This is a genomic window from Erythrobacter sp. S267, assembly GCF_057365045.1.
In genome coordinates, this window is the sequence record NZ_CP200298.1 from 954,378 (window position 1) to 1,177,947 (window position 223,570).

The following is a 223,570-nucleotide window of genomic DNA, read 5'->3' on the forward strand; positions in this document are numbered from 1 at the left end:
CCCTGCGACCAGCTTGCCATCGACGCTGACGCCTTTGAGGCTGGTGAGGAAGGTTGCGGGCGTTGTAACCGGCTTGCCGTCCAGCGTGATGCGTCCGGCTTCGATCATCCGCTCAATCTCGCGCCGCGACGCGACACCAGCGCGAGCGAGCAATTTGGCGATGCGGTCGCCTTCTGGGCGGTCTTCGGACTTTTTGGGGTTGGTTGGCATGGAGCGCGCTTTAGGCGCTCAAGGCTCCTTGCACAATCGCATCAAAGCGCGCGATCCCGCCTTCCAGCGTGCCGAGGGTGAGTTCCTTGACCGCGCCGCTCTCCAGACCCTGCTGGCCCAGCTCTGCTGCGCGGAAGTCTTCGGAGGCAAACACCCCGCCATCGAGCAGCTTCCAGGACCGCTCCCAATGGTCGCGCGCTTTGTCCGTCGTCGGTTCTTCCGCGATCAGCATGAAGTCCTCAACCAGCGTCAGATCATGCGCCTGCGGCATCAGCACCATCACGTTGACGTAATCGGGGCTGGGCACGATCACAGTCGCAGGCAGCAGTTGATAGGCGAAGGTCACGAGTTTGCGCATCGCCTCCATATCGCTGAGGTCCACGCCCTCCATCTCCTCCAAGCGGCCAACGGCAGAGCGCATATGCGGCCCGACACTGTCGCCCGCTGTCACCCCGTCCTTGAAGAACGGCCCGATCGTGTTCGCGTGGAGGCGGGTCACGTGATAGCTTTCAAGGAAGGCGTCCATGATCAGCTTCCAATTGCCTTTGACCGTGTGAGTCTTGCGGCGGAAGAGATGCGCGTCCGGCATTCCGAAGGCGGCGAAATCCTCGCTCACCCGCGCGGCATCAGAGAAATCGGCACCTTCTTCGGGCGCAAACCAGATCAGCCCGCCTGCTTCCAGACTGGGCAGCTCCACCAGACTGTGCTTGGCCTTATCGAGGCCGGGGAAGGTTTCGGGCCGGGGCAGGGCGAGCAGCTTGCCATCGAGCTTATAGGTCCAGGCGTGATAGGGGCAGACAAGGCGAGCGGCGCATTGCACCTCTTCTCCCTCGACGAGCCGAGTGCCGCGATGGCGACATACGTTAAGGAACACATGGGCCCTGCCGTCCTTGTCGCGCGTGATGAGGAGCGGTCGCCCGGTGTCGTCATGCGGCACCGCCATTCCGGGTTCGGGCAGCAAGGCGCTTGGCACCAAGACTTGCGGCAGCCGGTCGAACAGCTTGGCTTTCTCAAGCGCAAAGTGATCCGGGCAAGTGTAGCGGCTCGCCGGGACCGTCTGTCCGGGCTGGCCATCGCGCCATTCGCCGCGCCGAACCTCTTCCGCGAGCGCCAATTGCCCCTCAGTCGGTCGCAAAACCGGCTTGGGCGTTTCTTCGCGGGGTAAATCTGTTGTCGGAGCGTTCATGACGGCTTCCTTATCCCTCTCACCTGCGGCTAGTGTTGCACGAATTGACGGGATCACAAAAGGATAAGGGCGAATGAGCGACACCGCTACCGGTACAAGCGAGCGCGGAGGCCTGTGGGGTGCGATCAAGCCCTATCTGGAGAAAGAGGCGCTTGCCGCTTTTCTGCTCGGCGTGTCCTCAGGCTTTCCTTTTGCGCTGCTTGCGGCGACGCTGACGACGCGATTGGCGCAGGACGGGATCGAGAAATCGACCGTCACTGCCTTCACGCTGGTCTTCCTCAGCTACAATTTCAAATTCCTGTGGGCGTGGGTCGTCGATTCCGTTCGCTTGCCGGTGATCGGGCGGTTGGGCCTGCGCGTTTCGTGGATGCTGGTGGTTGGCGTGCTGGTGATTGCGGCGGTGTTCAACCTCGCTTTGGCAGACCCGAAGGAGGACATCGCGTGGGTTGCGATCTCCGCCATCATGCTGGGCGCTGCGGGCGCCACCTTTGACATCATCATCGATGCCTACCGGATTGAGACATTAAAGCCGTACCAGCTGGGCGTTGGTTCGGGCATGAGCCAATATGGCTGGCGGATCGGCGCGGCAGGGGCAGGGGCCGTTGCGCTGATCGTGGCGGCGCGCACTGACTGGTCGATTGCTTACATGGCATGCTCGGTCTTCGCTCTGCCCGCAATGATCACAGCGCTTATTCTGGGCGAGCCTCCCCGGCACCGCCCGCCTGCCAAGCGCACGACAATCACCGCCAAGGCGCGCGCGATTGCCGACCCTTTCATCGAATTTCTGGGCCGCAATGGCGGTTTGCTCGTCCTGCTGTTCATCCTCGTCCACAAGATTGGGGACACGCTGGCTAACCTGACCTTCCGGCTGCTGTTCGAAGATCTTGGCTACACCAATGATGAGATCGCGATTTATGACGTGGGTGTCGGCTTTTGGGCGCTGATTATCGGCGTGTTTGTCGGCGGGATAATCTATGCGAAGCTCGGCCTCAAGAAATCCGTGCTGATCGCGCTGGTCCTGATGGCGGTTTCGAACCTGAGCTTTGCGGGACTCGCTGCGCTCGGCCACTCCAATATCGGCATGGCAGGCGCCATCGGGTTTGAGAATTTCGCGAGCGGTTATGGCGGTGTCGTCGTCGTCGCCTACTTCTCGGCCCTGTGCGACCTGCGCTTCACAGCGGCGCAATATGCGCTGATATCGGCAGGGGCGAGTATCGTCGGCAGGTTGCTGACCGGCACCACGGCAGGCGGGCTGATCGAGTGGATGGGATATGTGAATTTCTACGTTCTCACCACCGTGCTCGCCTTCCCCGGCATCGTCCTGTTCTGGTGGATGATGCGCAACGGTCTCGTCGATGAAGCGATGGGGACTGCTGGTAAGGAAGAGGCTCCACCGAAAGAGGCCTAGTCCCGGCTTGCTGCGAAAGCAGTAAGCCCGCGCCCGCCCACGCGTCTTTTGTTGTTTGGGGCGGGGGCGCTGCCCCCACCTAGGCGGCCGCTTTGCAACGTTCGGGCCTTAGTCCGGCACCTCGTCATTCAACCGCAGCGCCTCGCCCGCGAGGTAGAGCGAGCCTGCGATGAGGATGGGGTAGCCGTCGTCAGGGACGTTGAGCAGTGCGTCTTCGAGGTCGGCGCGCGCCACGGCCTCGGGGCCAAAGGCGCTTGGCGGATGGTGGTCGTGGCCGGGTACTGGCACCACTGAAAGGCTGCGGATCCGGTCACCCAGCGGATCAAGCAAAGCGCGCGGATTCTTGTTGTCGAGCATGCCGAGGACGAGGTGAAGCTGGCTTTCCAGCGCCTCGGCTATTGCCTTGCCAGCGCTGGGGTTGTGGCCACCGTCGAGCCAGACCCTTTGGTCAGGTGCCAGAGCGGTCAGAGGCCCCTCAGACAAAAGCTGCATGCGGGCGGGCCAAAAAGCCTTTGACGTACCCTCAATTATGGCTTCCTTGCTCGCACTCACTTTGTCTTGTGTAGCAAGCATGGCGGCGGCGAGGCTGGCATTGAAGTGCTGGTACTCACCGCACAAAGAAGGATAAGGGACAAGTAAATCGATGTCTGGATGGCCCAGAATGACGATGTGGCCCTCTCCAATCCATGCTCGACCATAGTCATAGTGGATCGCATGTTTGGCGTCGGAAACGGCACGGATGGCGGCTTGCGCCTCGAGTGGGTATTGGCTCCCCATCGTGACCAGCGGCACGTGCCTTTTTGCAATCCCCGCTTTCTCAAACGCGATCCGCGCCATCGGCTCTTTCGGCACCCCTTCCTCAGGCGCCAACAGGAACCGCTCATGATCCAGCCCCAATGCCGCGATTCCGCAGGCCGCAACGGCCTCGGGCTCCAGCACATTGGTCGCATCGAAACGCCCTCCGAGGCCCACTTCAACCACGCAGGCGTCGGCGGGGATGCGGGAGAAGGCGAGGAACGCTGCGGCGATGGTGACTTCGAAGAAGCTTGGTCCCAAGTCCTCGCCCCCCAGTTCACTGGCATCCAGCACCTCCTCCAGCAACTCAGCCAGAGGGCCATCTTCGATCAACCTGCCCGCGATCCTGATCCGCTCATTATAGCGCACCAGATGGGGGGAGGTGGTGACATGCACACGCTTACCATCCGCCTCCAGCATCGCGCGCAGGAAAGCGCAGACCGAGCCTTTGCCGTTGGTCCCAGCGACGTGGAAGACGGGGGGGAGCTTGCGATGAGGGTTGTCCAGCCGCTCCATCAGAGCGCGGATCGTCTCCAGCCCGAAACGCCCTTGCGGGACGCTCAGCCGCGAGAGCCTATCGAGCTGTCTCTGAACGCGCGGGTCGTCGGACCGCCCGAAATCCATAGCGCTCAGGCCGCCTCGGCAGGCTGCATGTAACCCAGCACCTGCGCCAGAGTCTCTTTCAGCTCCGCCCGAGGCACGACCATGTCGACCATGCCGTGCTTGTGGAGATACTCGGCGCGCTGGAAGCCCTCGGGCAACTGCTCGCGGATCGTGTCCTGGATCACGCGCTGTCCGGCAAAGCCGATGAGAGCGCCCGGCTCGGCAATGTGGATGTCGCCCAGCATTGCATAGCTCGCCGTGACGCCGCCGGTCGTCGGGTCGGTGAGGACAACGATATAGGGCAGGCCCGCCTCCTTCAGCCGCCGCGTCATCACGGTCGCCCGCGGCATCTGCATCAGCGAGAGGATACCCTCCTGCATCCGCGCGCCGCCCGCCGCCGTCACGACGATATAGGCGCATTTGCGGTCCAGAGCCTTCTGCGCGCCCTGACAAAACGCCTCACCCACGGCCATGCCCATAGAGCCGCCCATAAAGGTGAAATCCTGAACGCCAACCACCGCCGGCTGCCCGCCAATCGAGCCTGATCCGGTGACATATGCGTCCTTATGCGGGCTTTTGGCGCGCGCGGCCTTGATCCGGTCGGTGTATTTCTTGGAGTCCTTGAACTTTAGCGGGTCTTCCTTGACCTCGGGGATCGGCAGCAGCTCAAACCCTTTATCCATCAGCAGCGCCAGCCGCGTGTCGGCGCCTATGCGCCCATGATGGTCACATTTCGGGCAGACATGGAGGTTCTCTTCATATTCCTGGACGAAGAGCATTTCCTGGCAATTAGGGCACTTGATCCAGAGATCTTTCTCAGTGCTCGTCTTCTCGGCACCAAAGCCAAGCGAATTGCGGACGCGGGTCAACCAACTCATCTGTGTATCCCTTAAGAACGGGCTGCGCGCATAGCTTCAACCATGCTGCTTGTCAGCTCTTGTAGCTTGGCCGGGGCCTCATCGCCAAATTCGCCGACGATGTCCACGAAGGCAGAGCCGACGACGACCCCGTCTGCGTGGGCAGCAATCTCGGCTGCCTGTTCCGGTTTGCGCACGCCAAAGCCGACCGCGACGGGTAGATCAGTGGCCGCTTTCAACGCCGCTACAGCCTCTTCGATGGAGCCCGCCGCTGCCTGTTGCAGTCCGGTGACGCCCGCGACCGAGACGTAATAGAGGAACCCGCCCGACCCATCGAGCACTTGCGGCAAGCGCGCCGCATTCGTCGTGGGCGTAGCGAGGCGAATGGGCGCAATGCCAGCCTCACGCAGAGCGGGGCCGAGCGCGTCGTCCTCCTCAGGCGGAATATCAACGCAGATAACGCCATCAACGCCCGCGCCCTTGGCGGCCTTGGCAAACCATTCCGGCCCGCGGCGCACCATCGGATTGGCATAGCCCATCAGGACCAGCGGCACGTCCGGGTGGCGTTCGCGGAAGTCGTAAGCAATTTGCAGCACATCGGCAGTGGTCGTCCCCTTGGCGAGGGAACGCAGATTGGCGCTCTGGATAGCGGGGCCATCCGCCATGGGATCGGTGAAGGGCATGCCCAGCTCGATGACATCGGCTCCGCCCGCAACCAGCGCGTCGAGGTTTGCGCCCGTGTCGCCATCGCCAGCGGTGATGAAGGCGACGAAAGCGGCGTGGGGTTTGGAAAAGGCGGATTGGAGGCGGGTCATGGTTGCGTTCCCCCCTCCCTAACCCTCCCCCCTGAAGGGGAGAGGGAATCAGTAGTGCCAGACGACAAAGCCCCCTCTCCTTTAGGGGAGGGGGTTGGGGGAGGGGGACACCCTTGCAGCTCAGTCACAACGCCAGAAATTCTGCTCAAAACCCCGTCCATATTGTCCATCACATCCGAATTCGAAAACCTGATCACCCGGTATCCCTGTATTTCTAGACTGCGCGTTCGTGCCGCGTCCTGAGCCTCTTGGCCTGCATGGGTTTCCCCATCAAGTTCAATCACCAATTTCGGGTCATTCGCCGCAAAGTCAGCGATGTATTGTCCAATCACTTTCTGCCGCCGAAACTTGATGCCGAGCAATCGTCCCGCGCGAAGCCGATTCCACATTCGGCGCTCCGGCTCTGGCATGAGCTTGCGCATGTGCTTGGCGCGGTCTGTGAGTTTCGGATCGCGCATCTGCCTCTCGCTTGCCTCTATCGCCTCTCCCAACCCTCTCCCCCTAAAGGTGAGAGGGCTAGTGCCCTCCCTAATGCTTGTGCACCCTGTCATCCCCAGCGCAGGCTGGGATCCAGGGCAGTAAGCGCCGAGTTTTGCCGCTCTGGACACCGGATCAAGTCCGGGATGACGGCTGTGGCTGGGGTGGAGAAGGCGTTAGCGAGGCGGGTCATTGGGGCCCATAAACTGTCTTGTGATGAGAATGATTGTGGGCGCAATAAATAGACCGGCCGCAATCACCCAAAAAAGCGGGCCAAGCGAAAATTCCCTGTATCCTGTCAGATCGCTGACAAGCAGGAATATGATGTAGAAGCCTAATAGAGTTAACGAACCACCGAAATACTTCCAGAACCTGCTCACATCTCCACTCCCGTCACAAAATCTTCGTCATTGCGATCGAAGCAAAGCAATCCAGGGCCAAGCACTCTGACGCTCTGGGTTGCCGCGCCGCTTCGCGGCTCGCAATGACGAGAAAGAAAGAGACTCATTAGATCTCCACTCCCAGCTTCTCCGCCACTGTGAAGATGTCCTTGTCGCCTCGTCCGCACAGATTCATCAGGATGATCTTGTCCTCATCCATCTGCTTCGCGCGGTCGGCGACGGCGGCGATGGCGTGGCTGGGTTCTAGGGCGGGGATGATGCCTTCGGTGCGGCACAGGAGTTGGAAGCCGTCCAGTGCTTCCTCATCCGTCACGGCGGTGTATTCGACACGGCCGCTTTCTTTCAGCCAGGCGTGCTCCGGGCCGATGCCGGGATAGTCGAGACCGGCGCTGATCGAGTGGCCTTCGGTGATCTGGCCGTCTTCGTCTTGCAGCAGATAGGTCTTGTTGCCGTGGAGCACGCCGGGCGCGCCGCCGAGCAGGCTGGCGGCGTGTTCGTCTCCATCAAGGCCATGCCCTGCCGCTTCGACGCCGAGCATTTTGACTTCCGGGTCGTCGAGGAAGGGGTGGAACAGGCCGAGCGCGTTGGAGCCTCCGCCAATGCAGGCGACCAACAGATCTGGGAGTCGGCCAGTCCGTGACTGCATTTGCGCGCGGGCTTCGGTGCCGATCACGCTCTGGAAGTTGCGCACCATCTCAGGATAGGGGTGCGGACCGGCGGCGGTGCCGATGATGTAGAAGGTGTCGTGGACATTGGCGACCCAGTCGCGCAGGCCCTCATTCATCGCGTCTTTGAGCGTCGCGCCGCCGCTGGTGACGGGGACGACTTCCGCGCCGAGCAGCTTCATGCGGAACACATTGGGGGACTGCCGCGCGACATCCTCTGCGCCCATATAGATGACGCAAGGCAGGCCGAAACGTGCACAGACGGTCGCGGTTGCAACGCCATGCTGGCCCGCGCCGGTCTCGGCAATGATCCGCGTCTTGCCCATGCGCTTGGCGAGCAGGATCTGTCCGATGCAATTGTTGATCTTGTGCGCGCCGGTGTGGTTGAGCTCGTCGCGCTTGAACCAAACCTGTGCGCCCCCAAGAGCCTCTGTCAGGCGCTCGGCGAAATAGAGCGGGGAGGGGCGACCGACATAATGCTCAAGCAAGTCGTCGAACTCGGCCTGAAACGCAGGGTCTTGCTGGGCAGCGCGATACTCACGCTCTAGATCAAGGATCAGCGGCATGAGCGTTTCGGCGACATATCGGCCGCCGAACTCGCCAAAATGCCCGCGCTCATCAGGTTGATTGCGGAAGGAATTCGGAGTGTTCTCAGTCATAGCTTCGCGCGGCTTTGCAGAAGGCAGCGATTCTGTCCACGTCCTTGACCCCCGGCGGACTTTCCGTCCCCGAGCAGACATCAACCATGGGCGCGCCCGTCCGCGCAATGGCCTCAGCCACATTGTCGGGATCGAGCCCGCCCGCAAGGCCCCACGGCATGTCGAGATCAAGACCGGCGAGCAGCGTCCAGTCAAACCGCAGACCCATGCCGCCGGGCAATGCACCGGGCGGGGTCTTGGCGTCAAACAGGATGAGGTCGGCAGCGTCAATGTAGTCAGAGGCGCGGGTCACATCCTCCTTCGTCGCGACTGCGATGGCCTTCCACACCTTGACGCCATAACGCTCGGCAATCTCGGCGACGCGCTGAGGGCTCTCGCTGCCCTGCAATTGCAAGGCGTCGAGCGCAGTTGCCGCAAAAAGCTGGTCGAGGAAGGCGTCTTGCGGGTTCACGATCAACCCGACGCGGGTGATGCGGCCTTTCGCCTGCTGTGACAGCGCCGCCGCCTCTTCGATCGAGAGGTTTCGCGGGCTTGCTTTGTGAAAGATGAAGCCAGCGTAATTCGCGCCAGCCTCAACAACCGCTTCAAGGGCGTGGGCTTCACGAATACCGCAGATTTTGATGTCGGTCGTCATGCGTGGCGAGATAGGTGATTTCTCGCCCTATTGCTTGCCCTTTCACAAAAAATCCCTGAGCAGTACCACTTCGGCTTGTTTATCTGGGGGACCAAATGAAGCTCAATCTGTTCATCGCCGCTGTTTTCGCTGTCCTGCTGTCGGCTTGCAATCCGATGGCGCAGCTTGAAGGAGCGGACGAGTTTGTCGCCGACTATCATGAGATCTACAATTCAGGCGATGCGCGCGCACTCTATGGTAGGACTGCCGAAGAATTTCGCGATGTGACTACGCTGGAGCAGATGGATGAACTGGTCACGCTGGTCGATGATCGGATGGGCAAGGTCGAAAGCACAGAGCGAGCAGGCTTCAACATCAATGCCGAGAACGGGATCACCGTAACCACAGTCACCATGACAACCCAGTTCACGAAGGGAGAGGGGACCGAGACCTACACCTTCTACGGCACTGGAGAAGACCTGCGTCTGGTGGGTTGGAACGTGGATTCGCCCAACTTCTTGGCTGTTCCGCAAGAAGCTGTAACGATTGTCGAGGAAGAGCCCGCTGAATAGGGCTGACGTTTTGTTGGCCTAAAGCGTCGCTTCAATCGCACGCGCCGCGGCTTCAGGGTCTTCGGCGCGGCTGATTGGGCGACCGATGACGAGCACGCTGGCGCCATTGTCGCGAGCGGCTCTTGGCGTGACGACACGTTTCTGGTCTCCGGTGCCGCTTCCGGCGGGGCGCAGGCCGGGGACAACGAAGTAGCCGTCTTTCCACTCGGCGTGGACCTTGCCGACTTCCTTGCCTGAGCAGACGATCCCGTCGAGGCCCGCTTTATGAGCTAGCTCTGCCAGCCGCATCACCTGCGTTTCCGCGCTGCCATAGATGCCGGTCGCGGTGAGGTCAGACGAGTCCATGCTGGTCAGCGTCGTGACCGCGACGACCTTGCACCCTTCCGCCGCAGCCGCCTTCGCATCCTCCATCATCGCGCGTCCGCCGCTGGCGTGGACCGTCACGATCTTGGGTTCGTAAACGTGGATCGCCTGCATTGCGCCGGCGACCGTGTTGGGGATGTCATGGAATTTGAGGTCGAGGAACAGCGGCAGTCCCATATGCGCAATTTCATGGACGCCGTGGCCGCCATGCGCACAGAAAAACTCCAGCCCCAGCTTCACGCCGCCAATGTGGGCTTTCACCTTCTCGAGCAGCGCCTTCGCGGGCTCAATCTGCGGTACGTCGAGGGCGAGATAGACGGGGTTGCTCATGCAGATTTGTCGCTTGCTGGGGTGAGAGTTTCCCCCGGCTCTGCACCAACTGTCGGCAGGCTATCCGCAGGGTTCTCAACAGGTTTATCCACAGGCTCTGACGGGGCAGATGGGGTCACTGCCGTCTCATCGCTCGCCCGGCGATGGGCAAGCGCGTTGGACTTGATCGAGTTTTCAAGGCTGCGGATGCGGCGGCCCAGGCTCCACTTGATGCTGCGATGGTAGAGCCAAGTCGGAATGACGCCCAACAGCCAGAACACCAGAGCGATTACGCCTACCGGCCAGTCAAAGCCGATGGGGTCGTCCGACAGCCAGATCTTCACCCGTTGCGGCTCACCGTAATTGAGCATCACGAAAACAGCGACAAAAACCGCCAGCAGCACCCAGAGAATTGTTTTTACGATTTGCACTTTGTGTGCCCTTTCTCGTCGGCCCACTCAAAGGCGGCCTGCGATCCCTTTTATGGCACCAAATCTAGGGCATTTGCGCCCTGAGTCTAGCGTGGCACCTCAGTCAGTCCCCGAAGACACACTTATGCAAAGACGCGGGCGAAGATCGTGTCGACATGCTTGAAGTGGTATTCAAGGTCGAATTTCTCTTCCAGCTCTGCATCGGAAAGGGCCGCAGTCACTTCCTCGTCGCCTTTCAACAGTTCGAGCAGTGAGAGTGTGCCGTTCGATTCCCACACCTTCATCGCGTTGCGCTGCACGAGGCGATAGGCGTCCTCTCGGCTTACGCCTGCTTGCGTGAGGGCCAGCAGCACGCGCTGCGAGTGGACGAGGCCGCCCATGGCGTCGAGATTGCCCTGCATCCGCTCTGGGTAAACAAGCAGCTTCTCGACCACACCGGTCAGGCGGGCGAGGGCGAAATCGAGTGTGATCGTGGCGTCCGGCCCGATGAACCGCTCGACCGAGGAGTGGGAGATGTCCCGTTCATGCCAAAGCGCCACGTTTTCGAGCGCTGGAAGGGCATAGGCACGGATCATGCGAGCCTGACCGGTCAGGTTCTCTGTCAGGATCGGATTGCGCTTGTGCGGCATGGCCGATGAGCCCTTCTGCCCCTTGGAGAAGAACTCCTCCGCCTCCAACACTTCGGTGCGCTGCAAATGGCGGATTTCGACCGCGAGCCGCTCGATGCTGCCAGCGATGACCGCGAGCGTCGCGAAATACATCGCATGGCGGTCGCGCGGGATGACCTGGGTGGAGATCGGTTCGACGGTGAGCCCAAGCTGCTCGGCGACATAGGCTTCGACTTCGGGATCGATGTTGGCGAAGGTACCGACCGCGCCGGAGATCGCACAGGTTGCGACTTCCGCGCGCGCAGCGATGAGACGATCACGGCAGCGGTCGAACTCGGCATAGGCTTGCGCCAGCTTGAGCCCGAAGGTGACAGGCTCTGCATGGATGCCGTGGCTGCGGCCGATTGTGGGGGTGAACTTGTGCTCCTCAGCCCGCATCTTGATCGCGGCGAGCAGAGCGTCGAGGTCTTCGATCAGCAGGTCCGTCGAACGGGCCAGCTGCACCGCGAGCGTCGTGTCGAGCACGTCGGAGGAGGTCATGCCCTGGTGCATGAAGCGGGCCTCGTCACCCACTTGCTCCGCCACCCATGTCAGGAAGGCGATAACGTCGTGCTTGGTCACTGCCTCAATTGCGTCGATCGCTTCGACGTCAATCTTAGGCTCGGTCGCCCACCAGTCCCACAGCGCTTTGCCCGCGCTGGCCGGAACCACGCCCATCTCTCCCAGCTTTTGCGTCGCATGCGCCTCGATCTCGAACCAGATGCGATATTTCGCCTCCGGCTCCCACAGAGCGGTCATGGCGGGGCGGGCGTAACGAGGGACCATTGTAGCGGCTTTCCTGTTTGAGAATGATGTTGCTGGCGCGGCTATTGATGTGCGGCGCGCTTGGCAAGGGGGCGCATTGCTCTATCACCTGTAACCGGGGACGCCGATGGCGCGAATAAGGGGCAGGAGGAACAACCATGTCGAAGGCAGCGACCAGCGACGGGCAGCCATCGCGCGCGCCCGTCCCCAAAGCGGAGAGGCTTCAGGAAGAACGCTATCCGCCTTTCCTGCGTGTGACCGTGCGCCGGTGGACGAAGTGGTATCTGGAGGGGACGGAGAATTTCTGGCCGTTCTCTGACTTGGCGATCCGGTTCTTAATCGCGATGTGGTTCTTGCGCTCGGGTCTGGTGAAAGCTGCGGACTGGGAGACCGCACTCTACCTTGCAACGCACGATTATCCGGTCACTTTTATGAGCCCGGCTAATGCCGCAATGACGGGGCTGGCGATTGAGCTTGTTGGACCAATTCTGCTCATCTTCGGCTTCTTCACACGGCCCGCTGCGTTAGCCATGGCGACGCTGACGATCATTTCCCAGGCTGTCTATATACCGACCACGACCAACCTGATCGTGAGTGCCATGCTGATCTGGTATGTGTTTCACGGCCCCGCGGCTTTGTCGCTCGACCGTGTGCTGGCGGGCGGGCTCAAGTCAAGCGCGCTGCCGCTTGCGCGCCCGACGGTGGTTGCATGGGAGTATTCCCGCGAGCATCTGGCGCCGGTTGTCATGGCGGGTTTGAGGATCTGGCTCGGGCTGACGCTGATCACCTATGCTGGTGTTATTGACCCTCCGGTTGTGGTGCAGAACTGGCTCCCAACAACGATCTTCTCAGGCTTTCCAGATTGGCTTGCTTTGGTCGTCGCGTTTCTCTTCTTCACTGGATTTGCTGCAGTGGTCGTCTCATACGGCCTGTTGCTGCTGATCGGTTTCTACATGGTCACAGACGCGCATCCCAGCATCACCCTGTTTCCGTTTCTGTTCCTCGCGATCTACGAAACCAAGGGTGCAGGCGTGTTCTCGGTTGATCGAGCCATCCTCAAATGGCTTGAGGCAAACATCCTGTTCGACCGCGACTATTCGGAGATACCCGAGCGCTGGCCGCATGTTGTCGTTGTCGGCGCAGGATTTGGCGGATTGGCAGCTGTCGCCCGATTGAAGCGCCTGCCGGTGCGTATCACGCTGATCGACAAGCGGAACTATCACCTGTTCCAGCCGCTGCTCTACCAAATCGCCACGGCGACACTGAACCCTGCCGACATCGCAACCCCGATCCGCAGCCTGTTCCGCGCCGATGGCAATGTCCGTGTCCTGAAAGGCGAAGTGAGCGGGATCGACACCGATGCCAAACAGGTGACCTACAATGACGGCCAAGTGCTCGATTACGACAGGCTGGTGCTCGCGACCGGCGCGACGCACAGCTATTTCGGTCGCGATGAATGGGGGCCGTATGCACCCGGCCTCAAGACCATCGAAGATGGCGTGGCGGTGCGTGCAGAGATCCTTGGCGCATTTGAGAAAGCGGAGGCCTCGGGCGACCCGGAACGAATAAAGCGACTGCTCACCTTCGTTGTTGTCGGTGCAGGACCAACCGGGGTTGAGCTGGCCGGCGCCATCGCTGAGCTTGCCAAGGTCAATGTTGAGCGGGAGTTTCGCACCATCGATCCGGCAAGCGCTCGAGTGATCCTCGTGCAGTCGGGCGACCGAGTTCTCCCTGCATTCCCCGAACAGTTGTCAGCCGAAGCTATGCAATCGCTCGAAAAGCTCGGCGTCGAAGTGCGTTTGGGCGGGCGCGTAACGGAAATTGCCGAGGCGCATGTGCAGATCGGTGATGACACCCGGATCGAGACAGAGACTGTGCTTTGGGCCGCAGGCGTTGCCGCTTCGCCTGCTGCCAAGTGGCTAGGCGCAAGTGCGGACCGGGCAGGGCGCGCTGAGGTGAATGACCACATGCGCGTCATCGGGCCTGACGGTGAACCGCTCGAGGACGTCTTTGCTATCGGCGATACGGCTGCCAGCAGTGCGTGGGATGGCCAGCCGGTGCCCGGCCTCGCTCCCGCTGCCAAGCAGGCAGGATACTATGTCAGCCGCGTGATCGAGGCGGAGTTGCTCGACAAGGATTGTCCGGGACCCTTTGTCTACAAGCATCAGGGAAGCCTCGCGACTATCGGGCGCAAATCAGCCGTTGCGGATTTCGGGCGTTTCAAGATGTCGGGAACGCTTGCCTGGTGGCTGTGGGGCATCGTCCATGTCGGTTTTCTAACCGGAGCGCGCAATCGCGTGACGGTGGCGATCAATTGGGCTTGGAGCTTCTTTGCCAAACATTCGGGCGTCCGGCTGATTACCGAGAAGCAGGTTTAGAGTAGGCCCTTTGCGCGCAGGCTCACATGTCCCTCCCGCCCGACAATGACGTGATCGTGGACGGTCACGCCCAATAGCCGCCCAGCCTCCGCAATCTTCTGCGTGATCTGGATGTCCGCGCGGCTGGGTTCCGGATTGCCCGAGGGGTGGTTGTGGACCAGGATCAGGGCGGAGGCTCCCACATCCATCGCCTTGCGGATCACTTCGCGCGGGTGGATTGCGGCCTCGTCAATCGAACCGTCCCCAACATGGTGGTCGTCGATCAACCGGTTCTTGGTGTCGAGGTAGAGCACGCGCACGCGCTCCACTGTCAGATGGGCCATGTCGGTGGTGAGATAATCGATCAGAGTCTGCCAGCTTCCCAGCACAGGCTTTTGAACCAGCTCTGATCGAGCCATCCGACGCGACGCAACGGCGACGGCCTTCAACGCTGCGGCGCTGGATTCGCCCAAGCCTTTGATCCGCTGGAGCGCGCGGGGATCGGCGTTTAGCACGCCTGCCAAAGTTCCGAACTGAGCCAGCAATGCCTTGGCAATCGGCTTGGTGTCTCCGCGTGGAATCGCTGCGAACAGGAGATATTCGAGCACCTCGTAATCAGCGAGAGCCTCTGCGCCGCCTCTGAGCAACCGCTGGCGCAGCCTCTCGCGGTGGCCAAGGCCCGCCATCTTGCCGGAATCGGATCCGGACGCTGACGAAGAGGCTGGTTCTCCGCCGAAATCGAAGCCGTCTTCAGGTGTTTCTTCAGTCTGTGGCAATCTGCGCCTCACCACTATTTTACCAAGGCTCATCTTTTATTCCAAAGATTTGCCGCATCTCTAATTGCCTTTGGCAAGCGTTCCGCGCAAGTGAAGAGGCGAATATGCCCGCCGCTGAATTTCAATCCGAACCTGTTGATGCGCCTGAAACGGGCGTGAGCAGACGCGGGCTTGGCCTATGGCCCAAGCAGTGGCGGTGGCGGATAAGCCTGATCCTGTTGCTGATTATTGCTCTGGTGGCAGGTGCAGCGTGGCTTGGACGCGAGAAGATTGCGGCTGACTTTATCGACGACACGCTCGCGGCCAATGGGCTTGAGGCGAGCTATGAGATCGTCTCGATCGGCACAGATCGACAGGTCATTGCTGATCTGGTGGTAGGTGATCCCGCCGCGCCCGACTTCACGGCCGAGCAAATCGCGCTCGACATTGTCTACACAGTCGGTGCGCCGGAGATTGGCGGGATCGAATTGATACGCCCCCGGCTTTATGGGCGAGTTGTGGACGGTCAGCTCAGTTTCGGCAGCCTCGACCCGCTGGTATTCGCTGAGAGTGAGGAGCCTGCGGGGCTGCCGAACATCAACCTGTCGGTGGACGATGGCCGGGCTCTGATTGAGAGCGAATTTGGCGCAATCGGGGCCAAGCTAAGCGGCGAGGGGCGGCTTTCGGATGGTTTCACGGGCAAGCTGGCCGCTACAGCGCCTGGCATAGGCACTCAAGATTGCCGCGCGGAGGCTGCGACCCTCTATGGGGATCTCACCACGCAGAATGGCCGGGCGAGCCTTGATGGGCCGTTGCGCGTGCGCGAGCTGTCCTGCGCGGGCGCGAAGCTTGCCAGCGCGGATATTGCTGCACAGCTAACCGCTTGGGAGGATTTCAGCGCGGTTGATGGCAGTCTTGGCGTCGCGGCGCTGGGCCTCGGCTATGCGGGCGCAGATATCGCCTCGGTCGAAGGGCCATTGCAGGTGCTTTTCGGAGACAGCGAGGACAGTGGCTTGCGCCTTGGCCTCAGCCACGATCTTACTGCCACAGGGATAGCCACCGAATATGGCAGTCTTGGCAGCGCCACACTCCGAGGAGATGTGACGCTGCGTGACGATTTTGAGCGCGCAGAGTGGCGGTCGACCTTGCGTGGTTCAGGTTTGCGCCCCTCCGCATCAATCACGCAGGGCCTCGCTGGCGCGCGCGAAGCGGGGGAGGGGACCTTTGTTGGCGCTCTGCTGGGTAAGTTTGAGAACGGATTGACCAATGCGCTCTCCGAAGGAGCGCTTTTTGGCGACATCATCTTGCGCAACGATGCGGAGGGCTTTCGCGTCTCAATCCCTCAAGCCCGGCTTCGCAACGAAGCGGGTGAGGCCGTACTGGCCTTGTCACGATTCAGCTATGGCACAGGCGGAGCAGACGGGGAGGCGCAGCTTTCCGGCAATGTTCTGACGGGCGGCACCGACCTGCCTCTAATCAATGGCCGGATGGAGCGCCGTGGCGCCGGTGCGCTCGCAATGCGGTTGAGCATGGCGGAGTATGCTGCGGGAGATAACTCGCTTGAGATTCCCCGCTTGGAACTGCGTCAGAACCCGTCGGGCACGCTGAGCTTCAACGGTCTTGTTAAAGCGGCCGGAGCGCTACCCGGAGGCTCTGTGCGAGGGCTCCAAATGCCCGTGGAAGGAAGCTGGTCTGCACGCAATGGGCTGGCTCTGGGGACACGCTGTTTCAATGTGAGCCTCGCCGCTTTGGAAATGTCGCAGTTGTTCCTCTCGGACCGCTCACTACGCTTATGTCCCGAGGGCGGGGCGATGGTGCGATATCGCGATGCGCTCGAGATCGCAGCCTATAGCGAGGCGGTCGATATTGCCGGCTCCATCGGAGCAAGCCCGACGCAGATCACGGCTGAGCGCGCGCAGATCAACTATCCAGGACCACTTGAGGTGACAGGTCTTTCTGCCGTCATCGGCGAAGAGGGCAACGCGGTGCGATTGAGCGCTGCGGCCCTCAATGGGATCATCGGCGACACGATCGGCGGTACATTTGAGCAGGGCTCTGCTGCGCTTGATATCGTCCCGCTCGACTTGTCGGACCTTTCCGGAGAGTGGAGCTTTGCAGACGGAGCCTTGGCTATCACACAGGGCGCTTTCGTCCTTTCCGACCGACCGGAGCCGGAATTGCAGGCTGAGCCGCGCTTTGAGCCGCTGATCGCGCAAGGCGCGGTCTTCTCGCTGATCGACAACCAGATCAGCGCTGAAGCTGTTCTGAGCCATCCCGAGACGCAGACGCCGATCACCACTGTGACCTTGGCGCACGATCTGGGCACCAGCACGGGAAGGGCTGATATCGCAGTCCCCGGAGTGACCTTTGTCCCCAGAGGCTTACAGATCGAGGATCTCTCTCAACTGGCCGAAGGCGTGGTCGCATTTGCCGACGGAACTATCACTGGCAGTGGTGAAGTCACATGGGATGGCGATGCAGTTGAGAGCAAAGGGACTTTCGGCACCCGGGACTTCGACTTCGCCGCCGCCTTCGGTCCGGTTTCCGGCGTGCGCGGAGAGATAGTCTTTGACGATCTCATCAGTCTCACGACCGCACCGGGGCAGGTGGTTGAGGTTGAATCGGTCAATCCTGGCATTGAAGCTTTGGCGGGCCGGATCGAATATTCGATGACCGGCGGTCAGTTGATCGCAGTCAACGATGCGCGTTGGCCTTTCATGGGCGGAGAGCTGATCCTACGCCCTGTCGATCTCAATTTCGGCGTAGGCGAAGGGCAAAGCTACATCTTTGAGATCGTCGGGCTCGATGCCGCCGCTTTCGTGTCTCAGATGGAAATGGACAATCTCGGCGCGAGCGGCATTTTCGACGGCACGATCCCGATCTTCTTCGATGAGAATGGGATTGGCACAATCGAAGGCGGTCTGCTCATCGCTCGACCCCCCGGAGGAAACGTCTCTTACGTTGGAGAGCTGACCTATGAAGACATGGGCGCGATGGCGAATTACGCGTTCCAGTCACTTCGCTCGCTCGATTACAGCCAGATGAGCGTCGACCTAAACGGAACAATCGGCGGCCAGATCATCACCAATATTCGGATGGACGGGATCAGGCAGGGGGAGGGCGCGAGCCAGAACTTTGTCACCCGTCGTCTCGCCAAGCTGCCGATCCGGTTCCTAGTCAATGTTCGCGCAGAAAACCCGTCGGCGCTGGCTCTGATCCTGCGCGGGATTTTCGATCCTACCGTTTTCAACACTGATGCTGGGCGCAGGAGCCTTGGCCTCGACGTGGTGGAGATCGAGGCGCCAGAAGACGCCAGCACGCAGCCCAACACTGAACTCCCATCTGAATCGGGCGTTCAACCTTCAGAAAGCGACAATCTGCAATGAAGCACATGAAATTGACCCCGAAGAGCGGCGGTGTCACACCTCATACAGAGGGCGGAGCGTCGTCTCACAGGGGAGAAGACATGGTAAGGAGCAACCTTGCTACTGGGTTGAAGTTGGGCGGTGCGCTTGTATTCGCGGGCGCGCTTTCCGGGTGCATCAATATTTCAGCGCCCGAAGAGCCGATTGTGATTGAGCTCAACATCAACATTCAGGCCGAGGTGCTCTACCGGCTGGCAGATGACGCCGAAGAAACGATTGATGAGAATGCAGATATCTTTTGATGGAATGCTGACCGAACAGGCCAGCTCGTTGAAAGATTGGAGGAAATACGCGCTATGACTATGATCCGGAACACACTGTTGGCAGCCGCCGCTGGCTTGGTGGCTTTCACTGGCTTTGTCGCGCCTGCCTCCGCACAGCGCGACCCGGCCTATGCGGCCGCGCGTGCCAATGGCACTGTGGGTGAACAGATCGACGGCTATCTCGGCATCGTGGGGGCTGAGACGCCCGAGCTGCGTGACCTCGTGAACAGCATCAATATCCGTCGCCGCGCTGTCTACACGCGTCAGGCTCAGCAGAACCAAGCGACGCTGGAAGAATATGCGACCACCGCTGGCTGCGCAGCGATCGCGCGCACTGAACCGGGTGAGAAGTATCAAGCCCCTGATGGATCGTGGAAAACTCGCACGGCGGCCCCGCCGGAGCGTCTACCCATCTGTCCGTAGAGCGGTTCTTCACGCATCCAGGCGTGCGGAAACAGCAACACCCCACCATTGACTCCAGAATCGCCCTCTTCTAGGGGGCAGGCGCCCTTGGCGGACACCTTGTTGTCCCGTGTCTCGCTCCCCGTTAAAGGAAGCTTGCATGAGCGACGAGAAACCCGCCCCGGAACCCATCGCTGAGGATGCGCGGATCGACGCGCTCGAAGCGCGGCTTAAAGCCGCACGAGAGCGCGAAGAGGAACGCAACCGGCCAACGGTGCAAGGGGTCGATGCGAATTATCGCAGCGGCAACCGAGTGCTTGCGGATCTGCTTGGTGGTGTTTTTGGTGGCAGCGTGATGGGATGGCTCTTCGACTGGGTCTTCGATACGCTTCCATGGGGTCTGTTGGTTGGTCTGTTCCTTGGGATAGGCGTGGCCTTCAGAAACATTATTCGCGCGGCAAATACGCGTCCTGAGGACCCTGATGGGGACCAATAGTCGGGGCGCGTTTTTACAGTTACTAGGGATTTTCAGATCGTGGCAGCCGAAGAAGGCAAAGTCGATCCGATGAAGCAGTTCCAGATCGAGCCTATTCTTGGCTCGGACAACTGGGATATTGCTGGCTTTGACATCGCATTCACCAACTCCGCGATGTGGATGGCGATTACGACCGTCCTCATCTGGGTGTTCGTCGCGGGCGGCATGAAGCGTGAGCTGGTGCCTGGGCGCTGGCAGATGGCTGTGGAAAGCTTCACCGGCTTCATCGACGACATGCTGGAAGCCAACATCGGCAAGGAAGGGCGCAAATATGTGCCCTATGTCTTCAGTCTGTTCATGTTCATCCTGTTTGCCAACCTGCTGGGCCTTGTGCCCGTCGGTATCATTCCGGGTGTCCACGCCTTCACCTTTACCAGCCACTTCACCGTTACCGGTGTGTTGGCCGCGATCAGCTTTTCGATCGTCCTGATCGTTGGCTTCTGGAAGCACGGCATCAAGTTCTTCACGCTGTTTGTGCCGCACGGCACTCCGGCGGTGATGGTCCCAGCGATTTTCCTGATCGAGCTGTTTTCCTTCCTTATCCGCCCGTTTAGTCTCGCGCTGCGTCTGTTCGTGGCGATGATGGCGGGTCACGTCTTGCTCAAGGTGCTCTCCAGCTTCGTCATCGATGGCATGAATGGCGGTGTCGGCACCAGCCTTTTGGTCGCCGCGCCCAGCTTCGTCCTGATGATCGCAATCAGCGCGCTGGAGATCCTGGTCGCAGGCATTCAGGCTTACGTCTTTGCGCTGCTCACGTCGCTCTACATCAACGACGCCGAGCATTTGCACTAAAGTTTCAACAACCGTTTTCAATTATCTGATTTTTCAGTTTTTATTTCCCAAGGAGTTTTTAAAATGGATCCTGTTTCAGCAGCCCTTATCGGTGCAGGTCTCGCAGCTATCGGTGCCGGCATGGCCGCCATCGGCGTGGGCAACGTGTTCGGTTCGTTCCTCGAGAGCGCTCTGCGCAATCCGGGCGCAGCAGACGGTCAGCAAGGTCGCCTGTTCATCGGCTTCGCCGCTGCCGAGCTTCTCGGCCTGCTGGCCTTCGTTGTCGCGATGATCCTGATCTTCGCCAACCCGGCTGCTTAAGTCATTGATTTATAAGGCGGACGGCTTCGTTTGAAGCCGTCCGTCGGATGTGTTTCATCAACTAACTCGGCAAGGCCAACATGCCTCAAATAGCTCAACTGCTCGATACCTGGTCCAGCCAAGTCTTCTGGGCGCTGGTGTTCTTTGGTATCACCTTCTTCCTCATCGGACGGGGCATGGTCCCAAAGGTGATGGAGACCGTGGGCCTGCGCGACAAGCAGATCGCTGACGACCTCGCAGCCGCTCAGGCCGCGCGCGATGCAGCAGACGCTCAGGAAGAGGCATGGCGCGAGCGTGAGAACGCTAACCGTGCCAAGGCGCAAGGGCTGATCGCAGAGGCGAAGGCTGACGCGGCGGCTGCTTCGGACAAGAAGCTGGCCGCAGCACAGAAGCGTCTCGACACAAAGCTTGCCAAGGCAGAGGCCGATATCGAAGCCGCGCGCAACGCTGCGATGACTGAGGTTGAGGATGTTGCGGCCGAGGCAACACAGGACATCGTATCGCGTCTCGCAGGCACCAAGGTCGACAAGCGCACTGCGCGTGTCGCCGTGAAGAAGGCGCTTGCCAATGTCTGATTTTGCATATCTCCTCGTCGCAGATGGGCCTTCCGCATTTGGTGTGGATTCCTATCAGTGGGTCTCGCTCGCGATGCTCATCCTGATCGGTGTGTTCGTCTGGAAGAAGGTTCCCGGCATGATCACCGGCGGGCTCGACAGCAAGATCGATGAGATCAAGGCCCAGCTCGACGAAGCCAAGGCGCTGCGTGCCGAAGCTGAAACCCTTCGCGACGAATACGCCGCCAAGATCGCCTCGGCTGAAAAAGACGCTGAAGCCATGATGGAAGGCGCTCAGCGTGAAGCCGACGCCATCCTCGAGAAGGCCGCTGCCGACAGCGAAGCGATGGTCGCCCGCCGCAAGCGTATGGCCGAGGACAAAATCGCCGCTGCCGAGCGTGATGCCATTGATGGCGTGCGGGCAAGCGCTGCGAATGCCGCCGCTGCCGCTTCTCGCGCGATCATCGCGGACAAGCATGACAGCGCTGCGGACAAGGCTCTGGCGGACGAGGTCATCTCGTCGCTGTAAACACTCGCTATTTCTGACATTGAAGAGGGCGGCCTGCAGGTCGCCCTTTTTCGTTTGTGGTTTAGCTTCCCGGCTCGAACACCACTTTGCCGACGAGCTCGCGGTTCGCCATCGCCTCGAAGCCCTCGCGCCAGCGGCTCAAGGGCAGGGTGCGGTCGATGACAGGCTTGATCCGTCCGTCCTGCGCCAACCTAGCGATTTCCGCGTTGATGGCCGCCCCGCGTTCGGGGAAACGCCGGGCATATTCGCCAGCGCGCAGGCCGACGATGGAGAACCCTTTGATGAGCGGAATGTTGGTCGCGACCTCTGCGATGCGCCCGCTGGTGAAGCCGACCACGACCAGCTTACCTGCGAATGCGACCGCACGGGTTGCCTCGTCAAAGACATCTCCGCCCACAGGGTCGAAGACGATGTCGCACAACGCGCCGCCGGTGAGCTCTCGCACTTGCTCGCGCCAACGGCCCTCGGCGACGATCACGGCATCGGCGCCGCTCCCTTGCTCGATCAGGGGCACCTTGTCGGAGGAGCCAGTCGCGGCAATCACCTTCGCGCCGAGAGCCCTGGCGAGATCCACAGCGGCAAGCCCAACCCCTCCGCTCGCACCCGTCACCAGAACCCATTGGCCATCCTGAAGGCCGCAGAGCTCGACCAAGCCCGTATAGGCCGTCGAGTATGCCGCGCCCATAGCAGCTGCCTCAGCATCGCTAAGTGCAGGGAGGACGGCCGAAAGAGGGCTCGCTGGAATGCTGGCAAACTCGGCGAAGGCGCCGGTCTTTTGCCCACCCATTACACGATCACCGGGCTGGAAAGGGCTGTCCGCATCTGCCTCAATCACTTCACCAGCAAATTCGAGCCCGCAGGTGAAGGGCACCTCCGGTTTGAACTGATAGGCGCCTTGCGTCATCAGCAGATCGGGGAAGTTCAACGAAGCCGCGCAGATTCGGACCAACACTTCGCCGGGCTGACGCTCTGGCGGAGCGATATCGGCAAGGACAACCCCGGAGAGATCCTCCGACAGTCTCTCGACTCTCAGCGCCTGCATGACAGCCTAGAAGTTGTCCTTGGCCGCTCTCAGAGCCGCAAATGTCTCATGCGGTGCACTTCCGCCCCACTTGGCGATGATCGCCCCGTCATCGGCGCGCAGGAACGGGTTGGTGGCGAGCTCCTTCGAGAGCACTGTCGGGACTGTCCATTCACCCTTCGCGCGCTTTGCCGCGATCTCGTCCGTGTAAGCTTGCAGCGCCGCATTGTCCGGATCAGCGTGGAGCGCAAACTTTGCGTTCGCTTCAGTGTATTCGTGTGCGCAATAGAGCTTCGTTTCTGAGGGGAGGGCGCGGATGCGATTGAGGCTGTCCCAGAACTGCTTCGGCTCACCCTCAAACATTCGCCCACATCCAAGCGCAAAGACAGAGTCTCCGACAAAAGCGATGCCCGCGTCACGCAAATGGAACGCGATATGGCCGTTGGTGTGACCGGAAACGTCGATCACAGCCGCCTCGAACGTGCCGAGCTCTACTGTGTCGCCATGCGCAACCAGACGATCGATGGGCGAGAGCTTTTCGACCTCTTTGGGTGCGATGACCCTTGCGTCGGTCGCCTCGACAATCTCGACATTCCCGCCCGCATGATCTGGATGCCAATGGGTGTTCCAGATATGGGTGATCGTCCAGCCCTTGGCCTCGGCCTGCGCAAGATACTCCTTCGCATCCGGCGTATCGATAGCCGCGGTCTCTCCGCTGGCGGGATCATGGAGGAGGAATCCGTAATTGTCGGACAAGCAGGGGAATTGGTGGACTTGAAGCATGGGGCTTAGTCTACCACTTCAGCGTGGCGAGGGAACCCAAAAGAAAAGGCCCGCCTGCATCGCTGCAAGCGGGCCTTTCTGATTTCGCTTAGAAGCGCAGTGACACTTACTCGTCGCCCTTCTTGAGAGCTTCGCCGAGGATGTCGCCAAGAGACGCGCCGGAGTCGGACGAACCGAACTGCTGCACTGCTTCCTTCTCTTCGGCGATTTGACGCGCCTTGATCGAGAAGTTCGGCTTCTTCGAACGGTCGAAACCGGTGACCATTGCATCGACCTTCGCGCCGACCTGGAAGCGGTCAGGACGCTGCTCGTCGCGGTCGCGGCCGAGATCCGAACGCTTGATGAAGCCGGTCGCGCCATCGTCGCCAACCTGCACTTCGAGGCCGCCATCGCGGACTTCGAGAACGGTGACGGTGACAGTCTGACCCTTGCGCAGCGAGCCAGCGGCCGCTGCGCCTGCTTCAGTCGGAGCGCCCTTTTCGAGCTGCTTCATACCAAGGCTGATGCGTTCCTTGTCGACATCGACGTCGAGAACGACGGCCTTGACCATCTCCCCCTTGCGGTGAAGCGCCAGTGCGTCTTCGCCCGAGATGCCCCAAGCGATGTCGGACATGTGGACCATGCCGTCGACGTCGCCATCGAGGCCGATGAACAGACCGAACTCGGTGGCGTTCTTGACTTCGCCTTCGACCTCGGCACCGACCGGATGCTTCTCGGCAAACTCGTCCCACGGATTGCGCTGAGCCTGCTTGAGGCCGAGCGAAATACGACGCTTCTCGCTATCGACTTCGAGGACCATAACTTCGACTTCCTGAGAGGTCGAAACGATCTTGCCCGGGTGAACGTTCTTCTTGGTCCAGCTCATTTCGCTGACGTGGACCAGGCCTTCAATGCCCGGCTCCAGCTCGACGAATGCACCATATTCGGTGATGTTCGTGACCTGACCTGACAGCTTCATGTCGACCGGGTACTTTGCAGCAACGCCATCCCATGGATCGCTTTCGAGCTGCTTCATGCCGAGCGAGATGCGCTGCGTTTCGGCGTTGATGCGAACGATCTGGACCGTCACGGTGTCGCCGATGGCGATCACTTCGCTGGGGTGATTGACGCGCTTGTAACTCATGTCGGTGACGTGGAGCAGGCCGTCGATACCGCCGAGGTCGACGAACGCACCGTAATCGGTGATGTTCTTGACCACACCGTCGATTACCTGACCTTCGGCCAGCTTATCGATCAGTTCGCTACGCTGTTCGGCGCGAGTTTCTTCGAGGACTGCACGGCGTGAGACAACGATGTTGCCACGGCGACGGTCCATCTTGAGGATCTGGAACGGTTGCGGCACTTCCATCAGCGGGGTGACATCGCGTACCGGGCGGATATCGACCTGCGAGCCGGGCAGGAAGGCCACGGCGCCGTCGAGGTCGACAGTGAAGCCGCCTTTGACGCGGCCGAAGATGCGGCCTTCGACGCGCTTGCCTTCGCCGAATTCGTTTTCCAGCTTGTCCCAAGCAGCTTCGCGGCGGGCGCGGTCGCGGCTGAGCATGGCTTCACCGTCGGCGTTTTCCACGCGGTCGACATAGACTTCGACTTCGTCACCGACCGAAAGGCCGTGATCGTCTTCGCCGCGGGCAAATTCTTTGAGATTGACGCGGCCTTCGCTTTTGAGGCCTACGTCGATGACGGCGTGGCCGGCTTCGATCGCGGTCACGGTGCCTTTGACGACGCGGCCTTCGAAGCCTCCGTTGTCGGCGCCGCCGAGTTGTTCGTTGAGAAGCGCTTCGAAATCGTCGCGCGTTGGGTTTGCTGCAGTTGCCATAAGGTTGGCGTTTCCTGTTTTCGTTTTGCTACCGGCCACCGGTTTTTCCGGGGTCTTAAACCGTCTCCGCCACACCATTGTGGAGGCTAACGGGGCAAGAGGCCGATCTCTGCGCGGGGCCGGATGCACGCCACACAGGTTCTTTCAACCAAATTGATTGCGAGAACGGGCGGGCGGGTAGGGCAAACTGCCGTGAAACGCAAGGGAATTCCCCCGAATCGCAGGGAGGTGATGGGTGTCAAATTCGTTTTAACCTTCTCACGGTAGAGGTCTTGTTGACGAAACACATCCGCACGAGGACAAGTAATGACTTGCAAAAAACGCAACAATGTAGCTTGGGCAGCGCTGGCGACTGCGGGTCTCGCCCTTGCAGCGTGTGGCGGAGGCGGGGACGAGCGCGTCTACGATCTCTCCCTGAGTGATGCCCGGGCTAAAATCTCCGGCAAGCAGTCCTCCTACACAACCGGTGACCAGACCCGCACAATGCGGGTTGCCTCCTCCGGCAAGGACGGACTGCGCGCCACCATGTCCCACGCGGGCAGCTTCGCGAGTGCCTGTGTAATCAAGTTCGAGGAAGTCAGCGAAAGCCAGACCCGCATCACCCCGGATTGCGGCGGTGCCAGCAGCGCTGCGGGCGACACTTTGATGGCCTTCTTCGAGATGGAAGTCGACGCCCATGTCCGCAAAATACTGACCGGCACCCCCATCGATGGCGAGAAGATGGCCCGTCAGCAGGTCATTATGATCGCCAAGAACGCCAGCTCCATCATCAAGGAAGGCGGCGAGGATTTTGAACTTGAAGAGCGCGCCAGAGACGCTGCCATTCGCCGGGTTGAGAGCCAACAAGACGGTTGGGGCGATGACGCTGCGGCTGCAGATGGTTGGGGCAATTAAGCGCCCGACTGAGGCCTAGCCGTCAGCCAAAGCCCGCTCAACTGCCTCACGCACCGCTTCAAAAGCCGCCTCCCGATCAAAGGCTGTGGTGTCGATCACCAGCGCGTCCTCGGCGGCTTTCAAGGGCGCATCCTTGCGGTTGATGTCGCGCGCATCGCGGGCGACGATGTCTTTCTCAATCTCGGCCAAGGGAATCTCCTCCTCATGGTCGAGTTTCTTGTCGATCATCTCCAGCCACCGACGCCGCGCGCGCTCCTGCACGCTGGCCGTGATGAACAGTTTTACGTCCGCATCAGGGGCAATGACTGTCCCGATGTCGCGCCCATCCAGCACCGCTCCGCCCGGTTGCTCGGCAAAGGCGCGCTGGCGCTCGAAGAGAGCCTCACGCACCGCCGGATGAACGGAGACCTGACTGGCAAGCGACCCTGTCTCCTCCGCCCGCAGGATCGGGTCATCGAGCAGCGCATCGGCAAAGGTGCAGGCGGCCAAGGCGTCATCGGCATTGCTGGGATCGCCCTTGTTCATCGCCACCTGACGGCCCACCGCGCGGTAGAGCAACCCGGTGTCGAGATGCGGCACGCCAAAATGCGCGGCCAGCCGCTTGGCAATCGTGCCTTTCCCGCTGGCGGTGGGTCCATCAACCGCGATGATCATTCGTCGTCTTCCTCTACACCTTCAGCGCCGTAAGCGATGTAGTCGAGCGCTTGCAGCGACGTTTCAAAATAGGCGGCGAGCCGCGGATTGTAATCGTAACAAGAGCCAAATCGGCCCGGATAGACCTCGCTCATGGCGCGGCATTGTTCGCCTATATCGAGATAGGTTTGCGCAATCTGGCGGAACCGTCCGGGAGATTCGTCAGGTTGGACCAGTTGGCGGGCTTGGGTAAGCACATAGATTGCTTGTCTTAGATAATCGAACATCGCCTCAGGGTTTCCCCCTTCCAACGACTTATCCGCAACCACCCTGTAACAATCCTCTTGGGCCAGCAGCAGGGCAAGCTGATCATCGCGCCATCCCCCGCCAAAGTTGGAGGGCGAATAGCCGCGCAGCTCACCATACGAATGCCCATTGCGCGCCACGACCATAAGGCCCTGCTGTGCCTCGTAGTGCCTACCGCTGTTGCAAATCCGATGGGCTGGCTCTTTCGAAAAGTCGGAGTGCATGGCGCGCGCGTAGTCGGCGAGCACCTCTTCGCGCCAGATGCGAACGGTCACATTGGCGAACCACTGGTCCTCGTCCAATCGTTCCCGGATGCCCTCATAGTCCTCATTCAGTTCGCGAAGTTCCTGTAGGTCAATTCCGGCCTCGAATATCTGCTGGAGCTGGTATTCCGCATCACCATAGCGCGCGGTTGGGCGGTCGGGCGGCAGCCCGTCCAACTCCCCCAGCAACAGCGCGCGCTGGACCAAATAGCGACGCTCCAAAACACTGAATTCCAGCTCATAGTCATCGAATGGCTTGAGCCGCATCGACGATATTTGCGCTTGTCTTTCCTCGATGCTTTCCAAGAAGGCATCATAGGCGAGCACCACCTCTATATGCGGGCGAGCGCGTTCGAGCATGGCCGCCGAGCTGTGGAACCGTGACGCCCTTAGCCAGCTGTCAGCAAGGAAACGGTGCTGGTAGATGGCATTGGTCAGCTCGCGCAGCCTTTGAAGGTCGGGATCGTTGATGTCAAACCTGCGGAATGCATTAAAGTCTCCCGCTTCGCGCAGGGCGTGCGCCTCCTGCATGGATGGCCAGGCCCTGTCCCACCGCTTGGTGAGCTCCGTCCCGAGCGTGTCGACGGATAGCGGATTGGGAAGAGATGCCTCCTCCAGATATTCGATCGCACCGGTCGCGCTGACTTCATCGCCATAGGCAAGATGCCAGCTTAGAAGGCTGCTCTCCAAGAGTGAAAAGCGCCCGCAACCGCCACCTTCGTAGGTTCGGCGGAAGGATAGCGGGACTGGATTCTCTCGAATGCGCAACTGGTCCTCGCGTGCGCCGGACCACGAACGGGCGACGGCGATACAAATGATGTTGCCATCTTCCTCGTCCGAGCTTGCCTCGGCATCCTGAGCCATCGCCGGTGAGGCGAAGGAGGCGGCCATTGCTGCGGCCAATCCGAACCTAAAACGCTTCATGAAAACGTGTCCCTGATCTTGCGCGGCGTCATGGCCCGCTCTTCCTTTTCTCGCCAGCGGGAATGGAGGAAGAGCAATCCCGCTGTTGCTGATGCGAGATTGATGGCGAGGGTGCCCCAATTCACCTCCCACTCGTTCCAGAACAAGGCTGATCCTATCGCAAAGCCATAAAGTGCCACAGTCGCCAGAACGCGGCGGCGGATGGATTTGGAGCGGAGGATCGCAGCTTTCGGCTTGGGGATCATTCCCCCGTTGTGTCGCGCGCCTTTCGCATACGCAAGTTTTTCGAGCGGAGGGCTTTGAAGAGCCCAAAAAGAGCAATCGCCGCCCAGAACCCTTCGAGCACGAGGCTCGGCCAATTGGTGTGGACCAACAGGCTGATTGTCAGCAGAGCGGCTCCGGCCAGATTGGTGCCGTGGAGGACATAGGGGTTCGGCTCATCCACATAGGTGAGATAAGCATAGGCGCCGATAATGCAGGCGGTGCCGACGAAACCTATGGCGGAATAGATGTCGAGGGCGGCTGTCACTGGCTCGGTCATTTGAAGGTCTCTGCGTCTTTCTTGGCCTTGCGCTCAGCGCGTTTCTCGCGTCCTTTTTCTCGCGCCCAATCCCAGCGTAGCCAGGCGAGAAACCCGACGACCGGCATGAAGATGGGAAGCCAGTAGAGCAGCTTTGGATCGATTGGCTCTCCATCGACCACATAGCCCCAGATTGCCGCTCCGAGAAACACGATCCCGGCAAGCAGGATGCTGAAGAGGATTTTGTGGCGGGTGCTCACGCGCCGGCGCTTTCGAGCAGCTCCATGAAGGTGGGGAAGCTGGTGGCGATGGGCGCTGTGTCGTCAATTTGCACGCCGCCCTGGCTGGCGAGGCCTGCGACGGCCATGCTCATGGCGATGCGGTGGTCGAGCTGAGTCTGGACCTGTGCGTTGGATGTGCCGCGCAGAGGTTGTCCGCCTGTGCCGTGGATGGTGAGGCCGTCCTCCTGCTCCTCCACATTCGCGCCCGCTGCGGTGAGCGCGGCGGCCATCACGGCGATGCGGTCGCTTTCCTTGACGCGCAGCTCTTCAAGGCCGGTGGTGCGGGTGGTGCCCTCGGCGAGGGACGCGGCGACGAAGAGGACGGGAAACTCGTCCACCATGGTCGGCACGATGGCGGGGTCGACGTCGATGCCTTTCAGAGGGGCGTGGCGCACGCGCAGATCGGCGACGGGTTCGCCGCCGACTTCGCGAGGGTTCAGTTCTTCGATATCCGCGCCCATTTGCCGCAGCACGGTGACAATGCCAGCGCGGGTGGGGTTGAGGCCGACATTCTCAACCACGAGATCGCTGCCCGGCACGATACTGGCCGCGACAAGGAAGAATGCGGCGGAGGAGGGGTCTCCGGGCACTTCGACATCCATCGGTTTGAGGTCAGCCTCTCCGTGGATGGAGATTGTCCGCTCTCCATCCTCTTCGACCACGTCCAATTGCGCGCCAAAGCCTTGCAGCATCCGCTCGGTATGGTCGCGGGTGGGGACAGGCTCGATCACGCGGGTGATGCCGGGTGTGTTAAGGCCTGCGAGCAGTACGGCGCTTTTCACCTGAGCGCTTGCCACGGGAAGTCGGTAGGTGATCGGCACAGCGGGCTGGGCGCCGCGCAGCATGCAGGGGAGGGTACCTCCAGCGGAAGCCTCAAAACTTGCGCCCATCTGGCTCAGTGGATCGATCACGCGGTTCATCGGGCGGCCCGAGAGGCTGGCGTCCCCGGTGAAGGTCGCGGTGATGCCATGGCTCGCCAGCAGTCCCATCATCAGCCGGGTAGACGTCCCCGAATTGCCCATGTCGAGCGCTGTGCGAGGCTCCAGCAGGCTGCCAAGCCCTGCGCCATGTACGACCCAGGTGCCGTTATCCTGCCGCTCAATCTGAGCGCCCAGTTGGCGCATGGCAGCGGCGGTGGCGAGCACGTCTTCGCCTTCGAGCAATCCGGTAATCCGGCTCTCCCCCACGGCAAGCCCTGCAAACATCAGCGCGCGGTGGCTGATCGACTTGTCGCCGGGCACGCGCAGAGAGCCCTTTAGCGGGGCGCTGGCGGTGAAAGTGTGAGGGGCCTGAGAGGCTGGCGCGGAGTGGCTCATAGCGCGCCGGTCTTTGACAGCGGCTCTGCCATCTGGCAAGCGCGCGCCGCCGATTGATTACGGCTTACCACGAGCGCTCTTGATTCCCGCGCTTGAATGTGGTCGAGCCCGCAACCATAAATTCGTCTTTCAAGAGCCCGTTTCAACCGGGCAAACCGTAAGGATTTACGCCAAATGCCAAAACCAGAATGGGGAACAAAGCGCACCTGCCCGCAGACGGGCGAGCGCTTTTACGACCTCGGCAATGATAACCCGGTGACCAGCCCGAACGGCCACCAGTGGTATCCAGAGCCTGTGCTCAAGTCGAAGCAGCCGATCCCGATCGACGATCCCAACGCCAAGAAGGACGGCGCAGCTGACAGCGACCTCTCCGGTGACGATCAAGACGATGAACTGAAGGACATCGAAAACATCGACGACGAAGAGGATTCGCCGGACAACGATGTGGATCTTGGCGGCGACGATGACCTTGGCGTGTCCAAGGGCAAAGGCGACGACGACGACGACGACGATAATTGATTGTTGCGCAGGCCCATCCGGGCCTGCGTCCTCGCTAGACGCGCGGCAAGCCGCGCCCGCTGCGGGCGGGCAGTCGCCCTCTGGCTCGCCTGGCCGGCTCGCGATCAGCGCAACCCAACAGGGTCGAACCCAGTTTCCTTGCGCCACCTCGCTGCGTAGTCGCGGAGCACGGCGGCGCAGCCGCCGCAAGGGCGACCGCCCGCCCGCAGCGACGCGACCTTCAGGTCGCATGAGCGAGGACATCGCACCGCGGATGCGGTGCGCAAAACAAAAAACGCGCTAAGAAAACTCTTGCCAATTTGGCTGAGCACTCATAAAGCGCGGCTCCCTTGCGAAAGCGGGGGATTGGCCTTATTTCTGATAGGGTCACAAGACGATGAGATGGGGCCTTAGCTCAGCTGGGAGAGCGCAACACTGGCAGTGTTGAGGTCAGCGGTTCGATCCCGCTAGGCTCCACCATCGACTTGTCTTTTCCGCCTGGGTGGGCTGCAAATCGCCCGGCTTTGCGCTTCCTGTGCTCACGACCCTTAAGGTCGCTGCGCGCCGGGTCACAAAACCGAACGATTTTCGCCGACACCCAGACGAAAAATACAAGCCGATGGCGTTTGAAGTATAAAAGCCGGTTATCTGTAGAGGATTACCGCACGCTGGCCGACGAGGTTTCGTCCGCCGGCGTTTTTCGCGTTCGGGACAATCCCGAGCATTTGATACGTTCTCGGGTCGACCACCCGGGCGAGGAGTAGAAGTCTATGTTTGACAATCTGTCCGATCGCCTCGGTGGGGTGTTCGACAAGCTCAAAGGCCGCGGCGCGCTTAAAGAGCAGGACGTGCGCGACGCGATGCGTGAAGTGCGGGTGGCTCTGCTTGAAGCCGACGTTGCCCTGCCGGTTGCGCGCCGTTTCATCGATGCGGTCACTGAGAAAGCCATCGGTCAGGAAGTCCTGCGCTCGGTCACTCCCGGCCAGCAAGTGGTCAAGATCGTCCATGACGAACTCATCGCGATGCTGTCGGGCGACGAGACCGATGAAAGCGGCGTATCCGAAGGGCTGAACCTCGAAGCCAAGCCTCCGGTCGTCATCATGATGGTCGGTCTGCAAGGCTCTGGTAAAACGACCAGCACGGCCAAGCTCGGCAAGCTGATCCGCGAACGGCACGGCAAGAAAGCGATGATGGCATCGCTCGACGTCAACCGTCCGGCGGCGCAGGAGCAGCTCGCGGTGCTCGGCGAACAAGTCGATATCGCGACCCTGCCAATCGTCGCTGGCCAGCAGCCGGTCGATATTGCCCGCCGGGCGATGGAATCCGCACGCCTCCAAAACTTCGACGTCCTCCTGCTCGACACCGCAGGCCGCTTGCACGTTGACGAAGCGTTGATGGCGGAGATGAAGGCGGTATCGTCCGTCTCTGCTCCGACCGAAGTGCTTCTGGTGGTCGATGCGCTCACCGGTCAGGACGCGGTGAACGTCGCGCAGAGCTTCTCTGGCGAAGTCCCGCTCACCGGCGTCGTGCTTACCCGTATGGACGGCGATGCACGCGGCGGCGCGGCGCTTTCGATGCGCGCTGTCACCGGCAAACCAATCAAGTTTGCAGGGACGGGCGAAAAGCTCGACGCGATTGAGCCCTTCCGCCCGTCCTCCGTCGCTGACCGTATCCTTGGCATGGGCGACGTTGTCAGCCTGGTTGAGAAAGCCGCTGCGACGATCAAGGAGGAAGAGGCCCAGCAGCTCGCTGAGAACTTCGAGAAGGGCAAATTCGACCTCAACGACCTGCGCATGCAATTGCAGCAGATGCAGAATATGGGCGGCCTTGGCATGCTCGCGGGCATGATGCCGGGCATGAAGAAGGCCAAGCAGGCGATGGCTGCGGCTGACATGGACGACAAAGTGCTGGTCCACATGGACGCGATCATCACGTCTATGACGGCCAAGGAACGCGCCAATCCCGCACTGATGAATGCCAAGCGCAAGAAGCGTGTGGCAGCAGGCAGCGGCACCGATGTCCAGTCGGTCAACAAGCTTTTGAAGATGCACAAGGAAATGAGCCGCGCGATGAAGCAGCTCAAGAAGATGGGCGGCTTGAAAGCGCTCGCCGGCATGTTCGGTGGCGGCGGAGGCGGCGGCCCGATGGCTGGGCTTCCCGGAATGGGCGGCGGCGCTCCCGGTGGCATGCCACCAGGTCTACCTCCCGGTCTTCCCGGACTTGGCGGGCCCAAGAAGAAATAGTTTCACATATCTACGCAAATTCAAGAATTTAAACTCGAAAGGTAATACACAATGGCAGTTGCAATCCGGCTTTCGCGCGGTGGCGCCAAGAAGCGTCCTTACTACCGCATCGTGGTCGCAGACTCGCGCGCTCCGCGTGACGGTAAGTATCTGGAGCAGATCGGCACCTACAATCCGCTGCTCGCCAAGGACAATCCTGAGCGCGTTAAGCTCAACGAAGACCGTGCGCGCCACTGGCTCGCCGTTGGTGCGACCCCGTCGGACCGCGTTCTGCGCTTCCTCGATGCTGCTGGCATCCAAGAGCGTCCGGCTCGCAACAACCCGAACAAGGGTAAGCCGGGCGAGAAGGCCGTCGAGCGCGCCGAGGAAAAGGCTGAGAAGCTGAAGGAAGCGGAAGAAGCGAAGAAGGCGGCTGAGGAAGAAGCCAAGGCAGCAGCCGAAGCTCCGGCTGAAGAAGCACCTGCAGAAGAGGCTCCGGCTGAAGAAGCGGCTGCTGAGGAAGCTCCTGCTGAAGAGGCTCCTGCCGAAGACGCACCGGCCGAAGAAGCGCCTGCTGAAGACGCACCGGCTGAAGACGCTGGCGAAGACAAGGCTGAAGGCTAAGCCTGGCATGAAAAGACCCGTTCGTGCTGAGCTTGTCGAAGCACCGTCCTTCATTTTCGAGAAGAAGTACGGCCCTTCGACAGGCTCAGGGCGAGCGGGTTCTTACCTATGAGCGTCGATCGCATAGAACTCGCCGCCATTACCGGGGCGCATGGCGTTTCGGGCGATGTTCGCCTGAAATTGCTGGGCGATGGCGTTGACGCGCTGCGCCAGCATCAATCGTTCAATGACGGCGCACTCACTCTGAAAACCGTCCGCTCCGACAATAAAGGCGGCGCGATTGCGCGCTTTGTCGAGGTTTCGGGGCGCGGCGCGGCGGAGAAGCTGCGCGGCACAGTCCTGACCGTTGCGCGCGATGCTCTGCCCGAACTTGCCGAGGACGAGTACTACCACGCTGACCTGATCGGCCTGGCGGTTGAAACCGACGCTGGGGACACGATCGGCTCCATCACAGCGGTCCAGAATTTCGGTGCAACCGACATTATTGAAATCCTGCGCGATCCTCCGCCCAAGAAGGGCCTTAAAAGCATCATGGTCCCGATGACTAAGGACGCCGTGATCGAGTGGGATGACACGCGGCTTGTCATTGCGAAGGATTTCGCCGACCAATAGGGGCATGGACCCCGCTCCGCCAAACACACCGGCCCCGCAGACCCCAAAGGCGCTTCAATCCGACCTGTGGAAGCGGCTCGACAACTATACAATCGGGCCGGAGACCGCGACCTTGTCCTTTGCGGGTCGGCTCGCGCGGGAAAACCGCTGGGAGCCTGATTTCACGCAGGCCGTGATCCTTGAATACAAACGCTTCTGCTATCTCGCGGTGAGCGCTGGCGCGGAAGTGACACCCTCTGACGCGGTCGATCAGGTCTGGCATCTGCACCTCACCTATAGCCGCGATTATTGGGGCGAGTTCTGCCCCGACATCCTTGGCGCGGAGCTGCATCACGGGCCGACCGCCGGGGGCGCAGCGGAGCAATCTCGCTTCTACGACCAATATGCCTCGACCCTCGGCCTCTACGAAGACGCCTTTGGGGAGGCGCCCCCGCCCGATATCTGGCCCGCCGCCCAGCGCCGGTTTGGCAAAGACCCACGCGCCTTTCGCGTTAATCCAGAGGACGTTATGGTGCTCGAACGGCGTTTCGCCGTGCTCGGCGCAGTTGGTTGGATCGCGCTGGGCGTGGTGATCGCGGTTTTGATTGGAGTGATTTTCTGATGGAGCTCTTTTCGTCCTATACGGGCGCGGATTTTCTGGTGTTCTACGTCCTCTTGCTGGCCGCGGCTGTGGCGGCAGGGCTTTGGATCCCGGCGAACTTGCGGGCTTCTGGCACGCAAAGCACTACGCTCGACGCAGAGGAAATGGCGGTTCTGTCCGGAGGGGCTCTCCGACACGCCGAGACCGTTTCCACCGACCTGATCGCGAAGGGTGCCTTGAGCAAGGCAACAGGCGGCAAGTTGCAAGTTACCAAATTGGATGTCGAGGCAAGCAAGGCGGGCAAGGCAGTCCTGCGCAAAGTGGGCGCATTCGACCTGCGCGAATTGCGGATGACCACCGCGCTTTACGCCGACCAGATCGAGGCAAGCCTTATCCAGCGCGGCCTGCTGATGGATGCGAGTGAGAACCGCAAATTGCGGCTGCTTTCTATCGCGCCATACGTGTTTCTACTGGCGCTTGGCCTCTATCGCGCAGTTGCCGGGGCCCTTGTGGGAGAGCCGATTGGGCTGCTCATCGTGCTCATGCTCGTGACGCTTGGCTTGGGCGTATGGCGCTTTGATAAATACGATCCGCGAACACGTGCGGGCAATGATCTGCGTCGCGAAACCGAGATCATGTCTTCGCGCATTGAACGCGCCCCGGCAGCCCACGAGGCTCCTTTTGCCGTGGCCGTATTCGGGACCGCAGTGCTGCTGGGGACGCCGTGGGAAGCGGTTCATGCCACGAAGCAGTCGGCCATCGGGGCAGGGGGAAGCAATTCCGGAGGCTGCGGAGGCTCCAACAGCGATGGTGGCGGCGGCGGCGGTGGAGGCTGCGGCGGTTGCGGGGGGTAGCGCGCGCCTGTAAGCGGCGCTCATGACCACTCTGAACGTCGCCATCTGCCAAGCCGCTCCGATCCCGCTCGACTTTGCCGGTGGGATTGAGAAAGCGACCCGCCTTGCCCGCGAAGCTGTTGAGGGCGGGGCGCAATTCGTCGCGTTTGGGGAGACCTTTCTGGGCGGTTATCCGCTGTGGCTGGATGAGGCTCCGGGCGCGGCGCTGTGGGATCATCCGGGGACCAAGGCGTGCCACCGGATCATGCTCGAACAAGCGATTGTGCCGGGGGACGAACGCCTGCTGCCCTTGCAGGAACTGGCGGATGAGAGCGGCGCTTGCATCTCCATCGGCGCGCATGAGCGTCTGCGTCAGAGCCTCTACAACAACCAGCTGCTGATCCGTCCGGGTCAAGAGCCGCTCGACCACCGCAAACTGGTACCGACGCATGGCGAGCGCCTGATCTGGATGCGCGGCGATGGCTCGACGCTCGGCGTGCATGAGGCGGAGTGGGGCCGTGCGGGCAACCTCATCTGCTGGGAGCACTGGATGCCGCTCGCCCGCGCCGCGATGCATAATCTGGGTGAGAGCGTGCATGTTGCGGCATGGCCCACCGTGCGCGAGGAATATGCGCTCGCGTCACGGCATTATGCGATGGAAGGCCGCTGCTTTGTCCTCGCGGCGGGGCTAGTCCAATGGCGCGACGACCTGTTCGACGGGCTCGAGCGTGTCGGTGGCGATGCAGAGGCGCTGGCGCTGTTCAACGCCATTGAGGGCGACCAACTCAACCGGGGCGGCTCCATGATCATCGCTCCCGATGCACGGGTGCTGGCAAAGGCGGGCGAGGGCGAGGAGATCCTCCACGCCGAGCTGGACCTCTCAGAGATCGGACAGGGACTGGCGAGCCTCGATACGGATGGGCACTACTCACGGCCCGATGTGTTTGAGCTCAACGTCGACACGCGGGCGAAGGATGGGGTGAATTGGGGTGAGTGAAGAACTACAACAGCCTAGCAGAGGATCAAATCCATGGATCATCGTAATTGCAATTTGCCTTGTGGCGCTCGTGGGCATGTATGGTTGGAATACCTATACGGCCGCTAAAGAGCGTGAATGCCTTGCCCTTTCGCAACAACCTACATTCACAGTCAGAGTTACGGGCCACCGTTGGTCATTCGCCGAGGGTTGTGAAGTCCAAATCGTTTGGTCGCGTAGGCCGCTCGATCCAGAATGGACTGAGGAATGGCTTTTCCGCAGCGTGCATACTGTTGCGGATGATTGATGACCTTCGCCCCCACTCAACACCCGTTCATCCTGAGCTTGTCGAAGGATTGCACTTCACTTATCTCGACGGCGCGGAAAAGAAGAGCGGTCCTTCGACAGGCTCAGGACGAGCGGGTAGGTTAAACTGAGCTCATGACCTTTGCCGCCACCATCCTCACTCTCTATCCGGAGATGTTTCCCGGGCCGCTAGGCACTTCCCTTGCTGGCAAGGCGCTAAGCCGAGGAGATTGGTCGTGCTTGACCGTCAATCCGCGCGATTTTGCCTCGGACAAGCACCGCACGGTTGATGACACGCCCGCAGGGGGCGGGGCGGGGATGGTGCTTAAGGCGGATGTGATGGCGGCGGCTTTGGACTCAATTTCACCTCCCCTCCCCAGCGGGGAGGGGCCGGGGGTGGGGGCTCCACGGGCAGAGACCTCGCACACCCACCCCTCAATCCCCTCCCTCAAGGGAGGGGAGGCACAGGTTCCCATCCTCGCTATGACGCCGCGCGGGACACCTATCACCCAACAGCGCATCCGCGAGATCGCCCAAGGCCCCGGCGTCACCCTCATTTGCGGCCGTTTCGAAGGCTTTGACGAGCGGCTGTTCGATGCGCGTCCTCAGATCGAGCAAGTCTCGCTCGCCGACATCGTGCTTTCCGGCGGAGAAACCGCGGCGATTGCGATACTTGATGCTTGCATTCGGCTGCTTCCCGGCGTAATGGGCGCGGCTCAAAGCGGGGCGGAAGAGTCGTTCGAGGACGGCCTTCTTGAGTACCCGCAATATACCCGACCTCAAGAATGGGAAGGGCGCACGATCCCCGAAGTGCTGCGATCGGGGGATCATGCGAAGATTGCGGCATGGCGCAAAGCCAAGTCGCAAGAGATCACTCGGTTACGCAGGCCGGACTTATGGGACCGCTATAGTGGCGATCCGGTCCAGTCTGCCTCTGGCGCGCGGCGAAAAGATAAGGAAACGGACCAGTGAACCTGATCCAGCAAATCGAAGCCGAAGAAATCGGCAAGGTTACCAAAGAGATTCCCGAATTCCGCGCGGGCGACACCGTGCGCGTGGGTGTGAAGGTGAAGGAAGGCAACCGCGAGCGTGTGCAGAACTTCGAAGGCGTCGTAATCGCGCGTTCGAACCGTGGCATGGGCTCCAACTTCACTGTGCGCAAGATCAGCTTTGGCGAAGGCGTGGAACGTGTGTTCCCGCTCTACGCACCGATCGTGGACAGCATCACCGTGGTTCGCCGCGGCGTGGTGCGCCGTGCGAAGCTGTACTATCTGCGTGGCCGCACCGGTAAGCGTGCTCGTATCGCCGAGCGCCGTGAGAATGCGCCCAAGGCGTAAATCTCGCTTGCATGCGAAATTCAAAGAAGGGCGGTCCTGCGGGGCCGCCCTTTTCTTTTGGGCCTTTTTCGTTTGGGGCATTGAGGTTGTCCACTTGCGTTTTATTCCCGTCATTGCGAGGAGCCGTTTCAAACACCTTTGTGTCGAATATGAGAGGGCTATCCTTGAAATGCGCTTACCCATCCTCGCCGCTGCTGCTGCCATTTGCCTCCCCACTCTTGCAATCGCGGACGATCATATGAGCGACGCTTCTCCCGAACTGACTTTCGAACGTGTTTTTGCCTCGCCTTCGCTGAACGGTCCTGCGCCGCGGCAGGCGAAATTCTCGCCGGATGGCAAATACCTGACGCTGCTGCGCAATCGTGAGGATAACGCGGCGCGCTACGATCTGTGGGGATACGAATTTGCGACGCGTGAGTGGACGATGCTGGTCGACAGCGAGGCCATCGGCACAGGCCGAGAACTCTCCGAAGACGAGAAGATGCAGCGTGAGCGCGCGCGGGTTGGCAACCTTTCCGGCATCATCTCCTACCAATGGGCGAGCGATGGTTCGGGCGTGCTCGTTCCGATTGATGGCGATCTCTATTTCGCGCGTTTGGGCGGTGAGATCACGCGCCTGACCGATACTGAGGAAAGCGAGCTCAACCCCTCGCTGTCCCCGCGCGCTGGCTATGTCAGCTTTGTGCGCGAGCGTCAGTTGTGGGTCGGTGAAGTCGGGGGAGAGGCGGCTCCGATCACGCCGCGCGAAGACGACACGATCCGCTGGGGCGAGGCTGAGTTTGTCGCGCAAGAGGAAATGGGCCGCCTGACTGGTTACTGGTGGAACGGCAATGACACGCGCCTCGCCGTGCAGCGCACCGATGAAAGCCCGGTCGGCATCGTCACCCGCGCGGCCATTGGCGCGACCGGCACTCAGGTTTTCGACCAGCGCTATCCGGTGGCAGGCTCAGACAACGCCATTGTCGAGCTGTTCGTCATGGACCCCGATGGCGGAAACCGTGTGAAGGTGGACCTCGGCGTAGAGACCGACATCTACCTCGCCCGCGTCGATTGGGGGCCGGATGATTACCTCTACGTCCAGCGCCAGAACCGCGAGCAGACCGTGCTCGACATGCTCAAGGTTGACCCCAGAACGGGTGAGAGTGAGATCTGGTTCACGGAAACTGCGGCGCGCGACGATTACTGGATCAACCTGTCCGACAATTACCGCTTCCTCTCCGATGGCACTTTGCTGTGGTGGTCAGAGCGCAGCGGCTATGGCAACTTCTACCGCTTTGATGGCGAGAATTGGACGCAGCTTACCTCCGGCACTTCGCCCGCAAGCAAGCTGGTGGGCGTCAATGAAGAGGACAAACAGCTCTTCTACACCCGCACCGACCGCGTTCTGACGCAGCAGGTCTACGTCACCTATCTCGAAGGCGAGAGTGAGCCGACGATCCTCACCGATCCCGACTACACCAACTCGGCGACTATGGACCCGACCGGGCAGACATTGCTGATCACTCGCTCAGCCCCCGATCAGCCGCCGCAGAGCTATCTGGCGCTGCGCAATGGTTCGGAGCTGGCCTGGGTGGAAGAGAACGGGCTGGGCGAAGATCACCCCTACACGCCCTATCTCCTCGGCCACACGATGCCGGAGTTCGGCACAATCCCGGCAGAGGATGGGACGGAGCTGCATTACATGATGCTGCGGCCCGATATGGAGCCGGGCAAGAAGTATCCGGTTTTCTACTACCACTATTCCGGCCCCGGTCCGCAGATCGTGGACCTTGGCTGGGGCGGGGCGCTGGCACAGGCTGTGGTCGATCGCGGCTATATCTGGTTTGCGCTCGACAATCGCGGCACTGCCAATCGCGGGGTCGATTTCGAGCAGCCACTCTACCGCGCGATGGGCGGGGTCGAGGTGCGCGACCAGAAGACGGGCGCAGAGTTCCTGCAAACGCTCGACTTTGTCGATCCGGACAAGATCGCGCTCTATGGCTGGTCCTATGGCGGATATATGACGCTGAAGCAGTTGCAGGCCGATCCGGGGCTTTATGCAGCGGGGATCTCGGGTGCTCCCGTGACGCGCTGGGGTCTCTACGACACCCACTATACTGAGCGTTACATGGGCGACCCGCGCGAAGTGCCCGAAGCCTATGAGGCGGCGAGCGCCATCCCCGATGCGACCAATATCAGCGATCCGCTGCTGCTGATACACGGCATGGCGGATGACAATGTGGTGTTTGAAAACTCCTCCGAGCTGATCAGCGTGTTGCAAGAGAACAACGTGGCCTTCGAGATGATGCTCTACCCCGGCTACACGCACCGTGTCTCGGGTGAGCAGATATCCCCTCATCTGTGGAACACGATGTTCCGCTTTCTGGAGAGCCACGGAGTGACGCCGCCGGAATAGGCACTTGGCTTCTTAATCGTCACCCTGAACTTGTTTCAGGGTCCATGTCACACTCAAGCTCCAGTGTTTGACCCAGAGATGGATCCTGAAACAAGTTCAGGATGACGACTATTGGGACAACCACTCTAAGGCGACCCGAGCGACCTCGTCAGGCGCTTCGACCTGCGGGTAGTGTCCGACATTGGGGATCAGGTGATGCCGCGCATCCGGCACCACGTCGCGCCACTTGTCATAGGCGTGCTTGCCTGAAACCGGATCAAGCGCGCCGTTGATGAGGCCGATTTTGCCCTGCGCGTCCACCAGAGCCGCCTCCCACCGCGCCTTATGCGTGCGCCGGTCCGCGATGTAATGGAGCAGCTTGTGCATGATCCGGTGGCCGCCATTGTGGCTTATGAACTCCCAGAATTGGTCGAGCTCTGCCTCTGAGGGTTTGGTGTCGGGGCCAAAGACTTGGGAGAAGCTCTTCCCAAACAGGTTGCGGCTGTTGAGCAGGCCCAAAAGGAACCCAAAGGGCGACACGCCGACCTTTTGCATCAGGACGGGACGGTGCTGGTCGGGAAAGATGCCTCCGTTGAGGAAGACCATCTGTTCGAGCCCATTTGCGCCAGTGCCATCCTGTTGCCGCGCGAGCAATTCCTGTCCGACCGACACGCCATAATCATGCACCAGCGCGTCAAACTCGCTGATGCCGAGTTGGGCGAGCAACGCCTCCTGAATGTCGGCTTGTAGGTGGATCGAGTAGCCGGAGCCCCCTGAACCATTCTTGGGCTTGTCGGAGAGGCCGAAGCCCAGCATGTCACAAGCGATCAGGTGGTGCTTTGCACCCAATATCTCCCACACAGCCGCCCAATCCCACGCACAGGTTGGAAAGCCATGGACGAGCAGCAGCGGTGCCGCGCTTTCATCCCCTCCGGTCCAATAGGCAATATTGTGCCCCCGAAAGTCGAATTGCTTGGCGCTTTCCCGCCATTCTTGTGTAGTTGCGTCGTGTTGTCTTCTTGGCACGTCTTTCCCCTTGCATTGGCACGCTAGTGCCGTCAGCGAGGCACGCAACAATTTCAAACCGGAGAATGTGAATTGGGCTACCGTGTGGCAATCGTTGGAGCGACCGGCAATGTCGGGCGCGAAATGATGCAAATCCTGGCTGAGCGGGAGTTTCCCTGCGACGAAATCGCGGCCGTCGCCTCTAGCCGCAGCCATGGCACCGAAGTGGAATATGGCGACACGGGCAAGATGCTCAAATGCAAGAATATTGAGCATTTCGACTGGGCCGGATGGGACATCGCGCTGTTCGCAGCAGGCTCTGGCCCGGCCAAGGAATTTGCGCCTAAGGCAGCGGCCGCTGGCTGCGTCGTGATCGACAATTCCTCGCTCTATCGCATGGACCCCGACGTGCCGCTGATCGTGCCGGAGGTGAACCCAGACGCGATTGACGACTATTCCAAGCGCAACATCATCGCCAACCCCAATTGCTCAACCGCGCAGCTGGTCGTGGCGCTGAAGCCGCTCCACGACGCCGCCACGATCAAGCGGGTGGTTGTCTCAACATATCAGTCCGTCTCTGGCGCAGGCAAAGCGGGCATGGATGAGCTCTTCGAACAGTCACGCGCCATTTTCGTCGGCGATCCGGTTGAGCCTGCCAAGTTCACCAAGCAAATCGCCTTCAACGTCATCCCCCACATCGACGTCTTCCTGGAGGACGGCTCCACCAAGGAAGAGTGGAAGATGATGGTCGAGACCAAGAAGATCCTCGACCCCAAGATCAAGCTCAATGCCACCTGCGTGCGCGTGCCGGTCTTTGTCGGCCATGCCGAGGCGGTGAATATCGAGTTTGAGAAAGAACTCTCGGCGGAACAGGCGCAGGAAATCCTACGCGAAGCGCCCGGCATCATGCTGATCGATAAGCGCGAAGATGAAGGATACGTCACCCCGGTCGAGGCTGCGGGTGATAGCGCGACCTATATCAGCCGCGTGCGCGAAGACCCGACGGTCGAGAATGGCCTTGCTCTGTGGTGCGTTGCCGACAATCTGCGCAAAGGCGCAGCTCTGAACGCAGTGCAGATTGCAGAGCTTCTCGGGCGGCGGCACCTCAAGAAGGGCTGATCGCGCGGTGATGGGGCTGCCCAAAGCGCAAGTCGCCATGCTGGCGCTCATCGCGATTGGCGTGCCGCTGAGCGCTTGGGGCGCGATCTATCCGACGAACACCTGGCTGCAAGTGGGGCCGGTGGCGCTGCTGCTTCCCGCCGCGTGGTGGGCTTTGCGACGCTGGCCGGTGAGTAACGTTTCGGCGGTGTGCATGGCCGCCTTCGTGATCTTGCACCTGTTTGCGGCGCGTTGGTCCTATAGCTTCGTCCCCTATGACGTGTGGACCGACGGAGTGATCAGCGCTTTCTTCGAGTGGGAGCGCAACCATTTCGACCGGCTCGTCCACTTCCTGTTCGGCGTGCTCGCGATGCCGCCCATGGTGGAGTGGGGTGTGCGTTACTGGAACATGACAAAGCGCCTTGCATGGGTCTTTGCCATCACATTCGTTTTCGCAGTCGGAGGCTTCTACGAAATCTTCGAATGGACGCTTACATTGACCCTCGCACCCGAAGATGCGGGTGCTTACAATGGGGAGCAAGGCGATATGTTTGACGCGCAAAAGGACATGGCGCTGGCAGGGTTGGGCGCTGTGCTGATGGTGCCGCTGGTCCGCAGGGCTGCATGGTGGAAAGGGTGATGATGAAGCGAGGTCTCGTAGCAACGGCATTGGTCAGCGTGGCTGCTCTGGCCGCATGTGACAGCAACAACGTCCCGTCTCCGGCAGAACGTCTCAACAATCCCAACGCCGCGGTTGAGGCTGACATGGCAACCGGGCTGGTGCTGCTCAACCAGCAGGGGATGAGTGTCGGGCAGAGAAACTTTGCCTTTGCGGCGGGCAAGGACGAGGTGCTCTCCGCTCTCACCGATCTGCTGGGCGAGCCAAGCGAAGTGATTGAGCAAGTCGAATGCGGTTTGACGATTGCGCAATATGGTGAGGCCCTGTCCGTTAATTTCGAGAACAACACGCTGGTCGGCTGGAACCTGTCTGGCGCCAGTGACCGGATCGGCAAGATCGGCGACTTCACCATTGGGACCCCGCGAGCCGCCGTCGAAGCGGCGGAAGGCTTTGATTTGATTGAAGGCAGCACTCTGGGTGAGGAATTTACCTTTGGCGACGGCTTCGCCGGCTTTTTTGAAGGTGGGCCGGAAGATGGGGAAGTTTCGATGTTCTACGCCGGAACGCAGTGCTTTTTCCGATAGGCCGCGTTAGGCTATTGGTATGACACTTTCTGCCGATCTGTTTTTCAGCTTTCGCTCGCCCTATTCCTACCTTGCGGTGGGGCGCTATCAGAAGATGGTCGAGGAGTTTGAGCTCGACATCAGGCTTCGCACGGTGATGCCGATTGCGATCCGCGATCCCGACATCTTATTCACCGGTAATCCTGCCGCGCCTCGCTACATCGTGATGGATTGCATGAGGGCGGGGCAGTTTCTGGGGATTCCAATCAGCTGGCCGCGCCCCGATCCGGTGGTGCAAAACCTGATGACGCGGGAGATTGCGGAGGAGCAACCGCATATCTTCCGCATTTGCCGTCTGGGTCAGGCCGCCACGCGCCGGGGTAAGGGGCTGGCCTTTGCGGCTGAGGTCGCCCCGCTGATCTGGGATGGCAGCACCGAAGGCTGGAACGAAGGCGATCACCTCGCCGGAGCGGCTGCGCGCGCGGGGCTCGACTTTGCGGAGCTTGAAGCGGAAGCGGCGGACGATGCCGATGGGCTCGATGCGGAGATCGCTGCCAATCAGCAAGCGCTGGAGGATGCAGGCCATTGGGGCGTGCCGACTCTGGTGTTTGAGGGCGAGCCCTTCTTTGGGCAGGACCGGGTTGAGATGGCGCAGTGGCGCATGGAACAAAGAGGCCTGACGCGGCGGTGAACACCTCTCACTTTGAAAGCTTTGACGGCACTCGGCTCGCGGTCCATCGGACAGGAGAAGGGAGGCCGGTTGTGCTGCTCCACGGCCTGTTCTCCTCTGCCCATATGAACTGGATCAAATGGGGCCATGACCAGCGCCTTGCTGACGCCGGGTTCGAGGCGATCATGCTCGACTGGCGTGTCCATGGAGAGAGCGCGGCGCCGCAAGACCCGGCCGCCTATCCTGGCAATGTGTTGGTGCGCGATGCACTGGCTTTGACCGAACATCTGGAGCTTGCGCCGGGGGAATACGACCTTGTCGGCTTTTCGCTGGGCGCGCGCACTGCGCTTCATGCGTGCGGCACTGGTGTCCTCGCGCCCAGAAGGCTGGCGGCGTGCGGGATGGGTCTGGAAGGGTTGGCCGAATGGGCGCGGCGCGCGGACCACTTTAAGCGGGTGATCGACGAATTCGACACGATCAAGCCCGGCAGCCCACTCTATGTCGCGCGCACCTTCCTGAAGTCGCAAGGGATCGACCGGGCAGCAGCGCGATTGCTACTCGACGCGATGGAGCCGTTTGATCTTGCCACTCTGGCCAACATCACCATGCCGACAGCTGTGATCTGCGGGGATGAGGATGAGGATAACGGCAACGCGGTGCTGCTCGCCGAAAAGCTGCCCAATGCGCGCTATTTCGAGACGCCCGGATCGCACCTCAACAGCGTGACCAAGCCCGAATTGGGCGAGACCATCGTTGCGTTTCTGGGGGAGGGTGCATGACCCAGAAAGTGGAGATCAAACTCTGGCTGATCGGCGTGTTCATGCTCATCGCTCTGATTGCCCTTGCCGTGGGTGTGCTGGGTGACAGTGCCTTTGCTCTGCCTGAGCATCAGGGTGCAGGGACGGCGGCGCGCGTTGACGAAATTCAGGCGGCGTGGAGCGAAGAAGGCTATTTCGGGCTGCATGTCTTTGGCATGTTTGCCGATCTCGCTTTCATCATTGTCTATTCCATCGGCGCATGGCGCGCGGGGCTGGACTTGCGCGCGCAAAGCAACGGCGTTGCCCGGATCATCGGCCTGTATGTGATGGCAAGCGCTGTGCTGTTTTTCGCCTGCGATATGGTCGAGACATCCTTGCAGCTTGTCCAGATGATCACGTTTCAGGGCGTCGACTGGATGGCGGCCACCGCCGCTTTTGCTCAACCGATCAAGAATATGTCATGGATTGCGAGCTTCCTTGGGGTCGTGATTGGCCTGATCGTCGTTCGGCTTACTGCGCGATCGGGATAGGCGTGTTCCGCTTTCGCTTTGCCTGACAGAGGGAATGGGATTAGACCTGCCGCCCATGTCAAAAGCCCTCAAACAGCTTGCAGCCTTTCTCGCTTGCGTGATTACCTTTGCCACTGTGCCAGCCCATGCGCAGGAGCAATCGCCGCCGCAAACCGTCACGAATTTCGATGATGCCACGGTCACCTATCTGCTGCGCGACATGGGGGCGACATGGCGGGTCGAGCCCGGGGCTGATGGCGTTTCGCTCTATCGCGCGCGGTCAGAGGGGAACATCAACTTCACTCTGGCGCCCACAGCATGCGGACAGGACGGGTGCACCGCGCTGATCCTGATCGCGGTCTTCAATGATTTTGAGGCCAATGATACTGCCCAGCTCGACACGTATCTGCACGCTTTCAACGACCAGAACGCCTCTGCCAAAGTGGTGCGCAGCCCCAATGGGATCATTGCCCTGCAAAGCTTTGTGAATGCACGCGGCGGGATCAGCTATCCCAATTTGCAGGCGCAGATATTGCTGTTTGGGGAGAACATCTTTGCCACCAGCAGAGCCTTGCTCGCCTACCAGCAAGCGCAGGAGCAATAGCGCGCAGCTCAGCTCAGACGGGGATAACCCATTGCACCGCTAACCCTAGGCCGCTTTGAGATCGGCAGTGAAGTCGCGGGTGGAGTTTTCCAGATTGCGTACGTTCTGGGCAAGCTCTTGCGCGGCGTTTTCCAACTCGCTCGCCAATTGAGCAGCGGCCATTGCGCGCTCCGACAAGGCGGAGGTTTGCTCCGCCATGGAGTCCACCTGGCCAGCGGCGCTGCGGGCGAAATTCTGGATCGTGTCGGCTGATTGGCGCTGTGTTTCCACGTCGTAGCGGATCGACTGCGCAGCGGCGCCCAGCTCGGCAATCGCATTGTCGATCGCTTCAAAACTGCGCTCGGCTTCCTGCGTTCCGGATTGCACGCCTTTGAGGAAATCGTCGATCTCCTTGGCGGCTTGGCCCGCTTGATCGGCGAGCACTTTGACCTCTTGAGCAACCGTGCTGAAGCCGCGCCCGGCCTCACCAGCGGAAGCCGCTTCGATGGTGGCGTTCAACGACAAGAGATTGGTGCGCTCTGCGATGCGAGCGATAGCGCGGGTGGCTTTGCCGATGGTGCGCGAATATTGCGCCAGCGCGCCGATTGCATCTCCGCCGCCAGAGGCTCGCTGCGTCGCGATGCCTGTCAGCTCACTTTGGTGGCCTGCATGCACGGCGACTTCGGCAATCGATAGCGACAGCTCTGCGACGCCTGCGGCCACGGTGTTGGCAGCGCGCCTTGCCGTTTCAGCATTGCCAGCCACTTCGCGCACTTCGCGCCCGGCTGTCTCGGCAAGGTCTCTGAGTGAACCCGCTGTGTGCTGGAGCAAGTGCGCAGTATCGGCGACGGATCGGGTGACGGCGTTGACGGATTGCTCAAACTGCTGGGCGACTTTTTCGTATTCGGCCTTGCGAGCATTCATAATCTCGATCCGGGAGCGCGCGGCTTTCTCGCGCTCGTCCTGGAGCTCCGCTGTGGCTGCACGCAGCTGCTCCACATTCTCCTTGATCTGTTGTTCCTGATGCTCGGTCCGCTGGGTCAGTTTGTAGGCCGCGACGACTGCGCCGCGCAGGCTAGCACTGATCCAGCAGATCAGGACCGTTGCGCAAATGAAGATACCAGCGTGGAGGACGATCCGATCAGGGTTGCGATCGCCAAACAGCTCCCATCCCGGCGCATAGATCGCAAGCAGGGCATGATGCACCAATTGCAGCGCACAAGCGGCGATGATGACACGGATGTCGCACAGTCCAATCAGAATGGGCAGCGAGATCAGGAACCACAGGTTGGCATCCATTGCCCCGCCACTGGCTTGCAAGGCGAACAACAGGCAGGTGGGCTGAAACGCGACCATCACGCTCATCGCGAACCGACCGTAGACATCGGTGCGCTGCGAAAAGGCACACCATGTCGGCACCAGGCTGAGCAAGGCGCTGCATGCTGCCGCGTAATAGGCGGTTGCATTACCGCTCAGGCCCATCACCAGCAGGCTTAGAGAAACGGCCCAACTGGCAAACACAACCGCCTGGATTGTGCGAAGCCGCAGAGTGTCCATGTCTAGACCCATGGTGAAACCCACGCCCCGACCCACGCCAACGCCCCAAAAGGCAGAGCGGGGCGAGGCCCATAAAAGTTCATATCGCAACCCATGGACATCTCTATCGCCCATTTTGGTTAGCGCAGCTTTGGCTGGTCTCTGCGTAGGATTGCGCTCAGGATTTACCCTGTGGCAAGCGCGGAGAGGAGGGGGCGGGCTTAGCGGAAGGGCGGCTCGTTAAAGGCGCGTAGTTTACGAGAGTGCAGCCGGTCGCCTTCGGCGCGCAATTGCGAAACCGCCTCAAGCCCGATCTGCAGGTGAGCGGCAATCGCCTCCTCATAAAACTTGTTGGCTTGGCCCGGCAGCTTGATCTCACCATGCAGCGGCTTGTCCGACACGCAAAGTAGGGTCCCGTAAGGCACGCGGAACCGGTATCCTTGGGCCGCAATCGTGGCGCTCTCCATCTCGACGGCGATTGCGCGGCTTTGGGAGAAACGCTTGGCAGAGCTGGCATAGTGCAGCTCCCAATTGCGGTCATCGGTGGTGACGACGGTGCCGGTGCGCATGCGCTGCTTGATATTGGCTCCCTGAACGCCGGAGACAGCCTCAGCCGCCGTGGCAAGGGCCTGCTGGACCTCCGCAATCGGCGGGATCGGGATCTCTGGCGGCAGGACATTGTCGAGCACATGGTCATCGCGCAAGTATGCGTGGGCGAGGACGAAGTCGCCGATCTTCTGGCTGGAGCGAACGCCTCCACAGTGCCCGATCATCATCCAGGCATGGGGGCGCAGCACCGCCAAGTGGTCGCAGATCGTCTTCGCGTTGGAGGGGCCGACGCCGATATTGACCAGCGTGATGCCTTTCCCGTCTTCCCGGATCAGGTGATAGGCGGGCATCTGGTGCTTGCGCCATGCGGTGTCATTGAGCTGCGCCTGCGCGTTGTCGGTGCATTCCCCAATGTCGAGACCAGCAGCGCCTTTGAGGCCTACGTACCCGCTCCCGTCTTCTTTGGCACAAATCTGCTGAGCGCCCCAATTGACGAATTCGTCGACATAGCGGTGATAGTTGGTGAAGAGGATAAACTCCTGAAAATCCTCCACCTTGGTGCCAGTATAGTGCGCGAGACGCGCGAGCGAGTAGTCGGTCCGCAGCCCATCAAACAGCGACAGCGGCATATCCGCATTGTCATCAAACTCGATCCCGTCGGCCAGCTCATCGCCGATCAGGGAGAGGTCGGTGGAGGGGAAGTGCTGGGCGATGTCTTGCGGGGCAATCCCGCTCATCGCGGCGCCTGCATCGCCATCAAGCACATAGGGGAAGGGGATTTCCTGGCGCGAGCGAGAGACGCTGACGTCAATCTCGTACTCAGCGGCGATCAGCTCCAGCTGTTCGGTCAGATAGTCGGCGAACAGGTCGGGCCGGGTGATTGTGGTCGTATACGTCCCCGCCATCTCCAACCGACCAAAGGCACGGCTGCGGTCCTTGGGATCACCCACTCCTGAATATCGCAAGGTCAGCTGCGGATAGGCGTAACTGCCATCATTGCGTTTGCGCGCAGGCGGGATTGTCCCGTCCTTGCCAAACGCGATTACATCGGCGCGCAAAGTCGCGACCGCATCGGAATAGTGCTGCTGCAATTGTTCGAGGATTGTGGGGATTGGGGTCATTCAGATGTCCTTCTTATTGTTGAAACTAGTGCCTTTTGAGGGCTTTTACAAAAAGGGCGCGAAAGCCGTGTGACCTTCGCGCCCTTTTTTGTTGGCTTGGTTGGAAAAGGAGCCGATCAGGCGTCCTTCTCCTCTTCAGCAGCAGGCTCTTCAGCAGCAGCTTCTTCAGCAGCAGGCTCTTCAGCAGCAGGCTCTTCAGCTTGGGCTTCTTCAGCAGCTTCTGCTTCGGGCGCAGCGCCTTCTTCAAACAGCTCTTCGGGGATTTCGCCCGGCTCAAGACCTGCATTGTCGATTTTGGTGTCGGCTGCGGTTTCCTCGATTTCCCTTTGCTCGTCGGCGAACATCTGGGCGAGGACGTCGATGCCCTGCGTTTGCAGTTCAGCTTCGTCGTCCGAACGGGCGACGTTGGCTTTGACGGTGACGTGCACCTCTGGGTGCAGAGCAACGGTCACATCGTGCATGCCAATCGTCTTGATCGGCGCGCCCATGATGACCTGCTTCTTGTTCACGTCGTGGCCCTGTTCGACAAGCCCTGCGACCATGTCGCGGACATTGACCGAACCGTACAGCTGACCGGTGTTGGAAGCGGCACGGATGAGGATAACCTCAGCGCCAGCCACTTTCTCACCAATGCCTTGTGCGACCGAACGCTTCTCAGCGTTTTCCTTCTCAAGGCGGTCACGGTTGGCTTCGAACACGGCCTTGTTGGCGTCGTTTGCGCGCAGAGCCTTCTTCTGCGGGAGCAGGAAGTTGCGAGCATAGCCATCCTTGACGGTGACAACATCGCCAATCGTGCCGAGCTTCTCGATACGTTCGAGGAGAATGATATCCATGGGTCCTATCCTCCTACTTCACGATGTACGGCAGCAGGCCGATGTGACGTGCGCGCTTGATCGCCTTGGCGAGCTCACGCTGCTTCTTGGCAGAAACGGCGGTGATGCGCGAAGGGACGATCTTGCCACGCTCAGACATGAAGCCCTGAAGCAGGCGCACGTCTTTGTAGTCGATCTTGGGGGCATCCTTGCCGGAAAACGGGCAAGACTTGCGGCGGCGGAAAAACGGGCGTGCCATCAGTCGCGCTCCTCACGTGGTTCGCGGCGCTTACGGTCGCGGTCGTTCTTACGCATCATCACGGAGGGACCTTCTTCGTGCTCTTCGACACGGATGGTCATGTAACGGATGACGTCTTCGTTGATACGCGTCTGGCGCTCAAGCTCACTCACCACCGAGCCAGGGGCGTCGATGTTGAGCATCACGAAGTGTGCCTTGCGATTGCGGTCGATCTTGTAGGCGAGGGACTTAAGACCCCAGGTTTCGGTCTTGGTGACCTTGCCTTCGTTCGCTTCGACGATTTCGGTCGCCGTGGCCGCCAGCGCGTCTACCTGGGCCTGTGAAAGGTCCTGACGCGCGAGGAAGATATGCTCATACAGAGCCATCTCGCGTTCCTTCATATTGTATGCCGATCGCTGGCTGATCCGCGGGATTGCGGGGCCCCTCCGGCTTTCTTTGATACCCCTCTGGTAAAGAGCGGATGCGCGCACATAACTGTTTACGGGCAGAATGCAAGTCTTGTGCGCCTCTGACCGCTGGGGCAGGCCACGCGACAACAGGCTTATCTAAGGGGTTGGGTGAATGCCATCAGGATTGGTTGCGCTGCTGGACGATGTGGCGGTGATTGCACGGGCAGCGGCGGCGTCGGCGGATGACATTGCGCTTGCGGCGAGCAAAGCGGGCTCCAAGACCGCCGGCGTCGTGATCGACGATGCGGCCGTGACGCCAAGCTACGTCACGGGCCTGTCGCCAGCGCGCGAATTGCCGATCATATGGGCGATCACCAAGGGGAGCTTGTTCAACAAGCTCATCATCCTGCTACCCGGCGCGATCCTGTTATCCGAGTTCCTTCCGTGGCTCATCATCTGGCTGTTGATGCTGGGCGGCGCGTTCCTGTGTTATGAGGGCGCGGAGAAGGTCCTCGAAAAACTCGGCGGGGCCAAGCACGGCAAGACGGTCGAGGATCAGATCGATGATCCCGTCGCCTTTGAGAAACAGCGTATTGCAGGCGCGGTGCGCACGGACCTGATCCTGTCAGCGGAAATCATGGCGATTGTCCTCAACGAACTCGACCTGCCGACCTGGTGGGAGCGAGGCTTGGCACTGGCGCTGGTCGGATTTGTCGTGACGATTGTCGTCTATGGCACGGTCGCGATCATCGTGAAGCTCGACGATATCGGCCTCTCGCTCAGCAAGAGTGACAGCGCGGCCACGGCTCGTTTTGGGGAAGGGCTAGTGGCGTTCGTGCCCAAGCTGCTGATTGCGCTCTCTTTCATTGGCACCATCGCCATGCTGTGGGTCGGCGGCGGAATCATTATCCACGGCACGCATGAAGTGGGCTTCCACCTTTTCTACGATATCGCCCATGGCGCCGAGTACGCGGTGGCGGGCGTGACGGGAGCGCTATCAGGCGTTGCGGGCTGGGTGACTTATGCGGGCGTTTCGGCGGTGTTAGGCTTGGTGCTGGGCGCGATCATCGCGTTCGTCTTGCACAAAGTGATTGGCTATGAGGGCGCGCATTGATGGGGGTGGGTACGCCCACACTTTACACCTGCGCATCGTCGCGCGGTCTGCGCGCCACTTGGGCGGCGGAGGAAGCGGGGGTGGAGATTGACCTCAAGGTCTTGCCATTCCCGCCGCGCCACCTTGCGCCCGAATATCTCGAGATCAATCCACTCGGCACGGTGCCTATGCTGGTCCACGGAGCCAGCCGCATGACCGAGAGTTGTGCCATCGCGCATTATCTCGCAACTTTGGGTGCGCCGAACGACCTGACCATCGCGCCGGGTGAGGCGGATTACGCCGCATATCTCGACTACACCTACCACGCGGATGCGACGCTGACCTTTCCGCAGACGGTCTATTCGCGCTTTGCCCTGTTCGAAAAACACAAGGGCTGGGAGGAAGCGGGCAAGGCCTATGCCCACTGGTTCCACAAGCGCCTCGTGAAGATCGAAGAGCGGTTGGAAATCCGCGAATTCCTCTGTGCCGACAGGTTCACCGTTGCCGACATCTGCGTTGGCTATGCGCTGGTCCTGGCCAAGGCGTTCGGACTGGATGGGGGCGTTCCGGACAGTCTCAAAGCCTACCGCGAGCGCCTGACTAACAGAGCTGCGTTCCAACGAGCCAAAGCGCGCGAGGAAGAGGGACGAGACGCGCTCTTCAACGGCTAGGTCAAGTCAGTCCCGCACTTGCCGCACACCTTGTTGGGCCAGAAGACCACGAAGACCCCTCGGAAGAACAGGTTTTTGCCGCAGGTCGTACAGTTGAAGCTGAGCATTCGCGCATTGGCAAAGACCAGCCCGACAATCGCGATGCCGAATGCGATGGTCGAATGGCCGAAAAACCGGTCCACCAACAGCACGAACAGGATCGCCAGCACCAAGGCTCCGGCCATAAACCACGCATGGCGCACCGCTCGGGTGTAGACAGTTTCCGGCGCGGGCGGTGGAGCCTTCACTCGAGCCGCTCGAACACGTCACGAGCAAAGCTTGAAAGCGTATCGTCCCGAGCGCCCATGATGACGATGCGGTCTTCGCTCTGAGCGAGTTCCACCATCCGGTCCCCGCAGGCGGAGCGCTCCGGAATGTGCTCGGCCCTCATGCCCCCAAAACCATTGGCGCCGCCCGCATTTTCGCGGATCATAGCGATGATACGCTCCGTCCCTTCGCTGCGGTCGACGGTGCCGCCATAATAGACCGGATCGCACATGATCGCGATGTCGTCAGGGTCGAGTTCCCGCGCAAAGGTTTCTGCCAGTTCGTGGCCCATCTGCTTCAACGGCCCATAACCATGCGGCTGGAAGAAAGCGATGACGCGGCCCGGAGTGGCTTTAAGCGTCCGCAGGGTCGCGGCGCATTTCTCCGGATTGTGGCCGAAGTCGTCGATGACGGTGATGCCGCTCGCACTCGTCCCCACGACGTCAAATCGCCGTGCCAGCCCGGCAAAATTGCGCAGGGCATAGACGGCATTCTTCACCTCAATCCCGGCCGCGCTGACCGCTGCAATCGCGGCGAGAGCGTTGGAGAGGTTGTGCAGGCCCGGCATCGGCAGGATCAGCGGGAAGACTTGCTTGCGGCGATTGTCGATCACAGCGGCGCGAATGCCCAAAGCGCTCTGGTCGATGGAATCGGGCTCAACCGTCAGGTCGGCGCTCTGTTCATGGACGCCGAAGCTGACTTTTTGCTTCGCCCGCTCGGCCAAAAAGCGCGCTTCTTCGTTGTCGTAATTGACCACTGCGCAGCCTGAGGTTGCCAGGTAATTGCCGAAAAGCTGGCGCAATTCCTCCATCGATTTGTGGTCGAGGCTGACATTCAAGAGCACGCCGATAGTGGGGCGGTAAAGCGCGATGGATCCGTCGCTTTCATCCACTTCGCTCACGAACAACCGCCCGCCGCCGACCCGCGCGCTGGCGAAGGGGTTATCGGCACTGGCAAAGTTCTTCATCACCGCGCCATTCATAACGGTCGGGTCATGGCGCGCTTCGTGCAGGATCCAGGCGATCATGCCGGTGACGGTCGACTTGCCTGAGGTTCCTCCGACTGCGACAGAGTACCCCGCATCGTTAAAGAAGGTGGAGAGCAATTCCGCGCGGCTCAACCGATCACAGCCCAGCTCGCTTGCCCGCGCGACTTCGGGGACTGTGTCCTCCACCGCAGCCGAGGCGATCAGAATTTGGTCGGATGAGGTAATGCCGCTGCCGTCTTGCGGGTACAGCGTGAACCCGTTTTCGGCCAGCCAAGCGAACTTCTCAGGCGTGCGGCCTTGGTCATAGGAGCGGTCCGAACCCGCCACCTCGTGACCCAACCCATGCGCAATCTGCGCCAAAGGCAACATGCCAGACCCGCCGATGCCGCAGAAGAACAGCGGTCGCCCAGCGACTTTGTCGGTTGTTTCAAGAGGCTCGTTGGAGGATGCACCCGAAGTCATGGCGATCATGGTTATGGACTTGCAACGACACTGACAAGCGCCATAGCTTACGCAAATGACCAATATCGCAATTTGTGCACCGGCAACCCCGATTACCCGCGATCATGCGGCGGCTTTTGAGGCTTTGATTGCGGCGGAGTTTCCCGGAGTAACCGCGAGCTTTCACGAGCAATGCTTTGCCAGCCACGGCCACTTTGCAGGCGACGATCTGACCCGGCTGACCGCCTTGCTCGACTGCGCCAACGACCCGGCTTTCGACGCGGTTTGGTTTGCCAAGGGCGGCTATGGCTCCAACCGCATTGCAGAGGCTGCGGTGGCGCAGATGAACACGGAAGCGCGGGCCAAGACCTATATCGGCTTTTCCGACTGTGGATATCTCCTCGGCGCGCTTTATCGGGCTGGCATCGGCCAATGCGCGCATGGTTCCATGCCGGTGAGCGCCGGGTCTGAAAGAGGAGCTGAGGCCGTGCGCCGCGTGCTGCGCTGGCTGGGCGGGGACAATTCGGGGCTTGAGCCGAGCCTTGATGGCGTCACGCCCGCTGCCGCCTTCAACCTCATCACGCTGGCCATGCTGTCCAAGACGCCCGCCATGCCCGACCTTACCGGCCACGTTGTGATGGTCGAGGAGGTGGCAGAGCATCTCTACGCCGTCGACCGTATGTTCTTCGCGCTTGCTGGAAGCCTGCCCCGCATTGCCGGACTGCGGCTGGGCGCGATCAGCGACGTGCCAGAGAACTACGTCGAATTCGGCCAGAGCGCGGAGGACATAGCGCGCTATTGGTGCGACCGGATGGGCGTCCCTTATCTGGGCAGAGCGCAAATCGGCCACACGGCTTCCAACAGAGTTGTGCCGTTCGGACTTGCGGGTCCTGCAAGCTCTGGCTAGCGGCGGTTTCCAACAGGAGATTCCAAAATGACCGCATTCGTTTTTCCGGGACAAGGCAGCCAAAAGGTCGGCATGGGCACGCAGCTCGCCGCCGCTAGCGCTGCTGCACGCGCAGTGTTTGAGGAAGTCGACGACGCGCTTTCGATGAAGCTGTCCGCGATCATGGCGGAAGGGCCAGAGGATCAGCTGACCCTTACCGAAAACGCGCAGCCCGCGATCATGGCGAACGCGATTGCAACCCTGCGCGTGCTGGAGGCTGAGTTCGGCGTGAAGCTGGCGGACACGGCAACCTGCGTCGCAGGCCACTCGCTGGGCGAGTACACCGCGCTTTGTGCGGTCGGAGCCTTTGACCTTGCCACCACAGCGCGGCTTCTCAAACTGCGCGGCTCTGCCATGCAGGCTGCGGTTCCGGTGGGTGAGGGCGCAATGGCGGCCCTGCTGGGCGCGGATATTGAGAAAGCCAGCGCGCTCGCAGCGGCTGCGGCTGAGGGAGACGTTTGCGAGGTCGCCAATGACAACGACCCGATGCAGGTCGTGATTTCGGGCCACAAGCCTGCGATCGAGCGCGCCATTGCGATGGTGAAGGACGACAAAGACACTTGGGGGATCAAGCGCGGCATCCTGCTGCCGGTCTCCGCCCCCTTCCACTGCTCGCTGATGCAACCCGCCGCGGATCGCATGGCTGAGGCGCTGGCCGAAACGCCTCCGGGCGACCTCGCCGTGCCTCTCTACGCCAATGTCACCGCCGCCAAGGTCACTGACCCGGCAGAGGAGCAAGCTCTGCTCGTTAGCCAAGTCACAGGCCGCGTGCGCTGGCGCGAGAGCGTCATGGCGATGCGAGCCGACGGAGTGGAGCGCTTCGTTGAGCTGGGCGGCAAGGTGCTGGGGCCGATGATCGGCAAGATCGACCGCGAGGCGAGCGTGACCAGCTGTATCACCATGGAAAACCTCGAAGAGTTTGCCAAAACGGTAAGCTAGTCCCGGTTGAAAGGCGCTGAGAATGCGGTAGGCTCCTCTCTTATGGAGAAGAAGGGGCGGTCGCATGCGGTATTCGGGAAATCTCGTTAGAGTGCTCTCAGCGGGCACTCTTGCGCTCGCAATGTCAGCTTGCACGAGCCAATCGCCCGAACCTTTGCCATCCCAATCCGCCAGCGCATTTGAACCAGATGCCGCCCCGGCATTCGCCAACGAAGCGGAGCAGCGCCAAGGGCAAATTCGCGAGCTGGAAACCGAGGTAGACCGCCTCCACACGCTTTCCAGACGACAACGGGCTGCGGCAAGGCGGCTTGAGGGCGATGCGCGCGATGCCGCGATGCAAGAAGTAAGGGAAACGCGCCGCGCCTATCACGCTGCACAGCGCGAGCTTGCTCTGTTGCGCGAACCTCCAGAAGAAGTGGCTCCTAATCAACCCGACCAATCTGCGCCATAAGTCCAATCGATAATGGGGCGTTCAGCTTGGCAGTCTCAATTTCGATCCGGTATCTAGGGCAGGGGAGAAGTCCGATGCAGAATGTCTTTGCGAATGGTTCCAAATTCACGAGCTTAGCCTTTGTCAGTGCGCTGCTTATCGGAACCGCCGCTCTGACCATGGCTGCGACGCCTCCGGTGTCAGCTGAAGCGCACCAAACTGATGACACGACCGGCCTGCGCGGCTTTGAGACGGAAGCCGAACTTGATGTTTTCGCAGCCAGAATGGCCGCTCGGGAAAGGGCGCGTCGGGAAAGCCCGGGGCCAGTCTATTCTATGGCCGTGGATGCCGCCGCGGAAGGTGAAGCCCCTGCCGAAGCTGCTGAAAGCATCACCAACACGCAAGAATCGGGCGTGGATGAAGGTGGGATCGTCAAGAATGTTGGCGATTATCTGGTTGTCCTGCGCCGGGGACGCCTGTTCACCATCCACACGGGCGATGGTGCCTTGCAACCCGTCGACGCGATCGACGCCTTTCCCTCGGGAAAAGAGAATCCCAGCGACACCTGGTATGACGAAATGCTTGTCCGCGACGGTCAGGTGATCGTGATCGGCTATTCCTATGGAAGTTTCGGGACGGAGCTCAACCGGTTCGACATCTCCGACAGCGGTGAACTGACTTACCGCGACACGCATTATCTGCGCTCAGGCGACTACTATTCCTCGTCCAATTATGCCTCGCGCCTGATTGGCGAAGAGCTGATCCTCTACACGCCGGTCTACGCCAATTGGAGTGACCTTGACGCCTCGCTGCCTGCCATCCGCGAGTTCGGCGAAAACGGCGAGCAGGTGCTGGTCAAGCCGCAGGATTTTCTGGTGGCAGAGCCTTACCGTTCGGGTCGGTTTGAGCTCAATATGCTCCACACAGTCACGCGCTGCGATCTGTCAACGCCTCAGCTGGAATGTTCCGCCACTGCTATCGCGGGAACATGGAGCCGTGCGTTCTATGTGTCGCGCCAAGCGGTCTATACATGGACCGGCACGGCGCAGACCGATTGGAGGTCTACTTCAGCCAAAACACCCGGCCAGCTTTACCGTATCCCACTCGACGGATCGCAGCCCGGTGCTGTTCAGGTCGCCGGTGCTCCGGTCGATCAGTTTTCCTTTGCCGAGGACGCCGATGCAGAGGTCTTGCGCATCATGCTGCGCGGTGTCGGCAATGGAGAGGGAATGTGGGCGAGCGAATTCAGCGTTGGCGATGTTTCGCTGGCGACGATCCCGTTCGACCAGTTTGGCCGCGGGAACAGCGCTCTGGCGCAAGGGGCCTATCGCTCTCTGCCCGAGGTGGAAGGCTGGCGTTTCCAGAACCGTTTCGTAGGCGACTACCTGCTCTACTCGGCAGCCGCTTACGGGAATGAAGATGATGCGCCTTACCTCTATGCCGTGCCACTGGATGGACGCGATGCGCAGAAACTCACGCTGCGCCAAGGGGTCACCCGGCTGGATCGCATGGGCAGCGACGGCGTTGTGGTCGGCCCCTCATCCGATGGGGCATTGGGCTTCACGTCCTTGTCATTGGGACCTCTAGCGAAGGTTGAGCACACCTATATGCTCGCCGGCACAAGCGAGGGGGAAACGCGCAGCCAAGCCTTCTTCTACAAGCCTGATCGAGGCAGCACTGGGGGGCTGACTGGCACTCTTGGCCTCCCGATCTCTCGCCAGATCGAGCGTGATGGGGCAGAGTTTCTCGGCTCCGGCTCAGCGATCGCCTTTCTGCGCCGCGAAAACCGCAGCCTAAGTCAGGCAGGAGAGCTCGCAGCTCGCACAGAAAGCGCGCGCGACGACAATTGCATCGCATCGTGCGTTGATTGGTATGGCAATGCTCGCCCGATCTTCATGCAAGGTCGCATCTTCGCTCTTATGGGCTATGAGATTGTAGAGGGCGAAATGCGGGCCGGTCGGATGCAAGAATTGCGGCGAGCCAACTTCACACCGTAAGTGCGCAACTCAGCTCCAGCGCTTGACGGGATCGGCGTGAATGCCGATGGCGGGACCAATCACAAATCATACGGCTTGGGAGCCAACACATGTTTCGACTGGATGGAATGAACGCGCTGGTAACAGGCGCAAGTGGCGGGATCGGTTCGGCGATTGCGATTGCTCTGGCAAAGCAGGGCGCGCGGCTGGCTCTGTCTGGCTCGAACGGAGACAAACTCCGCGCCTTTCGCGAGCAGCTGATCGACGAAGTTGGGGGCGACCATGTGGAGATCACCTGCAACCTCTCTGACAGCACGCAGGTCGATGAGCTGATCCCCGCAACGCTCGATACGCTGGGCGGGGTCGACATTGTGGTCAATAATGCCGGGATCACGCGCGATGGCCTTGCGATGCGGATGAAGGATGAGGACTGGGATCAGGTGATGACGGTCAATCTCGAAGCCGCCTTCCGCATCATGCGCGCGTCGGCTCGCCCGATGATGAAGGGGCGCTTTGGCCGGATTATCAACATCACCAGCGTCGTCGGCCACACCGGCAATCCGGGGCAGATGAACTATTGCGCTGCCAAAGCGGGCCTCACCGGCATGACCAAGAGCTTCGCGCAGGAAGTCGCCAGCCGCGGCATCACCGCCAATTGCGTGGCCCCCGGCTTCATCCGCACCGCCATGACCGGCGCGCTGGATGAAAAGCAGACCGACGCGATCAACGCCCGCATCCCCATGGCAAAGATGGGCGAGGGCGGCGACATCGGAGCCGCCTGCGCCTTCCTCGCCAGCAAGGAAGCGGGCTACATCACCGGCGAAACGCTGCATGTGAACGGCGGCATGGCGATGGTCGGGTAAGGGCGCTTTTGTGAGCTTTGTGATGTCCCGCATCTGTATGCCGATGATCGCTTCACTGGCGATGATGGCTGCGCCTGCCGTGGCTCAGGACACGCCGCCGAGCGACTGCCTCGCTTCGTCCCTTTCCAACGAACTGGCTGTCAAACTGACCGATGACGGTCTGAGCCGGACTGGCGTCGGGGCGCAGGCCACGGACGCTGACCGGATGGAGATGATGGCGGCCATGACGGTGTGCCTTGGCGCGCACGGCGTTGCCGAGGAAAAGCAGGAAGCGTTCTTCAAGGCCAACCTCACGCATATGATCGGCGGGGAACTGCGCCGCCGCATGGTCGAGGCCGGGATCGATATGGAACCGGTAGAGCGGCTCGCGCTTGCTTTTGCCGATGATCCCAGCCTGTCAGTCGATAACTACATCGCAGAACGGCCGGAGGAGTTTGAGCAGTCAATCGACGCCGTGGCGAAGCAGAACAACATGTCGACCTACGAAATAGGCACTTGGATCGGCTTTTACGTCGCGATGCGCGGCCAGCAGATCATCAATGAAAGGGTTCTGAGCGCCTCTTAAAGCGCACCCTCGGGGCCCTTGCGCTCCCTTATCCCCAAGGGATTGGGCTAAGGGACCCTCACAAGCTTGCCCGCTTGTGCGTGGGCGCTAATGTTTTCTCGACCAAGTGGCGCCTTTCGGGCGATTCCCTTGCCAGCGGGCGCCCCACGGACGACGAAGTAACACGAAAGCGATAGGTTAAGCTGATGAAGGCTACGATCGAACGCGCGACGCTCCTGCGTTGCCTCTCCCATGTTCAATCGGTGGTAGAGCGCCGCAATACGATCCCGATCCTCTCCAACGTGCTGATCGATGCATCAGACGGGGGCAGCGTGAAGGTGATGGCGACCGATCTCGACCTCCAAGTGGTTGAGACGATGAGCGCGGCCTCGGTCGAAACGCCCGGCGCGATCACGGTGTCGGCGCACCTGTTGTTCGACATTGCGCGCAAGCTTCCCGATGGTTCGCAAGTCAGCCTCGAAACCGCTGAGAACCGGATGGAGGTCAAGGCCGGGCGCAGCCGTTTCAAACTGCCGACCCTGCCGCGTGACGATTTCCCCGTGATCGTCGAAGGTGACCTGCCAACATCGTTCGAACTGCCCGCGCGCACGCTCGCTCAGATGATTGACGCGACGCGCTTTGCGATCTCGACTGAGGAAACGCGCTATTACCTGAATGGCATCTTCCTGCATGTGACGGATGAGGACGAGCCGGTGCTGAAAGCGGCGGCAACTGACGGCCACCGTCTCGCTCGCTTTACCCTCGCACGGCCAGACGGCGCAGAGGGCATGCCCGATGTCATCGTCCCGCGCAAAGCGGTGGCGGAGCTGCGCAAGCTGCTGGAAGAGGCGCTTGATGGCGCGGTGCAGATCGACCTGTCCGCCTCGAAAGTCCGCTTCACGCTGAGCGGTGAAGGCGGGGTGGTCCTGACCAGCAAGCTGATCGATGGCACCTTCCCGGATTACAGCCGCGTCATCCCGACGGGCAATGACAAGCTGCTGAAAGTGGACCCCAAGCTGTTCTTCCAAGGCGTCGATCGCGTTGCGACCATCGCGACGGAGAAAACCCGCGCTGTAAAGATGGGTCTCGACACCGACCGCGTGACGCTCTCCGTTACCTCTCCTGACAACGGCAATGCCGCTGAAGAGCTGATGGGTGATTACAAGAGCGAAGGCTTCGAAATCGGCTTTAACGCCAATTACTTGAAGGACATTCTGGGCCAGTTCGATTCTGAAGAGATTGAGCTGCACCTGGCCGATGCAGGCGCTCCTACGCTTATCCGTGAGGATGAGAAGAGCCCGGCGCTTTACGTCCTCATGCCGATGCGCGTGTAATGCGTCTCCTTGCGGGCCTGACAGCAGCGGCAGCGCTGCTTGGTGCTCCGCTGGCGGCGCAAGACTCTCCCGGCTCCAATCAGGGTTTCACGCCGGAGGAAGACCTCGACTGTGCGATCTTTATCGGCGCCATTTTGGGCGAGAGCCCAGAGGAATTGACGCCTGAAAGCCAGGTGGCTCTGACCAGCGCGCTGACATATTTCATTGGCCGCTATGAAGCCCAGCGCGGCCAAAGGTTTGCGCGAGCGATGATTGACCGCTTCCCCGCCTATGAAAAGCGCGACCCGCGCGAGGTGGAGCAGACCTGCACACTGCGCGCGCGGGGGCTTGGGTCGCGGATGGAGGCAGCTGGCCGGGTGTTGATAGAGCACGGATCGGCGTCGGATTCCTCGCCGCAGGGCTAGGCGCAGCGCCATGACTGACCCTGCGCAGGTCCGCATCTTCGGCACGGTCATCTCGACCTACACCCGCATTGTGGAAATCACCTGCGAGGAAGTCGGCCTCTCTCACGAAGTCATCCCAACACCCGCACGCTCCCCCGGCAATCGCCATCCGTTCGGCAAGGTTCCGGTGGTGGAAGTGGATGGAATGGAGTTAATCGAGAGCGTGGCGATCACGCAGTATCTCGACAACCAGTATGGAACAGGGGCTCTCCAGCCCAGTGACCCGAAGAAACGCGTCGTGATGGATAAATGGGTCGCGATGGCGAACAACTACCTCTTCCCGCTGTTCGAGAACGGGCTGGTCATGCCGTGGATTATGCACCGCGTGGTGGGGCAGCCGCTCGACCATGATAAAATCAACCGCGCGCTCCCGCAGATCAGCCTGACGCTGGGCCACGTGGAGAGCGAGCTGGATGGTGATGGCGCGTGGACCGCTGCCGGGGATTTCACGCTCGCCGATGTGTTTCTCTATCCCGTCCTGCGCGGGCTGGAACTGACCCCGCAAGGCGAAGTCGGCATTGCGCAGTGCGACAATATCTCCGCATGGCTTAGACAGTGCGAAAAACGCGCCTCAATCGCTGCTACACGGTGGGAAAGCGAGCCGTGATGGTCTAACCTTTCCGCAAACGGAGAGGAGATTCCCATGTCTTTGACACAAGTTCACGTTCGCAAGGATTCCATCGCAGACACCGCTCTGGTTTCGACCGAGGTGGGCGCGCTCGCCGACGGCGCGATCCGCTTGGCGGTGGAGAGCTTCTCCGTCACCGCCAACAACATCACCTATGCGGTCGTGGGAGACGGCTTTGGCTATTGGAACTTCTTCCCACCCCAAGGCGGCGAACCAGAGGGGAAGGGGGTCGTGCCGATGTGGGGCCACGCCAAGGTGATTGAGAGCAATCACGAAGACTTCACCGTCGGAGAGCGCGTCTATGGCTATCTCCCCATGGGCACGCAGCTTGACGTTATACCGGGCAATGTCAGCGCCAGCTCTTTCATGGACATGACTGATTACCGTCAGCCGATGAGCCCGATTTACAATCAGTATTCGCGCCTCGCGGCCGATCCTGAGCACGATCCGGCGCGCGAAGCGGAACGGATGATCTATGGCCCGCTGTTCAAGACCGGCTTCCTGATCGAATACTTCATGCGCAATGAAGGCTGGTTTGGCGCAGGCGAAGTGATCCTGACGAGTGCTTCCTCCAAGACCGCCATGGGCCTCGCCAGCGTTGCTAAGCAGAACTCGCCCGACATCAAGCGCATCGGTCTTACCTCAGCGGGCAATGCCGATTTTGTCGAGGAAACAGGGCTTTACGACGAAGTCTACGCCTATGAAGAAATCGGCCACCTGCCGATCCGTGACTGCGTGACGGTCGACTTTGCGGGCAATGCAGAGGTCCTGACGCGGCTTCACGAGCACTTCACCGACATGCTCAAATATTCCTGCCTTGTGGGCGCGACGCATATTGAGGCGCGATCCACCTTTGGCGAGCAAACGAAGCGTCCCGGACCCGAGCCAACCCTGTTCTTCGCCCCCGACCACGCGGTCGCCTTCTTCAAGGAGCACGGGCCTGTCGAAGGCGGCAAACTGGTGGCAGGTTCCTGGCACGGTTTCTTGCAGAGCGTCGAAGGTGCAATCACGATCGAGAAGCATTCGGGGCTTGAGGCAGCCGAGGCAACCTATCGCGAAATGGTCGGCGGAAAAGTCGACCCGGCCAAGGGGATTGTGGTCGAGCCGTAGTGGTCACCCATAGCCATTTTTGGGTTTTCTGCTTGATCTGAGCGATGCGCCTGCTTATCCGCGTGCCATCCAAATGGAGTGAGGTGACATGAAGAACTGAGACATCTTTCGTTTGCAAATCCCATTTTGCGCAAGGTGATCTCATGTCTCATATCCAATTTGATGGCGTTGCCATCTCCGTTTCATTGCAATCCAACCCTCTTTTCCCAGCGTTTACGCAGGCGATTTCGCATGAAGTCGTCGGACTTGTCGGGCGTAATGGTTGCGGCAAATCCACATTGCTGTCCGCCATTGCGTCGGGGCGTGCGCCTTCTGAAGGCACTATCCGCGTCGACGGCAATGTCGAAATGATGCCACAAGGCCCGTTCGCAAAGGGGATTACCGTCGCCGCGGCGCTTGGCGTGGAGGACGCTTGGGACACAATCACCCGCATTGAGAACGGCCAAGCGCAAGGCGATGATCTTGATATAGCGGATTGGACTTTGCCTGCGCGTGTTGAAGAAGCGCTTGCGAAATTGGGGCTGCCAGACCTCGATCTTGCGCGCGAAGCCGCTGAGCTGAGCGGCGGGCAAATGGCCCGCGTCAAGATCGCAGGCATGATCCTCGCCCAGCCTGATATTTTGCTCTTGGATGAGCCGACGAATGATCTGGATGATGATGGTCGCGCCAAGGTGGTCGAATTCTTGCGCGGTTGGGATGGTCCCGCGCTCGTCGCCAGCCATGATCGCGAACTTCTGGAACACGTTGACCGGATTATCGAGCTTGCTCCAGCTGGCGTTCTGAGTGTGGGCGGCGGTTGGAGCGCCTTTAAGGAGCAGCGCGACGCTGAGCGCGCGCGGGCTCAGGCTGATCTTGAGGACGCCGAAACACGGGCTCGAAAGGCGCGCAACCTTCACCAGGCGAGGCAGGAGCGACGAGATCAACACGCCAGCCGAGGAAGGACCGCATCCGCGCGCCACGACGCCACGCGATTGGAGATCAACGCTAACAAAGCCCGCGCTCAAAAGACCGCTGCGCGCGGGCTTGGCTTGGGCCGCGAACAAATCGATCGGGCTCAGGAGGCGGCTGACACCGCCGCGCAGCGCGTTGAGAACGTGGTGCCGGTGCGGATTGAGCTTCCGCAAACGGGATTGCTACGCTCCCACACAGTGGTTGAAGCGCGTGCGATCACATGCCGGTTTGGCGAGCACGCCGTGTTTGGCCCGATGGATATCTCGATCACCGGGCCCGAGCGGCTGGAACTTACAGGCCGCAATGGCAGCGGGAAAAGCAGCCTTGTCAGGATTCTCACAGGGGCGCTGCCACCAGCCTCTGGACAGGTTTGCAGCGATCCGAGCGATATTGCGCTCCTTGATCAGCATCTTTCATTGCTCAAACCCGAAGAGACCGCTCTGGGCGCGATGCGTCGGTGCAATCCTGCAATGGACACACAAATGGCGCATGCGGCGCTTGCTCGATACGGTTTTCGCGCAGCTTGGGGTGCGCGCATAGTCGCAACTTTATCGGGCGGAGAACGCGTTCGACTGGCTCTCGCTTGCCTTTTCAGCACGTCCGCGCCGGCCAAAATGCTGATCCTGGACGAGCCGACCAACCACCTGGACGTTGAGGCGATTGAGCTTCTAGAGCAGGCCTTGAACGGCTACGATGGGGCGCTTTTGTGCGTATCCCACGACGCAGCATTCCGTCGCTCACTGAACCTGCAACGCCGCATTGTGATGGGCGATGATTAGTCGGGCTCACTCCGCCGCTTCAGCCAGTTCTGCGCGCTGTGGCCCACGGATCAACCCGCCCGGTGTCGCTCCCGTCCACACTCCATCCTCAAACGTCACTTCGCCGCTCTTGATCGTGCAGGCATAGCCATCCGCCTTTTGCAGCAGGCGCTTGCCCCCTGCGGGCAGGTCAAAGGCGAGCCATGGGCGGCCGAGCTTCAGGCGCTCCAGATCGATCACATTGATGTCGGCGAGGAAGCCGGGTGCGATGACCCCGCGATCCTCGAGGCCATAGAGCACGGCGGTGTCGCGGCACTGGCGCTTGATTGCGTTCTCCAGCGTGATCCGCTCGCCCCGTTTGCGATCCCGCACCCAGTGTTCGAGCATGAAGGTGGGCGAGGCCGCGTCGCAGATCGTGCCGCAATGCGCGCCGCCATCGGAGAGCGAATTGACCGTGTCATCGGCGTGCTGGAGCGGGTGGAGGAAGTCGAGATTCCCTTCCGCATAGTTCAGGATTGGCAGGTAGATGAAGCCCGTCGCATCCTCTCGGCACAGCATGTCATAGGCGTATTCCTGCGGGTCGATCCCGGCAGCCACGGCCCGTGCATTGACGCTGGCGGTTTCATCCGGCTCGTAGTCGAAATCCGGGTCCATCTCGTACTGCAAGGCCCAGCCTTGGGTGATGACCATCACGACGCCGATAATGTCCATCGGAGCTTCGGAATAATCGTTGGATTCGCTCAGCAATTGCTTCTTGAACGCCGGATCGAGCAGCTTGGCCTTTTGCTCCTCCCACGGCAGGTCCGCGATGGCCTGCCAACTGGGGCGGTAGAGGAACGGGTTCACCGTGCCCTGCCACGCCATAATGATCCCGTTGCCGCGCAAAGCGATCTGAGCGACGATGTTCGCGCCATTGTCGTTTTCGGCCCGCATGGTCGAGATTTGCTCAGCCAGCGGCATTTCCTTCTGGATGCTTTCCAGTGCTGCGAAGGTGACGGGGATGCCAGCCTCGCGGCTCAGCTTGCCCATCCACTCAAACTCGTTCCAGTCGCGTTGCAGGTCGCTGGCCATTTCGAACACGGCGTGCCCGCCTGCATCCTTGGCGCGGCCCATGGCGTGGCCGATGGCGACCAGCTCCTCAGGCGTGGCGGTGGTGCCGGGGACGAGCTCTCCGTCGACCGATTTGTGCAGCACCGTGCGCGAGGTTGAGAAACCCAGAGCGCCAGCGCGCACGCCTTCTTCCACGATGGCGCTCATCTTCTCGATGTCTTCTGCGGTTGGCACTGCGCCCGGTTGCTCGCGGTCGCCCAGCACATAGGCGCGCACGGCTCCGTGAGGCACATGGGTGCCGATATCGACGGTGCGGGGGAGCTTTTCGAGCGCGTCGAGATATTCCGGGAAGGTCTCCCAATCCCATGTGATCCCCTCGGCAAGAGCAGTGCCGGGAATATCCTCGACCCCTTCCATCAGGCTGATGAGCCATTCGTGGCGGTCCGGCTTGGCAGGGGCAAAGCCGACGCCGCAATTGCCCATGACGACCGTGGTAACGCCGTGCCAGCTTGAAGGAGCCATCTCCTGATCCCAGGTTGCTTGACCATCATAGTGCGTGTGGATGTCGACAAAGCCGGGCGCGACGATCTTGCCGCTCGCGTCGATCTCACGCGTCGCTGAGCCGTCGATAGTGCCCACCGCCGCGATCAGCCCGTCCTTCACAGCGACATCGCCGGAAAAGGCCGGAGCGCCGGTGCCATCGACGATGGTGCCGCCCCGGATGATGAGGTCAAATTGTGCCATGCCAAAATGGGCCATGATCGTCTCTCCCAATCTCTCTTTGAAACTGACTTATCATATGCGTGGCTAGGCTGCTATGCCTTCGAATATGACTATGAAACAAAGCGGCGGGCCGAGCTGGCAGCCAGAGGCAGACAGCGGCATCACAATCGACTTTGTCGAGGCGGGGGAGCTGACTTTTGAGGTGGCGCAGATGGAGCCAAAGTCGGGCGAGGGCGATCACCTCGCGCTTTGCCTGCATGGCTTCCCGGAGCTCCACTACAGCTGGCGCCATCAGATGCCTCTCCTCGCCGAGATGGGCTACCGCGTCTGGGCTCCGAACCTGCGCGGCTATGGAGGCACTTCGCGGCCCGAGGGGATCGACGCCTATACGATGGCGAAGCTGACGGGAGACGTTGAGGGTTTGATCGCGGCAAGCGGGGCTAGACAAGTCACGCTCTTCGCCCATGACTGGGGCGCGATCATCGCATGGGCCTTTGCCATCAGCCGCAAGACCGCGCTGGAGCGGCTCGTCATCTTCAACGTGCCCCATCCCAAAATCGCCGAGCGGGAGATCCGCAATTGGTATCAGTTCAAGAAAAGCTGGTACATTTTCTTTTTCCAGCTCCCTTGGCTGCCCGAGGCGTTTCTTGGGCGGGGCGAGGGCAAAGCTGTGGGTCGGCTTATTGAGAAGACGACCTGCAATCCGGAGTTGTTCGGTCCGGAGGTGCGCCGCATCTACTCCGAAGCCGCCAACCGGCCAGGTGCGCACAAGGCGATGGTCAATTACTACCGTGCCCTGATGCGGCGGCGGGACACAGTGGACATGGGCGACTTTCGCGTGGAAGTGCCCACTCTGATGGTGTGGGGCGAAGAGGACGTTGCGCTCCACATCAACATGACCAAGGGAACCGACGACTGGGTCAGCGATTTCACTCTCAAACGCTTTCCCGGCGTGTCGCATTGGGTGCAACAGGATGCGCCGGAAGCGGTCAATGCGCAGCTTCAAGAGTGGCTGCCACAGGCCTGATTGATAAGGATATTTGAGTGTTCAAGACAGGCAAACTCTCCGCAGCATGTGCAGCTATCGCGCTGCTGGCATCCCCGGCTTTGTCGCAGTCAGATGGCGGGGCTTGGCAGCTGTCACCGGGCGGCGACCTCTCCGCCATGCTCGATTGCCATGAAGAGGCGGGTAAGACGCTGATTTCTGCTCACCGGGGCGGGCCTTCGCCGGGTCTGCCGGAGAACGGGATCGAGACGATGGATGCGGTGCTCACCGCTATTCCAGCCGTCATGGAGATTGACGTCGCGCGCAGCCCTGACGGCGTGCATTACCTGATGCACGACCGCACGCTTGACCGGACCACAACGGGCAGCGGCTCTGTGACCGATGTTCCATGGACCGAGATCGAGCAGCTCTATCTCGTCGATGAAGCGGGCTGGCAGACGCCTTACCGTGTACCCACGCTGGAGGCTGCGCTGGAATGGGCGAAGGGTAAAACCGTGCTCCAGATCGATTTCAAACGCACCGCCGACTATGCCGAGGTGATCGACCTGATCCGCGAAACCGGTAATGAAAACAACGTGATCCTAATCGCCTATTCGGTTGGACAGGCTCAGCGTCTGCACGAACTTGCGCCGAGTATGTTGTTGTCGGTTTCGATCAATGATCTCGATGATCAGGCCGAGCTTTCGGAAGCAGGCATCCCCGACGAAGTGATGGTCGCTTTCACCGGCACCCGTGTCCCTCGCCCCGACCTCTATTCGATGCTCGATGCCGTCGATATCGAAGTGATCTTCGGCACACTTGGCCGCTCACCCAACTCGATCGACAATGTCATCGACCGCTTCGGCACGGATGAACGCTATGCGGAGCTGGCCGAGGGCGGGGTGGATGTGATCGCCACCGACCGACCACGCGAAGCCGCAGCAGCGCTCGCAAGTGCAGGACGTTTACCGGTAGCGGGAGCCTGCGGGGTGAGTAGGGCGGAGTGAGCCGGAGCGGAAGCTAAGCCGCCGCCCGCTCCTCATCCTCGGTAGCGGGGCGCTCCAAAAACTCCTGAATCGCCTCGACGCATTCCTCGCGGTGGCTGAGCAGGAACAGGTGTCCGCCGCCTTCCAGCACCAACAGCTCGCTGTTCGGGATCAGCATGTCGAGGAACTTGCCATTGGCGAGCGGCACAATCGCATCGTCATCGCCCATCATGATCAGCGTTTCCTGCTTCATCAGGAAGGGCAGGGCGGGCGCGCTTGTCCAACCCAACATGCAGAGCAGCTGATACATGTAACCGCGCGGGGAAGGGGGCTTGAGGCGCGACATATGGCCAGACTTGCCCGGACCTGCGCCAAGACCCTCGCCATAAAGCGTCTCAAAGTTCTGCATCATGAAATCGGTGTCGATATAGCGGCGCGGATTTGCCATTTTGGTCAGGGCCTTGGGGCTGCCCGGCATCATCAGCATGCCCGCACTCGTCGCCAGCAGCACGACGCGGCGCACACGGCCTGCGTGCTGCATCGCAAAGTGCTGCGCCATGCCGCCGCCCCAGCTGATGCCCATAACATCGACATCGCCCACACCCAGTTGGTCGAGCAATTGGGCCGCGGTCCAGCTCATCGTGAAGGGGTTGTAGGGCATCACCGGATCTGGCGATTCGCCCACACCCGGCATGTCGAACATGATGAAAGGACGCTCTGGCAAAGCTTCCGCGAGCGGGGCCACAGCCTCGATATTTGCGCCGATCCCGTTGAAGAACAAAATGGGGAGATGGTCAGACGGCTGATCCAGCCTCCACCGCGCAACCCGTAGCGTCCGACCGCCCACCTCTTCAAAGGTGACGACCGCGTCATCCATAGTTTCGCTCACGTTTTTTCCGTCCTTTTAGCAGCGCTTCAGCCGATCCCTTGGCCCTTACGCTGGTCGATCCGATTGGGTGGGAGGCACATATCGCAGATCCCTTGCGACACGTGCCTCCCATAAGCTCTTGAAAGCTGTCCTATCAGACTTCTTCGACGACGTAGAGTCCCGGCGCGCTTTCTTGCGGCGGATAGGCTTTGCTGCCCACAGCCTTGGGCGCGGGGACTTTCTTGCCGGAACGCGCCTGGATCCACTCCATCCAGTACGGCCACCAGCTGCCCGCGACTTCCTCTGTGCCTTGCAGCCATTCGTCAGCCGTGGCGGGCAGCTTGCCCTTCTTCTTCTGGACGTAATACTTCGCCTTCGGATTGCCCGGAGGGTTCAGGATCGCCTGCATATGGCCCGACTGGCTGAGCACATAGGTGATGTTTTTCGAGCCAAACAATTGCGTCGAGCGATAGGTCGCTTTCCACGGCGTGATGTGGTCGGTCACTCCGCCAAGGATGAACATATCGGCCGTCACCTTGGACAGATCGACCATGTGATCGGCCATCTCGACCTCGCCCTTCTTGGTGAAGGCCAGTGTCTCGTAAAGGGTGAGGAAGTCGCCCATCAGGCTGGCTGACAGGTTGGTCGCGTCGGCATTCCAGAACAATACATCAAACGCCGGCGGGTCCATGCCCAGCAGGTAATTGTTGATGACGTAGTTCCAGATGAGGTCATTGGGACGCAGCCACGCAAAGCCGCGCGCCAGATCGTCCGCCTTGATGATCCCTTTTTTCGCCGCGCGCTGGCGGGCAAGCGCCATGCCGTTCTCGCTGACGAGAGAGCCCGCTTCGATATCGGTCTGTTTGGGGTGGAGCACGCAGACCATCAGTGTCAGCGTGCCAAGGATGTCGTTGCCGGTCGCGGCCAGCTTGGATGCCAGCACGCTCGCCGTCTGCCCGCCCGAGCAGCCTGCCGAAACATTGACCTTCTTCGAACCCGTGATCTCTGAGACGACTGCCAGAGCCTCTTCGCAGGCGGCGATATAGTCGCTCATATCCCAGTGGCCCTGATCCTTCGACGGATTGCGCCATGAGATGACAAAGGTCTGCATCCCGTTATCGACCTGCCACTTGATGATCGACTTCTCCGGTGAGAGGTCGTTGATATACATCTTGTTGATCTGCGGCGGGATGGTGAGCTGCGGGATTTCGTACACTTCGTCCGTGGTCGGGGCGTAGTGGATCAGCTCATACATCTCAGTCCGGTGCACGACGTTCCCGGCAGAGGTCGCAACATTCTCGCCCAGCTTGAAGGGGCGTTTGTCGACCTGGCTGACCATGCCCTTGTTATGGACGATATCGTTGTAAGCGTTCTGGAGGCCTTTGATGAGGCTAAGACCGCCTGAATTGATGATCTGCTTCTGCGCAGACGGGTTTCCGGCGAGCGTGTTGGTCGGAGCCAGCCCATCCAGGATGATGTTGGAGATGAAGTTTGCGCGGTTGCGCTCCAGCTCGTCCAGCTCAAGGTCTTCCAGCCAGCTGCGCATCCCTTTCTGCACGGCAAGATAGTACTGAGCGCCAGCGCGGAAGAACGGGTTGTATTGCCACGCGGGGTCCATGAAGCGCTTGTCTTTGGGATGCGGCTTCAGCTCGCTCTGACCGGTCATGATCTTGACCATGTCTTCACCCATCGTGCGCGCATGTTTCATCGTGCGCGAAGGGTCCGTCGCCGTCTCGCGCAGCAGCAAGGCGACTGCGCTGACGAAGTCTTCGCGTGCAAGGCCAACCAGCGGCCCCAAAGCGTTGGTGGATTGCGCGGCCTCGTTCTCGAGCGTGACCTTCTCTTGCGCCATTCAAGTATCCCCGTGTCTGTTTCCGCCAATCGCACTGGTAAATCCCGGCGAGCAATGCGTTTGAAAGTCTGATGGCGCGGAACGCCCGCAAATTCAAGTTAGAGCGCTGATCTCACTTGGCACGCCTAGGAGGTAGTTAAGCGAAAATTAGCCAATCCTTCACCATTCCTAGGCTATCCGCCGCACTCAATTTTCGATTGAACCGAGGGTAATAGGTGCAATGGCGGGGCTGCTTTCACGTCTGACAAAAGGCAATGGAGGATCGTCTGAGGGCGTCCACAAGGTTGCACCTGTCGGCGACAAGGGCCGAGCCAGACTGCTTGCCAGCCTTGAAAAGTCCGACCTCGGCTGGTTCTGGTCAAGCGATGCAGCTGGCCGGTTAAACTACATCTCAGATTCCGCTGCGGAGCGGATTGGCAAGCCGGCACGTGAGCTTACCGGCCATGCTTTGACCGATATCTTTCAGACCGTCGATGATACAGAGGGTGCAAGGACGGAAAGGCCGCTGCAATTCCAGCTCGCCGCGCGCAATTCGATTAAACCCGTGACGGTGCGGCTGGAGAAGCGGCAAGGGGAAGCGTTCTGGGAAATTGCGGGTGTTCCGCAAGTCGACGGGCAGGGCAATTTCCAAGGCTATCACGGCATCGTCCGCGATGTCTCCGACACGTTCACGTCAAAGCGCGATGCCGAAAAGCTGTCACGCTACGATTCCCTAACGGGCCTTTCAAACCGCCACCGGATGACTCAGCAACTGGGCGCGACCTTGCAGGCGTTCAAAGCGTCCAAGCGGTCGTGCGCGATCATGTTGATCGACCTTGATCGGTTCAAGCAAGTCAACGACACAATGGGCCACCCAGCAGGGGACGAGCTGCTCACTCAGGTAGCAAGCCGTCTAAAGCGCGTGATCGGCGACAATATCGAAATTGGCCGGATCGGCGGGGATGAATTCCAGGTCATCATGCCGGACAAGGAAGATCGCGGAGAGCTGGGCGAGTTGGCCGAACGGATCATCCAGATGGTCTCACAGCCTTATTCGATCAATGGAATGCGCGCCGTCATTGGCGCGTCGGTCGGCGTCGCGGTTGCTCCCTATGATGGGATTGAAGAGGACGAGCTGGTCAAATCGGCCGACTTGGCGCTCTACTCAGCCAAGGGCGGGGGACGCGGGGGTTTCCGCTTCTACTCGACCGACCTCAAGGATCAGGCGAGCCACCGACATCAGATCGAATCCGACCTGCGCGATGCAATCGCACGGGACGAGCTGGAAATGCATTACCAGCCGATCGTATGCGCCAAGACCCACGACGTTCTGTGCGTGGAAGCTTTGATGCGGTGGAACCACTCAGAGCGGGGCATGATCTCACCCGCTGACTTCATCCCGGTGGCGGAAGAGGTTGGGATCATCCGCGAGATGGGCGAGTGGGCGCTGAATGAAGTGTGCAGGACCATTCAGGCATGGCCGGGGACCGTGACTGCCGCGGTCAATGTCTCGGCGGTGCAATTCTCCTCCGATGATTTCGTGGACGTCGTGAAAAAGGCGCTCAAGAAAACAAAGGTTGATCCCGCACTGATTGAGCTGGAAATCACTGAGAGCGTCTTTGTTGGCGATATGGAGCGGGCCCTGCGCCTGTTTAAGGAGCTCAAAGGGTTGGGCGTAGGCCTGTCGCTCGATGACTTTGGCACCGGCTATTCCTCGCTAGGCTATCTGCGTGATGCGCCTTTCGACAAGATCAAGATCGACCAAAGCTTCGTTCGCGGTTGTTCGTCTGAGCACAACAAGAATGAAGCGATCATCGACGCTGTTGTCAGCCTCGCCAATGCGCTGGACATGAAGACGGTGGCAGAGGGCGTGGAGACCAAGGACGAGCTTGAGGCCGTAACCCAAAAGGGCGCGACCTTGCTGCAAGGCATGTTGTTCTCTCGCGCTATCCCAAGCGATGAAATGGTCGAGAAGCTCGCATCAGGCGACCTGCGCTTCCAACCGCGCGGGCCAGAGAAGTATCGCGAAGAACGCCGGACAGAATTCCGCAAGATCGGCCTCATCCACGAGAATGATCGTTACAACGTGTTCTTGCGCAACCTCTCCAAGACCGGCGCTAAGGTCGAAGGGTTGCTGGATGTACCGGTCGGCACGGACTTTGTGCTCGATCTGGGTGGTGGTCAGCTAGCGGTTGCGACCGTGCGCCGCTCGGAAGGCTTTAGCCAGGGGGTCGAGTTTGAGACCCCACTGATTAGCGATGGAGCCGATGGACTTTGCACCCGCCACCGCGTGTCGCCCTATCAGATCGAAGCGGCTGGACGCGGCTTGCAGGCGCTCAATGACGATATGGTCGCGGCCATCACGGGCGCTGGTCGGGGCGGCAATAAGGCTTTTGTCGAAGTTCAAATCAGCTGAAGCCCAACCGGCTAAACTCCTAAAATTGCTACACCTTCCCGTCTGCGCCCAGCGGCCTAAAAAAGTGCGCGTTAAGCAGCGATCTTAGTCAAAAAATAACCAACCGGATTTACTGCTGGTGAAGGACGATAGGGGCTTTCCCAGAGAGCCTGTCAAAAACTAAGGTTAGAACAAAGGATTGCGCTAGGTGCCCCTCAAGGGTTTCTTGTCTTCTAAAGGTAAACTGCGTGGATTCGGCGCGGGTGGGGAGCTGTCGGACAGCGACAAGCTCTCTATGCTTGATGAACTTGAGCAATCCGGGCTCGGCTGGTTCTGGGCGAGCGATTCTGACGGCAAGATTACCTATCTCAGCCCCTCCATTGCAGAACGTATTGACGTACCGATGGATGCAATCATCGGACAGCCGCTTGCCAGCGTATTTGCTCCTGCGGACAGGGAAGGGCGCACCAAATCACTCTCGCTGATGCTGGGCGCGCATAAGAGCTTTACGGGCTATGCCGTGCGCGCCGAAGGCAATCCGGACAAGGCGGTCCTGCGCCTGTCTGGCCAACCGTCTTTCTCCGGTGACAAGTTCCGCGGCTTCCGCGGCACAGGCACCGACATCACCGACGAATATCACCGCGAGGAAGAGACCGAGCGGCTGGCCAAATTTGACTCGCTCACCGGGCTTTCCAACCGCCATCGGATGAAGCACCTGATCGAGACAACGCTCACCGCTTTCAAAGCCGCCAAGCGCAATTGCGCGGTGATGATGATCGACCTCGACAAGTTCAAGCATGTCAACGACACGCTGGGCCATGCGGCGGGTGATGAGCTGTTGAAGCAGGTCTCAGACCGACTGAAGCGCGCGATCGAAGTCGAATGCGAAATCGGGCGTCTGGGCGGTGACGAGTTCCAGGTCATGATCCCGGACAAGGACGATCGCGGAGAGCTGGGTGAGATCGCGATGAAGATCGTGACGATGCTGAAACAGCCCTATTCGCTGGAAGACGGGCGCTGTGTCATCGGATGCTCGGTCGGCATTGCGATCGCGCCGCATGATGGCGTTACGATGCAGGAAGTCGTCAAATCGGCTGACCTTGCGCTGTACTCGGCCAAGAACAGCGGACGCGGCCAATACCGCTTCTTCTCCGGCGAGCTGGAGAACGAGGCGATCTTCCGCCGGCGGTTGGAAGAGAACCTTGGCGCTGCGGTGCGCGATGAACAGCTGTTCCTCAAATACGAACCGATGGTCGATGCGCAAAGCGAAGCGGTGTGCACTCTGGAAGCGCATATTTGCTGGCAGCACGAACAACGCGGTGAGATTGACGAGATTGAGTTTGCCTCGATCCTCGACGGATCAAGCCAGGTTGGTGAAGTGGGCGAGTGGGCGATCCGCGAAGCCTGCCGCCAAGCCAGCGAATGGCCCGACAGCGTCCGCGTTGCGGTCAATGTGCCGGTCGCTCTGTTTGCTGCCGACGGGTTCGTGGAACTGGTCTGCGACGCGCTAGACAAAACCGACTTGCCAGCCACACGGCTCGAACTCGAAATCTCTGAAGCCGTGTTCTTTGGCGACACGGATGTAGTCGACCGCACTCTGGCCGATCTGTTCAAGCGCGGAGTACGCCTGACGCTCGACGAATTTGGCAGCGGCTACTCCTCGCTCGCTTACCTGCGCCGGGCTCCGTTTGATCGGATCAAGATTGACCCCAAACTCATCACCGAAGCGCAGGCGCACGATAGCCGCGATCTTGGCCTTATCAACGCGATTGTGGCTCTGGCCGGCGCGCTGGAGATGGACACGATTGCCGGGGGGATTGAGAGCACGGATCTGTTCGACCGGCTCAAGAAATGCGGCGTCAAATATATGCAAGGCTCGATCTATGCTGAGCCTGTGAGCCGCGAGACGGTCGAGACCGAGCTAATCGGCGAGGCATGGAAGATCGCGCCTAGTGCTGACCGCACCAAACGCGCACGCCGCCGCACAGTGTTCCGCAAGATCGAAGTGATCCACGACGATCACTCTTACGAAGTGACCCTGCGCAACCTGTCCAAGACGGGCGCGCTGATCCAGGGCCTTGCTGACGTTCCCAAAGGCACACAATTCGTTGTCGACCTTGGCGGCGGACAATTGGCGGTTGCAACCGTGATCCGCACCAACGGCGATGTTCAGGGCCTCGAGTTTGAGCAGTCACTGATCGACGATGGCTCAGGCGGCCTTTGCACCCGTCACCGGGTAAGCCCCTATGCGCTTGCCTCAGCCGGAGCACCGCTCGCGGCGCTCTCTCCGGGCGACTACAAAGCCATGCAAGGCGGCGGGATCGGAATGTCGGGCAGCGCTCCGCAATTCGCCTATGCCGCGCCGATCAGAAGCGAGGCCGCCTGAGCCTAATTTCTGAGTTGCAATTTTCGCGAATGACAGACAGCTTTCCTACAGCTATCTGCGCGTGATAATGACTGACCTCTCCAAAATCCGCAACTTCTCGATCATCGCGCATATCGACCACGGCAAGTCCACGCTCGCCGACCGGCTGATCCAGTTTACTGGCGGCCTGACAGAGCGTGAGATGTCTGAGCAAGTTCTTGATAACATGGACATTGAGCGTGAGCGCGGCATCACGATCAAAGCCCAGACCGTGCGCCTCAATTACACGGCCAAGGATGGCGAGACCTATCAGCTCAACCTGATGGATACGCCCGGCCACGTCGACTTCGCCTACGAAGTCTCCCGCAGCCTCGCCGCCTGCGAAGGCGCGCTGCTGGTCGTCGACGCCGCCCAAGGGGTCGAAGCGCAGACCCTCGCCAATGTCTACCAGTCGATCGAGCACGATCACGAAATCGTCTCCGTCATCAACAAGGTCGACCTGCCCGCCGCCGAACCCGAACGCGTGCGGGAGGAGATCGAAGAGGTCATCGGCCTCGACGCATCCGATGCTGTCATGACGTCAGCCAAAACCGGCATCGGTATTGAAGACGTGCTCGAAGCCGTCGTCGCCAAAATCCCGCCTCCCAAGGGCGAGCGCGATGTTCCGCTCAAAGCCTCGCTCGTCGACAGCTGGTACGACCCCTACCTTGGCGTCGTCATCCTAGTGCGCGTCATCGAAGGCGTCCTGACCAAGGGCCAGCAGATCAAGTTCATGCAGGGCGGCACCCAGCACCTCGTCGACCGGGTCGGCTGCATGCGCCCCAAGATCGAGCAATTGCCCGAACTCGGCCCCGGCGAAATCGGCTTCATCACAGCCCAGATCAAAGAGGTCGAGCAAGCCCGCGTCGGTGACACGATCACGACGGTCAAGAACGGCGCGACCGAAGCGCTCGCTGGGTACAAGGAAGTCCAGCCCGTCGTCTTCTGCGGCCTGTTCCCCGTGGACGCCGCCGACTTCGAAAAACTGCGCGAGAGCATCGCCAAACTGCGCCTCAACGACGCCTCCTTCTCATTCGAGATGGAGAGCTCCGCCGCGCTGGGCTTCGGCTTCCGCTGCGGGTTCCTCGGCCTCTTGCACCTCGAGATCATTCAGGAGCGCCTCTCCCGCGAATACGACCTCGACCTCATCACCACCGCGCCTAGCGTCGTCTACCGCGTCCACCTCGCCAAATCGAAGACCGAGGACGCGACGACCATCGACATCCACAATCCCGCTGACTGGCCCGATGTGAACCGCATCGACATGATCGAGGAGCCGTGGATCAAGGCGGTGATCTACACGCCGGACGAATATCTCGGCTCGATCCTGAAGCTGTGTCAGGACCGCCGGGGTATCCAGACCGACCTCACCTATGTGGGCGGCCGCGCGCAGGTGACCTACGAGCTGCCTTTGAACGAGGTCGTGTTCGACTTCTACGACCGGCTAAAGTCGATCAGCCGCGGCTATGCCAGCTTCGATTATGAGCAAGTGGGCCTGCGCGAAGGCGACCTTGTGAAGATGAACATCCTGGTCAACGCTGAACCCGTCGACGCGCTCTCCCTGATCGTCCACCGAGGCGTCGCCGAAGAGCGCGGCCGCGGCATGTGCGAGCGCCTCAAAGACCTCATCCCCCGCCACCTCTTCAAAATCCCCGTCCAAGCCGCCATCGGAGGCAAAATCATCGCCCGCGAGACGATTGCAGCCATGCGCAAGGACGTGACCGCGAAGTGCTATGGCGGCGATATCTCCCGGAAGAAGAAACTGCTCGAGAAGCAGAAGAAGGGGAAGGCCCGGATGCGGGAATATGGGAATGTGTCCATCCCGCAAGAGGCGTTTATTGCCGCGCTGCGGATGGGCGAGGAGTGAAGGTCGGGCAATTGCCATAGACCTAGTGTTGCTAGTCATCAGGTTTTTTGTAAGATGAAAGAACCATCTGAGCGACTATAGGTTTGGGGCAACGTGAATAATTTGAGTGGTTTGGGTGCAAAGGAGTTTGCACCAAGTCTTGAGGCCGAGCGTGAACTCTATTCGTGTATAGTTGATGCGAAGCTAGACGAGAAAGTCCTTAACATCATTCTCCCGGGCGAAAAGCCGCTGGAATATGAGGGCGCCCTTTGGGACTACAAAAGAAGCCTTCCGAATGTAAGCGGGAAGTACATTGAAGGCGCAGATGACCCGGATGAAAAAAAGGTCGCCGAGCTCGTCAAAGACGTAGTTGCATTTCACAATAGCTTTGGTGGCTACATAGTGGGCGGCGTGGCCGAAATTAATGATGAGCCACTCGTTGGATGCGATAATATTAATAGTAGAGGCTTTACAGTCGAGAAGTTGAATGAGCGCCTGAGAGGTTACACGAAAACCGACATCAAGTGCCGATTTTGTCGTATCCTAGTCAATCAGAACGGTGATGGACGCCAAATCGGGTTGCTACATATCCCACAGCGCCTTTCTTCATCGCACGTTGTGCGGATGAGCAAAGGGGCACCAGAGACCAAAGGAAAAGCGGCATTCCGAAAGGGCGATGTATTCGCAAGAATTGATGACAGGTGTGTTCCGGCTCGGGCTGACACAAGGGTGCTACCTTTTGTGTGTTCGGCAAGAAAGCCCGATCAATCACTTAAAAGTCTTAACTTTTCAGCTGAAAACAATCTGCCTCCCAGAGATCCTAATCTGCGAGAGTTTATCGGTCGATCTGACTATCTTGCTGAACTTTGGACGTGGATGACCGAGAAGAATGCTCCTCTGAAAGTGCTGACCGCCCTCGGAGGAAACGGAAAGACCTCAATAGCTTATGAGTTTGCGTGCCAGTTAATACAGAACAAGCCCGCTTCGATTCAGAAGGTGGTTTGGCTTTCGGCTAAAAAGCAGACTTATTCCGCAATCCAAGGAAAGAGATATGAGGCCGCTAGGGTTGATTTTTCTGACCTCGACAGCTTTTTTCGCGCGCTATCAATCGAAGTGGGAGCTCTGGCATCCGAGGTAGGTGAGTGCGACGATGTTTCGGAGCTGCTTGAGCTTGCACATGATCAACTTCTTCAGCTTCCATGTTTGGTCTGCATTGATGATATTGATACGTTATCTCTGAATGATCAGAATGAGCTCTTTGCTCAGGTGCAGTCCTTGTCTGGAAGAGTGTTCGCTACCGGAAGTCGGTTTCTCATTACATCACGGCTTGAGTTTGGCGGTCTGAGCCAGCGCATCAACGTCGAAGGTTTTCCAAAGGACGAGTTCAACGATTACGTAAAGCTACTGAGTTCTGATACGGGAGTTAAGATCAACGCCTCGCTGACAGAGCAACTGAGGAAGGCTTCGCTTGGGTCTCCGATTTTCGCCGCTTCAATTTTCCGGCTGGCCATGCTTGGTAGCAGCATGTCCAATGCAGTCCGGGAATGGAAGGGCAAGCAAGGTGAAGAGGTCCGTAGATTCGCTTTTGCGCGCGAGATTGAGCAGTTGTCGGATGCGGAGTGCCGAACTCTCTTCGCTTTGATCACACTCCAAGAGACCACTCAAATGGAGCTGGCTCAAGTACTGGAGATTGATCATCAGAAGCTTCTAGAACACCTTTCCAGAATTAGAGAGTATCACATGTTTGCGGCTAACGACGCTGCTTTGGCAGGCGCTAAGCTCACCGTACCCGCCCCAATCTTGCTTTTGTCTGACATTGTTCGAGACAAAGTGAATGATCCGACACGCATTGAGAAAGAGTGCGCGCGAGCTAGAAATCGCTCTCCTAAGAACAACTCTAGTGTGGCGTTCTTAGTCGGTCAGATAATTGCCGCTTGGAGAGACGATGACGGTCAAAGAGCACTAGAGATCGCCAAAGAGGGCTTCCGACAGAACCCGAAGAGCAGTGATCTCCCTTGTTTGCTTGGTCGATGCTACCTTCAAGTATCTCCATCAGAACCGAAGGAAGCTGATCGCGTGCTAAAGCGGGCGTTTGAGAATGGATGTACTAGGATTGAGCTCGCGCCACTTTGGATTGAAGCGAAGAGACAGCTATCTGATTGGGTGGGAATTTCGGAGATTGCCGATAAATTGCCGAGCACGGATATTCGCGGACCGGCGGCATATGTTAACGCACTAGCGGAAGCCAATCTTGCAATGCAGGCTGCCTCTAGATCTGACCAAGAAAAGGCTGCGACGAGGTTCAAGAGGTCGATGACGGTGGTCCAAAACGCGATCAGCGAGGGGCGAGCCGATGATAGTTTGCCAGAGATGCGTGAAATCGCTCGGGAATCCGCTCGTCGCTATGTTGCAATTGTCGACGCACAGAATTCTAGAGCTGGGGACAAGAATCGAGTTTTTGATGCGGTGGCAGAAGCGTTTCGCTGCCATATCTCTGAAGCATCCCTACTCTTGCTCGGCGCTAACTCGCTGCGTGCCTGGGCAAATGATGTTTTTTCGAGGCCCGCATTTGATGAGCGGGCTGCTCAGATGCTTTCGACTCGCTTGGACAAATTCGATGAGATTATTGATCATGTTGCAAATGGTGAATATCAAAGAGATCGATTGGCAAACTCGCTTGATGACATCTACCAAGCCTTGGACGAGGACTACCGAGCATACCTTTCACCTCCCGCTAATCCCACCCATCATCCTTGAGCGACCGCCACTTGGGCCAAGTCTCCGGTTCCTCCTGAACCTCGACCTTGCGCGGGGGCTTGGCGTTGATCGTCACTCTCGGGCGAGCCGACGTCTCCCGCTCCGCCGCATCCTCCGCCTCCAGACGCGCCTCGTCGCGGGCTCTTAGCCGCTCGTACAGCTCAAATGCGCGGCGCGTCTCCGGGGAGAGGCAGGCGAATTGCGCGGCTTTGCGGCGCTCGGCGTCTTCGCGAAATCTGGCGAGTTTGGAATCGATGCTGGCGCGGACTTCCTCGGGCGAGACTTTGCTCGCTTCGGCCTCCTGCTCCGCCTCCCACTCGGCGCGCCATTGCTTTTTGAGGCGTTCGGCCTCCATCTTGCCGATGGCGTTGAGGGCCTTGGGGCGGCCTTCGGAAAAGCGCTCAGGGCTGCGATTTCTCAGCATGAACCCCCGCCTACGCGAGGGCAGGCATCAGCAGGCGGTCGTTGTAGCGGCGGCGGGAGCCGACGAGTTTGCCGTAGGAGTAGAGCGGTTCCTCCACGCCGTTCAATGCGCGGTCCATCGCGACGTCCTCGATCCGCTGGACGCCAAGGTCGAGCGCTTTTTGCCATGCGGCGCGGAATTCCTCGGCGCCTTCCTGACGGCGCAGGTAGTAGGCGCCCACGGTGCTCATGTTGACGACCTTGCATGCGGCGGCGACCGAGCCTGTGTCGGCGAGAGCTTCGATGAAGTCGCGTTGGCGCTCGGGCGTCCAGCCATCGTGGCGCTTGCACTCGCGCGGGACGGGGGTGAATGCGGGTAGCTGGCCGCCTTGCTCAATGACTTGGGCGAGAGCTTGGCGGGTGGTGCGGTTGTCGGTCTTCCTCGTCATAGAGGATTATGAACCACAAAAACCGCGTGTAGGAAAATGGGCCGTGGGAGGGCCTGCGGGGGAGGGGCCGATGGGGAGGGTTAGCCTCCCATCGCCTCGCGGATTGTGTCGAAGATGCTGGCCAGCTCCAGCCCCAACGCTTGAAAAGCGATGATGGCGGCGAGGGATATGAGCGCGGCGATCAGGCCGTATTCGATGGCGGTGGCGCCTTCTTCTTCTTGGGCAAGGCGGGTGAGCATGGCGTACTCCGTTGGTTGCGACCGATGCCCCAATGCAAGGGCAACGAGGCTCATTACGTTTGCCCAGGTTTAAGCTTGGCCACCAGAACGCGGTTAACGCTGCGGAGACGATTGCGCATATCCTCACACACTTCACTTGGCGTTCACCATCGCGCTGGTTATAGGCTAGGCCCATGACAACGACGCTCCGAACCAAACTTTCGCGCGCTGCCCTTGCGGGGGCTGCCATCGCCACTCTTGCAGGCTGCGGAGGCGGCTCTGCGAATGAGGATGTGGCTTACGTCGCGCGCGATGTGGAATCGCTTTATGGCGAGGCGCAGCGGCGCCTTGATCGCGGCAACACTTTGTTCGCGGCGGCTCTGTTTGACGAGGTGGAGCGGCAGCACCCCTATTCGCCTTGGGCGCGGCGGGCTCAGCTGATGAGCGCGTTCAGCTATTACATCGCGCGCGACTATAACAAGGCGATCCAGAACGCGCAGCGCTTCCTCTCGATCCACCCGGGTAACAAGGATGCGCCCTACGCCTATTACCTGATCGCGCTCAGCTATTATGAGCAGATCAGCGATGTGAACCGCGACCAGTCGATCACCGAGCAAGCGCAGATTGCCCTTCGCGAAGTGAACCGGCGTTTCCCGCAGACCGAATATGCGGCCGATGCCCGGCTGAAGCTTGACCTTGTCGCCGATCACCTGGCGGGCAAGGAGATGGAGATCGGGCGCTTTTACCAGCGTTCAGGCCGTTGGCTCGCTGCACAATTGCGTTTCCGCAACGTGGTGGAGCAGTACGCGACCACCAGCCACACGCCAGAAGCGCTGTACCGCCTGACGGAAAGCAGCCTTGCGCTGGGCCTGAAGGACGAGGCGGTGAAATACACAGCGGTCCTGGGCGCGAACTATCCGGGCACCGAGTGGTACGAGAAGGCCTATGAGCTGGTCGAGGACAACGCGCCGGGCGTAACGCCGACTTAGTCGGCTCACCGTTGCTCATCGCTGCTTTCTAAGGCATCTTGCTCGTCAAGCAGAGCGAGGAGAGAGCGATGAATGATATTCGAGTATCCTTCCCCAAGCCATGTGACCAGCCTTGGGATGGCATGGCTCCGCGTGGCTGCCATCGCCATTGCTCCACTTGCGACCAAACCATTTTTGACCTTGAGAAGCTGACCATCGACGAAGCCGAGGCTTTGCTCGACAGTGGCGACGAGGTCTGTGTTCGGGCGCGCATTGGCAGCGATGGCCAAGTCGCGCTTGCCAAGCCAGCTGCGGGCGACAAACGCGCCGTCAAGGCGGTTTTTGGTGCAGCAGCTACTGTCGCTCTGGCGGCCTGCTCGACGATCGGCGGCGACAATGTCTCGCCACGCTACACGGTGTCGGGAGAGGTGGACCCTTATGATCGGGGGGCACGCCTTGAGCTGGTTGGAAATGGTCGCGAATATTCGACACGGCCAAAGCGAGACAATTCATTCCGCTTCACCAATCTCATACCCGGCACTTACAGGATGACCATCAGAGACGATTGTGGCGTGACGCATGATCTTGGCGAAGTCACTGTGAGTGAAGAAAACGTTGAAGTTGGCACCGTCGTCAAAGAAATCCTATGTGTTACCGTCGGTAAAATGGAGCGCGCGGACCCACCCTCGCGCGTTTGAGGGCAGCCAGCCCTGACCAAGCTGTGCAAACGTGACTTCCCCTGATGACGCGCACAGCGACTTGGGTTAGACCCAAGTCGAAATGCTGACCCGCCTGTCCATCCGCAATATCGTTCTGATCGAAGCGCTTGATCTTGATTTCGGGCGTGGGCTCGGCGTGCTGACGGGGGAGACGGGGGCGGGTAAGTCGATCCTGCTCGATGCGCTCGGCCTCGTCCTGGGAGATCGGGCGGAAACCGCTTTGGTGCGCGCTGGGGAGCCCAAGGCGAGCGTCACGGCCAGCTTCGAATTTGCCGCTCTGCCAAAGCCGATTGCCGAAGCGCTTGACGATGCGGATCTGGAGATTGAGCCGGGCGAACCGCTGATGATCCGGCGTCAGGTGAAGGCTGATGGCGGCTCCAAGGCATTCATTAACGATCAGCCTGCGAGCGTGGCTTTGCTGCGCGAACTCGCGGCCAGCCTCGTCGAACTGCACGGCCAGCACGATGATCGCGGCCTTGTGAACCCGCGCGGGCACCGGACCCTGCTTGACCGTTTTGCTGGCACTGATCTGGCGACGCTTGAACGCCGCTGGACCAGTTGGGCCAAGGCCGAGGCGCAATTGTCAGAAGCGCGCGCAGAGGTCGAACAGGCCAAGGCGGATCAGGACCTGCTGATCGCGCATCTGGCGGAACTGACCACACTGGAGCCGCAGGCTGGTGAGGAAGCCCGCCTCGCTGCTGCCCGCTCGGACATGCAGAAGGGCGAGAAGCTGTCGGGTGAGCTCGAGGATCTGCGCCACATTTGGGAGGGTTCGGATTCGCCGCTCGCCTCCCTGCGTGTCGCGGCCCGCAAGCTCGACCGCATCGCTCCCGAACACCCGCTGCTGACCGAGGCGCTGGCTGCCCTTGACCGCGCGGTGATCGAAGCGGGTGAGGCGGAGGAGAAGCTGGAGGCGGCGGCAGAGGCGCTGGTCCACGATCCCAAAGCTTTGGACGAGGCTGAAACACGTCTGTTCGAACTGCGCGCGCTGGCTCGCAAACATCGCTGCGAGGTGGACGAACTGCCCGAAAAGATGCGCGATATGCGTGCACAACTCGACGCCATCGAAGGCGGGGAAGCGCAGCTCGACGCGCTGGAAGCTGCGGCGAAAGAGGCGCGTGTGGCTTACGAAAAAGCCGCCGAAAAAGCGCATGATGCACGGATCAAAGCGGCCAAGAAGCTCGACAAAGCGGTGGCGCGCGAGCTTGTCCCGCTGAAGCTGGATGCCGCGCGGTTCCTCACCTCCATCGGCAAACTGCCCGAGGAAAAATGGGGCGCACACGGCTTTGACACGGTCGAATTCCTGATCGCGACCAATCCCGGTGCGGACTTCGCGCCGCTCGGAAAGATTGCGTCAGGCGGCGAACTCTCCCGCTTCATCCTCGCGCTGAAGGTCGCGCTGGCGGAGAAGGGCGGGGCGGCAACCATCATCTTCGACGAAATCGACCGCGGCGTGGGCGGAGCGGTGGCCTCAGCCATCGGAGAACGACTTGCCAAGCTTGCAGCGGACGAAGGCCAACTCCTCGCCGTCACCCACTCACCGCAAGTCGCCGCGCGCGGCGGGACGCACTACCTCATCGCAAAGGCTTCGAGCGGCACCGTCACCAAGACGAGCGTGGTCCTGCTCGACGAAGACGGCCGCCAGGAAGAGATTGCGCGGATGCTGTCAGGTGCGGAGGTCACGCCCGAAGCAAGGGCGCAAGCGGATCGTTTGCTGGAGGGGGTTTGATGAAAATTTTGCACTCAATCATTTTCGCCGCAGGATTTCTTGCTGCGGTAGCCGCCCAATCGCAGGGCCGCTATGCCGGTTCCGTCTCAACCGCTGAGATAATCGAGTTTGGCGAGTGGCCGCTTGAATTTGCTGATCCAGACGCAGTCGAGGCGATCTGGCGGCATGAGATTGCTTGGGCACAAGAGCGCTTTGGTGAGCAGATCGACTTTCTCTGTCTGGGCTATTCCTATGGAAAGCCAACTGACGATTATTTTGAACGCTTCTCGGACATTGAGGTACCGCTGAAGGGGAAGCTCGCTTGCTCGCCTTATGTGGGGGAGGAGGGCTTCTCCGTATTGCTCGGCGTCAGCCACATTCGCTGCGATGGGCCGCGTTGCACCGCTCGCAGCGACATCAGTTTTGGCGAGGTGATAGAGCCCGGCGTCGATGTGGAAGCGCATTTGGTCGATGGGGTTTGGCAGGTTTCGGTGGAGCGGGGCGGGGAGTAGCCCATCAAGCGGCGCTGCGCCGGTTGCTCCTGATGGTGAGATGTATTATCTGAGTAATACACCTATTCGATCAGGACTCATGCTCCATGGATGACTTCGCCCCCTTTGCTTTCACACTTGCCATGTTGCTGCCATTGGCGGCGATTGGCCTTACGACCGTGACGGCTCTCGTGCTGATGCCGATACTGGGCCTCGTGTCGGAGTGGAGCTTCCGTCGGATATTCTTCACATCCTTTGCCATCGGCCTCCTCGCGCCGGTCATCGCAGGCGTCTCGCTAGCCTCTTCGGCCAAGGAGTTCGCGGATGGCCGCGACTTTCGTGACGTACTCGCGCAGTCCATCCCGAACGGTGAAGAGCGGGTCGAGCAATGGACGCAGGCCGGCGAGCGCGTGCGCGAGATTGGCGAGGCGGCGGAACGCGGCGAGATCACTGAGGCCGAGGCCGAGCGGCAGATCGCGCAGATCATCGAAGAGCAGACCGGCCTGCAAATCAATCCCGATGATGTGCAGATCGACACACGTGAGGGTGGCTTGCAGATTGAGACACGCTAATACGGGGCGCATGACGACCACGACCGAAGCAGACGCCGCCAATGAATTGATGCGCCTTGCCAAGCAAATCGCGCATCACGACAAGCTCTATCACGCGCAAGACGACCCTGAGATCACCGACCAGGAATATGACGCGCTGGTCCGCCGCAACCGCGAGCTGGAAGAGGCGTTTCCGCATCTGATCCGCGATGACAGTCCGTCCAAAAAGGTAGGCCATCAGGTCGCGTCCTCACCGCTCTCCAAAGTCACGCACGAAGTTCGGATGATGAGCCTCGACAATGGTTTCAACCGTGAGGAAGTCGAGGATTGGGTGGCGCGCATACGGCGCTATCTGAACCTTTCCGAAGACGATCCGATGGCGATCACTGCTGAGGACAAGATTGACGGCCTATCCTGCTCGCTTCGTTACGTGAACGGCCAGCTGGTCCGGGCAGCCACGCGCGGCGACGGGCAAGTGGGCGAGGATGTGACGGCCAATGTCGCCCACATCTTCGACATCCCCCAGGCTTTACCAGCCGGGTGTCCTCCCGTCTTTGAAGTGCGGGGCGAGGTCTACATGTCGCGCGCCGACTTTGCGGCACTCAATGTGGCGCAGGAGGAGGCGGGCGGCAAGCTCTTCGCCAATCCGCGCAACGCGGCGGCGGGGTCCTTGCGGCAGAAGGATGCGAGTATGACGGCCAAGCGCCCGCTCAAATTCTGGGCCTATGGCTGGGGCGCGGCTTCCGAGGTTCCTTGCGCGACGCAGCACGAAATGATGCGCATGATTGAGAGCTGGGGCTTCCCGCTCTCGCCGTTCCTCACCGTCACCGACAGCGTCGATGCAATGATCGCACACTACGAGGAGATCGGACGGCAGCGCCCGAGCTTGGGCTATGAGATTGACGGGGTCGTCTACAAGGTCGACCGGCTCGATTATCAGCATCGCCTCGGCTTTGTGTCCAAGGCTCCGCGCTGGGCGCTCGCGCACAAATTCCCGGCAGAGAAAGCGCAGACGACGCTCGAAGCGATCGACATTCAGGTCGGGCGAACCGGCAAGCTGACGCCTGTGGGCAGGCTCGCGCCAGTGCTGGTCGGCGGGGTGACCGTCACCAATGTGACGCTCCACAACCGGGATGAGATCGAGCGTTTGGCCGTGCGTCCGGGCGACCGTGTCGTGATCCAGCGCGCAGGCGATGTGATCCCGCAGGTTGTCGAAAATCTCACCCGCGATGAGGAGCGCGAACCCTTCATCTTCCCGGACCGCTGCCCGGTCTGCGACAGCGAGGCCGTGGCCGAGGATCAAGACGTTGATGTCCGCTGCACCGGCGGCCTCATCTGCGGTGCTCAACGGACACAGCGGCTCGAGCACTTTGTCAGCCGCAAAGCGCTCGACATCGAAGGCTTCGGGAGCAAAACCATCGCGCAATTCTTCGAGAAGGAGTGGCTGGAGAGCCCGGCTGACATCTTCCGCCTAAAGGACCGGCGCGAGGATATTCTCGCGCTTGATGGCTGGAAGGAGAAGTCGGTCGACAACCTCCTCGCCGCGGTTGAGGCGAAGCGTGAACCGGATGCGGCGCGGCTGCTGTTCGGGCTGGGCATCCGGCATGTGGGGGAGACGACTTCACGCGATCTGATGAAGGCAATCGGAGACATCGACATGCTCCGTTTCGCAGCGGAAGATTACTATGCTTACCGCGATGAGTATCCTCGAGAACCTGATGAGAGGCCGTCACCGTTCAAGACACGAATGGATACTGCCGCTAAAGACATTTTTGGTGTTTCTGATGGCTTTGGTGCGACCGTTGCGGACTCGTTAGCTGACTTCTTCCACGAAGAGCACAATGTGCGCGTCTGGGAAGACATGCTCTCCCAAGTTTCCCCTCCGCGCTACGAAGTCGAAATCCCTCGACAGCCCCGTCGCGGGCAAGACGGTGGTCTTCACCGGCAAGCTCGAAACCATGAGCCGCGACGAAGCCAAAGCCCAGGCGGAACGCCTGGGCGCGAAAGCAGCAGGCAGCGTCAGCGCCAAGACTGACCTGCTGGTTGCAGGGCCGGGCGCTGGATCGAAGCTCAAGAAGGCCGAGAGCCTAGGGATTAAGGTGGTCGACGAAGCAGGCTGGGCCGCGATTGTAGAGGCGGCGGGGTAAGCCAAACCGCTAAGAACCTTAACGTTTCGGGCTTATGGCAGGGGCATTACGAAAGGGGATCGCACCATGCGTACACTGCTCAGCCTGATCTGCGCCGCCGCGGCGGCTCTTGCCACAACCGCCTGTTCGGATGGGCTTGCCGCGACCGACATTTTCGACCGCTCCGGCCCGACAGCCTATGTCGCACCACCGGTAGAGCCGCGTAGCACTTGGGCGGATAAGATCCTCACCGACGGGAAAATCCCTGATCGTGGCTTTCTGGTAGCTTATTTCAACCGCTCGCAATCCTCGCCAAAGTTCCACATCGAAGAGGTCGATAGCATTGCGGTGAAATATGCGTGGAGCGACCTGCACAACATTCGCTCAGAGCAATTCGCAGCCTATTGGATCGGTCAGGTTCACTATGAGGAAGGCGGCAATCGCACTATTGGAATCAACGAAGGGCGCGCCCAGTCCCGTATCTTCATCGATGGTAAGCAGGTTTATCCCGCTCAGAACGGGCGAAACCGGGGAGAGATCACGCACTACTTCTCATCCGGCAAACATCTGATCGAAGTCGAATACATCAACAACTGGCACACCACCGAATACAAGGTCACCATCGCCGACGAGCAAGAGCCGCCGCTCTCTGATGACGAGCTGCGCAGTCGTCTCGCGCGGATCGGTGGCTCGGACATCGTTTATGTGTCGCTTTACGAAAGCGACAATCAGGACACGAGTGTCGAGGTCTCCCTGCCGCGCTTCAAGGAGCCGGTGGTGGTTTGGCTTGATTCCTATGAAGGGATCGACTGGAGCGTCGACGCGCCCGGCGGTGTTTCAGCCTATGTGATCGGGTCTTACGCTCCGGCCAGTCGCGTGATGGGCGACGCAGACGTCCCGGTCTATCGCTCGAATTCGCGCATCGGGACTCGTGATCGCGGTAGCTCGGGCGGTTGCTCTTGCACCTCCGGCCACTTCTACTGCGAGCAGAAATCCGGGCTGGGCAGTCTGGAGCAAATCCTGCGCGATAGGACTGGCAAGACGTTGGTCGGCTTTGGCAGCGACTACAGCACCGCAAGGCTTTCGGTTGATCGCTTCCAGCAGGCTGACCGCGCGATAGCCGCTGAAAATGCCCGCGCCATCGAAGCGGCAAGGCGCGCTTGTGAGGCCGAAGCCAACCCCGACTTTGACACGATGCTGAACGACGCGCCGTCCGCTCCTCGGGTGGATGATTCGGGCGACTGGGCCCCGGACACGCCTCGCTAAGCTCATGAACCTCCTCCTCCACGAACTCCACCCTCAAGCGCTTCGCATTGCCGAGCTTCTCCGCGTTCGGGGTGAGAAGGTGGCGGTGGCGGATGGTGCGACGGGCGGCTTGATTGCGGCGAGCCTTCTGACCGTACCCGGCGCGCTCGATTTCTTTGTGGGGGGAGGGGTGGTCTATTCTTTCCGCGCGCGAGATGTGTTGTTCGACCTCCCGCGAGAGGCGTATAAAGGCATGCGCGGGGCAAGTGAGGAATATGCCCTGCTTCAAGCGCGTGCGATACGGGATAATTTCCAGGCAGATTGGGGGCTGGCGGAGAGCGGCTCTGTCGGGGCTTCGAAGCATCCCACTGGCGCTCCTGCTGGGCAGAGCGTGGCTGCGCTTGCAGGTCCGGATGGCGAGTTTACTCGGCAACTCAACACCGGCAGCGATGACCGGATTGCCAATATGGGCGATTTCACCCGCAATGCGCTCGATCTGCTGGAGGCGGGCCTTCAGGCGGACCAGACGGGGTAGGACACCCACCACACCGTAAGCACTGCAAAGACGGGTGTGAGCACGGCGGACTCGCGTTTGAACAGCCCCATGTAAGCGGCGAGCAGCGCCATCCCGAACGTCAGGATGATCAGAAAGCCGCCAATGTCGAGCCACGGCAGCAGCGCGACAAGGAACTTGCTGCCTCCGCCATTCATCACGCCCATGAAGAAGCAGGCGACCAGGGCAAAGGCACACAATCCGTCGAACACGGCCTCGGTCTGGGAGAACTCGAAGATGCCGAGCCACAACCCGGCGCCGTTGGACAGGCATCCAACGATCAACAGCAGCATATTGCCGGTGTTGGAAATGCGGTTGTACCTCAGCTCACCCCAGACAAGCGGGACCAGCGCCAGCACAAAGGCGGCGGTATAGCTGATGTGGAAGATCGGCTCGGACATGGACTGCGCTAATAGCGCGAAAGCGAAAACATTCGGTTAGTTTCGAGGCGCTTGGACAGAAGAAGCGCAAGATTTTTTTTGCGCCACCTGTCGAATCCGTCTTGCCCGCTTCGTCTTCTTGTCAGAGCCTCGCCATTGTGGCGCGGCCATTGAGGAAGAGAACCCATGCAATACATGCTGCTGATCAATGAAAGTGAAGATGCCTATTCCGGTGAAGACGCGGCTCAAGTGATGGAAGCCACGCTGGCCGGTCACATGAAGCTTATCGAAAAGCTGACCGAGGCTGGCGTCGAATGGTCGGGCAACCGACTGCGTGAGGCCAACACCGCCACCACGTTGCGCTTTGAAGGCGGCAAAGAGGCAGGCCTGCATGACGGCCCATTTGCCGAAACTCACGAAGAGCTGGGCGGCTACTACATCGTTGACGCTCCCGATCTCGACACAGCCGTCGAATGGGCGCGGATGATACCGATCCCCGGCAATGGCGCGATTGAAATTCGCCCCGTCTGGCCTGACGAGGAAATGTGAGCGGATTGGAACGATGAAGGGGCAGGGCGCTCTCGCTCGCGAAATCGCGGATGCACGGCCACGGGTGGTTGCCGCTCTGGCCGTGCATTTGCGCGATCTCGATCTGGCGGAGGATGCCTTTGCGGAGGCTGCTGCGAAGTGTCTTGGGCTCGATGAGCCGCCGCGCAATGTCGCGGGCTGGCTGACGGTTGCAGGCAAAAGGCAAGCGGTGGACGCAATCCGCAAACGCCAGGCCGAAGCTCGGGCAAGCGAGGGTGCTGCGCAGGTGAGCGATATGGGCGAAGTAATCGAACTCCCTGAACCGATTGCGGATGAGCGGCTGCGGCTGATCTTCATCTGTTGTCATCCGGCAATTGCGCTGGAGGCGCGCGTAGCGCTGGCGCTCAAGGTCATTTGCGGGCTGCCCGTGGCAGAGATTGCGCGGGTCTTCCTGACCAGTGAGCCGACCATGTTCCAACGCATCACGCGTGCCAAGAAGAAGGTGGCGGAAGCGGGGATCGGCTTTGAATTGCCGCCGCGCAAACATTGGGGCGAGCGGCTTGATGCGGTGCTGTTGACGCTCGAGCTGGCTTACACGGCGGCCTATCAGGACGCGGCCGGAGAGCGGACGCAGGTCGATGACGGCGCGCTGGGTGACGAGGTTGCGCGGCTTGCTAGCATGGTCGCAGAGCTTCTCCCTCAGGAGCCAGAGGCGCTGGGACTGGCAGCGATGGTGCTGCTGGCGCGGTCGCGGGCTGAGGCTCGGTTGGATGAGGATGGCGCGATGGTGCCGCTTTCCCAGCAGGACGCGGGCCACTGGGATTTTGCGATGATTGAGCGGGCGCGGGCGCTGCTCGACCAAGCGGCTGAGTTGGGAGCGACCGGCCCCTATCAGGTGATGGCCGCGATCCAGCTGACCCATGCACGCAGGGCCTTTGGTGGAGCGACAGATTGGGCTGCTATCCTCCAGCTTTATGATGCCCTGCTAATGCTGAGACCCGGGCCAATGGTTGCGCTCAACCGCGCGTTGGCGCTGGCGAAGGTGCAGGGGGCTGAGGCGGGATTAGAGGCTTTGAACGAGGTTGATCCGGCGACGCTCGCCAAGGCGCGGCCCTATCATGTGGCGCGGGCGGAATTGCTCGGCCTGTCTGGTGCGAAGGACGAAGCGCGGGCGGCGCTAGAAGCGGCGCTCGATCTCGATCCGCCGAGCGCTGAGCGGCTTTATCTTGAGCGAAAACTCGCCGAATTGTGAGCCCTTAGCGTGCCGCCCTGCGCCGGAACCACAGAATCGCCCAATCCCCACGTTCGAGCCGCGCCACAGGTCTGAATCCAGCTTTGCGATAGGCGCGGCGGACGTTCTGCTCTTGCTCTCCGGCGAGCAGACCGGCCAGCAATACCGATCCTCCAGGACTGACTGAGGCGGCGAAGTCGGGGGCAAGCTCGACCAAGGGCCCTGCTAGAATGTTGGCGATCAACAGGTCGTAGGGCCCGCGGACTTCCAGCAGCGGATCGTCCATTCCATCGGCGATCACCATGGTCATCTGGCCGGAGCCTGAGCCTAGCTCCACGTCGTTGAGCGCCGCATTGTCCTCGACAACCTGCGCGCACACCTCGTCGATGTCGGACGCCGTCACCGTGGCGGACGGCCACAGCGCCATCGCTGCAAAGCCAAGCAGTCCAGTGCCCGTTCCGATATCGGCGATGTTGCGCGCGACCACACCGCGTTCTTTCATCGCACCGAGCATTTCCAAGCATCCTGCGGTCGTGCGGTGCTGACCTGTGCCAAAGGCTTGGGCGGCGGGGATAGTGAAGTTGATCGCGTCTGGCTCAGCCTCAAACTCCGGCGTGTGGACATAGAATTGCCCCGCGCGGATTGGCTCCACCCCTTTCTGGCTGATCGCGAGCCAGTCTTCGTCGCCCAATTTTTCGACTTCGATTTTCGGAGCTTTTCCCGCGAAGAGCTTCGCAAGCGCAGAGGTTTGTGCCTCGGCGGGCTTGCTGGGATACCATGCCTCCAACACCCAATCCTGCGGCCGGTCCTCCGCCACTTCGCGGCCCGATATGACGAGGTCATAGTCCCACTCATCCAGCTCGTCATGGGCGAGCAGGGCGGCTTGCACTCGGCGCTTTGGCGCGAAGGCGGAGAGTTTCCAGCTCGTTCCGCTCATCGCACGAAGCTCGCGCCGTTGGCGTCGATGACGGCTCCGGTCATGGAGGCAGGCGCGTCGAGCGCGCAGAAGGCGATGACTTTGGCGATTTCCTCTGGCGTTGCAACGCGTCCAAGCGGAATGTCGGCAAGCAGTGAGGCTCCGCCCCGGCTTTCCAGATAGTCCCCCGCCATGGCCGTGTCGGTAAAGCCGGGCGTGATCGCGTAACTCACGATTCCCTCGGCTGCATAGGCACGCGCAATGGTCTTGTGCATCGCCACCATGCCGCCCTTGGCCGCTGCGTAGTGCCAGTGCGCGGGCGAATCTCCGCGATAGGCCGCACGGCTCGCGACATGGACCAGCCTACCGCGCAGGCCGTCCGCACCGGAGAATCCCTTCAGCCAATGCTGCACAGCAAAGCGGCTCAATTGCGCCGCGGCGGTAAGGTTGATGCGGAGCGTGTCCTCCCATGCATCTAGCCATTCTATATCGGAGCGTTCCAATCGGTTTACCTCGAACAATCCGGCATTGTTGATCACCGCGCTGATATCTCCGCCCGACACCTCAAGTGCCTGTTCCCACAGTGCTTGTGCCGCCATCGGGTCGGAGAAATCAGCGGCGATCTGGATGTCGCCGTCCTCGTTTGAGGAGGCTGAGGTCGCATGGCCGATCACGCGCACGCCGCGCTCCGCCAGAGCCGCCTTGGCCGCCGCGCCGATCCCTCGACTAGATCCGGTGAGAAGAATGTATGTCATGCAATGCTCTATTGCGAATTTTTGCACCGAGAGTCGAGCTTCCCAGCCTTGCACCGCGCGAGCGTTCCGCTAAGTGGATGTGGGGCCCAGACGACGGGGCAAGAATACAAATGGGATCACAATGAGCCAAAGACCGCTTTCACCGCACCTATCGATATGGCGGTGGGGACCGCACATGCTGGTTTCCATCCTCCACCGCGTGACCGGAGACGGCATGGCGCTGGTGGGTCTTGGCGTTTTGGTCTGGTGGCTGGGCGCTCTGGCGAGTGGTCCGGAGGCGTATGAGACCTTCCTTTGGGCGGCGAAGTCGCCCGTTGGCTATATCGTGATGGTCGGCCTGACATGGGCCTTCTTCACCCATATGATGAGCGGTTTGCGGCACTTCGTCCTTGATATCGGCGCTGGCTATGAGCTCGACACCAACCGCATGTGGTCGATTGCATCGCCGTTGATCGCGATTGCGCTGACCGTGGCTCTGTGGGCCTACATCCTGCTGGGTAAAGGGTAAGCGCTATGGGTAACGGTACTTCCATCGGCAAAGTGCGCGGACTTGGCTCTGCTCACGAAGGCGCGCATCACTGGCTGGTTCAGCGCACCACGGCGGTCGGCAATGTGGTCCTGATGACGTGGTTCTTCGTTAGCGTCCTGCTGCTTCCGGCCTACGACTATGCAACCGTGACGGCGTGGTTAGCCAAACCAATCGCTGCGGTTCCGATGATGCTGCTCATCATCTGCGTGTTCTATCACGCCAAACTCGGCTTGCAGGTCCTGATTGAGGATTACGTGCACGAAGCCGGATCCAAATTCGCGGCCCTGACCGCACTCAACCTCGCAGTTTTCGGCGGCGGCGCTTTTGCACTCTTCAGCACCGCCAGCCTCGCACTTACAGGAGCCGCCTGATGGCGAACACTGAAGCCAATGGCGCCAACGGTTTGACCGGCGCTTACAAGATTATTGACCACACCTATGACGTGGTCGTGGTGGGCGCGGGCGGTTCCGGCCTGCGCGCAACGACGGGCGCGGCTGAGGCTGGCCTGCGCACCGCCAACATCTCCAAGGTTTTCCCGACCCGCTCGCACACGGTGGCAGCGCAAGGCGGCATCGCGGCGAGCCTGGGCAACAATTCGCCCGATCACTGGCAGTGGCATATGTATGACACGGTCAAGGGTTCGGACTGGCTCGGCGATCAGGACGCGATCGAATATCTCGTGCGCGAAGCTCCGCAGGCGGTTTATGAGCTGGAGCATGCCGGTGTCCCGTTCAGCCGCAATGAAGACGGCACGATCTACCAGCGCCCGTTTGGCGGTCACATGCAGAATATGGGCGAGGGCCCTCCCGTCCAGCGCACCTGCGCTGCCGCTGACCGCACCGGCCACGCCATGCTCCACGCGCTCTATCAACAGAGCCTGAAATATGACGCGGACTTCTTCATCGAGTACTTCGCGCTCGACCTCATCATGGCCGATGTCGATGGTGAGAAACGCTGCGTTGGTGTGATGGCGATGTGCCTCGACGATGGCACGATCCACCGGTTCCGCGCGCAGTCTGTGGTTCTGGCAACCGGCGGCTATGGCCGTTGTTATTACACTGCGACTTCTGCGCACACCTGCACCGGCGATGGCGGCGGCATGGTGCTGCGCGCGGGTCTTCCGCTGCAAGACATGGAGTTCGTCCAGTTCCACCCGACCGGCATTTACGGCGCGGGCGTGCTCATCACCGAGGGCGCGCGGGGTGAGGGCGGCTATCTCACCAATTCCGAAGGCGAGCGGTTCATGGAGCGCTATGCGCCGAGCGCGAAGGACTTGGCATCGCGCGACGTTGTCAGCCGCTCCATGGCGCTGGAAATGCGCGAAGGGCGCGGTGTGGGTGCGGATGGCGACCACATCTACCTCCACCTCGACCACATCGATCCCAAGGTGCTCGCCGAGCGCCTTCCGGGCATCACCGAGAGCGGCAAGATCTTCGCTGGCGTTGATCTGACGCGAGAGGCTCTGCCCGTCACGCCGACGGTCCATTACAATATGGGCGGCATCCAATGTAACTATCACGGCCAAGTCGTGACCATCGGCCCGGATGGCGATCCGGACTCGGTTGTGCCAGGGCTTTATGCTGTGGGCGAAGCGGCCTGTGTCTCGGTCCACGGCGCGAACCGTCTGGGTTCAAACTCGCTCATTGACCTCGTGGTCTTTGGCCGCGCGACCGGTCTGCACTTGAAAGAGACGCTGACCGCTGGCGCGAAACAGCCCGAATTGCCGAGCGACAGCGCGGACTTCGCACTCGGTCGTCTGGACCACTTCCGTTACGCGCAGGGTGGTTCCCCCACCGCAGCCATCCGCTCTGACATGCAGAAGGCGATGCAGAAACACTGCGCCGTCTTCCGCGACAGCGCTCTGATGGACGAAGGCGTCAAGATCCTTGCTGAACAGAACAAACGGATGGAGGACATTCACGTCACCGACCAGTCGCTGATCTGGAACAGCGATCTCATCGAAACGCTCGAGCTCGACAATCTGATGAGTCAGGCGAATGTCACCATGGCATCGGCCGCCAACCGCAAGGAAAGCCGCGGCGCGCACGCGCATGAGGACTTCCCGGATCGCAATGACGCTGAGTGGATGAAGCACACCGTCGCCTGGTTCGATGGCTGGGGCGGCCGCGGTTCAAACATCCGCATCGATTACCGCCCCGTCCACGACTACACGCTGACCGAGGATGCGGGATATATCGAGCCGAAAGCGCGGGTGTATTGATCTACATTTATGCCGCTATTCGATGAGGGAACCGAGAAGATTGCCCAAGGCACGCTGGCTGGGCTGGCAATCGTCTCTGGCTACCAAGTTGGGGTTTCTGCGGATTTGTTCGCCCCCCTAAGTTATGTTGGCGGAGGAGCCGCTGAGCTATCCACTAACGCCGCCTTTGCCTTGCTTTCGGCTTGGCTGTTTAACCTTGTGGTTGTTGTTTATCCTGACCTAGTGAGACGCAGGCGGCTACGGAGATGGCTGTCAGAAAGACATTTCAGGTTCAAAGATCAGCTTAACAGGCATTACCATCACCTGATTGGCTTGCCATACGAGCAGGAAACGATTGAAGAACTCCGAGACCCCCTTGTTTGGGTTGATTACTTTTATGCCCGATATTCGGAAGACCAGAGTCGTTGGCATGCGGTTCACAATGCTCTCTACGAATGGGGGCTCCCTGAGATCAGATCCTATTGCGCGTCTTTCGAGGCTGACTGCGAATTGGCAGCAATGCTAGCAGGAGACCTCAATCAACAACGAGCTGATATCCTTTCACGGGTGCGCTTTGTTGCGCAGAAGGCAGCGTTAGTTGAACCTGAATACGACGAAATAAAGTCGCTTCTATGGGTTCTATCCAACCTCCATTGCCCATCCCGATTGCTAGACAATAGGGCCGATTCTGATCCATTTTCAAAAGACATCGCAGGCTTTTGACAGTTTTCATGCCCAACCACACCCAATCCTACCTCGTTGAGTACGCCTCTTACACATACAGCAACGCCTCATGACCTTCAGGGTCGCAATTCTCGGCGGGTATGGCAATTTTGGTGGCTACATCGCGCGCGCCCTCGCGCCTGATCCTAATATCGCGCTGGTCATTTGCGGCAGAAACCTTCTCAAGGCTGAGGCTTTTGCGGCGGGCCTCAATCCGGCCAATCCGGCGAGCGCTGCGTTGGTCGATATCGATGATCTCGGGTCGAGCCTAAAGGACATCGCGCCTGACCTTGTGATCCACACGGTCGGTCCGTTTCAGGGGCAGGATTACCGCGTCGCGCGGGCCGCTATTGAGGCGGGGGCGCATTATTGCGACCTTGCCGATGCGCGGGAATTTGTGTGCGAGATTGGCGAGCTCGATGGGCTCGCAAAACAACACGGCGTCGCAGCGATTGCGGGCGTCAGTTCGGTTCCCTGCCTGACTGGAGCCTATCTCGACGAAGCCAGTAAGGTGATGACCATCACCGAGGCGGATTACGGGATCAGCACCGCGCAGCAGACCGCTCGGGGGATTGGAACTGCGGCTGCGGTTCTGTCTTATGTCGGCAAGCCGTTCACGCGGCTGAAGGATGGGGCGATGGCCCGCGTCTTCGGGTGGCAAGGGCAGCATTCACAGGTCTATCCGAAGCTGGGCCGCCGCTGGTTTGGCTATTGCGACGTGCCTGATTTTGACCTCTTCCCTGCGCGCTATCCCACCCTCAAATCGCAGAGATTTGCCGCTGGGCATGAGACATTGCCGCTGCATTTTGGCACCTGGCTGATGAGCTGGGGTGTGCGTCTGAAGCTCCTGCCACGGCTCAGCAAAATGTCGGGCCTATTGCTCAAGCTCAGCTTCCTGTTCGACTGGATGGGGTCCGATGAAAGCGGCTTTCACATGTTCATCAAGGGGCACGACAAGGATGGAGCGCCGGTCGAACGCCGCCACTACATCATTGCGCGCGATGGCCATGGCCCCAACATTCCCTGCACGCCCGCCATTGTGATCGCCAAGAAGCTGGCAAGGGGAGAGGCTCTGGAACCCGGCGCGCGGCCTTGTGTTGGTCTCATAAGCCTTCGTGAATTGCGCGAGGCGCTTGCGCACTTCAATCTGGAGTGGATCGACGAATGAAGCTCAACCACACCCAATCCGACCTCGCGAAGTTCGCCCCCTACAGCTATCGCGACGACTCCAACGTCCCGGACTTCGACGAGAGCCGCTCGCTCTTCATCTTCGACCACCACTGTGTGCTGTGCTCCGGCGGGGTCGGCTTCATTATGAAGCATGACAAACGCGGCCGCATTGCCTTCACCTCGGCGCAAAAGCCTTTGGGGGAGGCGCTTTGCGAGCATTACGGGATCGACTGGGATGAGAGTTTTCTCTTCATCCACAAGGGGCGGCCATATGTGAAATTCTCCGGCTACTTCGCGGTCGCGGCGGCGATGGGCGGCATCTGGCATTTGCCGCGCCTCTTTCGGATCATCCCGAACCTGATCCTCGATCCCATCTACGACCTCGTCGCGCGCAATCGTTACAAGTGGTTTGGCCAGACCGAGGAGGCCTGCGCCGTCCTCACCCCCGACCAACGCGCGCGGTTGATTGACGCGAAAGCATCGAGTTGAGTTAGGCCGCGCATTTTCCCACGGCATAAACCAAATTTCGCAATGGCTCTCGCACCCGACCATCGCTAAAACATCATCCGAGGGCCAAGCATTGAAATTCAGGGGAGGCATGCGTGCAGCTGCTTGCCAAGTTCGCCGATCCCGCCGTTGAAAAGGCCTATGTGAACTCCGAGCGGGAGGAGCGCCTGCCCGCGACCCGTTTCCTGGCCGGGATCGGGATCGTCACGCTGATCAGCTATATCGGCTTCAACCCGATGCATTTCCCGTCCGAGGGCGTGGTCGCCTACAACATGGCGGCGATCCCCTTCATGGCGGTGTTGAGCGGCATTTTCGCGCTGACCTTTACGCGCTTCTACATCGAGCAGGCGTGGATCGACCTCGTCATCTTCATCGCGATGACGGTGGTGATGGTGCTGTTGATTGAGGCGTTGGGCGCTCAGTCAGAGATCACTAAGATCAGCCGGTTCGGCATGGGGATCATCAATTTTGGGATCCTGGTTGTCTTCGCCAGCGTGGGCTTTGTGGCCACCACGCGTTATTTCTTTAGCTGGGCGGTGGTGCTCTTGCTGACCTATGGCGCCTTCCTGCTGACCTCCAACCGCGACATTGTCACGGTCGTTTACTCCTTCACCAACTTTACCACCTTTTTCACCTTTGCCTGCTTCGTGAACTGGGACATCGACCGGCGCGCGCGGCGTTCTTACCGGGCTTGGATGAAGCTGGAGGAGGAGCGGGCGAAGACCGAACAGATGTTGTTCAATGTCCTGCCCGAAGACGTCGCCAACCGGTTACGCCGGGGCGAGGTGGTGGCGGACAGTTTCTCCGATGTGTCCGTCGTCTTTGTCGACATTGTCGGTTTCTCAAAACTGGCGCGCAAACTTTCGCCGGGGCACCTCGTCAAGATGCTGAACGGTGTGTTTGGCTTGGCGGATGAGTGTGCGGAGCGGACCGGGGTGGAGAAGGTCAAGACGATCGGCGATGCCTATCTCGCAGTGGCTGGCGGCACGACGACGACGGCGAACGATGCGCTCGCCGCGATCCGCTTCGCCCGCGCTTTGATCGATGCGGTGGAGCAATATGCGCAAGAGACCAAGATCGACGTGAAGGTGCGCGTGGGCGTTCACACCGGGCCGGTTGTGGGCGGAGTGATCGGCCAGCACCGCATGGCCTACGATTATTGGGGCGACACGATGAACACCGCCGCACGGCTTGAGAGCATCGCTGAGCCAAACGGTATCGCGGTCTCTGAAAGCACCTATTTCGCCGCGTGCTCTGAGGTTGATTTCACCCAACCAGAGCTGATCACTCTAAAAGGGATTGGTGAGACCAAGGTGTACCGCGTTGTGGGTGAGGATTGAGGCCTTGACCGAACTGCCGCTCTCATGGACATTCCACGCCATGATTGCACGCATTCTCACAGGGTTCGCACTGGTCTCCACTCTCGCTGTCACCGACATCGGCACGGCCAAGGCGCAGGACGGAGCCAATCAGCCTCCGCCGCATACGCAGCGTTTCCCCAATCTTGGGTCGGGCAACAGCCGCGAAGAGATGATGAAAAGCTTTGAGGCGTCTCCGCGCATGGAGCGGACTGCTTCGGCTCTCGACCTGCTCACCCAGCAACGGCGTCTCGCCATGTCTCTCAGCCAGTTGGAACCGCAGCGCGAAGGCGTCGTCGATGCCTATGTCGTGACAATCGCGCTGGACAGTGATCCGGTTTTTGCCCGCGAAGCGCGCGAGACAGGCCGCGTTTTGGCGAGCCGCTATGATGCAGATGGGCGGACCGTGACTCTCGCTGGCCCCGACGGCACGCGCGATGATCTGCCGCGCGGCAATATTGAAAGCCTGTTGGTGACGCTCGCCCATGTGGCGGAGGTGATGGACACGGATGAGGACGTTCTGGTTCTCTACACAACCAGCCACGGCAACCGTCTGGGCCTTGCCTATCACTATGGCGATACAGGCTACGGCGTGCTCTCCCCAGCGACGCTTGCGGGCGCGCTGGAGGAATTGGGGATTGAGCGGCGGCTCGTCATTATCAGCGCGTGCTACTCAGGCGTCTTCGTCCCTGCGCTGGCGAGCGAGGAGGGCGCGGTGCTGACTGCGGCATCGGCGGAGCGCAATTCCTTCGGTTGCCGGGCGGAGAATGACTGGACCTTCTTTGGCGACGCGCTGATAAACAATGCGATGCGCCAGCCACAATCGCTGGAGGAGGCTGCAACACAGGCGGGAACCACAGTCGCAGGCTGGGAGTACAATTTCGGATTGCTCGCCTCACTCCCTCAGGTCGCGATTGGATCAAAGGTCGATACATGGCTTGATGAACTTGAGGGGCGCATGCCACGCCAAGCCAGCGCACCGGTCGGACGGCCCGCCATCAGCGCTGAGTGATCAACTGGCGCCTTCGTCCGCTTCTGTCTCAACCCGGCGCGCTTCAATAATCTCAACCGGCTCCGCAATCATCTGTCCGCGCATTACGCCTTGGCCTTTGTCAGGATCAGCGGGCAAAGCGTGGATCGCGGAGACGACATCCATCCCTTCGATCACATAGCCAAACGCCGCATAGCCGTTCTGCCAGACCGGCTCTTCAGCATCGGGCCGCGCATCGAGACCTAGCTGATCCTGCACCATGATCGAGAAATCGCCATTGGCCGTGCCCGGCTCCCCCATCGCCATGGAAATCGCGCCATTGGTGTGGCTAAGCCCGGTTTGCGTCGTGGGCTCATGCGGGATGTCGGGTAACAGGCGCTCGGGATCAAAGCGCACACCCGCCTGGATCAGGCCATTGGGTGAGGGCTCCCGGTCCAGCTTCATGGTGCGGTAGAAGACGGTGCCATCAAAGCGTCCCTCATCCACATAGCGCAGAAAATTCGCCGCCGTGATCGGAGCGCGTTCTGTCTCTAGCCGGATCGTGATGTCTCCCAAAGCGGTTTGGAGCACCACGTCCTGCGTTTCGTAATTGACCTCTGGCTCTGGATCAGCGGCGACCAGTACCTTTTCAGTTCGGACTTCAAACTTCATCAGCAGAGTGCGCTGGTCGTCTGAGAAATTGTTGTCCGAGATGATGTAGAGGAAGGTCTTCCCAAACTGCTCCCGCACCGCGAGGCCCGCGAAATCGGCGGTGGTGAGGGGCGGCTTAAAGGTTGCCAGTGTTTCGATCAGACCTGTGCGTCTCATCACCGAAATGGCGCTGAAGCCTTGCGTCTCTGGGATGTTGCTTCGGAACAAGACAAAGCAGGAGGTATCGCTCGCGCAGGCGGTCCCGGTCGGTCGCGCGGCGTCCTCCAGGACGAAGATGCTCATGCCGATGCTGCTTGCAAAGAGGGGCTGGTCGGGATCTTCAGTTTTGGAGATCAGCTCTGCGCGGTCTGAGAGATCAGCGTAGCGCAGGACTTTGGGTTCCCCGGCAAAGTTCACCATCCAATTGCCGTTTTCATCCCGCGTGATTCCCTGCGCATCCGCGTCATCGCCGCGCAGCCTGCGCCCGCGCTCATCGCGCAAATCTCCACGTGTGATGGCGAGGATGTCGATCAGTCGTCCGTCCAGCTCATCGGGTTCAATCGTCAGCCAGTGGCCATCATCGCTGACCGCGTAGAGCTTCCCATCATGCCATTCGAGGCCGGATATCCCGCCGATATCTTCCTCACCCGGCTCAATCTCCACGCCCCCTTTGTAGATCAGCTCGCCCACTGTCTCGGCGGCGGTGTCTTCGGGATTGAGCGGCACTGGCGCGGTGATCGCGAAGATCTCATCTTGCGCTTGGGCAGGGAGGGAGAGCGGCAGAAGAAGGGCAGCGGCGGCAAGTGTCTTCCAAGTCATTCGTCCTTTGTGATGGACGCTTTGCAGAGAAGCAAGCGGGCAAAGGTGTCGTTCAGGTAGGAGCAATGTTTACATTCGTAGTCGTTATGACTACACCTGTAATCATATTGGCGTAATCAAGCAAAAGGGAGGCCCGCTTGAGCACTTCTCAGGATAAGTCCAGCCAAGAGAGACCCGAGCGCATCAGCGAAGCAGAGCATGCGGTGATGGAGGTCCTGTGGGACCGTGGCACCGCAACCGCCGCCGAAGTGTGCGAAAGCGTGTGCGAGGCCCGCGGTTGGAGCTTGGCAACCGTCAAGACCTTGCTCTCCCGCCTGGTCCAGAAGCAGGCGATTGCGACCAAGCCCGATGGCCGCCGGTTCCTCTATTCCCCGACTATTGAGCGTGCCGATTATGTTGGCGGCGAATCCCGCCGGCTTGTCGATCGCTTGTTTGGAGGTCGAGCCGCCTCGTTGGTGGCGCATCTGGCAGAGACAGAAGCGCTTACAGAGGATGATCTTTCCGAGATTGAAAAGCTCTTGAAGGAGCTGAAGCAATGAGCGGGGCGGGGCTGCAATCGTTTCTGCTTGAAACGCTCGTCTGGACCGCTGTGTTGATAGCGCTGGTCCTTGTTCTGCGCCGTCCTGTTACGCGCTGGTTCGGGCCGCAATTCGCCTATGCGCTTTGGGCGCTGCCTGCCTTGCGACTGTTCGTCCCACCCTTGGAGCTGCCCGCCTGGATGCGACCGAGCTCAGGGGAGGGCGCTGCCCCGGCGCCGCGTCCCACCCAGGAAACCACCACCCCATCCCTCGACCCGGTCACTCCAGTTGCGACACCAGACAGTGTCTCGGGCTTTGAGGCGGCGGCACTCGATCCCGCTCCAGCGACTACCCCGATGGCAAGCATGGATTGGAGCGCTTTGATAGAGCCTCTGATTGCGCCTGCTATTGCGCTGTGGCTGATCGGTGCCGCCATTTTCTTGTACCGCCGCTTTGCCGCCTATTTCGACCTGCGCGATGAATTGCTCGCCGCTGGGAAAGAGATGGGCAGAGAAGGATCAATCCGGCTGATTGAGACATCTGCCACCGATGCGCCCTTGGCGTTTGGCGTGATCGACAAGGTGATTGCTCTGCCGCCCGGCTTCCTCGCGCAGCCAGACCGCCGCGCGCGTGATTTGGCGCTGGCGCATGAGGTTGCGCACCACAAAGGCAAGGACCTGCTGGTCAATGTCCTCGTCCAACCGCTTTTTGCGCTGCACTGGTTCAATCCGCTGGGCCGCTATGGCTGGCTCGCTCTGCGCCGGGATCAGGAGGCGGCCTGTGACGCCCGCGTGATGGCTGCGGTGCAGGCCGAGGAAAGCCCCGAGACGCGGCCAGAGACCCAGGAAGCCTACGCCAATCTCATCGTCAGCTACGCCGCTGGCCCAACCCCCATTTCCACCCAAGCCCTGACAGCCCCGATGGCCTGTCCGGTGCTGGGCGAGAAATCGATCATCCACCGTTTAAGGAGCCTGAAAATGACCGACACCCCGAAAAGTCGCCGTCTTGCTGGCCGCGTAATGCTGGGAGCCGCCGTGCTGGCGCTGCCGCTGACCGCGTCGATCAGCTATGCTGCGAGCGAAGCCCCCATCGCCCCCGGCGCGACGCCAGCCCCTTTTGAAAGCGCATTGCCCAACGCAGTGCCTGCACCGCCAGCGCCGCCTACCCCGCCTGCGGCTCCGCTGCCGCCCGAGGCCCCGCTAGCGCCAGAAGCGCCGATCATGACGATTGATCCGAATGGTCAGCCCTCTGCGGAGCTGCGGCGGCTTGATGGCGAGCTGCGCCGTCTCGAAACAACGATGGCCCGCCGTGGTCAGGAACTGGAAGAAGCAGAACGCCGTATCGAGCGGCGCTATGTGATCTCGCGCGAAGGTCAGCGCAGCGGCGAGATGACCGAAGAAGAGATCGAGATGATCATGGTCGAAATGCGTGAAGGCCTCGAAGAAGCGCGCATCACGATTGAGGAACTGCCACAGATCATCGAGGAATCGCTTGAAGCGGTTGACGGTGTCGAAGGTTCTGTAACTCGGGTTGAGGTGAGCTGTAGTCCCCGCGATCTCGATGCAACCACCACCGTCGAGAACTCGGATGGCACTCGGGTCGTCAAAATCTGCCGCACGCGGGTCATGGCGGACGCAATCGATGGCCTGCGTGAAGCGCGCGCCACTATCGCAGAACAGGTGGACTTGGACGAGCGAGTGCGCGAGCAGGTCTTGCGCGAACTCGACATGCAGATTGAGCGCTGGAGCCGCTCGAACAGCTAAACCGGGTTTACCCCGGTAGGTCTGGCGCAGACCTACAGAAAGGCCGGGAGGAGGCGAGAAGCTTCCTGCCGGCCTTTGCTATGTGAGCTGAACGACTAGGCTCTAGCGAAAGTCGAGATAGGTGTCGCAGGCGCTCGATTTGCCGCTTTGCAGGCCGCGGCGAAGGGCCTCCATACGCTGTTCGCTGGTGCCGTGAGTGAAGTTATCCGGATTGATCCGACGGCCTGAATTGCGCGCGATCAAATCGTCTCCGACAGAGGCGGCTGCGCGCAGGCCTTCCTCAAGGTCGCCGGGGTCAAGCAGATTGCGGTTCTTGCCCGCCCATACGCCCGCATAGCAATCGGCCTGCAACTCCATTCGAACATTCAGCTGGTTGCCCGCCTGCGGGTTGCGTTGTTGCAAGGACCGGATCTGGTCGGCGGTGCCGATCAGGTTCTGGATGTGGTGGCCATATTCATGCGCCATCACATAAAGCCGCGCAAAATCGCCGCGCGTGCCGCTCATCCGCGCGAGCTGGTCGAAGAAGCTTGTCTCGATGTAGATGCCGTAATCTGCCGGGCAGTAGAACGGGCCTGAGGCGCTGGTGGTCGAGCCACAGCCGCGCGTGTTGATCGGACCGGGCGGGTACAGGATCAGCTCGGGCTCTTGGAACGGGATACGAGCAGCGCGGAATTCCGGCTCCCAGGTTTCATTGAGGCTTTGCAAGGCCTGGCACGATTCCATCGCATAGGGTCCGGTCGAGCACAGATCGCGTTCGCTCATGTCACCGCTTTGCGTGCTTTGTGACGAGGCCACTTGTCCCTGATTGCCACCGCTCAAGACCGCCAAAGTGTCCGCAGGGTCAACGCCAAAGATCACGGCGCCAATCAAAGCGATAACGATCGCCCCACAGCCAACACCGCCAGCGCGGCGACCTCTGCCGCCTCCCGCGCCACCGCGAACCTTGACCTTGGACGTATCCAGCGGATTGAGCCGCATGCTTTTCCCCTCCCGATTGAGCTACGCCGCCTAAACCGCTGGACATCAGCGAAGAGCGCGGCAAAAGCTCGTGTCATCAATAGTTGCAGGAGTTCAACGCAATGGACAAGAGCCAAGCGCTCGCAGGCAAACGCGCACTCGTCACCGGATCAACCTCCGGCATTGGCCTCGCCATCGCCCGCGCGCTGCGCGACGAAGGGGTGGAGGTGATCCTCAACGGCCTTGGAGACCCCGATGAAATCGCGGCTCTGTGTGGGGAGTTGGGGACCTCTTACAACGGCGCCAATTTGCTCGATGTGTCCGCGATTGAGGGGATGATGGAGGAGGTCGGCCCGCTCGACATCCTCGTCAACAATGCGGGGATGCAGCACGTTTCTCCGGTGGAGGATTTCCCGGCGGCAAAATGGGATGCAATCATCGGCCTCAACTTGAACGCGGTCTTCCACACGACGCGGCTTGCAGTGCCTGCAATGAAGGAAAAGGCTTGGGGCCGGATCATCAATACGGCCAGCGCCCACTCCAAAACCGCATCCCCGTTCAAGAGTGCGTACAATGCCAGCAAACATGCGGTGGACGGCTTTACCAAGACAATCGCATTGGAACTCGCTCAGACTGGTGTAACCGCGAACTGCATCTCCCCTGGTTATGTCTGGACGCCTCTGATCGAAGGCCAGATCCCGGACACGATGCAAGCGCGCGGCCTGTCGCGTGAAGAAGTGATCAATGACGTTCTCCTCGCCAAGCAGCCGACCAAAAAATTCGTTCAACCTCATGAGGTTGGGGCATTGGCCGTATTCCTCTGCCGAGAAGAAGCGGGTAACGTTACGGGCGCAAACTGGAGCATTGACGGGGGCTGGACGGCTGAATGACGCGAAACTGGGGGCTTAGGGGACGCTTTCTCCTCTGCATTTTCGCAGGGCTGCTGATCGCAGGCTGTGCCCGCGCGCCCATTGCCAGCGTCCCTCCCGAAGAGCGCGCTGCGATTGAGACGCGGCTGATGCGCGACATCTCCATTCTGGCCAGCGACGAATTTGGCGGACGCAAGCCGGGGACTGATGGCGAAACGCTGACCATCGACCACATCATTGGCGAAATGCAGGCTGCGGGCCTCCAATCGGGCACCAACGATCCGGGCAGCGCCTGGCGCGCTCCGGTCGATCTGGTGAGCCTGCGTATGGATGGCGGGACAATCAGCTTCAAACGCGGGCGGCGCAGCTATGAATTGCCCGATGAAGACGCCGTGGTCCTCACCAACCGCACGCGCAATCTGATCAGCGACGCAGAGGTGGTCTTTGTCGGCTATCTTGGCGAAGACGTGCCTGCGGAGGCAATCACAGGCAAAGTCGTCGTGATGTTGAGCGAACCGGGCCTTAGTCCTGCGCGCCGCGTTGCCATCTCCGAAAAGCGGCCCGCTGCGATCATCACGGTCGTCGATGATGCATTCAGAGTTGCGAGCTTTGCGGGGGCCATCGGTCAGGAGCGGATAGGCCGCGCGATCGAAGAGGTTGAGTTCTCCGAAGGCTACATCACCAACGAAGCGATGGTGCAGGCGCTGGGCGGCGTCAAATGGGTCGGGCTGCGAGAGAGCGCGGCAGAAGGTGATTTCGAGCCGGTTGCCCTTGGCGTAACCGCCTCCATCGAGGCCACCGCCTTCCGGCGCGAGTTTACCAGCTACAACATCATCGGCATGCTGCCGGGGCAGTTGCGCGGCTCTGGCGCGGTCCTGTTGATGGCGCATTGGGACCATCTGGGCGAGTGCGCCTCCGACGGGCCAGACCGCATCTGCAACGGAGCAGTCGACAACGCCTCTGGCATCGCCACGATCCTGGAGCTTGCTCGGCGCCTGAAAGCCGCTGGCCCACATGACCGCGACATCTATTTCCTAGCCACCAGTTCGGAAGAATTAGGCCTGTTCGGTGCGCGATCTTTTGCGGAGAACCCACCAGTGCCGCTCGACACAATTGTTGCTGCGTTCAACTTTGACAGCGTCGCCATCGCGCCTTCGGGAACGCCGCTGGGCTTCATTGGGGAGGGGCTGACCCCGCTCGACGAAATTATCAAGCAGACGGTGGTGGATGCTGGTCGCCAACTGGGCAATCGCCAATATGCCAATAGCTACCTGCAACGCCACGATGGCTGGGTGTTGCTGGAATCGGGTGTGCCAGCGGTGCTCTTGTCGAGCTCTTTTGCCTCGGAGATCACCTTTGGACCGTATCTCGCAACCGACTACCACCGCCCCAGTGATGAGGCAGAGGGGTTGGAGCTGGGCGGGGCCGTTGATGACCTCCTGCTGCATGAGGAATTAATCCGCCGGATCGCCTCAACCGCAGACTACACGCCCTGAGCGTCACAATATCGTAGAAAGCGGGTTTCAAGGCCTAGCGCGCAGGGCCAAGCCATCCTACACGGCCTTGCACGATTCGTTCTTTCGACAAGAAAGCCCCAAAGAAAGTCAGCGTGCACATGGATATTCCCCTCGGCCTTACCTTTGATGATGTTCTTCTCCGCCCGGCGGAGAGCAACGTGCTGCCGAGCATGGCCAACACTCAGACCAAACTGACCCGCGACATCGCGCTCAACATCCCCGTGCTCTCCAGCGCGATGGACACCGTGACCGAAGCCGACATGGCGATTGCGATGGCGCAGATGGGCGGGATTGGTGTGCTCCACCGCAACCTCGACGTGGATGAGCAATGCGCGGCGGTGCGTGCAGTGAAGCGGTTTGAGAGCGGCATGGTCGTGAACCCCATCACGATTGCGCCCGATGCGGTGCTGGGCGATGCGCAGGCGCTGATGGATCAGCACCGGATCAGCGGTATCCCCGTGACCGATGCGGGCGGCAAGCTGGTCGGTATCCTCACCAACCGCGATGTGCGCTTTGCCGAGAACCCGATGCAGCCCGTGCGTGAGCTGATGACGACCGAGAACCTTGCAACCGTCCCGCTGGGCACTGGCCAGGAAGACGCGCGGCGTTTGCTTCATGCTCGCCGGATTGAGAAGCTGCTGGTGGTGGACGATGACTATAAGTGCATCGGCCTCATCACCGTGAAGGATATCGAGAAGGCGGTTAATTACCCCGACGCGACCAAGGACGATGCGGGCCGCCTCCGCGTTGCTGCCGCGACCACGGTTGGCGATGCAGGCTTTGCCCGGACCGAGGCCTTGGTTGATGCAGAGGTCGATGTCATCGTGATCGACACCGCCCATGGCCACAATCGCGACGTGGCGAAGGCGGTGGAGCGGGTGAAGGGCCTCTCAAACTCAGTGCAGGTGGTCGCGGGCAACGTCGCCACTGCCGAGGCCACCCGCGCGCTGGTCGATGCTGGCGCTGACGCGGTAAAGGTCGGGATCGGCCCCGGCTCAATCTGCACCACGCGCGTTGTCGCAGGCGTCGGCGTTCCGCAGCTCACCGCGATTATGGACAGCGCTCAGGAAGCGGCGAAGTCTGGCGTTCCCGTCATTGCCGATGGCGGCCTTCGCACTTCAGGCGACGCGGCCAAGGCGCTTGCGGCAGGGGCCTCAACCGTCATGGTTGGCTCCATGCTGGCAGGGACAGCCGAAAGCCCGGGAGAGGTCTTCCTTTACCAAGGCCGCTCCTACAAAGCCTATCGCGGCATGGGCAGCGTTGGCGCAATGGCACGCGGTTCGGCTGACCGTTACTTCCAACAGGACATCTCGCAGCAGAAGCTCGTGCCAGAAGGGATTGAGGGTCAGGTCCCGTTCAAGGGCCCTGCCGCAAATGTCGTCCACCAATTGGTCGGCGGGATCAAGGCAGCGATGGGCTATACCGGCTCCGCCACGATTGAAGAGCTTAAAAACCGCGCGCAATTCGTGCGGATTACCAATGCGGGCCTTTCGGAGAGCCACGTCCATGACGTTGCGATTACGCGCGAAGCTCCGAATTACCCGACTCGTTAGGAACGCCGCATGATTGAAATCATTCCAGTAATGCTATTCATACTTGGCTGGCATCCCGACAAACCGGGCGAGATTGATCTACAGCGGCCCGAGATCGTCTTTGGCTCAATGGAAGAGTGTGAGGCGGCGGGCGCGAAAATGGCAGCGCGGATGACTGAAGTTGCGAGCGAGCAGAGCGGCGCACGCTATGAACATCGCTGCTTTGGGTTGCCATCCGATCAGGAGTTTCGGGAGCTGTATGAGTCCAACGGGCACGCCGTTCAGTGACACCCGCTGCTCGCGTTCAGGCTGCGATAGAACTGCTTGACCAGATCATCGATGGGGCGACTAACAAAGGCGCGCCAGCTGACCGGTTGATCTCTGCCTATTTCAAACAGCGGCGCTATGCCGGTTCCAAGGACCGGCGGGCGGTGCGCGATCTGGTTTACCAAGCGATCCGCCTCTGCGGGCCGGTGCCGGAGAATGGGCGCGCGGCAATGCTGGCGCTGGCGACGCAGGATGAGGCTCTGCCTGCTCTGTTTGACGGCTCAACCCACGGTCCTTCCAAGATCGAGGCAGGCGAGTTTGCGGCCTTCACGGGAACGGCTCCCGACTGGCTGATGGAGCGCCTCAAAGCCTCTGACCTCACCGGTGCAGAGGCCGACGCTCTGCTGGGCCGCGCGCCGCTGGATATCCGCGTCAATGCTCTCAAGGCCGACCGCGAGACGCTGGAACTGCCCGAAGCGGGCGAGCCGCTCTCCGCACCTCAAGCTCTGCGCTACGAAACCGGGACGCAGGTTGAGCAATGGCCCGCATTTCGCGATGGCCTGATCGAAGTGCAGGACCACGGCAGCCAATGGGTTTGCGAAGCGGTTCCGGCTGAGGCGGGTGAGACGATCATCGACCTGTGCGCAGGGGCAGGGGGCAAGACCCTCGCGCTGGCAGCACGCTTTGGCAATGCGGTGAGCCTTGTCGCAGCTGACACGGACAAACGGCGCCTAGGCAATCTCACCCCGCGCGCTGCCAAAGCGGGGGCTCAGGTCGACCACACCGTCTTGCTCGACCCGAAGCGAGAGATGGAGGCGCTGTCCGATTGGCAGGGGAAGGCCGACCGCGTGCTCGTCGATGCGCCATGCTCTGGCAGTGGCACGTGGCGGCGCAATCCGGAGAGCCGCTGGAGGCTCGACAAGGCAGAGCTCGCGCGCCTCACTGCCTTGCAGGCCCATGTCCTTGACCTCGCCGCGCAATTGGTGCGGCCGGGAGGTACAATCACCTTTGTCACTTGCTCGCTGCTGGATGAGGAGGGCGCGGGGCAGGTTGAGGCATTCCTCACCCGTCACTCTGGTTACGAGGCTCTCCCCATCGACATTCCCCTTGGGCGCAAGCGTGGCCATGGCCTGCGCATGACCCCGCATCACGACGGGACGGACGGCTTTTTTGTCGCAAATCTGGCGCTTGCATGTTAGCCGAGTAGCCGATGGCTGAGCCTGCACCCTCTCGGGCTTCCAATGTGAAGGACCTTTTGATGCGTTTCGCGCCCGCTGCCGCTGCCCTTTCGCTGTTGCTCGCAACATCGGCAAGTGTGACCAGCGCAGGACCTGTTGAGCCAAATCCACGCGCGGCGGTTCTGATCGAGCAAGGCCGTGCCGCATTGGCGCAAGGCGATACACAGGCCGCAATTGACGCGTTTGAGGCGGCCTTTGCTGTCGACCCGGCCTACACTCCGATCTTCATCGAATTGGCAGAAGCCGCGCGCGCAGATGGTCTGCAAGGCAAGGCGATCACCTATTATCGCGAGGCTTTGGACCGCGATCCCGACAATTTTGCGGCGATTTCTGGCGAGGGCTCAGCTCTGATGGAGCGGGGCGCGGTCGAACAAGCGCTGCGCAATCTCGCCCGGCTTGAAAGCCTGTGCGGCAATAGCTGCCCTGAAACGCTCGCTTTGCAAGCCAGCATTGATGCAGGCCCACCGGCGCGCCTTGCTGCTGAGAGCGCTGAAGAACCAGCGGTCACTCCGTAAGACCGCGCAGATCAATCCACTAAAAGGAGCGCGCCCATGCTGACGCTGCACCACCTTGAATATTCGCAAAGCTTCCGCATCCTGTGGCTGCTGGAGGCGCTGGGCGCGGAATATGAGCTGAAGAGCTACGACCGCGATCCTGAAAGCAACCTTGCGCCCGATGATTACAAGGCTCTGTCGCCGCTGGGCACGGCTCCGGTTGTGACCGATGGCGATCTGGTTCTGGCGGAGAGCAATGCGATCATCGACTATGTGATGGACAGCCATCCAGGTCATCCGCTGCAACCGGGAGCAGGGCACAAAGACCGCGCGCGGCACCTGTTCTGGTATCACGCCTCTGCGGGCTCGCTGATGAACATGCAGGGCATCGCGATGGTGCTGAATCTGCTGGAGATGCGCACGCCGTGGCCGATCAGCGCGCTGTTGAAGGCGGTGTTCGGGCAGGTGCGCAAGATCTTCCTGAACCCGCGCAATGATGCGATGTTCAAACTGATGGATGAAGACCTTGGCAAGCAACCCTTTTTCGGCGGCGACAACCTGACCACCGCCGATATCACGCTGGTCTATCCGATGTATGCCGCGCGCGATAAGGGGCTGTTCGAAGGCTACCCTAACATCCTTAGCTGGTTCGACCGGATTGAAGCGCTGGAAAGCTTCCAGTCAGCCCGTAAGAAGGACGACCGCGACCGGATAATCTTCCGCTTCGAGAAGTGATCAAATGTGGGGGCCAAGCTCCGCTACGACACGTTCGTAGACCTCGCGCTTGAACGGGATGATCAGCTCGACAAGATCGCCCGGATCGACCCAGCGATAGTCCTTGAACTCCGGGTGCCCATTCGCGGCGAGGTCAATGTCGCTGTCCTGGCCTTTGAAGCGGCCCAGGAACCAGTGCTGGATCTGTCCGCGATACTTGCCGTTCCACACCTTGCCCAGCAGGTCGGGCGGGAGGTCATAGGCGAGTGGCTCGGACGTGCCAGCCACCACTTCGACCAGCTTCGAACCGATCCCTGTCTCCTCCCATAGCTCACGCAAAGCGGCGGTTTCGGGGTCTTCGCCCTTGTCGATCCCGCCTTGAGGCATTTGCCAAAAACCATGGGCGCGCTTGTCGATGCGTTCGCCGACAAAGACCTTGCCGTCGGTGTTCACGAGCATGAAGCCGGCGCAGGGGCGGTAGGGGAGACTTTCTGGGTTAATGCTCATTTGGAAGCGCTCTTCAGATGCAACTTCATCGCCGCAATGATCCGCTCAAGATCGCCCTGAGCACTCGGGACAGCGGCGCGTAGATTGGTGAAGGAGTGGGTGACGCCCTTCATCTCAAGGAATGTGAAATCCGCACCCGCCTCAGCCAGCGCCTTCGCATAATCGCGCCCGGAATCGCGGATCGGATCGAGGCTGGCGGTGACGAGGACTGTTGGCGGTGTTTTGGAATGGTCGCCCAAGATCGGGAAGCCGCGCGGGTCTTTGCGGTCGGCCTTGTAGGCAGCATCAAAGAACTCGATGGCGGTGCGGGTGAGAACGAAACCGTCGGCGAATTGTGCAAAGCTGGCCGACCCCTCCACCGCGCTTGCGAGCGGGAAGATCGGGACTTGCAGCACTACGGGCACATCGGCCGGCTTGGTGGCGAGCAGTTGGCTCACCACAATCGAGGCATTGCCGCCAGCGCTGTCGCCAATGGTGATGATCCCGGATGCCTTGCGCCCCAGTTTCTTGGGAGAGGACGCGACCCAGCGCGCGGCGGCTTCACAATCCTCAATCGCAGCGGGGAAGGGGGCCTCTGGCGCGCGGCGATAGTCAACCGCGACCACCGGCAGGTCGATCAATTCGGCGATCTCAGTGCACAAATTGTGATGGGTCTCCAAGTCTCCGATCACAAAGCCGCCGCCGTGGAAGAACGTGACGATGGGTCCGGCCTTGCGCTTCTCGCGCGCGTCATAGAGCCGCAGGGGTATGTCGCCTTCGGGACCGGGGCAGAAAAGGTCTTCAATCACCGCCAATTCCCGCGCCGGGCGGTCGGCCATGCCGTGCAAAGCGACATAGGATGCGCGCGCTTCCTCCAGCGTCATCTCATTGATCTTGGGGCCATTCATCGCGGCGAGCGCGTCGAGGAATGCCTTCATGTCCGGACGGATGAAGGGGAAGGGCGTGTCAGCCATGTACGCGTTACTCCAATTGCGTTTTGACGGACCTTTGCACCATGGCTAATCAGTTGCAAATGGATAACCTGACGCATGGCCTGACAGGCGCAGTGATGGCGCAAGCGGGGCTGAAGAAGAAGACCGGATTGGGCGTGATCGCGCTTGTCCTTGGGGCCAATCTTCCCGACATTGATGTGGTGAGCATGCTGTGGCTCGACGGGCAGGAAACACTGGGTTTCCGGCGTGGGATCACGCATGGCCCGCTTGGGATTTTACTGTTGCCGGTGGGGCTCGCAGCCCTGCTCTGGGGCTTTGACAAGTGGCAGGACGGGCGCGGAAAGCGGCCCAAGGACCGCGACCCGGTGCGCTTCTTGTGGCTCTACATCCTCGGGGTGATCGGCGCGCTGTCGCACAGCCTGATGGATTGGCTGAACGTCTATGGTGTGCGCTTCCTCTACCCCTTCGACAAGTCCTGGTATTACGGCGATACTTTGTTCATCATCGATGTGTGGCTGTGGGCGCTGTTGGGCCTGACGGTTTGGCTATCGGTCCGACGCGAGAAGAAGAGCGGCAGCGCTTCGGGCACCGCGCGGATCGGGGGCGTGTTGGCCCTGCTCTACATCGCCGCCAATATCGGCGTCACCTTCTTCGCCAACAATGTCGGCGGCAAATATGCGCCACCCTATCCCGAGCGCTACATTGCCTCGCCTGCGCCAATTGCCTCTTGGCAACGCGAGCACATCGCGCAGCTGGGTTCCGGGCGCTGGATTTCGAGCTCTTGGGATGGCACCGACTGGGGCGAAGGCTATTACAATTCCGAGCTTGTCCAATGCGAACTCCCCGACTTCACCGAGGCTCGCAAAGAGAACTCCTACCTAGACGCTTTCCTCACCTGGTCTCGCGCACCCCTCGCCGAAGGGCTTCGCGACGGGTCCATGGTGCTGCGCGATGCGCGTTTCTACGACCCGCGCGCAAGGGAGCGGTTCTCTGTCTATCTTCCCGAAATGCAATGTCAGGAACTCGTTCCCGAGTGATGCGCTTCCCTTTGCATGAGTGATACCCAACTGGTCTGGCTGCGGCGCGATCTGCGCGTGGCTGACAATCCCGCCCTGTTTGAAGCCGCCAAGGCTGGCCCCGTCGTCGCGGTCTATGTCCTCGATGACGAGCGCGCCAAGACGCATGCCTATGGCGGAGCATCACGCTGGTGGCTGCACCACTCGCTGGAGAAGCTGGGCAAAAGCCTTGAGGCGCTGGGTTCCAAGCTGATCCTGCGCAAAGGGGATGCGGTGGAGGAAATCCTCTCTGTCGCAGAGGAGACAGGTGCAAATACCGTCCATGCCAACCGGCACTACGAACCGTGGTGGCGTAACGCGCAAAAGGGCATCGCAGAGACGCTCGACCTCCAGCTTTACGAGGGCAATTACCTGCTGCCCATGGGGTCGGTGACGACCGGAACTGGCGGGCAATACAAGATCTATACGCCCTATAGCCGCGCCGTGCGTGCCGCGTTCCCGCCGCGCGATCTGGTGCCTGCACCGGACAGACTTGAAGCGCCCGCTACATGGCCTGCCAGTGACGCGCTGGAGGATTGGAACCTCCTTCCCACCCGCCCGGACTGGGCAGGGGGCATGCGCGAGTTTTGGCAGGTCGGTGAGGAAGCAGCCCATCAACGGCTCTCCGAATGGGAAGCCCATGTTGACGACTATGAAGACCGCCGCAATTTTCCCTCAGAGGACAAGGTTTCGCGCCTCTCACCCTACCTGCATTTCGGAGAGCTCTCTCCGCTCCAAGTCTGGCATCATCTTAAAGACAAAACCTCCAAGGGCGCCTTCGTCTTCGAAAGCGAGCTGATCTGGCGCGAATATGCGCAGAACACGATCGCGCAATATCCACTCTATGCCCGCGACAATTACCGCGAGGATTTCGACCATATCGAATGGCGCGATCCTGAAACGGACGAGGACGCCGCGCGCGACTTCAATGCATGGCAAAAGGGCGAGACCGGCTATCCGATCGTCGATGCCGGGATGCGGCAACTGTGGCAGACGGGTTGGATGCACAACCGTGTGCGGATGATCACGGCCAGCTTCCTCATCAAGCACCTGCTGATCGACTGGCGGCACGGCGAGCAATGGTTCTGGGACACGCTGGTCGATGCCGACTACGCCTCCAACGCGACCAATTGGCAGTGGACCGCAGGCACAGGGGTCGATTCGAACATGTTCGTGCGGATCATGGCCCCGCTCACCCAATCGGAGAAGTTCGACTGCGCGGACTATATCCGCACCTATGTCCCTGAACTGGCAGACTTGGACGAACCCTATATCCACGATCCCGAGGATCACGGTTGTCTGCCCAAAGGTTATCCGCCCAAAATCATCGGTCACCGCGAAGCGCGCGAACGCGCGCTGGCTGCGTATAAGGCGATGAAGGGCGAATAGCGCCTCTTGCGAGCATCATAGCCTCCCGCTTAAGAGAGGCGCATGGGAGCTAGGGAGTTTCACAGACAGGACGTGCGCGGCGCGGCGCTGCTCAATGGCGGCGAACGTTTCGCGCCTGCTCCCGGTTTCTTCTCCCGCCTGATCGCGCCGGGCTTTTCGAAAATCATTGACCGGGTCGACGAAGGTCTCGCCAGCGGAGTGATGATCGCTCGGCTGCCTGACGGGACGGTGCGCGCGCTGGGTGGCCGTGCGCCTGGGTTTGAGGCTGAGATCACGGTCAACGACTGGCGCGCGCTCTTACGGCTCGCGACCGGCGGCGTTATCGGTTTCTATCAGGCCTATGAGGCGGGTGAGTGGGAATCGCCTGACCACACCGCTCTGCTGGCGCTGATGGCGGCAAATGTGCGCACTCTGGGCGACACCGCGCGCTCTTCGGGAGCGGCCAAGTGGGCGGGGCGGATCGCGCACTGGCTCAACCGCAACAATCGCGCGGGTTCGCTGCGGAACATCTCGGCCCATTACGATCTTGGCAATGATTTCTACGAGCAATGGCTCGACCCGCAGATGACCTATTCCAGTGCGCTGGGCTCTCTGGACGATGGACTTGAGGCAGCACAGGCGCGCAAGCACCAAGGGATCGTCGACCGGTTGGAGGGCGCAAAAAGCGTGCTCGAGATCGGCTGTGGTTGGGGCTCGCTCGCTGAGCGGATTGCAGCGAGCGGTGCGCCAGGATTGGTGGACGTGACCGCGATCAGCCTCTCAGACGAACAGCTGGCCTATGCCCGCACGCATACCTCCGACACTATCGACTACCGCAAGCAGGATTATCGCGATGTCTCCGGTTCCTACGACGCCATTGCCAGCGTCGAGATGGTGGAGGCGCTGGGCCGCTCTTACTGGCCGCAATTCATGGATTGTGTTGCGCGTAACCTCAAACCCGGCGGGCGGGCGGCAATCCAGTACATCTCCATCGCGGACGACCTGTTTGACGATTACGCCAAGACCACCGACTTCATCCAAGCCTATGTCTTTCCCGGCGGATTGCTGATCCGCACCAGCGAGTTTCGCGCGCTGGCTGAGCGGCGCGGGCTCGAATGGCACGATCAGGTCGACTTTGGCCGCGACTATGCTGCGACGCTGAAAGTGTGGCATGAACGGTTTGACGCGGCGGTCAGGGAAGGGCGCTTGCCCGAAGGCTTTGATGATCGCTTCATCCGCCTCTGGAAGTTCTACCTCTCTTATTGCGAGGCAGGATTCTTGAGCGGCAATATCGACGTGCACCAAGTGACGTTAGTGAAGAATTGAGAGGACGAGCAATGGCTGCAATGAACATGACAAAGGCTCTGTTGAGCGCAGGCGCGGCGCTCTCTTTGACCGCATGCAGCTATGGCACGGCGGAGGGCGTGGACAGCGCTCCTGCCCCGCTCGCTGCAGTTGAGCTGACCACTCCGCCAGAGCATGATCCCGCCGATCTGCAAGTGCTGTTCTGGTCGGATGCTGAGCGGTCCGCGCGGTTCCGCGAGATGGAGAATTGGTTTGCAGGGCACGAGGTTCCTGCGGCCACCACTCCGCGTGATCTGGGCGAGGGGGCGCCACTGCCCGCGCCGCTGGTTGAGCGCATCCGCCAGGCGATGGCCGACACCGGAGCGGCAGGCGTAATGGTCTACCACAAGGGCGGCGTGCGGTTTGAGGAGTATGGGCTGGGCTTCTCAGCCGAGGGACGCTGGACTAGCTTCTCGGTCGCGAAAAGCTTTACCTCGACCTTGCTGGGGGCGGCTTTGCAGGATGGCTTTATCGCCAGCTTGGATGACCCCGTCACCGACTATGTGCCTGAGCTTGTGGGTTCAGCCTATGACGGCGTCACCGTGCGCCAGATCGCGACCATGACCAGCGGCGTCGCTTGGAACGAGGACTACACTGACCCCAACAGCGATGTGGCGAAAACGCAGGACTTCGTGATCGAATACGGTCCCAACGCCATGGTCGAGCAGCTTAAACAGCTGGGCCGAGAGACCGAACCGGGGACGAAATGGGTCTACAAGACCGGCGAAACCAACCTGATCGGGATGGTGATCGAGAACGCCGTTGGCCTCAGCCTCGCCGAATATGCGCAGGAGAAGATCGTCGAACCTGCCGGTTTTGAAGGCGGCTTGTTCTGGATGAGCGATCCGCGCGGCGGGAACATCGGCGGATGTTGTCTGTCGCTACGCCTCTCCGACTACACTCGCATGGGCGTTATGGCGCTGGAGGGCGACAATGGGCCCTCAGCCGGGGTCGTGCCCGCCGGTTGGTTCAACGAGGCAGGCGACTCAATCGTCGACTTTGGCGATAGCGGGTTTGGCTATGGCTATCAGTGGTGGACCTATCCGGGCAACGCTTACGGCGCGCAAGGGATCTTCGGGCAGTCGATCACGATCGTGCCACAAGCTGGATTGGTGCTGACTGTTGTCGGCAATTGGCCAAGCGCCACGAGCGGCGAAAATCGTGAGGTATGGGGCAATATCGCAGCGACTATAGCCTTCACGCCATAGTCGCTGCAGATTGGCTCACGCCATCGGGCGCTGGACCCCAAGGTTGCTATAACGCTGCAGGATGTTGTCGTGGACGATCGGGCTGAGCAGCTCGACAAACGCAACGCCAACAATGCAATTGTCCCACCACACGACTTCGCCCTGGAGCGATTCCAAGCCGGGCAGGGTCAGCCAGCACATCTGTCCTTCATGCATGCGGTTGATCGACGCAGCGCTAAAGCCGCTAATCGACAGGTCGTGCACCACGCTTTGAAAAGCGCGGCCGCCCGACGCCCGAAGGGTCGCCGGAATGGTAAGCCGTGTGCGCGGCGAGCAGCGATCTTCTTGCGCTGCTTTTTCGTAACGGTTGTTGTCGGTAGGCATTGCCTCGCAACCCTCTTCAATCAGCTGGTGGTCTCTGTGCCGGTGAATCGGTCAGCGCGTCATCGACCAATCCCACTTGCCTCTTCCTTACACAGGAAGGTTAACGAAGCGGTAAGCGCGAGCGAGAAGAGCGGCTCGGAGTGCAGAATGTTGCCGATCTTAAGACTGAAAAGGGCAGATTTCTGCCGTCTAGCAGCAAGGTCTAAGAGGAATTGCCAGTGCGAACTTAATCGACCCGTTCGCGGTGCCCGGTTGTGAAATCCTCTGCAAGAAGCTCCACAATGCGTGTGCCCACAGCCTCAGGAGGCTTGACCGATTCGGGTTTCTCGCCTGGATAGGCCCGTGCGCGCATCGCAGTCCGGGTCGCACCGGGATCAACAATTGCAACGCGAAGGGGGGAGAGCTTCTCCACCTCCGCGGCATAGGTCTCAAGCAGATTGTCAAACGCCGCTTTGGTCGAGCCATAGGCACCCCAGAAGGAGCGGGGGGTCGCCCCGACACTTGATGTCAGGCCGATAATCCGCCCCGCCTCAGCCTTTCGCAGCATCGGATCAAACGCTGCCAGCAGAGCCTGTGTCGCGACCACATTGGTCATGATTGCAGTGTTGAACTGCTTGGGGTCAATCTGACTAAGCGGTGTGAGGTCTGGCATATAGGCTGCTGAAATCACGAGGATATCGAGCGTGTCCCAACGCCCACCAATCGCGCTTGCAAGGCGGGCAATGCCGTCTTTCTCCGTCAAGTCCACTGGTGCGATGGTGGAGGAGCCTCCGGCGGCGTGGATCTTATCCTCTACAACCTCCAGCGCCTTAACCTTGCGTGCGACCAGGATCACATGCGCGCCTGCCTCTGCCAAAGCGACAGCGGTCGCCGCGCCGATGCCCTGGCTCGCGCCGGTGACGAGCGCGGTGCGCCCTGAGAGGGGTTTGGTGTCAGTCATGAATCAGGCAGCCTGAGTGCTTTTCAATGATGGATCAGAAAAAGGGAGCTCACCCGTCCCTTCATCCTTGCTTTGCGTTAAATCGGTCAGCGAGGTGGGGTAGTCGCCGGTGAAGCAAGCGTCGCAGAATTGCGGGCAAGCTGTGTCGCGCTTCTTCGATCCCACCGCGCGATACAGCCCGTCGATGGAGATAAAGGCGAGGCTATCCGCCTTGATGAAGTCGCGCATCGGCTCGATTTCCATGCGCGCGGCGAGAAGCTTGGAGCGTTCGGGCGTGTCGACGCCGTAGAAGCAGGAATGCGCGGTTGGCGGGCTGGCGACGCGGAAGTGCACTTCGCTCGCGCCCGCTTCGCGCATCATCTCAACAATTTTCATCGAAGTGGTGCCGCGCACGATGGAATCGTCGATCAGGACGATTCTTTTGCCTGCAACCAGCCCGCGATTGGCGTTGTGCTTGCGCTTGACCGAGGAATGGCGTGCGCTGTCCGAGGGCTGGATGAAGGTCCGCCCGACATAGTGCGAGCGGATAATGCCCAACTCAAACGGAACGCCGGAGGCTTGCGCATAGCCGATGGCTGCCGGAACACCGCTGTCCGGGACCGGCACAACGAGGTCGACGTCACAAGGTGCCTCGACCGCGAGTTCCGCTCCGATAGCCTTGCGCGCTTCATAGACGCTTTGGCCGGCAAAGGTGCTGTCCGGGCGGCTGAAATAGACGTGCTCGAAGATGCAGGGCCGCGGGGCGTGGTTGCCAAAGGGGCGGATCGACTTGACCTCGCCATCAAAGCCCACCTGCAGCATCTCGCCCGGCTCAACTTCGCGGACGAATTCTGCTCCCACAACGTCAAAGGCGACGCTTTCACTGGCAAACAGAATGCCTGCGCCGTCTTCTTTGCTCATCCGGCCCATGACGAGCGGTCGAATGCCCAGCGGATCGCGGCAAGCGATCATGCCCTCTGGCGTCATCACGATCAGCGCATAGGCGCCCTCTACCAGGCGTAGCGCGTCGATCAGGCGGTCGGCGACCGTCGGATAGCGGGAGGTTGCAACCAGGTGGATGATGACTTCGGTGTCAGAGGTGGATTGAAAAATCGAACCCTTGCCGACCAGATCTTTGCGCAAAGCCAAGGCGTTGGAAATATTGCCATTATGCGCAACCGCAAAACCGCCGCTTGCAAGCTCTGCATAGAGCGGTTGGACATTGCGCAGACCTGCGCCGCCAGTGGTGGAGTAGCGGACATGGCCCGCCGCCATATGACCGGGCAGTTCCTCAATGGCTTCAGCAGAAGAGAAATTCTCCGCCACATGGCCAAGGCCGCGGCGGGAGATGAACTCTTCGCCGGTAAAGCTGGTGATCCCGACCGCTTCCTGCCCGCGATGTTGGAGCGCGTGGAGGCCCAAAGCCACTGCAGCGGCCGCATTGTCGGTGTTGATCGCACCGAACACACCGCATTCTTCGCGCAGCTTGTCGCCGTTTTCGTCGATAAAGGGGTGGGTCACGTTCCCAGCTGAGCTGCAATCGAGAAAGTCCGCTGAGCGGCCCGTTTCAGTCTTGGTCCGTGCCATCGCTTATGTGCCCGCTACGCTGCTCTGCCGGTGGCGGCTCAATGAAGGTGTTACGGATCAATTACAAGAGGGACTTTGGGATTCGCCGGGCATACTTCACGCGCCGCTCCACGCCTTTCTGCTGAGTGCTAGTGGGACGCGCGAAGGTCCGCTTACTCACCAATTCCAACTGAGCTTACGCACAGGGGCAATTGCCTTCTTCATTGTGCCGCAAGAATTCGCGCCTTACAGCCTCTTTCCACACGCAAACGGCACCAAGGTTCGCATACAAAACCCATGCTCACCCCTTTCGAAAGAATGATCGCCAAACGCTATTTGTGGCCGGGCAAGGGTGAGGGCTTTATCAAGCTTGTCGCGCTGATCTCCATCGTCGTTGTCACCTTGTCTGTGGGCATGTTGATCGTGGTGATGAGCATCATGGGCGGCTTTCGCGCGGACATGCAGGAAAAATTCTCCGGCCTGAACGGACACGCGATCATCCAGGGTTACGGCGGAGAGCTGCAGAATTGGGAAGGCGTGCTCGAAATGGTGCGCGAGACCGATGGCGTCGTCAGCGCCTCTCCCTTGATCGAGCAACCGCTGCTCGCCAGCTATAATGGCCGCGCCAATGCGATCTTTGTGCGGGGCAACACGGCAGAGGATATTGCAGAGCTTGGCGACAAGGTCGTGCTGGGCGACATAGCGTCGATCCAACCGGGCAGCGGCAAGGTCGCCATAGGAACGCGGCTTGCCACCAACACTGGCGCGCGGGTCGGCGACACGATCACGATTATCAACCCGCAAGGGCGCGCAACGCCCTTTGGCACGTCGATCCGGCAGGTCGGATACGAGGTCGGCGCAATTTTCGAGATCGGGCTTTACGATTTTGACGAAACCTTCGTCATCATGCCTATGAGTGATGCGCAGACGCTGCTGCTGATGGGCGATACGGTCGGCTTGATCGAAGTCACGGTCAGCGACCCTGACGATGTCGGAAATATCCTCGGCGATGTTGAGGATTTCCTCGTCGGCCAAGCGCAGATTGCGGACTGGAAGCAGATCAACTCGGCCCTTTTCGAAGCGCTTGAGGTCGAGCGCGTGGTGGTCAGCGTGGTGCTTGCGATCATGGTGCTGGTGGCGAGCTTCAATATTCTCTCGATCCTGGTGATGCTGGTGCGGGCAAAGACCCGCGACATTGCGATCATGCGCACAATGGGGGCGAGCAGGCGCTCCCTGCTCAAGATATTCATCACCGTTGGCACGTCGATTGGCCTGATCGGGACGCTTGGAGGGCTGGCGCTTGGCTTTGGCTTCCTGACGATCCTTAATCCAGCTGTGACGTGGCTGGAGACAACCTTCGGCATCCAGATTTGGGACCCTTCAGTGCGGTTCCTGACCGAAGTACCCTTTGATGTGAACCCGATGGAGGTGCTGGGCATCACCTTGTTGGGCACGGGGCTAAGCTTCCTTGCGACGCTTTACCCGGCGCTCAAGGCGTCCAACACCGATCCGGTGCAGGTGCTGCGTTATGAGTGAGCCAATTGTAGCCTTGCGCGATCTCAAACGCAGTTTTGAGCAGGGCGGTCAGCGCATTGATGTTCTGCGCGGAGTGAACCTCGACATCATGCCGGGAGAGATCGTGGCGCTGCTCGGCCCTTCAGGCTCGGGCAAATCGACGATGCTTCAAGCGGTAGGCCTGCTCGAAGGCGGATTTGAGGGCTCGATCAGCATTGCGGGTGAAGCGGCGGAGAAGCTTCCGTCCGACCAACGCACCCGCATCCGGCGTGAGCATTTGGGCTTTGTCTACCAATTCCACCACCTGCTTCCAGACTTCAACGCGACCGAGAATGTGGTCATGCCGCAAATGGTCGCGGGCAAGGACAAGGATGCAGCTGAAACGCGCGCCAAGGATTTGCTCTCCAGCCTCGGCCTTGGCCACCGTCTGACCCACAGACCCAGCCAGCTTTCTGGCGGTGAGCAGCAACGTGTTGCCGTCGCGCGCGCTCTGGCGAACCAGCCCACTTTGGTGCTGGCGGATGAGCCGACGGGCAATCTGGATGAGGCGACATCGGACACGGTGCTCGGCCAGTTTCTCGAACTGGTGCGCGGGGAGGGGAGCGCGGCTCTGGTCGCCACGCACAACGAGCGTTTGGCAAGCCGCATGGACCGCGTGGTGCGCTTGCATGACGGAGTGCTGGGCTAGGTCCGCCTTACCGATTGTGGTGCGCTCTTGGCAGAATGCGCCTCGCCTTGAAGAGCGCAAATCGGCACTATGCGCAGACTAACGGGAGGGACATTTTATGCACGCATTGCTCTATCCAATCGTCCTGCTTCAGGCCGCCTCAGCAGAACCACCCCCTCCGCCGCCTGTCGACACAGTCTCGGCAGCTCCCTGCGCGGGCGAGGAGCATGCCGCCTTTAATTTCTGGGTTGGCGAGTGGGATGTCTATGTCACCGGAACCGACAATCAGGTCGGCGAAAGCAAAATCGAGAGCGTCTCTGCCGGCTGCGTCATCCGCGAACGCTGGATGCCTTTGACCGGCGGCGACGGGGCCAGCATGAGCTTCATCAACCACGACACCGGACGCTGGAACCAGCTTTGGGTGGGCAGCGATGGAAAACGGGTCGATTTCACTGGCGCAATGGTGGGCACGGACATGGTCCTGACCGGCTATTGGGACGGAATCGGGCCAGGCGGTAGCGATGTCCTCATTCGCATGACCTACAGCCAAGGCGAGGATGGATCGGTGAGACAATTTGGCGAAGGCTCGACGGATCATGGCAAAACATGGCAGACGGCGTTCGATTTGACCTACCGACCCAAATAGGATTCTTCCGAATGACGACTATCGCCGATTTTACTGTCACCACCAATCGCGGTGAGGAGCTCGACCTTGCGACCAAGAAGGGCAAGGTGCTGCTGGTGGTGAACACCGCTTCGAAATGCGGTTTCACCCCGCAATATGACGGGCTCGAAGCACTTTATCAGCAATTCAAGGACAAGGATTTTGAAGTCCTCGGCTTTCCCTGCAACCAATTCGGCGCGCAAGAACCGGGCAATGCGGATGAGATCGCGGAGTTCTGCAAGGTCAATTTCGGCGTCACCTTTCCGCTGATGGAGAAGGTCGACGTAAACGGTCCCGACGCTTCGCCGCTCTATGACTGGATGAAGGCGGAGAAGAAGGGCTTGATGGGCTCAACCTCGATCAAGTGGAACTTCACCAAGTTCCTGATCGACCGCGAAGGCAATGTGGTGAAGCGCTACGCTCCGCAGGACGCGCCCACCGCGATTGCGAAGGATGTTGAGAAGCTGCTCTAAGCCTCTCTTTGCGCAACGTTATTTCCAGTGCCAGCGCAGCGGCTTGGTGTCTTCGCGCACCAGTTTTCCTCTAGCCTCCAGATCGAGCTGAACTGTCTTAGCCCACCATCCGCTGGTCTTGCCCTGCGGGAACAGGTCTGCGTCCAGATGGGGTTTGACCGCATCGACCATTTCGCTTTGCGTGACGCCTGGAGAGGCTTTGGGCAGGGCCGCTTTGAACGCTCTTAGCATCTCGCCATATTTTGCGGCGTTCACGCGGGTGACTTTGCCGGGCGTGTTGACGTTTTCGACCTCGATCTTGTCGCTCATAAACCCCTCCTTGCGCGCGACTTTAGCTTGCCCCCAGCTTTTCCCCAAGCGCTAGGGGTCGGACGCTTGAATGCGGAGCGGTGAAGCGTACCTTCCGATGATGCCTTTCGCTCCCTTCATTCCGCTGCGTGTCCTGTCGTCCTACTCCATGTTGGAGAGCATGGCCGACCCCAAGGCGATTGCAAAGCTGGCGAAGGAGCGCGGCTTTCCCGCCATCGCGATTTGCGACCGCAACGGGCTTTATGGCGCGGTGATGTTTGCCAATGCCTGCAAGGGTGAGGGCGTGCAGCCGATCATCGGCACTTTGCTGGGCGTCGCGCGCGACGGTTCGGATGGCAAGCTGGTCGATTATCTGCCGCTCTATGCGCAGGGGGCGAAGGGCTACGACAATCTGTGCCACCTCGTCTCCAAGGCGCACCTTGAGCGCCCGTTGGAGCTGGAGCCGCATGTCAATCTTGCCGATCTGGAGGGCTACACGGACGAGCTGATCGCGCTGACCGGCGCGGGCGAGGGGGCGCTCACCCATCTGCTCGCCGAAGGGCAGACCCCTGCGGCTCAGACTCTGATCCAGCGGTTGGAGGCACTCTTCCCGAACCGGCTTTATATTGAGCTGGCCCGCAACGGCGTGAAAGCTTGCGAGCAGGCCGAGGAAGCCCTGATCGACATGGCCTATGCGCGCAATCTACCGCTCGTCGCCAGCAATCCCGCCAACTTCGCCGACCCGCATATGTACAAGGCGCATGACGCGATGCTGTGCATTGCGAACTCGACCTATATCGAGAATGAGGACCGCCCCGGCACCAACCCCGAAAGCTTCGTCAAATCAGCGAACATGATGGAGGAGCTGTTCGCCGACCTGCCAGAAGCGACCGCAAACACTCTCGTTATCGCCCAACGTTGTGCCTTTGCGCCGCCCTATCGCGACCCAATCCTGCCCAGTCTGGCGGGCGATCTGGAGGGCGAGGCGAAAATGCTGGCCGAGCTGTCCAAGGCTGGCCTCGAAAAGCGCCTCGAACCTTATGAGGACCTCTCCGAAGAGGAGCGCAAAACCTATTTCGAGCGCCTCGATTACGAGATCGACATCATCGTTGGAATGGGCTTTCCCGGCTACTTCCTGATCGTTGCCGACTTTATTCAGTGGGCCAAGGATCAGGGGATTCCGGTGGGGCCAGGGCGTGGTTCGGGCGCAGGCTCTATCGTCGCATGGGCGCTGACGATTACGGACCTCGATCCTATCCAGCTGGGCCTGCTGTTCGAGCGGTTCCTCAACCCCGAACGTGTGTCGATGCCCGACTTCGATATCGACTTCTGCGAAACGCGGCGCGGAGAGGTCATCCGCTATGTCCAGAACAAATACGGCCACGATCACGTCGCGCAGATCATCACTTTCGGTAAGCTGAAAGCGCGCGCGGTCCTGCGCGATTGCGGGCGGATTTTGCAGATGAGCTACGGTCAAGTCGACCGTCTCTGCAAGATGGTCCCCAACCACCCGACCGACCCGTGGACCCTGCCGCGCGCGCTCAACGGAGCTGCTGACTTCAAGCGCGAATACACGAACGATAATGAGGTAAAGCACCTCGTCGACCTCGCGTTGCAACTGGAAGGCCTGCCTAGGAACTCCTCAACCCACGCCGCCGGAGTGGTGATTGGCGACAGGCCGCTCTCTCAACTCGTCCCGCTCTACCGCGATCCGCGTTCGGACATGCCGGTCACGCAATATGACATGAAGCATGTGGAGAGTTCGGGCCTCGTGAAGTTCGACTTCCTCGGCCTTAAAACACTTTCCGTCCTGCGCAAGGCGGTGGACCTTCTGAAACTGCGCGAGATCGACATCGATCTGGGCGCGCTGCCGCTCGACGACAAGGCCGTCTATGACCTCATGCAGGCGGGTAACACGGTCGGCGTGTTCCAGCTGGAATCGGAAGGCATGCGGCGCACGCTGAAGGCGGTAAAGCCTTCGAATTTTGGCGACATTATCGCGCTCGTCTCGCTTTATCGTCCGGGTCCGATGGACAACATTCCGCTGTTCGGACAGCGCAAGGCGGGTGAGGTCGCGATTGAGTATCCGCACCCCAAGCTCGAGGAAATCCTCGCCGAGACCTACGGCATCTTCGTCTATCAGGAACAGGTGATGCAGGCCGCGCAGATCCTGGCGGGATACTCGCTGGGTGACGCTGACCTGCTGCGCCGCGCGATGGGTAAGAAGGTCCAAGCGGAGATGGACAAGCAGCGTGGACGCTTTGTCGAAGGCTGCAAGGAAGTCTCAGGGATTGAGGCGAAGCAGGCCAACGAACTGTTCGACTTAATCGACAAATTCGCAGGCTACGGTTTCAACAAAAGCCACGCAGCGGCCTATGCGCTGCTCGCCTATCAAACGGCGTGGCTGAAAGCGCATTATCCGGAGGAATTCTACGCCGCATCCATGTGTTTCGACCTGCACCAGTCGGACAAATTGAGCGTCTTCGTTGACGATGCGCGGCGCTACCCGGTGGAGCGGACCGATGGCACCGGTGTGCTTGTCCTCCCGCCCGATGTGAACTCCTCCGAAGCGCGCTTCACGGTTCAGCAAACCGATGATGGCTATGCGGTCCGCTACGCGCTGGCAGGCATCCGCAATGTCGGCGAGAAGGCGATGGACGCCGTGGTCGCCGAGCGTGAGGCCAATGGCAAATTCACCAGCCTCAAAGACTTTTTTGAGCGGCTCCCGCAAGGATCAATGAACCGCCGCCAGCTCGAAGGGCTGATCTGCGCAGGCGCACTCGATGCGCTGGAACACAATCGCGGACAGCTCTTCGCCAATGCCGACATGCTGCTGGCCGTTGCGGACGCTGCCATGCGGGAACGGTCGAGCGGACAGGAGGCTCTGTTCGGAGGCGACCTCGGCGCGCAAGAGGAACTGCGCCTTCAAGCCGCCGATCCATGGTCCCGCACCGAGAAGATGGCAAAGGAGCGTGAGAATTTTGGCTTCTACTTCTCTGCGCATCCAGTGCAACAATATCGCGATGTCGCCTCGGCTCAAGGCGCGCGCACCTATCAGAGCCTGATGGAAGCAGGCGCGCCTGCTGGTGGACGCGGACAGGCTGTGATCGCGGCGATGGTGGAGAGCGCCAACAAGGGCAAGACAAAGCGCGGAGCCGACTTTATCCGTGCCGATTTCTCCGATGCGTCCGGCCAGTTCTCAGCGGCGTGCTTTGAAGAGGCGATGGTCGACAAATTCCAGGAATGGGCGGCGAGCGGGGAATGCGTGCTGCTTCAGGTTGAGCTCGACAGCCCCAATCCCGGCGAACCCCCGCGCCTGACCGTTCGGGGAGGGCGGCCCTTGTCGGAAGTCACTGGGCGCACGGCGATGATCCTGAAAGCTGATGTTCTCAGCGTGGATGCACTGACCGATCTGAAGCTGGAGCTGGCGACTGGCGATGAAGCTCCCGGCGAAGTCCTCCTGCGCCTGATCCTCGGCCCCGATGACGATGCGTTTGTGAGGCTCGGCAGCAACTTCCTGCTTGATGGCGAGCTGGCGGAGAGGCTGGCGGATATCGAAGGGATCGAGAACGTCGCGCTGGAGCCGCTGCGCCGCTCGGTGAAGCTCAAAAGGGTGGCTTGAGACGTAACAATTTGGCACTCCAGACCCTGTTGCCAAGCTCGTTTCTCCTCGCCATTGTCTCCGGCGAAAAAGCGCCAGCAAAGGCGCGCGTATTTGAGGAGAGAGAAACCTATGCCGACGCAATCCCTCGGGGCTATGCAGAATTGGAGCATGCGGATCACGCATGTCATCGACCACGCCGCTCGTGAAGCGGGCAAGCGTGAGATTGTCACGCGCTGGGCTGATGGCAGTGAGACACGCACGGATTGGGCAGGCATTCGCCGCGATGCGCTGAAGATGGCGCAGGCTTTGGAAGCGCTTGGCATCAAGCCGGGTGAGCGTGTCGCCAGCCTTGCCATGAACCACTCGCGCCACTTGGTCAGCTGGTACGGCGTCGCTGGCATGGGCGGGGTGCTCCACACGGTGAACCCGCGTCTGTTCGAGGATCAGCTCGAATATATCGTCACCCATGCTGAGGATCGCGTGCTGCTCTACGATGCGGCCTTCCAGCCCATCGTCGACAAGATGAAAGACCGCTGGACGAGCGTGGAGCACTACATCTGCTACGATTCTGGCGAGCATAGCCAAAGCTTTGAGGATTGGATCGGAGCGCAGGACGGGAACTATGAATGGTTCACCGGCGAAGAAAACGACCCCTGCATGATCTGCTACACTTCGGGCACTACGGGCAATCCCAAGGGTGTCCAGTACGAGCATCGCTCGACAGTGATGCACGCTATGGCCGGTTTGCAGCCCGCCGCGTTCAACTTCTCAAGCGCCTCGGTCATGCTGCCGGTCGTGCCGATGTTCCACGCGGCGAGCTGGGGTCTGCCCTATGCGGGCGCGATGGCGGGTATCAAATTTGTGTTCAGCGCGGTCAACGATCCTGCTGTCCTCCATGAGATGATGATCAAGGAAGGCGTCACCGACTCAGCTGGCGTTCCGACCGTCTGGCTCGCCCACTTCCAATATTGCGACAAGGAAGGCATCGACCTGCCGCCTTTGAAAGCCGCAACCATCGGCGGCTCGGCCTGTCCGCGCTTCATGATCGAGCGGTTGATGAAGAACGGCACGCGCGTGCAGCACGCTTGGGGCATGACGGAGACGTCTCCGATTGGCACCGTTGGCGGGCCGACCTGGGATTGGGATCAGCTCACTTTCGAGGAGAAGGTCGACAAGACCGCGATGCAAGGCCGCCCGATCTTCGGCGTGGAGCTGCGCACCGTGGACTTGGACGACATGGCGACCGAGCTGCCGCGCGATGGCAAGACGTCGGGCGCGCTCCAAATTCGCGGGCCTTGGATCATACAGCGCTACTTTAAGGCAGAGCAAGACGCGGCCAACAATGAGGGCTGGTTCGACACCGGCGATGTGGGCGTCCTGCACTCAGACGGCACGCTGCAACTGACTGACCGCACGAAAGACGTGATCAAGTCGGGTGGCGAGTGGATCAGCTCGGTCGAACTTGAAAACGCCGCTGTCGGCCATGAGGGCGTGCTCGAAGCGGCCTGCGTCGGCATGCCGCACCCCAAATGGGATGAGCGCCCGGTGCTTTTCGTCATCAAGAACGAAGGCGCAGAGGTCACCGCTGACGACATCATCGAGCATTTGAAGCCGCTCATTGCCAAGTGGTGGCTGCCCGATGCGGTGGAGTTCGTTGACGATATTCCGCATACGGCCACAGGTAAGATCAGCAAGAAAGACCTGCGCGACCGGTTCTCCGACTACAAGCTGGAGAGCTGAGCTATGACCGACCCCTATGTCGAACCCGACCGGGTGCACATCGACCCATCACCTGCGAACTTTGCGAAATTCAAAGATCTGCCGCGCGATGAGCCGATCTATATGCTCAACCTGCTGCTCTACCGCGAAGAGGCTGAGTATCCTGAAGGCCACGAGCATCACGGCAATGGCTGGAGCGGGCGGCGTGCCTATCAGGAATATGGCAAAACCTCCGGCCCGATCTTCACCCGCGTTGGCGGCACAATCGTGTGGCGCGGGGCGTTCCAGACGATGGTGACAGGACCGGAAGTGCGCGAATGGCATGACGGCTTCGTCGCGCAGTATCCCAATTCGGGCGCGTTCTTTGAGATGATTAAGGACGCCGACTACCAGAAGGCGGTGGTGAACCGCACCGCAGCATTGCTCGACAGCCGCCTGATCCGCTTCAAGCCGGGCAAGGTGGGCGAGGGTTTCGGGTGAGGGGTACCGCGCTCCTCATTGGCGCGGTGCTTCAGCTCGCGGCGTGATCGAGCTTGTGCCGGTTGGCCCTGCTGAAGTGCTGGAAGCGGGGCAAATTTCGGACGAAATGACCGGGAAATCCAAGCGTTCATTTGATGAAGCGCTGGCAGGTCGGTATGGTCCACCCCTCGATTTGTCCTGCCTCGTCCAAATCACCCCCGTAATTGAGGTTGGATCGGAGCCACACGGATAAGCCTTTTCGCAACTGGAGTCGCAGCCGAGTTGACTGGACCTTTGAACCCCAATTTGACCGATAAGCTGTCGACCACCAAGACCTTCGGGCGAGAGTGGCTCCGCAGCCCCCGTCGGGTCGGGGCGGTGATCCCCTCTAGCAAGCGCCTGGCAAAAGCCATGGCCGAGGGGCTTGGCTCTGTGAGCGGCCCGGTGATCGAGCTGGGGCCTGGGACTGGTGTTATCACTCGCGCACTGCTCGAAGCAGGGGTGAAACGCAGCAATCTGGCCGCGATTGAGCTGTCGGAGAGCTTTGCCGCGGTGTTGCGTCAGCGACATCCTGACGTTCAGGTTATTGAGGGCGATGCGGGTGAAATCGCGCGGCTTTCTCCGTTCGAGCCAGGCACAGTCGGCCATGTCATCTGCGGATTGCCGCTGGTGACGCTGCCCAATGATCTCGCCGAGCGTATTCTTGAAGGCAGCTTCGACGTCCTCGCCACAGATGGCGCGTTTCGCCTTTTCACCTATTCCCCACGCTGCCCAGTACCCGAGCCTGTGTTGGAGCGGATGGCGCTCAAAGCGGTGAAAATCTCACGCACTTTGCGTAATTTGCCGCCTGCCTCGGTCTATGAGCTGCGGCGGGCTGGGTGATTTAGGCAGATCCGCTCAGTCCGCGCGCGGCTGATTGCGCCGGTCAACGCCGGATCGACGACTGCCCTTGCGGCGGTCGGGTCCGTCGAACGGAAGCTGTTGTTTCCGGCGGTCTCCAGACCGGCGGTCATTGTTCGAAGCCCTATCTGCACTCAGGTTCGAAGTCATAGGTCATCCCCTTTTCTAGGGGGAAATTACGGGGATTTCATCAAGAAACCCTTAATCACGGTTAGCGAGGGGTTAAGCGCGACATAGGTGTTTCCACCAGTGGGTCAGAGCAGTCGCATCTGCCCGCCGACTTCTGGCCTGCAGAACTGCGAGCAATCCAGTTGTATCTCCGCCCGACCAAACCCCGCCTTGCGCCTTGCGACGTTGAAGCGGCGGCGAAACAGGTCTGCCCAAACGCCTGAGGGTTTCATGCGGGTGAAGAAGTCGGGATCATTGTCACGGCCATTTCTGATTGAGCGCACGATGCTCATCACTTTGCCGGCCCGATTGGGATAGTGGACGTCCAGCCACTCTCGGAACAGGGGCGCGACCTCATGCGGCAGGCGCAAAGGGATCCAGCCAACGCTGCCCGCGCCAAGCTCGGCTGCGCGCGCGACGATGCTTTCCATGAACTCGTCGGTGATGGCGGGGATGATCGGGGAGATTGAGCAATGGGTGGGGACACTCGCCTTTGCCAGTTTCCCTAGTGCGGACAGGCGCTTGGCAGGCGAAGCGCAGCGCGGTTCGAGCTTGGCTGAGAGCACCGGATCAAGCGTCGTCACTGAGACAGCGACCGCCACCAGATTGCGCCTGGCCAGCTCTGCAAGCAGGTCGAGATCGCGCAGAATGCGGTCCGACTTGGTCGTGATCGTCACCGGATGGCGCGCGTCGAGGCAGACCTCCAGCAATTCTCGCGTGATACGATAGCGTTTCTCGATCGGCTGATAGGGATCGGTGTTGGTGCCCAGCGCAATCGGCTTGGGCGAATAGCGCGGCTTGGCGAGAGTCTCACGCAGCAGCTCCGCCGCTTTAGGCTTGGCGAACAGCTGCGTTTCAAAGTCGAGGCCGGGAGACAGGTCGTGAAAAGCGTGGGTAGGGCGCGCAAAGCAGTAGATGCAGCCATGCTCGCATCCGCGATAGGCGTTGATCGAGCGATCAAACGGGATGTCTGGCGATTGGTTGAAGCTGAGGATCGTTTTCGGATGTTCCTCAGTCACATATGTGCGCAGTTTGACCGGCGGGCCATCTTCGTGCGCCAATCTCTCCATATGATCGCGCCAGTCGCCATCCACCTCTCGTGTGGCAAGGCCAAAGCGCGTTGGCACCTTGGCAGAGGGCGCGCCGCGACCACGTTCAACATCAGGGTGAGAGGCTGTTTCCATGGCGAGAACAGATATAGAACAAAACCCGCTATGTCACCAGAAAATCGGCCATCCTACTCGCGCAATCTGGGCATCAATTCGACAAAATTGCAAGGGGTGTTGCGGCTGTCGAGTTGCTCGGCGAGGATCCCGTCCCAGCCATCTTTCACCGCTCCGTTCGATCCGGGCAGGGCGAAGATGTAGGTGCCGCGCGCGACGATGGCGCAGGCGCGGGACTGGACGGTGGATGTGCCGATGGTTGTGAAGCTGAGCCAGCGGAACAGCTCTCCGAAACCCGGAATGTCGCGGCCGCCGTCGATGCGGGCGAGAGCTTCGGGTGTCACGTCGCGGCCCGTCAGCCCGGTGCCTCCGGTGGAGACAACGGCGTCAATGCGCGGATCGTCGATCCAACTGTCGAGCTGGTCAACCAGGAAGTCGGCGTCGTCGCGGATGATCTTGCGCGCAGCGATAGAGTGGCCCGCATCCTCGATCCGTTTGGCGAGAATGTCGCCGGAAGTGTCGTCTGCCGGTGTGCGCGTATCGGAAACAGTGAGGACCGCGATGTTGATCGGCTTGAAGGTCTTGCTCTCGTCGATCGCCATCTGTGCTTTGTCCTTACTGTTCGAGCTGGGCAGAACGCTGCCTATAAGCTCCGGGGAAGGTTGGCCATTGCCCTTGGGCAAGAGCGCGGCGCGACGGGGATGAGGCACCCGCGGCACGCTCATACATCCAGTAATTGCGCATTACTATGGCGACATAGCCGCGCGTTTCCCAATAGGGGATCGACTCCATCCAAAGCAGCGGATCGCCCTGGTCGTTCACTTCGCTGTTCCAGCGGCTGACGGGGGAGAGGCCGGCATTGTAGGCCGCCATGATTTTGGGCAACAGGCCTTGCGTTGCGGCGCTATCCCGCAGCATCTCGAGATGCTGCTGACCATAGGCGAGGTTGACCTCGGGATTGTTAAGGTCAGCATAGCTCGCGCCTAGGTTCAGGCGGCGGTTATGGTCGCGCGCCGTACCCGGCATGATCTGCATCAGGCCGCGGGCGTTCGCCGGGCTGACAGCGCTGGCGCGGAAGTTCAATTCTTGCAGCGCATGGGCAAAGGCGAGCGCCGGATCAACACGCCATCCGGTCGCGGGCTCCCAGCGAGCGACGGGGAAGCGCAAAGCCGGATCGGACTGGACGCCATAGGGCGCGTAGTGCGCCATGAAGAGCTGAGTTGAGGGCATGCCGATCTCGCGCGCAAACCGGGCAAGGGCGGTATAATCGACGTTGCGGCCAGTGCGCGCTTCGTGCCGGAGCACTTCGTCAGCCAGCGCCGGGCGGCCAATCTCTGCCAGAGCAGCAGCAACGCGCACGTTAGACCGGTGCGAGATGGCGTTCCAGTCGGCGCTGGAAAAGCGTTGAGCCGGAGCTTCAGCCGGAACGTCGATGCCGAGCTGGTCGATGGCGAGCATGCCATAGAGCGTCTCGTCATATTGCGCAGCCGCAACTAGGTAGTCGTTGGCAAGACCGGGTTCGCGGCAGCGGACAAGAGCGCGGTGCGCCCAATAGTGCGATGCTGCGGTCAGTTCGACATTGGTCGATTGCGATGCGGCGCGGGCAAAGGCCTCGCTCGACAGCGCGCAATAGCCAAGACGCCATGCGGCAAGGCCGGCAACCCACTCGCCCTCGGCAACCCAAGGGCCAGCGCCATCGGAGACGGATTCGGCGAGTTTGAGGGCATTCTCGTCATCGTTCTCGATGTAGTAGCTCCAAGCGACCCGGCGGCGCATTTCCGCGCGGGCCTCTGGACTCAGCTGAGGGTCGAGTTGGTCGAGCAAGGCATGCGCGCCAGCGGGATCATCATTGACGATGTAGTCTATGACCGCCTCTCGCTCGGAAGCGGAGATCGAGCCATCGTTAACGCGGCGCGGAAGGATACGCTTGGGCGCGGAAGGTTGGCGAGCAAAGCTCTGCGCTTGTGGCAAAGCGGGCAAAGACGTTAACCCGCGATTGGTGCCGATCCGGCCGATCTGCTCGGCCTGCGGAAGGTCGACGCCCATGCGGAGCCAATCAGCGGCTTGCTCAGCGCTGACACGCGGGCTCTTGGCGTGGGTGTAATACTCGGCAAGCGCGACTTGGTAGAGCACGCTGTCCTCGCGGCTTTCCAGCATGTCGGAGACGCGATCCCATTGCTCTCGGTCAATCGCGGCGAAAAGGTCGCGGTAATGCTCACGCTCACGCGAGGAGAGCACTTCGGGAACTTGGCTGGCGCTGCCGTCTGCGCTGCGGTCGTAATAGGCAACGAGGCTGTCATTGGTCTGCGCATTGGCTGCGGCAGGGGCGATAACAAGCGCGCTACCCAGTGCAAAACCGGCGACCAACCATGGCATAACGCCGCGCACATTCTGCCGCTTCACAATATTGCCGACCATTCAATCCATCTCCGCCAGAACCGAGCTTTAAGTCGAGGCATCGCCATGAGGCTTTCAAGGCTCTCGCTCATCAACAGCGGCATGTCTGACGAAATCTGGTTGATTTCACGTAAAGACGAAGTGTCTTTCGGTAATCTGTGTCCCAATAGCGGCAGAATGTTGCTGCCGAAGGCAATAACGCATTTCGGCGCCGCAAGAGTGATATGATGGAGGACAACTTCATCCATTCCACTCGCCGCAATCGCAGCCGTGTCAGCCATCGGAGTGTGGCGCGGGAGCGCCGAGGCGATGTAGGTCTGGCTCTCTTCAAAGCCCATCGCGGCGATGATCCGGGAGAGCAGCTGTCCTTGAGGGCCGCTCAGCAGCCGCGCGCCATCACGCTCCTCAGGATCGGTGACGAGGATCATCAGCTCAGCATGCGCTGTGCCCCGTGGTGCAACCCGGCCACGCGGACCGATGGCGTCGAGGCCCGGCGCTTCGAGCCAGAATTGCTGAAACGCAGCAAGATCAGCGGGCGGCGTGTCGCCCAGCAGATTTGTGCGCGTAATTATCGCAGGTTCGGGTTGGGGCTCGGGAGACGCTTGCGCGGCCGGCTTTGTTGACTTTGCAGGCGCGCTCTTCATCTCAGCCGCAGTCAGCCAATCCGTAGCGTCTTCGTTGAAGTCGCAATCCACACCGGCCAGCCGCCACCAGTCGAGCGCAGCTTCCAGATCGGCATGCAGAGAGGAGGTCGGAGCGTTCATAGGATTACACCGAGGTCTTGACTGCCCGGTGCCCAGTTAGCAAGGCATGACAGCACGTTTTGCGGAAGAAATCCGCCGGCCAACAGCGTATCTCGTCAAGGCCGAACACTATAGGGATGTTACGAGAATGAGCGAACGGGAATCGATGCCATGCGATGTGGTCATTGTCGGCGGAGGACCGGCAGGCCTGTCAGCAGCAATCCGGCTGAAGCAGCTGAATGACGAGCTTGAGGTTGTTGTTCTCGAAAAAGGCTCTGAGATCGGCGCGCATATCCTGTCGGGCGCGGTGGTCGATCCCAAGGCTTTGGGAGAGCTCTTCCCCGATTGGCGCGACATGGATTGCCCGATGGCTGAGACGCCCGTGACCGATAACTGGCACTGGGTGCTCTCCAAGAACGGCAAGACCTCCATCCCGCACCTCTTCATGCCGCCCCTGATGAGCAATAAGGGCTGCTACACAGGATCGCTGGGCAACATGACCCGCTGGCTGGGTGAACAGGCCGAGGCGCTGGGTGTGATGGTCTTCCCCGGTTTCCCCGCTTCGGAAGTCATGTTTGACGACAAGGGCGCGGTCAAAGGCGTCATCACGCAGGACATGGGCATTGCCGAGGATGGGAGCCAGAAGGGCGACTATCAGCCCGGCATGGAGATCGAGGCCAAGTATACCCTCTTCGCAGAGGGTGCGCGCGGATCGCTGACGAAGCAGATGAAGGCCAAGTATGACCTAGAGGCCAATTGCGAGCCGCAGGTCTATGGTTTGGGCATCAAGGAGCTGTGGGACATTGATCCTGAAAAGCACGTGCCCGGGCGCGTGCTCCACACCCAAGGCTGGCCGCTTTCAGAGAGCGGTACGTGGGGCGGGGGCTTCCTCTACCACCAGGCGAACAACCAGATCGCTTTGGGCTTCGTCACCGCGCTCGATTACAAGAACCCATGGGTCTCGCCCTATCAGGAATTCCAACGCTGGAAGCAGCACCCTGAAATCCGCGCCTATCTCGAAGGTGGCACTCGTGTCGCTTACGGAGCGCGCGTCATCAATGAAGGCGGCTGGCAGTCCGTGCCCAAGCTCGCTTTCCCAGGCGGCGCTTTGATCGGTTGTGCCGCTGGCTTTGTGAACGTGCCGCGGATCAAGGGCAGCCACACCGCGATGAAGAGCGGCATGCTCTGCGCCGAAGCCATCGCTGCGGAGATCGAGGGCCACGAAAGCCAGCCCGAACTGCAAGGCTACGAACCCGCCGTCCGTTCAAGCTGGATCGCGGATGAGCTGAAACTTGTTCAGAACGCAGAGCCTGCCGTGGCGAAATATGGCGAGGATATCGGAGCGGTGCTGGCCGGGGTCGATATGTGGATGCGCACGCTCAAGATTGGCTTGCCGATCAGTATGAAGCACCACGCCGACTACACGATGACGGGCCGCGCAGACCTCTATCCCAAGATCGACTATCCCAAGCCCGACGGCGTCATCAGTTTCGACCGCCTGACCAACGTCGCCTACTCCTTCACCAACCATGCAGAGGACCAACCAGTCCACCTGCAATTGGGTGACGCCGCGCTGCAAAAGGCGAGCGAGTATGACGTTTTCGGAGGCCCCTCAGCGCGTTACTGCCCTGCTGGAGTCTACGAATGGGTCGAGGAAGAGGGCAAGGAACCACGCTTCCAAATCAACTCGCAAAACTGCGTCCACTGCAAAACCTGCGACATCAAAGACCCCAACCAGAACATCAACTGGGTAACGCCAGAAGGCGGCGGCGGGCCTAACTATCCGAATATGTGATGGTGGTTTTGGCTTCGTCATTGCGAGGAGCATAGCTACGAAGCAATCCAGAGTGGCACGCGAGACGCTCTGGATCGCATCGCTCCGCTCGCGATGACGAGTGCTGAATTGACCCTTACTGAAACCGCCTACGCCAAGATCAACCTCGCGCTGCATGTCCGTGCGCGGCGGGAGGATGGCTATCACGAGCTGGAGACGCTCTTCGCCTTCGTCGATGCGGGTGACACGCTGACTGCGCGTGTTTCGGAGCAGGACAGTCTCACGACCGTCGGGGAGTTTGCGGGCGGGATCGACAATCCGTTCGATAATCTCGTGGCCAAGGCGCTCTCCGCACTGCCGCGCCCTAGGGGTCTCGACATCACGCTGGAAAAGAGCCTCCCAGTCGCTGCGGGCCTTGGAGGAGGCTCGGCGGATGCCGGGGCGGTCTTCCGGCTGGTGGAACGTCTCCACGGGCTCCCCGACGACTGGCTGGCCCGCGCGGCGAAGCTTGGCGCGGATGTTCCTTCTTGTGTGCGCTCCGAAATGGTCGTTGGGCGAGGGACGGGGACTGAGCTTGAACCGCTCGAAAACGACCTGACCGGAACGCCCGTCCTGCTCGTCAATCCGCGTGTGCCGCTCTCGACCCCGCCGGTCTTTGAAGGCTGGGACGGGGTGGATCGTGGAGCACTTCCCGAAGGCTCTGCGCGCACAATTGCCCTCAAAGGGCGCAATGATCTCACCGCCCCGGCCTGTGAAATTTGCCCTGAGATCAGCCATGTTCTCAGCGCGTTAGAGAAGGATTCTCCCTGGCTTTCTCGTATGTCGGGATCAGGAGCCACCTGTTTTGCGTTGTATAACAAAACGGATGAGCGCGATGCTGCGCAAAACAGGTTGAGAGCTGAGCACCCCGATTGGTGGATGCTCGCGGGGGAACTAAGATGATTGACGGCCAAGTCTTCAAGCAAATTGGAGAGGCGCGCGCAGGCGGGATGGTCTGCGTATGCGACCATGCCTCGAACTTCGTGCCCGACGACGTGCCGCTGGGCATCCCAAGCAATCTGCTCGACACGCATATCGCGGTCGACATCGGCGTTTCCGGGATCGCGACCCGCATGGCACGGCGGCACGGCATTCCGGCGCACATCGCGCAAGTCAGCCGCCTGGTGGTCGACCTCCATCGCGAGGAAGATCACAGGCATGTCGTCCCGACAGAGAGCGACGGGCACCTGATCCCCGGCAATATCGGCGCCGATATCGAGGCGCGGCTCAAGCAATATTATCACCCCTATCACGATGCGCTGGCCAAATGGTTGGATGCGGCAAACCCTGAACTGATCATCTCGCTCCACAGCTTCACGCCCAAGCTGGAAACCAGCGCTGAGGAGCGCCCGTGGGAGGTTGCTCTGCTCTACAATCAGGACGACCGCGCCGCGCGCCACGCCATCCGGCTGTTCGGCGAGTTGGGGCTTAATGTCGGCGATAACGAGCCCTATTCCGGGACTGAGCTCAACGCGACGATGAACCGCCATGCTGAGGCGCATGGGCGTTACTATTGTGCGATCGAGATCCGGCAGGACCTAATTGCCACCCGCGCAGACCAGGCGCGCTGGGCGAGCATGGTCGCCGATGTGTGCGGAAGGGTTGCACTGGCGCTCGACTAACGGCAGTGGTGGCGCTGCTATTCGAGCAGGGAACCCGCTAATGCCATTCGACAAGTCCAAACTGCCCAGTCGCCACGTCTCCGTGGGACCAGAGCGCGCGCCGCACCGCTCCTACTACTACGCCATGGGCATGACCGAGGAAGAGATTGCGCGTCCATTCGTCGCGGTCGCGTCGGCAGGCAATGACAGCGCGCCTTGCAACACGACATTGGACCCCCAAGCGAATATCTGCCGCGAAGGCGTGATCGCAGGGGGAGGGACCCCGCGCCGCTTCAACACGATCACTGTGACAGACGGCATCGCGATGGGTCACCAGGGCATGAAAAGCTCGCTCGTCAGCCGCGAAGTGATCGCGGACTCGGTTGAGCTTTCGGTGCGCGGTCACTGCTATGATGCGCTGGTCGGCTTTGCTGGCTGCGACAAGAGCCTGCCGGGTATGATGATGGCGATGCTGCGGCTGAATGTGCCGAGCATCTTCGTCTATGGCGGCTCTATTCTGCCCGGCACTCACAAAGGCGAGGATGTCACTGTCGTTGACGTCTTTGAGGCAGTGGGTCAGCACGCCGCCGGAAATTGCCCGCTGCAAGAGCTGATCGCGCTCGAAAAAGTCGCTTGTCCGGGGCACGGGGCGTGCGGTGGGCAGTTCACCGCGAATACCATGGCATGCGTCGGAGAGGCTATTGGATTAAGCCTTCCAAACAGCAATATGGCGCCTGCTCCTTACAGATCACGTGAAGAGATTGCGCGGGCTGCTGGGAGCCAAGTGATGAAGCTGCTCGAGATCAATCTTCGCCCCCGCGACATCTGCACCCGCGAAGCATTTGAGAACGCTGCGCGTGTTGTGGCTGCGACCGGAGGCTCGACCAACGCCGCGCTCCACTTGCCTGCTATGGCGAGCGAGGCGGGGATCGATTTCGACCTGTTCGACGTTGCCGAGATTTTCAAGTCCACGCCCTACATCGCTGACCTCAAACCCGGCGGAAAGTATGTGGCCAAGGACATGCACGAAGCGGGCGGGGTCTATATGGGCATGAAGACTTTGCTGGATGGCGGTTTCCTCGACCCCAATCCCATCACCGTGACTGGTAGGACGCTGGGTGAGAATATCGAAGAGATCACTTGGAACCCCGACCAGAAAGTCTTTTACGACGTCAGGAACCCGATCACCCCCACTGGCGGTGTCGTAGGCCTCAAAGGTTCGCTCGCACCTGATGGGGCCATAGTGAAGGTCGCCGGCATGGAGCGGCTCCAGTTCACCGGTCCTGCACGAGTATTCGACCGAGAGGAAGACGCCTTCGCCGCGGTTGAGCGCCGCGACATTGCGGAAGGTTCGGTCATTATCATCCGCTATGAAGGGCCCAAGGGCGGCCCCGGCATGCGCGAAATGCTCTCCACCACTGCGGCGCTATACGGGCAGGGGATGGGCGAAAAGGTCGCTCTGATAACTGACGGTCGTTTCTCGGGCGCAACACGCGGCTTCTGCATCGGCCATGTCGGCCCGGAGGCAGCGGAATGCGGCCCCATCGCTCTGGTCGAAGATGGCGACACGATCTCCATTGATGCAGAGGCGGGCACGATTGACCTCGAAGTTGATGAGGCCGTCCTCGAAGAGCGTCGCAAGGCGTGGACACCGCGCACAAACGATTACCAATCGGGAACCCTGTGGCGCTACGCTCAGAATGTCGGCCCTGCGCGGCAAGGCGCGCTTACCCACCCTGGAGCAAAGGCGGAAACCCATGTTTTTGCGGATATCTAGTCTGGCGCTCGCCTCGGTCACTCTCATCGCCTGTGAGGGCGAAGTGTCGAGCGAGCCGGAAGGCCCAAGTGTCGAATGCGCTCTCGGACCGGGAGCCGAACTGACACCAACCTGCGCGTTTGAGCGTGTGTCACAGAGCAGCTTCGTAATTCACCGCCCGGACGGAGGCTTTCGCAAGTTCTCGCAAGGATTGGGAGAGGAAGGCTTCCTCATTTCCGTCGCTGACGGAGCAGACCCGATCATCTCTCAGAAGATCGATTCAGGTGCCGGGATCATCGAGTTCGCATTGACTGATGAAGCCTATCGCCTGCCATCTGAGTTGGTCCTTCCCGGAACCACCCAAGCGGCGTCAGGTGAGTAGCGCTCAGGTCTTAACTGCGGACCAGATGCGCGCTGCCGAGCAGCGAATTTTCGACAATGGCACATCGGTCTTTGAGCTGATGCAAATAGCGGCCAGTGGCGCGGCGGAGTGGGTCCGGCGGATTGCTGCGGACGGCTCTGCTACGGTTCTGTGCGGCTCCGGCAACAATGGCGGCGATGGATACGTAATCGCGCATTTGCTGCGACAGTCAGGGGTTGAAGTGACAGTCATCGCTCCGGTTGAACCCCAGACCGACGCCGCCAAACAGGCGCGCGCATTATGGGGTGAGGGCGTCCAAACTTCGGGCGGAAGCGTTGCTGGTCATGCGCTGGTCGATTGCCTGTTCGGCTCTGGCCTGTCTCGTCCTTTGAGCGGGGAGCATGCTTTGCTCCTTCGCGATTTGGCCGGGCGGCACGATAAGGTCATTGCCATCGACGTGCCCTCGGGGATCGAAAGCGACACAGGCGAGCTGCTCAACGACAGGTTGCCTCAGTTTGATGTGACGCTTGCTCTGGGCGCGTGGAAATTTGCCCATTGGTTGCTGCCGGGGCGGACACTGATGGGCTCCAAGCGCCTGGTAGAGATCGGGGTCGAGCCGGTTGAGGGGGCAGTGCAACTCATCACGCGGCCCAAGCTCGCACCGCCGCCCGTTGATGCGCACAAATATACGCGCGGGTTTTGCGCGATTGTCGCGGGAAACTTGCCGGGCGCATCCGTCCTCGCTGGCACCGCTGCCCAGCGCACGGGTGCGGGCTATGTGAAGCTGATGATGGACGGTTTCATTCAGATGGCGCCCCCCAGCCTTCCCGTGTGGCGCGCTCCCGATAGCGATCAACTCGCGGATAAGCGGATTTCCGCCGTGCTGGTCGGGCAGGGGCTGGGGAACACCGAAACCGCGCAAGATCGGCTTGAGGCGGTGCTCTCGAAAGACCTGCCGACCGTTATCGATGCAGAGGGGGTGCGTTTGCTCGAGCATGCTGAGGTGAGTCGCAGCGCGCCCACACTCGCAACGCCTCATGATGGCGAGTTGGAATCCCTGTGCCGGACGTACTCCGTTATCGCTGAGGGAAGGCTCAACCGCGCGCAGGCTGTTGCCAAGGCCAGCGGGATGGTGATCTGCGCCAAAGGGCCTGACACAATCATTGCTGCGCCAGATAGCCGGGTCGCTCTTGCGCCGCCTGCACCCAGTTGGCTCTCGGTCGCGGGAAGCGGAGATGTCCTTGCTGGCATTGCAGTGAGCCGGATGGCCAGCGGGTCTGATCCTTTCACCGCAGCGTGTGAAGCGGTTTGGCTGCATGGCGAGGCGGCACGGCAGTGCGGTCCGGCTTTCACCGCCGACGATCTCGCCCAGGCGGTGTCGAAAGCCTATGCGGCGTGCCTGTGAGCGAGATCATCCGACTGGCAGCCCGTGGCGACGGAGTTACCGCTGAGGGAGCGCATGCGGCGCTCGCCGTGCCGGGTGACACGATACTCGAGGATGGTTCCGTTAGCCCCGGCCCACACCATGTCGAACCGCCTTGCTCTCACTTCCAAACCTGTGGTGGCTGCGAGCTACAGCATGCAGATGACACGATCCTGCGCGGCTTTATCCGCGACCGCGTCGTCAATGCGGCAAAGGGTCAGGATTTGGAGATAGGAAAGCTGTTGCCCGAACATCTCTCTCCGCCCGGATCGCGCCGCAGAGCGACTTTGCACGGGGTTCGCACGGCCAAGGGCGCCGTGCTTGGTTTTAAAGCGGGTGGCTCGCACAAACTCGTCGATTTGGCCGAATGCCCCGTGATGCGACCCGAATTGAGTGGTTTGATCCCTTCTTTGCGCGCTCTGATCGCCGCACATGGTCCCAAGGGCAATGTCGATGTCGCGCTTTCGCTGTGCGATCAGGGGGTGGATCTGGGCCTCGCGCACTTTCCTATTGAAGGGCTCGAGGCGACGGAGGCAATGCTCGACTTCGCGCGCGAGAATGGGCTCGCTCGGGTGACGCTGGATCAAGGCTATGGCGCGGAGACGCTGTGGGAGCCTGAGCCGGTGACACTCTCGCTTTCCGGGCTTCCTGTTGGGATGCCGCCAGCGGCGTTCCAGCAAGCCACCGATGACGCCGAAGAGGTCATGCTGGCCGATGCTGGTGCGGCCCTTGGCGACGCACGGATCGTGGCCGACCTGTTCAGCGGGCTGGGCACGTTTGCCTTCACGCTCGCACAGGGCGGACCTGAAGGACGCAAGGTTTTGGCTGCCGAGGCGGACCAAGCGGCGCATCTGGCATGCAAAGCAGCGGCAGCGCGCACTGGTGGGCGCGTGGTTGCCATTCATCGCGACCTGTTTCGCAACCCTTTGCAAGCGAGCGAGCTCAGCCGTTTTGATGCCGTCCTGCTCGACCCGCCAAGGTCTGGCGCTAAGGCGCAAGTGGCTGAGATTGCTGCGAGCGAGTGCCCGCTGGTTGTCTATGTCAGTTGCAACCCATCTAGCTGGGCCCGCGATGCGGCGGTGCTTGTGGCGGGCGGGTTCAAGCTCGAACAATTGCGCCCTGTCGGACAATTCCGCTGGTCAACGCATGTAGAGCTCGTGAGCGTGTTGCGCCGCTGACTTAGCTGCGAAGGGCGGTCAGGATCTGGCTTTCCAACCACGCCTCGCTTTCAGGTTCTGCATAAGCGTGGCTTGCACCTTGGCAGCGCATAATGCGGGGGTCGGACTTGTCCCAGGCGGCTTCGAACAGCTGAGCGGTGCGATCGTCGCTTGCGACCAAGATCGAGACCGGTCCCACAAACTGCGACAACCCTTCGCGCATCTCCTGTGCAAGCCCGCTTTCCGGCTGATCCGATCGCATCGCGCCCATTACTCCTCGGGCCAATTTGCGAAAATCGACGCCGCCGCGCAGCAGACGCGCAATCTCGCGCGGGTTCTTGAGCTTTTCAGCATAGCGCGCGCGGATCGCCTCTGAGGTGTGCGCCGTTTCGTCGGAGTTGTCTGCGCCGTCCTCAAGCGTCCACGGGTTGGAGAGGATCAGTCCGTCGCATCCCTCTCCCCCCGAAAGCATCAGGGCTGAAGCCGCATCGCAATTGCCGAAAGCAAAGACCCGCTCCATCTGCGGGACCATCCCGCGAAACGCATCGAGTGCTGCGCGTATGTCGCCAGCGCTCTTCGTGAAACCTCGGTTCTCGCCCTCGCTGTCGCCGACACCTCTTCGGTCGAAGCGAAAGACGGGAAAGCCCTTCGCACAAAGGCGTGCGGCGAGTTTGGATTGGCCGGAAAAAGCGCCAGAGCGGATTTCATTGCCGCCGCTGACCCACAGTAATCCCGTGGTTCCCGGAGCCGTGTCGAGCGTGCCCGCCAGTCTTAAGCTCCCACAGCCAAATTCGAAATGAAGCCGGCTCATGATGCGGCCTCGTTTGTGCTAGTGATGATTGCAGCGAGAGCCTGTGCCTGCGCTGCATCCTCATCCGGTTCAGCTCGTAGCCAGAGGCCACGGCCACCCAAGTCCTTGGCGGAGATGGTTTGGATGTGATCGGCCCCAATTGGCTCTGCGGCCTCAAGCTCGGCGAACATGTCGGCGCCAATAGGCCAGCCTGCCAAAACAAGCCCTTCCTTGCGGCCCAATTCCATCAGCGCGTCCGCATTCTCTTCGCGGCCCGCCTCCCGCGCGGCGATGGTGCGCGCCCGTATCATCCCTCTGAGAACCTTTGGCCCGGAATGCGCCGCATAGTGCCAGCCGGGCAGGTCTGACGGAGCGATCAGAGCCCCAGCGCGGATGGCAAGGATATGGGTCGCTTTGACGTGCACAGCGGCTCGGCGAGCGAGCTCTCTCCAACCAGCCAAGGTCTGCGTGTTGAGGGGGACGAGGCTTTCGTTGCAACCGGGTAGGTCTGGCAGGAAGCTATCGACACCTGCCTCATCGAGCGCGCGCATCGTCTGCACCGTGAAACGGCGCATCTTGTTCGCCTCATCAAACAATGCAGGTAGGATCAGAACGCGGCTTGTCCGACCTTCGTCAAAGGAAAGGAGCAATTCCTCGCTGGTTTTGCCATCGGGGAGGGAGGCCTGCCAGGTCGAGATCATGTGCGTTTCGCTTTTCGAGCCTGCTCAGCTCTCAGCGATCTTGCCTTCAGCAAAGGCGAGCAGGCCGCCATAGGTCTCCAGCATCTCCCCATCGACATCGTCGTCGTCGATCAGAAAGTCGAGCCGATCTTCCATTTCGGTCAGGAGCCCTGCAACGGCCATCGAATCCAATTCGGGCAGATGGCCAAACAGACCGCTTTCATCGTTGAGCGCATCGGCTTGGTCAGCGTCGATGCCAAGCACGTCTGCAATGATGGACTTAAGTTCGCTGTCGAGCGCCGCACGGCTCATAGGCAGGCCTTTTCCGGCCTCTTTGTTTGCGTCCTGACTAGCGGTGTCGGTGCTCATCAATGGTCCCTCAAGCAGAAAAGCGCTGCGCGTCCCGAATTACAGTGGTGGAGGCGCCCATTAGCGGCGCGGGGGGAGTGGTGCAAGCTCGGGGACTTCTGCATCTCTCAGGCGCGAGACAGCAAGGCGCCCCAGATCGAGCCATGCGCGCGGGCCTCTCATGTTGAGGCAGTCAATCCGATAGCGCGGGCGCACAGCGTTCATCCAGTCCGCTTTGTAGCGCTGATCTCCAGTGCCAAAGTCGACAAGCGAGACTTTATCGATATCGATCACATGTTCGAACAGAGCCGCCGACAGCGTCGTGCCCGCAGAGAGACTCTTGGCGCTTTCAAGATAGGCTAGCTTGTGAATGAAAGCGGTGCCGTTCTCGACCGTCCAGCATTGCGCCGCGACGGGTGTGCCCTGATGCCATGCCATGCCGAACCGCAATCGCCCCTCTGCGGCCTCTTCCTTTGCGAATTGGCGGAGCATGGCGGGTTCGTCTTCCTCGGGCTTCCAACTGGCTGCGTAGATGGCTTCGTAAGCGTTCCACAGATCAGCATCGAAGCTGGTGAGGACTTTGACCTCGACCTTCTTGGCCTTGCGTTTGAGCGTGGTGCGCAAAGGACCGGGGCGCTGTGCCCAATAGTCGGCATAGCTGCACCCATCGACGTTAAGGATGTGGTTGGTGTCGCAGCGTGTAACCTCGACCCGCCATCCGGCCTTGGCAAAGGCTGAGGCGAGGCGGGTGGCGGAGCCGTCTTCATCGGGCACAGGCTCCAATGTCACCCGGTGGCCGCGCGTGTGCAACTGCTTGGCGATCTCTGCCAGCAGCCGATCCCCATGCTCGCTCGCTGGGGCAAGCTGGCGCCAAGTAAAGCTATACCAATTGCGCAAGGGAGTGATCCGACCAGCCTCCTCGGTTAAGGCAAGGGCGGCATTTGCATCCTCATCGCTCGCAATGGCGATCAGCGGCGTTAGCCCAGTCTGTGCCAGCAGATTGTACCACTCAGCCCGGTCAAACGGAGCGGCATCTACAAAAGCCTCTTTTCCAAAGAGCTCTTGCAAGACATTAACCCTGTCGTGATACCGCGCTTCGATCACTGTGTTAAACCGTCCTCTTAACCGTCCCATCACCTAGGATACGCGATGCCCGCCTCACCTGATCCCACGCCAAAGCGGCTTGATCATCTCGCTGAGTGGGCGGCCGCAGGTAACCGTGGTGATGCACCAGCTTTGGTGCTTCGAGACACCGTCCTTACCCATGAGGAGTTAAGACAGCGTGTTGCATGGTTGGCAGGCTGGCTGGCGCGCGAAGTGCCAGAGGAGGGCGCGCGGATTGCGACCTGGGCAGCGAAGGGCGAGCTCACATGCCTGATGCCTTTGGCCTGCGCACGTGCGGGCCGGGTCCATGTGCCGATCAATCCGCTGCTAAAGCGCGCCCAAGCAGCGCATATTCTCAGCGATAGTGGAGCCAAGATGCTGATCGGGACCAAGACCCGTTTGGACAGTCTGGAAGGTTCGGACGCTGCTGGATGCGTCTCGCTTGAAGAACAAGATGCGCTTGAACAAGCCTACGCGACCAAGCTCGACATGGGGGCCTCGCAGGGCGATCCTGACGAACTCTGTGCCATACTCTACACATCTGGCTCCACGGGTCGTCCCAAGGGCGTGATGCTAAGCCATGCCAATCTGTGGCTCGGTGCGGTGAGTGTTGCGCATTACCTCAAGCTGGCGGGCGACGATGTAACGCTGGCAGTGCTGCCGCTGTCGTTTGACTATGGCCAGAACCAGCTGCTTTCGACTTGGTCTGCGGGCGGTTGCGTAGTGCCGCTCGACTATCTCTTCCCGCGCGATGTGGCCAAGGCGTGTGCGAAACATGCGGTGACGACGCTTGCCGCTGTGCCGCCTCTTTGGGTGCAATTGACCGAGCTTGAGTGGCCTCAGGAGGCTGTCGCTGCGATGCGCCGAATGACTAACAGTGGCGGGGCTTTGACGACTGAATTGGTGCGCGATCTGCGGAGCATGTTCCCGGATGCGGACCTCTACCCGATGTATGGCCTGACCGAGGCGTTCCGTTCGACTTACCTCGATCCCTCGCTGGTGGACGAGCATCCAACCAGTATGGGCACCGCAATCCCCTTCGCTGAAATCCTCGTCATCAATGACGATGGCGAGGTTGCCGCGCCGGGAGAGGAGGGCGAGCTTGTCCATTGCGGTCCCTTGGTGGCGCATGGATATTGGCAGGACCCTGAACGCACAGCGGTGCGCTACAAGCCCGCCCCTGAAGCTTCCGAATATGGCGGCACAGCCGTTTGGTCCGGCGACCGCGTTGTGCGCGAGGCAAATGGTCTTCTCTACTTCGTTGGTCGGCGCGACGCGATGATCAAGAGCGCGGGCAATCGGATCAGCCCACAAGAAATCGAAGACGCCGCAATTGCGAGCGATTATGTAGCGGAGGCAGTGGCGCTCGGCATTCCTGATGAGCGCCTTGGCCATGCCGTCCATCTGGTCGTACGCGGGACTCTTGACGAAAGCGAACAAGCGAGCCTTTCTAAGCTGTTACGCAAGGAACTTCCCAACTTTATGCAACCGCAAGTGATCCATTGGCGCGAGGCCATGCCGCTCAACCCGAACGGGAAGATCGACCGCACGGCGCTTTATCGTGAGCTGATGGGAGAGGTCGCATCATGAAGGTCAAAGCTCTTGGACCCATTCCGGCGGGATATGAGGCGGTTGACGGCCAGCTCGCGATAGGCGGACGCACGGCAAGTGATTTGGTCGAGGCTGCTGGCAGAACGCCGCTCTTCGTCTATTCGCGCGCGCTGCTCGACCGCCGCGTGGCTCAGCTGCGAGACGCTTTGCCAAGTCGGATCGGCCTGAATTTTGCGGTGAAAGCGAATCCATACGCGCCAGTCATCGCGCACATGGCGCCCTTGGTGGATGGCTTCGACATCGCCTCCTCAGGCGAGCTTGCGATGGTGCAGGCGGCAGGGATCGACCCCGCTCGGGTCAGTTTCGCCGGACCGGGCAAGCGCGATGATGAGCTGGAGGCCGCCGTTTCAGCAGGCGTCACTCTCAATTGCGAATCCGAAGGAGAGGCCGAGCGCGCCCTGCGGATTGGTCAACGGGTCGGGAAAACGCCGTTGATTGCCATCCGCGTGAACCCGGATTTTGAGCTCAAGGGCTCCGGCATGAAGATGGGCGGCGGGGCCAAGCAATTCGGCGTTGATGCCGAGCGTGTGCCTGCATTGGCTCGCTCGATCATTGCCGAAGGTGCCCAGTGGCGCGGGCTGCACATCTTTACCGGCAGCCAGGCCTTGAGCGCGGATGCGATCATAGAAACGCAAGGCAATGTGTTGAATTTGGCGGCCAATCTTGCGGAAGAGATTGGAGAGGCTCTGCCCAAGCTTAACATGGGCGGCGGCTTTGGGATTCCCTATTTCCCGGGCGATGAACCTCTCGATCTTGCCACCGTTGGCACCGCTTTGACAGGCCATGTCGCAAACCTCCCAGCCAGCCTAGCCGACAGCGAGCTGTGTCTGGAATTGGGTCGTTATCTTGTCGGGGAAGCGGGCGTTTATCTGTGCCGCGTGATCGACCGCAAGGTCAGCCACGGCGTTACCTACCTTGTCACCGATGGTGGTCTGCATCACCAACTCGCCGCATCTGGCAATTTCGGCACAGTTGTTCGCCGAAATTATCCCGTCGCCATCGCTTCTCGCTACACCGCTAAAGCGGATGACGTGGTTAATGTTGTGGGCTGTTTGTGCACCCCGCTCGATCGGCTCGCAGACGCGGCTGAGATGCCACGTGCGGAAGTCGGCGATCTGGTAGCGGTGTTTTGCGCAGGAGCCTACGGGGCCACGGCAAGCCCTGCGAACTTCCTCGGCCATGGATCAGCGGCAGAAATGCTCGTTTAGACCTTGCTAAGGCGCTGTCCCGAAACGGGATAGGGCCTGAATTCAGGGCGTATTCCTAACATTATGTTCACCATTATCGGCGAGAAACATCGGGTCATTCACGACGAGTCCGGCGCGCAGGTCGCTCCTGCCATCACAACCGGGCCTCAATTCGTGATGCAATTGCTGACCTTAAGGATACGTATCGATGCCGATTACCCCCAAGATTGCCCGCTTGTCCGGGCTGGCCCTTGCCACCACGGCGCTTGCCGCCTGCGGTGCGGGTGGCCCCGAGCTGCCCTCTGCCAGCTACTCAGCTGATCAGACCGCGCCGAGCGAGGAGTATATCATTGGCCCGCTGGATGAGATCACAATCCACGTCTGGCGCAATCCTGAGCTGAGCGCAGAGAAGATCCAGGTTCGCCCTGATGGTCGCATCACCATTCCGCTGGTCCGCGATATGCCCGCGGTGGGCAAGACGGCTACTCAGCTGCAAGACGACATCCGAGGCGAGCTTGAGCAATATATCGAGCAGCCGATTGTCTCCGTCATCGTCAACCAGTTCAATTCGACCTTCGACCAGCAGATCCGCGTTGTTGGTTCGACCGAGCAACCCGCTTCTCTGCCTTACCGTGCGAATATGACGGTGCTCGACGCGATGATCGCTGTGGGTGGGTTAAGCGAGTTTGCCGCGGGCAACCGAGCAAAGCTGCTTCGCATCGACCGTGAGACGGGCCTTCAGAAGGAATACCGCCTGCGTCTGTCAGACCTGCTCAAGCGCGGGGACAGCTCCGCCAATGTGATGCTGCGTCCAGGCGACACGATCATCATTCCGGAAAGCCGGTTCTAAGGGGGCTCGGACGGGCGAATGAACGAGATTTTCGACGAGCTGCGCACAGCGCTCTATTCGGTGTGGCACCGCCGCTGGCTGGCGCTCGCCGTGGCTTGGGGCGTGTGTCTGCTGGGGTGGTTGGTCGTGGCCATGATCCCCAACACCTATGAGGCGAAGGCGCGCATCTTCGTTGATGTCGACGATGTGCTGTCCGAGCAGCTTCGCATTGCCGGAGATGGCGAAGATGAAATCCGCGAAGTGCGTCAGACGCTTCTGGGAACGGAAAACCTGCGCAAGGTGATCGCTTCGACCAAACTTGGTGAGGGGATCAGCGAACAAAGCGCTATGAACACCGCCATCGCGAACCTCTCGGAAAACGTGAAGGTCGAAAGCGAGGAGGACAACCTCTTCTCGATCACCGCCGAAGTGGGCGAGCGGGGCCTTAGCGACGCAGAGAATGCGGTGCTTGCACGCAATGTCGTGAGCAAACTGCTCGATATTTTCCGCGAAGAGCACATCGCAGGCAGCCGCGCTCAGGTAACAGGCGCGATTGCTGATCTGAATGAGCAGCTGGAAGAACGGCGCGTTGAGCTGGAAGCCGCCGAAGAGCGGCGCCTTGCGTTTGAAGCGCAGTATCCCGACTTGGTGGGTGGCTCGCAGGCGCTTTCAACCCGCGTCCAGCAAACGCGCACGGAACTGCGAGATATTGAGGCCAACCTTGCCGCAGCCCAAAGCGCTCTTGCCGCGCTTAGCAGCCAGATTTCTAACACGCCGCGCTCGATTGCCGGGGGTGAGGGCGCTGTTGGTCCGGCGGCTGCGCTCGCACAGGCGCAGTCATCTTTGGCTGAGCTGCGTTCACGCGGCCTGACCGATCAGCATCCCGACGTTGTGTCGACCCGCCGTCAAGTTGAAATCCTGACGGCGCAAGTGGCTGCTCAGGGGCCGAATGCGGTGACCGGCACGCCAAACCCTGCCTATTCGTCTCTGCTTGCGCTGCGGGCCGACCGTCAGGCTGGTATCGAAGCATTGCAGGCCCGCCGTGCGGCTCTGCAATCAACCATGGCTTCGCTTGCTGCCAGCCAAGCGAGTGAACCTGCGGTCGCTGCCGAAGCCAATCGGATCAGCCGTGATTATGACGTGCTGCAGAAGAACTATGAGCAATTGCTGCAAGATCGCGAGAAACTACGCACACGCGGCGATGTGATTGATGAAACCAGCCAGTTCCGTTTCGAGCTGGTTGATCCTCCCGTCGTGCCGCAATCGCCTGCTGCTCCGAACCGTCCACTGCTGCTCATTGGAGTGCTGTTTGTCGGCCTCGGTATCGGCGCAGGCGTTGCCTATGCGCTGAGCCAGCTGCGTTCGAGCTTTGCGACATCGCAGAAGCTGGAGAAGTCGATGGGTCTGCCAGTGATCGGCTCGATCTCGCTGACGCTTTCTGACGCGGCGAAAGAGCTTCGTGCCAAGCGGCTCAAACAATTTGCTGCCGGCTGTGCAGGGCTCGTCGCCGTGCTCGCCGTGCTGCTTGTGATCGAGATCGTCTCGGTCGGAACGATTGCGTGAGGGGACCAGCGATGACCGACCAATCCAAGATCGACCGCAAGAACGCCTCTTTGCTTGAGCGCGCAGATGCCGCTTTTGGCCTCGACAAGCTGGGGCCGGCCAAGGTTCCGGTGAACCTGCCCAAGGCCAAAGCCGCGCCGCCGCGGCCCGAACCCACGCAGCCAACCGCTCCTGTCACGCCGCGCCCTGCGGCAGCTCCGGCAGCGCAACCTGCGCAGCGTCAGTCAGATATGCCTGTGCCGCAAGTTGAGCCTGCGCCGGTTCCTGTTGAACCCGCTGTGGAGCTTTGCGGTCCGCGCGTCTCGATTGATCGCGAGTTGCTGCATGAGGCTGGACTGATCGTGCCTGAGAGCCCGGTAACTGGCTTGCTCGAGGAATTTCGTATCGTGAAGCGTGAGCTTCTCGCCGATGCGCGTGCGGATGTTGAAGATGCTGCTGCTCGCCGCGTGCTTGTGTGCTCACCGCATCCTGGTGAGGGCAAGACCTATTGCGCGACCAACCTTGCGATCGCTTTGGCGGCCGAGCGCGACATTGAAGTCATTCTGGTCGATGCCGACGTGCTCAATCCGTCGATCACCCGCCGCCTTGGCCTTGAGCCTGCGCCCGGCCTGATGGATGCGATCGCCGACAAGACAATGCGTCCTGAAAAGCTCGTCGCGCGGACCGATATTGAAGGGCTGTTCGTGATGCAAGCGGGCACAAGCGGCGTGCGCGATGCAGAGCTGTTGACGAGCAAACGCACCGGAGAGGTGCTCGACCGCCTCACCCGCAGCGCACCCAACCGCTACATCATCTTTGATACGCCACCCGCACTCGCCGCATCACCAGCGGCCGAGCTTGCGGCTTATGTCGGCCAAGCTTTGCTGGTGGTCCGCGCTGATGAAACCAGCCGTGCTGCGCTCGATGATGCGCGCCAGCTGCTCTCAGCCTGTCCAGACATCAAGCTGCTTTTGAACGCAGCGCAATTCAGCCCGTCGGGTCGTCAGTTTGGCGATTACGGCTACGGCGCAGAGGAGGAATGACCATGCGGTTCATTCAAACAGCCCTTTTGGTGAGCGGCGCGAGCTTTGCTTTCGCAGCACCGGCATTTGCACAAGCCCAACAGGGCGACGAACGGCGCGCCGTCGTCGTGCAGCCCTATATCGAGGTGAGCCAGGTGGTCACCGCTGAGCTGACACCCGGCGATGATGTGCTGACCTTCACGCAGGTTGCAGCAGGCGTTGATCTCAACGCGCAAGGCCGCAACAGCGGGGCTTCGGTCTCGGTCCGATATGAGCGCAACATCGGCTATGGTGACGCACTCGACAGCGACACAGTGAGCGGGATCGCTCGCGGCTATTTGGGCATTGTTCCGCGGACACTGACGCTTGAGGGCGGGGCACTCGCCAGCCGCACACGCGTCGATGGCGGCGGGGCGGTATCGTCCAATCCACTGGTGAGTGAAGATGCCACGAGCCAAATCTACAGCGTTTACGCCGGCCCAAGCCTGACCACGCGTGTCGGAGCAGTGGATGTCGCCGGTGTCGCACGGGTGGGCTACAACCGGTTCGAGAACAACGATGCCGTGCTGGATGGCGATGGCAATCCAGTCGACATCTTCGACGACAGCGTCACCTATAGCGGCCAAGTCACCGCAGGCTGGCGGCCAGGGACTGTCGCACCGATTGGCTTTGCGGTCACGGCAGGTGGCTATCAAGAGGACATCTCCAACCTCGATCAGCGCGTGCGCGATGTCTATGCGCGCGGCGATGTAACAATCCCTGTGTCGCCTAGCCTCGCGCTGGTCGGCGGTGTTGGGTATGAAGACGTAGAGGTCTCAAGCCGCGATGCTGTGCGCGATGTGGACGGCAATCCGGTGTTTGGCACCGATGGCCGCTTGATCACCGACAGCGCTTCCCCTCGCATTCTCGCCTTCGATGTTGATGGTCTGCTGTGGGATGTGGGCGTTTTGTGGCGTCCCAGCTCGCGCACCTCGCTCGAGGCGCGCGTGGGGGAGCGTTATGACTCGACGACCTATTACGGCACCTTCACCTATGTGCCGAGCAGCCGCAGCGCGCTCGCGATCTCTGTTTATGACGGTGTGAGCGGGTTCGGCGGTACGCTCAACAACTCGCTCGCCAACGTCTCGACTGATTTTGAAGCCTTCCGTAACCCGGTGACGGGTGACTTTGGTGGATTGGTCTCTGGAGGAGAAGGCTCTGGCCTGATCAACTCACTGGGCTCGATCCGCTCGGCCGCCTTCCGTGGTCGCGGGGTCAATGCAAGTTATCAGCGCTCTGTCGGTCGCCTGACCGCAGCGTTGGGCGCTGGCTACGACCGCCGGACGTTTATCGCCGCGCCGGGAACCGCTCTCGAGGCGCTCGATGGGGTGACGGACGAGACATACTACATCACCGGCGGTCTGACCCGCCAGGTAGGCAGCAATGCGAGCATCCAGACCAACGCTTATGTGAACTGGTTTGATGCTGCCGCTCAGAACGGTGATCTCACCGCGCTGGGGGCTTCGGCTGCCTACAACCAGAACCTCACCAATCGCCTGTCCGCACGTGCGGCTGTCGCGGTCGACTATTTCGACAGTGACTTCACCGCAGAAGACTTCGCCACCGCCACTGCGCTGGTCGGTCTGCGCTACGACTTTTAAGAGATCAAAGGGAGCCAGAACCCCATGTACGATCAATATTACGGCTTCAGCGGACGGCCTTTTCAGCTGACCCCTGACCCGCAGTTCTATTTTGAGAGCACGACTCACAAAAAGGCGCTGAGCTACCTTAGCTATGGCCTGAACCAGGGCGAAGGCTTCATCGTCATCACCGGTGAGGTGGGTGCGGGTAAATCGACGCTTGTTGCGCATCTGATGGAGCAGATTGATCCTGAATTCCTGACGGTCGCACAGGTCGTTACCAGTGCGCTTGACGGGGAAGAGCTGATCCACGTCGTCGCGCAGGCCTTTGGCATCCCGATTGAGGGTCAGGATAAGGCCAGCGCGTTGGGCGCGATTGAGCGTTTCCTGCAAGAAGAAGCGCGCGAAGGTCGCCGCTGCCTGCTGGTTGTGGACGAGTGCCAGAACCTCGATTTCACGGCTTTGGAAGAGCTGCGGATGTTGTCTAACTTCCAGCTCGGTGCACACCCGCTGCTTCAAAGCCTGCTGTTGGGGCAGCCTGAATTCCGCCGTACGCTCGCAAACCACCCGGATCTTGACCAACTGCGTCAGCGCATCATCGCTTCGCACCATCTGGAGGCGCTCGATAAGGATGAGGTTGAAGCCTATATCCACCATCGCCTGAACCATGTGGGTTGGGATGGCCGTCCGCTGTTTGAAGACGGGCTGCTGCCAGCGCTTTACGGAGCGACCGAGGGTATTCCGCGCCGCGTGAACCAGGTGATGAACCGCCTGCTGCTCCTCGGCGCGATTGAGGAGCAGGACACGGTTAGCACGCAGATGCTCGACGCTGTAATGGCGGAGATGAGCTCTGACCAATCGCGCGGTTCGCGTGACGAGCCTAGCCCGCTCAGCATTGAACCGGTGACAGAGGCTCCTGCGGAGGAATCTGGGCAAGCTGCTCCAGCCGCGATTGAGGCCGCTCCCATCGAAACACCAGCGTTCGACGCTGTGCCTGCCACTGAAGTCGCCGCTCTGCTCGCCGAGCGCGATGCACGCACGGCGGAGCTTGAGGCGGCTATCAGCGAACTTCAAGCTGCCGGTGCGGATCCTGTGGACGCGCTGACGGGTGAAGATGTTGATCTCAACGCCGCGCTCGCTCGGATTGAGGCACGGCTTGAAGAACAAGAGCGTTCTTTCCGCCATGTGTTGACGATGTTGATCGAATGGCTTGAGGACGATCCTTCGCGCGAGGCTGCCTAAGCCCATGAACGCTGAGAGCCCGATCCCTGTACCCACTGGGCCGATCATCAACGGCCTCTCCGTCGACGTGGAAGATTGGTTCCAGGTCGGCGCGTTTGAGGACGTGATCGCGCGCGACGATTGGGAAAGTATCTCGACCCGCGTCGAAGACAACGTCGCGCGAATTCTCGACCTGTTTGCTGAGGCTAAAGTCAACGCGACGTTTTTCACATTGGGCTGGGTGGCGAAGCGCCATCCGCAATTGATCCGCCGGATCGCCGATGCAGGCCATGAAATCGCGAGCCACGGCTTTGACCATGCCCGCGTCTTCACTTTCGACCGCAACAGCTTTGCCGAAGACATCCGCAAAGCGCGTACAATCCTGGAGGATTGCTCTGGGCAGCGCGTCACTGGCTACCGCGCGCCAAGCTTCTCTATTGACCAACGCTCATTGTGGGCTTTCGAAGAGTTGGTGGAGCAAGGCTACACCTACTCATCCAGTGTCGCGCCGATCACGCATGACCATTATGGCTGGCGAGAAGCGCCGCGCTTTGCGTTCTTCCCCGTAGATGGTGCGGATCTCATTGAGATTCCGGTGACCACTGCGATTCTGGGTGGCCGCCGGGTTGCTGCTGGGGGAGGGGGCTTCTTCCGTGTGCTCCCTTATGCGTTCTCACGCTGGGCCATCCGGCAAGTGAACCGCAAGGATCAGCGCCCTGCGGTGTTCTACTTCCACCCTTGGGAGATCGATCCGGCACAGCCGCGTGTGGCGGGTGCCCCAATCCGTTCAAAGCTGCGCCACTACACCAATCTCGACAAGATGGCGGACAAACTCGGCGATCTGGTTCGCGAGTTTGAATGGGGCCGGATGGACGTGCTGGCGATGCGCGAGATCAGCTTTGCGACGGATTTGGCAGGTGCTGAAGAGGAACTGGGAGTGCCGGCATGAACGCTCCCATCGCAGCCAGCACAAAAGTTTCGCTGATTGACCTATCCAATACCGTAGAGCGTGAACGTGTTGAGGCCTTCGCAAAAGAGCACGCAGGCAGCCTTTTCCACCGTCCGCAATGGCTTCTCGCAGTCGAGCGCGCGACCGGGCATCGCGCGACGGGTTTTGTCAGCGAGCAGTTGGGTGTCATCACGGGCTGGTTGCCCCTGACGCAGATGCGCTCCCTTCTGTTTGGCAATGCGCTCATTTCCAGCGGGTTTGCGGTTGGCGGAGGCATCCTTGCCGACGGTGAGAATGCGGTCGATGCCTTGGGTCAAGCGGCGGCTCACCATGCGCAGACCTATGGCTTTGCCAGCGCAGAACTGCGCGGCGGACTTATCCCTTCAGGTTGGACTGAAGTCTCGGAAAAGCATTGTGGCTTTGAACGCGACCTTGCTGTTGATGACGAGGCTGAACTCCTCGCCATCCCACGCAAATCCCGGGCGGAAGTGCGCAAGGGGCTGAAGAACGGGTTGGAAGTTCGGATCGGGCGTGAGGCGTCTGACCGAAACTCGCATTACGCCGTCTATGCGGAAAGCGTGCGCAATTTGGGGACGCCGGTTTTCCCAAAGCGGCTGTTTGCGCAGATGCTTGAGGCCTTTCCTGACTCAAGCGATATCCTGACGGTCTTCAAGGATGGCGAGCCGATTTCCAGCGTTCTTTCCTTCTACCATGACGGCGCAGTAATGCCCTTTTGGGGCGGGGGCACTTTTGCCGCTCGCAATGCCCGCGCTAATGAGCTGATGTATTATGAGCTGATGCTCCACGCCCGGCGTCACGGGATGCAACGGTTCGACTTTGGCCGCTCCAAAACGGGCAGCGGGCCTTACAAGTTCAAAAAGAACTGGGGCTTTGAGCCGCAGCCTCTCACTTACGCCACGTGGACCGCTGCGGGTGAGGAGCCGCGCGACGTTGATCCGACCAGCGCTTCATACGCTCGCAAGATTGCCGTTTGGAAGAAGCTTCCGCTCCCCGTGGCCAACACGATTGGCCCGATGATCGCACGCGACCTTGCGTGAGGGAGAGGGAACGGTGGGTGACATCCTATTCCTCGCACACCGAGTTCCGTTTCCGCCCAATCGCGGAGACACGATCCGCAGCGCCAACCTGTTGCGCAAGCTCGCCAAGATGGCTCCGGTGCATGTCGGGTGCTTCTCGGAAGGAAATGAGAGCCAAGCTGATCTCGATGAGTTGGCGAGTATCGCCGCGTCACATCTGGCGGTCCGACGTTCAAAGCCGCTCGTCCTTGCAGGCGCAGAGGCGGTTTTGTCGGGCAAGCCGGTAAGTCTGACCGCCTTTCACTCGTCCAAACTGGCAGCCTGGGTCCGCGAAACCATCGCGAGCCGCAACATCGACGCTATCGTCGTCTTCTCCGGACAGATGGGACAGTATGTACCGGAGGGTTTCGGCGGGCGTGTCGTGATCGACCTTTGCGACGTCGATAGCGCCAAGTTTGAAAGCTACGCTGCTGCTGGGGACCGCGTTTGGCTCAATGCGCGCGAAGGGCGCTTATTGGCCCGCGAAGAAGAACGCCTGGCCCGCCGTGCTGACGCGACTATCCTGATCAGCGAGAACGAGGCGGAGTTGTTCGATTCCCGCCTTCAATTCCCCTCGATGGCCAATGTGCATGTGATCGGCAATGGGATCGACGCTCAAGCCTTCGATCCGGGCAAAGTCGCCCCCCAGCCAGAGATCGCCGCGCGTCCGGGGCCGCACTTCGTCTTCACCGGGCAGATGGACTATGCGCCTAACGAAGCGGCGGCTTTGTGGGCGGCGGAGCACTTCCTCCCCAAGATCCGCGAGCAATTTGCGGATGCTGAGTTCCATGTCGTGGGGCGTGCTCCGACCAAGGCATTGCTTGCGCCTAGGGGCACTCCGGGTCTCACGATCTGGGGCGAAGTGCCTGACGTCAAACCTTTCCTTGCCAGCGCGACCTGCGTGATTGCACCGCTGCAAATTGCGCGCGGAGTGCAGAACAAGGTGCTCGAAGCGATGGCAATGGCGCGGCCTGTGATGGTCACGCCAGAGGCAGCGACGGGGATAAACGCGCGTGATGGCAAGGATTGGATGGTCGTGGAAGCTAATCCGAACGCGATGGTGCACACGGCCGTCGCTTTGATGAATGACCCAAAGCGTGCCGAAGAGATGGCTATCGCTGCACGGCATTTCGTCCTGAGCAACCATGATTGGGAGGCGATGCTTGCACCTCTCGATGCGTTGGTCTGGGGCAGTGGAGGGGAGGCGCGTGATGCAGCCTGACACCGCAATTCCCGATCCCAGCAGCCAGTCCTTTTTGGCTCGCATCCCTGCAGCTTGGCAACGCACGCTGGGCGCGCTCGCCATCGCGGCGGCGATCCTCGTCGCGATTACGGCACGTGAGTGGGGGGAGATGCTCCATCAATGGTGGAACATCGACACCTATACGCACATCTTGTTGGTGCCTTTCATTATTGGGTGGCTCACCGTCTTGAAGGCGGGAGAGCTTGCCAAGACTGAGCCGAGACCTTGGCTGCCCGGGCTCGCCATTGTCGCAAGCGGCCTCGCCCTGTGGCTTGTGGGCCGGGCGAGTGACATCAACCTCGTTGCTCACGCTGGAGCTGTGGGCGCACTTCAGGGGCTCGTCATTGCGATGATTGGACCGCGCGCTTCACTGATGCTCGCATTGCCGCTGGTCTTTGGAGTGTTCCTCGTGCCGTTTGGTGATGAGATCATCCCGCCGCTGCAAGCGATCACAGCGGACATCGCAATTGCGCTCACCCATTGGAGCGGCATTCCCGCAGTGGTTGATGGCATCTATATCGACACGCCTGTGGGTCTGTTTATCGTGGCGGAGGCTTGCTCCGGCGTGCGTTTCCTGATCGCGATGGTGACGCTTGCCGTGTTGGTGTGCTTTACACGGTTCAAGAGCTGGACGCGGCGAGCAGCCTTCATGGCTGCCTCGATCATCGTGCCGATCATCGCCAATGGCATCCGCGCATGGGGCACAATCTACATCGCGCAAAGCCAGGGCGTTGAGTTTGCCGCGGGCTTCGATCACATCTTTTATGGCTGGATCTTCTTTGCGCTGGTTGTTGCATTGGTTCTCTCAGCTGCATGGCGCTTTTTCGAGTGTGAACCTGACGACTTTGGCTGGAGTGCTGAACAGGTCGCGCAATTCCGGTTTACCTCTGCATTGGAGCGCGGCTTTGCCAGTCCGATCGTACTGATTGCAGGCACCGCGGCGCTCGCTATCACCGCCAGTCTTCTCGTCCCGATTGTCGCTGGCTGAGCGTTAGGCTAACCGCTTAAATCACCATGTGCGGGATCGCCGGAATCTTTCATGCTGAAACGCCCAAACCGGTCGATCCACGCCGGGTTGAGCGTATGTGCGATGCACTGGTTCATCGCGGTCCAGATGGCTCGGGGGTTTGGACCGCGCCGGGTGTAGGGCTGGGCCATCGTCGGCTCTCCATCATCGACCTAGAAGGTTCTCCCCAGCCAATGCATTCCGCTGACGGGCGTGCGGTGATCGTCTTCAATGGCGAGATCTACAATTTCCGTGAGCTGCGGCATGAGCTGGAGCAAGGTGGCGCGCGGTTTAAGACCACCGGGGATACCGAAGTCATCCTAGCGGCGTGGCAGCGTTGGGGGCTGGACTGTTTGGACAAGCTCCACGGCATGTTCGCCTTCGCACTCTACGACCTAGACAAGCGGCAATTGCTACTTGCTCGCGACCGGTTCGGCGTGAAGCCGCTTTTCATGACGCACCTGCCCGATGGCAGTTTGGCATTTGCCTCGGAACTAAAAGGACTGCTCGCTCATCCTCAGATGCGCAGGCGGCTCGACCCGCGCGCGCTCGATGCCTTTCTGACCTGGGGCTATGTGCCCGACACCCATTCAATCCTTTCCGGAGTGTCGAAGCTGCAAGCCGGCCATTTCCTGCTGCTGGAACATGGCAAGCCGGTGCCTGCGCAGCGCAAGTGGTGGGACATATCTTTCGAAGCGCGTGAGACGGGCAAAGAAGCCGATCTTTCCGCGCAACTTGTCCATCTGATGCGCGACGCGGTGCAGAGCCGCATGGTCTCCGATGTTCCATTGGGAGCGTTTCTATCGGGAGGCGTGGACTCCTCCAGTGTCGTGGCTCTGATGAGCGAGGCCAGTTCTGAGCCCGTGCGCACATGCTCCATCGGGTTCGACGTCGCAGACTTGGATGAGAGCGACTATGCGCGGCTGATCGCCGAGAAATTCGGGACGGAGCACGACGCGCGCACAGTCGACGCCGACGACTATCACGCCATCGATCAGCTCTCCGGGATGTTCGATGAACCCTTCGCCGATGCTTCCGCGCTGCCCACATGGCGAGTGTGCCAGCTGGCGCGGGAGAAAGTGACGGTCGCGCTTTCCGGTGATGGCGCAGATGAGGCATTTGCTGGCTACCGCCGTCAGGTCTTCCATCACAATGAAGAGCGGGTCCGCAGCCTTATTCCTGCTGGCGTCCGAGAAGGGCTGTTCGGTCCACTGGGGCGGATGTGGCCCAAGGCGGATTGGGCGCCGCGTCCTCTTCGCGCCAAAGCAACCCTTTTGGCCTTGGCTGAGACGGGTGAGGCCGGATATGCACGTGGCCTATCGGTGATGACGCCCGAAGCACGTGCAGCGCTCTATACGGATGGGTTCAAGGCGCAACTTGATGGATTTCGCGGTGAAGATGAGCTGATCAAGTTGATGCGATCCGCCCCTTCGCAAAGCGGCCTCGACCGAGCGCAATATGCCGATCTCAAGTTTTGGTTGCCGGGCGATATTCTCACCAAGGTCGATCGCACCAGTATGGCCGTCAGTTTGGAGGCGCGCGAGCCTTTGCTCGACCACCGCTTGGTCGAGTTCGCTGCCCGCTTACCGGAAAAGATGCGGGTGAAGGGGTCGACGGGCAAATACCTCCTGAAGAAGTGCATGGAGCGATATCTCCCCTCCGACATTCTCTACAGGCCAAAGCAGGGCTTCGTAACACCCATTTCCAATTGGCTACGTGGCCCACTGAGCGGAGAGGCGCGGGCCATTGCGACGAGTGCTGTGGTCACTCAGACGGGCTGGTTCTCAGCCAAGCGGGTCGCCCAGTTGGCCGAGGCACATATTGCGGGACGTAGCGACAATTCGCGCGAGCTTTGGCAATTGTTGATGCTGGAGCGGGCATTTACGCGACTCGGCATCACAAGCTGAGTGTGTTTCATGCGCGAGTCCTGAGCGCATGAGCCCAAGTTACCCACAAGTTGTTTGACAATATTGCAACCGACCGGGCGAAGTGAACCGAATTGGGACTCAGCTCATCGTGAAAGCGCAAATAATTGTTTGCGTCCCTCCCGAGCGGTAGGTTAAGTTCGCATTAAAGCAGGTCAAAAAGGCCTCGCGAAAAGCGCTTGAGGCTTTCGAGCGCAACAGGGTCGAAGTGGAGCAAACAGGGATGGACGGCAGCGGCAATAAAGCAATTCCGTTGACTGGTGATGAGGAGTTCGTCTCCGAAAGCATTCTTCACGCTTCTATTCCGGAAGATCTGTTTGCTCTCCAAGAGTTAGACGTCCTTTATGAGGATAGCTCTGCGACCTTGTGGACCTATATGAACCCCGCGGGTCGCCCAAGCTTCACTCCGAACATGCTGCATGATTTCGAGGAGTGGCAGTCGCAAATCATGAAGGGCTTTGGTCCTGATAAAGTTCCTTTGCGCTACCTCGTTTTAGGCAGCCGCGCGCCGGATGTTTTTTGCTTTGGCGGTGATCTTGAGCTCTTTCAAAAGCTAATTCGGGACCGCAACCGAGCAGGGCTGGTCGAATACGGACATCGCTGCTGCGCTATCCTTGACCGCAATATTCGCACCCTCGATATCCCGATGCTGACAATCGGCCTTGTGCAAGGGAGTGCGCTCGGCGGAGGGTTTGAGGCGCTGTTGTCGTTTGACTATATCATCGCAGAGCGCGGTGCGACATTTGGGCTGCCCGAAGTGATGTTCGGTCTGTATCCCGGCATGGGCGCGCATGCGCTTCTGACCCGCAAATTGGGGTCGGCAATGGCCGACCGGATCATCGTATCCAACGAGACTTACACCGCCGAGCAGATGTATGATCTAGGCATTGTCCACGCCCTTGCCGAGCCAGGTGATGGCGTCAGTGCAGTGCGTGAGTTCATCCGCAAGTCGGAACGTCGGCATGCGGGACTTGTCGGGGCGCGCAGTGCATCGAAGAAGGTCAATCCGGTCTCCCTTGAAGAGCTTAATGCTATCACGGAGATGTGGGCGGATACGGCGCTCACACTTAGCGACAACGATCTGAAGATCATGAGCCGCTTGGTGGCGGCTCAAGCTCGCCTTGCAGAGCGGATCGGAACCGCCGCGGCGGCCTAAGGCAGCAGCTACTCCGCCGCCGCCGTTTCTGCGCCGTGGCCCAAGGCCATATATTCATCTGACTGCATTTCGTTGAGGCGACTGGCTGTCCGCTCAAATTCAAAGCTGCCATCGCCGGCCTGATAGAGCTGATCAGGTTTGACCGCAGCTGTTGCGAACAGCTTTACCCGGTGCTCATAAAGCGCGTCGATCAGCGTCACGAAACGCGCGGCTTCGTTGCGCATATCAGGGCCCATCCGCGGGATCCCGACGATGATGACGGTGTGATAAGCGCGTGCAATGGCGAGGTAGTCGGGTGCTCCTCGGGCTTCGGCGCATAGGCGTTTGAAGCTGAAAACGCCCACGCCTTTCAGAGACTTGGGGACGTGGATCGAGCGTTTCGCTCCGATGGCAAGCTCTGCGCTGGGGACATTGTCTGCGTCTTCGGGGGCGAAGTCTGTCAGTCGGAAGAACAGCTCGCGCACCTTGTCGGTGGCTTCCTGCCCAATGGGCGTGTGCCAAACAGGCATGCCGCCAATCCGGTCGAGCCGATAATCGGTTGGCCCATTGAGGCTCAAGACATCTAATTCGCTCTCGATCAGGTCAATGAACGGCAGGAAATGCTCGCGGTTGAGACCGTCTTTATAGAGGTCCAGCGGCGGCCTGTTGGAGGTTGTGACAATCGTCACTTGCTGTTCGCGGATCAGGTGCGTGAACAGGCGGCTCATGATCATGGCATCGGCGGAGTTGTTCACCACCATCTCGTCGAAGGCGAGCACACGGACACCATCTGAGAGCTTCTCCGCCACCGGAGGGATGGGGTCACCGGGATGCGTCTTGCGCGCCTCCCGCATGGCTGCGTGCACCTCCTGCATAAAGGCGTGGAAGTGGACGCGGCGCTTCTCGGCAATGGGCAGCGTGTCATGGAACAGATCCATCAGCATGGACTTGCCCCGTCCAACACCGCCCCACATGTAGACGCCGCGATTGCGCTCTGGCTTCCGGCCGAACAGCTGACCAAGGAAACCGCCCGCCTTGGGCGCCTCGAGTTCCCTCTGAAGTGAGTTGAGCAACTCAACGGCGCGGCGCTGATCTGGATCGGCGCGCAGTTCGCCATTGGCGATGAGCTTCTCATAACGCGCGCGCATGTCCGCTAGCCTCGCGGTTTCATCTTGCGCACGATGCCGGAGTAGCTTGCGACCACATCGTCGTCCTGCACGACTTGGCCGCGCACAAAGACGAGCTTGCCGGTTTCACGCACGATCTCGTTGACAGCGTCGAGAGGCCGCGCCGGATCACCGCCGCCGACGAAGTGGGTGGAGAGCTCCAACGTCACCGATGGCCCCGCATTGCCACTGCCAATCGTATGCATCGTTGTGAACATCGAGATGTCGATCAGAGCGAGGGTGACCGCGCCGTGTATGATGCCTTGCAGGTTCTCATGCTTGCGCTGGGGAAACATGCGCAAGCGGGCTCTACCATCCTCTTCAACCCGCGTGATGAGCTTGCCCATCACCGCACCATTGAACAGGCTTTCATCCTTGAGATTCCAATGCCGCCATCCGGGATTGTCCGGGTCTGGCCCGTGCTCGAATACGTCGTCGCTAAGGGCCATAAGTCGTTGATTAGATGGCGCGTTCGGCCATCATCTTCTTCGTTTCGGCAATCGCTTTGGCGGGCGAGAGGCCCTTGGGGCAGACATTCGCGCAGTTCATGATCGTGTGGCAGCGATAGAGGCGGAAGGGGTCCTCCAGCTCGTTCAGGCGCTCACCCGTCATTTCGTCACGGCTGTCGGCGAGCCAGCGATAGGCTTGCAACAGGATCGCCGGGCCGAGGAACTTGTCGGAGTTCCACCAATAGGACGGGCAAGATGTTGAGCAGCAGGCGCACAGAATGCACTCATACAATCCATTGAGCTGCTCACGCTGCTCAGGCGATTGCAGGCGCTCCTTGCCCGAAGGCGTCGGGCTGACCGTTTGCAGCCAAGGACGGATTGAGGCGTATTGTGCGTAGAAATGCGTGAAGTCTGGCACCAGATCCTTGATCACGTCCATATGCGGCAGCGGCGTAATGCGAATCTCGCCCTTCAGATCCTCAATCGCGGTGGTGCAGGCAAGGCCATTCTTGCCGTTCAAATTCATCGAGCAAGACCCGCAAATCCCTTCGCGGCAGGACCGGCGGAAGGTCAGAGTCGGGTCAATCTCATTCTTGATCTTGAACAGAGCGTCGAGGACCATTGGGCCGCATTCGTCGAGGTCGATCTCAAACTTGTCGTAGCGCGGGTTCTGGCCGCTATCGGGATCGTAGCGATAGATTTTGAACGATTTGACCCGTTTGGCGCCCTCGGCCTTGTGGACCTTGCCATCGTTCTTGATCCTGGAGTTCTTCGGAAGCGTAAAGGTAGCCATGTGTTCTTAGTGATCCCTATTTCTGCATCTCTACTTAACGTCTGGCTCAGGGGAGGCAAGATGGCACTGGTTGAGAGTGGCGCCACCTTCGTTGCGAGGGGTGCAAGCTTTGCTGGGCTGACACACTGAATTGCAGTCAGTGAAAATAGCCGAGCAGGCTGTAAGTAACTGAAAAAACGTGAGGTTCTACCAGCCTCTCATCACAATGTGTGACTTTCCGATTTTCTCCTGTCACGAGCGCATTTTCCGAAGGCTTTGCCTACCGCTTGCTATCTTTGTGGATAGGTCGACGGGATATTCTGTAGCGGCCATGCGTTCGGGTTAGCGACTATGGCTGAAGTAGGAAAATTGATGGTGCATTCGTCGCAATCTCTCCCCCGCCGCGCCGCCGTGTTTGGGGCGAGCGGAGGGATTGGACGGGCGCTGTGCGAAGGGCTCGCGGCGCGCGGGTGTGAGCGTGTCTATGCCGGCTCGCGCAAAGGGATCTGGGCAGGAGAGGCATCGCCTGCAATTCAGCCCTTTGTGTTCGACCTCAAGGACGAGACGAGCATTGCCGCGGCTGCGGATACGATGCGCGCTCAGCCGCCGGAATGGGTCATTGTGACGAGCGGTGTGCTCACACTGGAAGACGGCAACGGTCCTGAGCGCACCTACAAACGCCTCGATGCAACCGCGATGGCAGAGGTGCTGGCGATCAACACGATCGGACCTGCGATGGTGGCAAAGCATATGCTCCCGCTGTTGCCGCGATCCGAACCGAGCGTCTTTGCCGCACTGTCAGCGCGCGTCGGGTCGATTTCGGACAATGGGCTGGGCGGATGGCATTCCTACCGCGCGTCCAAAGCCGCGCTGAACATGCTGCTCAAGAACTTCGCGCTGGAGATGGGGCGAACGCACAAGCAGAGCGTGGTCGTCGGCTTGCATCCCGGTACGGTCGATAGCGACCTGTCGAAGCCATTTCAGTCTGGACTGCCAGACGGACAGCTGACCAAGCCGGACGAGGCGGCGGGGATGCTGCTGAATGTGCTTGCAGGGCTGGGTCCAGAGGATAGCGGGAAAGTGTTTGATTATGCCGGGGCAGTGGTGCCTGCCTAGTCAAACCCCCGCCATCTCAAGCGGCACCGTCTCTTCCGTCTCAATCGCCTCAACCACGCCTTGTCGCAGCATGGAGTGGGCGATGATCGTCTCGATCAGGTCGGGATAGGTCAGACCGGCGATCCGTGCGGACGTTCCCAGCACACGCGGCTCCCATATGTTGCACTGGATGTTGACCTCCAGGAAGGAGATGTCGCCGGTGACCTCGTTATAGCGCATTTCGAAGCGGCCATAATCGAACGGGAAGAGCTCTGCGACGAGCGGCGCGCTCATCTCTTGAGCGCGGGCGATGATTTCGGGGGCGAGCTCTTGCACCAGCTTTGCCGCGCTGGCGGCAAGGCCGCGCTTTTCCTCATAATACCGGATTGCCTTTGGATCGTGGTCAAAGCGCATCAGCGGCAGGAATTGCGGCTGCGGCCCTGCAATGACTGGCAGTTCAATGTCGATGCCTTCCATGAAAGGCTCGATGATCGCATCGTGGCCTTCATCGTGAAGATACCGCACTGCGTCCCACAGTTCCTCAGCCGAATGCACGTGGCGGATGCCCCATGATGCGGAGGAGGCATTAGGCTTCACGATCAGGTTGCTGCCTGGAAAGCCCTCGGGCAGCTTCAACGGTTGATGGCGGCGTATCACCACCCAGTCGGCTGTCTCCACCCCCAGCGCCCGCGCGGTGCGCTTCATCAAGTGCTTGTCGTCAGCAAGCCCCCGCTGGATCGGACTGGCACCGAGATAAGGCAGGCGATGTTGCTCGCACAGGAGCGGGATCGCCATCTCCGAATTGAAGTAGCCCGCGCGATTGAGCAGTGAGAATACGAAGTCGACCTGCGGTTTTTCATACAGGGCGGAGGCGTCGTTCGCGATTTCGACGTTGAGGCCGATGGCCTTTAACGTATCGCGCACATGGCAATGATAGACCGCGTGGTCGCCATCCTCGGGATCTTGACCGCCATCGGACTTGGCATGCTTGGCGATGAAGAGGACTTTCAGCCGATCCTTGTCGGCAGCTTTCAATCGACTGCGAAGAGCGGGCTGAAAAGCGGTTCGAGGCATAGACTTACGGACCCAGATCGAAAGTGGGGAGGGCGTGCGCTCGCTTTGCGTTGTGCGCCAAAGGCGTTATACGGGCGCAAATCGGGGGCACAAGGATTAACCCTGTTTGCCCAGCTTCCCCCACCAACTTTCCCCCACCAACTCTTCGGCGCCCCTATGACCCTCGACACTCTCACCGACGAGCTTTCGCTTAGCACCTGCGCATTGATGAGCCTGGGCGGCGATGACCGCATCACATTGGATGAACGCAGCGGCCTCAATTCCTATGGCTGCGCGCCAGAGCCGATGCGCACGCTGGGCTATTCCTCCTCCACCGCGAGCTTTATCGGCGCGGCGGCCTATTCCTATGTCAACTCGCTGCACGACCAATTGCGCGTCGAAGTGGCGTTGGGGAAGCGTGATCCTGCCGATATTTATGAAGCTCATCTGACGCGCGCGGCCAATCGCATATGGGCAAGCTATGGTCTGGAGGAGGGCACGGATTTGGCCTTTGGTCCCTCAGGCACTGACCTTGAATATATCGCGCTCGCTTGCGCGCTGGAGGCATCCGACAAAGTCTGCAACATCGTCGTCGAAGTCGATGAGGTGGGCAGCGGGTGCCAGCACTCACAAGCAGGCCGATACTTCGCGCCGCGCACGGCTCTTGGCCAAGACGTGACAAAGGGGGATCCCCTGCCCGGATTTTCCCCTGATGCGATCCGTGTTGAGACGGTGCCCATGCGCCAGTCCTGCGGAACGGTCACAGAACTTTCGGCTCATGCAGAGCTGATCAATCAGGCAGTTGCAGCGTCGATTGCGAAGGGCGAGCGCCCTCTGCTGCACGTCGTCCACCGCTCCAAAACCGGCATCGTCCTGCCCGAGTGGGAGGTGCTGGAGCAGGTGGCGCACGAATATGGCGATAGGCTCGATATTGTGGTCGATGCGTGCCAAGGGCGGATTTCGCCCGCTTGCTTGCGGCGTTACCTCGACATTGGCGCCAGTGTGCTGGTGACCGGCTCCAAATTCATCGGCGGCCCTCCGTTTAGTGCCTTTGCGATCTTCCCCGAGCGCATTTCGGAGCGCATGGCGTCCGCCAAGGCTCTGCCAGAAGGGCTCGCCCATTTCTTCACCAAGGCGGAGATGCCGCGCCATTGGGCCGCGCGCGATACTCTGATCCATCGCCCGAACTTCGGCATGCTCTTGCGGTTGGAGGCTGGGCTGTTTGAGCTGGAGCGCCTGCTTGCCCATTCGCCTCAGCGTCTGGAGCGTGTGATCGGGGCGTTTGCCTCTGCCATGCGGAGCCTCTCTGACGATCTGCCGTTTGAGCTGCTCGAAAGTCCTGCATCGGGTGATCTGCCGCTTGAGCCGCTGCACCCGCTCGACCGGCAGAGCCTGTTTGTGATTGCTCTCAAGCCCGCATTTCTGGGTGACCGCCGGATCGACTTTGACGATGCGCGTGCGATCTATCGCATGCTTTACCGCGATCTCTCCGATCGTTTCGACGATCCCGAGCAGAAAGTGATCGCGGGCGAGATTTGCCATCTTGGCCAACCCGTTCGGTGTCTGAGAGGCGAAGATGGTTGGCACCCGACTTACCGCCTGTCCCTGAGCGCGGGCCAGATTTCGGACCTCGCTGGCATGGAGAGCGATCTTCTGACGGCGCGCTTTGAAAGCGACATTGCGCGCATTGGTCGCAAGATTGCGCTCGCGGTGGAACTGCTGTGCGCAGATCGGGCTGAGATTGAAGGCGCGGAACCCATCGTTGAGGCGTAAATCCGCGAACTGGATGCTTTGCGCCCATCGGTCTATCGTGGCCTCAAGCCGAAGAGGGAGAGAACGCCATGGGCCTCAAGAGCTGGTACGAACGGGCGATCATGCCCAAGCTCATCACCTGTGCGTGCAGCCAAGGGCAGGTGATGAAGCGGCGCGCAGCCATCGTCCCGCAAGCGCGCGGGGATGTATTTGAGCTGGGCTGTGGCGGCGGGATCAATCAGGAATTCTACGACGCGCAGGCGATCACGTCTTACGCTGGGATCGACCCGCATGAAGGGCTTCTCGACACCGCTCGCAAAAGCGCGCAGGCCAAGGGTCTCGAAGCCGATATTCGCACGGGGGTGGGCGAGGATATTCCGTTTTCCGATGCAAGTTTTGACACATGCGTGTGCACTTTCACGCTCTGTTCGGTTCAGGATCCCGCCCGCGTTCTGAGCGAGCTGCGCCGCATCCTGCGCCCCGGTGGCAAGGCGCTATTCCTTGAACATGGCCGCGCGCCGGATGAGGGTGTTGCAAGATGGCAAGATCGGATAGAGCCGCTGTGGAAGCCGATGGCGGGCGGTTGCCATCTGACCCGCCCGATCACCTCAGCGGTGCGCGCATCAGGCTTTGAAGTCGAACCGGTAGGAGAGGGCTATACACCCGGAGCACCCAAATTTGCCGGATGGATGGAATGGGGCGTGGCGAGGCGCGCTGATGCCTAGCCAAATTCATTGTGTTTGAGCTAGTTAGACCGAAATGATCCGCATACCCTTCCTCCTGACCGCTTTAGTGAGTTTAGCCCTGCCGAGCTGTGCTGCGGCTGAGTCGCCTCTGAAAGATTGCGCGTCTGTCGAGCGGCATACGATTACGATTGAGGCGTTGAGGCAAGCGCCGCGGGGGGATTGGAACGAGCGAGAGCGGGCGGATAGGGAACGTCGCGCGCCGGTGACAGACAAGCGCGAAGAGGTGCTTTCCGCTTTTGATGTAGCTGCAGAAGGCGCCGTGCTCCCAGCTCGTTTTGATATTCAGCCAGGTTTTGAGCAGTTTTCGCCTTGGCAAGTCCAAGGCCGGGTAACGCAAGACAGTGCACTTTATGTTGCCCTCCCTCTAAATTGGGCCGTCCGGAGTGAAGGCCGGGAAGAGATCACCGTCTGCACAGTGCGGTTCGATACCCAGAATGCGAGCGATTTTGACCACTTAGCCGCACTGTTTCTTGTTCTTGCTGCCGGGGACTGCTCGCGTGACGGGCTGACGGATGAGGAATTGTTGGCCGACCTCAAAGCGCCCGTTTACCCACTCTCCGCACAGGATCCTTTGACTGTTAAAGTAAGGGCGGAACGGGAATTTGGTGATGCCCCAACGGTTCAAGTTCTCGCGGCTGATGACTTCAAACCGATCTATGATTGGCGCTCTGTCCCGGGCGACTTTCTGGGAGGTGGCGAGTATCGGCAGATACTCAAGCAAAATGATCTGGCCGGAACGCGGAGCTGGATTGAAACCTCTGATGGAGAATTTCTGACATTCTTCCAAAGCCGGGAAGTGCAATCAGCAATATGCGTTTATCGCGGGCCAAGTGCCGGGCAATTGTTCGAGATCAACATCGGGCAAGCGGCCTTTATTCGCGACACCACGCCGCCATTTCAGCGCTTTTGCCTAGAGCAGCTGAACGCCATTGATGAAGAATACTCAGACCGTCTGCGCCGCGACACACGTCCAATCACAATCACGCCTGTCCAAGACTGAAAGCAATCGGGCCGAACGCGCTTTGCGTCCGGCCCGAATAACTGCTCAGTCGTGACTGGCGTCACTCACCAAAGGTGCGTTTCCTAGTCACTCACCAAAGGTGCGTTGCCACCAACCGCCGCGCTTCTTGCCGTCTTCGCTTGCATCTCCATCAGGCGCATCTTCGCCTTCGGGAGCGACAGGAGCATCGGCCACCGGTTCAGCGTCGGATTGCGCGTCCTCTGTAGTTGCCTCTTCCCCAGGAGCAGCCTCGACCTTTTTCTTACGTGGGGCGCGTTTGCGCTTGGGCTTTTCGGCGGGCTTTTCTTCTGCTGGGGCCTCTTCAGCCGGAGCAGCTTCAGCCTCCTCAACAGGAGCTACCTCGACCTTTTTCTTGCGAGGGGCGCGCTTGCGCTTGGGTTTCTCAGCAGGTTTTTCTTCCGCATCCGCTTCGGGAGCTTCAGCAGGAACCTCAGCCTCGGTTTCCGCTTCGGCAGAAGGTGCTTCGTCAGCCTTCTCGCTGTCGTCTGAGGTTTCTTGAGAAGCCTCGTCAGCGCCTTCCTGCTTCTTGCGACGGCCTCGGCCACCACGGCGACGGCGACGCTTGGGCTTTTCTTCGCCATCAGCATCTTCGCCATCCTTGGCGGTTTCGTCAGAGGTACCCTCGTCTGAGCCGTCCTGCACCTCTGCACCCTCGTCAGCGCCTTCATCCTGGCGCTTTTTGTTGCGGCCACGGCCTCCACGACGGCGACGGCGCTTTTTCTTCTTCGGCGCGTCATCCTCGTCATCCCCGTAGTCTTCCTCGGGGATGTCGTCGTCGTCATCTTCGTCGATGATCGGCTCAAACTTGGGCGCTTCAGTGGGGCGAGGGCCTGCGCTGCTCACGCTCATTTTCGCGCCTTCGTCTTCGCCTTCTGGCGAGACTTCGACCGAGACGCCGTAACGCTGTTCGATCTCGACCAGTTCATCCCGCTTTTCATTGAGGATGTAGAAGGCTGCCTCGGTGCTGGCGGCGAGCTTGATCGTCGTGCCTTTGCCCTTTGCCGCTTCGTCTTCGATCAGACGCAGAGCGGAAAGACCCGCCGACGAAGCCGTGCGCACAAGGCCGGTGCCATCGCAATGCGGACATTCGCGTGTCGTTGCTTCCAGCACGCCGGTGCGCAGACGTTGGCGGCTCATCTCCATCAAGCCAAAGCCGGAGATGCGGCCAACCTGGATGCGCGCGCGGTCGTTTTTGAGCGCTTCCTTCATCGCCTTTTCGACTTTGCGGACGTTGGAATTGTACTCCATGTCGATGAAGTCGATCACCACGAGCCCCGCCATATCGCGCAGGCGCAGCTGGCGAGCGATTTCTCGCGCGGCTTCGAGGTTGGTGTGCAGGGCGGTCTGCTCAATGCCGTGCTCTTTGGTGGAGCGGCCCGAGTTGATATCGATTGATACCAACGCCTCGGTCGGGTTGATGATCAGATAGCCGCCGGATTTCAACTGCACCATCGGATCATACATCGCCCGCAGCTGGTCCTCCGCACCATAGCGCTGGAACAGCGGAACGGGGTCAGAATAGGCTTTTACCCGGCGCGCATGGCTGGGCATCAGCATCTTCATAAAGTCCTTGGCCGACTTGTAGCCTGCCTCACCCTCGACCACGACTTCCTCAATCTCGCGATTGTAGATGTCGCGGATCGCGCGTTTGATGAGGTCGCTGTCCGAATGGATCAGGGCCGGCGCGGTGGAGGCGAGGGTGGTCTTGCGGATATCGTCCCACAGCCGCGCGAGGTAATCGAAGTCGCGCTTTATTTCAGTCTTGGTGCGGCTGATGCCTGCAGTGCGCACGATCAGTCCCATCGTCTTGGGAAGCGACAGGTCAGAGACCACTTGCTTCAAACGCTTACGGTCGCTTGATGAGTTGATCTTGCGGCTGATGCCGCCGCCGTGGCTGCTGTTGGGCATCAGCACGGTGTAACGACCAGCAAGGCTGAGATAGGTGGTGAGAGCGGCGCCTTTATTGCCGCGCTCTTCCTTCACGACCTGGACGAGCAGCACCTGACGGCGTTGGATAACGTCCTGGATCTTGTAGCGACGACGCAGAGCCATGCGCTTTGCGCGCACTTCGTCGACTTCCTTGGCGCGAGAGCGACCCTTCTGGCCTTTCTTGCCGCCTTGGCGACGACGGCCACGGCCACGGCGACCGCGGCGTGGCTTTTTGTCGCCATCATCAGAGTCTTCGGAAGATTCCTCTTCCTCGGTTCCCTCTTCTTCGTCGCTGTCGTCGTCTTCGCCGTCATCGTCGGAATGACCTTCCTCGATCGTGGCGACTTTGTCCTTTTCCGAGGTGTCGATTTCCTCAAGCCCGTCTTCGGCGAGGTCTTCAGCAAGCGCTTCTGCACTTTCTTCTTCGGCGTCGTATTCGTCGCCGGGGGCGATGCCCTCTTCCTCTTCCTCAGCCCGCAGACGCGCTTCTTCCTCAGCGGCCTCAGCCTCTTCAGCGAGCAGCCTTTCTCGATCAGCCTGCGGGATCTGGTAATAATCGGGGTGAATTTCGCTAAAGGCGAGGAAACCGTGGCGATTGCCACCAAAATCGACAAAAGCCGCTTGCAACGAGGGTTCGACCCGCGTGACCTTGGCTAGATAGATGTTCCCCTTAATCTGCTTGTGTTCAGCAGATTCGAAATCAAATTCCTCAATTCGATTGCCTTTGAGCACCGCCACCCGGGTTTCTTCCGAGTGGCGCGCATCGATTAGCATGCGCGTTGCCATTAATAATTCTCCAAACGCCTATCTTCCGCGCAAATATGCGGCGGGGTGGGCGTGATTTTTGTGGGTAATCGGTCCCAAGGCGCGCTTTGGCGAGCGATGGGCCGGTAGTGGTAACTGCGCTGATCCCGCCATTGGGGACGAGCGCGGTGTTCGTGTCTGCTGGGACGAGATTGCGGATAAGTTCCGCGCTGCGACTCGCGACAGGCCCAGCGCCATTCAGGCGGCGGGTGTATCCTTGCGAGGAGAAGCGTCTCGTCACTGCATCAACCTGTTGTGTGGCGGGAGCGCATACCCAAAGAGAGGGAGCGTCCGCCGTTTGAATGAAACTCTATACACAGCCGCTTAAATCCTTTGAGCGCCTGCATTAGTTTCGTGTTGCATCGTTAGCACCGTGGGTCGAATGCCGCAACTCTATTGCGTATACATGCCCCAACATTCTAAGCCCTTAACACAATGAGCATTCGCACGCTCCTCTTGCTGATCGTCGGCGTCCCGGTCCTGCTTTTGGGCGCGGCGAAGCTTACCGGTGCGGTTATCCCCGTTCCTGAGTGGGGACGCGATTATGTGATGCGCTTTCTCCTCAACCCGGAACAGGTTGAAGTTGAGCCGCTGCAACTGCCTGACATCCTTGGCCCTGATGACGCGTCCCGGCCTCTGATTGTGCTGGATGCAGGGCATGGCGGACGTGATCCGGGCGCGGTGAAGCGGTTGCCCGATGGAAGTGAGATTTACGAGAAGGACATCGTCTTTGCGATCACGCAGGCCTTGCGTGACAAATTGCTGGCTGACGGCCGTTACAGAGTGGCTCTGACCCGGTCAGAGGATGTGCTGGTCCCGCTCGCTTATCGGCCTGAGATGGCGCGGCAGCTGGAGGCGGATCTGTTCCTCTCGATCCACGCGGATAGCGCGGGCGAACTGAGCCAAGTTTCCGGTGCGAGCATCTACACCCTCTCCAATGAAGCCTCGAGCGAGGCCGCGGCTCGCTTTGCTGAACGAGAGAACTCAGTCGACCGGCTGAACGGTATCGTGATCGAGGGGCAGTCAGAGCAAGTGAGCGACATTCTTGTCGAGCTTTCACAAGAGCGAACACAGGAAGACGCGATTGAGTTTTCCGCCCTTATTGCACGCGAAGGACAGGGACGGATTGCTTTCCATCCAGAGGCGCGCCGCTCTGCTGCGCTGGCCGTGCTTCGCGCGCCTGACGTGCCTGGCGTCCTGTTTGAAAGCGGTTTTGTGACCAATGATGCGGACCTTGCTCGGTTGATGACTGAGGAAGGGCGCGACGAGTATGCGGAAGTGCTGGCGCAAGCGATCCGGGTCTATTTTGCCCGTCGGTCAGAGACCTGAGCGGCAAAAGCGCAAAGCGCGCGCTGGAAATCGCTGAAGAAGACCACTAAAAGCATGTCCACAATGACAACGACTGATCCTCAATCCCTGCCATTTGCATCCTATGCCCGGTATCGTTTGACTCATGATGTCAACGCGGCGCTGACGTGGTTTGCGGCAAAGTGGCGCGCGAGCTTGTTGTTCAAGCTTTTCGCGTTTTGCCTGATCATGGGTGCCATCGCATGGGTTGCCATGTGGGCCTGGCTTGCCAGCGACCTGCCCGAGGCTGAGAGCCTCACCGAATACCAAACTCCGCTTCCGACCGTGGTACGGGGTATCGACGGAGAGATCGTCCACTCCTACGCACGCGAACGCCGCGTGCAGCTGCAATATGCCGATTTCCCGGAGCCTTTGATTGAGGCCTATCTTTCGGCGGAGGACAAGACCTTCTTCAGCCATGGCGGCGTTGATGTGACGGGCACGGCCAACGCCGTGTTCGACTATGCGACGAAATACGGTTCGGGTGAGCGCGCGGTAGGCGGATCGACCATCACGCAGCAGCTCGCCAAAATCCTGCTGCTGGGCGATGAATATTCTGTCACGCGCAAGCTTAAAGAGATGATCCTCGCCAGCCGCATCGAAGATGTGCTGAGCAAAGAGGAAATCCTTGAGCTTTACCTCAATGAAATTCCCCTTGGTCGTCGTTCCTTCGGGGTTCAGGCCGCTGCGCGTGCTTACTTCGACAAGGATGTGGGTGAGCTTGACCTGCACGAGTTCGCCTTCCTCGCGATTTTGCCCAAAGCCCCCGAGCGTTATGGTCGCCGCGGGCAGGAAGGTGCCGCGATGGAGCGGCGCGATTTCGTTCTTAGCCAGATGGAAGAGAACGGCTTCATCACCGAAGCGGAGCGCGCCGAGGCTGCTGCCAAGCCGCTCGGGCTCGTAACTCAGCGGACGCAACGCAGCGCTGATGCCGGCTATTTCCTGGAGCAAGTGCGCCAGCAGCTGATCGAAGACTTTGGCGAAACAGCGGAGCAGGGCGAAAACAGCGTCTATGCCGGCGGCCTTTGGGTGCGCACGTCGCTTGATGTGGAACTTCAGAATGCGGCTCGGGATTCCCTGCGGCGCGGCCTGATGCGCTATCATGGTCGCCGGGGTTGGTCTGGTCCGATTGCTACGATCAATCTTGAGGAGGGGAACTGGGCGAGCCAGCTCGCGAGCTCTCCCATCGGTATCAGTTACGAGGATTGGCGCACAGGCGTGGTGACTTCGCGCAGTGGATCATCGGCGACTATTGGTTTTGCCAATGGTGATGAGGCGCCGCTCAGCGGCTTGCCCAATGCGCTCAAAGCTGGCGACGTGATCGCGGTCAAGCCGTCGGGCAATGGCTACAGCGTGGCCACCATTCCAGAGGCGCAGGGCGGTCTGGTTGTGCAGGATGCGCAAAGTGGCCGGGTGCTCGCCATGCAGGGTGGGTTTGACCACCGTCTCTCCCCACTTAACCGCGCGACGCAGGCAATGCGGCAGCCCGGATCGACGATCAAACCCTTCGTCTATGCGACCGGCCTTGACCAGGGCATGACGCCGAGCACGCAGATCGATAACACGCGCTATTGCTATTATCAGGGCCGCAGCCTGGGTGAGAAGTGCATTCGCGGAGGGCGCGCGGGCCAGTTCCCGATGCGTTATGGGCTTGAGCAATCGCAGAACATCATGACGGTCCAGATTGGCATGCAAGCCGGCATGGACAATGTGGTCGATACGATTGAGGCGCTTGAAATCTCCGAAGATCCCGATCCTTACGCGGCGACTGCGCTTGGGTCTGAGGAGAGCACTGTTCTCAAGATGGTCTCCGCCTATTCCGCAATTGCCAATCACGGTCGCCTCAACACCCCGACGCTGATCGACTATGTGCAGGACCGCAATGGCAAGGTTATCTGGCGCGCTGACACCCGCGCCTGCAACGGCTGCAATATGGCTGAGTATGATGGTTCGCCGATGCCGCGTTTCGGTATCAAGGGGCGTCAGGCAATGGATGCACGCACCGCGTTTCAGACGATGCACATGCTCGAAGGCGTGGTGACCCGCGGGACGGCGACGGTGCTGAATGGCCTCGACCTGCCGCTGTTCGGAAAGACCGGCACCACCAGCGGGCCGAAGGACGTGTGGTTTGTCGGCGGTACGCAGCGGCTGATGGCGGGCGCTTATGTGGGCTTTGACCAACCGCGCAATATGGGCGGTTGGGCCTATGGCGGGACGATTGTGGCTCCGATCATCAAGGATCTGATTGAAAGCTCAAGAGAGCGTTGGGTTTCGCTTCCGCCCGTGGCCCCCGATGGTATCCGCATGGTCCGCGTCGACCGGCGCACTGGCAAGCGCGTCCTTGATGGCTGGCCCTCCGGAGACCCGCGCGGCGACATCATTTGGGAAGCCTTTAAGCCGGACACTGAACCAGATCGCTCCACCCGGCAGGACGAGATCGCTGCCAAACGCGACGAAATCCTCGCCTTGATCCGCGCGGGCCGAGAAGGCGATGCTTTCATCCGGCGCGAGGGTGAGGTGGAGAACTTTGCTGAAGAGCAGGGAGGTATCTACTGATGCGTTTCACAGCGAAATTGACGGGCCTTGCAGCCGCTGCCTTGTGCTTTGCCGCACCCGCCTCGGCTGAGCTGCCAGTGGGTGCAGAAGCCCCGCACTTTACTACCGCCGCTGCAATGGCGGGGCGCGAGATGGGTTTCTCTCTCAACATTGCCCTGCGCCAAGGTCCGGTTGTGCTCTATTTCTACCCCAAGGCTTTCACCCAAGGCTGCACGCTGGAGGCCAATGCTTTTGCCGAAGCCATGCCGGAATTCAAAGAGCTGGGCGCGACCGTCATCGGCATGTCCAACGACGATATCGAGACGCTCAAACGGTTCAGCCGTGAAGAATGCCGCGATGCGTTTCCCGTGGGCGTTGCGGGAGAGGATTTGATTGAGGCCTATGACGTGGCCCTCGGTTCATCCCGCGTCGCCAGTCGCACGTCATACGTGATCGCGCCCGACGGCCGGATCGCGATGGTCTATTCGAACAGCGACTATCGCGGCCATGTGCGTGAGACGCTGGCGGCTGTGCGCGCCCTTTCCGATTAGCGCTTCCTCACCCGCTCCGCTTTACAATTACTGCCCTCTCGCTAAGCGAGGCGGCCACACGAACTCTTCAAAGGAAATGCCATGCGGGCCGAGGCTCAAGCCTATATCGACCGGATCGAAGCGGCGCTTGATCTGGTGCGGCAATCGCTCGATTGGGAAAGCGCATTGCGGCGCCTCGATGAACTGAGTGCGCGCGTACAGGACCCCAATCTCTGGGATAATCCCAAGGAAGCGCAGAAGATCAGCCGCGAGCACAAACAGCTCGAAAGCGCGGTCGACACGGTCAACCAGATCTCGTCTGAGATGAGCGACGCGGTCGAATTCATCGAAATGGGAGAGGCTGAGGGCGAGGAAAGCATCGTCAGTGACGGTCTTGCCAGTCTCGAAAAGCTCGCGGCGCGGGCCGATGCCGACAAGGTGCAAGCGCTTTTGTCGGGTGAGGCGGATGCCAACGACACGTATCTCGAAATTCACGCTGGCGCGGGCGGTACGGAATCGCAGGATTGGGCCGAGATGCTCTTCCGCATGTATTCACGCTGGGCCGAACGGCGCGGCTTCAAGGTGGAGACGGTTGAGTACCAGGCGGGCGACCAGGCCGGGATCAAGACTGCGACGCTCCAGATCAAGGGTGAGAATGCCTACGGCTATGCGAAGACGGAAAGCGGCGTCCACCGCCTCGTCCGCATCAGCCCCTATGACAGCGCGGCAAAGCGCCACACCAGCTTCTCTTCCGTCTGGGTCTATCCGGTGATCGACGATGACATCGAGATCGACATCAATCCCGCTGACCTCAAAATCGACACTTACCGCGCGTCCGGAGCAGGCGGGCAGCACGTCAACACGACCGATAGCGCCGTGCGCATCACCCACCAGCCCACCGGTATCGTGGTAGCCAGCCAGAACGACCGCTCCCAGCACAAGAACCGCGCCACCGCGATGAATATGCTCAAAGCGCGTCTGTTCGAACGCGAGATGCAGGAACGCGAGGCAGCAGCTTCTGGCGAGTACCAGGAGAAGAGCGAGATTGGCTGGGGACACCAGATCCGCTCCTATGTGTTGCAGCCGTACCAGATGGTAAAAGATTTGCGCACCGGGTTCACCTCAAGCTCGCCAGACAAGGTGCTTGATGGAGAGATTGACGGCTACATTTCCGCTGCGCTCGCCCAGCGAGTGACCGGAGAGACCGTCGATGTGGAGGATGTTGAGTAGCGTGCGTCATGGAAGCGCATCCGGTGTTAATCATGAGGTCAATATCAGCCTGTCAAGGCGAATGTCATGGTGGTGCCTAGTTTGAAGAGCCTCGGATCAGTTGTGTGCGCGCTTGCGGCTCTCGCGAGCCTTGCTGCTTGCGATCTGGCGCCTCAAACGGATCGACCCGAAACGGCGCTCGATTTCCCGCAGCCGGATCGTCCCGTGGCGGAAACCGTCTCCAACGAATTCTCAACCGAGATCGACCGCGACGAACGCGGTGAGGCGCAGGCGGTTATGGATCTCGCCAATATCTCCGAAGGGATGACCGTTGCCGATATTGGCGCAGGGGAAGGGTACTACACGATTCGCCTTGCGAACCGCGTGGGCAAAGATGGCCGCGTGCTCGCACAGGACATCGACCGCGAGGCGCTCCAACGGCTCGGCCAGCGCGTTGAACGTGAGAGGCTTGAGAACATTTCCATCAAGCTTGGCCAGCCCGACGATCCACAACTGCCGGTCGATAGCTTCGACCGGATATTCATCGTCCACGTCTATCGCGAAGTGACGGAGCCCTATGCGTTTCTGTGGCGCATGTGGCCGGCTCTGAATGAGGGCGGGCAGTTGATTGTCGTCGACATCGACAAGCTGGAAGGCGTGCGCGGCATCCCTCCCAAACAATTGTTCTGCGAATTCGATGCAGCCGGTTTCCGCTTGCTCGAATTTGTCGAGCGGCCCGATCTCAAAGGCTACCTCGCGCGCTTTGAGCGCAAGGATGATCGCCCTGACCCATCCGAGATGACAGCCTGCGCTAGCATATCGTGATCGTTGAAAGCTGGGCCTAGGCCACTCTCAACTCTTCCAACCTGAAAGCCGGGGTGCTAGGCGCACCGCCAAGCACCAAATAACAGGCGGGAGCACCAAGCGGGATGAGCGATTTCCCCACGAGTTTTGACCAAGAAGATCTGCTGAAATGCGCGCGCGGAGAGCTGTTCGGCCCCGGCAATGCGCAATTGCCAGCGCCTCCAATGCTGATGATGGACCGGATCACCGAAGTTTCAGGCGATGGCGGTGAACATGGCAAAGGCCACATCGTCGCCGAGTTCGATATCAAGCCCGATTTGTGGTTCTTCGATTGCCACTTCCCCGGCAACCCAATCATGCCCGGCTGCCTTGGCCTTGATGGCCTGTGGCAGCTCACCGGCTTCAACCTGGGTTGGAGAGGCTGGAAAGGGCGCGGCTATGCGTTGGGCGTTGGCGAAGTGAAACTGACCGGGATGGTCCGGCCCGATCGCAAGATGCTCAAATATTTTGTTGATTTCACCAAGGCGGTGCAGACCCGCCGCCTCACCATGGGCGTTGCCGATGGCCGGGTCGAAGCCGATGGCGAAGTCATCTATCAAGTCAAAGACATGAAAGTAGCGCTTTCCGAAGCGTAAGAGGGGATCATGCGCCGCGTAGTCATCACAGGATTGGGGATTGTCTCCTCAATCGGAAACAATGCCGAAGAGGTTCTTGCATCGCTAAAGGCGGGCAAGTCAGGCATCACTTTTAACGAGGACATGGCCGAGCACGGCTTCCGCTCGCAGATTGCGGGTGCGGTGGACCTCGACATCAAGGAGCACGTCGACAAGCGCACCTTGCGCTTCATGGGGCCGGGCGCTGCCTATGCTCATATTGCGATGGGTCAGGCGATTGCGGATGCAGGGCTTGAGGAAAGCGATGTCATCAATCCCATGACCGGGGTTATTGCAGGCTCAGGCGGGCCTTCCACCTCTGCCATGTTCGCCGCGCACCAGACGGTGCTGAAGACCGGCGGGACCAAGCGGATTGGACCGTTTGCTGTGCCCAAGACGATGTCTTCGACGATCAGCGCGAACCTTGCGACCGCCTATCAGATCAAGGGCATGAACATGTCGATCACATCGGCCTGTTCAACCTCGCTCCACTGCATCGGCCTTGCTGCCCAGCAAATTGCGCTGGGTCAGCAGGACGTGATGTTCGGCGGCGGCGGGGAGGAGCTCGACTGGACGCTTTCCTGCCTGTTCGATGCGATGGGCGCGATGTCGAGCAAGTATAACGACACGCCCGAGCGCGCGAGCCGCGCTTTTGACGCCGACCGCGATGGCTTTGTCATTGGCGGGGGCGGCGCGATTGTTGTGCTCGAAGCGCTGGAGCATGCTCAGGCACGCGGCGCCAAGATCTACGCCGAAGTCACCGGTTTCTGTGCCACCTCTGATGGCGCCGACATGGTCGCTCCCTCGGGCGAAGGCGGCGAGCGGGCGATGCGCGGCGCGGTCAAGACGCTCGGCGAAGATCGCAAGGTAAGCTACATAAACGCCCACGGCACTTCGACCCCGGTCGGCGATGTAGGTGAGATCGAAGCGGTCCGCCGTGTGTTTGGAGAGGGTTCTACCCCGCCGGTTTCCTCGACCAAGTCGATGACTGGCCACAGCCAAGGCGCAACCGGCGCGCAAGAGGCAGTCTATTGCCTGCTCGCGCTGGAGCATGATTTCATCATCCCGTCGATCAACGTTGAAACGCTCGACCCGGCGCTCAAGCCGGAGGAGATCGCGACGAGCCTCGTTGAGAATGCGGGACTGGATACGGTGATGACCAACAGCTTCGGCTTTGGCGGGACCAATGGTTCGATGCTGATGTCGAAGTTTCACGGATAGGGTGAAGGTATATGGGCGTTCTTGCGGGTAAACGTGGACTTGTGATGGGCGTGGCCAACGAACGCTCCATCGCCTGGGGCATTGCCAAGGCCTGTGCTGAGGCGGGAGCGGAACTGGCCTTTACCTATCAGGGTGAAGCCTTTGGAAAGCGCCTGGAACCTCTTGCGCAGAGCGTCGGCTCTGACACGATGCTCGACGTTGATGTCACGGATGATGCTTCGCTGGATGCAGCGTTCAGCGCCTTGCAGGACAAATGGGGCACGCTCGACTTTGTGGTCCACGCCATCGCCTATTCGGACAAGGCAGAACTGACCGGCCGTATCCTCGACACCAGCCGCGCCAACTTCAAGAACTCGATGGATATTAGCGCCTACAGCTTCATCGAAGTCGCCCGCCGCGCACATCCGATGATGGTTGAGAATGGCGGCACTCTGCTGACTTTGAGCTATATGGGCTCGACACGCGTTACTCCCAATTACAACGTAATGGGCGTCGCGAAGGCGGCATTGGAAGCGGCTGTCCGCTACCTCGCCAACGACTTGGGGCCGGAAGGCATTCGTGTGAATGCAATCAGCCCTGGCCCGATGAAAACGCTGGCGGGTTCCGCAATCGGCGGCGCGCGCAAGACCTTCAAGCACACTGACGCCAATGCGCCTCTGCGTTCCAACGCGACGCTTGAGGCTGTGGGAGGCACGGCGGTCTACCTCATCTCTGATGCAGGGGCCTTTACGACCGGCGAGAACGTCCGGGTTGATGGTGGCTTCCATGTGCTGGGCATGCCGCAGCACGAGAACCTGTAAACCATGGAAATCCGGCGAACCGATCTCTCTGAACCGGAGGTCGTTGCGCTGCTCGAATTGCACACGCGCGAGATGGACGAAGGTTCGCCTCCTGGCACATGCCACGTGCTAGACCTTTCCGGCCTTCAGGTTCCGGGCATAGAGGTGTTCGCGGCATGGGAAGGGGAGCAATTGCTCTCTATCGGAGCGCTCAGGCAGCATGACACTTTCGGCGAGATCAAGTCGATGCGCGCCCATCCCGCAGCGCGTGGAACTGGCGCAGGCAAAGCGATGCTCACCCACTTGCTCGACCGCGCTCGCGAGTTGGGCTTTGGGGAGGTCAAACTGGAGACAGGCTCTGGCGAATTGTTCGAAGCGGCCGTCGGGCTCTACAAAAGCGTTGGCTTCGAACCTTGCGCGCCCTTCGCGGGATACACGCCGGGCGACTTTAACAAGCTCTACGCGCTCAAACTCTAATGGAACGGCCGCCGCCTAAGTCTTTGCTGTTGAAAGAGGCGCCATGGCTGGCGGCGATTGCGGCTAGTCGCTTCAGGCGCGCTCGCAAGATTGAGCTTGAGCCGAAGATTGAAGGGGCCTTGCCGCCGGTTCTGGTCCTTCCTGGGCTGATGTCGAATGATGGCACAACCTCACTGTTGCGGAGGACGCTCACGCAAAGCGGCTTTCCAGCTTACCCTTCGCAGCTTGGCCTGGTGACGGGTGTTACCCCGGACGCGCTTGGCTTGGCAGAGCGCGGATTGGACGAGATCGCCCAGCATCACGGTGAACCGGCTGTCTTGCTGGGTTGGAGCCTGGGCGGGATATTCGCCCGAGTTCTCGCTCAGCGTCACCCGCAGAACGCGCAGATGGTGGTCACGCTGGGCACTCCCTTTTCGGGAGATCGGCAGGCGAACAATGCGTGGCGGCTGTACAACGTGCTAAACGACCACACCGTGCGAGAGCCAAGCCTTCCCGATGATCCCAGCATCAAACCGCCGGTGCATACGGTCGCGGTGTGGTCTCCGCGTGACGGAGTGATCCCGCCCGAATGCGCAAGGGGCAAGCCGAGCGAGCGGGACAGCGAACGCGAGCTTGATGTGACTCATATGGCGTTTGGGGCAGGGCGGCAGTCGATCGAAGCGACGGTGCGGATTGTCGCTCAGGAATTGGCCACCGTGAAAGGTGCCCCTTAGCCGCCGACCAGCGCGGTAAGTACTTGATCTGGCGGACGGTGGCCATCGGCCCAGAAGCGGATGTTGGCGATGACTTTTTCGCCAGATGCCTCACGCCCTTCAACCGTGGCGCTCCCGATATGGGGCAGGGTCATGACGTTGGGGTGATCGAGCAGCCGCTGATCGACATTCGGCTCGTCGGGATAGACGTCGAGAGCAGCGCCCGCCAATTGCCCGGATTGAAGCGCGGCGATCAAGGCTTCCTGATCGACGATTTCAGCGCGCGCGGTGTTCACGATTGAGCTCCCCGACTTCATCATGGCGATCCGCTCAGCATTGATTATCCCGCGTGTCTCATCGGTTAAAGGGGAATGGATCGAGAGGATGTCAGCCTCTCGCATCAGCGTATCAACATCCTCAACATGCCGTACGCCCAGCATCTTCTCTACCGCGTCAGGCAGGCGCCGGCGGTTGAAGTAGATAACCTCAAGCCCAAAGGCGCGGGCGCGGTGGGCCACCGCTTGCCCAATCCGCCCCATGCCCAGAATGCCGAGCGTCTTGTCACCCAACTTGCGTCCCAACATCCCAGTGGGAGCCCATCCGGTCCACTCTCCGCGCCGGACCAATTGAGTGCCTTCACGGATGCGGCGGGGGACGCCAATGATCCCGGCCATTGCAAGGTCGGCGGTGTCATCGGTGAAAACGCCCGGCGTGTTGGTGACAAGGATTTTGCGCGCTGCCGCTGCGGCAAGATCAATATGCTCCGTCCCCGCACCAAAGTTTGCGATCAGGCGCAGGTCTGGCCCCGCACTTTCGATCATCTTTGCATCGATTGTGTCGGTAACAGTTGGAACCAGCACGTCGCAGTTTTGCATCGCTGCAATCAGCTGGTCCCGGCTCATTGGCGTGTCTTCGGTGTTGAGGCTGGCATCATACAGCTCACTCATCCGCGTCTCGACACTCGGGGCCAGATGTCGGGTGACCACCACGCGTGGTTTGCCGGAAGGGAAATGCGGGGGAGTGTGGGTATCGGCCATAGCTATGTTCGCTAAGGCCAATCGCCCGGCTCGGTCAAGCGGCCTCTTGCGGCTTGAACTCAGTGGGTGAGGGTGGCACCATAAAGCCGATGGCTGCGATACGATCCTTTGTTCTTTTTGCGCTCGCATTGTTGATGGCGGGAACCGTTTTGACTGGCACGGCATCGGCCCAGTCAGACGAAATGCCGCATTGGCGCACTCTGCGCTACGACACGGTGAATATGCGGGTTGGGCCCAGCCTCGAATACAAGATCGACTGGGTTTATAAGCGCGAAGGCCTGCCGGTCATCGTCCTGCGTCAGCGAGACGGATGGCTTTATGTGCGTGATCATGAGGGCACGCAGGGCTGGGTTGCGGCACGGCAAACGACTTCGAGACTGGGCGGGATGATCGTCGGCGATGGTCTTGCAGACCTGCGCGCTGAGCCGAGCGCCACCGCCGCCGTCAAATGGCGCGCCGAACCGGGCGTCGTCGGTCGCATCAATGAATGCAGCGAGGATCACTGCGAGCTCGACGTGGACGGCAGGATAGGATGGGTGGCGATGGATCGCTTGTGGGGCGTGGGGGAGATTGAACTCCCCGACACCGATTAGTCCGGTTTAGACCAACTCGACCGCTACAGCCGTCGCTTCACCGCCACCGATGCAGAGGCTTGCTACGCCGCGTTTTTTGCCCTGAGACTTCAGCGCGTTGAGCAATGTCACGATGATCCGCGTGCCGCTCGCGCCGATGGGGTGGCCCAGTGCTGTCGCTCCGCCATTGACGTTGATCTTTGCGTGGTCGATGCCAATGTCGCGCATCGCGAACATGGCGACACAGGCGAAGGCCTCGTTGACTTCCCAAAGGTCGACATCATCGACGCTCCAGCCAGCATTGGCGAGCACCTTCTCAATGGCTCCGACTGGAGCGACCGTGAAGTCCTTGGGCATACGAGCATGCGCGGCCATGGCGACGACCTTGGCAACTGGCTCCTGACCGTTATCCTTGGCAACACTTTCACGGGTGAGCACAAGGGCTGCCGCTCCGTCGGAGATTGAGCTTGACGTGGCCGCCGTGATTGTCCCGTCCTTGGCAAAAGCTGCGCGCAGCTGCGGGATCTTGTCCGGGCGCCCTTTGCCGGGTTGTTCGTCCACTTCGACCGTCACATCGCCCTTGCGCGTGCTGAAGGTGACGGGGACAACTTCGTCCGCAAATGCTCCGCTTTGAATGGCAGCATTCGCTCGGCTCAGGCTCTCGATTGAGTAAGCGTCCTGTTCCTCGCGCGTCAGTTGGTATTCGTTGGCTGTGTCCTGCGCAAAGGTGCCCATCGCGCGGCCTTCTTCATATGCGTCCTCCAACCCGTCGAGGAACATATGGTCATAGGTCGTGTCATGCCCAATCCGTGCGCCAGAGCGATGCTTTTTAAGCAGGTAGGGCGCGTTGGTCATGCTCTCCATTCCGCCCGCGACGACGTAATCGATGGTGCCGCTCGCCAAAGCCTCCGCGCCCATGATCACGGTCTGCATCCCGCTGCCGCAGACCTTGTTGACGGTGGTGGCCTGAACGCTTTCAGGCAGGCCAGCCTTGATGACCGCCTGACGGGCCGGAGCTTGACCGAGGCCTGCTGGCAGGACGCAGCCCATATAGGCGCGGTCAAACTTGTCGCTCTCAACGCCCGAACGCTCAACCGCAGCCTTTACCGCCGTTGCCCCAAGATCGGTTGCAGAGACATCTGCCAAAGCCCCCTGCATCCCGCCCATCGGGGTGCGGGCATAGGAGAGGATCACAATCGGGTCGTTGGCGGAAAACTGGGTCATGGGAGAAGTCCTTCTTCCAAGGAAAAGCAAAACGTGCAGCTGATCTAATGCTGCAATGCGGCAAAGGCAACGGAGAGGGGATTAGCAATTCGTATTAGCTTGCGAGGCGGCTCAGATTGCGCAAGAACCAATGGCAAAATGAAACGGAGAGGGATTATGGCTGACGACAAACGCGCAGAGCTTGAGAGGCTGTTGAGGCTGCAACGCGCAGCATTCACCGCCTCACGGCCCGAAAGCATGGATATGCGCAAGGACCGGATCAAGCGGGCGATGGCGCTGCTCAAGGATCATGCGGAAGACTTCTGCAAGACGATGAGCGCCGATTTCGGCAACCGCGCGATGGAGCAGTCGATGATCACCGACATTGCTGGCACTGTGGGGTCGGGCAAGCATGCGCTCAAACACATGGACAAATGGGCCAAGACAGAGAAGCGCCCAGTCCAGTTTCCGCTCGGTCTGCTCGGAGCCAAGGCAGAGGTGCGCTATGAGCCAAAGGGCGTCATCGGCATCCTCAGCCCCTGGAACTTCCCCGTTAACCTCGCTTTCTCGCCGCTGATGCAGGTGCTCGCCGCAGGCAATCGCGCGATGATCAAGCCGAGTGAGTTTACCGAGCGCACCAGCCTGCTGATGGCAGAATTGGTCGCGGAATACTTCACCCCTGACGAGGTCACGGTGGTCACCGGCGGTCCCGAGGTTGCCGCGGCGTTCTCATCACTGCCCTTCGACCACCTCGTCTTCACCGGTTCGACTGCCACAGGTCGCCGCGTGATGCAGGCTGCGGCAGAGAACCTCGTCCCGGTCACATTGGAGCTGGGCGGCAAGTCTCCCGTTATCATGGGGGAGAGCGCCGATTTTGCCAAAGCGGGTGAGCGGATTGCCTTGGGCAAGATGATGAACGCAGGGCAAATCTGCCTTGCTCCTGATTACATGTATGTGCCGGAAAGCAAGCAGGACGAAGCCGTTGCTGGTGTCGCGACTGGCGTTTCGAACATGTATCCGACGCTGCTGGAGAATGACGACTACGCTTCAATAGTGTCGGACCGCCACTTCGAGCGCCTACAAGGCCTCGTCGAAGATGCGCGCGACAAAGGCGCCGAGGTGATTGAGGTCAATCCGGCGGGCGAGGATTTCGGCAATGCGAACCAACGCAAGATGCCGCTCACGGTTCTCAAGAATGTCAGCGATGACATGACCGTGATGCAGGAGGAGATCTTTGGCCCGGTCCTGCCGGTCAAGACCTACAAAGGCATCGACGAAGCGGTGGAATACGTGAACGAGAATGACCGTCCGCTCGGCCTTTATTACTTCGGCGAAAACAAGTCTGAGCAAGAGCGCGTCCTGACCCGCACGATCTCGGGCGGGGTGACGACCAACGATGTGATTTTCCATGTCTCGATGGAGGACCTGCCCTTTGGCGGAGTCGGGCCATCAGGCATTGGCAGCTACCACGCCGTCGAAGGCTTCCGAGAGTTCAGCCATGCGCGTGCGGTCTATCATCAACCCAAGATCGACATTGCGAAGCTGGGCGGGTTCAAACCACCTTATGGTAAGGCGACAGAGAAGGCCGCCGCGCAGATGATGAAATGAGACCATTTGCCGCAAGTATTGCGGTGCTGTGCGTCGCGCTTGCCTTTCCTTCTTCGGCGCAAGGGCCGGAGGATTCGCTTGCGACCTGGCCGTCTCAATCTGTCGTCGATGCTGCGCCAGAGGGAGCAGAACCTCCAAGCGCATCAGATTTTGCCGAGCAGATGGCCTCGCGTTTCCCGGATAGCGGAAGCCTTCGCGCCAGATTGCTTCGAGCGCAATTGGACGAGGGTAAACCCGAAGCCGCGCTCGAAAGTCTTAGGTGGTTCCGGTCGAGAGACGTTGTCTTCAACGAGGAAGCGCAAACGATCATTCTCGATTTGATTGGCGAAGATCACGCTGAGACTGCTCGAACCTTGTTTTCTCCTCCTGCCGTAGTGATCGACGCCAGCGAGCCTTTTTCTACCCTGCCAGCGAAAGCTGGGTTGATCGAAGGTCTATTTGCGAGCGATCCGTATGGGACACTCGTCGCCACATCGGTGACGGGTAAGTCGATCCATCTGCGCCTTGTCGAGAATGATGAGAAGTGGACTTCGGTGGCCATACCCGGAGCCAATGACCTTTCAGGCATCGTAGGAGAGCCGGACGATTCAATGGGCTGGGTAGCCTCATCCAATCTCGATGGTTCGCAGGATACAGAGCCCGGCTTCGTCGGCTTGATGGGCCTGCGGACCGATTTCCAGAATCCCGTTCTCGTGCCGGCTCCAGCCAGTGCAAAGGCCGTTTCGGACCTCGTCATCGGGCCAGACTCGACGGTCTATGCCAGCGACCCTCTTAGCGGAGGCATTTATCGCAAGCCTTTGGGCGCGACGCAGCTGGAGGAACTGATCGCGCCGGGGCGTTTCAGGTCACCGCAAGGGTTGGCGCTGAGCAAGGATGGCGCCTCGCTCTATGTCAGCGACTATCGCTATGGCCTTGCGATGATCGATTTGGAGACAAAGGCGCTGAGCCGCGTGCAAAGCGATCTGCCCATTTTCCTCGATGGGATCGATGGGCTGTGGCGCTATGGGGATAGACTGATTGCGATCCAGAATGGCTCTTCGCCGATGCGGATCATTGCTCTCCAGTTGTCCGAGGATGGCCACCGCATCATCGATCACCGCATCCTTGAGCAAGCTCATCCAGACTGGACTGAACCCCTGGGTGGTTCGATTGCGGGCGATCACCTCTATTATGTCGCGACCGGACAATGGGAGCGGTATAGCGAGGGAGAAAGCTTGCTCGATAACCCTCCGATCCCGACTGAGATACGCAGGCTGGATTTGGGAGTTTTGCTGTCAGCAATAGCTGATTGAGCTGCACACATGCCTGAGTTCGAAATTCTGCAACATTTATGTGTCGGATTGGTCGAGTCGCACCCTTGCGTGAGGGGTAAGAGCCGCCTAGAGGCGGGGGCAGGGATAACAGCTTGGACATAAGTCGTGGTCGATCTTGCCCAGTATCTTCCGATACTGCTCTTTATTGTCGTCGCGTTTGGTCTCTCGGTCCTGTTTGTGTTTCTCCCCATGGGCGTCTCGCGCCTGACGGGGGCTCACAACCCGGATGCTGAGAAACTTTCAGAATATGAATGTGGGTTTCCCGCATTCGAGGACGCGCGCGCACAGTTCGACGTGCGCTTTTACCTCGTCGCGATTAGCTTCATCATCTTCGATCTCGAAGCGGCCTTCTTGTTCCCTTGGGCGGTAAGTCTGGGCGAAACCGGATGGGTTGGTTGGATCGGCATGATGACGTTTCTGTTCATCCTCGCCGTAGGCCTCGCCTATGAGTGGAAGAAGGGAGCTCTGGACTGGGAATGAGCACTACCATTACTCCTCCGAAGAACCTGCCTGATGTGAGCGCGCTCGAAACCGCTCAGCCGGGCGATGTGCGCCAACCGGACGAAGACTATTTCCGTGCGCTCCAGACTGAGGTGAATGACAAGGGTTTCCTCGTCACTTCGACCGAAGATCTGTTCCAATGGGCGCGCACTGGCTCTCTGTGGTGGATGACGTTCGGCCTTGCGTGCTGCGCAGTCGAGATGATCCACGTGAACATGCCGCGTTACGATATGGAACGCTTTGGCGCTGCGCCGCGTGCTTCGCCGCGCCAGTCAGACGTGATGATCGTCGCAGGCACCCTGTGCAACAAGATGGCTCCAGCCATGCGCAAGGTCTACGACCAGATGTCGGACCCCAAATATGTGATCTCGATGGGCAGCTGCGCCAATGGTGGTGGCTACTACCACTATTCCTACAGCGTTGTGCGCGGCTGTGACCGGATTGTGCCGGTCGACATCTATGTGCCCGGCTGCCCTCCGACTGCGGAAGCGCTGCTCTATGGCGTGATGCAATTGCAACGGAAGATCCGCCGCGCGGGGACGATTGAGCGATGAAGCTGTCCGGGATCGCCACTTTCGGTTTTGCAATCGCGTCGCTATTCAGCGCGCCGCTCGCTGCTGAGAGCGCAGCCGATTGGGAATGGTACGAAGCTGAACCTGGCAATGAGGCGTTCTCGGTTGAGGTGCCATGTTCGCCGGAAATGATGGCATCAGAGCCTCGCTTGGCTGCGATGCTCTCCTCAATGGGTTTTGACGAAGGCGCGGGCGTCGCTTGCTTCCGCGATGGCGTGATGATGGTCGCTGGCATTCGCACAGCGCCGATTCCGGAAGGTGTCGACATCAACATTTTCGACAGCATCCTCGAAGGCACTCAAGGTGTTGAAAAAGAAGGTGTGGTCAAAGGCCAGGCGGAGATTAGCGGACGCCGTGCGATGGTATCGCAGGAAAATGACGGTGAAACGCTCGCTCGCAGTGCCGTGATTGAAATGGGGCCCGCCAGTCTTTTACTGGTTATCACCGGTGGACCGATGGAAGAGGGTGTGCCTTTGGAAGAAGTCGGCCCGATCCTTGAACGGTATTTTGCCTCGCTGGAGATTGCTCCGTGATGCGCGCAAAGGCGTTTATGGTTGCTCTCGTTGGCCTAGCTCTTTTTTCGAGCGGCGTTGCCGTTTCGGCGCAAGAGGCAGTTGCGACAGGCGAATGGACACGCGTGGCAGTGCCGAGCGGTATGGTCTCGCTCGAAACCCATTGCGATGCGGGCAAGGAAAAAACCCTGACCCGCAGCGATGCAGAGGGCGTACGTTGCCTTGAGCAGGACTACGAGGTGGGAGTGGTTGTCGCTCCCTTCAGCATGTTTGGCGCTGATCAAACACCTGATGATCCGTTTGAGTTTCTGTTTGAAGCTTTCTCTGCGGAAGAACGGACGCTTTGGATTGAAAGGTCCGAAGTTGCGGGCTTTTCCGCCTTCCATGGTGTTGGTGAGGCTAGCGACGGCACGACGGGAACAGCCTTCGTCGATCTTGGCACCGGGCGCACCGTTGTGGTGCTTGTACGCGCGACCAAGGGGCGGGGTGATGAACCTACTGTAAGTGCCTTGCTGCGCCGAGCTGTGGCATCACTGGAAATTTCATCTCAGGAGGTTGCACCATGACAGTGCTCCATTCCGCTCCCAAATTCGCCTCAAATGAAGGCGTGCTTGACACTCTGTGCGCGGCGATGAGCGTTTGGCTCGACCGGGCGCATGAAAGCCACGGTGAGGTCATCCTGACCGCCAAGCGCGACAGCGTTGCCGACGTGCTCGCCATGCTGCGTGATGACCATGGCTATCAGCAACTGATGGAAATCGCGGGCGCCGACTATCCCGACCGCGCTGAGCGGTTTGAGGTGGTCTACATGCTGCTCTCGCTGACCAAGAACCATCGCGTCATGGTCAAATGCTCCACCGATGAAGCAACGCCGGTGCCGACGGTCACGCATTTGTGGCCAAACGCTGGTTGGCTCGAGCGGGAAGTGTTTGATCTTTACGGCGTCGTCTTCGCGGGCAATGAAGACCTGCGCCGCATCCTCACCGATTATGGCTTTGAAGGGCATCCTTTCCGCAAGGACTTCCCGATGACCGGCTATACCGAGCTGCGTTACTCGGAAGACGAAAAACGCGTGGTTTATGAACCAGTTGAGCTGCCGCAGGATATGCGCACGTTCGATTTCCTCTCCCCGTGGGAGGGTTCAGACTATGTGCTTCCCGGTGACGAGAAGGCTGAGGAACCCGCTCCTGAACCGGAGGAAGTCGAGGACGACGACACGCCGCCGGAAGACGGTGTTGAGTTCGAAATCAAAGACGGGGAGGCCGAGTAATGGGCGTCCATATCGAAGAATCGCCGACCACTGAAGGCGATGTCATCACCAACTACACGATCAATTTCGGGCCTCAGCACCCCGCAGCTCACGGCGTGCTGCGCATGATTATGGAGCTGGACGGTGAAGTCATTGAGCGTGTCGACCCCCATGTCGGTCTGCTCCACCGCGGCACTGAAAAACTGATCGAGCAGAAGACCTATCTGCAGGCGCTGCCATACTTCGACCGCTTGGATTACTGTTCCCCGCTGTGTCAGGAGCATTCCTATGTCCTCGCGATTGAGAAACTGCTCAATCTGGAGGTGCCTGAGCGGGCGCAATATCTGCGCGTGCTGTTCGCTGAATTGACCCGCATCTGTAACCACATGCTCAATATCGGCGCGCACGTCATGGATGTGGGCGCGATGACGCCCAACCTGTGGGTGTTCGAACTGCGTGAAGATTGCCTCAACTTCTTTGAACGGGCCTCAGGTGCGCGCATGCACTCGGCTTGGTTCCGTCCCGGCGGTGTGCACCAGGACGTGCCGGAGAAGCTGCTGGTCGACATTGGCGACTGGCTCGACAACCGCTTCTTCCAGCTGTTCGACGACGCGATGAGCCTCGTCATGGACAACCGCATCTTCAAACAGCGCAATGTCGATATCGCCGTGGTGAGCCGCGATGATGCGGTGGCATGGGGCTTCTCCGGCCCAATGATCCGAGCAGCGGGCATTCCGTGGGATCTGCGCAAGTCCCAGCCCTACGATGTCTATGACCGCATGGAATTCGACATTCCGGTCGGCACCAATTCGGATTGCTACGACCGTTTCATGGTCCGCGTGCAGGAGGTACGTGAGAGCGCCAAAATCATCAAACAGTGCATCCGCGATATGCCGCATGGCCCGATTGCGAGCACCGATGGCAAAGTCTCTCCGCCCAAGCGCGGCGAGATGAAGCAGTCGATGGAGAGCCTGATTCATCACTTCAAGCTCTACACCGAAGGCTTCCACGTGCCCGAAGGCGAAGTCTACGTCGCCACCGAAAGCCCCAAGGGCGAGTTTGGCGTGTATCTGGTGAGCGACGGCACCAACAAGCCATACCGCTGCAAGATCCGCCCAACGGCGTTCTCGCACCTGCAAGCGATGGACATGATGAGCAAGGGCCACATGCTGGCTGACGCGACCGCCATTCTGGGCGCGATTGATGTTGTGTTTGGGGAGTGTGACCGGTGACCTACGTTAAAAATGTCCTTGCTTCAGTTTTCGTCGGTATTGTCGCGTATGTCATGGTGATCTTAGCGTTGCTTGCGTTGGATTCTACCAACACTTTGATCGCTAAACCTATTGCGATCGTATTTTCTGTGGCCTTCGCAGTGGCTCTTGTGATTAGGCGAAAAGCGGAAGGGCAGGCTCATGGCTGACCGTACACCTGCACCCGATACGCCTGAACTCCGCGAGCGCTGGGGCTCTTTTGCATGGACGAAAGAGAACAAGGCGAAGGCGGATTACCACATCGCCAAATACCCTGACGGTCGTCAGAAATCGGCGGTCATGGCGCTTCTCGATCTCGGCCAGCGCCAGGTGGGCGCAGAGACCGACACGCAAGGTTGGCTCCCGCTGCCGGTGATTGAGTATATCGCCGACTATCTCGACATGCCGGTGATCCGCGTACTCGAAGTCGCGACCTTCTACTTCATGTACAACATGAAGCCGGTCGGGAAATATCACGTCCAGGTTTGCGGCACGACGCCGTGCATGTTGCGCGGTTCGGACGACATCATCAGCGCCTGCAAGAAGCGCGGGATGGTGAAGGGCGGCGTGTCCGATGACGGCCTTTGGACCCTCACCGAAGTTGAGTGCATGGGCAATTGCGCCACCGCGCCGATGGTCCAGATCAACGATGACAATTACGAAGACCTGACGGTGGAGCGCCTCGACAAAGTGCTCGACGCGCTTGCCGCGGGTGAGACGCCCAAGGCTGGCACGCAGGAGCCGGGTCGTCACACGTCAGAGCCTTCCGGCGGGCCGACCACGCTCAAAGAGATGGTCGATGCCAATCACGACTATCGCGGGGATTGGTGATGAACGGCGGGGTTCTCGCTCTTTTGATCGCAGGTTTCGCCTGCTTTGGCGTCGGCGCTTACCTGTCCGCGACGGGTGAGAGGAACACGGGCATCGTGCTTATGGGCATGGGACTTGTGTTTCAGGTTCTAACCCTTCGCCAGCTCAAGATGGCTCGGAAGAACCAACCTATTCAAAAGGATACGGGCGATGCTGGCTGACAAGGACCGCATCTTCACCAATGTCTATGGCTTCCAGGACTGGGGCCTGAAGGCAGCGCAAAAGCGCGGCGATTGGGACAATACCAAGGCGCTGATCGAGCGTGGCCAGGACGCGATCATTGAAGAGATCAAGGCGTCGGGTCTGCGCGGTCGGGGCGGGGCGGGCTTCCCGACCGGTCTCAAGTGGTCGTTTATGCCCAAGGAAAGCAAGGACGGACGTCCCAGCTTCCTCGTCATCAACGCTGACGAATCTGAGCCCGGCTCCTGCAAGGACCGCGAGATCATTCGGCATGACCCGCACAAGCTGGTCGAAGGCGCTCTGGTCGCTGGCTTCGCGATGCGTGCCCGTGCGGCTTACATCTACATTCGCGGCGAATATATCCGTGAGGCCGAGACGCTTCAGGCTGCCATCGACGAGGCTTATGACGCAGGTCTGATCGGTAAGAACGCGAGCGGCTCGGGCTACGACTTCGATGTTTTCATGCACCGCGGCGCGGGCGCCTATATCTGCGGCGAAGAAACCGCGATGATTGAGAGCCTTGAGGGGAAGAAGGGCCAACCGCGCTTGAAGCCTCCGTTCCCGGCGGGGGCAGGCCTCTATGGCTGCCCGACGACGGTCAACAATGTTGAGAGCATCGCAGTGGTGCCGACGATCCTGCGGCGCAGTGCAGAGTGGTTCGCGAGCTTTGGCCGCGAGAACAACAAGGGCACCAAGCTCTTCCAGATCAGCGGCCATGTGAACAAGCCATGCGTGGTCGAAGAAGCGCTCAGCATCCCATTCAGCGAGCTGATCGAAAAGCATTGCGGCGGCATCCGCGGCGGTAAAGAGAACCTGCTGGCTGTCATTCCCGGCGGATCGTCGGTCCCGCTGGTGCCTGCTGAGCAGATTTGGGATGCTCCAATGGACTTTGACGGTCTCAAAGAGCTCGGCTCTGGTCTGGGTACAGCCGGTGTGATCGTCATGGACAAGTCCACCGACATTGTCCGCGCGATCAGCCGCCTGTCTTACTTCTACAAGCACGAAAGCTGCGGCCAATGCACGCCGTGCCGTGAGGGCACAGGGTGGATGTGGCGCATGATGGAGCGCCTGCGCACCGGCGATGCAGAGATCGAAGAGATCGACATGCTGCACGAAGTGACCAAACAGGTCGAAGGCCACACAATCTGCGCGCTTGGTGATGCAGCAGCATGGCCAATTCAAGGCCTGATCCGCCATTTCCGCCCCGAGCTTGAGCGCCGGATTGAAGAACATAATGCGCAGTTTCGGGAGGCTGCGGAGTGAGTGATGCAACACTTGAACAAATCGCAATTGTCGCCTTCGTGGTCGTTGGCATCCCGTTTGTCATCTGGGACGTTCGCCGTCGCTGGAAAAGCGGCAAGACAGATTACTTCTCCGGCGATGGAGGCGAATAATGCCTAAGGTAACCGTAGACGGCGAAGAACTCGAAGTCCCGGCAGGCGCGACGGTCCTGCAGGCATGCGAGTTGGCGGGTAAGGAAATCCCGCGTTTCTGTTACCACGAACGTTTAAGTATCGCCGGTAACTGCCGGATGTGCTTGGTTGAAGTGAAGCCGGGGCCGCCCAAGCCTCAGGCCTCTTGCGCGTTGCCCGTGAATGAGGGGCAGGAGATCCGCACTGACACGCCGATGGTAAAAAAGGCGCGTGAAGGTGTGATGGAGTTCCTCCTCATCAACCACCCGCTCGACTGTCCGATCTGCGACCAAGGCGGTGAGTGCGACCTGCAAGATCAGTCCATGACCTATGGCAAGGGCTCGAGCCGTACGCAGGAAAACAAGCGCGCGGTGACCGAGAAATATATGGGTCCGCTGATCAAGACGGTGATGACCCGCTGCATCCACTGCACGCGCTGTGTCCGCTTCTCTGAGGAAGTCGCCGGCGTGGACGAAATCGGCGCGCTTTATCGCGGCGAGGACATGCAGATCACGACCTATCTGGAGCGGGCTGCGGCGCATGAACTGTCCGCCAACGTGATTGACCTGTGCCCGGTTGGCGCGCTCACCTCGCGTCCCTATGCTTTTGAAGCCCGTCCGTGGGAGTTAAAGCGCACGCTCAGCATTGACGTTTCGGATGCTGTCGGCGCGAATATCTCACTCCATTCCAAGGGCCGCGAAGTGATGCGCGCTCTGCCGCGCGTGAACGATGCGGTGAATGAGGAGTGGGTCTCGGACAAGGGCCGCTATCAGGTCGATGGCCTGATGAAGCGCCGCTTGGACAAGGTATTCGTCCGCAAAGACGGGAAGCTGGCAGCGTCCAACTGGTCTGAGGCGTTTGAAACGATCGCGACGACGCTAGGTGACGACAAATCCAGCATCGCAGCGGTCGCTGGTGATCTGCTCGATTGTGAGACGATGTTTGCGGCCAAGGCTCTGCTCAAAGCCTGCGGTTCGACCAAGCTTGAAGCGCGCCAGACCGGCATGACCTATGATGTGTCGAACATTGCGGCGGTCAATTTCAATTCGACCTTTGAAGGGATTGAGACCGCGGACGTGATCCTGATCGTGGGTAGTCACATCCGCTGGGAAGCGGCTCTCGTCAATGCCCGCATTCGCAAGGCTGCGAAAGCGGGCGCGAAGGTGTTTGTGGTAGGTCCTGAATGGGAGACGACCTATCCCGCGGAATTCCTGGGCGAAGACCTCAGAGTCCTGAACCGCGTGCCCAAGGCTCTTGGCGATGCGATGAAGGCGGCTGAGCGTCCTGCGGTTATTCTTGGCGGAGCGGCTTTGGCCAAGGGCGCTCTGGGACCGGCTCTCAAACTAGTCGATAAGTTCGGCCTCGTGAAAGACGGGTGGAACGGCTTCAACGTGCTGCATATGAGCGCGGCGCGGATGGGCTCGCTGATGCTCGACTTCACCGTGCCCGGCGGCATGGCGGAGATCGCGGCGGCAAAGCCCAAAGTGGTCGTCAGCCTCGGCGCGGATGAAATGGACTTTGCCCCGTTTGCGGACAGCCTCAAAGTCTATATCGGCCACCACGGGGACAAGGGCGCACATGCGGCGGATATCATCCTGCCCGCTGCCTCCTATGCCGAGAAAGACGGAACCTACGTCAACACTGAAGGCCGCGTGCAATTCGCTGAGAAAGCGGTCTTTGCACCGGGCGATGCGCGCGAGGATTGGACGATCCTGCGTGCGCTTGCTGATGCTCTGGGCGTGAATGTCGGCTTCGATAGTTTCTCCGAACTGCAGGCGAAGATGATCGCGGACGTGCCAGCTCTGGGTGAGGAGGGCCTCGCGGACTACGGCGCGCTTCCCAAAGCGGACAGCAGCGCCAAGGCAGAGGGCGCAATCACCGCCTATCCGATCGCGGATTTCTACCTCACCAACCCCATCGCGCGGGCGAGCGAGGTGATGCAGCAATGCTCAGCAGAGCTGCTCCACGCAGACGAGATCAAGGAGGCTGCGGAATGACCGAGTTCTTCCAATCCCTCGGCATGTCCTACGAATGGGCGTGGGGTGTGGCGACTTTCGCAGGCATTTTGATCATCTCGCTGCTGGTGATGTTCAGCGTGGCGATGGTCATTTATGTTGACCGTAAGGTGCTTGGCGCGGTGATGCTGCGTCGCGGGCCCAATGTGGTGGGGCCGTTTGGTTTGCTCCAGAGTTTTGCAGATGGCCTCAAGGTTTTCCTGCAAGAAACGATCATCCCGAGCGCTGCCAACAAAGGCATCTTCCTGCTCGCGCCGATCATCACATTCACGGTCGCGCTCGCCGCATGGGCGGTGATTCCGTTTGATGCGGGCGTTGTGCTGGCGGATATCAATGTCGGCTTGCTCTACATCCTCGCGATCAGTTCGCTGGGTGTTTACGGCGTCGTGATGAGCGGGTGGGCGTCGAACTCCAAATATCCGTTCTTCTCCGCCATGCGCGCAGCGGCCCAGATGATCTCCTACGAGGTCTCTATCGGCTTCATCCTGGTCTGCGTCGTCTTGTGGGCGGGCACCTTCAACATGAGCGGCATTGTCGAGGCGCAGCGCGGACACGGGCTGGGCATCGTCAACGGGTTCTTCTTCAATCCGCTGCTGTTCCCGATGTTCGTCGTGTTCTTCATCTCGGCCCTGGCAGAGACAGCGCGCGCGCCCTTCGACCTGACTGAGGCAGAGAGCGAGCTCGTCGCCGGATACCAGACCGAATATTCGAGCATGGCCTTCGCTCTGTTCTGGCTGGGTGAGTATGCGAACATCTTGCTGATGTGCTCGCTGTGCACGCTGCTATTCATGGGCGGATGGCTGCCCCCGATTGAATGGGCACCGCTCTACTATGTGCCGGGGATTGTGTGGTTCCTGCTCAAAACGTTCTTCTTCTTCCTGCTGTTCAGCTGGATCTGGGCGACCGTGCCGCGCTACCGCTATGACCAGCTGATGCGGCTCGGATGGAAGGTGTTCCTGCCGATGAGCCTGCTGTTTGTGGCAGCGATTTCAGGATATCTGATGGCGACGGGGCATTTCGGATGAGCGCGCTACGTAGAATCCTCGCGTTTGCCCTCTTGACGGCAGCAGCGCCTAGCGTTGCGCAGGTATTTGTCCCACCACCACCACCGCCCTCTTCGGGATCGGCGATATTGAAATGTCATATTGCTTCGCTTGATGGTGGCAGAACGACTGCGACGATCGAACAATACTTTGCGGGTCGTGGACGACCGCCAATCGCTTCGCTGATGTCCTCAGATGAAACGGTCATTTCCTCTATGCCAACCGCACCATCTGTGGCTGAGCGGAATTCTCTTCGGCGGTATACGGCATTTCAGGTTTCTCCCGGGGTTTGGCAGCTTCTGCAATTCTCGATCATGTCATCAACTAGTGATCGAACAATGGTGAAGATCTTCGAACAAGAAGAGCGCGAACCTATCCATGCGGAGGTTCACAATACGTTGAAAGCCGTCGGAATTTGCTCAGTGAATTTTGAGAACTAGAATGACCACCGCAACCCAACTCCTCAAATCGTTCACGCTCTGGGAATTTCTCAAAGCGCATGCGCTCACCTTGAAGTATTTCTTCAAGCCCAAGGCGACGATTAACTATCCGTTTGAGAAATCTCCGCTCAGCCCGCGTTTTCGCGGGGAGCATGCTCTGCGTCGCTATCCCAACGGGGAAGAGCGCTGCATTGCGTGCAAATTGTGCGAGGCGATCTGTCCGGCTCAGGCTATCACGATTGAGGCAGAGCCGCGCGAGGATGGCTCTCGTCGGACCACGCGCTACGACATCGATATGACGAAGTGCATCTATTGCGGCTTCTGTCAGGAGGCCTGCCCGGTGGACGCCGTGGTTGAGGGACCAAACTTCGAATACGCCACCGAAACGCGCGAAGAGCTGCTCTATGACAAGGCCAAGCTGCTCGCAAATGGTGACAAATGGGAACGGGCTATCGCAGCCAATCTTGAAGCGGACGCACCCTATCGTTAAGGGCGCATCAGCCGGGCGACCGGCGGGATCGGACAAACAGGGATCATGTTGCAAGTTCTAGCCTTCTACCTGTTCGCAGGGCTGGTCATCGCAAGCGCGGTGATGGTCATCATGTCGCGCAATCCGGTCCACAGCGTGCTTTGGCTGATCCTCGCGTTTTTCAACGCGGCAGGCCTGATGGTGCTGGTGGGCGCGGAGTTCATCGCGATGCTGTTGGTGATCGTCTATGTCGGCGCGGTCGCGGTCCTGTTCCTGTTCGTCGTGATGATGCTCGACATCGACTTTGCGGAGATGCGGGCGGGCTTCATCAAGAATTTCCCGCTGGGGATCGCCATCGCCGCGATCCTACTGGCAGAGATTGTCCTTGGCCTTGGCGCATACGGGGCAGGGGGCATTGAGCTGGGAACGCCGGATGGCTCTGCGGCGGCTCGCACCGATGTCAGCAATATCGAGGCGATCGGAGCGCTGCTCTATGGCCCCTACATCGTTCTTTTCGAAATTGCCGGGATCATTCTGCTGGTCGCGATGATTGGAGCCATCGTGCTCACCCACCGCGAACCCAAGCCGGGCGCGCGTGGCCGTCAGGACGTGGGCAAGCAGATCAGCCGCCGGCCCGAGGAAGCCACTGTTATGAAGAACCCGGAAGTCGGGCAGGGGGTCGAGCTGTGACCATCGGCATCGAACATTACCTTGTCGTCGGCGCGATCCTGTTCGTGCTGGGCGTGCTGGGTATCTTCCTCAACCGCAAGAATGTGATCGTCATCCTGATGGCGGTCGAATTGATCTTGCTCGCGGTCAACATCAACCTCGTCGCCTTCAGCGCGTTTATGGAAGACCTCACCGGGCAAATCTTTGCGATGATGGTGCTGACGGTCGCTGCGGCAGAGGCGGCCATCGGGCTTGCCATTCTTGTCATCTATTATCGCGGACGCGGGACCATTGCGGTCGATGACGTCAACCGGATGAAGGGATAAGCGGCCCCATGGACACTATCCTCATCATCGTCTTTGCTCCGCTTATCGCCTCGATCATTGCAGGTCTGGGCAACCGGATGCTGGGCAATACAATTGCCAAGTCGATAACGACTGGAGCTTTGTTCCTGTCCGCTGGGCTGAGCTGGCCGATCTTCCTCGGATTCCTAAGCGGTACTGAGGAAGCCTACGTCGTGCCCGTCCTGCAATGGGTGCAGTCGGGCGATATGACCTTCGACTGGGCGCTGCGGGTCGACGCGCTGACCGCTGTCATGCTTGTCGTGATCAATTCGGTTTCCGCACTCGTCCACATCTACAGTTGGGGCTATATGGAGGAGGACCCGGACCAACCGCGTTTCTTCGCCTACCTCTCACTGTTCACCTTTGCGATGCTGATGCTGGTGACGGCGGACAACCTCGTGCAAATGTTCTTTGGTTGGGAAGGGGTCGGGCTCGCCTCTTACTTGCTCATCGGTTTCTGGTTCAAGAAGCCGAGCGCTGGCGCCGCTGCCATCAAGGCCTTCGTGGTGAACCGCGTGGGTGACCTTGGTTTTATGCTCGGTATTTTCGGCACGTTCCTGGTGTTCGGCACGACGTCGATACCTGAGATCCTTGAGGCAGCGCCCGGCATGAGCGGATCGAGCATAACCTTCCTCGGTATGCGCCTCTACACGATGGATATCCTGTGCATCCTGCTCTTCATCGGAGCGATGGGTAAGTCGGCACAGCTGGGCCTCCACACATGGCTGCCAGACGCGATGGAGGGGCCGACGCCGGTCTCCGCGCTGATCCACGCAGCGACGATGGTGACCGCAGGCGTGTTCATGCTGTGCCGCCTCTCGCCCATGTTTGAGACCGCCCCGACAGCGCTCGCAATCGTAACCGTGATCGGCGCAGCGACCTGTTTCTTCGCAGCCACAATCGGCACGACCCAGTGGGACATCAAGCGGGTCATCGCCTACTCAACATGCTCGCAACTGGGCTACATGTTCTTCGCGGCGGGCGTTGGAGCCTACGGCGTCGCCATGTTCCACCTGTTCACCCACGCCTTCTTCAAGGCGCTGCTGTTCCTTGGCGCAGGCTCGGTCATCCACGCGATGCATCACGAGCAGGACATGCGTTACTATGGCGGTCTGCGGAAGAAGATCCCAATCACCTTTTGGGCGATGATGGCGGGAACGCTGGCGATCACCGGAGTGGGCGTGCTGGGCGTGTTTGGCTTTGCAGGCTTTTATTCCAAGGACGCGATCCTCGAAGCGGCTTGGGCGCGCGGCACGGGCACTGCGCATCTTGCCTTCTGGGCGGGCGCAGTCGCGGCATTGCTGACGAGCTTTTACAGCTGGCGCCTGATGTTCCTCACCTTCTGGGGCAAACCGCGCTGGATCGAGAGCGAGCATATCCAGCACTCCGTTCACAAAACCCCTGAGGAAGCGGGCGAGGACACGACCGGTGGCTACGCTCCGCATGAGAGCCCTTGGACGATGTTGGTTCCGCTGGTGGTGCTAACGCTGGGCGCGATCTTTGCTGGGTTCGTCTACAAATACCCCTTCGTCGATGGCTCGGCAGAGGCGGTAAACGGCGCGTTCTGGGGCGGCTCGATCTACTTCAACGAGAACCTCATCCATGCGCTCCACGGCGTGCCGCTCTGGGTGAAGCTTACCGCGACAGTAGTGATGCTGATCGGTCTTGCGGGCGCATACGTTGCCTACATCGCCAAACCAGACATTCCTGCCAAGTTCGTCGCGAGCTTTGGCTGGTTGCACAATTTCGTGTTCCGCAAATGGTATTTCGATGAGCTTTATGACGTGATCTTCGTCAAGCCGGCCTTCTGGTTCGGACGCCAGTTCTGGAAGCTTGGTGATATCGGCACGATCGACCGCTTCGGCCCCAATGGCATCGCTGTCGTGGTCCAGCGCGGGGCGGTTGCGGCAAAGACCGTTCAGTCGGGCTACCTCTACACCTATGCGTTGATCATGCTCCTCGGGCTGGTCGCCGCTGTGACTTACATACTGCTTTAGGGATCAGGCAGAGCAATGGACTTTCCCATCCTCACCACCATGATGCTGGTGCCGCTAGTCGGAGCGATACTGTGCCTGTTCTCAGGAGCGGGGGCCGCACGCGGCATTGCGCTTGCCAGCACGCTGGTAACCTTCGGTCTCGGCGTGATGCTATGGGCGGGATACGAGATCGGCGGCGCGCAGTGGCAGTTCCAGGAGAAGTATGAGCTCTTCGCGGGCTTTTCCTATGCGCTAGGGATCGACGGTATTGCCTTGATGCTGATCATGCTGAGCGTTTTCCTGATGCCGATCTGTATCTTGGCGAGCTGGGAAGCGATCCAAAAGCGCGTTGGCGAATACATGGCGGCCTTCCTGTTCATGGAAGTGCTGATGATCGGGACGTTCGCAGCGCAGGATATCTTCCTGTTCTACATCTTTTTCGAAGCGGGCCTCATTCCGATGTATCTGATCATCGGCGTTTGGGGCGGCGACAACCGGATTTACGCGAGCTATAAATTCTTCCTCTACACGCTGCTCGGCTCTGTCCTGATGCTGATCGCGATGTTCTGGATGGTTAGCACAGCTGGGACATCCGACATTCCGACGCTGATGCAATATGACTTCCCGGTTGGGCCGCAGTTCTGGCTATTCCTTGCCTTCTTCGCGAGTTTTGCAGTCAAGATGCCGATGTGGCCGGTCCATACTTGGCTCCCCGACGCGCACGTTCAGGCGCCCACGGCAGGCTCTGTTATCCTTGCTGGCGTCCTGCTGAAGCTGGGCGGATATGGCTTTATCCGTTTCAGCTTGCCGATGTTCCCGGATGCGAGCGGAGAGCTCGCTTGGTTTGTCTTCGCCCTGTCGATGGTGGCGGTGGTCTACACCTCGCTCGTCGCATTGGTGCAGGCGGACATGAAAAAGCTGATTGCTTATTCCTCCGTTGCGCACATGGCGCTGGTGACAGCGGGCCTGTTTGCTTTCAACGTGCAAGGGATCGAAGGCGCCATGATGATCATGCTGGGCCACGGCCTTGTATCTGGAGCGCTCTTCCTGTGCGTTGGCGTCATCTATGACCGGCTGCACACCCGCGAGATTGAGCGATATGGCGGGCTGTCGGTGAACATGCCTTACTACGCGCTGTTCTTCCTGCTGTTCACCATGGCCAGTGTCGGACTGCCGGGTACGAGTAACTTCGTCGGAGAATTCCTTGCACTAGCTGGCATCTACCAAGCATCGAGCTGGGTCGCGCTGATCTGCACCACCGGCATCATTCTGGGTGCCGCTTACATGCTCTACCTCTACCGCCGCGTCGCTTTTGGCGATCAGAAGAACGAGGACGCTGCTGGCATGGCTGACATTACCCCGCGTGAGTGGGCGATGATGGCTCCGATTGCGGCCGTGGTTCTCTGGATGGGCGTTTACCCCGAGAGCTTCCTCGCTCCCATGCGCGCTGACATTGCCGCGCTAGATGCGCAGATCGCAGCGGCGGCTCCGGCCAGCGACGCTGACCTTGCAGCGGGCGTGCCGCGTGGCGAAAGCGCCAATACGATTGAGTACGACACGGAGGGAGCGCACTGATGGACTTCGCCTCTTCTTTCGCGCTGATCGCGCCCGAGCTTTTGCTGGTCGCATCCGGACTCGTTCTGCTGCTTGTTGCGGCATGGGCAGGGGATAAGCGCGCGCGTCTTGTGACCATCCTTGCGGTAACTGCACTGTTCGGTGCGGGCTTTATGCTGGTGCCTGGGCTTCACTTTGGAGTGGACGGGCCGGATACCCTTGCCTTCGGCACACTGATGAAGGTCGACAGCTTCGCGCTGTTCGCCAAGGCGCTGATCTACCTCGCTGCCATTGGAGCCTTGATCGTCGCCCCTAGCTTCTTCGACAGCCCCGCTGCAGGAAGCGAGCGAGGGACGCGTGCTGAATACGCTGTGCTGGTGCTGTTCGCGACGGTGGGCATGAGCATCATGGTTTCGGCCAATGACTTCATGACGCTCTATATGGGGCTCGAGCTGAACTCGCTCGCCGCATATGTGCTGGCTGCGATTTTGCGACAGGATCAACGGTCGGCGGAAGCGGGCCTCAAGTATTTTGTGCTGGGCGCTCTGGCATCAGGTATCCTGCTTTACGGGATGAGCCTGCTCTATGGCTTCACGGGCGGGACGGACTTTGCGACCGTTCGTGCCGGGCTTGAGGGTGAGCTGGGCACCGGGCCGCTCTTTGGCCTGATCTTTGTGATGGCAGGCCTTGCGTTTAAGATCGCCGCCGTACCGTTCCACATGTGGACCCCGGACGTATATGAGGGCGCTCCGACACCCGTCACCGCCTTCTTCGCCACCGCGCCTAAAGTAGCCGCAGTAGCTCTCACCGCGCGGGTCGTGTTCGAGGTTTTCGGCGGACAGGTGCTCGCTTGGCAGCAGATCGTTATGTTCACCGCGCTGGCCTCGATCATCTTCGGAGCGTTGGGAGCAATCGGACAGGACAATCTGAAGCGCTTGCTAGCCTATTCCTCGATCAACAATGTCGGCTTTATCTTGCTGGGCCTTGCGGTGGCGACGCCTGCGGGTGCGAGCGCGATGTTGATCTATCTGTTTATCTATGTCGCGATGAGCCTGGGGAGTTTTGTCGCTCTCCTGATGCTGCGCGGCGAAGATGGCCAGTTGTACGAGACTTTTGGCGACATTGCAGGCCTTGCCGTGACGCGTCCTGGCATCGCATGGCCGCTCCTTGTAATGATGTTCAGCCTTGCTGGTATTCCGCCGCTGCTGGGTTTCTACAGCAAGTTCGTGGTATTCAATGCCACGGTCGAGGCTGGCCTCGTGGCCTTTGCTGCCATTGCAATCGCAGCAAGCGTGATCGGCGCATTCTACTACATCAAGTTCGTCAAAGTGATGTTCTTTGATGAGCCTGCGGGCGTTGTAACAGGCAAGAGCGATAAGTCGCATTGGGTGCTGCTCGCACTGATGACGCTGATCATCTCGCCGCTGGGCTATCTGCTGACGCCGTCGCTGACCGATCTTGCTGACAAAGCGGCCTCAGCGCTGTTTATCGCGCTTTAGGTTTTGGCGATTTGAGCGCTTCTCGGATTACGTTTGTCGACGAAACCGGTTCGACCAATGCTGACCTCTCAGCGGCTCTGCGTTCTCAGACTCCACCTCCTGCTGGATCGTGGCTGATAGCGCGCCGACAGAAAGCAGGGCGTGGGCGTCAGGGGCGCGAGTGGTTTGATGGCTCAGGCAACTTCATGGGCTCGGCTGTGGTATCGATTGAGAAAGGCGATCCAGCGCCTGCCTCGGTCAGTTTTGTCGCCGCATTGGCGGTGGCTCAGGCGATTGACGAAACGCTCGACGGCGTATGTCGTCCGCGGCTGAAGTGGCCCAATGACGTGCTGTTGGATGGTGGTAAGGTCTCAGGCATCCTCCTCGAAATGGTGGGGCAGCATGTCGTCGTCGGTATCGGTGTCAATCTCGCAAGCGCGCCTCAGCTTGAGGATCGCAAAACCGCAGCACTGGCAGATCACGCCCCTGCGCCAAAACTCGAAGCCTTCTCTGAGACGCTTGCCAACGTGTTTGAGCGGTACCTGGCAGCATGGCGGAGTGATGGTCTGACACAGGTGCTCCGAGGCTTTCTGCACAACTCAGACCATTTCTCCGGCGACCCGATTACCGTCCATGATACGGACGGTAGCCGCATCGAAGGAAGCTTTATTGGTCTCGACCCCGACGACGGCGCCTTGAAGCTACGCTTGGCGGATGGGTCGGAACGTGTCATTCGCGCTGGAGATATCTCCTAAGGAGCTCGCCATGCTACTCGCCGCCGATGTCGGAAACACCAATGTCGTCTTTGCGCTGTTCGAACCTGACGGGCAGGGCGGTTACCACTGCCCGCCGCGCGCGCGCTGGCGGATTGCGACCGACCCGCGCAGAACCGGCGATGAATATGCCGTTTGGCTGTACCAATTGCTTGCGATTGAAGGGGTGGCCAAGGAAGAGATCACCCAGATCGTCTATGCCTCCGTCGTACCGCGTGCAGACCACAATCTGAACGTCCTTTCAAAGAAGTACTTCGGCATTACACCGCACAAGGCTGGTGAGGGCAAAACCGCTTGGCAGTTCAAGATCGACGTGGATACGCCGAGCTCGCTTGGCGCTGACCGGGCGCTCAACATCATCTCCGCCCATCACCGCTATGGCGGCGACCTGATTGTCATCGACTTCGGCACTGCGACCAAGTTTGAAGCGATTGATGCCGAAGGTTCCTACAAGGGCGGGTCCATTGCACCCGGGATCAATCTGTCGCTCGACGCATTGGTCGGCAAGACCGCAAAGCTCCCACGCATCGCAATCCGTGCGCCGCAAAGCACCAGCGTCATTGGCAAGAATACCGAAGATCAGATGCTCATCGGCGTCTTCTGGGGCTATGTCGCCATGATGGAGGGCATTGTCGCGCGGATGAAGGCGGAGATAGGGCGTCCCGTCAAAGTCGTCGCGACCGGTGGCCTGGCGATCCTGTTCAACGAATCGAGTGATATTTTCGACGAAGTCTATGCGGATCTTACAATTGAAGGTCTCGCAATCCTCGCCCAACAAGCCAATGCGTGATCCGCGCATCAAGCTTAGCAAAGAGTATATGTGAAGAAGAATTACACACCTGAAAAGGAACTGCTTTTCCTGGCCCTTGGCGGGTCAGGAGAGATTGGCATGAACGTCAATCTCTATGGCTGTGACGGCAAGTGGTTGATGGTCGATCTGGGCATGACCTTCTCTGGAGGGGAATATCCCGGCGTTGATCTGGTCTTTGCAGATATCGACTTCATTGAAGAGCGTCGCGGCGATCTGCTCGGCATTGTGCTGACCCACGCGCATGAGGATCACATTGGCGCTGTGCCCTATTTTGCAGGCGAGCTTGGCGTGCCGCTTTACGCGACCCCATTCACTGCCGATCTGGTGGCGCGCAAGTTGGAGGAGGCCGGACTGCTGGGGCAGGTTGAGCTCAATGTGATTGCGGATGATCATGGTTCTTTCGACATCGGCCCCTTTGGCATAACCTACTTGCCACTTGCGCACTCGATTGCGGAAGGCAACGCGCTGCTCATCGACACGCCCTATGGCCGCGTCTTCCACACCGGTGACTGGAAGCTCGACGAAGACCCGATCATCGGCGAACCCACTACAGAGGAAGAGCTGCGCGCGATTGGCGATGAGGGTGTGATGACGCTGGTCTGCGACAGCACCAATGTCTTCAATCCCAATCCGTCGGGCTCAGAGGGCGCGGTGCACAAGGGGTTGATGGAGGAAATCGGCCGCCACACCGGCAAGCGGGTGCTGGTCACGACCTTCGCAAGCAATGTCGCGCGCCTTCAAACGCTTGGCGAGGTGGCGCGGGAAACCGGACGTCAGATATGCGTCGCAGGACGCTCGCTCGACCGGATTATCGAGGTTGCGCAGGATAATGGCTACTTGCAAGATTTTCCGCAGCCGGTCGACTTTGACACAGCCATGCGTCTGCCTCGGGGCGACATCCTGATCATCGCCACCGGCGGGCAGGGGGAGCCGCGCGCGGCGCTCTCCCGGATCGCTGATGACAACCACCCACTCGAGATGGTTTCAGGCGATGTCGTGCTGTTCTCCTCGCGCCAGATCCCTGGAAATGAAATCGCGATTGGGAAGATGCAGAACCAGCTCGCGGCCAAGGGGATTACCATGATCACCGATCGGCAGAGCATGATCCATGTCTCTGGCCACCCCGGCAGGCCAGAGCTGGAAGCCTTATACGAATGGCTGCGGCCAGAGGCGCTAGTCCCTGTCCATGGCGAGATGCGTCACATGATGGAGCAAGCGCGGCTCGGTAAGGCGAACGGAATCGCCTCCAACATCGTGCAGTCGAACGGAGATATTGTGCGGCTTGCGCCCGGCGAACCGGGTAAGATCGCAGAGGTGCAAGCGGGCCGACTTGTACTCGATGGTGATATCATCGCGCGCGCTGATGGCGAAGCGGTCGCCATGCGCCGGCGCGTCGCGCATGAAGGCTTGGTAATCGTTGTTCTCGCGCGCGGGGCTCAGCCAATCATCGAGGCGATTGGGCTTCCCCTTGAAGAGGATATGGACGAGTTCATTGAGGAGACGCAGAGCGACATTCTCAAAGCCATCGGCAAGCTCAAAGGGCATGATGCAAACGATCCAGCGGCGGTCCACGAGGCGGCTCGTTTGGCCGCGCGGCGTGCGGCTCGGCGCTGGTCTGGCAAGAACCCGCAAGTTCGGGTGATCATGTCGGCCCTCGGCCAAGGAAAGCGCGCCTGATGGAATGGACGTCCATTATCGCGATCTATTTCCTCATCTGGGTGATGAGCGCCTTCATGATGCTACCGTTCGGCGTGAAAACCGCTGATGAGGCTGGGATAGAGAAGGTTGCGGGCCAAGCGGAAAGCGCGCCGGTCAACTTTCGTCCGGGACGCATACTTATCCGCGCGACAGCGATTTCCATCGTGCTGACGACGCTGTTCGTGCTCAACTTCGAATTCGGTTGGCTCACGGCGGAAGATCTCGATATCTTCCCCGAACCCTCTGAGCAGATCGGGCCACGCGATTAAGCGAACTCTGCGGCGGAGACCTTACTGCCGGAAGCGCTCAATCGACTGGGCAAGGGCGACATAAAGCTTGCCCATATCCGACCCCAGGATCGTCACGCCCAACGCATTGCCATCGCGTGTCGAAAGCATCGAACGCAGCATGGCTTCGAAATCATGGATGTAGCGGCTGACATTGGCCTTGAAAGCCTCATCCGACTGATAAAGTTCCGCAATTTCCTTGGCATCGCCACTGTCCATCAGGCGCACAGCACGGCGTGTGAAGATTCCGCGGTCGCCTTTCAGGTAAGCATCCCAAGCGGTGTCGGTGACTTCGCTCGACAAGGCTGAGGCAATGTCGATGGCGTTCGAATTGAGGCTGTCCGTGATGAGAGCCATGCGGCGGGCAAAGTCATTGCCAACCTGCTCCTCCGACTGTTCGCGAGCGCGGGCGATGCGTTGCTCCAGATTAAGGGTCAGCTCGTTTACCTTGGCCAGTTGGTCGCGCAGTTGAGCGGTCGCTTCGCGGCCAACGCCTGACGCATGGGCAGCGGCTTGTTCCAGCTTGCCCACGGTCTCCGCCGTATCGTTGCGCAGGGCGCGCTCAATCTCGGTCGCTGCCTCCTTGGAGAGGGTCTGAGCCATCGCGCCCACTTTCTCGCGAGCGCCCTCATCAAGGGCAGTGAAGGCCGACGCGGTCGCTTCTTCGAGCGCGCTGAGCGATTGCCGCAAAGTGTCCTGGGTCTCACCGGCAAGCGTCTCACTGCGTCCTGCCAATTGCTCAAAGCCACTGCGAAGCCCCTGAAGCTTCGCCAGCGCGTCTTCTGAGTGATTGGATAGGTTCGCCTGCAGCTCGGCAAGGGAACGATCTGTTTCGCTCACCGTCTCCTGCGTTTTGAGCAGGTAAGCGGCTACGTCTTCGGACTTCTCACCTGTTGCGAACATCATGGCCGACAGTTTCTCGGCGCGTTGCTCAACCCCTTCGAGCGCCCCTGATGCGGTTTCAATGGCGGCGGGCAAGTCCTCTCGGCTATGGCGCGCGCCGGACTGGATGATCTCTAGCAAGCGAATGCCCGCTTCGGTCAATTCAGCCAGCTGGGCCTCCGTCTCGCTCAGCGCGGCGCGCTTGGCGGTCAGTTTCTCTTCAAGCGCGTCGAGCCCTTCAGCAAGACCAGAGCGGGTGGTTTTACCATGCTCGTCAATCTCACCGATCAGTTTGGACAATGTCTCTAATTGCTCGGTCATTGCCGTAGACTGGGCGACCAGTTTCTCGGTCTCCTGCGTCTGGGCCTCACGGCGCTCTGCGGTCGCATCGTCGAGGTCGGCAAGGCGTTGGGCAAGCACTTCGCTCGCCTGGGTTTCGCGGGTGGAGAATTCTTCTTGCCGCTTGCCGATTTCTTCCATGAATTTCTGGTCGCGTACGGTCAGGCGGTCATCGAAACGCCCAGCTTCGGCATTGAGGTCTGCGATACGTTTTTGTGCGGCGGTGATCGCTTGCTTGTCCAACCGGTCAAGCATTTCGACGGTTTTGGTTACGTCGGTCTCAAACCGTTCACGCGACGTTGAGAGCTGCTGCATCGCATTGTCTTCCGCTTCACGCAATTGAGCAGCGGCCGACTGCGCTTCGCTTTGGAGCGCTGCCATGTGTTTACTGAGGCTTGCGAGCGCCTGGCTTTCAACCTGTGCAATTTCCTCGCGGTAGTCGCCAGTGTCGGTCTTAACCTGGTCAAGGCGAGTGCCAATCGAGGTCTCAAGCTCCTCCAGTTCAGACTGAAAGCCAGCGATGATTGTGCTGATCCGCGTCTCAAGCGCGCTGACCTGTGTCTCGCTCGCCTTGCCGAACTGATTGAGCCGCTCAAAACCGGTCACCAGCTTATCGATTTGTTCCTGTGCCGTGCGACCGGCATTGCCGACCTGATTGGAGACATCGCGCGCGGAATTGGCGACGACAGGCAGGTCATCGCGCAAGCGGTTCATATTGCTGAGCGCCGTCTCGCTTGCACTGCCGATCGCGTCGACTTGTTTTCCATTGTCGCGGATCAGGTCCTGCAATTCGGAGGCGTGGGTGGAAATCCGCTCGCTCGCAACGCGGCCAAGCGATTCCAACTCGAGTGATTGTGCCCCCAGAAACTCACGCGCAAGGCTGAGTTCGCGGTTCACAACGGTCAACCGGGTTTCCAACTCGCGGCTCTCTTGCGACAGCATGGCAGCGGTTTGAGAGAAGCGCTTTGCCTCTGCGCGGGAGTGGCGCATGGTCAACAGCCAGATCACACAAACGAGTAGAACCGGAGCGGACCAATCAATGATCCAACTGGTCCATTGCGCCGGACTTACCGCGGCGGCATTGACCAATTCCGGCCACATCGCCCATAAATAAAGCCCTGTCCAAGCTACAATTGCGCCAATCGCAAGGGTAGGGGCCAGCCATCCGAAAGGCTCTTGAGCAGGCTCAAACGCGGCTTCATCCACGTAATCTTCGGTATATTGCGACAGATCGAGCGAGCCGTCTTCATCTGCAATCACCTCTGAATTATCAGAAGGTTGCGCGTCGCTCTTAACATCGCGTCCTGCTGCATCAATGGGCTTGTCTGCATTCGCGTCCCGGCCCACGGCTCTCATATGGCGTCCTTTTGGCATAGACTTAAGATACCACAGGAGAGCCCGGGATAAACCCCGCATTAACTCCTTTCCGCTTAGCGTCCCGCCCATGGCCTATGAAAACGGAGCCCTCGATGCGACTTTGGCAGCGGCCGCCGGTGATGATCCGGCGTTGCTGAGCGAGTTGCGTGTCGCGTTTGTAGAAAGCGCGCAAAAGCAGCTTGATCTGCTGCGTCGATCCCGATGCGACGGCAATTGGAACGTTGCTGCGATGCGTCTAAAAGGCCTTGGAGCAAGTTTCCATGCTGAGGAACTGGTGATCGCCGCTGAAAACGCGCTCGAATCCGCGCCGGGCGAACCTGCAGCCATTCGCGACATCGAAGGCGTATTGGCGCGATTCTCTGCCGCCAGCGCCTAACTTGCCGAAAAGCGTTGTTTCGCAGCCTTTTTGGGCCCGACTATCGGAAATCAGGGGTTTGAGCGCGATTGACGCTTGAAACACGCGCGCAGGCCTGACTAGCCATAGCGCGCGGCGTCTCTGCCGTGAGCTTGTCTGGAACCCGCCGCTTGCGCACTGCATTCATCGAAGCTGTCAAACGCACCGCCACGGGCGAACTGCGCGCGTCCTTGACCTTGGGCGGGCGGAGTGTTCTCGCATGGCAAGCTGACCTCATGCAGGCATTGGGGTGTGAGCGCTTTATCTGTCTGAGCCATGGCCAAAGCCACGAGATCCTCCAGCTGCAACGCACTATTGAAGGGGCTGGGGGCACCTTTCACACCATACGCGGGACGCTCCAACTCACCGGGCTTGTCCACGCTGACGACGAATTTGTGATGTTGCGTGATGGGTTGGTGCCTGATGAGACGCTGATCGAAAGCCTTGTCGGCACTGTGGAAGGTGAGGTTCCCAACCGTCTCCAGCAGGGCATAGCGACAATACCAGCCACGCATCCGCTGGCTGAGAATTATCCGGACGACTTTGAGCGCATTGATCGTGACCGGCATTGGGCTGGATTTGCGGTTATGCGCGCCTCCCATGTCCATCAACTCGCTGATTTTCCTCCTGATGGTGAAGCAGTGTCGCTGCTGTTGCGATTGGCTTTGCAAGCAAGGGTTGAGTGCAGAGCTCTGGATATCGCCCCTGGTGACGATTCGAAGTGGGTTCTTTTCAGCGATGCCGGTAGCTTGGCGGAGCGAGAGAAGGCGTTGATCTCGGCGCGCCGTTCAGACCTCTCCGACAGCGGCTTTAGCGGCGCTGCGGCCGCACAACTTGTGTCGGGTATAGCCCCCCGTTGGCTAGCCAAAGGGAGCGAGGCATCTGCCGCTCTGGCAGGGGTATTGGGGCTTTCGAGCGTCGCGATCCTGAGCTGGAGCGTATTTGCCGGGGGACCTGCTGCGATCGCTCCTTGGGCGCTTATTCTCCTAGCGCTGGCGACACTCGGAGCGGAAGCCGGCATTGCATGGGGACGTTTGCGCTCGGCGCTTTGGCCGCGTTCTCGCACGCCTTTGGCTGTGGGGAAGCTGCGCGCCGCGATGGATATCACCGCCGCTGTTTGCCTAATCTTGGCGAGTGGATTTGCGCCGAACCTGGTGGTCCAGACGTGCTTGCCTCTATTTGCCATAGCCCTCGCGAGATTGGCGGTGGAAGGTAGCGTGGGCTGGCTCAGCGGCTTTTGGAGGGATCGCGCTCTTCATCTGACCGGATTTGCAGTGGCTGCGGTGGGCGGTGTCTTGAGCGAGGCGCTTGCACTGTTCACACTTGGGGCAGTTGCGCAATTGATGCTGCGCAGGCGTGCCAATTGAGCTAACCCAAGCTTTGGCTGGACCTTCTGGGTCAAAATTGGCCACAAAACCTGGGCGATATGGCAATGGACCGTACAAACTCCGCACCTGTGGAGGCCATTTTCAAGAATGATCTGGCGCGCGCAGACCGGGCGCTGCGATCGGTTGCGCCTGTCATTTCGCACTTGCTTGACGGAGCCGGTCCCAGTCTGGTCACCGATGCAATCGTCGCCCGCTTGCGCGGCATGTTGAGCGATTTGTCGGCGCAATTGCTGCAATTGTGCGATCCGGAACATCCCGGCAGCGCCGATGCGCAGAGCGATATCGACACGCTTGCAGAGGCCCTGAGCGCCAATAGCGCGATCCTCGACCACCTTCATGCCATAGCCGTCGAAGGCTATCTGACAGAGCGGCTTGAACGGCAGTCGGCGATTGATCCAGTGCTCAGCCCGCTGCTCCAAGAGTTAATTGCCTCAGACCAACCCGCGACCGCTGAACTGGCGATGCAGACGCTGGCTGCGCAATCGCGCTTCATGCAAAGCCAGCGGCGGATGGGAATCTCACTTGGAGAACTGCCGCCCGAGCTTTTTCTTACTGTGATCGAAACAGCGAAGGAGAGCGGGCCTGTTGGCGCGATCAGCGACTCTAAGAAGGCTCTCAAAGCGACGCGCAAACGCTATGATGAAGGGGCGGGGCGTCTCGGCCTGCTCTCCCGGTTGATTGCGGCAATGCGGGGAGGGGCCGTCGCCGCCCTGGACCTTGAACATGCCGGCGTTGCGCTGTTCGCCAGCGCTCTTGCTGGTTTGACCAAGCAGTCACGCGATCTGGCGGTTCTGTCGTGCCATGAGCGGCAATCCGCCCGCCTTGCGCTTGCGCTGCGTGCCGCGGGCCTCGATGGGCGTGCGATTGATAGCCAGTTCGTGCTGCTTGGAGCAGTTGAGCGCCTTCCACGCGGTATCGCTGACATCGCGCCCGAACGAGCCCATGATCTGCTTCGCGATGGAGGGCTGAGATGAACCGCCAGCAATCCATTCTTGCTGCTCGAGGGGTTACAGACCCGCATGACCGTCTGATCACTGCGGATGAACCCTTGGCTGAGCTGCATCAGAGCTGTGGGGGCGCGTTGCCTGGGACTCTCGCTGTGCCCGAACTGCTCGAGCTGGTGCGTCAGAGCCGCCAAATGGACCTGCGTATCGCCCGCGAATTCAGCGCCTTTGACGGTGAGGAAATGGTCAGCGGCTTTGCCCGCATCCATCCCTTGGGCGAAGATGAGGGCGGCGGTTGCGAGGTGCTGGTCGAAAACTGGCACCGGGCCCAGCAAGCACAGCCAAGCTCTCGAGCAGCGGCAGAACGACTCGATGCCATCGACCGCGCCTCTGCTGAGGTTACCGCTAGGCTTGATGCGCGGCAGTGCGTCCAATTCATTTCCGTGAACGCCGCCGATGTGGAGGGGCTTGCAGAGGCGATCGAGGCATCACCAGGCAAAGCGTGGAGCGAGTTTGTAACCCTCGCCAAGATTGCGCACCAACAACCACTCCATTGGCGTTTGCTCGATGGTGCCCATGCCGAGCTGCCCGGATCGCAGCGCGATTGGCGCGTTCGCCTTATTCCCGTGGGGCCAGATGGGTCCGCTCCAAGAGGATTCGAGCTGCTATTCGTCGCCGACCAGCCTTTGGTTGGCAAGACCGATGAGGAAGAGCAGGCACGGGAGGATACGCAATCCCGTCTGATCGGAAGTGCGCTGACTCCGGTGCTGCGCCAGCCTATTGCGCGGATCATCGCCAATGCGGAAACCATTCGCGCCCGGCTCGCTGGGCCTTTGCGGGAAGATTACAGCGACTATGCCGGCAATATCGCATCCGCCGGTCAGCATCTGTCCGCAATGCTGGATGATCTGGCTGATCTTGAAGTGGTTGAGGCTCCCGGTTTCTCCGCTGCGAAAGAGCGGGTGGATCTCGCCGATGTCGCGCGCCGTGCTGCCGGTATCCTAGGCGTGAGGGCTCAGGCCAAGGGCATCACGGTTGTTCTTGAGAAGGAAGAGAGCGACGAAGAGCAGGTGGTTGCAACTGCCGAGTTCCGGCGTGTCTTGCAGATCCTGATCAATCTGATCGGCAATGCGATCAACTATTCGCCAGAAAACAGTGCAGTCACAATCTCAACTCGCACCGAAGGCGATGTCTCTTACGTCAGCGTGGCCGATGAAGGTCCGGGTGTGACCAGTGAGCAAGCAGACAGGATTTTTGAGAAATTCGAACGCCTTGGCCGCGATAAAGATGGCGTTAGCGATGGTGGATCAGGTCTCGGCCTCTACATCTCACGCAAGCTCGCTTTGGCGATGGAGGGAGACCTCGAAGTGAGACAGCCAGACCAGATGGGCCGTTCAACAGGCGCAGAATTCCGGTTGAGCTTGCCAACCGCCTAAAGCGGCGCTCCGACATGACGTTATGCCAGAGCGCCGGAAGGTGTCTTAGCGCTGGCCAATCGGCACGTAATCGCGCGTCGTTGGGCCGGTGTAGAGCTGACGCGGACGGCCAATGACCTGAGCTGGATCGGAGATCATCTCATTCCACTGCGCGACCCACCCTACGGTGCGGGCCAGCGCGAAGAGCGCGGTGAACATCGTCGTCGGGAAGCCAATCGCCGAAAGGATGATACCCGAGTAGAAGTCGACATTCGGGAACAGCTTCTTCTCGATGAAATACGGATCGTTCAGCGCGATCTCTTCGAGCGCTAGAGCGGTTTCGAACACTGGATCCTGCACGTTCAGTGCGTCAAACACTTCGCGCACGGTCTTTTGCATAACCGTGGCGCGTGGGTCGTAGTTTTTGTACACGCGGTGGCCAAAGCCCATCAGGCGGAACGGATCGTTCTTGTCCTTGGCACGCTCGATATAGTGTGGAATCTTGTCCGGAGTGCCGATTTCGCGCAGCATGTTCAGAGCCGCCTCGTTCGCGCCGCCATGAGCCGGGCCCCAAAGGCAGGCAATCCCAGCAGAGATACAGGCGAACGGGTTTGCGCCCGATGATCCTGCGAGGCGCACAGTCGACGTCGAAGCGTTCTGTTCGTGGTCGGCGTGAAGGATGAAGATGCGGTCCATCGCCTTCTCAACCGCCGGAATGACCTCATATTCTTCCGCTGGAACGCCGAAGGTCATGCGCAGGAAGTTGCCGGTGTAGCTCAGCGAGTTATCTGGCTGCATCATCGGCTGACCGATGGAATACTTGTATGCGTTGGCCGCAATCGTTGGCATCTTCGCGATCAAGCGGTGCGAGCTGATCTTGCGGTGCTCAGGATCGGAGATGTCGGTGCTGTCGTGGTAGAACGCCGACAGCGCGCCAACGACGCCACACATAATCGCCATCGGGTGCGCGTCACGACGGAAGCCCTGGTAAAAGCTGTTCATCTGATCGTGCAGCATCGTGTGCCGGGTGATCGTATAGGTGAAGTCGTCCAGCTCTTCCGCGCTCGGCAGTTCGCCGTTCAGCAGCAGATAGCTGACTTCCATGAAGCTGGAATGCTCAGCCAATTGGCCAATGGGGTAACCACGGTGGAGCAAGACCCCTTCCTGACCGTCAATATAGGTCAGAGCGCTTTCGCAGCTTGCGGTCGACTTGTAGCCGGGATCGAAGGTGAAAGCGCCGGTTTGACCGTACAGCTTCCGGATATCGACCACATCGGGGCCAGTGCTGCCCTGAAGCACGGGAAACTCATAAGTTTCACCGCCCAGTTCGAGTTTCGCTTGCTTGTCTGCCAAGGCTTGTATCCTTCCCTCAATCAATTGCGCCGAACACGATCACTACGCGGCCTGCGCGTCGATCCGTGCCAGCGATTCTTCCCGTCCAAGAAGAACCAGAACATCGAAAATCCCGGGTGACGTTGTCGTCCCAGTCAGCGCGGCTCGCATGGGCTGCGCCAGCTTGCCGAGACCCAGTTCGAGTTCTTCGGCGAGCGATTTGGTAGTGGCTTCGAGAGCCTCACTTGTCCAGTCATTTTCCTTCGCAAGTGCAGCAAAAATGTGCTTGAGCCTTGCACGGCCTGCATCATCGAGCAGTTTTGCCGCTTTTTCGGTCATTTCCAGCGGTCGTTTGGCGAACAGAAAGCCAGCGCCATCAGCGAGTTCGTCCAAGTTCTTGGCACGTGTTTTGAGCACTGGCATCGCTTTGGATAATAGCGCCTCATCCACGCCCTCTCCAATCCGGGAAGCTACCAAGGGGGTAAGCGCCGCATCATCAGTTTCGCGAATATAGTGCCCATTGAGGTTTTCGAGCTTCTTGAGGTCGAAGCGAGAAGGGCTCTTGCCAACACCTGAAAGATCAAACAGCTCAATCGCTTCATCCCGCGTGATTTCTTCGCGGTCACCGTGCCCCCAGCCAAGCCGCAGCAGGTAATTGAACAGAGCATCTGACAGGATGCCCATATCGTCGCGATACTCATCCACCGCCTGCGCGCCGTGACGTTTGGAAAGCTTTGCGCCGTCAGCACCGTGGATCAGAGGGATGTGGGCATATACCGGATCGGGCCATCCGCCTTCGATTGCGTCCATAGCGCGATAGATCGGAAGTTGTCGGAAGGCGTTGTTCAAGTGGTCATCGCCGCGGATCACATGGGTCACCCCCATGTCATGATCGTCCACCACCACTGCGAGCATATAGGTCGGAGAACCATCGGCACGCAGGATGATGTAATCATCAAGCTCGGCATTCTTGACCGAGACGGAGCCCTGAACCTCGTCCACGATCGTGATCTCGCCATCAAGCGGAGTTTTCAACCGCACGGCGAACGGCGCCCCTTCAGGAGCCTCTGAAGGATCACGGTCCCGCCAACGTCCATCATAGCGCATCGGTTGTTTGTTGGCGCGTTGCTCGGCGCGCATGGCCTCCAGCTCTTCCGGCGTGGCAAAGCACTTATACGCGTATCCGGCCTCAAGCAGCTTATGCGCCACTTCCGCATGACGTTCTGCACGCTGCGACTGGAAGGTTGGTGCCTCGTCATAGTCAAGGCCGAGCCAATCAAGCCCGTCGAGGATCGCGTCAATCGCCTCCTGCGTGGACCGCTTCTTGTCCGTATCCTCAATCCGCAAAAGCGCTTTGCCGCCATGGTGACGGGCATAAAGCCAGTTGAACAGCGCCGTGCGCGCACCGCCAATATGCAGAAAGCCCGTGGGCGAGGGCGCGAAGCGGGTGACAACTGCTTGCGGTGTTGGGCTTGCCATAAAGCCTAAATTCCTATTCATTCAATGGGCGCACAACCAAGCCAGTCGCAGGGTGAGGGGGCCGATGGCTGATACGCCGCTAATACCGATTGCGGGAGAGGACGAGGCTGAGCGTGGCACTTGCAGTGCTGCGCCCGATGGGCCTGCCAAATCCGCAAGCCGCCTGTGGCAAAGCGGAGGCGAATTGTCCAGCTTGAGCACCGCGCTTGGCAACCGTGCAGAGCGCTTTCTGGTCGAGGCAGGATTTGACCGCGCCCCTTGGCTCGCTGTCTTGTTTGCGGGCGGTATCCTCACATGGTTTGCTTTGCGCAACCCTTGGCAATGGGTGAGTGTGATTGGTGCATGCCTTTTGCTGGCCTTGCTCGCGTTGGCACTTTGGCGTGACCGTATCGACCGAGACCGTTTGCGATCCGCTGTCATCGCCGCCTCAATCGTGTTCGCGGCAGGGATGGCGGTAATCTGGATCCGCTCCGAGGTTGTTGGGGCGCAGGCCATTGAGCGTCCAATGATCGAGCGTGTGCAAGGCTATGTCCTCGACCGGGAGGATCAACCCTCCCAAGATCGCATTCGACTGACCATGGCGGTGCGCGATGCGGAAACGGCGCAAAGCCGCAAGATCCGTGTGAACGTGCCGATCGAGACGGCCGCACGCGCGGTCGAAGCTGTGGGTGATGATGCGCTGGCCGAAGGGGCGGTCGTTCGCATGCGGGTCCGATTGATGCCTCCCGCTAGCCCGATGTTGCCGGGTGCCTATGATTTTGCGCGTGCCGCTTGGTTCAAGGGGCTTGCCGGGACGGGCAGTGTGTTGGGCGAGGTTGAGATTGTCGAACCAGCACCACAAGCAAGCGGTCTGCCAGCGATCCAGCGCGCTCTCTCAGCCCATGTGCGCAGCAGGGTCGACGGGTCGGCGGGCACCATTGCGGCGGCCTTTGCCAGCGGAGATCGTGGGTCGATTACCGAGGCCGATGACGATGCGATGCGCGATTCAGGCCTCTACCACCTGCTTTCGATAAGCGGCCTGCATGTGAGCGCTGTGATCGCTGCGGCCTATCTGCTGGCGCTCAAAACCTTCGCATTGGTCCCGGCTATAGCATTACGGGTGCGCTTGCCCGTTGTGGCGGCGGGCGCAGGTGCATTGGCCGGGATCGGATACACCTTGCTCACCGGCGCGGAGGTTCCCACAGTGAGGAGCTGCGCGGCGGCCATGTTGGTCTTGATCGCGCTCGCCATGGGGCGTGAGGCCCTGTCAATGCGGATGGTTGCGGCTGCTGCGATGTTCGTCATGCTGATGTGGCCAGAGAGTGCCATCGGGCCCAGTTTCCAAATGAGCTTCTCCGCCGTCATCGCGATTGTGGCTCTGTCATCCTGCGCTCCGGTCCGTGCATTCCTTGCCCCGCGCGAGGAGAGCTGGTTCAAGAGTTCGGGCCGCAAGGTTGCGATGCTTTTCATAACTGGTCTCGTCATTGAAATCGCGCTGATGCCAATCGTGCTGTTTCATTTCCACCGCGCTGGGTTCTACGGCGCCTTCGCCAATGTTTTCGCCATTCCGCTTGTCACCTTCATCGCCATGCCAGCCATTGCGCTTGGACTGGTGTTCGACCTTTTGGGACTGGGAGCGCCATTTTGGTGGGTAGCTGAGGGCTCTCTCAACTTGTTGCTTGGCATTGCGCGGTTCACATCATCGCAACCTGGAGCAACCAAGTTGATGCCGCAAATGAGTTGGCTCGCTATTGCCCTGTTCGCCGCTGGAGGGCTGTGGGTGGCCCTTTGGAAGGGCGGCGCCCGACTGCTGGGATTTGTCCCATGGGCGGTTGCTTCTGCAATGTTGCTCTCCACTCCAATCCCTGACGTGTTGATTGGGCGTGAAGGACGCCATGTCGGTATCACAATTGCGGGCCCCGACGGATCGAGCCGTTTGCTGTCGTTGCGCGATAGCCGCTCATCCTATTCGCGCGATAATCTGCTGGAACTGGCCAGCGTTACCAGTGAGCCTATCCCGCTTGCAGAGTGGCAGGGAGCTCAATGCTCGCCTGAATTCTGCACCATCGTCTTGAACCGCGGAGGACGAGACTGGTCGCTCCTGCTGGCGCGCAACCGAGAATTGATCGAAGAACGCTCCCTTGCCGCTGCCTGTGAGCGCGCTGACATTG

217 protein-coding genes and 1 tRNA gene (2 of these 218 only partly in view) are annotated in these 223,570 nt (G+C 60.2%); 153 read left to right on the forward strand and 65 right to left on the reverse strand.

Annotated features, from left to right (window positions below):
- Both AC0V6X_RS04350 and AC0V6X_RS04355 read right to left on the reverse strand, forming a co-directional pair.
- Positions 1 to 210, reverse strand: the start of a protein-coding gene (locus AC0V6X_RS04350) for a pseudouridine synthase (RefSeq protein WP_486183364.1). Its footprint begins 567 nt before the window's first position; the window shows 210 of its 777 coding nt (coding positions 1-210); it begins with the start codon at positions 208 to 210; the stop codon falls past the left edge of the window.
- A gap of 10 nt (positions 211 to 220) precedes the next feature.
- Positions 221 to 1,396 carry an aromatic ring-hydroxylating oxygenase subunit alpha gene (locus tag AC0V6X_RS04355; protein WP_486183365.1) on the reverse strand — a complete coding sequence of 392 codons (1,176 nt, stop codon included), beginning with the start codon at positions 1,394 to 1,396 and terminating at the stop codon, positions 221 to 223.
- A 73-nt stretch (positions 1,397 to 1,469) separates the two neighbouring features.
- Between AC0V6X_RS04355 and AC0V6X_RS04360 the strand changes: the two genes are divergently transcribed.
- Complete coding sequence (locus AC0V6X_RS04360) at positions 1,470 to 2,804, forward strand: AmpG family muropeptide MFS transporter (RefSeq protein ID WP_486183366.1); 1,335 nt, start codon at positions 1,470 to 1,472, stop codon at positions 2,802 to 2,804.
- Between the two features lie 108 nt (positions 2,805 to 2,912).
- Here AC0V6X_RS04360 and AC0V6X_RS04365 read toward each other — a convergent pair whose 3' ends face one another.
- From AC0V6X_RS04365 to AC0V6X_RS04390, 6 genes are all read right to left on the reverse strand, one after another.
- Positions 2,913 to 4,223 carry a bifunctional folylpolyglutamate synthase/dihydrofolate synthase gene (locus tag AC0V6X_RS04365; protein WP_486183367.1) on the reverse strand — a complete coding sequence of 437 codons (1,311 nt, stop codon included), beginning with the start codon at positions 4,221 to 4,223 and terminating at the stop codon, positions 2,913 to 2,915.
- A gap of 5 nt (positions 4,224 to 4,228) precedes the next feature.
- A complete protein-coding gene (accD, locus tag AC0V6X_RS04370) occupies positions 4,229 to 5,080 on the reverse strand; it encodes an acetyl-CoA carboxylase, carboxyltransferase subunit beta (protein WP_486183368.1) in 852 nt (283 codons plus the stop codon).
- Positions 5,081 to 5,091: 11 nt separating this feature from the next.
- Positions 5,092 to 5,874 carry a tryptophan synthase subunit alpha gene (gene trpA / locus AC0V6X_RS04375; protein ID WP_486183369.1) on the reverse strand — a complete coding sequence of 261 codons (783 nt, stop codon included), beginning with the start codon at positions 5,872 to 5,874 and terminating at the stop codon, positions 5,092 to 5,094.
- Positions 5,871 to 6,425 (reverse strand): endonuclease domain-containing protein, encoded by a 555-nt coding sequence (locus AC0V6X_RS04380; RefSeq protein WP_486183370.1) that lies wholly within the window; start codon positions 6,423 to 6,425, stop codon positions 5,871 to 5,873. Before AC0V6X_RS04380 ends, trpA begins: the two co-directional genes overlap by 4 nt.
- Positions 6,426 to 6,858: 433 nt before the next feature.
- Positions 6,859 to 8,076: a tryptophan synthase subunit beta gene (trpB, locus tag AC0V6X_RS04385; protein WP_486183371.1), complete on the reverse strand. Its 1,218-nt coding sequence runs from the start codon at positions 8,074 to 8,076 to the stop codon at positions 6,859 to 6,861.
- Positions 8,069 to 8,710, reverse strand: a complete 642-nt coding sequence (locus AC0V6X_RS04390) for a phosphoribosylanthranilate isomerase (RefSeq protein ID WP_486183372.1) — start codon at positions 8,708 to 8,710, stop codon at positions 8,069 to 8,071. The genes trpB and AC0V6X_RS04390 overlap by 8 nt, the downstream gene beginning before the upstream one ends.
- A gap of 95 nt (positions 8,711 to 8,805) precedes the next feature.
- Here AC0V6X_RS04390 and AC0V6X_RS04395 point away from each other — a divergent pair, with 95 nt between their 5' ends.
- Complete coding sequence (locus tag AC0V6X_RS04395; RefSeq protein WP_486183373.1) at positions 8,806 to 9,261, forward strand: hypothetical protein; 456 nt, start codon at positions 8,806 to 8,808, stop codon at positions 9,259 to 9,261.
- Between the two features lie 18 nt (positions 9,262 to 9,279).
- Here AC0V6X_RS04395 and pyrF read toward each other — a convergent pair whose 3' ends face one another.
- The 3 genes from pyrF to purB form a co-directional block, all read right to left on the reverse strand.
- Positions 9,280 to 9,954, reverse strand: coding sequence for an orotidine-5'-phosphate decarboxylase (pyrF, locus tag AC0V6X_RS04400; RefSeq protein ID WP_486183374.1), 675 nt, complete (start codon positions 9,952 to 9,954; stop codon positions 9,280 to 9,282).
- On the reverse strand, positions 9,951 to 10,364 hold the full coding sequence (locus AC0V6X_RS04405; protein ID WP_486183375.1) for a LapA family protein: 414 nt from the start codon (positions 10,362 to 10,364) through the stop codon (positions 9,951 to 9,953). The genes pyrF and AC0V6X_RS04405 overlap by 4 nt, the downstream gene beginning before the upstream one ends.
- Positions 10,365 to 10,486: 122 nt before the next feature.
- Entirely contained in the window at positions 10,487 to 11,797 is a 1,311-nt protein-coding gene (gene purB / locus AC0V6X_RS04410; protein ID WP_486183376.1) for an adenylosuccinate lyase, read from the reverse strand.
- Positions 11,798 to 11,934: 137 nt separating this feature from the next.
- On the opposite strand from purB, the gene AC0V6X_RS04415 reads away from it, so the two are divergent.
- Entirely contained in the window at positions 11,935 to 14,154 is a 2,220-nt protein-coding gene (locus AC0V6X_RS04415) for an FAD-dependent oxidoreductase (protein ID WP_486183377.1), read from the forward strand.
- Here the strand turns inward: AC0V6X_RS04415 and radC are convergent.
- On the reverse strand, positions 14,151 to 14,819 hold the full coding sequence (gene radC, locus AC0V6X_RS04420; RefSeq protein ID WP_486185511.1) for a RadC family protein: 669 nt from the start codon (positions 14,817 to 14,819) through the stop codon (positions 14,151 to 14,153). The genes AC0V6X_RS04415 and radC overlap by 4 nt on opposite strands.
- 194 nt (positions 14,820 to 15,013) lie before the next feature.
- Here radC and AC0V6X_RS04425 point away from each other — a divergent pair, with 194 nt between their 5' ends.
- The 8 genes from AC0V6X_RS04425 (at position 15,014) to AC0V6X_RS04460 (ending at position 21,688) form a co-directional block, all read left to right on the forward strand.
- Positions 15,014 to 18,274 carry an intermembrane phospholipid transport protein YdbH family protein gene (locus tag AC0V6X_RS04425; protein ID WP_486183378.1) on the forward strand — a complete coding sequence of 1,087 codons (3,261 nt, stop codon included), beginning with the start codon at positions 15,014 to 15,016 and terminating at the stop codon, positions 18,272 to 18,274.
- A gap of 80 nt (positions 18,275 to 18,354) precedes the next feature.
- Positions 18,355 to 18,555, forward strand: a complete 201-nt coding sequence (locus AC0V6X_RS04430) for a YnbE family lipoprotein (protein ID WP_486183379.1) — start codon at positions 18,355 to 18,357, stop codon at positions 18,553 to 18,555.
- 54 nt (positions 18,556 to 18,609) lie between these two features.
- On the forward strand, positions 18,610 to 18,999 hold the full coding sequence (locus tag AC0V6X_RS04435) for a YdbL family probable chaperone protein (RefSeq protein ID WP_486183380.1): 390 nt from the start codon (positions 18,610 to 18,612) through the stop codon (positions 18,997 to 18,999).
- 139 nt (positions 19,000 to 19,138) lie between these two features.
- On the forward strand, positions 19,139 to 19,474 hold the full coding sequence (locus AC0V6X_RS04440; protein WP_486183381.1) for an AtpZ/AtpI family protein: 336 nt from the start codon (positions 19,139 to 19,141) through the stop codon (positions 19,472 to 19,474).
- Between the two features lie 69 nt (positions 19,475 to 19,543).
- Entirely contained in the window at positions 19,544 to 20,305 is a 762-nt protein-coding gene (locus AC0V6X_RS04445; RefSeq protein ID WP_486185512.1) for a F0F1 ATP synthase subunit A, read from the forward strand.
- A gap of 63 nt (positions 20,306 to 20,368) precedes the next feature.
- Entirely contained in the window at positions 20,369 to 20,605 is a 237-nt protein-coding gene (locus AC0V6X_RS04450; protein WP_034958026.1) for a F0F1 ATP synthase subunit C, read from the forward strand.
- Between the two features lie 80 nt (positions 20,606 to 20,685).
- On the forward strand, positions 20,686 to 21,180 hold the full coding sequence (locus AC0V6X_RS04455) for a F0F1 ATP synthase subunit B family protein (RefSeq protein WP_486183382.1): 495 nt from the start codon (positions 20,686 to 20,688) through the stop codon (positions 21,178 to 21,180).
- Positions 21,173 to 21,688 carry a F0F1 ATP synthase subunit B family protein gene (locus AC0V6X_RS04460; protein WP_486183383.1) on the forward strand — a complete coding sequence of 172 codons (516 nt, stop codon included), beginning with the start codon at positions 21,173 to 21,175 and terminating at the stop codon, positions 21,686 to 21,688. Before AC0V6X_RS04455 ends, AC0V6X_RS04460 begins: the two co-directional genes overlap by 8 nt.
- A 61-nt stretch (positions 21,689 to 21,749) precedes the next feature.
- Here the strand turns inward: AC0V6X_RS04460 and AC0V6X_RS04465 are convergent, their stop codons facing one another.
- The 3 genes from AC0V6X_RS04465 to rpsA form a co-directional block, all read right to left on the reverse strand.
- A complete protein-coding gene (locus AC0V6X_RS04465; RefSeq protein ID WP_486183384.1) occupies positions 21,750 to 22,730 on the reverse strand; it encodes an NADPH:quinone oxidoreductase family protein in 981 nt (326 codons plus the stop codon).
- Positions 22,731 to 22,736: 6 nt separating this feature from the next.
- On the reverse strand, positions 22,737 to 23,492 hold the full coding sequence (gene gloB, locus AC0V6X_RS04470; RefSeq protein ID WP_486183385.1) for a hydroxyacylglutathione hydrolase: 756 nt from the start codon (positions 23,490 to 23,492) through the stop codon (positions 22,737 to 22,739).
- A gap of 106 nt (positions 23,493 to 23,598) precedes the next feature.
- Positions 23,599 to 25,308 carry a 30S ribosomal protein S1 gene (gene rpsA / locus AC0V6X_RS04475; RefSeq protein ID WP_486183386.1) on the reverse strand — a complete coding sequence of 570 codons (1,710 nt, stop codon included), beginning with the start codon at positions 25,306 to 25,308 and terminating at the stop codon, positions 23,599 to 23,601.
- Between the two features lie 306 nt (positions 25,309 to 25,614).
- Between rpsA and AC0V6X_RS04480 the strand changes: the two genes are divergently transcribed.
- The gene (locus AC0V6X_RS04480; protein ID WP_486183387.1) at positions 25,615 to 26,202 is read left to right on the forward strand and encodes a hypothetical protein; all 588 of its coding nucleotides are present in this window, start codon (positions 25,615 to 25,617) and stop codon (positions 26,200 to 26,202) included.
- A gap of 15 nt (positions 26,203 to 26,217) precedes the next feature.
- On the opposite strand, the gene cmk is transcribed toward AC0V6X_RS04480, so the two are convergent.
- The 6 genes from cmk to aroA are packed head-to-tail and all read right to left on the reverse strand — an operon-like array spanning position 26,218 to position 30,445.
- Positions 26,218 to 26,856: a (d)CMP kinase gene (gene cmk / locus AC0V6X_RS04485; RefSeq protein ID WP_486183388.1), complete on the reverse strand. Its 639-nt coding sequence runs from the start codon at positions 26,854 to 26,856 to the stop codon at positions 26,218 to 26,220.
- The gene (locus AC0V6X_RS04490) at positions 26,853 to 28,328 is read right to left on the reverse strand and encodes a hypothetical protein (protein WP_486183389.1); all 1,476 of its coding nucleotides are present in this window, start codon (positions 28,326 to 28,328) and stop codon (positions 26,853 to 26,855) included. Before AC0V6X_RS04490 ends, cmk begins: the two co-directional genes overlap by 4 nt.
- Positions 28,325 to 28,573, reverse strand: a complete 249-nt coding sequence (locus tag AC0V6X_RS04495; RefSeq protein ID WP_486183390.1) for a hypothetical protein — start codon at positions 28,571 to 28,573, stop codon at positions 28,325 to 28,327. Before AC0V6X_RS04495 ends, AC0V6X_RS04490 begins: the two co-directional genes overlap by 4 nt.
- The gene (locus tag AC0V6X_RS04500) at positions 28,570 to 28,869 is read right to left on the reverse strand and encodes a CBU_0592 family membrane protein (protein ID WP_486183391.1); all 300 of its coding nucleotides are present in this window, start codon (positions 28,867 to 28,869) and stop codon (positions 28,570 to 28,572) included. Before AC0V6X_RS04500 ends, AC0V6X_RS04495 begins: the two co-directional genes overlap by 4 nt.
- Entirely contained in the window at positions 28,866 to 29,108 is a 243-nt protein-coding gene (locus AC0V6X_RS04505) for a hypothetical protein (RefSeq protein WP_486183392.1), read from the reverse strand. The genes AC0V6X_RS04500 and AC0V6X_RS04505 overlap by 4 nt, the downstream gene beginning before the upstream one ends.
- Complete coding sequence (gene aroA / locus AC0V6X_RS04510) at positions 29,105 to 30,445, reverse strand: 3-phosphoshikimate 1-carboxyvinyltransferase (RefSeq protein WP_486183393.1); 1,341 nt, start codon at positions 30,443 to 30,445, stop codon at positions 29,105 to 29,107. Before aroA ends, AC0V6X_RS04505 begins: the two co-directional genes overlap by 4 nt.
- Before the next feature lie 174 nt (positions 30,446 to 30,619).
- On the opposite strand from aroA, the gene AC0V6X_RS04515 reads away from it, so the two are divergent.
- From AC0V6X_RS04515 to AC0V6X_RS04565, 11 genes are all read left to right on the forward strand, one after another.
- Positions 30,620 to 30,964, forward strand: coding sequence for a TIGR02300 family protein (locus AC0V6X_RS04515; RefSeq protein ID WP_486183394.1), 345 nt, complete (start codon positions 30,620 to 30,622; stop codon positions 30,962 to 30,964).
- Between the two features lie 383 nt (positions 30,965 to 31,347).
- A tRNA-Ala gene (locus tag AC0V6X_RS04520) sits at positions 31,348 to 31,423 on the forward strand.
- Positions 31,424 to 31,713: 290 nt separating this feature from the next.
- Positions 31,714 to 33,186 carry a signal recognition particle protein gene (ffh, locus tag AC0V6X_RS04525; protein WP_486183395.1) on the forward strand — a complete coding sequence of 491 codons (1,473 nt, stop codon included), beginning with the start codon at positions 31,714 to 31,716 and terminating at the stop codon, positions 33,184 to 33,186.
- Between the two features lie 51 nt (positions 33,187 to 33,237).
- Entirely contained in the window at positions 33,238 to 33,789 is a 552-nt protein-coding gene (gene rpsP / locus AC0V6X_RS04530) for a 30S ribosomal protein S16 (protein WP_486183396.1), read from the forward strand.
- Positions 33,790 to 33,897: 108 nt separating this feature from the next.
- On the forward strand, positions 33,898 to 34,401 hold the full coding sequence (rimM, locus tag AC0V6X_RS04535; RefSeq protein WP_486183397.1) for a ribosome maturation factor RimM: 504 nt from the start codon (positions 33,898 to 33,900) through the stop codon (positions 34,399 to 34,401).
- Between the two features lie 4 nt (positions 34,402 to 34,405).
- On the forward strand, positions 34,406 to 35,002 hold the full coding sequence (locus AC0V6X_RS04540) for a glycine-rich domain-containing protein (RefSeq protein ID WP_486183398.1): 597 nt from the start codon (positions 34,406 to 34,408) through the stop codon (positions 35,000 to 35,002).
- Positions 35,002 to 35,835 (forward strand): TIGR04222 domain-containing membrane protein, encoded by an 834-nt coding sequence (locus AC0V6X_RS04545; protein WP_486183399.1) that lies wholly within the window; start codon positions 35,002 to 35,004, stop codon positions 35,833 to 35,835. Before AC0V6X_RS04540 ends, AC0V6X_RS04545 begins: the two co-directional genes overlap by 1 nt.
- Before the next feature lie 22 nt (positions 35,836 to 35,857).
- Complete coding sequence (locus tag AC0V6X_RS04550) at positions 35,858 to 36,811, forward strand: carbon-nitrogen hydrolase family protein (RefSeq protein WP_486183400.1); 954 nt, start codon at positions 35,858 to 35,860, stop codon at positions 36,809 to 36,811.
- Between the two features lie 420 nt (positions 36,812 to 37,231).
- Positions 37,232 to 38,068: a tRNA (guanosine(37)-N1)-methyltransferase TrmD gene (gene trmD, locus AC0V6X_RS04555; protein ID WP_486183401.1), complete on the forward strand. Its 837-nt coding sequence runs from the start codon at positions 37,232 to 37,234 to the stop codon at positions 38,066 to 38,068.
- On the forward strand, positions 38,065 to 38,433 hold the full coding sequence (gene rplS, locus AC0V6X_RS04560; protein WP_486183402.1) for a 50S ribosomal protein L19: 369 nt from the start codon (positions 38,065 to 38,067) through the stop codon (positions 38,431 to 38,433). Before trmD ends, rplS begins: the two co-directional genes overlap by 4 nt.
- A 169-nt stretch (positions 38,434 to 38,602) precedes the next feature.
- The gene (locus AC0V6X_RS04565) at positions 38,603 to 40,828 is read left to right on the forward strand and encodes a S9 family peptidase (protein WP_486183403.1); all 2,226 of its coding nucleotides are present in this window, start codon (positions 38,603 to 38,605) and stop codon (positions 40,826 to 40,828) included.
- Between the two features lie 108 nt (positions 40,829 to 40,936).
- On the opposite strand, the gene AC0V6X_RS04570 is transcribed toward AC0V6X_RS04565, so the two are convergent.
- On the reverse strand, positions 40,937 to 41,833 hold the full coding sequence (locus tag AC0V6X_RS04570; RefSeq protein ID WP_486183404.1) for an alpha/beta fold hydrolase: 897 nt from the start codon (positions 41,831 to 41,833) through the stop codon (positions 40,937 to 40,939).
- A gap of 72 nt (positions 41,834 to 41,905) precedes the next feature.
- Here AC0V6X_RS04570 and AC0V6X_RS04575 point away from each other — a divergent pair, with 72 nt between their 5' ends.
- Genes AC0V6X_RS04575 through AC0V6X_RS04605 form a run of 7 tightly spaced genes read left to right on the forward strand, consistent with a single transcriptional unit; the run spans position 41,906 to position 46,633 of the window.
- The gene (locus tag AC0V6X_RS04575) at positions 41,906 to 42,931 is read left to right on the forward strand and encodes an aspartate-semialdehyde dehydrogenase (RefSeq protein ID WP_486183405.1); all 1,026 of its coding nucleotides are present in this window, start codon (positions 41,906 to 41,908) and stop codon (positions 42,929 to 42,931) included.
- Positions 42,932 to 42,941: 10 nt separating this feature from the next.
- Entirely contained in the window at positions 42,942 to 43,550 is a 609-nt protein-coding gene (locus AC0V6X_RS04580) for a DUF2238 domain-containing protein (protein WP_486183406.1), read from the forward strand.
- 2 nt (positions 43,551 to 43,552) lie between these two features.
- On the forward strand, positions 43,553 to 44,113 hold the full coding sequence (locus AC0V6X_RS04585) for an aspartate-semialdehyde dehydrogenase (RefSeq protein ID WP_486183407.1): 561 nt from the start codon (positions 43,553 to 43,555) through the stop codon (positions 44,111 to 44,113).
- A 19-nt stretch (positions 44,114 to 44,132) separates the two neighbouring features.
- Entirely contained in the window at positions 44,133 to 44,783 is a 651-nt protein-coding gene (locus AC0V6X_RS04590; protein ID WP_486183408.1) for a DsbA family protein, read from the forward strand.
- A complete protein-coding gene (locus AC0V6X_RS04595; protein WP_486183409.1) occupies positions 44,780 to 45,541 on the forward strand; it encodes an alpha/beta fold hydrolase in 762 nt (253 codons plus the stop codon). Before AC0V6X_RS04590 ends, AC0V6X_RS04595 begins: the two co-directional genes overlap by 4 nt.
- Positions 45,538 to 46,050, forward strand: a complete 513-nt coding sequence (locus AC0V6X_RS04600) for a hypothetical protein (protein WP_486183410.1) — start codon at positions 45,538 to 45,540, stop codon at positions 46,048 to 46,050. The genes AC0V6X_RS04595 and AC0V6X_RS04600 overlap by 4 nt, the downstream gene beginning before the upstream one ends.
- 55 nt (positions 46,051 to 46,105) lie before the next feature.
- A complete protein-coding gene (locus tag AC0V6X_RS04605) occupies positions 46,106 to 46,633 on the forward strand; it encodes a hypothetical protein (RefSeq protein ID WP_486183411.1) in 528 nt (175 codons plus the stop codon).
- Between the two features lie 45 nt (positions 46,634 to 46,678).
- On the opposite strand, the gene AC0V6X_RS04610 is transcribed toward AC0V6X_RS04605, so the two are convergent.
- The 5 genes from AC0V6X_RS04610 to rpsF form a co-directional block, all read right to left on the reverse strand.
- A complete protein-coding gene (locus AC0V6X_RS04610) occupies positions 46,679 to 48,169 on the reverse strand; it encodes a methyl-accepting chemotaxis protein (RefSeq protein ID WP_486183412.1) in 1,491 nt (496 codons plus the stop codon).
- Between the two features lie 200 nt (positions 48,170 to 48,369).
- Positions 48,370 to 49,818: an AMP nucleosidase gene (locus AC0V6X_RS04615; protein ID WP_486183413.1), complete on the reverse strand. Its 1,449-nt coding sequence runs from the start codon at positions 49,816 to 49,818 to the stop codon at positions 48,370 to 48,372.
- Between the two features lie 116 nt (positions 49,819 to 49,934).
- Positions 49,935 to 50,651, reverse strand: coding sequence for a 50S ribosomal protein L9 (gene rplI / locus AC0V6X_RS04620; protein WP_486183414.1), 717 nt, complete (start codon positions 50,649 to 50,651; stop codon positions 49,935 to 49,937).
- A 13-nt stretch (positions 50,652 to 50,664) separates the two neighbouring features.
- Complete coding sequence (gene rpsR, locus AC0V6X_RS04625) at positions 50,665 to 50,889, reverse strand: 30S ribosomal protein S18 (RefSeq protein WP_007164455.1); 225 nt, start codon at positions 50,887 to 50,889, stop codon at positions 50,665 to 50,667.
- Positions 50,889 to 51,254 carry a 30S ribosomal protein S6 gene (gene rpsF, locus AC0V6X_RS04630; RefSeq protein ID WP_486183415.1) on the reverse strand — a complete coding sequence of 122 codons (366 nt, stop codon included), beginning with the start codon at positions 51,252 to 51,254 and terminating at the stop codon, positions 50,889 to 50,891. The genes rpsR and rpsF overlap by 1 nt, the downstream gene beginning before the upstream one ends.
- A 196-nt stretch (positions 51,255 to 51,450) precedes the next feature.
- On the opposite strand from rpsF, the gene AC0V6X_RS04635 reads away from it, so the two are divergent.
- Positions 51,451 to 52,392, forward strand: a complete 942-nt coding sequence (locus tag AC0V6X_RS04635) for a DUF808 domain-containing protein (protein ID WP_486183416.1) — start codon at positions 51,451 to 51,453, stop codon at positions 52,390 to 52,392.
- Entirely contained in the window at positions 52,392 to 53,042 is a 651-nt protein-coding gene (locus AC0V6X_RS04640) for a glutathione S-transferase family protein (protein ID WP_486183417.1), read from the forward strand. Before AC0V6X_RS04635 ends, AC0V6X_RS04640 begins: the two co-directional genes overlap by 1 nt.
- Here the strand turns inward: AC0V6X_RS04640 and AC0V6X_RS04645 are convergent.
- Positions 53,039 to 53,329 (reverse strand): hypothetical protein, encoded by a 291-nt coding sequence (locus AC0V6X_RS04645; protein ID WP_486183418.1) that lies wholly within the window; start codon positions 53,327 to 53,329, stop codon positions 53,039 to 53,041. The genes AC0V6X_RS04640 and AC0V6X_RS04645 overlap by 4 nt on opposite strands.
- Positions 53,326 to 54,798 carry a Mur ligase family protein gene (locus tag AC0V6X_RS04650; protein WP_486185513.1) on the reverse strand — a complete coding sequence of 491 codons (1,473 nt, stop codon included), beginning with the start codon at positions 54,796 to 54,798 and terminating at the stop codon, positions 53,326 to 53,328. The genes AC0V6X_RS04645 and AC0V6X_RS04650 overlap by 4 nt, the downstream gene beginning before the upstream one ends.
- Before the next feature lie 55 nt (positions 54,799 to 54,853).
- Between AC0V6X_RS04650 and AC0V6X_RS04655 the strand changes: the two genes are divergently transcribed.
- From AC0V6X_RS04655 to AC0V6X_RS04705, 11 genes are all read left to right on the forward strand, one after another.
- Positions 54,854 to 55,684, forward strand: a complete 831-nt coding sequence (locus AC0V6X_RS04655) for an LD-carboxypeptidase (RefSeq protein ID WP_486183419.1) — start codon at positions 54,854 to 54,856, stop codon at positions 55,682 to 55,684.
- A 27-nt stretch (positions 55,685 to 55,711) separates the two neighbouring features.
- A complete protein-coding gene (gene fabD / locus AC0V6X_RS04660; RefSeq protein WP_486183420.1) occupies positions 55,712 to 56,662 on the forward strand; it encodes an ACP S-malonyltransferase in 951 nt (316 codons plus the stop codon).
- 64 nt (positions 56,663 to 56,726) lie between these two features.
- Entirely contained in the window at positions 56,727 to 57,113 is a 387-nt protein-coding gene (locus AC0V6X_RS04665; protein WP_486183421.1) for a hypothetical protein, read from the forward strand.
- Between the two features lie 74 nt (positions 57,114 to 57,187).
- The gene (locus tag AC0V6X_RS04670) at positions 57,188 to 59,089 is read left to right on the forward strand and encodes a beta-propeller domain-containing protein (RefSeq protein WP_486183422.1); all 1,902 of its coding nucleotides are present in this window, start codon (positions 57,188 to 57,190) and stop codon (positions 59,087 to 59,089) included.
- An 89-nt stretch (positions 59,090 to 59,178) separates the two neighbouring features.
- Positions 59,179 to 59,931: a 3-oxoacyl-[acyl-carrier-protein] reductase gene (fabG, locus tag AC0V6X_RS04675; protein WP_486183423.1), complete on the forward strand. Its 753-nt coding sequence runs from the start codon at positions 59,179 to 59,181 to the stop codon at positions 59,929 to 59,931.
- Between the two features lie 22 nt (positions 59,932 to 59,953).
- On the forward strand, positions 59,954 to 60,496 hold the full coding sequence (locus tag AC0V6X_RS04680; protein ID WP_486183424.1) for a hypothetical protein: 543 nt from the start codon (positions 59,954 to 59,956) through the stop codon (positions 60,494 to 60,496).
- Between the two features lie 185 nt (positions 60,497 to 60,681).
- The gene (gene dnaN / locus AC0V6X_RS04685; RefSeq protein ID WP_486183425.1) at positions 60,682 to 61,809 is read left to right on the forward strand and encodes a DNA polymerase III subunit beta; all 1,128 of its coding nucleotides are present in this window, start codon (positions 60,682 to 60,684) and stop codon (positions 61,807 to 61,809) included.
- Positions 61,809 to 62,213 (forward strand): hypothetical protein, encoded by a 405-nt coding sequence (locus AC0V6X_RS04690; RefSeq protein WP_486183426.1) that lies wholly within the window; start codon positions 61,809 to 61,811, stop codon positions 62,211 to 62,213. The genes dnaN and AC0V6X_RS04690 overlap by 1 nt, the downstream gene beginning before the upstream one ends.
- A gap of 10 nt (positions 62,214 to 62,223) precedes the next feature.
- Positions 62,224 to 62,859 (forward strand): glutathione S-transferase family protein, encoded by a 636-nt coding sequence (locus AC0V6X_RS04695; RefSeq protein ID WP_486183427.1) that lies wholly within the window; start codon positions 62,224 to 62,226, stop codon positions 62,857 to 62,859.
- Positions 62,860 to 62,895: 36 nt separating this feature from the next.
- Positions 62,896 to 63,990 carry a DUF2855 family protein gene (locus AC0V6X_RS04700; protein WP_486183428.1) on the forward strand — a complete coding sequence of 365 codons (1,095 nt, stop codon included), beginning with the start codon at positions 62,896 to 62,898 and terminating at the stop codon, positions 63,988 to 63,990.
- 143 nt (positions 63,991 to 64,133) lie between these two features.
- The gene (locus AC0V6X_RS04705) at positions 64,134 to 65,720 is read left to right on the forward strand and encodes an ABC-F family ATP-binding cassette domain-containing protein (RefSeq protein WP_486183429.1); all 1,587 of its coding nucleotides are present in this window, start codon (positions 64,134 to 64,136) and stop codon (positions 65,718 to 65,720) included.
- A 6-nt stretch (positions 65,721 to 65,726) separates the two neighbouring features.
- Here AC0V6X_RS04705 and AC0V6X_RS04710 read toward each other — a convergent pair whose 3' ends face one another.
- Positions 65,727 to 67,493: an N-acyl-D-amino-acid deacylase family protein gene (locus tag AC0V6X_RS04710; protein WP_486185514.1), complete on the reverse strand. Its 1,767-nt coding sequence runs from the start codon at positions 67,491 to 67,493 to the stop codon at positions 65,727 to 65,729.
- An 85-nt stretch (positions 67,494 to 67,578) separates the two neighbouring features.
- On the opposite strand from AC0V6X_RS04710, the gene AC0V6X_RS04715 reads away from it, so the two are divergent.
- Both AC0V6X_RS04715 and AC0V6X_RS04720 read left to right on the forward strand, forming a co-directional pair.
- Positions 67,579 to 68,499: an alpha/beta fold hydrolase gene (locus AC0V6X_RS04715; RefSeq protein WP_486183430.1), complete on the forward strand. Its 921-nt coding sequence runs from the start codon at positions 67,579 to 67,581 to the stop codon at positions 68,497 to 68,499.
- A gap of 17 nt (positions 68,500 to 68,516) precedes the next feature.
- Positions 68,517 to 69,464, forward strand: coding sequence for a glycerophosphodiester phosphodiesterase family protein (locus AC0V6X_RS04720; protein ID WP_486183431.1), 948 nt, complete (start codon positions 68,517 to 68,519; stop codon positions 69,462 to 69,464).
- A 13-nt stretch (positions 69,465 to 69,477) separates the two neighbouring features.
- Here AC0V6X_RS04720 and AC0V6X_RS04725 read toward each other — a convergent pair whose 3' ends face one another.
- Both AC0V6X_RS04725 and AC0V6X_RS04730 read right to left on the reverse strand, forming a co-directional pair.
- A complete protein-coding gene (locus AC0V6X_RS04725) occupies positions 69,478 to 70,332 on the reverse strand; it encodes an alpha/beta fold hydrolase (RefSeq protein ID WP_486183432.1) in 855 nt (284 codons plus the stop codon).
- A gap of 133 nt (positions 70,333 to 70,465) precedes the next feature.
- The gene (locus AC0V6X_RS04730; RefSeq protein WP_486183433.1) at positions 70,466 to 72,163 is read right to left on the reverse strand and encodes a PHA/PHB synthase family protein; all 1,698 of its coding nucleotides are present in this window, start codon (positions 72,161 to 72,163) and stop codon (positions 70,466 to 70,468) included.
- Positions 72,164 to 72,383: 220 nt separating this feature from the next.
- On the opposite strand from AC0V6X_RS04730, the gene AC0V6X_RS04735 reads away from it, so the two are divergent.
- From AC0V6X_RS04735 to AC0V6X_RS04750, 4 genes are all read left to right on the forward strand, one after another.
- On the forward strand, positions 72,384 to 74,558 hold the full coding sequence (locus AC0V6X_RS04735) for a putative bifunctional diguanylate cyclase/phosphodiesterase (protein ID WP_486183434.1): 2,175 nt from the start codon (positions 72,384 to 72,386) through the stop codon (positions 74,556 to 74,558).
- Between the two features lie 274 nt (positions 74,559 to 74,832).
- Entirely contained in the window at positions 74,833 to 76,923 is a 2,091-nt protein-coding gene (locus AC0V6X_RS04740) for a putative bifunctional diguanylate cyclase/phosphodiesterase (RefSeq protein WP_486183435.1), read from the forward strand.
- Positions 76,924 to 76,990: 67 nt separating this feature from the next.
- On the forward strand, positions 76,991 to 78,808 hold the full coding sequence (lepA, locus tag AC0V6X_RS04745) for a translation elongation factor 4 (protein WP_486183436.1): 1,818 nt from the start codon (positions 76,991 to 76,993) through the stop codon (positions 78,806 to 78,808).
- 93 nt (positions 78,809 to 78,901) lie between these two features.
- The gene (locus AC0V6X_RS04750; RefSeq protein WP_486183437.1) at positions 78,902 to 81,544 is read left to right on the forward strand and encodes an ATP-binding protein; all 2,643 of its coding nucleotides are present in this window, start codon (positions 78,902 to 78,904) and stop codon (positions 81,542 to 81,544) included.
- Here the strand turns inward: AC0V6X_RS04750 and AC0V6X_RS04755 are convergent.
- From AC0V6X_RS04755 to AC0V6X_RS04765, 3 genes are all read right to left on the reverse strand, one after another.
- On the reverse strand, positions 81,522 to 81,968 hold the full coding sequence (locus AC0V6X_RS04755; RefSeq protein ID WP_486183438.1) for a hypothetical protein: 447 nt from the start codon (positions 81,966 to 81,968) through the stop codon (positions 81,522 to 81,524). The genes AC0V6X_RS04750 and AC0V6X_RS04755 overlap by 23 nt on opposite strands.
- Before the next feature lie 10 nt (positions 81,969 to 81,978).
- Positions 81,979 to 82,395: a hypothetical protein gene (locus AC0V6X_RS04760; RefSeq protein ID WP_486183439.1), complete on the reverse strand. Its 417-nt coding sequence runs from the start codon at positions 82,393 to 82,395 to the stop codon at positions 81,979 to 81,981.
- Between the two features lie 80 nt (positions 82,396 to 82,475).
- Positions 82,476 to 82,688: a Flp family type IVb pilin gene (locus tag AC0V6X_RS04765; RefSeq protein WP_486183440.1), complete on the reverse strand. Its 213-nt coding sequence runs from the start codon at positions 82,686 to 82,688 to the stop codon at positions 82,476 to 82,478.
- A 119-nt stretch (positions 82,689 to 82,807) separates the two neighbouring features.
- Between AC0V6X_RS04765 and AC0V6X_RS04770 the strand changes: the two genes are divergently transcribed.
- From AC0V6X_RS04770 to AC0V6X_RS04810, 9 genes are all read left to right on the forward strand, one after another.
- A complete protein-coding gene (locus AC0V6X_RS04770; RefSeq protein ID WP_486183441.1) occupies positions 82,808 to 83,602 on the forward strand; it encodes an outer membrane protein assembly factor BamD in 795 nt (264 codons plus the stop codon).
- A 68-nt stretch (positions 83,603 to 83,670) separates the two neighbouring features.
- Entirely contained in the window at positions 83,671 to 84,279 is a 609-nt protein-coding gene (locus tag AC0V6X_RS04775; protein ID WP_486183442.1) for a hypothetical protein, read from the forward strand.
- Positions 84,280 to 84,361: 82 nt separating this feature from the next.
- Positions 84,362 to 86,029: a DNA repair protein RecN gene (gene recN, locus AC0V6X_RS04780; RefSeq protein WP_486183443.1), complete on the forward strand. Its 1,668-nt coding sequence runs from the start codon at positions 84,362 to 84,364 to the stop codon at positions 86,027 to 86,029.
- Positions 86,029 to 86,520, forward strand: coding sequence for a hypothetical protein (locus AC0V6X_RS04785; RefSeq protein WP_486183444.1), 492 nt, complete (start codon positions 86,029 to 86,031; stop codon positions 86,518 to 86,520). Before recN ends, AC0V6X_RS04785 begins: the two co-directional genes overlap by 1 nt.
- 86 nt (positions 86,521 to 86,606) lie before the next feature.
- Positions 86,607 to 87,071 carry a hypothetical protein gene (locus tag AC0V6X_RS04790; RefSeq protein WP_486183445.1) on the forward strand — a complete coding sequence of 155 codons (465 nt, stop codon included), beginning with the start codon at positions 86,607 to 86,609 and terminating at the stop codon, positions 87,069 to 87,071.
- A gap of 10 nt (positions 87,072 to 87,081) precedes the next feature.
- On the forward strand, positions 87,082 to 89,085 hold the full coding sequence (gene ligA, locus AC0V6X_RS04795; RefSeq protein WP_486183446.1) for an NAD-dependent DNA ligase LigA: 2,004 nt from the start codon (positions 87,082 to 87,084) through the stop codon (positions 89,083 to 89,085).
- A complete protein-coding gene (locus AC0V6X_RS04800) occupies positions 89,009 to 89,197 on the forward strand; it encodes a BRCT domain-containing protein (RefSeq protein ID WP_486183447.1) in 189 nt (62 codons plus the stop codon). The genes ligA and AC0V6X_RS04800 overlap by 77 nt, the downstream gene beginning before the upstream one ends.
- Before the next feature lie 66 nt (positions 89,198 to 89,263).
- Positions 89,264 to 90,442 carry a hypothetical protein gene (locus tag AC0V6X_RS04805; protein ID WP_486183448.1) on the forward strand — a complete coding sequence of 393 codons (1,179 nt, stop codon included), beginning with the start codon at positions 89,264 to 89,266 and terminating at the stop codon, positions 90,440 to 90,442.
- Positions 90,443 to 90,446: 4 nt separating this feature from the next.
- Positions 90,447 to 90,956 (forward strand): CinA family protein, encoded by a 510-nt coding sequence (locus AC0V6X_RS04810; RefSeq protein ID WP_486183449.1) that lies wholly within the window; start codon positions 90,447 to 90,449, stop codon positions 90,954 to 90,956.
- Here the strand turns inward: AC0V6X_RS04810 and AC0V6X_RS04815 are convergent.
- Complete coding sequence (locus tag AC0V6X_RS04815) at positions 90,935 to 91,375, reverse strand: hypothetical protein (RefSeq protein WP_486183450.1); 441 nt, start codon at positions 91,373 to 91,375, stop codon at positions 90,935 to 90,937. The genes AC0V6X_RS04810 and AC0V6X_RS04815 overlap by 22 nt on opposite strands.
- Positions 91,376 to 91,540: 165 nt before the next feature.
- On the opposite strand from AC0V6X_RS04815, the gene AC0V6X_RS04820 reads away from it, so the two are divergent.
- Positions 91,541 to 91,903, forward strand: a complete 363-nt coding sequence (locus AC0V6X_RS04820) for a YciI family protein (RefSeq protein WP_486183451.1) — start codon at positions 91,541 to 91,543, stop codon at positions 91,901 to 91,903.
- 13 nt (positions 91,904 to 91,916) lie between these two features.
- Positions 91,917 to 93,134 (forward strand): RNA polymerase sigma factor, encoded by a 1,218-nt coding sequence (locus AC0V6X_RS04825; RefSeq protein ID WP_486183452.1) that lies wholly within the window; start codon positions 91,917 to 91,919, stop codon positions 93,132 to 93,134.
- Positions 93,135 to 93,138: 4 nt separating this feature from the next.
- Here AC0V6X_RS04825 and AC0V6X_RS04830 read toward each other — a convergent pair whose 3' ends face one another.
- Both AC0V6X_RS04830 and AC0V6X_RS04835 read right to left on the reverse strand, forming a co-directional pair.
- Entirely contained in the window at positions 93,139 to 94,050 is a 912-nt protein-coding gene (locus AC0V6X_RS04830) for a 50S ribosomal protein L11 methyltransferase (protein ID WP_486183453.1), read from the reverse strand.
- Positions 94,047 to 94,784, reverse strand: a complete 738-nt coding sequence (locus AC0V6X_RS04835; protein ID WP_486183454.1) for an SDR family NAD(P)-dependent oxidoreductase — start codon at positions 94,782 to 94,784, stop codon at positions 94,047 to 94,049. The genes AC0V6X_RS04830 and AC0V6X_RS04835 overlap by 4 nt, the downstream gene beginning before the upstream one ends.
- Before the next feature lie 121 nt (positions 94,785 to 94,905).
- On the opposite strand from AC0V6X_RS04835, the gene sdhC reads away from it, so the two are divergent.
- The 8 genes from sdhC to AC0V6X_RS04875 all read left to right on the forward strand — a co-directional run bounded on the left by sdhC (position 94,906) and on the right by AC0V6X_RS04875 (position 102,283).
- Positions 94,906 to 95,292 carry a succinate dehydrogenase, cytochrome b556 subunit gene (gene sdhC, locus AC0V6X_RS04840; protein WP_486183455.1) on the forward strand — a complete coding sequence of 129 codons (387 nt, stop codon included), beginning with the start codon at positions 94,906 to 94,908 and terminating at the stop codon, positions 95,290 to 95,292.
- A gap of 5 nt (positions 95,293 to 95,297) precedes the next feature.
- Positions 95,298 to 95,684, forward strand: coding sequence for a succinate dehydrogenase, hydrophobic membrane anchor protein (sdhD, locus tag AC0V6X_RS04845; RefSeq protein WP_486183456.1), 387 nt, complete (start codon positions 95,298 to 95,300; stop codon positions 95,682 to 95,684).
- 32 nt (positions 95,685 to 95,716) lie between these two features.
- The gene (gene sdhA / locus AC0V6X_RS04850; RefSeq protein ID WP_486185515.1) at positions 95,717 to 97,534 is read left to right on the forward strand and encodes a succinate dehydrogenase flavoprotein subunit; all 1,818 of its coding nucleotides are present in this window, start codon (positions 95,717 to 95,719) and stop codon (positions 97,532 to 97,534) included.
- 9 nt (positions 97,535 to 97,543) lie between these two features.
- Positions 97,544 to 98,236: a hypothetical protein gene (locus AC0V6X_RS04855; protein WP_486183457.1), complete on the forward strand. Its 693-nt coding sequence runs from the start codon at positions 97,544 to 97,546 to the stop codon at positions 98,234 to 98,236.
- Positions 98,237 to 98,306: 70 nt separating this feature from the next.
- A complete protein-coding gene (locus AC0V6X_RS04860; RefSeq protein WP_486183458.1) occupies positions 98,307 to 99,404 on the forward strand; it encodes a saccharopine dehydrogenase family protein in 1,098 nt (365 codons plus the stop codon).
- Positions 99,401 to 99,895, forward strand: coding sequence for a thiol-disulfide oxidoreductase DCC family protein (locus tag AC0V6X_RS04865; RefSeq protein ID WP_486183459.1), 495 nt, complete (start codon positions 99,401 to 99,403; stop codon positions 99,893 to 99,895). Before AC0V6X_RS04860 ends, AC0V6X_RS04865 begins: the two co-directional genes overlap by 4 nt.
- A gap of 113 nt (positions 99,896 to 100,008) precedes the next feature.
- Positions 100,009 to 101,253, forward strand: coding sequence for an adenylate/guanylate cyclase domain-containing protein (locus AC0V6X_RS04870; protein WP_486183460.1), 1,245 nt, complete (start codon positions 100,009 to 100,011; stop codon positions 101,251 to 101,253).
- A gap of 40 nt (positions 101,254 to 101,293) precedes the next feature.
- Complete coding sequence (locus AC0V6X_RS04875) at positions 101,294 to 102,283, forward strand: C13 family peptidase (protein ID WP_486183461.1); 990 nt, start codon at positions 101,294 to 101,296, stop codon at positions 102,281 to 102,283.
- Here AC0V6X_RS04875 and AC0V6X_RS04880 read toward each other — a convergent pair whose 3' ends face one another.
- Positions 102,284 to 103,711, reverse strand: coding sequence for a peptidylprolyl isomerase (locus tag AC0V6X_RS04880; RefSeq protein WP_486183462.1), 1,428 nt, complete (start codon positions 103,709 to 103,711; stop codon positions 102,284 to 102,286).
- Between the two features lie 137 nt (positions 103,712 to 103,848).
- Between AC0V6X_RS04880 and AC0V6X_RS04885 the strand changes: the two genes are divergently transcribed.
- Together AC0V6X_RS04885 and AC0V6X_RS04890 are read left to right on the forward strand one after the other, a co-directional pair.
- Positions 103,849 to 104,250: a BlaI/MecI/CopY family transcriptional regulator gene (locus AC0V6X_RS04885; RefSeq protein ID WP_486183463.1), complete on the forward strand. Its 402-nt coding sequence runs from the start codon at positions 103,849 to 103,851 to the stop codon at positions 104,248 to 104,250.
- Entirely contained in the window at positions 104,247 to 105,992 is a 1,746-nt protein-coding gene (locus tag AC0V6X_RS04890; RefSeq protein ID WP_486183464.1) for a M56 family metallopeptidase, read from the forward strand. Before AC0V6X_RS04885 ends, AC0V6X_RS04890 begins: the two co-directional genes overlap by 4 nt.
- 102 nt (positions 105,993 to 106,094) lie before the next feature.
- Here the strand turns inward: AC0V6X_RS04890 and ypfJ are convergent, their stop codons facing one another.
- A complete protein-coding gene (ypfJ, locus tag AC0V6X_RS04895) occupies positions 106,095 to 106,970 on the reverse strand; it encodes a KPN_02809 family neutral zinc metallopeptidase (RefSeq protein ID WP_486183465.1) in 876 nt (291 codons plus the stop codon).
- A 101-nt stretch (positions 106,971 to 107,071) separates the two neighbouring features.
- Here ypfJ and AC0V6X_RS04900 point away from each other — a divergent pair, with 101 nt between their 5' ends.
- From AC0V6X_RS04900 to AC0V6X_RS04930, 7 genes are all read left to right on the forward strand, one after another.
- Positions 107,072 to 107,839, forward strand: coding sequence for a 3-hydroxybutyrate dehydrogenase (locus tag AC0V6X_RS04900; protein ID WP_486183466.1), 768 nt, complete (start codon positions 107,072 to 107,074; stop codon positions 107,837 to 107,839).
- Positions 107,836 to 109,314: a M20/M25/M40 family metallo-hydrolase gene (locus AC0V6X_RS04905; RefSeq protein ID WP_486183467.1), complete on the forward strand. Its 1,479-nt coding sequence runs from the start codon at positions 107,836 to 107,838 to the stop codon at positions 109,312 to 109,314. The genes AC0V6X_RS04900 and AC0V6X_RS04905 overlap by 4 nt, the downstream gene beginning before the upstream one ends.
- Before the next feature lie 119 nt (positions 109,315 to 109,433).
- Entirely contained in the window at positions 109,434 to 110,888 is a 1,455-nt protein-coding gene (gene guaB, locus AC0V6X_RS04910) for an IMP dehydrogenase (RefSeq protein ID WP_486183468.1), read from the forward strand.
- Between the two features lie 9 nt (positions 110,889 to 110,897).
- The gene (locus AC0V6X_RS04915; RefSeq protein ID WP_486183469.1) at positions 110,898 to 111,155 is read left to right on the forward strand and encodes a hypothetical protein; all 258 of its coding nucleotides are present in this window, start codon (positions 110,898 to 110,900) and stop codon (positions 111,153 to 111,155) included.
- Complete coding sequence (locus tag AC0V6X_RS04920) at positions 111,152 to 112,333, forward strand: RsmB/NOP family class I SAM-dependent RNA methyltransferase (RefSeq protein ID WP_486183470.1); 1,182 nt, start codon at positions 111,152 to 111,154, stop codon at positions 112,331 to 112,333. Before AC0V6X_RS04915 ends, AC0V6X_RS04920 begins: the two co-directional genes overlap by 4 nt.
- A 59-nt stretch (positions 112,334 to 112,392) precedes the next feature.
- The gene (locus AC0V6X_RS04925; RefSeq protein WP_486183471.1) at positions 112,393 to 112,887 is read left to right on the forward strand and encodes a tetratricopeptide repeat protein; all 495 of its coding nucleotides are present in this window, start codon (positions 112,393 to 112,395) and stop codon (positions 112,885 to 112,887) included.
- A gap of 36 nt (positions 112,888 to 112,923) precedes the next feature.
- Positions 112,924 to 113,601 carry a glutathione S-transferase family protein gene (locus AC0V6X_RS04930; protein ID WP_486183472.1) on the forward strand — a complete coding sequence of 226 codons (678 nt, stop codon included), beginning with the start codon at positions 112,924 to 112,926 and terminating at the stop codon, positions 113,599 to 113,601.
- Here the strand turns inward: AC0V6X_RS04930 and AC0V6X_RS04935 are convergent, their stop codons facing one another.
- Positions 113,602 to 114,087, reverse strand: coding sequence for an RNA pyrophosphohydrolase (locus AC0V6X_RS04935; protein WP_486183473.1), 486 nt, complete (start codon positions 114,085 to 114,087; stop codon positions 113,602 to 113,604).
- Complete coding sequence (locus AC0V6X_RS04940) at positions 114,084 to 115,040, reverse strand: alpha/beta hydrolase (protein ID WP_486183474.1); 957 nt, start codon at positions 115,038 to 115,040, stop codon at positions 114,084 to 114,086. The genes AC0V6X_RS04935 and AC0V6X_RS04940 overlap by 4 nt, the downstream gene beginning before the upstream one ends.
- Before the next feature lie 41 nt (positions 115,041 to 115,081).
- Between AC0V6X_RS04940 and AC0V6X_RS04945 the strand changes: the two genes are divergently transcribed.
- From AC0V6X_RS04945 to AC0V6X_RS04960, 4 genes are read left to right on the forward strand one after another with little or no spacing between them, the layout of a single operon-like run.
- Entirely contained in the window at positions 115,082 to 116,056 is a 975-nt protein-coding gene (locus AC0V6X_RS04945) for a metal-dependent hydrolase (RefSeq protein ID WP_486183475.1), read from the forward strand.
- A gap of 15 nt (positions 116,057 to 116,071) precedes the next feature.
- Positions 116,072 to 117,463 (forward strand): cryptochrome/photolyase family protein, encoded by a 1,392-nt coding sequence (locus AC0V6X_RS04950; RefSeq protein WP_486183476.1) that lies wholly within the window; start codon positions 116,072 to 116,074, stop codon positions 117,461 to 117,463.
- A gap of 42 nt (positions 117,464 to 117,505) precedes the next feature.
- Complete coding sequence (locus tag AC0V6X_RS04955; protein WP_486183477.1) at positions 117,506 to 118,768, forward strand: class I SAM-dependent methyltransferase; 1,263 nt, start codon at positions 117,506 to 117,508, stop codon at positions 118,766 to 118,768.
- An 11-nt stretch (positions 118,769 to 118,779) separates the two neighbouring features.
- On the forward strand, positions 118,780 to 119,994 hold the full coding sequence (locus AC0V6X_RS04960) for a serine hydrolase domain-containing protein (RefSeq protein WP_486183478.1): 1,215 nt from the start codon (positions 118,780 to 118,782) through the stop codon (positions 119,992 to 119,994).
- Between the two features lie 15 nt (positions 119,995 to 120,009).
- Here AC0V6X_RS04960 and AC0V6X_RS04965 read toward each other — a convergent pair whose 3' ends face one another.
- From AC0V6X_RS04965 to purF, 3 genes are all read right to left on the reverse strand, one after another.
- Positions 120,010 to 120,357: a PilZ domain-containing protein gene (locus AC0V6X_RS04965; RefSeq protein ID WP_486183479.1), complete on the reverse strand. Its 348-nt coding sequence runs from the start codon at positions 120,355 to 120,357 to the stop codon at positions 120,010 to 120,012.
- Positions 120,358 to 120,583: 226 nt separating this feature from the next.
- On the reverse strand, positions 120,584 to 121,297 hold the full coding sequence (locus AC0V6X_RS04970; RefSeq protein ID WP_486183480.1) for an SDR family NAD(P)-dependent oxidoreductase: 714 nt from the start codon (positions 121,295 to 121,297) through the stop codon (positions 120,584 to 120,586).
- A gap of 3 nt (positions 121,298 to 121,300) precedes the next feature.
- The gene (gene purF, locus AC0V6X_RS04975) at positions 121,301 to 122,863 is read right to left on the reverse strand and encodes an amidophosphoribosyltransferase (RefSeq protein ID WP_486183481.1); all 1,563 of its coding nucleotides are present in this window, start codon (positions 122,861 to 122,863) and stop codon (positions 121,301 to 121,303) included.
- Between the two features lie 276 nt (positions 122,864 to 123,139).
- On the opposite strand from purF, the gene AC0V6X_RS04980 reads away from it, so the two are divergent.
- From AC0V6X_RS04980 to AC0V6X_RS04995, 4 genes are all read left to right on the forward strand, one after another.
- Entirely contained in the window at positions 123,140 to 124,378 is a 1,239-nt protein-coding gene (locus AC0V6X_RS04980; RefSeq protein WP_486183482.1) for an FtsX-like permease family protein, read from the forward strand.
- Positions 124,371 to 125,045 carry an ABC transporter ATP-binding protein gene (locus AC0V6X_RS04985; RefSeq protein WP_486183483.1) on the forward strand — a complete coding sequence of 225 codons (675 nt, stop codon included), beginning with the start codon at positions 124,371 to 124,373 and terminating at the stop codon, positions 125,043 to 125,045. Before AC0V6X_RS04980 ends, AC0V6X_RS04985 begins: the two co-directional genes overlap by 8 nt.
- A gap of 97 nt (positions 125,046 to 125,142) precedes the next feature.
- Positions 125,143 to 125,670, forward strand: coding sequence for a hypothetical protein (locus AC0V6X_RS04990; protein ID WP_486183484.1), 528 nt, complete (start codon positions 125,143 to 125,145; stop codon positions 125,668 to 125,670).
- A gap of 11 nt (positions 125,671 to 125,681) precedes the next feature.
- Positions 125,682 to 126,161 carry a glutathione peroxidase gene (locus AC0V6X_RS04995; RefSeq protein WP_486183485.1) on the forward strand — a complete coding sequence of 160 codons (480 nt, stop codon included), beginning with the start codon at positions 125,682 to 125,684 and terminating at the stop codon, positions 126,159 to 126,161.
- A gap of 18 nt (positions 126,162 to 126,179) precedes the next feature.
- On the opposite strand, the gene AC0V6X_RS05000 is transcribed toward AC0V6X_RS04995, so the two are convergent.
- Entirely contained in the window at positions 126,180 to 126,470 is a 291-nt protein-coding gene (locus tag AC0V6X_RS05000; RefSeq protein WP_486183486.1) for a DUF6958 family protein, read from the reverse strand.
- A 100-nt stretch (positions 126,471 to 126,570) separates the two neighbouring features.
- Between AC0V6X_RS05000 and dnaE the strand changes: the two genes are divergently transcribed.
- The 4 genes from dnaE to AC0V6X_RS05020 all read left to right on the forward strand — a co-directional run bounded on the left by dnaE (position 126,571) and on the right by AC0V6X_RS05020 (position 133,113).
- Positions 126,571 to 130,071, forward strand: coding sequence for a DNA polymerase III subunit alpha (gene dnaE / locus AC0V6X_RS05005; protein ID WP_486185516.1), 3,501 nt, complete (start codon positions 126,571 to 126,573; stop codon positions 130,069 to 130,071).
- A 111-nt stretch (positions 130,072 to 130,182) separates the two neighbouring features.
- Positions 130,183 to 131,793 (forward strand): long-chain fatty acid--CoA ligase, encoded by a 1,611-nt coding sequence (locus tag AC0V6X_RS05010; protein ID WP_486183487.1) that lies wholly within the window; start codon positions 130,183 to 130,185, stop codon positions 131,791 to 131,793.
- A 3-nt stretch (positions 131,794 to 131,796) separates the two neighbouring features.
- On the forward strand, positions 131,797 to 132,252 hold the full coding sequence (locus AC0V6X_RS05015; RefSeq protein WP_486183488.1) for a DUF1330 domain-containing protein: 456 nt from the start codon (positions 131,797 to 131,799) through the stop codon (positions 132,250 to 132,252).
- Positions 132,253 to 132,537: 285 nt separating this feature from the next.
- Positions 132,538 to 133,113 carry a class I SAM-dependent methyltransferase gene (locus tag AC0V6X_RS05020; RefSeq protein ID WP_486183489.1) on the forward strand — a complete coding sequence of 192 codons (576 nt, stop codon included), beginning with the start codon at positions 132,538 to 132,540 and terminating at the stop codon, positions 133,111 to 133,113.
- On the opposite strand, the gene AC0V6X_RS05025 is transcribed toward AC0V6X_RS05020, so the two are convergent.
- The 5 genes from AC0V6X_RS05025 to AC0V6X_RS05045 form a co-directional block, all read right to left on the reverse strand.
- Positions 133,089 to 133,244 (reverse strand): hypothetical protein, encoded by a 156-nt coding sequence (locus tag AC0V6X_RS05025; protein ID WP_486183490.1) that lies wholly within the window; start codon positions 133,242 to 133,244, stop codon positions 133,089 to 133,091. The genes AC0V6X_RS05020 and AC0V6X_RS05025 overlap by 25 nt on opposite strands.
- A 141-nt stretch (positions 133,245 to 133,385) precedes the next feature.
- On the reverse strand, positions 133,386 to 134,483 hold the full coding sequence (locus AC0V6X_RS05030; RefSeq protein WP_486183491.1) for a PA0069 family radical SAM protein: 1,098 nt from the start codon (positions 134,481 to 134,483) through the stop codon (positions 133,386 to 133,388).
- 53 nt (positions 134,484 to 134,536) lie between these two features.
- Positions 134,537 to 135,064, reverse strand: coding sequence for a molybdenum cofactor biosynthesis protein B (moaB, locus tag AC0V6X_RS05035; RefSeq protein WP_486183492.1), 528 nt, complete (start codon positions 135,062 to 135,064; stop codon positions 134,537 to 134,539).
- Between the two features lie 13 nt (positions 135,065 to 135,077).
- On the reverse strand, positions 135,078 to 136,880 hold the full coding sequence (locus tag AC0V6X_RS05040; RefSeq protein ID WP_486183493.1) for a lytic transglycosylase domain-containing protein: 1,803 nt from the start codon (positions 136,878 to 136,880) through the stop codon (positions 135,078 to 135,080).
- Positions 136,862 to 137,623 (reverse strand): uracil-DNA glycosylase family protein, encoded by a 762-nt coding sequence (locus AC0V6X_RS05045; RefSeq protein WP_486183494.1) that lies wholly within the window; start codon positions 137,621 to 137,623, stop codon positions 136,862 to 136,864. The genes AC0V6X_RS05040 and AC0V6X_RS05045 overlap by 19 nt, the downstream gene beginning before the upstream one ends.
- A 127-nt stretch (positions 137,624 to 137,750) precedes the next feature.
- On the opposite strand from AC0V6X_RS05045, the gene AC0V6X_RS05050 reads away from it, so the two are divergent.
- From AC0V6X_RS05050 to AC0V6X_RS05080, 7 genes are all read left to right on the forward strand, one after another.
- Positions 137,751 to 139,397, forward strand: a complete 1,647-nt coding sequence (locus AC0V6X_RS05050; RefSeq protein WP_486183495.1) for an electron transfer flavoprotein-ubiquinone oxidoreductase — start codon at positions 137,751 to 137,753, stop codon at positions 139,395 to 139,397.
- 108 nt (positions 139,398 to 139,505) lie between these two features.
- Positions 139,506 to 140,318: a 4-(cytidine 5'-diphospho)-2-C-methyl-D-erythritol kinase gene (locus AC0V6X_RS05055; RefSeq protein ID WP_486183496.1), complete on the forward strand. Its 813-nt coding sequence runs from the start codon at positions 139,506 to 139,508 to the stop codon at positions 140,316 to 140,318.
- Positions 140,315 to 141,037, forward strand: coding sequence for an N-formylglutamate amidohydrolase (locus AC0V6X_RS05060; protein ID WP_486183497.1), 723 nt, complete (start codon positions 140,315 to 140,317; stop codon positions 141,035 to 141,037). Before AC0V6X_RS05055 ends, AC0V6X_RS05060 begins: the two co-directional genes overlap by 4 nt.
- Before the next feature lie 40 nt (positions 141,038 to 141,077).
- On the forward strand, positions 141,078 to 142,793 hold the full coding sequence (gene ilvD / locus AC0V6X_RS05065) for a dihydroxy-acid dehydratase (protein WP_486183498.1): 1,716 nt from the start codon (positions 141,078 to 141,080) through the stop codon (positions 142,791 to 142,793).
- Entirely contained in the window at positions 142,774 to 143,154 is a 381-nt protein-coding gene (locus AC0V6X_RS05070) for a hypothetical protein (protein WP_486183499.1), read from the forward strand. The genes ilvD and AC0V6X_RS05070 overlap by 20 nt, the downstream gene beginning before the upstream one ends.
- A complete protein-coding gene (locus AC0V6X_RS05075) occupies positions 143,147 to 144,538 on the forward strand; it encodes an NAD(P)H-hydrate dehydratase (protein ID WP_486183500.1) in 1,392 nt (463 codons plus the stop codon). The genes AC0V6X_RS05070 and AC0V6X_RS05075 overlap by 8 nt, the downstream gene beginning before the upstream one ends.
- Positions 144,535 to 145,734 (forward strand): class I SAM-dependent RNA methyltransferase, encoded by a 1,200-nt coding sequence (locus tag AC0V6X_RS05080; protein ID WP_486183501.1) that lies wholly within the window; start codon positions 144,535 to 144,537, stop codon positions 145,732 to 145,734. Before AC0V6X_RS05075 ends, AC0V6X_RS05080 begins: the two co-directional genes overlap by 4 nt.
- Position 145,735: 1 nt before the next feature.
- Here AC0V6X_RS05080 and AC0V6X_RS05085 read toward each other — a convergent pair whose 3' ends face one another.
- The 4 genes from AC0V6X_RS05085 to AC0V6X_RS05100 all read right to left on the reverse strand — a co-directional run bounded on the left by AC0V6X_RS05085 (position 145,736) and on the right by AC0V6X_RS05100 (position 148,635).
- Positions 145,736 to 146,524: a hydrolase 1, exosortase A system-associated gene (locus AC0V6X_RS05085; protein WP_486183502.1), complete on the reverse strand. Its 789-nt coding sequence runs from the start codon at positions 146,522 to 146,524 to the stop codon at positions 145,736 to 145,738.
- Positions 146,521 to 147,204 (reverse strand): alpha/beta hydrolase family protein, encoded by a 684-nt coding sequence (locus AC0V6X_RS05090; protein WP_486183503.1) that lies wholly within the window; start codon positions 147,202 to 147,204, stop codon positions 146,521 to 146,523. The genes AC0V6X_RS05085 and AC0V6X_RS05090 overlap by 4 nt, the downstream gene beginning before the upstream one ends.
- A 24-nt stretch (positions 147,205 to 147,228) precedes the next feature.
- Positions 147,229 to 147,495 (reverse strand): phosphopantetheine-binding protein, encoded by a 267-nt coding sequence (locus AC0V6X_RS05095; RefSeq protein WP_486185517.1) that lies wholly within the window; start codon positions 147,493 to 147,495, stop codon positions 147,229 to 147,231.
- Positions 147,496 to 147,612: 117 nt separating this feature from the next.
- A complete protein-coding gene (locus tag AC0V6X_RS05100) occupies positions 147,613 to 148,635 on the reverse strand; it encodes a GNAT family N-acetyltransferase (protein ID WP_486183504.1) in 1,023 nt (340 codons plus the stop codon).
- Positions 148,636 to 148,680: 45 nt separating this feature from the next.
- Here AC0V6X_RS05100 and AC0V6X_RS05105 point away from each other — a divergent pair, with 45 nt between their 5' ends.
- The 13 genes from AC0V6X_RS05105 to AC0V6X_RS05165 all read left to right on the forward strand — a co-directional run bounded on the left by AC0V6X_RS05105 (position 148,681) and on the right by AC0V6X_RS05165 (position 165,021).
- Positions 148,681 to 150,225: an acyl-CoA ligase (AMP-forming), exosortase A system-associated gene (locus tag AC0V6X_RS05105; RefSeq protein ID WP_486183505.1), complete on the forward strand. Its 1,545-nt coding sequence runs from the start codon at positions 148,681 to 148,683 to the stop codon at positions 150,223 to 150,225.
- A complete protein-coding gene (locus AC0V6X_RS05110) occupies positions 150,222 to 151,454 on the forward strand; it encodes a pyridoxal-dependent decarboxylase, exosortase A system-associated (RefSeq protein ID WP_486183506.1) in 1,233 nt (410 codons plus the stop codon). Before AC0V6X_RS05105 ends, AC0V6X_RS05110 begins: the two co-directional genes overlap by 4 nt.
- 187 nt (positions 151,455 to 151,641) lie before the next feature.
- Positions 151,642 to 152,283 carry an XrtA/PEP-CTERM system exopolysaccharide export protein gene (locus AC0V6X_RS05115; RefSeq protein ID WP_486183507.1) on the forward strand — a complete coding sequence of 214 codons (642 nt, stop codon included), beginning with the start codon at positions 151,642 to 151,644 and terminating at the stop codon, positions 152,281 to 152,283.
- A gap of 18 nt (positions 152,284 to 152,301) precedes the next feature.
- Complete coding sequence (locus tag AC0V6X_RS05120; RefSeq protein WP_486183508.1) at positions 152,302 to 153,825, forward strand: XrtA system polysaccharide chain length determinant; 1,524 nt, start codon at positions 152,302 to 152,304, stop codon at positions 153,823 to 153,825.
- Between the two features lie 11 nt (positions 153,826 to 153,836).
- Positions 153,837 to 154,847, forward strand: coding sequence for a P-loop NTPase (locus tag AC0V6X_RS05125; RefSeq protein WP_486183509.1), 1,011 nt, complete (start codon positions 153,837 to 153,839; stop codon positions 154,845 to 154,847).
- 2 nt (positions 154,848 to 154,849) lie between these two features.
- Positions 154,850 to 156,466: a porin family protein gene (locus tag AC0V6X_RS05130; RefSeq protein ID WP_486183510.1), complete on the forward strand. Its 1,617-nt coding sequence runs from the start codon at positions 154,850 to 154,852 to the stop codon at positions 156,464 to 156,466.
- A 24-nt stretch (positions 156,467 to 156,490) separates the two neighbouring features.
- The gene (locus AC0V6X_RS05135) at positions 156,491 to 157,687 is read left to right on the forward strand and encodes an XrtA/PEP-CTERM system-associated ATPase (protein WP_486183511.1); all 1,197 of its coding nucleotides are present in this window, start codon (positions 156,491 to 156,493) and stop codon (positions 157,685 to 157,687) included.
- Between the two features lie 4 nt (positions 157,688 to 157,691).
- Positions 157,692 to 158,615, forward strand: coding sequence for an XrtA system polysaccharide deacetylase (locus AC0V6X_RS05140; RefSeq protein ID WP_486183512.1), 924 nt, complete (start codon positions 157,692 to 157,694; stop codon positions 158,613 to 158,615).
- Positions 158,612 to 159,673, forward strand: a complete 1,062-nt coding sequence (locus tag AC0V6X_RS05145) for a FemAB family XrtA/PEP-CTERM system-associated protein (protein ID WP_486183513.1) — start codon at positions 158,612 to 158,614, stop codon at positions 159,671 to 159,673. The genes AC0V6X_RS05140 and AC0V6X_RS05145 overlap by 4 nt, the downstream gene beginning before the upstream one ends.
- Before the next feature lie 13 nt (positions 159,674 to 159,686).
- Complete coding sequence (locus tag AC0V6X_RS05150) at positions 159,687 to 160,913, forward strand: TIGR03087 family PEP-CTERM/XrtA system glycosyltransferase (protein ID WP_486183514.1); 1,227 nt, start codon at positions 159,687 to 159,689, stop codon at positions 160,911 to 160,913.
- Positions 160,903 to 161,922: an exosortase A gene (gene xrtA, locus AC0V6X_RS05155; RefSeq protein ID WP_486183515.1), complete on the forward strand. Its 1,020-nt coding sequence runs from the start codon at positions 160,903 to 160,905 to the stop codon at positions 161,920 to 161,922. Before AC0V6X_RS05150 ends, xrtA begins: the two co-directional genes overlap by 11 nt.
- 26 nt (positions 161,923 to 161,948) lie before the next feature.
- Complete coding sequence (locus tag AC0V6X_RS05160) at positions 161,949 to 163,847, forward strand: XrtA/PEP-CTERM system amidotransferase (RefSeq protein WP_486183516.1); 1,899 nt, start codon at positions 161,949 to 161,951, stop codon at positions 163,845 to 163,847.
- A 271-nt stretch (positions 163,848 to 164,118) separates the two neighbouring features.
- Positions 164,119 to 165,021 carry a crotonase/enoyl-CoA hydratase family protein gene (locus AC0V6X_RS05165; RefSeq protein ID WP_486183517.1) on the forward strand — a complete coding sequence of 301 codons (903 nt, stop codon included), beginning with the start codon at positions 164,119 to 164,121 and terminating at the stop codon, positions 165,019 to 165,021.
- 8 nt (positions 165,022 to 165,029) lie between these two features.
- On the opposite strand, the gene zapE is transcribed toward AC0V6X_RS05165, so the two are convergent.
- Genes zapE through AC0V6X_RS05180 form a run of 3 tightly spaced genes read right to left on the reverse strand, consistent with a single transcriptional unit; the run spans position 165,030 to position 167,408 of the window.
- Complete coding sequence (gene zapE, locus AC0V6X_RS05170; protein WP_486183518.1) at positions 165,030 to 166,148, reverse strand: cell division protein ZapE; 1,119 nt, start codon at positions 166,146 to 166,148, stop codon at positions 165,030 to 165,032.
- Between the two features lie 5 nt (positions 166,149 to 166,153).
- Positions 166,154 to 166,615, reverse strand: a complete 462-nt coding sequence (locus AC0V6X_RS05175) for a PaaI family thioesterase (RefSeq protein WP_486183519.1) — start codon at positions 166,613 to 166,615, stop codon at positions 166,154 to 166,156.
- A gap of 10 nt (positions 166,616 to 166,625) precedes the next feature.
- Positions 166,626 to 167,408 carry a succinate dehydrogenase iron-sulfur subunit gene (locus AC0V6X_RS05180; protein WP_486183520.1) on the reverse strand — a complete coding sequence of 261 codons (783 nt, stop codon included), beginning with the start codon at positions 167,406 to 167,408 and terminating at the stop codon, positions 166,626 to 166,628.
- Between the two features lie 330 nt (positions 167,409 to 167,738).
- Here AC0V6X_RS05180 and AC0V6X_RS05185 point away from each other — a divergent pair, with 330 nt between their 5' ends.
- Entirely contained in the window at positions 167,739 to 168,503 is a 765-nt protein-coding gene (locus AC0V6X_RS05185; RefSeq protein WP_486183521.1) for an SDR family NAD(P)-dependent oxidoreductase, read from the forward strand.
- On the opposite strand, the gene AC0V6X_RS05190 is transcribed toward AC0V6X_RS05185, so the two are convergent.
- On the reverse strand, positions 168,504 to 169,556 hold the full coding sequence (locus tag AC0V6X_RS05190) for a D-alanine--D-alanine ligase family protein (protein WP_486183522.1): 1,053 nt from the start codon (positions 169,554 to 169,556) through the stop codon (positions 168,504 to 168,506).
- A 156-nt stretch (positions 169,557 to 169,712) separates the two neighbouring features.
- Here AC0V6X_RS05190 and AC0V6X_RS05195 point away from each other — a divergent pair, with 156 nt between their 5' ends.
- From AC0V6X_RS05195 to AC0V6X_RS05205, 3 genes are all read left to right on the forward strand, one after another.
- The gene (locus tag AC0V6X_RS05195; RefSeq protein ID WP_486183523.1) at positions 169,713 to 171,308 is read left to right on the forward strand and encodes a hypothetical protein; all 1,596 of its coding nucleotides are present in this window, start codon (positions 169,713 to 169,715) and stop codon (positions 171,306 to 171,308) included.
- Positions 171,309 to 171,376: 68 nt separating this feature from the next.
- Complete coding sequence (locus AC0V6X_RS05200; RefSeq protein WP_486183524.1) at positions 171,377 to 172,012, forward strand: class I SAM-dependent methyltransferase; 636 nt, start codon at positions 171,377 to 171,379, stop codon at positions 172,010 to 172,012.
- Positions 172,013 to 172,235: 223 nt separating this feature from the next.
- Positions 172,236 to 173,033 (forward strand): hypothetical protein, encoded by a 798-nt coding sequence (locus AC0V6X_RS05205; RefSeq protein WP_486183525.1) that lies wholly within the window; start codon positions 172,236 to 172,238, stop codon positions 173,031 to 173,033.
- Positions 173,034 to 173,120: 87 nt separating this feature from the next.
- Here AC0V6X_RS05205 and AC0V6X_RS05210 read toward each other — a convergent pair whose 3' ends face one another.
- A complete protein-coding gene (locus tag AC0V6X_RS05210; protein ID WP_486183526.1) occupies positions 173,121 to 175,769 on the reverse strand; it encodes an Rne/Rng family ribonuclease in 2,649 nt (882 codons plus the stop codon).
- A gap of 453 nt (positions 175,770 to 176,222) precedes the next feature.
- Here AC0V6X_RS05210 and AC0V6X_RS05215 point away from each other — a divergent pair, with 453 nt between their 5' ends.
- The 10 genes from AC0V6X_RS05215 to AC0V6X_RS05260 all read left to right on the forward strand — a co-directional run bounded on the left by AC0V6X_RS05215 (position 176,223) and on the right by AC0V6X_RS05260 (position 186,055).
- The gene (locus tag AC0V6X_RS05215) at positions 176,223 to 177,116 is read left to right on the forward strand and encodes an N-acetylmuramoyl-L-alanine amidase family protein (protein ID WP_486183527.1); all 894 of its coding nucleotides are present in this window, start codon (positions 176,223 to 176,225) and stop codon (positions 177,114 to 177,116) included.
- 63 nt (positions 177,117 to 177,179) lie between these two features.
- Positions 177,180 to 179,690, forward strand: a complete 2,511-nt coding sequence (locus AC0V6X_RS05220) for a penicillin-binding protein 1A (protein ID WP_486183528.1) — start codon at positions 177,180 to 177,182, stop codon at positions 179,688 to 179,690.
- Positions 179,690 to 180,220, forward strand: coding sequence for a peroxiredoxin (locus AC0V6X_RS05225; protein ID WP_486183529.1), 531 nt, complete (start codon positions 179,690 to 179,692; stop codon positions 180,218 to 180,220). Before AC0V6X_RS05220 ends, AC0V6X_RS05225 begins: the two co-directional genes overlap by 1 nt.
- Positions 180,221 to 180,301: 81 nt before the next feature.
- Positions 180,302 to 181,429 carry a peptide chain release factor 2 gene (gene prfB / locus AC0V6X_RS05230; RefSeq protein WP_486183530.1) on the forward strand — a complete coding sequence of 376 codons (1,128 nt, stop codon included), beginning with the start codon at positions 180,302 to 180,304 and terminating at the stop codon, positions 181,427 to 181,429.
- A 66-nt stretch (positions 181,430 to 181,495) separates the two neighbouring features.
- Complete coding sequence (locus AC0V6X_RS05235) at positions 181,496 to 182,233, forward strand: class I SAM-dependent methyltransferase (protein ID WP_486183531.1); 738 nt, start codon at positions 181,496 to 181,498, stop codon at positions 182,231 to 182,233.
- A 104-nt stretch (positions 182,234 to 182,337) separates the two neighbouring features.
- Positions 182,338 to 182,847 carry a bifunctional 3-hydroxydecanoyl-ACP dehydratase/trans-2-decenoyl-ACP isomerase gene (gene fabA / locus AC0V6X_RS05240; protein ID WP_486183532.1) on the forward strand — a complete coding sequence of 170 codons (510 nt, stop codon included), beginning with the start codon at positions 182,338 to 182,340 and terminating at the stop codon, positions 182,845 to 182,847.
- 9 nt (positions 182,848 to 182,856) lie between these two features.
- Positions 182,857 to 184,086 (forward strand): beta-ketoacyl synthase N-terminal-like domain-containing protein, encoded by a 1,230-nt coding sequence (locus AC0V6X_RS05245; protein WP_486183533.1) that lies wholly within the window; start codon positions 182,857 to 182,859, stop codon positions 184,084 to 184,086.
- 11 nt (positions 184,087 to 184,097) lie between these two features.
- Positions 184,098 to 184,886, forward strand: a complete 789-nt coding sequence (locus tag AC0V6X_RS05250) for an enoyl-ACP reductase FabI (protein ID WP_486183534.1) — start codon at positions 184,098 to 184,100, stop codon at positions 184,884 to 184,886.
- Positions 184,887 to 184,889: 3 nt separating this feature from the next.
- Entirely contained in the window at positions 184,890 to 185,342 is a 453-nt protein-coding gene (locus AC0V6X_RS05255) for a GNAT family N-acetyltransferase (RefSeq protein ID WP_486183535.1), read from the forward strand.
- 29 nt (positions 185,343 to 185,371) lie between these two features.
- Positions 185,372 to 186,055 carry an esterase/lipase family protein gene (locus AC0V6X_RS05260; RefSeq protein WP_486183536.1) on the forward strand — a complete coding sequence of 228 codons (684 nt, stop codon included), beginning with the start codon at positions 185,372 to 185,374 and terminating at the stop codon, positions 186,053 to 186,055.
- Here the strand turns inward: AC0V6X_RS05260 and AC0V6X_RS05265 are convergent.
- On the reverse strand, positions 186,052 to 187,071 hold the full coding sequence (locus tag AC0V6X_RS05265; protein WP_486183537.1) for a 2-hydroxyacid dehydrogenase: 1,020 nt from the start codon (positions 187,069 to 187,071) through the stop codon (positions 186,052 to 186,054). The genes AC0V6X_RS05260 and AC0V6X_RS05265 overlap by 4 nt on opposite strands.
- 149 nt (positions 187,072 to 187,220) lie before the next feature.
- On the opposite strand from AC0V6X_RS05265, the gene AC0V6X_RS05270 reads away from it, so the two are divergent.
- Positions 187,221 to 187,664 (forward strand): SH3 domain-containing protein, encoded by a 444-nt coding sequence (locus AC0V6X_RS05270; protein ID WP_486183538.1) that lies wholly within the window; start codon positions 187,221 to 187,223, stop codon positions 187,662 to 187,664.
- Positions 187,665 to 187,670: 6 nt separating this feature from the next.
- Here the strand turns inward: AC0V6X_RS05270 and AC0V6X_RS05275 are convergent, their stop codons facing one another.
- Positions 187,671 to 188,867, reverse strand: coding sequence for a thiolase family protein (locus AC0V6X_RS05275; protein WP_486183539.1), 1,197 nt, complete (start codon positions 188,865 to 188,867; stop codon positions 187,671 to 187,673).
- Positions 188,868 to 189,023: 156 nt separating this feature from the next.
- Here AC0V6X_RS05275 and AC0V6X_RS05280 point away from each other — a divergent pair, with 156 nt between their 5' ends.
- The 24 genes from AC0V6X_RS05280 (at position 189,024) to AC0V6X_RS05395 (ending at position 211,852) form a co-directional block, all read left to right on the forward strand.
- A complete protein-coding gene (locus AC0V6X_RS05280; protein WP_486183540.1) occupies positions 189,024 to 190,454 on the forward strand; it encodes a coniferyl aldehyde dehydrogenase in 1,431 nt (476 codons plus the stop codon).
- A 218-nt stretch (positions 190,455 to 190,672) separates the two neighbouring features.
- Positions 190,673 to 191,746 carry an SMP-30/gluconolactonase/LRE family protein gene (locus tag AC0V6X_RS05285; protein WP_486183541.1) on the forward strand — a complete coding sequence of 358 codons (1,074 nt, stop codon included), beginning with the start codon at positions 190,673 to 190,675 and terminating at the stop codon, positions 191,744 to 191,746.
- A gap of 126 nt (positions 191,747 to 191,872) precedes the next feature.
- Positions 191,873 to 192,247 carry an NADH-quinone oxidoreductase subunit A gene (locus tag AC0V6X_RS05290; RefSeq protein ID WP_486183542.1) on the forward strand — a complete coding sequence of 125 codons (375 nt, stop codon included), beginning with the start codon at positions 191,873 to 191,875 and terminating at the stop codon, positions 192,245 to 192,247.
- Positions 192,244 to 192,822, forward strand: coding sequence for a NuoB/complex I 20 kDa subunit family protein (locus AC0V6X_RS05295; RefSeq protein WP_486183543.1), 579 nt, complete (start codon positions 192,244 to 192,246; stop codon positions 192,820 to 192,822). Before AC0V6X_RS05290 ends, AC0V6X_RS05295 begins: the two co-directional genes overlap by 4 nt.
- Complete coding sequence (locus tag AC0V6X_RS05300) at positions 192,819 to 193,373, forward strand: hypothetical protein (RefSeq protein ID WP_486183544.1); 555 nt, start codon at positions 192,819 to 192,821, stop codon at positions 193,371 to 193,373. Before AC0V6X_RS05295 ends, AC0V6X_RS05300 begins: the two co-directional genes overlap by 4 nt.
- Positions 193,370 to 193,918 (forward strand): hypothetical protein, encoded by a 549-nt coding sequence (locus AC0V6X_RS05305; RefSeq protein ID WP_486183545.1) that lies wholly within the window; start codon positions 193,370 to 193,372, stop codon positions 193,916 to 193,918. Before AC0V6X_RS05300 ends, AC0V6X_RS05305 begins: the two co-directional genes overlap by 4 nt.
- Positions 193,915 to 194,622, forward strand: a complete 708-nt coding sequence (locus AC0V6X_RS05310) for an NADH-quinone oxidoreductase subunit C (RefSeq protein WP_486183546.1) — start codon at positions 193,915 to 193,917, stop codon at positions 194,620 to 194,622. Before AC0V6X_RS05305 ends, AC0V6X_RS05310 begins: the two co-directional genes overlap by 4 nt.
- Positions 194,622 to 195,833 (forward strand): NADH-quinone oxidoreductase subunit D, encoded by a 1,212-nt coding sequence (locus tag AC0V6X_RS05315; protein WP_486183547.1) that lies wholly within the window; start codon positions 194,622 to 194,624, stop codon positions 195,831 to 195,833. The genes AC0V6X_RS05310 and AC0V6X_RS05315 overlap by 1 nt, the downstream gene beginning before the upstream one ends.
- 180 nt (positions 195,834 to 196,013) lie before the next feature.
- Positions 196,014 to 196,682 (forward strand): NADH-quinone oxidoreductase subunit NuoE, encoded by a 669-nt coding sequence (nuoE, locus tag AC0V6X_RS05320; protein WP_486183548.1) that lies wholly within the window; start codon positions 196,014 to 196,016, stop codon positions 196,680 to 196,682.
- Positions 196,682 to 196,882: a hypothetical protein gene (locus tag AC0V6X_RS05325; protein WP_486183549.1), complete on the forward strand. Its 201-nt coding sequence runs from the start codon at positions 196,682 to 196,684 to the stop codon at positions 196,880 to 196,882. Before nuoE ends, AC0V6X_RS05325 begins: the two co-directional genes overlap by 1 nt.
- Positions 196,872 to 198,164 carry an NADH-quinone oxidoreductase subunit NuoF gene (gene nuoF, locus AC0V6X_RS05330; RefSeq protein ID WP_486183550.1) on the forward strand — a complete coding sequence of 431 codons (1,293 nt, stop codon included), beginning with the start codon at positions 196,872 to 196,874 and terminating at the stop codon, positions 198,162 to 198,164. The genes AC0V6X_RS05325 and nuoF overlap by 11 nt, the downstream gene beginning before the upstream one ends.
- The gene (locus AC0V6X_RS05335) at positions 198,161 to 198,295 is read left to right on the forward strand and encodes a hypothetical protein (protein WP_486183551.1); all 135 of its coding nucleotides are present in this window, start codon (positions 198,161 to 198,163) and stop codon (positions 198,293 to 198,295) included. The genes nuoF and AC0V6X_RS05335 overlap by 4 nt, the downstream gene beginning before the upstream one ends.
- Positions 198,295 to 200,310 (forward strand): NADH-quinone oxidoreductase subunit NuoG, encoded by a 2,016-nt coding sequence (nuoG, locus tag AC0V6X_RS05340; protein ID WP_486183552.1) that lies wholly within the window; start codon positions 198,295 to 198,297, stop codon positions 200,308 to 200,310. The genes AC0V6X_RS05335 and nuoG overlap by 1 nt, the downstream gene beginning before the upstream one ends.
- Positions 200,307 to 201,353 (forward strand): NADH-quinone oxidoreductase subunit NuoH, encoded by a 1,047-nt coding sequence (gene nuoH, locus AC0V6X_RS05345; protein ID WP_486183553.1) that lies wholly within the window; start codon positions 200,307 to 200,309, stop codon positions 201,351 to 201,353. Before nuoG ends, nuoH begins: the two co-directional genes overlap by 4 nt.
- Before the next feature lie 459 nt (positions 201,354 to 201,812).
- On the forward strand, positions 201,813 to 202,301 hold the full coding sequence (nuoI, locus tag AC0V6X_RS05350) for an NADH-quinone oxidoreductase subunit NuoI (protein ID WP_486183554.1): 489 nt from the start codon (positions 201,813 to 201,815) through the stop codon (positions 202,299 to 202,301).
- Positions 202,302 to 202,346: 45 nt separating this feature from the next.
- The gene (locus AC0V6X_RS05355; protein WP_486183555.1) at positions 202,347 to 202,970 is read left to right on the forward strand and encodes an NADH-quinone oxidoreductase subunit J; all 624 of its coding nucleotides are present in this window, start codon (positions 202,347 to 202,349) and stop codon (positions 202,968 to 202,970) included.
- The gene (gene nuoK / locus AC0V6X_RS05360) at positions 202,967 to 203,275 is read left to right on the forward strand and encodes an NADH-quinone oxidoreductase subunit NuoK (RefSeq protein ID WP_486183556.1); all 309 of its coding nucleotides are present in this window, start codon (positions 202,967 to 202,969) and stop codon (positions 203,273 to 203,275) included. The genes AC0V6X_RS05355 and nuoK overlap by 4 nt, the downstream gene beginning before the upstream one ends.
- A gap of 8 nt (positions 203,276 to 203,283) precedes the next feature.
- On the forward strand, positions 203,284 to 205,290 hold the full coding sequence (gene nuoL, locus AC0V6X_RS05365) for an NADH-quinone oxidoreductase subunit L (protein WP_486183557.1): 2,007 nt from the start codon (positions 203,284 to 203,286) through the stop codon (positions 205,288 to 205,290).
- 15 nt (positions 205,291 to 205,305) lie between these two features.
- Positions 205,306 to 206,844 (forward strand): NADH-quinone oxidoreductase subunit M, encoded by a 1,539-nt coding sequence (locus AC0V6X_RS05370; protein WP_486183558.1) that lies wholly within the window; start codon positions 205,306 to 205,308, stop codon positions 206,842 to 206,844.
- Entirely contained in the window at positions 206,844 to 208,322 is a 1,479-nt protein-coding gene (gene nuoN / locus AC0V6X_RS05375) for an NADH-quinone oxidoreductase subunit NuoN (RefSeq protein ID WP_486183559.1), read from the forward strand. Before AC0V6X_RS05370 ends, nuoN begins: the two co-directional genes overlap by 1 nt.
- Positions 208,323 to 208,333: 11 nt before the next feature.
- Positions 208,334 to 209,056, forward strand: a complete 723-nt coding sequence (locus AC0V6X_RS05380) for a biotin--[acetyl-CoA-carboxylase] ligase (RefSeq protein WP_486183560.1) — start codon at positions 208,334 to 208,336, stop codon at positions 209,054 to 209,056.
- Positions 209,057 to 209,066: 10 nt separating this feature from the next.
- Entirely contained in the window at positions 209,067 to 209,864 is a 798-nt protein-coding gene (locus AC0V6X_RS05385; protein WP_486183561.1) for a type III pantothenate kinase, read from the forward strand.
- Positions 209,865 to 209,894: 30 nt separating this feature from the next.
- Positions 209,895 to 211,562 (forward strand): ribonuclease J, encoded by a 1,668-nt coding sequence (locus tag AC0V6X_RS05390; RefSeq protein WP_486183562.1) that lies wholly within the window; start codon positions 209,895 to 209,897, stop codon positions 211,560 to 211,562.
- Positions 211,562 to 211,852: a DUF1467 family protein gene (locus tag AC0V6X_RS05395; RefSeq protein WP_486183563.1), complete on the forward strand. Its 291-nt coding sequence runs from the start codon at positions 211,562 to 211,564 to the stop codon at positions 211,850 to 211,852. The genes AC0V6X_RS05390 and AC0V6X_RS05395 overlap by 1 nt, the downstream gene beginning before the upstream one ends.
- A 21-nt stretch (positions 211,853 to 211,873) precedes the next feature.
- Here AC0V6X_RS05395 and AC0V6X_RS05400 read toward each other — a convergent pair whose 3' ends face one another.
- Entirely contained in the window at positions 211,874 to 214,447 is a 2,574-nt protein-coding gene (locus AC0V6X_RS05400) for a coiled-coil domain-containing protein (RefSeq protein ID WP_486183564.1), read from the reverse strand.
- 88 nt (positions 214,448 to 214,535) lie between these two features.
- On the opposite strand from AC0V6X_RS05400, the gene AC0V6X_RS05405 reads away from it, so the two are divergent.
- The 4 genes from AC0V6X_RS05405 (at position 214,536) to AC0V6X_RS05420 (ending at position 218,630) form a co-directional block, all read left to right on the forward strand.
- Positions 214,536 to 214,844 (forward strand): Hpt domain-containing protein, encoded by a 309-nt coding sequence (locus AC0V6X_RS05405; protein ID WP_486183565.1) that lies wholly within the window; start codon positions 214,536 to 214,538, stop codon positions 214,842 to 214,844.
- Positions 214,845 to 214,993: 149 nt separating this feature from the next.
- Complete coding sequence (locus tag AC0V6X_RS05410; protein ID WP_486183566.1) at positions 214,994 to 216,229, forward strand: hypothetical protein; 1,236 nt, start codon at positions 214,994 to 214,996, stop codon at positions 216,227 to 216,229.
- 65 nt (positions 216,230 to 216,294) lie between these two features.
- Complete coding sequence (locus tag AC0V6X_RS05415; RefSeq protein ID WP_486183567.1) at positions 216,295 to 217,224, forward strand: hypothetical protein; 930 nt, start codon at positions 216,295 to 216,297, stop codon at positions 217,222 to 217,224.
- Positions 217,221 to 218,630, forward strand: coding sequence for a sensor histidine kinase (locus tag AC0V6X_RS05420; protein ID WP_486183568.1), 1,410 nt, complete (start codon positions 217,221 to 217,223; stop codon positions 218,628 to 218,630). Before AC0V6X_RS05415 ends, AC0V6X_RS05420 begins: the two co-directional genes overlap by 4 nt.
- 45 nt (positions 218,631 to 218,675) lie before the next feature.
- Here AC0V6X_RS05420 and AC0V6X_RS05425 read toward each other — a convergent pair whose 3' ends face one another.
- Together AC0V6X_RS05425 and gltX are read right to left on the reverse strand one after the other, a co-directional pair.
- The gene (locus AC0V6X_RS05425; RefSeq protein WP_486183569.1) at positions 218,676 to 219,962 is read right to left on the reverse strand and encodes a citrate synthase; all 1,287 of its coding nucleotides are present in this window, start codon (positions 219,960 to 219,962) and stop codon (positions 218,676 to 218,678) included.
- A gap of 42 nt (positions 219,963 to 220,004) precedes the next feature.
- Entirely contained in the window at positions 220,005 to 221,420 is a 1,416-nt protein-coding gene (gltX, locus tag AC0V6X_RS05430; protein ID WP_486183570.1) for a glutamate--tRNA ligase, read from the reverse strand.
- 64 nt (positions 221,421 to 221,484) lie between these two features.
- On the opposite strand from gltX, the gene AC0V6X_RS05435 reads away from it, so the two are divergent.
- Positions 221,485 to 223,570: the 5' portion of a ComEC/Rec2 family competence protein gene (locus AC0V6X_RS05435; RefSeq protein WP_486183571.1), read on the forward strand. It continues 170 nt past the right edge of the window; 2,086 of the gene's 2,256 nt are visible here — the first part of the coding sequence; its start codon is at positions 221,485 to 221,487; its stop codon lies beyond the right edge, outside the window.

Bases quoted from the DNA above. Each gene is read 5' to 3' on its own strand.
- AC0V6X_RS05355 (WP_486183555.1), top strand. From the start codon at position 202,347: ATGTTGCAAGTTCTAGCCTTCTACCTGTTCGCAGGGCTGGTCATCGCA.
- AC0V6X_RS05190 (WP_486183522.1), bottom strand. From the start codon at position 169,556: ATGCCTCGAACCGCTTTTCAGCCCGCTCTTCGCAGTCGATTGAAAGCT.
- AC0V6X_RS05040 (WP_486183493.1), bottom strand. From the start codon at position 136,880: ATGGTCGGCAATATTGTGAAGCGGCAGAATGTGCGCGGCGTTATGCCA.
- AC0V6X_RS04545 (WP_486183399.1), top strand. From the start codon at position 35,002: ATGGAGCTCTTTTCGTCCTATACGGGCGCGGATTTTCTGGTGTTCTAC.
- pyrF (WP_486183374.1), bottom strand. From the start codon at position 9,954: ATGAGCAACCCCGTCTATCTCGCCCTCGACGTACCGCAGATTGAGCCC.
- AC0V6X_RS04550 (WP_486183400.1), top strand. From the start codon at position 35,858: ATGACCACTCTGAACGTCGCCATCTGCCAAGCCGCTCCGATCCCGCTC.
- AC0V6X_RS05315 (WP_486183547.1), top strand. From the start codon at position 194,622: ATGGGCGTCCATATCGAAGAATCGCCGACCACTGAAGGCGATGTCATC.
- AC0V6X_RS05395 (WP_486183563.1), top strand. From the start codon at position 211,562: ATGGAATGGACGTCCATTATCGCGATCTATTTCCTCATCTGGGTGATG.
- AC0V6X_RS04915 (WP_486183469.1), top strand. From the start codon at position 110,898: ATGATTGAAATCATTCCAGTAATGCTATTCATACTTGGCTGGCATCCC.
- AC0V6X_RS04700 (WP_486183428.1), top strand. From the start codon at position 62,896: ATGTCTTTGACACAAGTTCACGTTCGCAAGGATTCCATCGCAGACACC.
- AC0V6X_RS04665 (WP_486183421.1), top strand. From the start codon at position 56,727: ATGCGGTATTCGGGAAATCTCGTTAGAGTGCTCTCAGCGGGCACTCTT.
- AC0V6X_RS04580 (WP_486183406.1), top strand. From the start codon at position 42,942: ATGGGGCTGCCCAAAGCGCAAGTCGCCATGCTGGCGCTCATCGCGATT.
- AC0V6X_RS05385 (WP_486183561.1), top strand. From the start codon at position 209,067: ATGCTACTCGCCGCCGATGTCGGAAACACCAATGTCGTCTTTGCGCTG.
- nuoF (WP_486183550.1), top strand. From the start codon at position 196,872: ATGCTGGCTGACAAGGACCGCATCTTCACCAATGTCTATGGCTTCCAG.
- AC0V6X_RS05420 (WP_486183568.1), top strand. From the start codon at position 217,221: ATGAACCGCCAGCAATCCATTCTTGCTGCTCGAGGGGTTACAGACCCG.
- AC0V6X_RS05210 (WP_486183526.1), bottom strand. From the start codon at position 175,769: ATGGCAACGCGCATGCTAATCGATGCGCGCCACTCGGAAGAAACCCGG.
- AC0V6X_RS04940 (WP_486183474.1), bottom strand. From the start codon at position 115,040: ATGGCTGACACGCCCTTCCCCTTCATCCGTCCGGACATGAAGGCATTC.
- fabG (WP_486183423.1), top strand. From the start codon at position 59,179: ATGTTTCGACTGGATGGAATGAACGCGCTGGTAACAGGCGCAAGTGGC.
- rpsP (WP_486183396.1), top strand. From the start codon at position 33,238: ATGGCAGTTGCAATCCGGCTTTCGCGCGGTGGCGCCAAGAAGCGTCCT.
- AC0V6X_RS05085 (WP_486183502.1), bottom strand. From the start codon at position 146,524: ATGAGCCGGCTTCATTTCGAATTTGGCTGTGGGAGCTTAAGACTGGCG.
- AC0V6X_RS04740 (WP_486183435.1), top strand. From the start codon at position 74,833: ATGCTTGATGAACTTGAGCAATCCGGGCTCGGCTGGTTCTGGGCGAGC.
- AC0V6X_RS04435 (WP_486183380.1), top strand. From the start codon at position 18,610: ATGACTATGATCCGGAACACACTGTTGGCAGCCGCCGCTGGCTTGGTG.
- AC0V6X_RS04950 (WP_486183476.1), top strand. From the start codon at position 116,072: ATGAGTGATACCCAACTGGTCTGGCTGCGGCGCGATCTGCGCGTGGCT.
- AC0V6X_RS04590 (WP_486183408.1), top strand. From the start codon at position 44,133: ATGACACTTTCTGCCGATCTGTTTTTCAGCTTTCGCTCGCCCTATTCC.
- gltX (WP_486183570.1), bottom strand. From the start codon at position 221,420: ATGGCAAGCCCAACACCGCAAGCAGTTGTCACCCGCTTCGCGCCCTCG.
- AC0V6X_RS04640 (WP_486183417.1), top strand. From the start codon at position 52,392: ATGGGGGTGGGTACGCCCACACTTTACACCTGCGCATCGTCGCGCGGT.
- ypfJ (WP_486183465.1), bottom strand. From the start codon at position 106,970: ATGCGGCTCAATCCGCTGGATACGTCCAAGGTCAAGGTTCGCGGTGGC.
- AC0V6X_RS04615 (WP_486183413.1), bottom strand. From the start codon at position 49,818: ATGACCCCAATCCCCACAATCCTCGAACAATTGCAGCAGCACTATTCC.
- AC0V6X_RS04610 (WP_486183412.1), bottom strand. From the start codon at position 48,169: ATGGACACTCTGCGGCTTCGCACAATCCAGGCGGTTGTGTTTGCCAGT.
- AC0V6X_RS05060 (WP_486183497.1), top strand. From the start codon at position 140,315: ATGATTGACGGCCAAGTCTTCAAGCAAATTGGAGAGGCGCGCGCAGGC.
- AC0V6X_RS05180 (WP_486183520.1), bottom strand. From the start codon at position 167,408: ATGGCTACCTTTACGCTTCCGAAGAACTCCAGGATCAAGAACGATGGC.
- nuoI (WP_486183554.1), top strand. From the start codon at position 201,813: ATGACCACCGCAACCCAACTCCTCAAATCGTTCACGCTCTGGGAATTT.
- AC0V6X_RS04990 (WP_486183484.1), top strand. From the start codon at position 125,143: ATGCACGCATTGCTCTATCCAATCGTCCTGCTTCAGGCCGCCTCAGCA.
- AC0V6X_RS05300 (WP_486183544.1), top strand. From the start codon at position 192,819: ATGAAGCTGTCCGGGATCGCCACTTTCGGTTTTGCAATCGCGTCGCTA.
- AC0V6X_RS04860 (WP_486183458.1), top strand. From the start codon at position 98,307: ATGACCTTCAGGGTCGCAATTCTCGGCGGGTATGGCAATTTTGGTGGC.
- fabD (WP_486183420.1), top strand. From the start codon at position 55,712: ATGACCGCATTCGTTTTTCCGGGACAAGGCAGCCAAAAGGTCGGCATG.
- AC0V6X_RS05295 (WP_486183543.1), top strand. From the start codon at position 192,244: ATGAGCACTACCATTACTCCTCCGAAGAACCTGCCTGATGTGAGCGCG.
- AC0V6X_RS04565 (WP_486183403.1), top strand. From the start codon at position 38,603: ATGCGCTTACCCATCCTCGCCGCTGCTGCTGCCATTTGCCTCCCCACT.
- AC0V6X_RS05175 (WP_486183519.1), bottom strand. From the start codon at position 166,615: ATGGCCCTTAGCGACGACGTATTCGAGCACGGGCCAGACCCGGACAAT.
- AC0V6X_RS05010 (WP_486183487.1), top strand. From the start codon at position 130,183: ATGCCGACGCAATCCCTCGGGGCTATGCAGAATTGGAGCATGCGGATC.
- AC0V6X_RS04465 (WP_486183384.1), bottom strand. From the start codon at position 22,730: ATGCAGGCGCTGAGAGTCGAGAGACTGTCGGAGGATCTCTCCGGGGTT.
- AC0V6X_RS04600 (WP_486183410.1), top strand. From the start codon at position 45,538: ATGACCCAGAAAGTGGAGATCAAACTCTGGCTGATCGGCGTGTTCATG.
- aroA (WP_486183393.1), bottom strand. From the start codon at position 30,445: ATGAGCCACTCCGCGCCAGCCTCTCAGGCCCCTCACACTTTCACCGCC.
- recN (WP_486183443.1), top strand. From the start codon at position 84,362: ATGCTGACCCGCCTGTCCATCCGCAATATCGTTCTGATCGAAGCGCTT.
- AC0V6X_RS04865 (WP_486183459.1), top strand. From the start codon at position 99,401: ATGAAGCTCAACCACACCCAATCCGACCTCGCGAAGTTCGCCCCCTAC.
- purF (WP_486183481.1), bottom strand. From the start codon at position 122,863: ATGGCACGGACCAAGACTGAAACGGGCCGCTCAGCGGACTTTCTCGAT.
- AC0V6X_RS04830 (WP_486183453.1), bottom strand. From the start codon at position 94,050: ATGAGCGGAACGAGCTGGAAACTCTCCGCCTTCGCGCCAAAGCGCCGA.
- rimM (WP_486183397.1), top strand. From the start codon at position 33,898: ATGAGCGTCGATCGCATAGAACTCGCCGCCATTACCGGGGCGCATGGC.
- AC0V6X_RS04690 (WP_486183426.1), top strand. From the start codon at position 61,809: ATGCGTCTCCTTGCGGGCCTGACAGCAGCGGCAGCGCTGCTTGGTGCT.
- AC0V6X_RS05370 (WP_486183558.1), top strand. From the start codon at position 205,306: ATGGACTTTCCCATCCTCACCACCATGATGCTGGTGCCGCTAGTCGGA.
- AC0V6X_RS04355 (WP_486183365.1), bottom strand. From the start codon at position 1,396: ATGAACGCTCCGACAACAGATTTACCCCGCGAAGAAACGCCCAAGCCG.
- AC0V6X_RS05265 (WP_486183537.1), bottom strand. From the start codon at position 187,071: ATGGCCGATACCCACACTCCCCCGCATTTCCCTTCCGGCAAACCACGC.
- AC0V6X_RS04855 (WP_486183457.1), top strand. From the start codon at position 97,544: ATGCCGCTATTCGATGAGGGAACCGAGAAGATTGCCCAAGGCACGCTG.
- AC0V6X_RS05255 (WP_486183535.1), top strand. From the start codon at position 184,890: ATGGAAATCCGGCGAACCGATCTCTCTGAACCGGAGGTCGTTGCGCTG.
- AC0V6X_RS05030 (WP_486183491.1), bottom strand. From the start codon at position 134,483: ATGGAAACAGCCTCTCACCCTGATGTTGAACGTGGTCGCGGCGCGCCC.
- AC0V6X_RS05115 (WP_486183507.1), top strand. From the start codon at position 151,642: ATGCCGATTACCCCCAAGATTGCCCGCTTGTCCGGGCTGGCCCTTGCC.
- AC0V6X_RS04670 (WP_486183422.1), top strand. From the start codon at position 57,188: ATGCAGAATGTCTTTGCGAATGGTTCCAAATTCACGAGCTTAGCCTTT.
- AC0V6X_RS04655 (WP_486183419.1), top strand. From the start codon at position 54,854: ATGACCAATATCGCAATTTGTGCACCGGCAACCCCGATTACCCGCGAT.
- AC0V6X_RS04710 (WP_486185514.1), bottom strand. From the start codon at position 67,493: ATGGCACAATTTGACCTCATCATCCGGGGCGGCACCATCGTCGATGGC.
- AC0V6X_RS04805 (WP_486183448.1), top strand. From the start codon at position 89,264: ATGCGTACACTGCTCAGCCTGATCTGCGCCGCCGCGGCGGCTCTTGCC.
- dnaE (WP_486185516.1), top strand. From the start codon at position 126,571: ATGCCTTTCGCTCCCTTCATTCCGCTGCGTGTCCTGTCGTCCTACTCC.
- AC0V6X_RS04960 (WP_486183478.1), top strand. From the start codon at position 118,780: ATGGCTGCAATGAACATGACAAAGGCTCTGTTGAGCGCAGGCGCGGCG.
- AC0V6X_RS05045 (WP_486183494.1), bottom strand. From the start codon at position 137,623: ATGAACGCTCCGACCTCCTCTCTGCATGCCGATCTGGAAGCTGCGCTC.
- AC0V6X_RS04875 (WP_486183461.1), top strand. From the start codon at position 101,294: ATGATTGCACGCATTCTCACAGGGTTCGCACTGGTCTCCACTCTCGCT.
- AC0V6X_RS04490 (WP_486183389.1), bottom strand. From the start codon at position 28,328: ATGAAGCGTTTTAGGTTCGGATTGGCCGCAGCAATGGCCGCCTCCTTC.
- lepA (WP_486183436.1), top strand. From the start codon at position 76,991: ATGACTGACCTCTCCAAAATCCGCAACTTCTCGATCATCGCGCATATC.
- AC0V6X_RS05015 (WP_486183488.1), top strand. From the start codon at position 131,797: ATGACCGACCCCTATGTCGAACCCGACCGGGTGCACATCGACCCATCA.
- AC0V6X_RS04775 (WP_486183442.1), top strand. From the start codon at position 83,671: ATGAATGATATTCGAGTATCCTTCCCCAAGCCATGTGACCAGCCTTGG.
- AC0V6X_RS04635 (WP_486183416.1), top strand. From the start codon at position 51,451: ATGCCATCAGGATTGGTTGCGCTGCTGGACGATGTGGCGGTGATTGCA.
- ffh (WP_486183395.1), top strand. From the start codon at position 31,714: ATGTTTGACAATCTGTCCGATCGCCTCGGTGGGGTGTTCGACAAGCTC.
- AC0V6X_RS05215 (WP_486183527.1), top strand. From the start codon at position 176,223: ATGAGCATTCGCACGCTCCTCTTGCTGATCGTCGGCGTCCCGGTCCTG.
- rpsF (WP_486183415.1), bottom strand. From the start codon at position 51,254: ATGGCTCTGTATGAGCATATCTTCCTCGCGCGTCAGGACCTTTCACAG.
- AC0V6X_RS05280 (WP_486183540.1), top strand. From the start codon at position 189,024: ATGGCTGACGACAAACGCGCAGAGCTTGAGAGGCTGTTGAGGCTGCAA.
- AC0V6X_RS04965 (WP_486183479.1), bottom strand. From the start codon at position 120,357: ATGCCTACCGACAACAACCGTTACGAAAAAGCAGCGCAAGAAGATCGC.
- ligA (WP_486183446.1), top strand. From the start codon at position 87,082: ATGACGACCACGACCGAAGCAGACGCCGCCAATGAATTGATGCGCCTT.
- AC0V6X_RS05220 (WP_486183528.1), top strand. From the start codon at position 177,180: ATGACAACGACTGATCCTCAATCCCTGCCATTTGCATCCTATGCCCGG.
- AC0V6X_RS05235 (WP_486183531.1), top strand. From the start codon at position 181,496: ATGGTGGTGCCTAGTTTGAAGAGCCTCGGATCAGTTGTGTGCGCGCTT.
- trmD (WP_486183401.1), top strand. From the start codon at position 37,232: ATGACCTTTGCCGCCACCATCCTCACTCTCTATCCGGAGATGTTTCCC.
- AC0V6X_RS04445 (WP_486185512.1), top strand. From the start codon at position 19,544: ATGAAGCAGTTCCAGATCGAGCCTATTCTTGGCTCGGACAACTGGGAT.
- AC0V6X_RS04390 (WP_486183372.1), bottom strand. From the start codon at position 8,710: ATGACGACCGACATCAAAATCTGCGGTATTCGTGAAGCCCACGCCCTT.
- AC0V6X_RS05025 (WP_486183490.1), bottom strand. From the start codon at position 133,244: ATGACCGCCGGTCTGGAGACCGCCGGAAACAACAGCTTCCGTTCGACG.
- AC0V6X_RS04980 (WP_486183482.1), top strand. From the start codon at position 123,140: ATGCTCACCCCTTTCGAAAGAATGATCGCCAAACGCTATTTGTGGCCG.
- AC0V6X_RS04695 (WP_486183427.1), top strand. From the start codon at position 62,224: ATGACTGACCCTGCGCAGGTCCGCATCTTCGGCACGGTCATCTCGACC.
- AC0V6X_RS04735 (WP_486183434.1), top strand. From the start codon at position 72,384: ATGGCGGGGCTGCTTTCACGTCTGACAAAAGGCAATGGAGGATCGTCT.
- AC0V6X_RS04815 (WP_486183450.1), bottom strand. From the start codon at position 91,375: ATGTCCGAGCCGATCTTCCACATCAGCTATACCGCCGCCTTTGTGCTG.
- AC0V6X_RS05120 (WP_486183508.1), top strand. From the start codon at position 152,302: ATGAACGAGATTTTCGACGAGCTGCGCACAGCGCTCTATTCGGTGTGG.
- AC0V6X_RS04995 (WP_486183485.1), top strand. From the start codon at position 125,682: ATGACGACTATCGCCGATTTTACTGTCACCACCAATCGCGGTGAGGAG.
- nuoH (WP_486183553.1), top strand. From the start codon at position 200,307: ATGACCGAGTTCTTCCAATCCCTCGGCATGTCCTACGAATGGGCGTGG.
- AC0V6X_RS04415 (WP_486183377.1), top strand. From the start codon at position 11,935: ATGTCGAAGGCAGCGACCAGCGACGGGCAGCCATCGCGCGCGCCCGTC.
- AC0V6X_RS05325 (WP_486183549.1), top strand. From the start codon at position 196,682: ATGAACGGCGGGGTTCTCGCTCTTTTGATCGCAGGTTTCGCCTGCTTT.
- AC0V6X_RS05135 (WP_486183511.1), top strand. From the start codon at position 156,491: ATGTACGATCAATATTACGGCTTCAGCGGACGGCCTTTTCAGCTGACC.
- AC0V6X_RS04820 (WP_486183451.1), top strand. From the start codon at position 91,541: ATGCAATACATGCTGCTGATCAATGAAAGTGAAGATGCCTATTCCGGT.
- AC0V6X_RS04985 (WP_486183483.1), top strand. From the start codon at position 124,371: ATGAGTGAGCCAATTGTAGCCTTGCGCGATCTCAAACGCAGTTTTGAG.
- AC0V6X_RS04800 (WP_486183447.1), top strand. From the start codon at position 89,009: ATGAGCCGCGACGAAGCCAAAGCCCAGGCGGAACGCCTGGGCGCGAAA.
- AC0V6X_RS05000 (WP_486183486.1), bottom strand. From the start codon at position 126,470: ATGAGCGACAAGATCGAGGTCGAAAACGTCAACACGCCCGGCAAAGTC.
- ilvD (WP_486183498.1), top strand. From the start codon at position 141,078: ATGCCATTCGACAAGTCCAAACTGCCCAGTCGCCACGTCTCCGTGGGA.
- AC0V6X_RS04810 (WP_486183449.1), top strand. From the start codon at position 90,447: ATGAACCTCCTCCTCCACGAACTCCACCCTCAAGCGCTTCGCATTGCC.
- AC0V6X_RS04365 (WP_486183367.1), bottom strand. From the start codon at position 4,223: ATGGATTTCGGGCGGTCCGACGACCCGCGCGTTCAGAGACAGCTCGAT.
- AC0V6X_RS04730 (WP_486183433.1), bottom strand. From the start codon at position 72,163: ATGGCGCAAGAGAAGGTCACGCTCGAGAACGAGGCCGCGCAATCCACC.
- AC0V6X_RS04930 (WP_486183472.1), top strand. From the start codon at position 112,924: ATGCTGACGCTGCACCACCTTGAATATTCGCAAAGCTTCCGCATCCTG.
- AC0V6X_RS04500 (WP_486183391.1), bottom strand. From the start codon at position 28,869: ATGACCGAGCCAGTGACAGCCGCCCTCGACATCTATTCCGCCATAGGT.
- fabA (WP_486183532.1), top strand. From the start codon at position 182,338: ATGAGCGATTTCCCCACGAGTTTTGACCAAGAAGATCTGCTGAAATGC.
- AC0V6X_RS04515 (WP_486183394.1), top strand. From the start codon at position 30,620: ATGCCAAAACCAGAATGGGGAACAAAGCGCACCTGCCCGCAGACGGGC.
- AC0V6X_RS04395 (WP_486183373.1), top strand. From the start codon at position 8,806: ATGAAGCTCAATCTGTTCATCGCCGCTGTTTTCGCTGTCCTGCTGTCG.
- accD (WP_486183368.1), bottom strand. From the start codon at position 5,080: ATGAGTTGGTTGACCCGCGTCCGCAATTCGCTTGGCTTTGGTGCCGAG.
- sdhD (WP_486183456.1), top strand. From the start codon at position 95,298: ATGGGTAACGGTACTTCCATCGGCAAAGTGCGCGGACTTGGCTCTGCT.
- dnaN (WP_486183425.1), top strand. From the start codon at position 60,682: ATGAAGGCTACGATCGAACGCGCGACGCTCCTGCGTTGCCTCTCCCAT.
- AC0V6X_RS04790 (WP_486183445.1), top strand. From the start codon at position 86,607: ATGGATGACTTCGCCCCCTTTGCTTTCACACTTGCCATGTTGCTGCCA.
- trpB (WP_486183371.1), bottom strand. From the start codon at position 8,076: ATGACTGAGAACACTCCGAATTCCTTCCGCAATCAACCTGATGAGCGC.
- AC0V6X_RS04900 (WP_486183466.1), top strand. From the start codon at position 107,072: ATGGACAAGAGCCAAGCGCTCGCAGGCAAACGCGCACTCGTCACCGGA.
- nuoE (WP_486183548.1), top strand. From the start codon at position 196,014: ATGGCTGACCGTACACCTGCACCCGATACGCCTGAACTCCGCGAGCGC.
- AC0V6X_RS04440 (WP_486183381.1), top strand. From the start codon at position 19,139: ATGAGCGACGAGAAACCCGCCCCGGAACCCATCGCTGAGGATGCGCGG.
- zapE (WP_486183518.1), bottom strand. From the start codon at position 166,148: ATGCGCGCGCGTTATGAGAAGCTCATCGCCAATGGCGAACTGCGCGCC.
- AC0V6X_RS05145 (WP_486183513.1), top strand. From the start codon at position 158,612: ATGAACGCTCCCATCGCAGCCAGCACAAAAGTTTCGCTGATTGACCTA.
- xrtA (WP_486183515.1), top strand. From the start codon at position 160,903: ATGCAGCCTGACACCGCAATTCCCGATCCCAGCAGCCAGTCCTTTTTG.
- AC0V6X_RS04360 (WP_486183366.1), top strand. From the start codon at position 1,470: ATGAGCGACACCGCTACCGGTACAAGCGAGCGCGGAGGCCTGTGGGGT.
- AC0V6X_RS05140 (WP_486183512.1), top strand. From the start codon at position 157,692: ATGAACGCTGAGAGCCCGATCCCTGTACCCACTGGGCCGATCATCAAC.
- prfB (WP_486183530.1), top strand. From the start codon at position 180,302: ATGCGGGCCGAGGCTCAAGCCTATATCGACCGGATCGAAGCGGCGCTT.
- AC0V6X_RS04955 (WP_486183477.1), top strand. From the start codon at position 117,506: ATGGGAGCTAGGGAGTTTCACAGACAGGACGTGCGCGGCGCGGCGCTG.
- AC0V6X_RS05310 (WP_486183546.1), top strand. From the start codon at position 193,915: ATGACAGTGCTCCATTCCGCTCCCAAATTCGCCTCAAATGAAGGCGTG.
- AC0V6X_RS04905 (WP_486183467.1), top strand. From the start codon at position 107,836: ATGACGCGAAACTGGGGGCTTAGGGGACGCTTTCTCCTCTGCATTTTC.
- AC0V6X_RS05160 (WP_486183516.1), top strand. From the start codon at position 161,949: ATGTGCGGGATCGCCGGAATCTTTCATGCTGAAACGCCCAAACCGGTC.
- AC0V6X_RS05090 (WP_486183503.1), bottom strand. From the start codon at position 147,204: ATGATCTCGACCTGGCAGGCCTCCCTCCCCGATGGCAAAACCAGCGAG.
- AC0V6X_RS05200 (WP_486183524.1), top strand. From the start codon at position 171,377: ATGGGCCTCAAGAGCTGGTACGAACGGGCGATCATGCCCAAGCTCATC.
- nuoG (WP_486183552.1), top strand. From the start codon at position 198,295: ATGCCTAAGGTAACCGTAGACGGCGAAGAACTCGAAGTCCCGGCAGGC.
- AC0V6X_RS05105 (WP_486183505.1), top strand. From the start codon at position 148,681: ATGCCCGCCTCACCTGATCCCACGCCAAAGCGGCTTGATCATCTCGCT.
- AC0V6X_RS04945 (WP_486183475.1), top strand. From the start codon at position 115,082: ATGGCTAATCAGTTGCAAATGGATAACCTGACGCATGGCCTGACAGGC.
- AC0V6X_RS05415 (WP_486183567.1), top strand. From the start codon at position 216,295: ATGGACCGTACAAACTCCGCACCTGTGGAGGCCATTTTCAAGAATGAT.
- AC0V6X_RS05110 (WP_486183506.1), top strand. From the start codon at position 150,222: ATGAAGGTCAAAGCTCTTGGACCCATTCCGGCGGGATATGAGGCGGTT.
- gloB (WP_486183385.1), bottom strand. From the start codon at position 23,492: ATGCTTCAAGTCCACCAATTCCCCTGCTTGTCCGACAATTACGGATTC.
- AC0V6X_RS04760 (WP_486183439.1), bottom strand. From the start codon at position 82,395: ATGACGAGGAAGACCGACAACCGCACCACCCGCCAAGCTCTCGCCCAA.
- AC0V6X_RS05225 (WP_486183529.1), top strand. From the start codon at position 179,690: ATGCGTTTCACAGCGAAATTGACGGGCCTTGCAGCCGCTGCCTTGTGC.
- AC0V6X_RS04425 (WP_486183378.1), top strand. From the start codon at position 15,014: ATGCCCGCCGCTGAATTTCAATCCGAACCTGTTGATGCGCCTGAAACG.
- AC0V6X_RS04540 (WP_486183398.1), top strand. From the start codon at position 34,406: ATGGACCCCGCTCCGCCAAACACACCGGCCCCGCAGACCCCAAAGGCG.
- AC0V6X_RS04880 (WP_486183462.1), bottom strand. From the start codon at position 103,711: ATGACTTGGAAGACACTTGCCGCCGCTGCCCTTCTTCTGCCGCTCTCC.
- AC0V6X_RS04970 (WP_486183480.1), bottom strand. From the start codon at position 121,297: ATGACTGACACCAAACCCCTCTCAGGGCGCACCGCGCTCGTCACCGGC.
- AC0V6X_RS05095 (WP_486185517.1), bottom strand. From the start codon at position 147,495: ATGAGCCGTGCGGCGCTCGACAGCGAACTTAAGTCCATCATTGCAGAC.
- AC0V6X_RS04890 (WP_486183464.1), top strand. From the start codon at position 104,247: ATGAGCGGGGCGGGGCTGCAATCGTTTCTGCTTGAAACGCTCGTCTGG.
- AC0V6X_RS04825 (WP_486183452.1), top strand. From the start codon at position 91,917: ATGAAGGGGCAGGGCGCTCTCGCTCGCGAAATCGCGGATGCACGGCCA.
- cmk (WP_486183388.1), bottom strand. From the start codon at position 26,856: ATGATCATCGCGGTTGATGGACCCACCGCCAGCGGGAAAGGCACGATT.
- AC0V6X_RS04450 (WP_034958026.1), top strand. From the start codon at position 20,369: ATGGATCCTGTTTCAGCAGCCCTTATCGGTGCAGGTCTCGCAGCTATC.
- AC0V6X_RS04480 (WP_486183387.1), top strand. From the start codon at position 25,615: ATGACTTGCAAAAAACGCAACAATGTAGCTTGGGCAGCGCTGGCGACT.
- nuoN (WP_486183559.1), top strand. From the start codon at position 206,844: ATGGACTTCGCCTCTTCTTTCGCGCTGATCGCGCCCGAGCTTTTGCTG.
- moaB (WP_486183492.1), bottom strand. From the start codon at position 135,064: ATGGCGATCGACGAGAGCAAGACCTTCAAGCCGATCAACATCGCGGTC.
- AC0V6X_RS04835 (WP_486183454.1), bottom strand. From the start codon at position 94,784: ATGACATACATTCTTCTCACCGGATCTAGTCGAGGGATCGGCGCGGCG.
- AC0V6X_RS04455 (WP_486183382.1), top strand. From the start codon at position 20,686: ATGCCTCAAATAGCTCAACTGCTCGATACCTGGTCCAGCCAAGTCTTC.
- AC0V6X_RS05185 (WP_486183521.1), top strand. From the start codon at position 167,739: ATGGCTGAAGTAGGAAAATTGATGGTGCATTCGTCGCAATCTCTCCCC.
- trpA (WP_486183369.1), bottom strand. From the start codon at position 5,874: ATGACCCGCCTCCAATCCGCCTTTTCCAAACCCCACGCCGCTTTCGTC.
- AC0V6X_RS05400 (WP_486183564.1), bottom strand. From the start codon at position 214,447: ATGAGAGCCGTGGGCCGGGACGCGAATGCAGACAAGCCCATTGATGCA.
- AC0V6X_RS04650 (WP_486185513.1), bottom strand. From the start codon at position 54,798: ATGACTTCGGGTGCATCCTCCAACGAGCCTCTTGAAACAACCGACAAA.
- rplI (WP_486183414.1), bottom strand. From the start codon at position 50,651: ATGGATATCATTCTCCTCGAACGTATCGAGAAGCTCGGCACGATTGGC.
- AC0V6X_RS04935 (WP_486183473.1), bottom strand. From the start codon at position 114,087: ATGAGCATTAACCCAGAAAGTCTCCCCTACCGCCCCTGCGCCGGCTTC.
- AC0V6X_RS04605 (WP_486183411.1), top strand. From the start codon at position 46,106: ATGTCAAAAGCCCTCAAACAGCTTGCAGCCTTTCTCGCTTGCGTGATT.
- AC0V6X_RS05070 (WP_486183499.1), top strand. From the start codon at position 142,774: ATGTTTTTGCGGATATCTAGTCTGGCGCTCGCCTCGGTCACTCTCATC.
- purB (WP_486183376.1), bottom strand. From the start codon at position 11,797: ATGGTCCCTCGTTACGCCCGCCCCGCCATGACCGCTCTGTGGGAGCCG.
- guaB (WP_486183468.1), top strand. From the start codon at position 109,434: ATGGATATTCCCCTCGGCCTTACCTTTGATGATGTTCTTCTCCGCCCG.
- rpsA (WP_486183386.1), bottom strand. From the start codon at position 25,308: ATGGCAACTGCAGCAAACCCAACGCGCGACGATTTCGAAGCGCTTCTC.
- AC0V6X_RS05405 (WP_486183565.1), top strand. From the start codon at position 214,536: ATGGCCTATGAAAACGGAGCCCTCGATGCGACTTTGGCAGCGGCCGCC.
- sdhC (WP_486183455.1), top strand. From the start codon at position 94,906: ATGAGCCAAAGACCGCTTTCACCGCACCTATCGATATGGCGGTGGGGA.
- nuoL (WP_486183557.1), top strand. From the start codon at position 203,284: ATGGACACTATCCTCATCATCGTCTTTGCTCCGCTTATCGCCTCGATC.
- AC0V6X_RS05125 (WP_486183509.1), top strand. From the start codon at position 153,837: ATGACCGACCAATCCAAGATCGACCGCAAGAACGCCTCTTTGCTTGAG.
- AC0V6X_RS04380 (WP_486183370.1), bottom strand. From the start codon at position 6,425: ATGACAGGGTGCACAAGCATTAGGGAGGGCACTAGCCCTCTCACCTTT.
- AC0V6X_RS05245 (WP_486183533.1), top strand. From the start codon at position 182,857: ATGCGCCGCGTAGTCATCACAGGATTGGGGATTGTCTCCTCAATCGGA.
- AC0V6X_RS04925 (WP_486183471.1), top strand. From the start codon at position 112,393: ATGCGTTTCGCGCCCGCTGCCGCTGCCCTTTCGCTGTTGCTCGCAACA.
- AC0V6X_RS04430 (WP_486183379.1), top strand. From the start codon at position 18,355: ATGGTAAGGAGCAACCTTGCTACTGGGTTGAAGTTGGGCGGTGCGCTT.
- AC0V6X_RS05130 (WP_486183510.1), top strand. From the start codon at position 154,850: ATGCGGTTCATTCAAACAGCCCTTTTGGTGAGCGGCGCGAGCTTTGCT.
- AC0V6X_RS04705 (WP_486183429.1), top strand. From the start codon at position 64,134: ATGTCTCATATCCAATTTGATGGCGTTGCCATCTCCGTTTCATTGCAA.
- AC0V6X_RS04765 (WP_486183440.1), bottom strand. From the start codon at position 82,688: ATGAGCCTCGTTGCCCTTGCATTGGGGCATCGGTCGCAACCAACGGAG.
- AC0V6X_RS04680 (WP_486183424.1), top strand. From the start codon at position 59,954: ATGTCCCGCATCTGTATGCCGATGATCGCTTCACTGGCGATGATGGCT.
- AC0V6X_RS05195 (WP_486183523.1), top strand. From the start codon at position 169,713: ATGACCCTCGACACTCTCACCGACGAGCTTTCGCTTAGCACCTGCGCA.
- AC0V6X_RS05275 (WP_486183539.1), bottom strand. From the start codon at position 188,867: ATGACCCAGTTTTCCGCCAACGACCCGATTGTGATCCTCTCCTATGCC.
- AC0V6X_RS04715 (WP_486183430.1), top strand. From the start codon at position 67,579: ATGACTATGAAACAAAGCGGCGGGCCGAGCTGGCAGCCAGAGGCAGAC.
- radC (WP_486185511.1), bottom strand. From the start codon at position 14,819: ATGGCGGGCCTTGGCCACCGCGAGAGGCTGCGCCAGCGGTTGCTCAGA.
- AC0V6X_RS04585 (WP_486183407.1), top strand. From the start codon at position 43,553: ATGAAGCGAGGTCTCGTAGCAACGGCATTGGTCAGCGTGGCTGCTCTG.
- AC0V6X_RS04785 (WP_486183444.1), top strand. From the start codon at position 86,029: ATGAAAATTTTGCACTCAATCATTTTCGCCGCAGGATTTCTTGCTGCG.
- AC0V6X_RS04770 (WP_486183441.1), top strand. From the start codon at position 82,808: ATGACAACGACGCTCCGAACCAAACTTTCGCGCGCTGCCCTTGCGGGG.
- AC0V6X_RS04495 (WP_486183390.1), bottom strand. From the start codon at position 28,573: ATGATCCCCAAGCCGAAAGCTGCGATCCTCCGCTCCAAATCCATCCGC.
- AC0V6X_RS04460 (WP_486183383.1), top strand. From the start codon at position 21,173: ATGTCTGATTTTGCATATCTCCTCGTCGCAGATGGGCCTTCCGCATTT.
- AC0V6X_RS05250 (WP_486183534.1), top strand. From the start codon at position 184,098: ATGGGCGTTCTTGCGGGTAAACGTGGACTTGTGATGGGCGTGGCCAAC.
- AC0V6X_RS05050 (WP_486183495.1), top strand. From the start codon at position 137,751: ATGAGCGAACGGGAATCGATGCCATGCGATGTGGTCATTGTCGGCGGA.
- AC0V6X_RS04755 (WP_486183438.1), bottom strand. From the start codon at position 81,968: ATGCTGAGAAATCGCAGCCCTGAGCGCTTTTCCGAAGGCCGCCCCAAG.
- rpsR (WP_007164455.1), bottom strand. From the start codon at position 50,889: ATGGCACGCCCGTTTTTCCGCCGCCGCAAGTCTTGCCCGTTTTCCGGC.